The sequence below is a fragment of the Polynucleobacter necessarius genome (genome assembly GCF_900095175.1).
Taxonomy (GTDB): domain Bacteria; phylum Pseudomonadota; class Gammaproteobacteria; order Burkholderiales; family Burkholderiaceae; genus Polynucleobacter; species Polynucleobacter necessarius_I.
The window spans coordinates 800,021-1,030,706 of record NZ_LT606946.1; the positions used below are offsets into that span (position 1 = coordinate 800,021).

The following is a 230,686-nucleotide window of genomic DNA, read 5'->3' on the forward strand; positions in this document are numbered from 1 at the left end:
TGATGAGGCAAATCGGTTCTTTACTCTAGCGGCAGAAAAAAACAACCCCGGAGCTCAATTTAACTTAGCAATGTCTTTGCAAGCTAGTGGGCAGCCATCTGCAGGGGATTTGGAAAAATCTGCTAGATGGATGCTCAAATCCGCAGAGCAAAAAAATATAAATGCCCAAGTCAATATGGGAACGATGTATTCACAGGGCAGGGGTGTAGAGGCCAATCCATCAAAAGCGGTTTATTGGTAGAAAAAGGCTGCGGATCAAGGCAATGCAATGGCTCAGAATAACTTGGGATGGGCTTACCTCAATGACAGGGGCGTATCACCGGATCAAACTCTAGCAAAAGATTGGCTGGAAAAGGCCAGTCGTCAGCTTGGTGATGATGATGCACGAAGTTTGGCTCTGAATAACTTAAGGGTGCTGAAGTCAGGCAAGGAGTTTGGCGCTTCAAAAGAGCTGGCCATGGAAGTTTATCCAGGCAAATCGGACACCAGCGGAAAAGTAATTTTGACAATCACTACCGAGAATAAGATACCTGTCAAATTGCTGAGAGTTGGCGGAAAAGATATTGGGCCAAGCTCAACTGGTAGCTATAGCGTTACACGATATGTACCTGTAGGCGAGACTCAAATTGATGTCTATACAGAAGGGCAAAACGGCGCCATTTATAACCGGCAGATTTTAGTGCGACGTGATGTGGTAGGTAGTTCCGCCTCATTACCTGAGCTAGACCCTACGAAAATACCCAACTCTGTAAGGCGTGATGCGGTAGCAATAGTAATAGGCGCTGAGGGCTATGAAATGCTACCTAGAGCCGATTTTTCTGATCATGATGCTAGAAGTTTTTATGACTATGCGAATAAATCTTTGGGTGTTGATCCTCAGAAGATTAAGTTATTAAGCGGCTCCTCTGCAAAGCGTAAAGATATTCTGTTGGCCTTGAGAAATTGGCTTCCTGCTGAAATTAATCAAGGTCGCACAGAAGTGATTATTTTTTACTCGGGTCATGGGCTTGCCTCAGCGGACGGTAAGAAAAGATGCTTATTACCGCTTGATGCCAATGTTGACTTATTGGATGACACTGCAATTTCACACGACAACCTAATTAAGATCATCAATGGCTATCAACCAAAATCAATTACCCTGGTGATGGATAGCTGCTATTCAGGCGTTACCAAAACAGGCAAGCCACTTATGACAGCGGCACGTCCCATCGCCATTCATTCTGAGAATGAGAATCTTCCCCAGAACACGACCATCCTCAGTGCAGCATCAGGATCTCAAATTTCTATTTCTTCCGCCGAAATTGGACATGGACTCTTTTTAAAGATCAAAAGATTGCTGCCCAAGAATTGCATGCTTATGCATCAGAGAGAGTATCTAAAGAGGCTCAGAGAAAAGGGGTTCAGCAAAATCCTGCGATCTCTGGGGTTTATCAAAAAGTAATTTCGGCGCAAAAATAAATGAAGATGATCTACCTTCTGGCTGCATCACTCATGCTTTCAACCCAGGTTGCTGCTCAGCAATTGGTGAATCAGGAAGAGTATGTCAAATATCAGCAGCTATCAGCCACAAGCGCAATTGATCCAGTCACCGAGGATCCAAAGGCGCCCAAAATTATTATTTTTCAACCTGAGGTGACTAAGACGGTTAAGGCCCCATTTTCAATTGAGGTCTTCTTTAGGCCCTATGAAAATCAAAGGATTTCCTGGAGGTCATTTAAGGCTCTCTACGGAAGTATGCAATTTGATATCACCGATAGATTGCTGAAGATGGCAACCATATCAGATAACAGCCTATTTATTTCTAACGCAGATATTCCGGTTGGGACTCATAAGATCACCCTCCTAATAGCAGATGAGATGCAAAGAAAAGCTCAGAAAGAATTTATTGTGGCGGTAGAAAAATGAAAAGATATATCTGCGCATTTGCCTTGGCTCTAGGCATTACTGTAAGTATTGCAAATGCTGCACCTAAGGGGCCAATTACTTTGCCGAGTCAATTAAGTGCTGGATATGCCTATATTGATGCCGGTATGTATAAAGAGGCAGTTGGAGCTTTAAAGAAATTTGACTCAAAAACCGATGGGCAGATCGCTGATCTCAATATCGCATTTGGGAAAATTTATTTAGGAATTGATCAACCGCAAAAGGCTTTAAAGTATTTTGACTTTGCCCTTGAGCACAATCCTGCTAGCTATCAAGCGCTAGTCTTAAGCGCCGATGCGCATATCAAGTTGGGCGATATTAAAGAAGCCAAAAAGCTCTTGCAAAAGGCTCAACCTAAGGATCGCGGTCAGTATGAGGTTGCTTACTGCGAGGCCTTATGTGATGAGGTTACTGGAAATTCAACTGGTGCAACGAAGCGACTACAGGATTTACTAGATAAAAATCCAAAATCCGATAAGTTAATTGTCTTTATGGCTAAGCTGAAAATGCAAAGAGGCCAGCCACAGGAGGCTATGAATTTCCTGTCCCAAAAACAATTACTAGCTCCAAACTCAGGCGCTATTCAGGACGCAATTGGGGATACTTTGTTGGCGTTAGGTCAAAAGGACTTGGCAATTCAAGAAAAGCAACAGGCCTCCAGGCTCTACGCCGCTGCTGGTGATTATGAAAAGGCGCAGTCATCCTTATTGGTGGCTAACAAGCTGAGTGGAAAAAAGTCGCCGCTGCACCGCAAATTGCGCCGCCACAAGAGGCGTCAGCAATCATCGAACTTGTTCCGGAGCAGAAGATTTCAAAGAAGGAAATCAAACCGGAATCTGCTCCGAAAATAAGCGTTAGACCCCCAGTAGAGGAGGGTCGTCAGCCACGATACGCAGACACCATTATTGATAAAAAACAGCAAAATGCAGTGCCTGAGTACGAGACTCCCCCTGTTCCCTCTAATTTCAATCGCTTCCCATTCCCATCGGGCACTCCAATTAGCGGTGGTAGCGGCATTGTGATTGATGGTGGCAAAAAAGTGATTACTAATAGGCACGTGATTGAGGGTGGTAAGGACTTTGCAGTCCGTAACGGCCTTGGCGAAATGTCTAGGGCAAGAGTGATTTACAAATCCCAAGCTGAGGACATAGCGATACTCGAATTAGATGATCCACTTCCAAAAGAAAATTCAATTTCTAGTAATCAGTTTCGAGTTGCTAAAGCTGGTGGTGATGGGATACCCCCTTTGGCACGTACTAGGAAGTTCAACCCCATCCATTACCAATGGCGTGGTTGCAAAAGCCACCGGCATTAGTGAGGATCCTGGCAGCTTTCAGTTGACCGCAAAGATTAATAAGGGCAATTCTGGTGGCCCAGTATTTGATCACTACGGAAATTTATTGGGCATTACCGTTGGCAAGTTAAATAGTGATGAAATCAAGCGTGGTAATGGTGTTGCACCAGAGGATGTGAATTTTGCAATTCATATTTCGAGAATTAACAGTGCATTAAAGATTCCTGATTCCAGGCCGGTTACAAACTCAGAACCTAAAAAGTTCATGAACTCCGAAGACATTTACCAAATGATGATTGGTAAGGTCGTGATGGTTGCGGTTGCGCTGGAATAGCATGAAAAGTACATTCTTGCGACCTCTATTGCTTGTCAGTATTGCCGCTTTCTCGGTGAGTGTTCATGCTGCCTGGATTTCTGGTGTTGGTGAGTATCACTTCGGCCCTGATACCGCTGAGCTAGCGGCCTGCTCAACGGCAGAGGAGAGAGCTAAATTAGACGCGCTGCGAAAGTTCTATGGCGAGTCAATTGCAATGGATCAAACGTTGTCATGTCGTGAATCCCGCGTGGCAGATGTTGCTAATGACCAGTGCTCAATGAATCAGATTTTATGGTCGCAAATTGGCGGTGAAATTAAATCAAGTCGAATTACCAAGCAAGATGTCTTGGAGATTCCGGGTAGTAAAGTGTGCCGTGTAGAGGTTGTGGGTGACATCTCTGCAAACAGGGGCAGGCCTGACCCGGGCTTTGATGTTGGACTGCGCATTAACCAGAGCGTTTATCGACCCGGTGAGAAGCTAATACTTGAGCTTAATCCAAACGGACCAATGTATGTAGCAGTTTTCAATTGGGTCCCTTATTACGATAAGAGCAAGCAAATTATTCGCTTATTTCCAAACTCACATGATGTTGGTTCTTATATCGATCAGAAGAAGGCTATTCCCGCCTCTGGATATAGCTTTGAGCTCACTCTGCCTGACAAGATCCCTAAGAATAGATCTTTTGTAGATGAATATTTGTTGGTGGTGATTACCAAAGACCCAGTCAAGTGGCGTGAGAGCTATTCATTTGATGAATTTAAAAGTCGCCTTGCTAAATTTCCATTAGATCGGATTCGATACATAAAGTGTGGCTATCAATTACTAATACCGAAGTACTAATTACCAAAGGAGTTGCAATGATGAACTATAAATATTTTCTAACGGTAGGGCTTATATCTGCTTGCATAGCTTGCGGGGGAACTCCTAAGTTTGGCACCCAGGAGTATGCTGACTATCAGGAGCAGCAACGCCAAAAAAACATGGCAAAAGAAGTCGAAAAGACAATTGATAAAACGCCATCTTGGTTTATTCAGTCGCCAGTTGAAAATAATGCGATTTATGCGGTTGCTACCGATTACTCAAGTGATCTTCAGTTTGCGGTCGACAAGGCAATGCTCAATGCCAAAGTAGGACTTGCAAGTCAGATTAGCAATAAGGTCTCATCAAAGATGAAGGAGTTTGCACAAGAAACAGGCACTAGTCGTGACCCGCAACTGATTCGCGAAATTGAGAAGGTATCGACCGAATTGGTTACTGAGGTGAATATTCCGGGGTACAGCATCTCAAAGCGTGAAATCATGCAGCAAGGCACTGGTTTTAGGGCTTATGTATTACTACGCTACCCATTGGGCGATGCTAACAAGATCGTAGTTGAGCAAACTAAAAAGAGCGCTATTCTGGATTCAAAACTACGCTCGTCAAAAGCATTTCAAGAGTTGGAAAAAGATATTGCTGATAGCAAGAAAGAGTAATTTCGGTTCCTTAATATCCTGGGGCAAAGAGCCTCAGGATCAGGATCCAATCCGGATTTTCTTAATTATTCCTTAATCTTTCCTCGATACAGTAAGGTGAAGGCAAACACGCCTCTACTAATAAAGCGATCGCACCCTTAGCACCTAGCTTTAATCCTGAACGGTTTACTGATGCGGCAAAAGTCGATAAGTGGTTTAAGCGTAATTGCAATGATGTGCTTGGTAGGGTATGCACACCATCTGAAAAGGCGGACGTACTAGCCTATCTAATAAGTATTAAGAAATAAGGTGAGCATAATGACCAAATTTTTTTCTGTAGCAGTTATGTCTCTTGTGGCAAACATCTGTTTTGCTGATGGTAATCGCCTACCAAACTTGGTTCCACCGATCGTTAAACAAGAATGCGCAAGCTGCCATACGCTTTATCCACCAGCTTTTTTACCGGTAGATTCTTGGAAGCGCATCATGGCAGGTCTGGAGAAGCATTACGGAACAGATGCATCAGTTGATGCAAAAACCAACCTTGCAATCACTCAATGGCTCACGCAATATGGCGGCACCTACAAAGGTGTTGCAGGAGCTCCTCCCAATGACAGAATTACAGAGTCACCATGGTTTATTAAGAAGCACAATGGCGTGTCTGCTAGCGTATGGAAAAATCCCAAGATAAAAAGTGCCTCAAATTGCACTGCATGCCATACCGCTGCCAATGACGGTATTCATGAGGACGACTCTATCAAGATTCCGAAATGAAAGACAACAAATCTCAAAAAATACTTATTTGGGACTTGCCAACTAGAGTATTTCATTGGTCGCTTGCGATCTGCTTTATTGGTGCAGTTTTGACGCAAGAAAGTGAAAAGTACCGACTTCTTCACGTTTCCTTTGGTTACACCATGCTAGGTCTGATTGTTTTTAGGCTACTGTGGGGCATCGTTGGAACCAGGCACTCTCGATTTTCATCCTTTCTATTCGGATTTAAGGAAATAAAGGAATACATTCTGGGCTTAGTTCGCAATAAACCTGTTCATTATTTAGGGCATAACCCGCTTGGTTCGATTGCTATCTACTTGATTCTTGTAATCGTTCTGGGTATCTCTATTACTGGGTATTGCATTTTTAATGATATCGGTGCCAATTGGTATTCTGAAGCACATGAGTTGATGGCCAATTTTTTAATTGGAATTGTTGTAATCCATATATTAGGGGTAATCGCTAGCAGCCTTCTCCACAAAGAAAATTTGGTACGCTCAATGCTTACTGGCCTGAAGCAAGGCGCTGTTCAAGATGGTATTCAGGGGAGATCTGTCTATTTAGTGATTGCCTTGGCTATGATTGCTGGTATCGTTTATTTTTGGTTTTGGCAATTTGGAGTGGTTTAGTGCGGATACTTCTTGCGGAAGATGATCAACAGTTGGGATATGCTCTTAAGGCAGGATTAGAGCATGAAGGCTTTATTGTTGACTGGGTTCGCGATGGCAGTGCAGCTCGCTATGAAGCTGGAAACTCAAGTTACTCAGCGATTGTGCTCGACATTAATATGCCATTAATGAATGGCATTGATGTTCTTAAAAATATTCGTAAATCTGGCAATACGACCCCTGTTCTCATGTTGACTGCGCAAGATGAAGTGAGTGCTATTGCCGAGACTTTAGATTTGGGTGGCGATGATTATGTCGTTAAGCCTGTAGAGATTGTTGTTCTAGCTGCACGGCTGCGAGCTATTGTTAGGCGTTCAGAAGGTTCTAGTAGCAATGATTTAACCTTGGGAAATTTGCGATTAAGCCCTAAAAAGCATCTCGTTACTTTAGGGGGTGAAGATATTAGCCTCTCTAAAAGAGAGTTTGCTTTATTGCACAGCCTCATGATCTCATCTGGCAGAGCGCTCACTAAGGAGCAAATTGAGTCTCAACTCTATAGTTGGGGGCATGAGGTGGAAAGCAATGCTATTGAAGTGCATATTCACAATCTACGCAAGAAAATTGGAGCCAATTACATTCGTACCATTCGCGGAATTGGCTATCAAATCAAGGATGTATCGTGAGTCCTAAAAATTTTTCTCTCCGCAACCGATTGCTGATTTGGGTGCTTGGTAGTATCACTGTGATTTGGGGTATCGCTTCTGTATTGGTTTGGTATGACGCCAAAATGGAACTAGAGGAAATGATCGAGAAAATCATTTCAAACCAGATGGGTATTCCTAAGCTCATCCATGAAAAAGAAGAGTTGTTGGAGGCATTACTCTGGGGGTTAATTTGGCCCTTGGTGGTTGGCTTGCCTGTGTTGGCTATAGTGGCATCTGCTGTGATCTTCTGGTCTAACAAGTCATTCACTGCATTAAGTGAAGCACTTTCTAAAAAATCTTTAAATTCTATTGAGCCAATTGTTCTAGATTCTTTGCCAAATGAATTAAAGCCAGTACTTGAAGAGCTAAACATTTTGTTAACCCGGCTGGCTAAAGCAGCTGATAAAGAAAAACGTTTTATTGCCGATGCTGCACATGAGCTTCGAACTCCAATCGCGGCTATTAGGGCTCAAGCGGAAGTTTTAGGCTTTAGTCCTGAATTGGATCCAATTGGTATCGAGAATTTAATTCATGGATGCGATAGAGCTAGTAGGCTAATCAATCAACTGCTTGCGCTATCAAGAATCGATTCTGAAAAGACTGCTTTTGTCAAAACTGAGATTAATCTTCATGATCTCGTTAGCCTTGTTGTCGCAAACTTATTCGACCGAATTGAGGAAAAGAGGCAAGAAATTGAATTGACGGGTGCGAGTAACGTGAAGGTTCTGGCGAATAAAGATTTGCTAGCAATCTTACTAAGAAATCTCATTGATAACGCCTCTAGATATACGCCAGGTGGCGGTAGAATCGCGATCGATATAGCAAAAACTTCTGACACACCCGTCCTTGTAATTGAGGACAGCGGCCCCGGAATTGCTGCTGATGTTAAGTCTAGGTTGGGAGAGAGATTTTTTAGGGGGCCTTCGAGTGAACTTTCAACGGGCTCTGGCCTTGGGATGGTCAATCATTCAGCAAATAGCGAGCGTAGAAAAGATTTCAGTTTCAGTAGAAGCATCATTAAATCTAGGTGGGCTCAAAGTTGAGCTCAAATATTCATAAATTACTTTGGAGTATCAAATGTCATTAAAACCTACCTTTTTAGCCTTTACTCTTTTTGCTGTATCTCAATTATGTTTTGCAGATGGTGAAAAGACTTATAAGGAGGTGTGCTCTGTTTGCCACAATTCAGGAGTTGCAAATGCGCCTAAGCTGGGTGATCAGAATGCCTGGAAAAAATTAATTGGCGAGGGGCAGGTCATCATTACTGCTCATGGCTACGTTGGAGTCAGGGCAATGCCGCCAAAAGGGGGTAAGGCGAATCTTTCCGTAGAGCAATTTTCTGAAGCCTTAAATTACATGGTAAATAAATCTGGCGGCAATTGGTCTACGCCAGACAAGTCCATGCTTGACAAAATAAACAGCGAAATTGCAAACCGTAAAAAGACTCAGTAAATCAACCGCCTCTAAGGGGCCCATCTTGACGGAGCGTTGGCCGTCACTTGTAGTTCGTCGGATCACCCATCCGTCGATCAGATTGAGCCTACTGCTTGCAGGGCGGTACCAATAAAAAAGCCCCTAGATTGCTCTAGGGGCTTACTTATTTGGCTCCTCGACCTGGGCTCGAACCAGGGACCTACGGATTAACAGTCCGGCGCTCTACCAACTGAGCTATCGAGGAATAAGCCGATATTATAGCAAGATGAAATCACTCACCCCAACTTCTATACAGATCCCTAAAGTACTGACCATTGCCGGGTCCGATAGTGGCGGTGGCGCGGGCATCCAGGCGGACCTCAAAGTCATTACAGCCCTTGGTGGATACGGGATGTCGGTCATCACTGCCATCACGGCCCAGAATACTTTGGGGGTGATCCGCACTCAGGACATAGACCTCGATGTAGTGGAGGCTCAGATCGATGCAGTATTTATGGATATTGGCGTAGACATTGTCAAAATCGGCATGTTGGCCAGCCCAGAAATCGTCCACACTGTGGCATCAGCCCTCAAGCGCCATGGAGCCAAAAGAATCATCTTGGATCCCGTATTAAGAGCCACGTCCGGCGCTAGTCTTGGGAGGTGACGATACTGCCCAGACCATGATTGCAGATTTATTCCCAATGGCAACATTAATTACGCCAAATCTTGAGGAGGCTGGCCTGCTTTTAGGGCGAGAGCTTATCGGGGCGGCTGATTTTCAATTGGCGGCAAAAGAGTTGCTCGAGATGGGCCCCCAAGCAGTCTTGATTAAGGGTGGGCACCTTGATAAAACCCATACTCAATTGACCGATTTCCTAATGTGGCGAACTATTGAAGATGGCCTTGAAGTAGTTCAGTCAAAAGAATTCAAACACTATCGCGTTAATACCGCAAATACCCACGGTACTGGTTGCTCTTTGGCTTCAGCTATTGCAACCTATTTAGCAGATGGTCATGATTTGCCACACTCTGTGGCGAAGGCAATTTCTTATGTGGAGGCAGGCCTAGAGGCAGGGCGTTTCTTAAGCATTGGAGAGGGGCCTGGTCCCTTGTGGCACATGCATGATTTTTATAAAACTGCATTGCCAGATGAAGAAGGTAAGTATTAATTATGTCTAGGTTAATACTTTAGGTTTTCATTAACTCTTGTAAGTGTTTCACTGCAGCCTTAGGGTCACTTGCGCCATTAATTGCTCTGACAACAGCAACTGATCCCACGCCACTTTGTGCCACCGCATGAATACTTCCCTCATCAATGCCGCCAATAGCAACTAAGGGATAGTGATTCATTAATTGAGCGTATTTATATAAACGTCCTAAACCTTGTGGTGCAGTAGCCATCTTTTTAAGACTGATTGGGAAGACTGCACCCATTGCGATATAGCTAGGGCAAAAACGATCGGCATGCACCATCTCGGCATAGCCGTGAGTGCTTAAACCTAGTCTCAGACCTTCAGCTCGAATGGTATCCAAATCGGCTGTTTCTAAATCCTCTTGCCCCAGATGAATGCCATAGGCACCAGCCTCAATCGCCTCTTGCCAGTAGTCGTTTATAAACAGTAAAGTCCTGCTGCCTTCAACTGCTTTAACGGATTCGTTAATTTGTTTTTTAATGAGTTTTTTGTCTTCGGATTTAAGGCGCAGTTGTACTGTTGGCACCTCAGCTTCCACCATCCGCTTCACCCAGTCGGCATCAGGCATGACAGCATATAAACCTAAACGCTTTGGACACTCTGCAAAAGCTTTGGGGTTCATATTCCGGGTCCAGGGCAAGAGATCAAAATGCTCTGGTCTTGACGGCCACTTAAATGGATTAAAGCCGCCATCTTGATGAACCATGCGCGACCAGGCTTTACCTAAAACCTTGGCATCACATTCAATAAAACCCATTGCAATCGCAGCAACCGTGCCAGCCAATTCATAATGGTCAGTCGCATGCTCATTATCAATTTGGGGTGGTGGCGCGTTTAGGTTGAAGCTCGGAATAGGCAGACATAAATCCTCTTTGCTATGGGCAGCAACAATTTGATCTGCAAGGTCGCGAACTAAGCTCATGAATATTGGTCTTTAACTTTGATGCCAGAAGGGTGTGCCAACCAATGGCGTACTGGCCTGGGCTGACTGCTGGGCTTTCATGGCACCGGAGAGGTAGGCGGTACGACCAGCATCGACTGACATTGCAAATGCTTTAGCCATTGCAACTGGATCATCAGCTAGCGCAACAGCGGTATTGAGCAAAACCCCATCAAAACCCCATTCCATCACAGTGCAGGCATGAGAGGGTAGACCTAAGCCCGCATCCACTAGAAGGGGCACTTTCAAACGGTCTCGTAAGAGTTTTAATGCGTAAGGATTTAATGGGCCTTGACCTGTCCCGATGGGTGCAGCCCAAGGCATCACCGCCTGGCATCCGACATCGACTAAACGCTGGCACAGAATGAGATCTTCAGTGCAGTAAGGTAAGACCTTAAAGCCATCCTTAATTAAGGATTCTGCAGTAGAGACTAGACGCAAGGTATCTGGCTGCAGTGTGTAGTCATCACCGATGAGTTCCAACTTAATCCAGTTCGTTTCAAATACTTCGCGCGCCATTTGAGCGGTAGCGATGACTTCTTTGGGGCTATGACAACCTGCAGTATTGGGTAAAACTGGTACAGCCATTTTCTTTAAGAGATCCCAAAATCCAGAATGTGCTTCAGTTGTCGAGGTGCCTTGTCTGCGTAGACTTACCGTAATCATTCCAGGATTAGATTGCTTTACCGCATTCTCTAAAACTTGTGGAGAAGGATAGCGTGATGTCCCCATTAATAAGCGACTAGCAAAGGTCTCCCCATACAGCACCAATGGGTCTGCAGTATTTAAAGGATTCGGTAAAGGAGCTGCCATCTTAATCAAGTACTTTTATCTGTTTTTCTATATTCGTCGCTGGATTAGCCACCAGTCACGGGGGAAATCACTTCCATTTCATCGCCTTCACGCAATACTTCTTCGGCATGCCTAGTCTTGGGAACAAATTCATAATTGATCGCAACAGCAAATGGGGGTTGCGCATCAATCATGACTAGTACATCATCAATTGCGCTGTTATCCGGAACCTCTTTGGCAACTTGATTCACCATTATGCGCATGTGCTGAGCTCCTGAGGAATCGAACCGGTTAGCCCTAAGCCGAGCTTCATGGCAGTAGGACTTGATCCTGAACTCAACACTTCTAATGCGCAATCTAAAATAGCTGGTGAGATCATGAAGCCATGACGATAGAGTCCATTGATCATCATGAGATTGGATTGATCTAGTTTGTGATGAAGGGATATCTCCGGCAAATTATCCTTGAGTGTAGGGCGACACTGCGTTGCCATCTCCAAAATACGTGCTTCGGCAAATCCACTGTGAACGGTGTAGACCGCACTGAGTAATTCCATGGCTGAGCGGACACTCATGGGAGATAAATCCTCGGATTCGATTTCTGTTGCACCAACGACATAGACATCATCTTCTTTGGGTGCAATGTAAATTGGGTAACGTGGATGGATTAGACGAGTAGGGCGACGCAGTTTGACCTCAGGTGCATGTAGGCGAATGACTTCACCACGTACGCCGCGCAAATTCTTGGCAGCATCTTTGGCACCAGGACCACGACAATCAATTATCCAATCAAAACCATTCTCTAGTTTACGAAGTTGCTCTGGGTCGGTAGATTGATTCCAGTGACAAGGCACCTTCATGAGAGTGAGTTCAACCAATAAAGCTTCTAGAAGCTGACGGTTATCTAGCCGTCCTTCATTAGGAAGATAGAGGCCTTGAGTAAAGCGCTCAGCAACACCAGGCTCAATTTCTGCAAGAGGTTAGCTATCCAGTTGAATTGGCTTAGCAAGCGCCTCGTTGTGAGCGGAATTGCGCTCCAAATGGGAGGCAAAGCGTTCTGCATCACTGGCATCTTGGCGGTGCCACAGGATGAGGGTGCCATCTTGTTGAAAAAAAACAGGTTTAGCAAGCTCATCAATAATGTGCTTCCACCGCGGCAGACTATGAATGCCCATACGCACGACGTTATCTTCGGTGATAGCAGATTCTGCGAGTGGGGCCAACATAGCAGCAGCAATACGTGCCGCTGAATTCGCAGCATCTGAAGTGCCTTTCTCAAACAGCTCTACACGAGCACCACGCTTAGCAAGTGCGACCGCTAGCAACCGACCCATAAGGCCGGCGCCAACGATGGCGTATTTGCCGTTTGAGAATGCCATAGTCACTTACTGATAAATCTCGCTACCGCGCTTACGAAACTCTGCTGACATCTCTTCCATACCTTTTTGTGGATCGGCTGAGGCTTCTGCAGTAATCGGAATCACTTTTACTTTCGGATTGCCATCAGCATCCAATGTAGCTGCGTAATCACGCACTTCTTGAGTGACCTTCATCGAACAGAACTTCGGTCCGCACATGGAGCAGAAGTGGGCAATCTTGGCACCTTCAGCAGGCAAGGTAGCGTCGTGGTATTCACGGGCACGCTCTGGATCTAGGCCGAGATTAAATTGATCTTCCCAACGGGACTCAAAGCGCGCTTTAGATAAAGCGTTATCGCGTACTTGAGCACCTGGCAAGCCTTTAGCTAAGTCTGCACCATGAGCGGCAATCTTATAGGTGATGATGCCGGTACGGACATCTTCCTTATCTGGCAAACCTAAATGCTCTTTTGGTGTGACATAGCACAGCATCGCTGTACCGTACCAACCAATTTGCGCAGCACCAATACCGCTGGTGATGTGATCATAGCCAGGAGCGATATCAGTAATCAATGGTCCCAGGGTATAGAAGGGTGCTTCTAAGCAGTGCTTTAATTCCTCGGTCATGTTTTCTTCAATGCGCTGCATTGGAACATGACCAGGGCCTTCAATCATGATTTGAACATCATGCTTCCAAGTTTTGGCAGTCAATTCACCAAGGGTATGGAGTTCACCAAACTGCGCAGCATCATTGGAATCCGCAATACAGCCAGGACGCAAACCATCGCCCAAGCTAAATGAGACGTCATAGGCTTTCATGATTTCGCAAATCTCATCAAACTTCGTATAGAGGAAATTTTCTTTATGGTGAGCTAAGCACCACTTCGCCATGATGGAGCCACCACGAGATACGATGCCAGTAATACGGTCAGCGGTTAATGGAACATAACGCAGCAATACGCCAGCATGAATGGTGAAATAGTCCACACCTTGCTCAGCTTGCTCAACTAAAGTATCGCGGAACATTTCCCAGGTGAGATCTTCTGCAATGCCGCCAGTTTTATCAAGCGCTTGATAAATAGGAACAGTGCCAATCGGAACGGGTGAGTTACGAATAATCCACTCACGGGTTTCATGAATATGTTTACCAGTAGACAGATCCATGATGGTGTCTGCGCCCCAACGGATTGACCACACCATTTTTTCTACTTCCTCATTAATTGAGGAGGTCACAGCAGAGTTACCGAGGTTGCCGTTAATCTTCACGCGGAAGTTTCGACCAATAATCATAGGCTCTAGTTCTGGATGATTGATATTGGCTGGGATGATTGCGCGACCAGCAGCGATCTCGGAGCGCACAAACTCACCAGTAACAATGTCAGGCAAATTGGCGCCATAGCTCTTGCCAGGATGTTGCTTGAGCAGTTGTTTGTACTCAGGATTCTTGCGTAATTGCTCTAGACCCATAGACTCGCGTAAAGCAACGTATTCCATTTCAGGGGTCACGATGCCTTTGCGAGCGTAATGCATTTGACTGACGTTTTGGCCAGCACGTGCAACTCGCGGAGGATTGATATGAGCAAAACGTAAATTTTGAGTTGCTGCATCTTGAGCGCGGGCAACGCCGTACTCAGAACTTGGTCCAGCCAATTGCACTGTGTCACCACGTTCTTCAATCCAGTTCTTACGCAATAAAGGCAAATCCTTCTCAAGATTAATCACAATCTCGGGGTCGCTGTAAGGGCCTGATGTGTCGTAAACAGGAACAGGTGGATTGGGAACCATCTCTTCACCTACGCGTGTTGATAACCGCTCAATCATGCGAATCGGTGCTTTGATATCTGGACGTGAGCCCTCTAAATAGGTTTTAGTGGAAGCGGGATAGGCAAACTTTTGGCCGAAGTCACGCTCTAAGCTTTTTAAGCTTGGAATTTCTTGTTTAGATTTATTTTTGGTATCACTCATGTCCATCTCCTGACTGTAATTAGATGGACGAAACCGGGTGACGGTCTGATGGAAAACTCCCCACGCCAGCATTACCTGGATCGGGTTATAGGGTCTTTCTCAGCGCCTCGTAGTAAAAATCTCTCAGAGGGCACCCCTGTTTCATCCTTAGGGCTAATTTAACCACGAAATCACACCAAGCTGGGTGACCAAAATCAAGTGGCGAACAGAAGACCAGTCCAGGGTTGGGAATCTAAGCTGGTTTGGTGTTGCGCAAAATGAAATCTGCCGTCACAAAGGCGGCATCGCTAGTGAATTCATCAGCCAAAATGCGTGCAGCAGCCTCTGAAAGCGAGATTTCAATAAAACCACTGACTTCGCCGTCATGATTGATGGGTGCAAAGTTATCCGCAAGCTCCAAGTCATAGACATAGAGCTGCTCATCATGAAAACCACACCCTGGAATGGGGCGACGCATATGAATCCTGCCAACTGGCTCTATCTGATCAGAAATCTGGGGTGGCACACCCGCTTCTTCCCATAGCTCCCTGCGCGCATTAACCCAAGGGGTTTCATCAGCACCAATGCCGCCTGCGGCAAGATTGTCGAGGCGACCCGGGTCAGTAGGCTTCGTTTCGCTACGGCGGCCAAGCCAAAGATTGCCCGCCTTGGTGAAGCCATTAATGTGCGTTGCCATGCTCCGAAAGCCAAAAGTACGGAAAGCAGAGCGCTCTAAACGGAAGTAGTCATGCCCATTCTGGTCAATCCAGGCGAAATCCTCATGTCGCCAACCAGGAATAAACCCACCTTGGTGCATCCGATCGGCCAATTTCGCTAGGCTCTGGGACAGTACCAAGGGTCTTTCATGGCGAATCGTGAGGCGATCATGGCCCATTTCAATGTGAGGGATGGGGTTTTTAGCCAAAGATTCTTGTAAATAGGGTATGAATTCAGGGTTAAGGTGCCCAATTAGCTGTCCTGCCGAGCTGCCCCCTAAAAAATGGATAGGTAAGAAATCCGGTGGAGCAGATCTTACTGCATTTTGGAGCATCTCCTCCAAGGCGGCGATAGTGCTGGTGGCGAGCATATGGGTGGGCTTGTGCATAGCCCTCAGTGTAAGAGAAATTAAAAATACTGAAAAAAGTAGTCTAAAAATCCATAAATGAATTTGAATTGTCAACAGATCTTTATTTATTCTTTTGTCAGAAATGAATGCTCATAATTTAGGCAAGCTAGGTCACTCTATACAAATCTATGGCTTACGAAAACTTTTGGGTATTTATCCACAAAGCCTGTGGATAAGTTTTTTATTTTGCAGTGGTCCCGCCGACAGGAATCGAACCTGTATCCCACGCTTAGGAGGCATGTGCACTATCCATTGTGCTACGGCGAGAATAAAAATAAAAAACTATTTTTTGAAAAAGATGTTATGCGCAAAACATTATCCACTGATTACCAGCCACACATTGCCTATACTGAATTCGTGATTGCTACCATCATGTCGGGGGCAAAGTAGGCGACAAAAATCATGCCCAAAGTAATGACTGCAAAAAAATATAAGAGCCATTGCGGGAGGTGAAATTTTTTCTGCATGAACTCTTACGCGAGTGATGTGCGTTCCAGCGCACGTTCTTTTACCGGAAGGTTGACCAAGAACGCAAAGACACCTAATGCGATAGCAATGTTCCAAACAATCAGGTATGAGCCGGTGCGATCAAATAAGTACCCACCGAGAAATGCCCCACAAAAACTGTCTAATTGATGGGAGAAGAACACGAGACCTGAGAGCATCGAAAGGTATTTGACGCCAAAGATCTGCGCCACGATGGCATTGGTTAAGGGGATGGTGGAGAGCCACAGAAAGCCCATGATTGCTGCAAAGATGTAGGTGGAGGTGGGGCTAAAAGGTAACCAAATAAAGGCCATAATCGCAAGGGATCGGCTGATGTAGATGCCTGGCCTGATAGGAGGTAGCGCTTCGGAAAGCGTTGTCCCAGTATTCCGGCGCTATACGTGCCAAAGATATTAAATAGCCCAATTAAAGCTAGCGCAGTCGTTGCAACTGCAGGTGCACCAACATCGGGATAAATCTTGGATAAATCTTTGAGGTAGGGCGCTAAATGAACGGCGATAAATACCACCTGAAATCCGCACACAAAATATCCTAAAGTCAGCAACTTGAAACTCGGATTGCGAATTACTTCCTTTAAGGCTTGCTTGATAGTTTGATCATTGCCTTGATGCTGATTAATCACTTTGGGTTCACGCAACATAAATGCAATTGGAATCATGAGGCTGGCCATCAGCGCCAACATGAGTAGTGCATCATTAGCGCCAAAGCTGCTGAGTAATCCTTGCTCCACCGGAATCATGAGGAACTGTCCAAATGATCCTGCTGCTGCAATGCCCACTGCCCACACTCTTTTTTCTGCAGCAACGTTGCGACCTAAGATTTCATAAACCACGCTATAGGTCGTTGCAGTTTGCGCAAGACCAATGAGTAATCCACCGGCTAGTGAAAAATTCAACGCATCTGTGGAGATGGCCATGCCAGCCAAACCGAGTGCATACAGCCCGCCACCAGCCACCATGATTTTGAGAGCGCCATAACGATCAGCTAATGCGCCAGTAATCGGTTGAAATGCACCCCAAATCAAATTCTGCAACGCAATAGTTAGGGCGAAGGTCTCACGGCCCCAGCCATTTTCCATTGTGATGGGTAGATTGAAGAGGCCAAATCCATGGCGGATTCCCATGGAGAAAGTCGCCATGAGACCGCCAAAAATCAGCACTTGTTTAAGTGATAGTTTTTGGCTAGCAGTGCTCTGGGACATTGGTTTTAAGTAATACCCTGTTCTTTCAAGGCGGCAATAGCCTGAGTATCAAGGCCAAGACGCTCCCGAAGGATTTCATCGGTATGTTGACCCAGTGTGGGTGGAGCCATGCGGACTTCTACTGGGGTCTCTGATAGACGCATTGGGCTGCCAACCAGCTTCATATTGCCTGCTGTAGGGTGTGGAATATCAATTTGGACGCCACGGGCCTTCACTTGCTCGTTATCAAACACTTCTTCAAAGTTATTGATCGGTCCACAGGGCACGTTTGCCGCTTCTAACAGGCCAATCCACTCAGCCTTTGTTTTGCGGCTGGTCATCACCTCTAGTAATGGAATCAATGACTTACGATTTTCAACTCGCAAGGGGTTGTTGCAGTAGAGTGAATTTTCAGCCAAGTGAGCCTCGCCACCCGCTGTCACAAAGTGCATGAACTGCCCATCGTTACCAACTGCCACAATCATCCAGCCATCAGAGGTTGGGAAGGTTTGGTAGGGAACGATGATGGCTGAGGCATTGCCCCAACGGCGAGGTACTTTCTCTGAGCATAAATAGGCGCTAGAGACATTGGCCATTACTGCAATCTGGGTATCCAGCAAAGCCATATCAATATATTGACCCTGTCCCGTTTGATCTCGATGGACAACTGCAGCCAAGATGGCGGTGCTGGCATACATTCCGGTAAAGATATCGGCAATAGCGACCCCAGCTTTTTGTGGGCTAGCGCCCGGAAAGTCATCTGCTTCACCGGTAACACTCATAAAACCACCCATTCCTTGGATGATGAAGTCGTAACCAGGGCGATGCGCATACGGGCCATCTTGACCAAAACCAGTGATTGAGCAGTAAATCAGGTCAGATTTGACCTTTTTGAGGCTTTCATAGTCCAGACCGTATTTGGCTAGATCGCCAACTTTGTAGTTTTCAATGACGACATCTGACTCTTTGGCCAGTTGGCGAATGATCTCTTGACCTTCAGGCTTGCTGATATCCACCGTAATGGAGCGTTTATTGCGGTTAATACAGATGAAATAGGCTGTTTCTAGGGTGTCATTGCTCTGGGCATCCTTCACAAATGGAGGGCCCCAGTGCCGGGTGTCATCTCCAACGCCTGGGCGTTCCACTTTAATGACATCTGCGCCAAGATCGGCGAGGTTTTGTGCGCACCACGGGCCGGCAAGCACACGGCTGAGGTCTAAAACGCGAATATGACTTAAGGCTCCCATTCGCCAATTTTGGCATGAATATAGGGGTAATTGATGAAAATTCAGGTTTTGTTTCAGACATGATTACAATTTCCGCGCATGGCTACACGTAAAACTTCCGAATACAGCGAATCATCCATTCAGGTTCTAAAAGGACTTGAGCCCGTCCGTCAGCGGCCGGGAATGTACACCCGCACCGATAATCCTTTGCACATCATCCAAGAGGTGCTCGATAACGCTTCTGATGAGGCTTTAGGTGGATTTGGTAAACAAATCATCGTGACATTGCATACCGACAACAGTGTGAGCGTGGAAGATGATGGACGTGGTATCCCCGTTGGTATGCATCCAACTGAGAAGTTGCCGGTCGTAGAAATCGTTTTTACTCAACTTCATGCTGGCGGTAAGTTTGAAAAAGGTACTGGTGGTGCCTATGCTTTCTCGGGCGGTTTGCATGGTGTTGGTGTATCCGTTACCAATGCCTTATCTAAGTGTCTAGAGGTCACTGTATGGCGTGAAGGCCAAGTCTCTACATTGACTTTTGCTGATGGCAAGATCATCGAAAAGCTTAAAACTAGTGCTGCTGGTAAAGAAGATAAATCTCACGGTACTCGCGTACGTGCATGGCCTGATGGCAAGTACTTTGATAGCGCTGCCATCCCAATGCCAGAACTCATTCGGCTCTTGCGCTCTAAAGCAGTATTGCTGCCAGGCGTTAAAGTTACCCTGATTCAAGAAAAGTCTGGCGAGAGTCAAGCTTGGCAATATGCCCAAGGATTACGCGGATATTTAAATGAAGCGATGACTCAAGCAGGCCATGGCGCCGAAGTGATCCCTCCATTTGAAGGTGAGCAATATGCTACTGGTAATGGTGATGATGATTCCTTTGCTGAAGGCGAGGGCGCTGCCTGGGTTGTGACCTGGACAGAAGATGGCCCACCGGTGCGTGAGAGTTATGTGAACTTAATTCCGACTCCAGCAGGCGGTACCCATGAGAGCGGATTGCGTGAAGGTCTCTTTAATGCCGTTAAAGGCTTTATTGAGATGCATGCATTGCAACCAAAGGGCGTGAAGCTCATGCCTGAGGATGTATTTGCACGTGCCTCATTTATTTTGTCCGCCAAGGTATTAGATCCTCAGTTTCAAGGACAAATTAAAGAGCGCTTGAACTCCAGAGATGCAGTACGTTTAGTTTCTGGTTACGCCAAATCCGCACTCGAGCTGTGGCTGAATGAGCACGTAGATTACGGTCGTAAATTAGCGGACTTAGTAATTAAGCAGGCACAGGCACGAACCCGTGCCGGGCAAAAAGTTGAGAAGAAAAAATCTTCTGGCGTTGCAGTGCTACCTGGAAAACTCACCGACTGTGAGAGTCAAGACATTGGCCTCAATGAAATTTTCCTCGTTGAGGGTGATTCAGCTGGCGGCTCCGCCAAGATGGGCCGTAATAAAGAGTATCAAGCGATTCTGCCATTGCGCGGTAAGGTTCTCAATACTTGGGAAGCAGAGCGTGATCGCTTATTTGCAAACAACGAAGTGCATGACATTGCCGTTGCGATTGGCGTAGATCCTCATGGCGCTAATGACAGCCCTGATTTATCGAATTTGCGTTATGGCAAAGTTTGCATCCTATCCGATGCAGACGTCGATGGTGCCCACATTCAGGTATTGCTGCTGACTTTGTTCTATAAACACTTCCCAAAACTAATCGAATTGGGTCATGTACATATTTCAAGACCACCTTTGTTTAGAGTGGATGCACCAGCACGTGGCAAAAAGCCAGCTCAAAAGATTTATGCGCTTGATGCAAATGAACTTCAAGCTATTGAAGATAAATTGCGCAAGGATGGCGTTAAAGAATCTGCTTGGCAAATCTCTCGCTTCAAAGGTTTGGGCGAGATGAGTGCTGAGCAATTATGGGACACCACTTTGAATCCAGATACCCGTCGCCTCTTACCGGTGACATTGGGTACCTGGACAGAAGATGAAACGATTAAAACAATGGATATGTTGATGGGTAAATCCGAGTCCGGGGCGCGTCGTGATTGGTTAGAAGAGCGCGGTAACGAAGTAGAGGCGGATATCTAATGGCAATTAAAAAAACTCCAGGCGGCACTGGTTCAGACGATCAAGCAGACTTGTTCGCAGGTGAACCGATTGAAATGAACATCGTTGAAGTGGATGAGCCTATCACTCCTCAAGCAGGTGGGCCAGCAGATCCTCATGATCCAAAAAAGATTGAGCTCAATGAAGACGACAAAGATAGCCTAACGCTGGCGCTATATGCAGAACGCGCCTATCTTGACTACGCCATTAGCGTGGTTAAAGGCCGCGCCTTGCCAGATGTGTCGGATGGTCAAAAGCCAGTACAGCGCCGTATTCTGTTTTCGATGAGTGAGATGGGTTTGCGAGCTGATGCTAAGCCAGTGAAGAGTGCCCGTGTAGTTGGTGATGTGTTGGGTAAATTCCATCCCCACGGCGACCAATCTGCTTATGACGCATTGGTGCGTCTTGCACAGAGCTTCTCACTACGCTACCCATTGATTGATGGTCAAGGTAACTTTGGCTCACGTGATGGCGATGGTGCAGCGGCCATGCGTTACACCGAAGCACGTTTAATCAAAATTGCCGGTCTCTTGCTCAGTGAGATTGACGAAGGTACGGTAGACTTTGCCCCGAACTACGATGGATCTTTCCAAGAGCCTAAGTTATTACCGGCGCGCTTACCCTTTGTTCTCTTGAATGGTGCATCCGGCATTGCTGTCGGCATGGCAACAGAGATTCCTTCACATAATTTACGTGAAGTTGCTAGTGCTGCCATTGCGTTGATGAAGTCTCCGAAGATGAGTACTTCAGAGCTATTAGAGATCATGCCTGGTCCAGACTATCCAGGCGGCGGTCAAATCATTTCTTCTCCAGCAGAGATTGCGCAGATTTATGAAGCAGGGCGAGGCAGTCTCAAAGTACGCGCTCGCTGGTCTATTGAAGAGTTGGCTCGTGGTCAGTGGCAAATTGTGGTCAATGAATTGCCACCATCCACATCATCTCAACGCGTACTTCAAGAGATTGAAGAGATTACCAATCCGAAGGTCAGGGTTGGTAAAAAGACATTGACTCCTGAGCAAAATAATCTCAAGTCCACCATCTTGAATGTGCTTGATGGTGTGCGTGATGAGTCCAGTAAAGATGCGGCTGTGCGCTTGGTATTTGAGCCTAAGAGTAAAAATATTGACGTCAATGAGTTCGTCAACTTATTGCTGGCGCATACATCCTTGGAATCCAATGCGCCAATGAACTTGGTGATGATTGGTGCTGATGGTCGCCCACGTCAAAAAGGTCTCAAAGAGATTATTGCTGAGTGGATTTCTTTCAGAGTCGGCACTGTTACAAGGCGTACTCAGCATCGCTTGGGTAAAGTCAATGATCGGATGCATATTTTGGAAGGACGCCTCATTGTTCTTCTCAATATTGATAAGGTCATCAAGATCATTCGCAATAGCGATGAGCCTAAGACTGACCTCATTAAAGAATTTAAGCTGAGTGATCGTCAAGCGGAAGATATTTTGGATATCCGTTTGCGCCAGTTGGCTAGACTGGAAGGCATCAAGATTGAGCAAGAGTTAAAAGAGCTCAAGTCTGAGCGTGATGATCTTGAAGGTTTATTACAGAGCGATACCGTTCTCCGCAAACGCATCATCAAAGAAATCGAATCAGATATGAAGGATTTTGGTGATGATCGTCGTACCTTGATTCAGGAAGATAAGCGTGCTGTTGCAGAAACTAAAGTATTGGATGAGCCAGTAACCGTGATCGTGTCTCAAAAAGGTTGGGTACGTGTGCGCCAAGGCCATGAGCATGATGCAACTCAGTTTGGCTTTAAGGCGGGTGATGCCCTCTATGGAACATTTGAGTGCCGCACAGTCGATGTGATGCAAGGCTTTGGTAGTGATGGCCGCGTCTACACGGTTCCCGTCAGTGAATTACCGGGTGCTCGAGGCGATGGTTCACCATTAACAAGCTTTGTGAACTTGGCAGCTGGATCGCAGATGATGGCCTACTATGCCGGTCAATCTGATGATCTTGTGCTGATCTCAACTCGATCTGGCAATGGATTCCTGGCAAACGTAGCAGACATGACTACCCGCAACAAGGCTGGTAAGTCATTCGTTGGCATCGATAGCAAGCTCCCAGGCGGTGATGCACCGCTCGGAGCCGCTAAGGTGTCTGCTGGCATGAAGCAAGTTGCCTGCTTATCCGAGAGTTCTAAGTTGCTAGTTTTCCCACTCGATGAGCTCAAGCGTTTACCAACTGGTGGTAAAGGCGTGATTTTGATGGGCTTAGACGACAAGGAGAAGCTTGCTTCTGCAATTGCCGTTGGTCCAGATGGTGCTACGTATTCTGGCGCTGGTCGTGCAGGTAAGCCAACAGAATTAAGTCTGGATGCGAAAACTCTGAAGTCTTTTGCAGGTAATCGCGCTCGTAAGGGTCATTTCGTAGAGCCAAGACTGAAAGATGGAAAGCTCAAGGCAAACTAGTTAATTTGCCTCAATGGGCTGTCTGATAATTGAAAAAATCCCGACACATGATGTGATCGGGATTTTTTTGATCTTAGATTTCTGCGATTAACTCGATTTCAACGCAAGCGCCCAAAGGAATTTGCGCCACACCAAATGCGCTGCGGGCATGCTTACCGGCCTCCCCAAAGACCTCAAAGAGTAATTCCGAGCAGCCATTAATAACTAAGTGCTGCTCAGTAAATTCAGAGGTAGAGTTCACAAGACCCATGACTTTCACAATTCGCTTTACTTTGTCGAGTGAGCCCAGATGATTTTGTAGAGTGGAAATTAAATCAATTGCAATTGATCTTGCTGCAGCTTTACCGGTCTCCGTATCCATGTCTAAACCTAGCTTACCAACCCAGGGCTTGCCATCTTTTTTTGCAATGTGGCCAGATAGAAAAACAGTATTACCGGTGGTGGCTGCCATGACATAAGCGGCAGCAGGGGGTCCAGGTGGTGGTAAATCGATACCCAGGGTTTTGAGGCGATCGCTAATGTGATTTGTCATAAGGTTTCAGGAAAAAATAAAAAATGAAAAAGAAATTGATAAACAGTGATGTTTGAGTAAATCTTACTAGATTACTTGGACAGTTGACGCATGGCATTTTCAAGGCCATTTAATGTAACGGGGTACATGCGGTCTTTCATCAAGTTCTTCATGATGTCGATTGATTGACGATATTGCCAAACTGATTCAGGTTCCGGATTAAGCCATGCAAAGTGAGGGAAGTGATCAATGAGACGATTAATCCACGTTGCACCAGTTTCTCGGTTGTTGTATTCCACCGATCCGTTAGGGCTCAGAATTTCATAAGGAGACATAGTGGCGTCCCCAATGAAAATCAGTTTGTAGTCGGGCCCATACTTATTAATAACGTCTTGAGTAGCTGTCACTTGGTCTCTTCTGCGACGATTGCTTTGCCAAAGGTGTTCATACACGCAGTTATGAAAGTAGTAATACTCCAAGTGTTTGAATTCAGTTTTGACGGCGGTGAATAATTCAGAGATGCGTTGAATATGATCATCCATAGATCCGCAACATCCATTAACAACAATACTTTGACTTGGTTATGGCGCTCAGGTCGCATTTGAATGTCGAGCATCCCCGCATTTGCCGCCGTCGAGTGGATAGTCTTATCCAGATCTAATTCAAGGTTAGAGCCTTCTCGGGCAAAACGGCGCAAGCAGCGTAATGCCATTTTGATATTGCGCGTACCTAAACTGAGGTCGCTATCGTAATCCTTAAATTCGCGCGCTTCCCAAACTTTAATAGCCGTCCGATTACCAGCACTTTCGCCCCCAATTCGAATACCTTCAGGGTGATAGCCGCTATGGCCAAAAGGCGATGAACCTCCAGCACCAATCCATTTATTGCCGCCGCCATGCCATTCCTTCTGCTCTTTCAGGAGTTCTTGAAGGCGCTTTTGTAAGGCCTCAGGACCACCTAATTTCTTGAGTGCCGCTTTTTCTTCTTCGCTCAATACGCGTTGTAATTTTTTCTCAAGCCAGTCCAGCGGAATATCTGGTGCCAATGCAATGATTTACTCTATACCATTAAAGTAAGAGCCAAAAACTTGATCAAAGCGATCAAAGTGCTGTTCATCCTTTACTAGGGTCATGCGCGCTAGTTGATAAAACTCATCAATTGAAGAGTTGACGACGCCTTTTTTTAAAGCCTCAAGAAGTGTTAAAAATTCTCGAACTGAAACAGGCACCTTAGCCTCTTTTAGATTGAGAAAAAATTGAATCAACATGATTCAGCTATCGCGATATGAAAGCAGGTGAGATTAGCGGTGATTTCGGTTCATCATCACGAGGCGCTCGAAGAGATGAATATCTTGCTCATTCTTGAGAAGCGCACCATGCAGCGGTGGAATCGTAATTTTCTCTTCACTGCTATAGAGCGCATCTGCTGGAATATCTTCTGCCAGCAAAAGTTTTAACCAATCGATTGGTTCAGAGGTTGAAGGTTTCTTCTTCAAACCTGGCAATGAGCGGATCTGGTAAAAAGATTTCAGGGCTGCTTCAAGCAATTCTTGTTTGATATTAGGGTGATGCACATCAACGATGCTTTGCATGGCTCCAGCATCCGGAAATGAGATGTAGTGAAAGAAGCAGCGACGCAAAAATGCATCCGGCAATTCTTTTTCATTATTTGAGGTGATGATGACAAGAGGGCGGTGCTTTACTTTTATGAGTTCTCGGGTTTCGTATACATAGAACTCCATGCGATCAATTTCTCTCAAGAGATCATTGGGAAACTCAATATCTGCTTTATCAATCTCATCAATTAAGAGTACAACGGGTTCGTCGGCCTCAAATGCTTGCCACAGAACGCCTTTCACAATGTAGTTACGAATGTCGTTTACTTTTTCATCACCAAGCTGAGAGTCTCTTAGCCTGCTAACCGCATCGTATTCATACAGACCTTGTTGAGCTTTTGTGGTGGATTTAATATGCCATTGCATGAGCGGCATATTCAGGGCTGCAGCGACTTCCTCGGCCAACATGGTTTTTCCCGTTCCCGGTTCGCCTTTAATCAAGAGGGGCCGCTGAAGCTGAAAAGCGGCATTTACCGCCAATTTCAAGTCATCAGTAGCAACATAGCTTTTGGAGCCATCAAAACGGGATTTGGTCTTTGTCATGGTTGGGGCAATCCATTTGTCTGAAACAGCATTCAAGTATAGGTAAAAGGGTGCTTATTTTCAGTGTTTTTACTGATTTCAGGACCTGAATCACGGCAATGCGCTCTGTCTCCGCTATACTCTTCCCAAATTGATTTAAATCAAACTTGTTAATGATGATTTCTATGAAAAAACACCTCATTCTTTCCCAATTGACTCTGTGTGCTGCTTTGGCTTTTGCTGGATTTGCTGCACAATCTCAAGACGTAAAAGGTTCCGCCCAGTCTGGACAAGGCAAGGTTTGGCTTTGCATTGGTTGCCGCTCCGTCCCAGACTACCGTGCTGACTATCCTTTGGTCTACAGAGTTCCAATGTTGGGGGCCAAAATGCCGCTTACATTGCTAGCTCCTTAGCTGCCTACAAAAAAGGCGAAAGAAAGCATCCAACGATGCGTTCTATTGCTGCCAGCTTGTCTGATCAAGACATGGCCGACCTTGACGAATACTATGCTGCGCAGACTGCCAGCTCACCAAATAACCCATTGAAGTGATATTTAGAGGCACGTTTATGAAATTCGCACTAATTACCGCCATTCTGTTATCCAGTATTGGTGTTGCTCAAGCAGCTAGCGCCGATAAAGGCAAAGCCCTAGTAGAGAAGGCTAACTGCGCCTCTTGCCATGGTGCCGGCCTGAACGCACCAATCTTGCCTGCTTACCCAAAGTTGGCCGGTCAGTACCCTGATTACCTTTACTATGCTTTGCGTGCTTATCAAGTTGGTGGTTCTAATGCCTAATTTGGTCGCAATAACGCTGTAATGTCTTCACAAGTACAGTCATTTTCAGATGCAGACCTTCGCGATATGGCTGCGTACATCTCTAAATTACCTGGAAATTTCGTAATTAAGAAGTAATCCAAGATTTAGGCTGCGCAAACTAAAAGGCTTAGGTTAATCACCTAAGCCTTTGTTTTATAGCGCTATTTAGTTGCCTCAAGACCTCTAGCCAGGTGCTTGCGCATCGCTTGCTCTGCAGCCAGAGGATCTCTTTTGAGGATCGCCTGCAGAATTTCACGATGTTCAATTAATGAGCTGAGTAAACGACCGCTTCTGCTTAAAGAATCACGCCTTTGTAGCTTAAGAACCTTACGTAGGTCGTCAATGACCCCATTCATCCATTTATTACCAGCAATTTCTTGGATTAACTCATGAAATTTGACGTTAATTTCAAAGAACTGCTCTAAATCTCGGTCTGCAGCAGCCTTTTCTAGGCGGTGATGGACGTTATCCAATTGGGTAAGTTGGGCCTCTGAGGCTTTAATAGCAGTCTTTTTGGCTGCTTGACCCTCTAAGAGGGATAGGACTGTGAAGATTTGCTCGAGATCGCGCCTATCTACCTCGGTGACATAGGCACCTTTATTCATTTTGGTCGTTACTAGGCCTTCAGAAGCAAGGACTTTGATTGCTTCGCGCATTGGAGTTCTGCTGATTCCAAAGGCTATTGCAAGACTTTGCTCATCCAACCAACTGCCTGGAGCTAGTTCATGGGAAAAGATTTGCTCGCGCAGTCGCTCAGCAACGTCTTCATATAAGGGCCTATTAATTAGTTTTGTATTCATAATTATGTATACAGTATCTAGACAAATTGAAAAATGTCAAGCAAAATAACCCCACAAATTTAGTAACAATGTAATAAAGCCAACCAGGAGTGCTTTATGAGTGCGAGTGAAAAAAAGTCAGCAACGAATGCGTCAAATACTTGGCCAAATGTGCCAGATAGCAATTTAGATGCTTGGAAAAAATCAGCCCAAAAGTCAGCGCCGAATGGTGATGTCGATAAATTAGGTTGGCAAACTCCAGATGGGATACATCTCAAGGCCTTGTATACCGCTGAAGATACTGAAGGCCTGCAGTACACACATTCATTACCAGGTTTCGAGCCATTTGTTCGTGGACCTCAAGCAACAATGTACTCAGTGCGTCCTTGGACAATTCGTCAATACGCTGGCTTTTCAACTGCAGAAGAATCCAATGCGTTTTATCGCAAAGCGTTGGATGCAGGTGGTCAAGGTGTTTCCGTTGCTTTCGATTTGGCAACCCATCGCGGCTACGACTCAGATCATCCACGTGTGACTGGCGACGTTGGTAAGGCTGGTGTTGCGATTGACTCTGTAGAAGATATGAAAATATTGTTTGATGGCATTCCATTGGACAAGGTATCAGTGTCGATGACGATGAATGGCGCTGTGTTGCCAGTGTTGGCTGGTTACATTGTTGCTGGTGAAGAGCAAGGCGTTAAGCAAGAATTGTTATCAGGCACGATTCAGAATGACATTCTGAAAGAGTTCATGGTACGTAACACATATATCTACCCACCAGAGCCTTCGATGCGCATCATCGGCGACATCATTGAATACACCGCTAAGCACATGCCGAAATTTAACTCGATCTCCATCTCGGGTTATCACATGCAAGAGGCCGGTGCTAACCAAGTTCTTGAACTTGCTTTCACATTGGCCGATGGTAAAGAGTATGTAAAAACTGCCTTGGCTAAAGGCTTAGATGTCGATGGCTTTGCGGGTCGTCTTTCATTCTTCTTTGCTATTGGCATGAACTTTTATTTGGAAGTGGCAAAGTTACGTGCTGCACGCCTATTGTGGTGGCGCATTATGAAGTCCTTCGAGCCAAAGAATCCAAAGTCTTTGATGTTGCGTACACATTGCCAAACATCAGGATGGTCTTTAACCGAACAGGACCCATATAACAACGTAGTTCGCACAACGGTTGAAGCTATGGCTGCAGTCTTTGGTGGCACCCAATCTTTACATACGAATTCATTCGATGAGGCGATTGCTTTGCCATCTGAATTCTCAAGCCGTATCGCTCGTAATACCCAGTTAATTCTTCAAGAGGAAACCCATATCACTAGCGTGATTGATCCCTGGGCTGGTTCTTACATGATGGAGAACCTCACCCAAGAGATGGCCGATAAAGCCTGGGAAATTATTCAAGAAGTTGATGCCATGGGTGGCATGACCAAGGCCGTGGAAAGCGGCTGGGCTAAACTCAAGATTGAAGCTGCTGCTGCCGAGAAACAAGCCAAGATCGATTCCGGTTCCGATGTCATTGTTGGCGTGAATAAATACAAGCTTGGCAAAGAAGACTTGGTTGACGTCTTAATGATTGACAACGACAAAGTTCGCGAAAGCCAGGTTGCACGATTAAAAGATATCAGGGCGAAGCGTGACTCCAAAAAAGTTGAAGCCGAATTAGAGGCATTAACCAAAGCTGCAGAAGAAAATACCGGTAACTTATTAGAGTTGGCGGTACAGGCAATTCGTTTGCGGGCAACGGTTGGTGAGGTTTCTGATGCATTAGAAAAAGTTTATAGGCGCCATCGCGCTGATACTCAAAAGGTGACCGGTGTGTATGCAGCTACTTACGACTCAGCAGAAGGCTGGGAAAAATTGAAGGTTGAGATCGCTGATTTTGCAAAAGATTTTGGTCGTCGCCCACGAGTGATGATTGCAAAACTTGGCCAAGATGGTCATGATCGCGGTGCCAAAGTTGTTGCAACTGCGTTTGCTGACTTAGGTTTTGACGTTGATATTGGCCCCTTGTTCCAAACGCCAGAAGAGTGCGCTCGTCAGGCAATTGAGAATGACGTTCATGCTTTAGGTATCTCTACTCTTGCAGCAGGACATAAGACTTTGGTGCCAGCAATTATTGCTGAGCTCAAGAAGCAGGGCGCTGAGGACATTATTGTCTTCGTTGGTGGCGTTATTCCAAGACAGGATTACGACTTCTTGTATGAGGCTGGCGTGAAAGGTATTTATGGCCCAGGTACTCCAATTCCGGCTTCGGCAAAGGATGTGCTTGAGCAGATTCGTAAATCTGTAAAGCCTGATTAACTTACAGATCCTAGATATCAGCATGCTCAATGCAGTTGACCAAGCCTTGGTGAATGATCTCACCGGTGCGCCTTCATCGGCGCAGCGTCGAGCCTTGGCGAAGATCATCACTTTGCTTGAGTCCACTCGCATGGATCATCGCAAACGCGCTGATGAGGTACTTAATACCTTATTGCCCAAGACCGGAAAATCATTTCGTTTGGGCATCTCAGGAGTGCCGGGTGTTGGTAAGTCCACATTAATTGAAACTTTGGGCTTATATCTGATTGAAAAAGGACATCGCGTTGCCGTTCTGGCCATTGATCCTTCTTCAAGCTTATCTGGAGGCTCCATTTTGGGCGATAAGACCCGTATGGAGAGGTTGTCAGTTTTAGACAATGCATTCATTCGGCCGAGCCCGTCATCCTGCACATTGGGTGGCGTAGCTGAAAAAACACGAGAGGCCATGTTGGTCGCTGAGGCAGCAGGATTTGACATTGTGATTGTTGAGACTGTGGGTGTGGGCCAAAGTGAAATTGCAGTTGCCGGGATGGCTGACATGTTCTTGCTCCTACAGCTGCCTAATGCAGGAGATGATCTTCAGGCGATTAAAAAAGGTGTCATGGAAATTGCCGATTTGATTGTGATCAATAAGGTAGATATCGATCCTGATGCAGCAATGCGCGCGCAATTATTTATTACAAGCTCGTTACGTCTTTTAGGCTTCCAGGGCAACCCTGATCACGCTTCGCATAATCAGGAGTACTGGCATCCACAGGTAATGACCTTAAGCGCCTTAGAAGGCAATGGCGTGCCTGAGTTATGGGAAAAAATTCTACATTTTCAGAAACTGCAAAATGCAAACGGCCAGTTACAGTCACGCCGTAAGCAACAGGCACCTGCCTGGATGTGGGATCGAATTGATTCAGGCCTCAAGAATGCTTTTCAGAATCACCCAGCAGTACAAACACTTTTACCTGGCCTGAGTGCCGAGGTAAATCAAGGAACCATGGCCGCTTCTGTTGCTGCGAGACGTTTACTCGAAGCAATGGGACACGAATTTTTCTAAGGGAGTAGTTATGAAGGAAATCATTCAACAGCTTGAAGCAAAGCGCGAACTTGCCAGATTAGGTGGCGGGCAAAAGCGTATTGCTGTTCAACATTCCAAGGGTAAGTTAACTGCACGCGAGCGTATTGAACTCTTGCTAGATGCTGGCACCTTTGAAGAGTGGGATATGTTTGTTGAGCATCGTTGCCATGACTATGGTATGGCCGATCAAACTGTTCCAGGTGATGGTGTTGTTACTGGTTACGGCATGATCAATGGCCGTTTGGTATTTGTTTTCTCACAAGACTTTACCGTCCTGGGTGGCTCTCTCTCAGAGGCGCATGCAGAGAAGATTTGCAAAGTAATGGGCCAGGCAATCAAAGTTGGTGCGCCCGTAATTGGCTTAAATGACTCCGGTGGTGCGCGTATTCAGGAGGGTGTTGCCTCTTTGGGTGGCTATGCTGAGATTTTCCAGTGTAATGTGACTGCTTCAGGTGTTATTCCGCAGATCTCTTTAATTATGGGGCCATCCGCTGGTGGCGCCGTGTATTCACCGGCTCTCACTGACTTCATCTTTATGGTGAAAGACAGTTCTTACATGTTTGTGACTGGTCCAGAAGTCGTTAAGACAGTGACACACGAGGATGTCACTGCTGAAGAATTGGGTGGTGCAGTCACGCACTCGACTATTTCAGGTGTTTGCGACTTGGCTTTTGATAATGATGTGGATGCCATCATGATGCTGCGTCGCTTCTTTAATTACCTCCCCTTATCGAATCGCGAAAAGCCACCCATGATCAATGGGGCAATGCGTACTGAAGAGCCTGATTTCTCTCTCGATACATTGGTGCCAAGTAATCCGAATCAACCCTACGATATGAAAGAGTTGATCGAGAAGATTGTGGATGATGGTGAGTTTTTTGAACTTCAGCCTGATTATGCAAAGAATATCTTGATCGGTTTTGCCCGTATGGAAGGTCGCTCTATCGGTATAGTGGCTAACCAGCCATTAGTACTGGCAGGCTGCTTAGATACCAAAGCATCCATTAAAGCGGCTCGTTTTGTCCGATTCTGCGATGCCTTTAATATTCCGGTTGTGACCTTGGTGGACGTACCTGGATTTATGCCTGGTACATCACAAGAATACGGCGGCATCATTAAGCATGGCGCGAAGTTGCTTTACGCCTATGCTGACTGCACGGTACCGAAGGTCACTCTGATCACCCGTAAAGCTTATGGTGGCGCTTATGACGTGATGGCCTCAAAACACTTGCGTGGTGACGTGAACTTCGCTTGGCCTTCTGCTGAAATTGCAGTAATGGGTCCAAAGGGTGCCGTGGAAATTATCTTCCGCGAAGAAAAATCGGATCCAGTAAAAATTGCAGCTCGTGAAGCTGAATACAAAGCTAAGTTTGCAAATCCTTTTGTAGCAGGGCGACGCGGCTACATTGATGACGTGATCTTGCCGCATGAGACACGTAAGCGTATCTCACGTTCTTTGGCCATGCTCAAAGACAAAGGGCTGACAAACCCACCGCGTAAACACGGCAATATTCCCCTCTAAGGCGCCGACAAATCATGACTACGAAAATGTTTAAGAAAATTTTGATTGCTAACCGCGACGAGATTGCTTGCCGTGTAATGAAAACTGCCAAGAAGATGGGCATCAAGACGGTCGCCGTTTATTCTGAGGCCGACAAAGAGGCGCGTCATGTGCAGATGGCCGATGAAGCGGTTTGCATTGGGCCAGCACCTTCACGTGAATCTTATTTAGTAATGGATCGCATTATTCAGGCCTGTAAAGATACCGGTGCAGAAGCGGTTCACCCAGGCTACGGCTTTCTTTCTGAGAATGAGCAATTTGCAAAGCGCTGCGAAGAAGAGGGCATTGTATTTATTGGGCCTAAACATCAATCCATCGCTGCTATGGGCGATAAGATTGCATCCAAGAAGCTTGCTTTAGAAGCCAAGGTTAATACTATTCCTGGCTACAACGAAGCGATTGATACCAATGAAGAGGCGGTCAAGATTGCTCAAGGCATTGGTTACCCAGTCATGATCAAGGCATCTGCAGGTGGCGGCGGTAAAGGCTTGCGTGTTGCATTTAATGACAAAGAGGCAGCCGAAGGTTTTGTTGCTTGTAAAACAGAGGCAATGAATAGCTTCGGCGATGACCGTATCTTCATTGAAAAGTTTGTCGAGGGCCCGCGTCATATTGAGATTCAGGTGCTGGGTGATTCACATGGCAACGTAGTGTATTTGGGTGAGCGTGATTGTTCTATTCAACGACGCCATCAAAAGGTCATTGAGGAAGCGCCATCTCCATTTATCGACCCTGCAACCCGTAAAGCCATGGGTGAGCAAGCTGTTGCATTAGCAAAGGCTGTGAACTATCAATCCGCTGGTACAGTCGAGTTCGTAGTTGGTAAAGATAAGTCTTTCTACTTCCTGGAGATGAATACCCGCTTGCAAGTGGAGCATCCGGTGACTGAAGGTATTACTGGCCTCGATTTGGTTGAACAGATGATTCGTGTTGCTGCTGGCGAGAAGTTGGCATTTAAGCAAGAGGATATTAAGTTGGACGGTTGGTCCATGGAGTGCCGGATTAATGCAGATGACCCATTCCGCAACTTCTTGCCATCGACTGGTCGCCTAGTCAAATACCGCCCACCAGAAGAGTTGGATGGTGTGCGTGTTGATACTGGTGTCTTTGAGGGCGGCGAGATCCCGATGTATTACGACTCCATGATTGCCAAGTTGATTGTGCATGGCAAAGATCGTACTGAGGCGATCGAAAAGATGCGTGCAGCATTAAATGACTTTGTCATTCGCGGCATTCATTCAAATATCCCTTTCCAGGCAGCACTTTTGCAGCATCCACGCTTTGTCTCTGGTGACTTCACTACTGGTTTTATTGCCGAAGAGTATCCCGATGGATTCAAAAAGGATTCCGTACAGCCAGCAGATCCAAAGCGTTTAGCCGCTCTATCAGCATTTATGCGCTACCGCTATCTCGAGCACATCCAAATGATTGACGGCCAGTTGGCCGGCCATGAGATGACTATTGCCAAGAAGTTTGTAGTGGTCACTGGTTCACGGGTTGGGTCGAATGAAGACATCAAAGAGATCCCTGTTCGCGTGGATCTGAAAGATGGCGTTTACTCTGTTTATATTGAAGAAGAGGATGATGTCAGTCGTTACAACATTGTCAGCAACTGGCGTCCAGGTGAGTTGTGCTTACGTGCAACCATCAATGGCACGCACAAGATTACTGCTCAAATAGAACGCAAGGGTGTTAAATACGCTCTTGTCTTGGATGGCGCTCATTATGAGTGTATGGTCCTAAGCCCACTAGGTGCTGAGCTTCAGCGTCGTATGTTGGTCAAGGTTCCGCCAGATACTTCTAAGCTCGTGATGTCTCCAATGCCTGGCTTATTAACCAATATTTCTGTAAAAGTTGGCGAGGCAGTTACTGCAGGTCAAAAATTAGCCGCTATTGAAGCAATGAAAATGGAAAATACATTGGTTGCTGCGCAAGATGGTGTGGTTGCGGAAATCTGTGCCAATGTTGGCGAAAGCTTAGCGGTTGATCAATTGATCATTCGCTTCGAGTAAGGCAGCCATGACTAAACCATTCAAGATATTGGGTATTCAGCAAGTTGCAACTGGTGGCGAAAATAAAGATCGTCTCCGCAAGCTTTGGGTTGACTTATTGGGCTTTGAATACAAAAGTACATTTGTCTCTGAGCGTGAGAACGTGGATGAAGATATTTGCGCTATTGGCAAAGGAGTTCATGAGGTTGAAGTGGATCTCATGCAGCCATTTGATATCGAAAAGAAGCCGGCCGTTCATCAGACACCTTTAAATCACATTGGCCTATGGGTAGACGATCTACCAAAGGCGGTGGAGTGGTTATCAGCACAAGGCTTACGCTTTGCTCCAGGAGGCATCCGGAAGGGTGCGGCTGGGTATGACATTACCTTTGTTCATCCCAAAGGCAATGAAGAGTTTCCGTTCTGTGGCGAGGGTGTATTGATTGAGCTTGTCCAGGCCCCACCAGATATCATTACAGGCTTGAGTTCTTAAGTATTAGAAAGTCCATATTTTGACCCGTATATTGGCCATCGACACCTCATCTGCTTGGTGTTCGGTGGTTTTATCTTTAAGTGATGCTGCACCTTTAGTTCGCCACCAAAAGGTGTCGGCCGGCGCTAGCCAGCTCTTATTGCCCTGGGTTGATGAGTTGCTATCTGAAGCTTCAATCGAACTGACTTCTTTAGATGCTATTGCAATTGGCGTTGGCCCGGGTGCCTTCACGGGGATTCGCCTTGGTGTTGCCGCCGTCCAGGGTCTGGCGATTGCAGCAAGACTGCCAGTTCTGCCTGTAGCAAGTCTGGACGCAATTGCAAGTCAACTGGTTCTCACCCCAGCGTTTATTTCTTCGGGAGCCCAGTCATTTGTGATTGCTGTGGATGCCCGTATGGAAGAGATCTACTGGGCTCGCTATCAAATGACATCAAATGATCTACCTCAACGCCAGAGTGATATTCATCTGAGTGCCCCGGAGGGTGTTGATTTGACAAATATCGACTTTATTGCGGGAAGTGCGATTGCAGAGTTTGGTGACCGCATATTTGCTAGCATTTCTAAGCCCCTTTCTAATAGTCGGCTTGATTCAAGCATTGGGGTTGATGCATTGGGTGTTTTAGCTTGTGCTCAGGATATGTGGAGCAAAGGCCTTCAACAAGATATCCATTTGCTTGAACCGCTTTATATTCGTAATAAAGTTGCTTTGACTTCTACTGAGCGGAGTCAACTTCATGGTTGATGGTATCAACTCCTTGCAGTCAAGCGCGGAGGGTGTAACAGAGCTTTCTTTTCTTCCAATGACTGTCGCAGACTTAGATTCAGTCCTTGCTATTGAATCTGTTTCACACATTCATCCTTGGACAAAAGGTAATTTCTCAGATTCTCTTGCTGCAGGGCATTGGGCCTACTGTGTCAGGCCGCAATTGTCAGATGCCATTGAAGGCAGTTATTTAGATCCAGAGATTCTGTGGGCTTACTGCATCCTTTTTCCTGCGGTTGATGAGTTGCATCTGCTCAACATTACGGTTTCACCAAAATTGCGTCGCTTGGGCATTGGTGTAAAAATGATGAATGTAATCGAGGGTGTAGCAGCCCAACAAAATATACCTCGAATTATTTTAGAAGTCCGACCAAGTAACGAATCAGCTCTAAAGCTCTATCAAAGACTGGGGTACGAGCAAATTGGTGTGCGCAAAAATTATTATCTGGTGGATGCCGCCAGTGGATTACGTGAGGATGCTCTGGTTTTGGCTAAATCGATTAAGCTTGAGGTATGAACTCAAGCACTAATTCCGCCTTCCTTAAAGAGATGGGCATCACCGAATGGACATCACGTGATGCTGTTCCTGACCAAACCCAGACTGAACCTGTTACATCGTTTGTTGTTGAGGAAACTCAGAAGCGTAGATCATCAGGAATTTGGTGGTTTTTTGGCAGCAAACCTCAAGGGAATGCTGAAGTGCTTTTTCAAAATATCATTCGTGTACTCGGTTTAAACACACAAGAGTGGTCCTGGAAAAATCCTGCAGAAATGTTCAATCCCGAGCTATTGCCATCAGACGGAATCCCGATTGTCGCAATCGCATTTGGTGGGTCTGCCGCTCAAAAATTATCTGGGGAGCGCGATGGATTACCAGAGCTGCGTGAAACTGTCTTAGCAATCAATGCAGATGGTGCAGAGGATTTACCGCTCATTGCTACTTTTAAATTAAATCAGTTGATTGCTAGTCCCAAGGACAAGGCTCTACTTTGGCAGGACCTATTACTTGCTAAATCCGTCCTGCAAAATATCTAATCATTTTGCTTAGTGCTTATGCTCGCCAATTAAATGCATTGAGTCGTATTCAGCCTGATTGACTTTATGACGTTTAATAATTAGCCACATAATCGCACTGACTGCGACACCAAAGCCAATAATTACACCTTGAATCGGTGCATCTAACCAAATTAATCCTGAATAGATTAAGAGCATCATCAGAACAGAAATGTTCTCGTTAAAGTTTTGAACGGCAATGGAATGACCTGCAGACATCAGGACATGCCCGCGATGCTGAAGTAGTGCACTCATCGGCACAACAAAGTAGCCAGCTAACCAGCCCACCAATATTAATAAGAAGTACGCCGGCAGTAAATTGAGAGAGATCTCAAATTTGCCAATGGTCCAAATAGTTGTATTTGGCAGCATGTCTGAGTTATAGATTGCCATGATGCAAACCACTAGACCCATAGCAATGCCGTATGGAAGCACTTTCAGGGAACTACGCAGTGGTATGCGCCAAGCAGCCCATACTGCACCTCCAGCAACACCTACAGCGGAGATAGCCTGCAGGATGGCTCCTTGAGATAAGGTCATATGTAGGGCAACTTGCGCCCACTTAATCACAATGAATTGCAGTGTGGCACCAGCACCCCAAAAGAGTGTGGTGACCGCCAGAGAGATCTGTCCTAAGCGATCAGCCCACAGAGTTTTAAAGCAGACAGAAAAGTTCTTTACCAGCTCAATTGGATTAGTTTTTTGAGATTCATAACGTGCCCCAGTATCTGGAATGCGTAAATTAATCAGAGCAGCCAGCATGTAAATCATCATGATGATGAGAATGGCGGACTCCGCAGCGGTATCAATGCTGGTGTCCAGTAACGGCATATCAAGCCCTAAGAGGCTTTGTGAAACCGATTTGCTGATCAGAACACCACCGAGCACCGTCCCCAAAATGATTGAACCAACGGTAAGCCCCTCAATCCAGCCATTGGCTGCAACAAGCTTTTCGGGCGGTAGTAGCTCGGTCAGAATGCCGTATTTTGCTGGGGAGTAGGCTGCAGCACCCAAGCCAACAATCGCATAAGCCAATAAAGGGTGGCTGCCAAATAGCATCACAATGCAACCGATAAATTTAATCGTATTGGTAATAAACATGACATTGCCCTTGGGGCGGGAGTCGGCAAAGGCTCCCACAAAGGCTGCCAGCAATACATAGGACAAAACGAAGAATAATTTGAGCAAAGGGGTCATCAAGGCCGGAGCGCTAAGCTGGACTAAGAGGGCGATTGCTGCAATCAGCAATGCGTTATCAGCAAGCGACGAAAAAAATTGCGCCGCCATAATGATGTAAAAACTACGGTTCATTCGTACAATCTAGCCATTAATGTAATTAAAACATGAAAGGAGGGGTGAATATGCGCTCATCAGCTAGTCGGTTGATAAATAGACCAATTTTGGCAACTATACACACTGAGGCCTTTCATCATAATTTAAGTCGTATTCGTGAGCTTGCCCCTGAGTCTAAGATCTGGTCAGTTGTAAAGGCCAAAGCCTATGGCCACAGCTTAGAGGCCGCATTTAAAGGTCTTGAATCTACCGATGGTTTTGCCCTGCTCGATATTGAAGATGCGCAATGGTTGAGAGATCATGGTTGGGAAGGGCGCATCCTATTATTAGAGGGTATTTTTAGTCAGCAGGAACTGGATTTAGTAGTCCAGCTTCAATGTGACTTAGTGGTCCATAGTGAGAAGCAGATCAACTGGCTTGAGGCTTTTAAGAATCATTCGAGTCATCCAATCCGCGTATTTTTAAAGCTCAATTCAGGGATGAACCGCCTTGGTTTTAAGCCGGAACAATATCGCACTGCTTTTCACCGTCTTCATTCGGCCAGATATCACCTGCATCACATGACCCATTTTGCCAGTGCCGACCAGGTAGATCATGCGCCATCGGTTGGTGCGCAAATGGAGTGTTTCGAACAAGCCATTGAGGGTCTGGAAGCGTCCACCTCTTTGGCTAATTCGGCAGCAATTTTATGGCACCGCAATGCGCTGGGCGATTGGGTTCGCCCTGGAATCATGCTGTACGGTGTTTCACCAACCGGGGTTCATGCAGATATTGTCCGAACTGAACTCCAGGCGGTCATGCAGCTGCGCAGTGAAATCATCGACATTCAGAAATTAAAGAAAGGTGATCACGTTGGCTATGGTGGCCGCTATCAAGCTCCAGAAGATATGCGCATTGGTGTGATTGCTTGTGGATATGCCGATGGTTATCCGCGTCACGCAGAGGATGGTACGCCAGTTTGGGTTGATGGTGTTGATGCCCAGGGTTATGGCGTGATTTGTCCTATCGTTGGTCGAGTTTCTATGGATATGTTGACCATTGATTTGCGTGAAGCGCCCAATGCCAAGATTGGTAGCATGGTAGAGCTATGGGGTAATGAAGTTCCGGTAGATGATGTAGCTCAGATGAGCGGAACCATTGGCTATGAACTTATTTGCGCATTGGCGCAGAGAGTGCCGGTAGTCATCAAGTAATACGGCGCTACTTGATGAACCCCATTTTTATTTTTTACTTATTCCAGATCTGCCACCAGCGACGTTCTTTTTGAACGCGTTGGCCGGTAATCATCATCTGGCTATCTGGAAAATTGAGCTTAAAGACGCGCGCCGCATCATTACTTAAATCTGTCATACCCAATTTTTCGTAAGACTTGTTCAGTAGGTAGAGCGCCTCTTCAACGGCCGGCGCACGATCGTAATCGCGAATCACAAGCTGCGCTCTATTGGCTGATGCGAGATACGCGCCGCGCTGATAGTAGAAGCGAGCGACGATCACGTCTGCTTCAGCTAATGAGTTTACGATGTAGCGCATACGATCTAAAGAGTCAGGCGCATATTTGCTATCAGGGAAACGCTCAACAACCACTTTGAAGGATTCAAAAGCTTCTTTAGCTGCTTTGGGATCGCGCTCACTCAAGTCTTGCCCGGTAAATTTACCCAGCCAACCTAAATCGTCATTAAAACTAATCAAGCCCTTAAGGTAGTAGCCGTAATCTAAATTAGGGCTACCTTGATGCAGTTTGATAAAACGATCGATAGCAACTTGAGCTTGCGCTTGTTCTTGGGCTTTCCAGTAGCAATAGGCTGCATTGATTTGCGCTTGCTGAGAATAAGGTCCAAAAGGAAATCTAGCTTCAAGCTTATCAAAGTACTTGCCGCATTTTGCATAGTCAGCATCCTTGAGCTTGTCGGTTGCTTCGGAATAGAGCTTTGTCTCTGACCAAATATCAGTGTCATCCTTTTGACCATCGCTACCAGCGCATCCACCAAGAACCAGGCAGACTGCACTTGCCCCAACAAATACAGAAATGAGGGATTTTCTGGAAGATGCCCTAATAGTGGCAGCAAGCCTTAAACTGGCGTCTGTAATAACGTCCGACATAACTAAAAGGCTCTTTAAGCGTGGCATTGCCGCATACTCCCGATTCGAATCCCATTGATTATATCGATGATGAGGATTTCATAGCCCTAGAAGTTCCCGCTGAGGTCAGTGGGGAGCGTTTGGATAAGTTTCTTGGAGGGGCTTTACCTGATTATTCCCGCAATCGCCTCAAAGCGTGGGTTGGGGCTGGGGCGGTTACGGTGGATGGAAAAGTCACCAAAGTGCGCCATTTACTGCGGGGAAGTGAGAGTATTAAGGTGTTTCCACAGGAAATGCCTGAGCAATTTGCCTTTGCCCCAGAAGATATTCCCCTAGATGTTGTCTATGAAGATGACTCCGTCATCGTCCTGAATAAACCTGCCGGACTAGTCGTCCATCCTGCCGCTGGAAACTGGACGGGAACCCTATTAAATGGCCTCTTGCATTGTTTCCCTGGGCTAAAAAACCTTCCAAGGGCAGGAATTGTCCATCGCCTAGATAAAGATACGTCTGGATTGATGGTCGTAGCTCGCACGGATATCGCGCAAACCTCATTAGTAAGACAGCTTCAGGAGCGAACTGTTGGGCGGCGCTACCTTTCTTTAGTTTGGGGTGATGCGCCTTCCCAGGGCAAGGTACTGGCAACCGTAGGTCGTGATCAGCGTGACCGTCTCAAAATGGCTGCTGGCTCCGCCCAAGGTAAGCCGGCTGCAACCTTGTTCCGACGATTGGCTAAAGGGGCATTTATAGAAAGCCCTGTGGCTTTATTGGAGTGTCGTCTTGAAACTGGCCGCACCCATCAAATACGGGTTCACCTTGAATCCTTGGGTTTTCCACTCCTGGGTGATCCGGTTTATCGCAAAAGAACGCCTGGCTCAGCCAAAACCCTTCCTTTCAGTCGTCAGGCTCTACATGCTTATGCTCTTAGTTTGCAGCATCCATCGACCCAGGATATGATGACTTGGTTTAGATTGCCTCCACAAGATTTCATGGGTTTGCTACCTTTGGTTAGAATGAGTGGGGCGGACCTACCTAAAGAAGATGCCTTAATGGCATCCATTAAAAATGATCAGCGCAATTCGGCAGATTGAGCCAACTTGGCTTGCGCCAAAACAAGTTCACGCTTTTTGCACAACACGGGAGGGTGGGGTTAGTAAAGCCCCATTTAATAGTCTCAATCTCGGACTGAATGCGGGCGACGATTTAGAGGATGTACTGCAAAACCGCAGAGCCTTAAGATCTCGCCTTCCTGCCGAGCCAGCTTGGCTTAAGCAGATTCATGGTGCCACGGTCAGTACTCCAGCTTCAAGAAATGCTTTGGTTAATGGACCATTTGAGGCGGATGCCTCTGTTAGCAATATTCCAAACGAGGTTCTAGCTATTCTGACGGCTGATTGCATGCCGGTATTGTTTGCGAGCAAGGGTGCTGATGTCATCGGGGCAGCACATGCTGGTTGGCGCGGTCTCAGTAGTGGGATCCTAGAAAATACCATTCAAGAGATGTGTCATTTATCCCCGAACCTCCAGCCAAAAGATATTGCAGTGTGGATGGGCCCTGCAATTGGGCCTACTGTATTTGAAGTTGGAGAAGATGTATTAGAGGCATTTTCCAGTCATAGCCAAGATGTCTTGTCAGAGGCATTTAAGCCTATTGCCGGAAGCCCTGGAAAGTATTTAGCCAATTTGTACCTCCTTGCTCAGGATCGCTTGCGTTCAATTGGTATTGAACAGATTGATGGCGGTGACTTTTGTACCTTCAAGGATTCCGCAAACTTCTTTTCCTATCGTCGGGATAGGCAGACGGGACGATTCGCCTCCCTGATTTGGATATCTGACAATGCATAACTTGGGGTTATCACTAGATTAGCTCTAGAGCTAGGGTTAGTGCGTATAACCCTTCCAGCCTGATAGATGGAGAATGGTCTCAATAACTTTACGAGATCAATATGTTTGCAGGTATGAATACAGGTATTGCGCCTTCATTGGCTCCTCACCATATGGCCTTAATTCCCCCGGAACGCTTGGCGGAAATTCAAAAGGAATACTTTACTGAGTTTGCCCATCTAGCAACCAATCCCGAAGCAATTGAAGTAAAAGATCGTCGCTTCTCTGGTAAGGCTTGGCATTCATCATGGAGCAAGATGATTGCTGCAACTTACTTATTAAATTCAAAACATTTGCTTGCGCTCGCAAAAGCTGTTGATGCAGATGAAAAGACGAAGACTAAAATTTTGTTCACTACAGAGCAAATGATTGACGCTTTATCACCATCAAACTTTATCGCAACCAATCCCGAAGTTCTTGAAAATATTATTAGCTCTCAGGGCCAGTCTATTCAAAATGGAATAGTGAACTTGTTGGGCGATTTAAAAAAAGGTAAGGTTTCACTGACTGATGAAAGTGCCTTTGAGGTTGGTAAAAATATTGCAACCAGCGAAGGTCAGGTGGTCTTTCGAAATGATCTCTTTGAGTTAATTCAGTACACACCATTGACCGAAACAGTGTATGAGCGCCCATACTTAATGGTGCTACCTTGCATTAACAAGTACTATATTTTGGATTTGCAACCAGATAACTCCGTGGTTCGTTACATGGTGGAGCAGGGTCACACCGTTTTCTTGGTCTCCTGGAAAAACCCCGATGCATCCATGTCGAAAGTGACTTGGGATGACTATGTTGGTGATGGCGTCATCAAGGCGATTGAGGTGGTTAAGGACATCGGTACTACGGATCAGATTAATGTTCTCGGCTTTTGTGTCGGTGGAACTTTAACCTCAACAGCTTTGGCTGTCTTAGCTGCACGCAAAAAAGATTATGTTGCTAGCTTAACTTTGCTCACGACCCTATTAGATTTCACGGACACCGGAATTCTGGATGTGTTCATCGACGAGGGCATGGTCAAGTTGCGCGAGACCACCATTGGTGGAGAGGGCGGTCACTTTGGAATGATGTCTGGTTTGGATCTAGGGAATACATTCTCCTTCTTGCGTCCAAATGATTTGGTGTGGAGCTATGTTGTTGAGAACTACCTTAAAGGCAACTCACCGCCACCATTTGATTTGCTCTATTGGAATGGCGATTCAACCAATTTACCTGGCCCAATGTATTGCTGGTACCTGCGCCACACCTACCTACAAAATGAATTAATTAAACCAGGCAAGCTCACCGTTTGCGGTGAAAAGGTTGATCTAGGTAAGATTACTGTCCCAGCTTATATCTACGCTTCGCATGATGACCATATTGTTCCATGGAAATCTGCTTATGAATCTACCCATATTTTGAAGGGTAAGAATCGATTTGTGCTGGGGGCATCTGGTCACATTGCTGGCGTAATTAATCCACCAGCAAAAAATAAGCGTCATTATTTTGAAAACAATAAGTTGGCTAAGACAGCAGATGGGTGGTTGGCTGCAGCAAAAGATATCAAGGGTAGTTGGTGGCCTAACTACGCTAAATGGTTAGAACAGTTTGGTGGCAAGAAAATTAAAGCCAGCAAAACGTTTGGTAATGTACAGTACAAAAAACTAGAAGCGGCGCCTGGTAAGTACGTGAAAGAAAAAGTATCCGCTGCTAATTAATATTTTCATAAGGGGTAATCATGTCTCAAAAAATTGCATACGTCACTGGTGGTATGGGTGGCATTGGAACAGCTATTTGTCAGCGACTCGCTAAGGATGGCTTTAAGGTCATCGCTGGTTGCGGACCTAATTCCCCACGTAAGGATCGCTGGCTTGGTGAACAGAAGGCTTTGGGTTACGACTTCATCGCCTCCGAAGGTAACGTTTCCGACTGGGATAGCACTGTTGCTGCCTTTGATAAAGTTAAAGCTGAAGTAGGTCGTGTTGACGTTCTAGTGAATAACGCTGGTGTTACTAAGGACAGCGTATTCCGCAAAATGACTCCTGAGCAGTGGAAAGCGGTGATTGATACCAACCTCAATTCTTTGTTCAATGTAACCAAGCAAGTGGTTGATGGTATGGCTGATAACGGCTGGGGTCGGATTATCAATATTTCTTCTGTTAATGGTCAAAAGGGTCAGTTTGGTCAATCCAACTACTCCACTGCAAAAGCGGGCTTGCATGGATTTACGATGGCCTTATCACAAGAGCTAGGCTCTAAAGGGGTGACTGTAAATACAGTTTCTCCTGGTTATATCGGCACGGACATGGTGAAGGCTATTCGCGAGGATGTCCTGGAGAAGATTGTTGCTGGCGTTCCAGTGAAGCGCTTGGGTACCCCAGAAGAGATTGCTTCAATTTGCTGCTGGATTGCCTCTGATGATGGTGGCTACGCAACTGGCGCTGACTTCTCCTTAAATGGTGGCCTGCATACAGGTTAAACCTATCAAAAATGCAGTTTTAGTGGTCTGCTCATCGGCATATTTACCTTTAGGTCAAACTAGGGATAAACTATGCCGATGTTGCATTGCAGTAATGGGAGTTAGGAAAAATACATGGCCACACGTTCCAAAAAAGCCGGCGATAGCCGCTTGATCAAGAAATACCCCAATCGTCGTTTATATGACACCCAAACCAGCACTTATGTCACGCTGGCAGATATCAAAAATTTAGTCATGGCGGGCGATGCATTTAGCGTTGTTGATGCAAAAACTGAAGATGATTTAACGCGCAATATCTTGTTGCAAATTATTTTGGAAGAAGAGGCTGGCGGCGCGCCGGTATTTTCTACTCAAATGCTTTCTCAAATCATTCGCTTCTATGGAAATTCCATGCAAGGTTTGATGGGTAGCTATCTTGAAAAGACCATGCAGTCTTTTGTTGATATTCATAATAAGCTTGGCGATCAAACTCAGGGCTTAGGTGTAGGCAGCACGCCCGAAGCTTGGGCCAAGATGATGAATTTGCAAAACCCAATGATGCAAGGCTTAATGGGCAACTATATGGAGCAGAGCAAAGATCTATTTGTGGAGATGCAAGAGCAAATGCAAAACTCCCCAACGATATTTAGTGGCTTCCCATTTCCAGGTCAGCCTAATAAGGCAGAAAAAGAATAGTTGTGGCGGGTAAAGTTGGTTTTGTTTCCTTGGGATGCCCCAAGGCATTGGTTGATTCTGAACTCATCCTCACTCAATTAAGCGCTGAGGGTTACGAGACTGCTAAGGATTATTCGGGCGCCGATCTCGTTGTCGTTAATACCTGTGGCTTTATTGATTCTGCTGTTGAGGAGAGCCTTGCTGCGATTGGCGAAGCTTTATCAGAAAATGGCAAGGTCATTGTTACTGGTTGCTTGGGTGCTCGTAAAAATGCAGATGGTAGCGACCTCATTCAGAGCATCCACCCTAAAGTCCTTGCAGTAACTGGACCGCACGCCACCCAAGAGGTGATGCAGGCTATTCATTTGCATCTGCCAAAACCCCATGATCCCTTTACTGATTTACTGCCACCGATTGGTGTGAAACTCACGCCAAAGCATTATGCGTACCTGAAGATTTCTGAGGGCTGCAATCATCGTTGCATCTTCTGCATCATTCCTAGTTTGCGCGGCGATCTGGTTTCACGTCCGATTGGTGAGGTATTGCTAGAGGCCAAAAAATTATTTGAGTCTGGCGTAAAAGAACTTCTGGTCGTTTCACAAGACACAAGCGCCTACGGTGTTGATATTCAATATCGCACTGGTTTTTGGGATGGCAAACCTGTGAAGACTCAGATGTTTGATTTAGTAAATGCTTTAAATCAAATTGCCAGAGAGCATCAAGCTTGGGTTCGCCTACATTACGTCTATCCCTATCCGCATGTTGATGATGTTTTGCCATTAATGGCTGAGTTCTCTGATCATGGCTTTGGTGTACTACCGTACCTAGATATTCCTTTGCAACACGCTCACCCAGATGTGCTCAAACGCATGAAGCGTCCTGCAAGTGGAGAAAAGAATCTAGAGCGCATACAAGCATGGCGAGCTGCATGCCCAGATTTAGTCATTCGCAGTACCTTTATCGCAGGCTTTCCCGGTGAAACGGAAGAAGAGTTTGAATATCTCCTGAATTTCTTGGATGAGGCTCAAATTGATCGTGCCGGCTGCTTTGCCTATTCACCAGTGGATGGTGCAACAGCCAACGCTTTGGATAACCCAATTCCAGATGCTATGCGCGAAGATCGCCGCGCTCGTTTTATGGCAAAAGCCGAAGAAATCTCCACTAAACGACTTGCTAAAAAAGTAGGCAAGCGTATTCAAGTCATTATTGACCGCGTGGATGAATCCGGTGGAATTGGCCGAACTATCGGTGATGCCCCTGAAATTGATGGTTTGGTGAGGGTTTTGCCTCCTAATAAGCCCTCTAAGCGCTATCGTGCCGGTGAAATCATCAAAGTCACGGTTATTAGCTCCCAAGGGCATGACCTAATAGCAGAAACTTGACTATTAGAATAAAAATAGTGTTTTGGCCTATTGTTAGGATCAATATTTTGCCTAATTTGGCACCGTAAAGGGGATTGATATGAGTCGTGATGTCGTCGTTTTGAGTGCTGTACGTTCAGCAATTGGTACTTTTAATGGAGCACTGAGTAGCCTTGAGCCATCAGAGCTCGGCGGTATGGTGATGAAAGAAGCGGTAGCCCGATCTGGAGTGGATCCATCCCTAATTAATTACGTTACTGCAGGCAATACCATCCCTACGGACAACCGGTATGCCTATGTTGCACGCGTTGCTTCCATTCAGGCTGGCTTGCCAATGGAATCTGTTGCGATGGCCTTGAATCGTTTATGCAGCTCTGGCCTACAGGCGATTGTGACGACTGCTCAACAAATTATGTTGGGTGACTGCGATTACGGTATCGGCGGTGGCGTTGAAGTGATGTCACGCGGCATGTACGGTTCACCTGCAATGCGCAGCGGTGCTCGCATGGGCGATACCAAAATGATTGACTTGATGGTTTCTGTTTTGACGGATCCATTTGGCGTTGGACATATGGGTGTCACTGCAGAGAACCTGGTTGAAAAGTGGAAGTTCACACGTGAAGAGCAAGATGCTCTTGCTGTCGAGTCACATCGTCGCGCAGCTAATGCAATTAAAGAAGGTCGCTTTAAATCTCAAATCGTCCCTATCACCATCAAGACCCGTAAGGGTGATGTGGTGTTTGATACCGATGAGCATGTCAAGCCAGATACCACTATGGAAACTTTGGCGAAGATGAAAGCGGTCTTCAAAAAAGAGGGCGGTAGCGTTACTGCAGGTAATGCATCAGGCATTAATGATGGTGCAGCATTCTTTGTATTGGCTGACGCTGAAACGGCTAAGAAGGCTGGTCATAAGCCAATCGCTCGTTTAGTTTCTTATGCTGTTGCCGGCGTGCCAAACCACATCATGGGTGAAGGTCCTATTCCAGCAACCAAGATTGCTCTTGAGCGCGCTGGCTTGAAATTGGATCAAATCGATGTGATCGAATCTAATGAAGCTTTTGCTGCACAAGCCCTGGCTGTTGCTAAAGGTTTGGGCTTAGACCCAGCTAAGACCAACGTGAACGGTGGGGCGATTGCATTGGGCCACCCAATCGGTTGTTCTGGTGCCGCAATTGCTACAAAAGCTATCCATGAATTACATCGTGTTCAAGGCAAATATGCTTTGGTCACAATGTGTATTGGTGGTGGTCAAGGTATCGCAACTATTTTTGAGCGCCTCTAATCAGCGCTCATTTATTGCTCTAGCCTAAAGCAAGTGCTTTAGTTAATTAGCAGTAAAGCAGCATCCAAGCCGACTCGGTCAAAAGCCGCGTCGGCTTTTTCTTTGACAATGGGTTTTGCTCGATAGGCAATACTAATACCTGAGCCATGCATCATCGGCAGATCGTTTGATCCATCACCCATGGTGATGGAGTTACCTTTTTTGCAATTCATGAGAGCGCAGGCTTGCTCTAGGTAGGCATTTTTTGCTGCACCATCAACAATATCGCCAATCACTTTACCGGTAAGCTTGCCGTCAACAATTTCTAGGGTGTTGGCTTGGGTTTGTTTGAAGCCCAATTCTTTTTGGAGTTTTTGGGTAAAGAAAGTGAAGCCTCCAGAAACTAGTAGTGTATACAAACCTCTAGCGTTAGCTCCGGCCAGTAATTCAGAGGCGCCAAGGTTAGGACGCAAACGCTCCCGATAGACCGACTCCAATACCTCAGTAGATACACCCTCTAGAAGGGCTACGCGTCTGCGCAAGCTTTCTTGAAAGTCTTTAATTTCTCCGCGCATAGTGGCTTCAGTAATTTCTGAGACCGCAGCCTTTTTACCAGTGAAATCAGCAATCTCGTCAATGCACTCAATATTAATCAGTGTGGAGTCCATATCCATGGCCAGCACTTTTACTGCATCAGCTTTAAATCCCGGGGAAAGAAAAGCTAAATCCGTGTCGTACTTAGCAGCGATATCACGCATTGCTACTCTTGCCTCAGGCAATAAGTTTTGAGAGCAAGTCCAGCGGGCAGTGAAATATTTCGATGGTGATGACTCTAATGTGAGTTGAGCAATCTCTAGCCCCAAAACTTTTGCATGTGCACTTAATGCAGCATTCAAGTCTGTTGGGATTGGAGTATTTGCAAGTGCTACAAGAGTGAGGTGGCTAGACATGGGAGGTAAGCAATCAGCAATTAGTTAACTTGAGCAGTATTGAGCACAGCGGATTCATTGAGACTTCTGAGAATTTTTCGGATTTGGTCTAGACGTTGCTCTAGTTTCTCAAAATCCTTCTCTTTTTGGGGGAGAATTTTTAACTTATCTTGCCCGTTGAGTTGTATGTACTTGGATGACTGAATCAGTTGAATGATCTTCATCGAATCAATTGGGGGATTAGGAATAAATTGAATCTGAATTGAGCTTGGGCTGGCATCAATCTTTTTAATGCCAAATCCTGCCATCTCTAAACGCAAGCGATGGGTTTCATAAAGAGATTTAGCTTGGTCAGGCAAATCGCCATAGCGATCTACCAGCTCTTCACGTAATCCCATTAGCTCTGAGAAATCATTGGTGCCGGCAAAGCGCTTGTACATTGAGAGGCGCTCATGGACATCAGGGCAGTAGTCATTTGGGAATAGGGCAGGCACGCCAAGATTGACATCAGTAGTAGCCTGTAAGGGTGAAAGTAGGTCGGGCTCTTTACCGCTACGCAGAGACTTGACGGCGCGATTGAGCATCTCGGTGTACAGCTGAAAGCCAATTTCATGAATCTCGCCAGATTGTTTGTCGCCCAACACCTCGCCAGCTCCCCGAATCTCTAAATCATGCATTGCTAAATAGAAGCCTGAGCCCAATTCTTCCATTGCCTGAATTGCATTTAAACGCAATTGGGCTTGCTTGCTGAGTGCTTCAGGATCTGGGACGAGAAGATAAGCATATGCTTGGTGATGAGAGCGTCCAACGCGACCACGTAATTGGTGTAATTGCGCCAAACCAAACTTATCTGCGCGATGCATGATGATGGTATTGGCAGTAGGAACGTCAATACCTGTCTCAATAATGGTGGTGCATAACAGGATATTGGTTCGTTGGGTCACAAACTCACGCATGACGGATTCCAATTCACGTTCATGCATTTGACCGTGAGCAACACTAATGCGTGCTTCTGGAATCAGCTCTTGTAAAGCATGCTTACGGTTCTGAATCGTTTCAACTTCGTTATGCAAGAAATAGACCTGTCCACCACGCTTAATCTCACGAAGAACTGCCTCACGAATAACGCCATCACCCTCACGATGCACAAATGTTTTGATAGCTAGGCGCTTCTGAGGTGCGATAGCGATAATAAAAAACTCTCGCAAGCCTTCCATCGCCATGCCAAGAGTTCTTGGAATAGGCGTTGCTGTCAGGGTCAGGATATCCACTTCAGCGCGCAATGCTTTGAGTGCATCCTTTTGGCGCACACCAAAACGATGCTCTTCGTCCACGATTACTAAACCTAAATTGGCAAACTGAGTTTCTTTTGATAGCAGTTTGTGTGTGCCAATGATGATGTCGGCTTCACCTTTAGCAATTGCATCTAATGCAGCATTAATTTCTTTGGTGGTTTTAAAGCGCGAGAGCTCAACAATGCGCACCGGCCAATCTGCAAAGCGATCCTTCCAGGTGGCGACGTGCTGTTCGGCAAGAAGAGTGGTTGGAGCCAAGATGGCTACTTGCTTGCCGCCCATCACTGCAACAAAGCTGGCGCGTAGAGCTACCTCGGTCTTGCCAAAGCCCACATCACCACATACCAGCCGATCCATCGGAGTGCCGCTAGTCATATCGCCAATGACTGCAGCAATGGCATTTGCTTGATCTGGCGTTTCTTCAAAACCAAAGCTTTCCGCAAAAGCGGCGTAATCATGGGCCGAGAATTCAAAGGCATGACCTTTGCGAATCGCTCTTGCTGCATAGAGGCTTAATAGTTCTGCAGCGGTATCTCGAATTTGTTGCGCAGCTTTACGTCTTGCTTTGTCCCACTGACCAGAACCCAGTTGATGCAATGGTGCCGAGTCAGGATCGGAGCCTGCATAACGGGTGACCATTTGTAGCTGTTGCACTGGCACATACAGAGTCGCATCTTTGGCGTAAACCAAATGTAAGAACTCTTCAAAAATAGGCTCTTCTTTTGGTGGCGCTAAATTGAGGAGAACTAAACCTTGGTAGCGGCCAATACCATGATCAGAATGCACCACAGGATCACCAATCTTGAGCTCGGATAAATCCTTAAAGAGCATGTCCGGATCGGCGCTCTCACTTTCCTTACCTTTGCGTCGTTGACGGGCTGTGGTGGTAAAGAGCTCTGCTTCTGTTACAACAATGAGGTTTTCAGCTGACCATGTAAATCCATTAAAGAGTTGGGCTGTGACCAATCCAAAAAGTGAATCGCTCTTAATGAAATCAGCAATACCTTCAAAGCCTTCTGGCTTTAATGGGTAGAGTGGTTTGCCATTCTGCCCAGCAACTGAATTACTTTCTTCAAAGAGTTGGCGAATCGATTCTTTGCGGCCATTGCTATCGCTACAAATAAGTACGCGCACCTTCTCTTGGGAGACTAAAGCGCGTAGTCGATTAATTGGGTCAGCATCACGGCGGTGCACCGATAAATCCGGTACGGCTAAAAATTGTGGTGATTCTTTTGCTTCTTTATCTGCCTCTTTCTCTAATGCCAAACGCGCATTAGGTTTGAGCGCCGTAAAGAATTGATCGACATCTAGGAATAAGTCTGCCGGCGGAAGAATGGGGCGATCAAGATCATGCTTTAAGAACTCATATCTAGAAAGTGTGTCTTTCCAAAATCCCTTAATGGATTCTTCAACGTCGCCAATACTGACTAGCCAGACTGGATCGCCAGAGCGAGGGAAGTAATCAAAGACTGTAGAAGACTGTTCGAAGAAGAGGGGTAAATATGATTCGATACCAGCACTAGGGATTCCGAGGTTGGCATCTTTATAAATTGAGCAACGTGTTGGGTCGCCCTCAAACACTTCGCGCCATCTACCACGGAAGGCGGTACGTGAAGCATCATCAAATGGAAATTCATGCCCTGGTAAGAGGCGAACCTCTTTGACGGGATAGAGACTGCGTTGGGTGTCGGGATCAAAAGCTCTAATTTGCTCGATCTCATCACCAAATAGATCTAGGCGATAAGGCAGGCTTGAGCCCATCGGAAATAAATCAATCAAGCCGCCGCGAATACTGCATTCACCGGGACGCATGACTGAACTAACAGGGTCATAACCAGCTTGCTGTAACTGAAGTTTCAGGGCTGCCTCATTGAGCTTGTCACCTTGCCTAAAAAAGAAGGTGTGACCAGATAAAAAGTTTGGCGGACCTAGCCTTTGCAGCGCGGTAGTGATGGGTACTAAGACAATGTCGTAACTGCCGTTGAGCAATTCATAAAGCGTAGCTAAACGTTCCGAGACCAAATCCTGGTGGGGTGAGAAATGGTCATAAGGCAGGATTTCCCAATCGGGGAGGAGGCGCGTCTTCAGTTGCGGCGCAAAAGCGGGGATTTCCTCCAAGAGACGCTGCGCTTCCTGTGCCTGTGTACAGAAGATCACCATGACTGAGAATTCAGATCGATAACGTAGGGCTGATTGGGCAATTAAGGCCGCATCTGAAGAGCCTACTAGGCCTGAAAAGGTAAAGCGCTGCCCAGCCCGCGGTGCAGGTATGGGGGGTGCTAATTTTAATGCGTCAGACATCGAAGCTCATTATAGAATCAGGTATGCACGCTGGAAACCCATCCTCTCAATCTTTACCGCAATGCCACGCTTTATTACCAACGGCTGGCACTGGATCAAGACTTGGCGGAGCACTACCAAAACAGTTTCAGGAGTTGGCAGGCCAACCCATGCTGACTTATGCCTTAAATGCCTTTGCTGCTACCCCAGAGATTGCCTCTATTTGGGTAGGGGTCAGCCCGGGTTTTATCGATAACCCCATCCTGAGTTCACTTTCCAGCAAATCTGCATCTATTCAATTTCTTCCAAGCGGTGGTCCAACTCGCCAAGAAACTGTCAGAAATACTCTGGCAGCTATGCTCAAGGCAGGCGTTCCAGAAAATGACTGGGTCTTAGTCCATGATGCTGCAAGACCTGGAATTTCTCCTGAACTCATCCAGAAGTTGATTTACGCTGTGACTCAAGCTGGTGAGGGCGGCCTTTTGGCGATGTCTCTAGCCGATACTTTAAAGATGGCCGATGCCAATTCAGCAATTGCTGGCAATCCCAATAGGGCGATGAAGACGATTTCTCGAGATCATCTTTGGCAGGCTCAAACCCCTCAGATGTTTGGTTTAAAGCACCTGCATGATGCAATTGAGGAGGGCATACGACTAGAAGCCGATATTACCGATGAGGCAAGTGCAATTGAGCTCTCTGGCTCCAGCCCCTTATTAATAGAGGGTGCCACTTCCAACTTCAAAGTAACTCACCCAGCAGATTGGGATTTAATGCAAACTATTTTGCAGGCAAGCAGCAAATAAGCCCTCAGAACCTATAACGACAACTAATGACTTCAAGCGCTCCCCAAATCCCTCAATTCCGTATTGGCCAAGGTTACGACGTTCATGCTTTAGTTGAGGGTCGAAAACTTATCTTGGGAGGTGTGCACGTCCCTAGCGACAAAGGCTTACTAGGCCATTCTGATGCAGATGCTCTGTTACATGCCTTAACTGATGCGCTTCTAGGGGCTGCAGGCCTTAACGATATTGGCCAGCTATTTCCAGATACCGATCCTCAATTTAAGGATATGGATAGTCGCATTTTGCTCAGAGCGGCTCTTCAGAAAATTCAGGCTGCTGGGTTTCAGGTAGGCAATGTCGATGCGACAATTATTTGCCAAAAGCCCAAATTAGCTACCTTTTTGCCCGAGATGGTCCGCAATATTGCGGCGGATTTGGCTGTTACACCAAGCCATGTCAATCTCAAGGCCAAAACGAATGAATCCCTTGGGCACTTAGGCGGAGGTGAGGGCATTGCAGTCCATGCGGTAGCTTTGCTCTCTATAAGGCCTAAATATCCTCGAAAACCGCTAAGCATTGTAGAATTACGGTCTTTAGAGTGAAGCTTCAGCTCGGTAGTGTTTGCGGAATTCGCGCGAGGATGGCGAAATTGGTAGACGCACCAGGTTTAGGTCCTGACGCCAGAAATGGTGTGGGGGTTCGAGTCCCCCTCCTCGCACCACAAGTTTGCTACTTGGCTTGGGCTTCACATATCCGATTTTCAATTAAGAGACGAGAATGGCTGTGCAGATAGAAAATTTAGGTCAGTTAGACCGCAAAGTGACCTTAGAGTTCGCTCGTGCCGATTTGGCTAAGGCAAGAGAAACCCAATTGGCTAAATTGGGTAAGACCATGAAGGCCCCAGGCTTCCGTCCAGGCAAAGCGCCTAAGAACATGGTCGAAAAACAATACGGCATGCAAGTGGATTTCGAGCTTCAGTTTGATAAAGCTACAGAGCTCTTCTTCGAGTTGGCTAAAAAGGAAAACATCCTTCTGGCCGGCCAACCACGTCTCGATCCTAAATCAGAATTAGATGTAGACAAAATTGTGTTTGATGCTTACTTTGAAGTACTGCCAGAAGTAAAGATTGGCGATTTCAGCAAAGCTGAAGTAACTAAGTACACAACAGATATTTCTGATGCAGAGATTGATCGTGCACTAGATGTATTGCGTAAGCAGCAAGTTCATTACCATCCACGCGGCGTAGCTGGTGCTCATGGTGATGGCGGTGCAAACACAGCCGCTCAAGCTGGCGACCAGGTTGTAATCGACTTCGTTGGCAAGATCGACGGCGTTGAATTTGCTGGCGGTAAAGCTGAAAACTTTGAATACGTTCTTGGTGAAGGTCGCATGCTCCCAGAATTTGAAGCTGCTACATTGGGCCTCAAAGCAGGTGAGAGCAAGACTTTCCCATTAAGCTTCCCAGCGGATTACCACGGTAAAGATGTAGCCGGCAAGACTGCTGATTTCACTATCACTGTTAAGTCAGTCAACTGGGCGCACCTCCCAGCTATTGATGATGCATTCGCATTATCTTTAGGCGTTACTGAAGGTGGCGTTGCTAAGATGCGTGAAGAAGTAAAAGAAAATTTAGAGCGCGAAACAAAACGTCGCACCACCTCCTTGTTAAAGGGTGAGGTAATGGAAAAGCTCAATAGCCTTTGCGAGCTCGACGCACCAAAATCTTTGGTTGCTCAAGAACAAGAGCGTTTAGTTGAGTCTGCACGTCAAGACTTGATGCAACGTGGTATTCCAAATGCCAAAGATGCACCGATTCCTGCTGAAATGTTCGCTGAGCAAGCACTCAAGCGTGTTCGCCTCGGTTTGATTTTGAGTGACTTGGTTAAGCAGCAGAACTTGGCTGCTACTGCAGATCAAATCAAAGCTGAAATTGACGAGCAAGCTGCTACATACGAAGATCCTAAAGAAGTAGTCCGCTGGTTCTACAGCAAGCCAAGCCGTCTCAAAGATATCGAGAACTTGGTGCTAGAAGACAATGTGATTAAGTATTTCACTTCGCAAGCTAAAGTGATCGATAAAGCAGTTACTTTCGAAGAACTCAGCAAGCTCAATTAAGTATTTAACAAATAAAGGCCTGATCACATGAACCAGAATCATTTCCAGTCTGAGAATTTAGAGCCCAAAGGTTTGGGTTTAGTTCCAATGGTGATTGAAACCTCTGGTCGAGGTGAAAGGGCCTATGACATTTACTCTCGCTTACTAAGAGAACGTGTTGTGTTCTTGGTTGGCGAAGTAAATGATCAAACAGCAAATTTAGTGATTGCCCAGTTGCTATTTCTTGAGAGCGAGAACCCAGATAAAGAAATTTCTCTATACATCAACTCTCCTGGGGGTTCTGTATCTGCTGGATTAGCAATCTATGACACCATGCAATTCATTAAGCCACACGTGAGCACCTTGTGTATGGGTATGGCTGCGAGCATGGGCGCATTCTTATTATGTGCTGGCGAGAAAGGTAAGCGTTATGCATTACCAAATTCACGCGTCATGATTCATCAGCCATTAGGCGGTGCACGTGGTCAAGCTTCTGATATTGAAATTCAAGCCCGTGAAATTCTGTACTTGCGTGAGCGCTTGAATAAAATTTTGGCAGATCGCACTGGCCAATCGATTGAAACGATTGCTAAAGATACTGATCGCGATAACTTCATGTCTGCAGACCAAGCTCAAGAGTATGGCTTGATCGATAAAGTCATTGATAAGCGTCCTTAATCTACACCCACACTTAGATTGCTATTTTGAGCGAAACAAACAACACCAAAAGCGCAGATAAAATTCTGTATTGCTCCTTCTGCGGCAAGAGCCAGCATGAAGTGAAGAGGTTGATTGCTGGACCATCTGTTTTCATTTGTGATGAGTGCATCGACTTATGTACCGACGTCATTCAAGAAGAGCTGGCTAAGCTTCCTAAGGCAGAGGGTGATGACTCTTTGCCTACACCTCATCAGATTCGTGAGAATTTAGACCAGTATGTGATTGGTCAAGATCATGCGAAAAAGGCTTTAGCAGTAGCGGTTTATAACCATTACAAGCGCTTGCAGTATTTACCAAAGCCTAAAAAAGAGAAGCTTGATAAAGACGGCAAACCTGTAGAAGCTGCTGATAAGAAAGAATCTAAAGTTCCTGCCAAAGCGATGGTTGATGGCGTTGAGTTAGCAAAGAGCAATATTTTGCTGATCGGCCCAACCGGCTCCGGTAAAACATTGTTAGCGCAAACATTAGCACGCATGTTGGACGTACCTTTCGTTATGGCAGATGCTACGACACTGACTGAAGCAGGTTATGTTGGTGAAGACGTTGAAAATATTATTCAGAAGTTGTTACAAGCTTGCGACTACAACGTAGAAAAAGCGCAACGTGGAATTGTTTATATCGACGAGATTGATAAGATCTCGCGTAAGTCCGATAATCCATCCATTACTCGTGACGTATCGGGCGAGGGTGTTCAGCAAGCTTTGTTAAAGCTGGTTGAAGGGACGATGGCTTCAGTGCCACCTCAAGGTGGCCGCAAGCATCCCAATCAAGATTTCTTACAAGTCGATACAACCAACATTTTGTTTATTTGTGGCGGTGCTTTTGACGGTCTTGAAAAGGTCATCCAGCAGCGCACTGCCAAGACTGGCATCGGATTTAATGCTACGGTCCCAGGTAAGGATGATCGCGGCGTTAGTGACCTCTTAATTGAAGTTGAGCCAGAAGATTTAATTAAGTTTGGCCTTATTCCTGAGTTGATTGGTCGTTTGCCAGTTGTAGCGACTTTGGCGCAATTGGATGAGACAGCCTTAATTCAGATCCTGACTGAGCCTAAGAATGCCTTGGTTAAGCAATATCAGGCCTTATTAACGATGGAAGGCTCTGAGCTTGAAGTTCGTCCAGCGGCATTGTCAGCGATTGCCAAGAAAGCTATTGCGCGCAAAACTGGTGCACGCGGCCTGCGTTCTATTCTTGAGGGATCCCTCATGGATGTGATGTATGACCTGCCATCCTTGAAAAATGTTCAAAAGGTGGTCATTGAAAATACCATCGCTGAGGGCGGAAAGCCCATTCTGGTCTATAAGCAGGGTGAGGAATCTACAGAAATGAGCAAAAAAGCTTAATTTTTAGTCTTTTTTGCTGTTTTCACAGGGTTTTTGCTCACTTTTTGCATATTTTCCCCTTGTTTTTCACTAGGTGGCATCCATATAGGTAGTATCCTATTCCTAAATTATGTCCGTATGTAGTGGTGCGGCATTTTTAGAGATTTTTACGGAATGACTATTTTGGAGGAATTGCCCCATGCCTGGCCACTTATTACTACCCTCTGAACCTATTCAACTACCGCTTCTCCCATTAAGGGATGTCGTAGTGTTTCCACACATGGTCATCCCATTATTTGTAGGGCGACCAAAATCCATTAAAGCCCTAGAAGCCGCCATGGAAACTGGCAAAAATGTGCTTTTAGTTGCTCAAAAAACTGCCGCCAAGGATGAGCCTGGCGTAGAGGACCTCTATGAAGTTGGCTGCATTGCTAACATTCTGCAAATGCTTAAGCTGCCAGATGGCACTGTCAAGGTATTAGTTGAAGGCGTGCAGCGTGCTGAAGTAAGTCAAGTTAAGGATAGTCAGAGCTACTTCGCTTGTGAAGCGACTCCAACTCCCATGTCAGCATTAGATGCGCATGAAACTGAAGCATTGCGTCGCGCCATCATGGCGCAGTTTGATCAGTATGTAAAACTAAACAAAAATGTTCCTCAAGAAATTCCGTCTTCATTGGGTGGCATTGATGACCCAAGTCGTTTGGCGGATACGATCTGTGCTCATCTCCCAGTCAAGCTTGAGCAGAAGCAGCGCTTGCTAGAGATGACAGATGTCGTCCAGCGTTTAGAAAGTCTCTTAACTGATCTTGAAAGCGAAATTGACATCCTGCAAGTGGAGAAGCGTATTCGTGGACGCGTAAAGCGCCAGATGGAAAAGAGTCAGCGTGAGTACTACCTGAATGAACAAGTTAAAGCCATTCAAAAAGAATTAGGCGAGGGAGAAGAGGGTGCAGATCTCGAGGAACTCGAGAAGCGCATTAAAGCAGCTCGCATGCCTAAGGAAGCATTGAAGAAGGCCGAGTCTGAGTTGAAAAAACTCAAACTGATGTCGCCAATGTCTGCTGAAGCGACGGTCATCCGCAATTTCATTGATACCTTGGTAACCCTTCCCTGGAAGAAGAAGACCAAGATCAATAATGATTTAGCTAATGCGGAAAAAGTATTGGATGAGGACCATTATGGCCTCGATAAAGTCAAAGAGCGCATCTTGGAATACCTTGCAGTTCAACAACGAGTTGAACGTGTCAAGGCTCCAATCCTGTGTTTAGTTGGCTCTCCTGGGGTTGGTAAAACTTCTCTTGGCCAATCTATCGCACGCGCAACTAACCGCAAGTTTGTGCGCATGGCCTTGGGTGGCGTGCGTGACGAGTCTGAGATTCGTGGCCATCGTCGTACCTATATTGGTTCTATGCCTGGCAAAATTCTTTCAAGCTTAACTAAGGTGGGCGTGCGCAATCCTTTATTCCTCTTGGATGAAGTAGACAAGATGGGCATGGACTTCCGTGGCGATCCTGCGAGCGCATTACTGGAAGTTTTGGATCCAGAGCAAAACCACACATTCCAGGATCACTATGTCGAGATTGACTTTGATCTATCCGATGTGATGTTTGTTGCAACATCTAACTCTTTGAATATTCCCGGACCACTTCTTGATCGCTTAGAGATTATTCGTCTTGCTGGCTATACCGAAGATGAAAAAACTAGTATTGCGATTAATTATTTAATCCCTAAGCAGATTAAAAATAATGGTCTCAAGAAGGATGAATTGAAGATTGAAGAATCTGCGGTTCGCAGCATGATTCGTTACTACACACGCGAGGCTGGCGTGCGCTCCTTAGAGCGAGAAATCAGCAAGATCTGCCGTAAGGTAGTGAAGTTGCTTCTCCTGAAGAAAGAGGCAGCACCAGTCACTGTGAATGCTGACAATTTAGAGAAGTTCCTCTCAGTCAAGATGTACGACTTTGGCCTTGCTGCAAAAGAGAACCAAGTTGGTCAGGTAACTGGTTTGGCTTGGACCGAAGTTGGCGGCGATCTATTGACCATCGAAGCAGCGGTAATGCCTGGTAAAGGTGTTATTACTCGTACTGGTTCTATCGGCGATGTAATGAAGGAGTCTGTGGAAGCGGCAAAAACCGTGGTTCGCTCTAGAGCGAGAGCCTTGGGGATTGCGGATGAAGCCTTTGAGAAGAAGGATATTCATATTCATTTCCCAGATGGTGCAACACCAAAAGACGGCCCATCTGCCGGTATTGCGATTACAACAGCCCTGGTATCCGTATTTACTGGCATTCCAATTCGTTCCGATGTGGCGATGACTGGGGAAATTACTTTACGCGGCGAAGTTCTTCCGATTGGCGGCTTAAAAGAGAAGCTATTAGCAGCGCATCGTGGTGGCATTAAGCTTGCCCTCATTCCTGAGGAAAATGTCAAAGATTTGATCGACATACCGGATAACGTCAAGAATGCGATTGAAATTGTGCCCGTGCAGTGGATTGATAGGGTCCTTGAATTAGCATTAGAGAGAAAACCCGTTGCTTTGCCTGATCCAACGCCAGAAGAGCTCGCTAAAAAGGCTGCTGAAGCTAGCAAGGCCAATGAAAAGATTTCTTCTGGAGAGGCCTTAAAGCATTGATGTGTAGGGGATATTTGAGGGATTTTGAGTCAATTTGAGCGGCATATTGAAGTTCATTTTGATGAAGAATCTCTCTTTTGTTCGCGCACTAGGTTACAATCTCGTCTGTATTAATTTGGGGCGCTTAGCTCAGATGGTAGAGCGTCTGCCTTACACGCAGAATGTCGGCGGTTCGATCCCGTCAGCGCCCACCAGTTTCCCAAATCGCATTTGTTTTTCCTTCCTTGGGCTTTCTAGTTCCTCTAGACCTCTAGCCTAGTACACTCGCGTTATTGACTTTATTTTCGAGCGATTAATCCATGTTTGATTCAGTACGTAAGCACCGTAAGATTTTGCAGTTTGCACTCATGCTGTTCATTGTTCCCTCGTTCGCTTTATTCGGGATCTCCAGTTACTCCGAATTCATGGACAAGGAAACAGATTTAGTTAAAGTGAATGGCAGGCCGATTACGCTGCAAGAGGTCGATATGGCTGCAAAGCGTCAAGCAGAGCGTGTTGGTGGAAATCCTCAGATTGCTCAAAGCTTACCGTTTCGTCAGGCAATCTTGAACGAATTACTGCAACAACGCATCTTGGGATTTGCTGTCAACGATCTGCGCTTGCAAGTTGGAAAACAAGAGCTGGTTAATAGTCTTCAAATGATTCCGCAGATTCGTGCTTTATATCGTGAAGATGGTAAATTTGATGACGCCCGTTTTAAGCAGTTACTGGCAAGCAATGGCATGAACGAAGAGCAGTTTTATGCCAGTCAAAGTTTTGACTTAAAGATTCAACAGTTAGTGAACTCGGTTGCACGTACGGAGTTGACCAACCCAAAATTGTCTCAAAATATTTTGTCTTTATATGAGACCGAAAGACAAGTTCAGACTTTGCAGTTCAATGCAAAAGATTACCTATCCAAAAAAGTAAATCCTAGCCCTGAAGAGTTGCAAGCCTTCTATGAGGCTAATGCCAAACTATTCGAGCGCCCTGAATATATCGATGTGGAATACATCGTACTTAGGGCGGATCCCAAAGAAGATTCCAAAGTGTTTAGCGAAAAAGCAGATCAGTTCGCAAACATCACTTATGACCAAGCTGATAGCTTGAAGCCTGCTGCTGATAAATTGAAGCTCAGCATTCAAACTCAGAAAGATGTGACACGCAGTGGTGCACCGGGTGTATCTAGAGATCATCCTTTGGCTAATCCTAAAGTGGTTCAGTCTCTCTATGGCGATAAGGCTCTTAAGAATAGGCGTAATACTGAGACCGTACAAACAGCGCCAGGCGTATTTGTATCTGCTCGTGTTGTGACATTGCACCCAGCACAAACTTTGCCTTTTAAAGATGTTGCTGCCGAAGTGAGGCGCCAAGTTACTCAACGCGCTGCAGAGAAGTTGGCGATTGCTGCAGCCAGCAAGAAATTAGCCGCTCTTGAAAAAGATCCAAAGAATAGTGCTGGCTTTGGTGGTCCTAACTGGATATCGCGCAATAAGCCTGGCAGCTTAGTGGGCCTATCAATGGATCAGGTCATGTCTGTCAGTGCAAGCAAATTACCGGCCGTGGTTTCAGTAGCAAATCCTGGTGTAGGTACTACTATTTATCGTATTGATCAGGTTCGCCAACCACCGGTCGTTGATGCCAAGGTACGCAACGCTCAGGCGCAACAGATTCAAGCATTGGCTGCGCAATCTGAATTTGCAGGTTTTATGGCTTACTGGCGTAATAGCGCTGGCGTTAAAGTCATCAACCCGCTCAAGCAAGCCAGCGCGGGTAGTGCAGGCAGTTAAATTTAAGGCAGCTTTTTTAGCAAACTACTGTATGGGGCCATTGAGCCCCATACGTTTTTAAAGATCACGCTTTGTGCTTCAACATTTGGGTGCAAGCGATCTGCTTGAAATAACTCTGGTTTCGTAGCAACACCTTCAAGAAAGAAGGGCAGTAATTCAATCTGTTCTTGTTTGGCCAGCTGAGGATAGAGCTCTTTGAATTGCTTGGTGTAAGTTTGGCCATAGTTTGAGGGGATCTGTATTCCACAAAGCAAAACCCTGGCACCTGACTTCTTGCTAATCTGAATCATCTTACGCAGATTCGCTTCAGTTTGACTTACTGGCAAACCACGCAAGGCATCATTTGCTCCAAGCTCTATTAGAACTATTCCTGGTTTCTTTTGGCTCAATATATTGGGGAGGCGATTTACTCCTCCTGCGCTTGTCTCACCGCTAATGCTGGCATTGAATACGCTCCATGGGCTCTTATCTTTGCTTAATTGCCCTTCAAGTAGGTTGACCCATCCCGTTCCACGAGGTAAGCCATATTCAGCCGAGAGGCTATCTCCCAAAATGAGGATCACTGGCTTGACCTGAGCCCATGATGAAAAGCTCATTAAGAGGCAAAATAGACCCGTAATGAATTTATTGCTACTTAATAGTTGAATCCGCATTTTTCTATTCTAAGAAATTTCTACATGAACAAACAGTCTAATTCTATAGTTGCTAAGAGGGTGGGTAAGCTTGTAAGCACTGCTGATGGCGACTTAGTTATTCTGCATGAACTCAGCTTTCAGATTGAGCAAGGCGAAAGTGTGGCTATTGTGGGTGCCTCAGGCTCTGGAAAAAGCACCTTATTAAGTCTTTTGGCCGGCTTAGATCTGCCAAGTACAGGCCAGATTTACCTAATGGGCCAAAACTTAAATCTCTTGGATGAAGATGGTAGAGCCCGTTTACGCGGCCAATCCGTTGGCTTTGTCTTTCAATCATTTCAGCTGCTGCCACATTTAACCGCCCTAGAGAATGTGATGCTACCGCTGGAGATGGCTGGTGTTGTTGAGCATGCTGAGTCTAAGCAGGCTGCCGCTGAATGGCTAGATAAGGTTGGTTTGAGTCTAAGAGCAAGCCACTTCCCTAAGACCCTCTCTGGAGGTGAGCAGCAACGCGTGGCTTTAGCTCAGGCATTTATCAATAAACCCGCCATTCTGTTTGCTGATGAGCCTACTGGAAGCCTAGATGAGGCAAGCGGAAATAGGGTGATTGAGCTACTTTTTGAGCTAAATCGGGAGAATTCCTCAACCCTGGTTCTGGTGGCCCATGATCCTGCCTTGGCTGCACGGTCGGGACGCCAATTGAGCCTTCAGGGTGGTCGGCTGGCTTAATCAAAACCTTATAATCTTGGCATGTCATCATTCTGTTGCTTGCCCGGGGCAAATGCCCTTTCAGCCTTCCGCCAACAGCGACTTTTAGCTTCGCTCGCAGCCCAGGGAATTCAACTTGAGTCCATAGAGGCTCAATACCTTCATTTCATTTGGTCTGAGTCTGAGCTCAATACCAAAGACAAAGAGGTGCTCGAGAGTCTTCTGACTTATGGCCAACCTTTTATATCTCAACTGAAAGGTGGCTCCTTATTTAGTAAAGCCGCCGATAAGCATTCTGCGATTGCCATTCCCCGATTTGGCACAGTTTCTCCATGGGCTAGTAAAGCAACGGATATTGCACGTCAATGTGGATTAGATGTTTTGCGCATCGAGCGCGGTGTTCAATATGCGTGGCAAAGTAAAAAATCCCTCAGCGCACAAGAGGAGCAATTGGTATTGGTAGCGCTTCATGATCGGATGACTGAGGCTGTGATTTCTAATGTGAATGAAGCCAGTGCTTTATATCAATCTCTACCTGATCAACCATTTGTGCGCATCCCAGTTCTCACTGAAGGGAGATCTGCCTTAGATAGAGCGAACCAAGAGTTAGGGTTGGCGCTATCTGAAGATGAAGTGCTTTATCTCGTTGAGAATTTCATTCGTCTTGAGCGAAATCCAAGTGATGTTGAATTGATCATGTTTGCCCAAGCAAATAGCGAACATTGCCGCCATAAGATTTTCAATTCAAGCTGGACGATTGATGGCGATGATCAAGAGAAATCCTTATTTGCGATGATTCGCAATTCGCATCAGCTTCAACCCGAGGGCACTATCGTTGCTTACTCCGATAACTCAGCAGTAATGGTCGGAGCTGAGTCAGAAACTTGGTCGCCAAAAGGTCAAGAACATCGATATGAAAAAGACATGCGTCTAGTTCATACCTTAATGAAGGTTGAGACACACAATCACCCAACAGCAATCGCACCATTCCCTGGCGCCTCTACGGGCGCTGGTGGCGAGATTCGCGATGAAGGTGCGACTGGTATTGGTGGACGACCTAAAGCAGGTCTCACTGGCTTCTCCGTATCTAACCTCAATATTCCTGGGACTGATTTGCCGTGGGAGTCGGAAAAGTACGGAAAACCTGAGCGTATTGCTACACCTCTCCAAATCATGATTGATGGGCCATTGGGTGGTGCTGCATTTAATAACGAATTTGGTCGACCAATATTGGGTGGCTACTTCCGCGTATTTGAGCAAACCTTAGAGGGTGTTCGTCGCGGATATCACAAGCCAATCATGATTGCAGCTGGTATCGGCAACATTGATTCGATTTATACAGCAAAGAAGCAAATTAAAGCGGGTCACTTGTTTATTCAATTGGGTGGTCCTGGTATGCGTATTGGTATGGGCGGGGCAACCGGCAGTTCAGTTGCAACTGGTACTAACACTGCAGATTTAGATTTCGACTCCGTTCAGCGTGGCAATCCTGAGATGGAGCGCCGTGCACAAGAGGTGATTAACTCTTGTATTGCTATGGGCCAGAATAATCCGATTGTTTCTATTCATGACGTGGGTGCTGGCGGTATTTCTAATGCATTTCCAGAGCTAGCAGATAGTGCTGGCTTAGGTGCACAATTTCAATTACGCAAAGTTCCACTTGAAGAGAGTGGCATGAGTCCTGCCGAGATTTGGTGCAATGAATCTCAAGAGCGCTATGTTCTGGCAATTGAAGCTAAAGACCTTGAGCTCTTTAAGTCACTTTGTGAGCGCGAGCGCTGTCCTTTTGCTGTGGTTGGAGAGGCAACTACCGAGCGTCAACTTCAGTTAAGCGATAGCAAAGAAGTTGCCGGTACTGATGCTGCAATGCCGATTGATATGCCAATGGAAGTCTTACTTGGCAAGCCACCGCGTATGCATCGCGATGTCACGCGTGTTCCTCAAGAGTTTGATGAGTTAAATGTCACTGATGCCGATCTTGCCCAATGTATTGCATGGGTTCTTCAGCAGCCAACTGTGGCCAGTAAATCTTTCTTGATCACTATTGGTGATCGTACTGTTGGCGGTCTGAATGCCCGTGACCCATTTGTAGGTCCATGGCAAGTTCCTGTTGCAGACTGCGCAGTTACTTTGATGGATTACAAAGGCTATCGTGGTGAAGCGATGACGATGGGCGAGCGCACTCCATTGGCTGTAATTGATGCACCCGCCGCTGCCAAGATGGCGGTAGGCGAGGCTATTACTAACTTATTGGCTGCAGATATTCGTCGCCTAGAAGATGTCAAGCTGTCCGCTAATTGGATGGCTGCTTGTGGTGCACCCGGAGAAGATGCGAAGCTGTATGACTCAGTTCAAGCGATTGGCATGGATTTATGCCCAGCACTGGGTATTTCTATCCCGGTAGGTAAAGATTCTCTATCGATGGCTACTGCATGGCAAGAGGGTAATCAGGCCAAGAAAGTAGTTTCTCCAGTCTCACTCATTATTTCAGCTTTTGCTGCAGTTCAGGACGTTCGTAAAACTACAACACCTTTGCTAAAACTCAAAGATGAGTCTGGCGCAGCCCTAGAAACTGAATTGATTTTGATTGATTTGGGTCGCGACAAGAACCGCATGGCTGGCAGTATTCTGGCTCAAGTTCTCAATCAATCCGGTAAATCAGCTCCCAATGTAGATCATCCCGAAGATCTAAAGGCACTTGCAAATGCAATCATTGAGTTGCGCAAGGCAGATCAATTGTTGGCATATCACGATCGTTCTGATGGTGGCCTATTTGTTTGTATTGCAGAGATGGCTTTTGCATCTCATACCGGCATATCTATCAACGTCGATATGATTGCAGTAGATGTTGGTCAAGAAGCTGATTGGGGTGATGCCAAGAACTGGGCACAACAAGTGTCCGGCCGACGCCATGAGCAAACGATGCGTGCTTTATTTAATGAAGAGCTCGGCGCTGTAATTCAGATTCGTAAATCTGATCGTGATGCGGTGTTTACAGTGTTGCGTAAACTAGCTCTTAGTGCCTATAGCCATGTGATTGCCAAACCTAATACCAATGGCCGTATTGAAATCTGGCGTGACGCTAAGAGCATCTTTGCAGAGCCACGTGAAGTGCTCCAAAAGATGTGGACAAATACTAGTTATCAGATTACTCGCTTACGTGATAACCCAGATTGTGCTGATAGTGAGTTTGCTCTCCTCGATAACATTGCCGATACTGGAATGTCACCAAAGCTGACATTTGATATTGCGGACGATATTGCAGCGCCATTCATAAACAAGAATGCTAGACCTAGAGTTGCTATATTGCGTGAGCAGGGCGTTAACTCCCACGTTGAAATGGCTTACGCCATGAACTGGGCTGGTTTTGATTCTTATGACGTGCACATGTCAGATTTACTCTCCGGTAAATCCAAGTTAGATGATTTCCGTGGCTTGGTTGCCTGCGGTGGATTTAGCTACGGAGATGTATTGGGAGCTGGCGAGGGTTGGGCGAAAACCATTCTCTTTAATGCTCAATTACGCGATCAGTTCTCCTCATTCTTCAATCGCCAAGATAGCTTCGCCTTAGGCGTCTGCAACGGTTGCCAAATGATGAGCAATCTTGCAGGAATCATTCCGGGTGCAGAGGCATGGCCTAAATTTACCCGTAATCAGTCTGAACAATACGAAGCTCGCCTTGTGATGGCTGAGGTAATGGCTTCGCCTTCGATCTTCACCCAGGGGATGGCAGGCAGTCAATTGCCAATTGCGATTGCACATGGCGAGGGCTTTGCCAACTTTAGTCAACAGGGCAATCTAGAAACTCTTCAGAAGCAGGGCTTGGCCACCCTGCGGTTTGTGGATCACCAAGGCAACCCGACTGAAACTTATCCAATGAACCCGAATGGCTCGCCTGGCGGCTTAACGGGTGTAGCCACACCAGATGGTCGCTTCACAGTCATGATGCCGCATCCTGAGCGTGTATTTAGAGCTGTACAGATGAGCTGGGCGCCAAAGGAATGGTTGGATACGCCGGATGGTGCTAGCCCTTGGATGCGCTTATTCCGCAACGCTAGAGTCTGGGCAAAGTAATTTAATGTCAGATTCATCTATGGCAATGGAGCCGGTGACATTTTCTGAGAGTGGTGGAGTACGTTATCTGCATTTTGGTAGCGAATTAATTCAGGGTGCGATGCGTATACGTGATCCAGATGAAATCTATCTGGAATACAACCAGCAAATGATGGCCTGGCTACTGTTTTTAGAAACTAAGCCTGGAATGCGTATTGCTCAACTTGGCCTAGGAACGGGTGCGCTCACGAAGTTTACGCATCGCTATTGCCCGGCTGTAAAAACAACCGTTGTTGAGCTAAATCCTTCTGTAATTGTTTCAGCTAGAAGTATGTTTTTCACGCCAGATGATGACCGTCGCCTAGAAACTTTGCAAACTGATGCAAAGGCTTTTGTACAAAGCGCCAAGTATCAGAGTCACTTTGATGCAGTACAGGTTGATCTCTATGATGCTATTTGTGATGGCCCAGCTGCTAGCTCTCTCGACTTTTATAAGGGCTGTTACGACATCCTAAAATCGCCTGGCGTCTTAACAGTGAACTTGTTTTCTCGTCATAAGAGCTTCGATATCAATCTCAATAACATCTGTGAAGCCTTTGATAATCGCGTTTTGTTATTTCCGGAATCTCATGATTGCAATGTAGTGGCGATTGCTTTCAAAGGCCCACAATTAGATGTTGAGTGGAAGGAAGTCTCAAAGCGCGCTAAATTGATTATGGAAAAAACTGGGTTACCTACCAACTCATGGGCATCTGGCCTGAATAGAGAAAATGCCCATCAGGAAAATAAACTCTGCATCTAGCTAAATTTAGATAAGAAAAAAGGCGATCAACGGATCGCCTTTTTTATTGCCCCAACTTCAGGGCTCATTAATGCTTAGACTGTCACTGTGTCAGCAACATCACTGAATGACTTAATCTTGTCAAAGTTCATGTACTTATAAACTTCACCAGCTTTAGCATTCAAAGACTCAATTTGCTCGAAGTATTCCTGTGGCGTTGGTAGGCGACCCAAGAGTGCGGCAACGGCAGAAAGTTCAGCAGAAGCGAGGTACACACGTGTATCGATACCTAAACGGTTCGGGAAGTTGCGAGTTGAAGTGGAGACCGCTGTGGAACCTTTGCGGATCTGCGCCTGGTTACCCATGCAGAGTGAGCAGCCCGGAGTTTCCATACGTGCACCAGTAGCGCCCAGGATGCCGTAATAGCCTTCTTCGGTCAGAATCATCTGGTCCATCTTAGTTGGAGGTGCTACCCACAGGCGGGTAGGCATATCCTTTTTGCCCTGAAGAACTTGGCCAGCTGCACGGAAGTGACCAATGTTGGTCATGCAAGAGCCGATAAACACTTCATCGATTTTCTCGCCAGATACTTCAGACAGGAACTTCACGTCATCTGGATCGTTAGGGCAGGCCAAGATTGGCTCCTTAATTTCGCTCATATCGATTTCGATTACTTCGGCATAGCCTGCATTGGCATCAGCCTTAAGCAAGTCAGGCTTAGCGATCCAAGCTTCCATCGCTTTGATGCGACGACCTAGAGTACGCTTATCTTCGTAGCCATTAGCGATCATCCACTTCATCAAAGTGATGTTGGAGCGCATGTATTCAATGATCGGCTCTTTGCTTAATTGAATCGCGCAACCAGCGGCAGAGCGTTCTGCTGAAGCATCAGACAACTCAAACGCTTGCTCAACTTTGAGGTCAGGCAAACCTTCGATTTCTAAGATGCGGCCAGAGAAAACGTTTTTCTTGTTTTGTTTTTCAACAGTCAACAAGCCTTTCTTGATAGCGTACAAAGGAATCGCATTTACCAAGTCACGCAAAGTGATGCCAGGCTGCATTTTTCCTTTGAAGCGAACCAAGACTGACTCAGGCATATCCAATGGCATTACGCCAGTAGCAGCAGCAAAGGCAACTAAGCCAGAGCCAGCAGGGAAGGAGATGCCGATTGGGAAGCGGGTATGACTATCACCACCAGTACCGCAGGTATCTGGCAAGAGCAAACGATTTAACCAGCTATGGATCACGCCATCGCCTGGACGTAATGCAACACCACCGCGGTTAGTCATAAACGTTGGTAACTCATGGTGAGTGCGAATATCAACTGGTTTTGGATAAGCAGATGTATGGCAGAAAGACTGCATGACTAAGTCAGCAGAGAATCCTAAACAGGCCAAATCTTTCAATTCATCACGGGTCATTGGACCAGTGGTGTCTTGTGAGCCAACTGTTGTCATGTGTGGCTCGCAATATGTATCTGAGCGTACGCCTTGACCTTCTGGCAATCCACAAGCACGGCCAACCATCTTCTGTGCCAAGCTGAAACCTTTTTTGTTATCAGGCGGGCTAACCGGGATGCGGAATTCTGTAGAGGCTGGCAAGCCAAGTGCTGCGCGCGCTTTGGCTGTGAGGTCACGACTGACGATCAAAGGAATTCGACCACCGGCACGAACTTCATCCAAAATTACGGGTGACTTGAGTGAGAAAGAAGCAATTTCTTTGCCATTCTTAAATGCCTTACCTTCGTATGGACGCAATTCAATTTCATCGCCCATATTCATATCGGAAACATCGAGCTCGATTGGTAATGCGCCAGCATCTTCCATCGTATTGAAGAAGATTGGAGCAATCTTGGTGCCCAAGCAAACACCACCAAAGCGCTTGTTCGGAACAAATGGAATGTCTTGACCAGTCCACCACAACACAGAGTTGGTTGCAGATTTACGTGAAGATCCTGTACCAACAACGTCACCAACGTAAGCAATTTGATTGCCTTTTTTCTGGAGGGCTTCAATTTGCTTCATTGGGCCGCGAACACCTGCCTCGTCTGGCTCAATGCCTGGACGTGGGTTCTTCAACATAATGGTTGCATGTAGTGGGATGTCTGGGCGACTCCATGCATCAGGAGCTGGGGACAGGTCGTCGGTATTAGTTTCACCAGTGACTTTGAATACGGTAAGTTTCATGCTTTCAGGCACAGCAGGGCGGCTTGTAAACCACTCGGCATCAGCCCAGCTTTGCAATACTTCCTTAGCCTGTGCATTGCCTTTTTCTGCTAATTCCTGAACATCATGGAAATAGTCAAACATTAATAATGTCTTTTTCAATGCTGCTGCTGCAGTAGCTGCGCACTCAGAGTCGGAGAGCAACTCTACTAGTGGCTTAATGTTGTAGCCACCGAGCATAGTACCCAAGAGTTCTGTTGCTTTGATACGTGAAATCAAAGGTGTTTTCTCGGTACCCTTAGCAACAGCATCCAAAAACTCTGCTTTTACTTTAGCTGCTTCATCAACACCTGCAGGCACGCGATTAGTAATGAGTTCAACCAACTCCGCCTCTTTTCCCTTTGGAGGATTTTTGAGCAAGCCAACCAGTTCGGCTGTTTGATCTTTAGTCAGGGGGAGGGCTGGAATTCCAAGGGCTGCGCGTTCGGCAACTTGGGCGTTGTAGGCTTCTAGCATCGTGTTTCCTATTGGGTAAGAGTTATCAACAGTAAGGCTAAGCAGGGCGTGTTTCCCTATCCAGTCTATTGTAATTCCTAATTCATGTCTTATATAAGACTTAATTGTCAAAATTCATCAAAATGCTTAAAAAATAGGCAAATTCTGCTGAGTTTGAGTGGTTGATCAACGATTTGGCAATTTCCATCATAGGGGGAGGGCTAGGGGCGCTCCAATACCTCAAAAATCGACATGCAATTAGAAAAAATTAGCTCAGAAAATAGGTCAATATTTATGAGTCAGCCCCAGAGGCCCATATGTAATTGGAAGGGGAAAGAATTTATGCCCAAAGAGTGGCTATCGTTATAATTACTTTTTCCAACAGAGCTTAAGCGATGACCAAATACGTTTTTGTCACTGGTGGTGTGGTTTCTTCTTTAGGGAAAGGAATCGCAGCTGCCTCGCTTGCCGCGATTCTTGAATCCCGCGGCCTGAAAGTCACCCTCCTAAAATTAGACCCTTATATCAACGTTGACCCTGGGACCATGAGCCCGCTTCAACACGGCGAAGTCTTTGTAACCGAAGATGGCGCAGAAACGGACCTCGATCTGGGTCACTATGAACGCTTTGTCTCGGCAAAGATGCGTAAGAGTAATAATTTCACTACTGGCCAGATTTATGAGTCCGTGATCAGCAAAGAGCGTCGCGGTGAGTATCTCGGTAAAACTGTTCAGGTGATTCCCCATATTACGAATGAGATTCAAGCATTTGTAGAGCGTGGCGTAAAAGCAAGTCATGATGGCAATGCTGATATTGCAATCTGTGAAATCGGTGGAACAGTAGGGGACATCGAGTCTTTGCCGTTTCTTGAGGCAGCACGCCAGATGAGTATCCGTCTGCCAAGACATAGTTGCGCCTTTGTGCACCTGACTTTGGTTCCTTACATTGCTAGTGCCGGGGAGTTAAAAACAAAACCAACCCAGCATTCAGTACAAAAGTTGCGCGAAATCGGCATCATGCCAACCGTACTATTATGTCGCGCAGATCGCCCCATCCCAGAAGATGAGCGCTCTAAGATTTCACTGTTCTCTAACGTACGCGGAGAGGCTGTGATTTCAGTATGGGACGTTGCTACTATCTATAAGATTCCTGAAATGCTTCAAGCGCAGGGAATGGATGATTTGATTTGTCGTGAATTGGATATCGAAGCTAAGCCTGCGGACTTATCGGTTTGGGCGAATTTAGTTTATGAATTAGCAAACCCACAGCATGAAGTAACGATTGGTATGGTGGGCAAGTATGTTGAGCTAACCGAATCTTATAAGTCACTGATTGAAGCCTTGCGTCATGCAGGTATTCACAATCACACACGCGTCAATATCAACTACATTGACTCCGAAGTGATTGAAAAAGATGGCGTAGATTGTCTTCAAAATTTAGATGCTATCTTGGTCCCAGGCGGATTTGGTAAACGCGGCACCGAAGGTAAAATTGCCGCCATTCGTTATGCCCGAGAGAATAATGTTCCGTACCTTGGAATTTGTTTAGGTATGCAGTTGGCCGTGATTGAATTTGCGCGCCATGTTGCCAATATTGCTCAGGCAAACAGTACTGAGTTTGATCCAGATACCGAGAGTCCAGTGGTTGCTTTAATTACCGAGTGGGTTGATCGTGAAGGTCGCGTTGAGAAACGTACTAACGATTCTGACCTAGGTGGCACTATGCGTTTAGGTTCACAGCGTTGCCCAGTAAAGGCGGGCACCTTAGCTCATGAAATCTATGGCCCTGAAGTCAACGAGCGTCATCGTCATCGTTATGAAGTCAATAATCTTTATGTACCGCGTCTTGAAAAGTCTGGTCTGATTATTTCTGCTAGAACACCAAATGAGTCTCTACCTGAAATGATGGAGTTACCCAACTCTATTCACCCTTGGTTCTTCGGCGTGCAATTCCATCCAGAATTCACATCGACTCCACGTGATGGTCATCCATTGTTTTCTGCCTTCATTAAAGCGTCATTAATTCATCAAGCTGCTACTCAAAAGCAAGCAGCCTAGGAGAAATAGATGAGTGCATTTAAGTTATGCGGTTTTGATATCGGTTTAGATCATCGCTTCTTTTTGATAGCGGGTCCTTGCGTCATTGAATCAGAGCAATCTGCTTTAGATATTGCTGGCGAGCTTAAAGAAATAACTACTTCACTAGGCATTCCATTTATCTACAAATCTTCTTTTGATAAAGCCAATCGTTCATCTGGAACCTTTTTTAGAGGTTTAGGCATGAAGAAGGGGCTTGAGATTCTTGCCCGCGTTAAGCGTGAAATTGGTGTGCCAGTGTTGACCGATATTCATGACATTAGTGAAATTGCACCGGTTTCAAAAGTGGTTGATGTTCTGCAGACGCCAGCTTTTTTATGTCGTCAAACTGATTTCATTCGAGTTTGCGCTCAAAGTGGTAAGCCAGTGAATTTCAAGAAGGGTCAATTTTTATCCCCTCATGAAATGCTGAACGTAATTGATAAAGCTCGTGCGGCGGCGGCTGAGGCTAATCTTGCAGATCAATTTATGGTGTGTGAGCGCGGCGCTTCATTTGGTTACAACAACTTGGTTTCAGATATGCGTAGCTTGGCCATTTTGCGCGAAGCTAAGGCTCCAGTTGTATTTGACGCCACTCATTCAGTTCAATTACCTGGTGGTCAAGGCAATGCAAGTGGTGGGCAGCGTGAGTTTGTGCCAGTACTTGCCCGTGCTGCTGTTGCTGTTGGTATCAGTGGCTTATTCATGGAAACGCATCCAGACCCAGCTAAAGCACTTTCAGACGGCCCGAACGCTGTTCCGCTTAATCGCATGAAAGAGTTGCTTGAGTCTTTAGTGGCGATTGATTCCGTTGTTAAAAAGCCGGGTTCATTTTTAGAAGATAGTTTCAAGTAACACCCCAAATTCATTTTTACTTAGGAGAAGGTGCGTGAGCGCCATTGTTGACATCATCGGTAGAGAAGTTTTAGATTCACGCGGCAATCCCACGGTTGAGTGCGATGTTTTGCTTGAGTCAGGCGTTATGGGGCGTGCGGCTGTACCATCAGGCGCATCAACCGGTTCACGTGAGGCCATTGAGCTTCGCGATGGAGATAAAGAACGTTACTTGGGTAAAGGCGTTCTGAAGGCTGTTCAAAATATTAATATCGAGATCGCTGAATCGATCTTAGGTCTGGATGCAAGCGAACAGGCATTCCTTGATCACACCTTGATTGAATTGGATGGCACACACAATAAAGCCCGCTTAGGTGCTAACGCAACTCTAGCCGTCTCTATGGCTGTAGCACGCGCTGCTGTAGAAGAAGCTGGCTTGCCTTTGTATCGTTATTTTGGCGGATCAGGCAGTATGCAGTTGCCAGTCCCAATGATGAATATCGTCAATGGTGGTGCTCATGCAAATAACAGCTTGGATATCCAAGAGTTTATGGTGATGCCTGTCGGCGCTCAAAGTTTCCGTGAAGCTTTACGTTGTGGCGCTGAAATCTTCCATGAGCTGAAGAAAATCATCGGCGCACAAGGCATGCCAACTACAGTTGGAGATGAGGGCGGCTTTGCCCCGAACTTTGAGAGCAATCAAGAGTGCCTACAGACGATCATGAAGGCTATTGAGGGTGCTGGATATCAAGCCGGTGAAGATGTCCTATTAGCCTTGGATTGTGCCGCTAGTGAGTTCTATAAAGATGGTAAGTACCATTTATCGGGCGAAGGCTTGCAGTTAAGCTCAAGTGAATTCTCAGACTACCTTGGCAATTTAGCGGATCAATTTCCAATCGTATCGATTGAGGATGGTATGCATGAGAGCGACTGGGATGGATGGGCTGACATTACTCAAAAATTGGGCAAGAAAATCCAATTAGTTGGAGATGATCTCTTTGTTACCAATACGCGCATTCTCAAAGAAGGTATTGAGAAAGGGATTGCTAACTCTATCCTCATTAAGATTAATCAAATTGGTACATTGACTGAGACCTTTGCTGCAATTGAAATGGCTAAGCGTGCTAATTACACTGCAGTGATTTCTCATCGCTCCGGTGAAACAGAAGACAGCACTATTGCTGATATTGCTGTTGGCACGAATGCTGGCCAGATCAAGACTGGTTCTCTGTCTCGCTCTGATCGTATTGCTAAATACAACCAGTTATTGCGTATTGAAGAAGATTTGGGCGATGTTGCTACCTACCCAGGAAAATCTGTTTTTTACAACCTCAAGCGCTAATCACTCGCTGGTTTTTAGTCTATGCGTATCGCCATCTACTCTATGCTGTTATTGCTGATTGCAATACAGTATCCACTTTGGTTGGGTAGGGGTGGGTGGCTCAAGGTTTATGAAATGGAGAGGCAGCTCGATTTGCAGCGGGCTAAAAATAGCCTGCTCAGCTTGCGCAATGCCAAACTCACTGGTGATGTGAAAGATTTAAAAGAGGGTACCCGCGCAATTGAAGAACGTGCTCGTGTTGAGCATGGCATGATTAAGGATGGTGAATTTTTCGTTCAAATTTTGCCAACTGAAAAACCCACTGCAAATGATGCAGATGGCGTGAAGCCAACAAGCACTAAACGCTGGTACTGTTTCCTAGTGACCGCTTGATGGCGGCCTCGTTGCATCTGTTAACAAATCTGTTTTAAAAACTTGCCCACAATCAACGGCGTCAAAGCGATAGGCCTTGGCACAAAAATCACACTCAGTCTCTACCGCACCTTGCTCTGCAAGAATGCTTTCAACCTCCTCTTCGCCCAGCATTCTGAGGACATCGGCCACCTTGGCGCGCGAACAACGACAACTAAAACGAACAGGGCGAGCTGGGAAACTGCGGACACCACTTTCTACTGACTCTTCCAAGAAAAGTCGACGCAGTATGGTTTCGGGCGAAAGGGTTAGCAATTCTTCATTTGTAATCGTCTCACCAAGAGTCTGAATTCTGGTCCAGCCTTCAGCTACAAGTTGCGGATCTAGGTGGGTATGATCCCCAGAGTCAGGTAAGCGCTGCAAAAGCAACCCACCTACATGGGTGTCGTTTGATGCCAGCCAAATCCGGGTATCTAGCTGCTCTGAATTTTGCATGTACAAAGCAATGGCTTCAGCAGCACTAGTAACGGGCTTAATAACCGTGCCACGATGCTCTTGGAGGGCCACAATGCCTTGATAGGGCGGTTGACTGGGCTGACGGTCCGAAGGGTCTAGGGTAATGACGAGGCGACCAGTATTGTCTGCGTCTAGTAATTCACCTAGCGTGGCGTTGGGATCAATACTATCTGCCTCTACGGAGAGTTTGACTGTGGCGCGCATAGTTAGATCAGATTTGCATTCAACCACGAGAAGCTGAATAGGACCTTTACTCTGGGCTTGAATAATCAAGGTCCCATCAAATTTAAGGCTGGCGCTCAAGAGGGTCGCTGCGCCCACAAAGTCACCCAGCATTCGGCGCACTACAGGAGGATCATTACGACGCTCCAAAACGGCCTGCCAGGCACTACTAATGGAAACAATTTCCCCACGGACCGGGGCGCCATCACACATAAATACAAGTAATTCGTTCATAGGTGAAAGTATCCACTTTTTTCAGAATTGAGTCCTAAATGGCCAATTTCTAAGCTGACCTGAGATAATGTCATTTATGCAAATACGTACACGATTCGCCCCCAGTCCAACGGGCTTTATTCATTTGGGCAACCTGCGCAGCGCTTTATACCCATGGGCTTTTGCTCGCCACAATAAGGGTGACTTTATTCTGCGCATCGAGGATACCGATATTGAGCGTTCTACCCAAGAAGCGGTAGACGTCATCATTGAGGGTATGGCCTGGCTTGGCCTTGATTTGGATGAGGGCCCGATTTACCAGATGCAACGCATTGATCGTTACCGTGAAGTTGTGAAGCAGATGTTGGATGCTGGTCTTGCATACCCTTGTTATATGAGCGAAGAAGAGCTTAATAAGCTCCGCGACCATCAGATGGCCAATAAAGAAAAGCCTCGCTATAACGGTCAATGGCGCCCAGAGCCAGGAAAAACACTGCCAGCAATACCTGAAGGTTTTCTGCCGATAATTCGCTTTAAGAACCCTATAGGTGGATCCGTTATCTGGGAAGACGCAGTTAAAGGCAAAATCGAAATTAGCAATGATGAGTTGGATGATTTAGTGATTGCTCGACCCGACGGCACTCCGACCTATAACTTCTGCGTTGTGGTGGATGATCTCGATATGAACATCACCCACGTCATTCGCGGTGATGATCATGTGAATAACACGCCTCGCCAAATCAATATCATGAAGGCGCTTGGCGGAACACCACCGGTATATGCCCATTTACCAACAGTCCTCAATGACTCTGGCGAAAAAATGAGCAAGCGTAATGGCGCTATGAGCGTGCGTGATTACCAAAAAGCAGGTTATTTGCCAGAAGCCATTCTGAATTACCTGGCAAGGTTAGGGTGGTCCCATGGTGATGCGGAGATTTTTACTAAAGAGCAGTTTATTAATTGGTTTGATCTAGACAGTCTCGGCCGCTCACCCGCACAACATAACCCTGAAAAATTACTTTGGCTTAATCATCAATATATTCAGAATGCCGATCCCGCTATCTTGGCAGAGGCCACTAAGCCATTCGCTCACGAGTTAGGCATCGATACAGAAAATGGTCCAGACTTTGTTCAAGTCGTGGGATTATTGAAAGATCGTGCTAACACACTGATAGAAATTGCAGAAGGCGCAAAGCTTTTTTATCTACCTGCACCCGCACATAGTGCAGAGCAAATCACTGCAAACATTCCCGCTGAAATCATCCCGGCATTAAAAGATTTGATCGAGGCGGTTAAATTAGCAGAGCATACAAAAGCAGCTTATGGGCTTGCTTTTAAAGAAGTTTTAGCCAAGCACCAGATCAAAATGCCAGCCTTAGCTATGCCTGTTCGCTACGCCTTATTTGCGACAACACAGACCCCGGCGATTGATTCTGTCATGGTTGTTTTGGGTAAGGATGAGGTCGTACAAAGGCTTTCCAAGGTCGTCTAGAGCATAATTTGCGTCCTCCTACAAAAATAGGATAAAATCTTAGATTGATTTGAGTGTCTTGTAGATTTTTAACGAGATTACGGGGGTATAGCTCAGCTGGGAGAGCGCTTGCATGGCATGCAAGAGGTCAGCGGTTCGATCCCGCTTATCTCCACCAAGCATTTAAAATAGCGGTATTAGTTTTAGCAGTAGTCCAGGTCCCCATCGTCTAGAGGCCCAGGACATCACCCTTTCACGGTGAGTACGGGGGTTCGAATCCCCCTGGGGACGCCAAAATTTTTGGCTAGTTGTGAGCAGTAAGTAGTGACACAAGTAGCACTCGCTGTATTGGAGCGGTAGTTCAGTTGGTTAGAATATCGGCCTGTCACGCCGAGGGTCGCGGGTTCGAGTCCCGTCCGCTCCGCCAATAACAATAAAAAAGGGCCTTTTGGCCCTTTTTTATTTCCCCATCCCTATCAGTAAGAAAGTCTTGCATAGGGTGTTTTCTTGGAAGCTTCAATCGCTTGCCCAAGCGTAATAATCCCACGCTCTTCCAATAGAGGAACTAGCTTTAAAAATACTTGCGCTGTAGCGACTGCATCAGAGCAGGCATTGTGACGATGCTCAATTTGCACCCCTAAGAGCGCCATACTGGATTCCAGGCTATGAAGTGGCTGATTTGGGTAGGTTACTGCTGAAAGCAACAAGGTATCAATAACAGGTTGCTTAAAGGCGATATGGATTGACTGCTCTTTTAACTGCAAAAACCGCATATCAAATGCAACGTTATGGCCAAGTAGTACGCTGCCATCGCAAAACTCATAAAAAATTGGTAACACCTGATCAATGGTGGGCTTTCCATCTACTTCTGTTTGGGTTATTCCATGAATTTTGATACTCTCTGCAGAAATTGAGCGCCTTGGGTCAATGAGGGCTTCAAAGGTCTCATCGGTATGGATCTTTTCACTGGAGACTTTTAGTGCACCAATCTGAATAATTTCATCGCCATGACTCGGTTGCAAGCCCGTTGTTTCAGTATCAAACGCTGTGTAAATAAGACTCGCCAATGGCCTATCCAATAGTGAGGCATCTGCCGATCTATCACATAGTGATTGATAGATGGAAATCTGCTCTTTAATTTTTTCTTCAATCTCATCAATCTTGTGATCCCGTTGATCAGCCAAGCGATTCATGGCATGAATGACTTCACGCAATTCTGGTGGACCCTGAAGTTCAAGGCGCAATTCTCGATTGCTATTGAGCATAACTTTAAGGCGCTCTGAGGTAGCGGCAATACCAGTGACATATGTATTAAACAGTCGATTGAGCACCACAAAGCCCAATATCAAAGCACCTAAGGTGAGCGCAACTCCAAGAGGAAAAAGCTGCTATAAATACTGAAGAAAAATAGCGCGGTGCTCCTCGACCCCTTCGAACCAAGCATATGAGCCAAGTGCCAAAAAGGGGCCTGACATTAGCACTGCCATGACAATAACGGCAATTAAATAACGCTGCCGAGCTGTTAGCTTTTCCATGAATTCCCCCTTGATAGATTATGCTTATTCCGGTGACAGAATCGATCTATCACACTTAAATGTACTCTATTGAAGAGTTATATCTTTTTTTGATTACTTGAAGGCGGTTTAGGTGCCGCTTTGTAGATGGGCTCAACCGCTGGCATTAGAGCAGTTAATTGTTCAATACGAGTTTCGCCAGAAGGGTGTGTTGATAGGAACTCAGGAGAGCTTTTATCTTTGGTGGCTCTTAGCATCTTTTGCCATACGCTAATTGCACCCCTGGGGTTATAGCCTGCTCTTGCTGCCAACTCCAACCCAATTGCATCTGCTTCAGACTCATTCTCTCGTGAGTTAGGTAAAACGATTGCGTAGTGGGCCACCTGATTGGCAGCGCTTACTGCAGAACCATAGGGGCCAGCTAGAACTGAAGCAATATTTACTAATACATTTTGCGCTACCGCTTGAGATACGCGCTCCCTACCATGCTCTCTTAATGCATGGGCAATCTCATGACCCATGATGGCAGCTATTTCATCATCATTAAGATTGAGTTGTTCAATTATTCCGGTGTAGAAAGTAATCTTTCCACCAGGTGCGCAGGTAGCATTCAGTATTGGCGCATCAATGAGGGTTAGTTGCCAATCCCATTGCCTGGTGTCATCTCTAAATGCCTCAGTCTGGGGAATTAACCTATTGGCAATCAACTTTAAGCGATTGTAAGTAGGCCCAGAGCTAACCAGTATATTTTTCTCTTTTGCTTTTTGATTCTGTTCGCTGTAACTTACAGCAGAAAGGCGATTCACCTCTTCGGATAAAGCCATCATGAACTGTGATCGGTTTACGCCAACTGCTCCCGGGCGAGTGGTGTTAGCACAAGCTGAGAGTAGGGCGACAAGTGCAAGGACCCAATAGATGCGAATGCTCAAATGAGATCCCTGCGTTTACTCAATACTTTTTACTTCTTTTTCGGGGTGGTGATAGATGCAGCCATTGCATCAAAATAAATCACCTTAACTTGTTCGCCAACATTTACATCGGCTAACAGCTGCGGGTTCTTTACTGTTACGACGGTAACTTTCCCACTAGGTCCCTTAACGGAAACAAGCTTCTTAGGGCGGTCTACAGCAATGATGTCAGCAATGATGGTAGTGGTGTTGGTAATCGTGCGCGTTGGCTTTTCACCGGGCTTAGAGGCAACCTCAGAGGAAGTTTCCACTTTGCTACGAATTCCATCACTCTTAGTCTTGATCAGTTCAATTGCAACAGCGAGTTGATAGGTTACGCTCAGCTGGTCACCTTTTTTGATTTGATCAAAGTTTTTGATCTCAGGGCCTGCAACGAATTTGGATTCACCTTCATTGTTTTTAAAGAAAATTGTGCGTGTTTTCTTATCAATCTTAGTAACGGTACCCTCATACAGCTGAAAAATATTGTCAGTAACAGCAGCATCAACCACAACCGCATTTGGTGCGCTAGAGGTTTGAGCCATTGTGAGTGCAGGGCCTGCTAAAAGGGCGGCGGCTACAAGGGTAACTGGGGTGAATTTGATTTTCATAACTTTCCTTAATAATGTGTATTTCTAACATGATATTAGCGTATTTTTACCCCCAAATTCACTTAAAGTGCCATCCCATGGTGCTCAAGGAAATTTATAAGCATCTTTGACAACATCAGTCCTTTCAGAGTGATTCAAGCTAAAGGAATTCCATGCCCCGTTTTGCTGCTAACCTCACCATGCTATTTAATGAAGTCCCATTCTTGGAGCGTTTTGCGCTAGCCAAGACCGGCGGGTTTAAGGCTGTTGAATTTCTCTTTCCCTATGCATTTGATGTTCAGGCGATTAAATCAGCTCTAGACCACAATGCCCTAAAGCTGGCACTGCATAACCTACCTGCTGGTGATTGGGAAGCGGGAGAACGCGGTATTGCGTGTTTGCCTGATCGGGTTGCAGAATTTCGCCCTGGGGTTACTAAAGCAATTGAATACGCCACCATTTTGGGTGTGCCCCAGCTCAATTGTCTTGCTGGAAAGGTTCCTGCAGGATCAGCCCCAAAGGCGTTGCACGATACCCTGGTTGCTAATTTGCAATACGCTGCTGGCGAACTTAAAAAAGCGGGCTTGAAGCTCTTGATTGAGCCCATCAATACCTTTGATATCCCAGGCTTTTACTTATCTAAGACAGAGCAGGATATTGCTATTTTGGATGCTGTTGGTGCAGATAACGCCTTTTTGCAATACGATCCAAAAGTACTTTAGCCGTATCGCCCACATTCAGATAGCCGACAATCCAGGTCGCAATGAGCCCGGCACCGGTGAAATTAACTACGACTATCTCTTTGGTTTATTAGATCGACTAGGATACAGCGGCTACATCGGTTGCGAATACAAACCTCTCAAATCAACTGAAGCAGGTCTTGGGTGGATGGGTCCGTATGAGCAAGAATAAGCTAGCAGTAGATAAAAAATTGGTGAATCAATATTGAAATAAAGCGGCAAATTAGTAAGTCAAATAATTAATAACTAAGGATGACATGATGAGCAAGTTAAAACTAGGTTTTGTTGGATTAGGAATTATGGGTGCCCCGATGGCAGGCCATTTAGTGGCCGCTGGTCATGAAGTATTTATTACCACCCGTAGCAAAATTCCAGAAGAGCTAGCCAATAGCGCTGCAATTGCTTGCTCTAGCCCAGCAGAGGTCGCCAATAAAGCAGACATCATTATCACCATGGTGCCAGATACCCCTGATGTGGAAAAAGTTCTCTTTGGGGATCATGGCATTGCCCAAGGTTCAACGGCTGGCAAGATTGTTGTCGATATGAGTTCAATCTCTCCGATTGCAACTCAAGAGTTTGCCAAGCGTATTAATGCCCTAGGCTGTGAGTACGTGGATGCTCCCGTCTCTGGCGGCCAAGTGGGGGCAAAGGCAGCGAGCTTGACCATCATGGTAGGCGCTAGTGAAGCAACTTTCGCAAAGGTCAAACCCGTCTTTGAATTGATGGGCAAAAATATCACCTTAGTTGGTGGCAATGGCGCTGGTCAAATTACTAAAGTAGCCAATCAAATTATTGTTGCTTTAAACATCGAAGCGGTTGCTGAAGCCTTGGTATTTGCTGCTAAAACGGGTGCCGATCCTGCTAAGGTGCGCGAAGCACTAATGGGAGGCTTTGCCAGTTCCAAGATATTAGAAGTTCATGGTGAGCGTATGATCAAGCGCACTTTCGATCCTGGCTTCAGAATTGAATTCCATCAAAAAGATCTAAACCTCGCACTCAGTAGTGCTAAAGCATTAGGCGTATCGCTACCCAATACTGCTACAGCGCAAGAATTGCTCAACTCTTGTACTGCACATGGTGGTAAAGCTTGGGATCATTCAGCCATGGTCAAGGCGCTAGAGAAAATGGCGAACTTTGAAATTGGGCAGAAAGCTTAAGGCGCACTGATGAGAAGAACTCTGTTGGTTTACCTTCATGGCTTTCGTTCCTCACCAAACTCCACCAAGGCGATCATGACTGGTGAGGCGGTGAGGGCGCTTTCAAATAATGAAAATAGCTATGAATGGTATTGCCCACAATTACTGGCATCACCAAAAGAAAGTATGGATATGGTGATTAAGCACATTGATCAATCTCAGGCTGATCGCATAGTGATTATTGGATCATCTTTAGGTGGATTTTATACAAACTACCTTGCTGAAAAATATCAATGCAAAGTTATTGCACTCAATCCTGCTGTGTATGCAGCCAGGGAATTGGAACCGCATGTGGGCATGATGACAGCATATGACAGCGAAGAACCTTTCGACTTTAAAGCTGAATATATTGATCAATTGCGTAATCTACAAGTCGAGTCCATTTCCAATCCAGAGCGATATTTTTTAATTGCCGCAAAAGGTGATGAGCTCCTCGATTGGAAGGAGATGTCTGCTTTTTACCCGGGTGCAAAACAGCTTATCCTTGAAGGAAGTGATCATGGAATTGCTGACTATGCCAACCATCTTCCGGCGGTGATCGACTTTATCGAGCATTAATGTCTTGATTGATTTTTTTGGCGATCTGCTTGCATCTATTCGCAGAAAATCTCTGTGGATTCTGATTGCCACAATTTTTCTATCTATTGCTGGTCACCTCATTTTATTTTTCGGGATACCTTTTCTTTCGTTTAGTAGCGCACCGGCAATATCAGAAGATCTCATCATCAAAACAGATCTACGAGTTGAGCCACCGAAGAAGATTCAACTCTCAATTCAACTCTCGCGCGCCAAAAAAAAGAGCGCAGCCCAAGAGCGCCAACGCAGTTTCAGCGGACCCATTACCCGATGCCGACGGTGATGGCAAAGGAAAGCAGGGTGGTCCGGGGGATCAATCAGGCCAAGCATTTCAATTGCCCGAATCTGGTACTTATTATTTTGATGCTTATGTAGATGGACAGCTTTACCAAACGGCGCAACTTGATTGGATTGCAGAAGGTAATCAATACCGTCTTTACATCAATATCCCTTATGCAGTGGTTGGGCCATTTGTATTTGAATCCCGTGGCTCAGTCGATGCATACGGAATTGCTCCGGCAATTTACTGGACTAAGCGCGGTGACAAGCCGCCTAGGCACTCTCGATTCGATCGCGATGGTCAGGGCAGTGGAAATATGTTCTTCTCAGAAAAGCCTAATCACACTCCAGAAATTGTTCCCGGTACACAAGATCGATTTAGCCTGATGTTTCAATTGGCATCATTGCTAAATGGAAGCGACAAAATTGATGAGGCAGGGTCGATTCGCGGTATTCCAGTAGTCGATTACGACACCTTAGAGATGTGGCAATTTAAAAGCTATGGCGAAAACGCGTCAGAGGACATACCCAGCCTTGGTAAGTCAATCAATCGCCACTATGCATTGATGCAACGTGAAAGCAGCCCCTACAAACGCCAAGTCGATATTTGGTTAGCAAAAGATTTGGATTCGCTGCCCGGCAGAATGCGCTCACTAGAATCAAATGGTCGGGTGCTTGAGTTAGTCTTTAAGCAAAGAGCGCCTATTGACAGCTCTAAGCTCATTAACTAATCGGTCGGCCTAAAACCCTGAGCCTGATTTAGGGTTTTGAGGCTTTCCCAGTAAGGCGCCCATCATGGTGTAAAGTGCGGCACCAGAGAGGGATACCGCAAATATTCCACTAAATGAAGTGATGATGGGAATGATTTTCCAGCGCTCGATCAATGTGTAATCACCGAAACCAACGGTTGTATACATCTCCCCAGCGAAATACAGCGTTTGGAGGTTGGTAGGAAAAACTTGTAAGCCAATACAGATGTAGGTCCAGGCAATGATTTCTAGAAGATGTATGCCAACAATCAATAAGATGACTATGAAGTAGGACAAAAAGTTAGCACCATAAACCCGCTTATTTTCTAACTCGCTATTGCCTACGTCGGTATTAACCTCAGAAAACAGATTGCTAATACTGGGTAGGGAGTTTAGGCCTGGAAGCCTTTCTAATAAATTACTAAATGCCATAGTTGATACCAAGACTTTCTAGATTCATTTCTTATTTGACATAATAATGATTATACGCAATTAACAAGAATATCAATTATGTAGGTGACTTCTTTGGACCGCCTGGATAAGGCTCTTTATAAAGCTTTTGCCATCTTGATGTCAGGCCATCACGAATATCGTCTTTACCAAATAACTGCGCTATATCAATCGCTGTGTAGCCTTCATGATTTCTTAAACTCAAGTCGGCGCCGTTATCTAGCAAATACTTAATAAGCCCTTCATTCCCAGACCCTATAGCCATCATGAGAGGCGTCGTTTCGCTAGGACTAAAGGCATTGACCTTAGCTCCATGGGCCATTAAAAATTGAACAATTTGTAGATGCCCGTTAGTAGCCGCATAGTGAATTGGTGCCCAGCCGCGCTTATTCACAGAAGCCTTCTTTTCCAGAACCAACATCTTGACTGTTGGCAGATCACCATCAAACGCGGCCATCATTAGGGCGTTTTCACCGCTCTTATTAGCCAAATTGACGTTAGTTGCTGGGTTGGCAAGGAGTAAATCAGTTACTTTCTTGGATTTATCGCGAATAGCAACGATCAACATGGGATTGCCCTTGGGATCCAAGGTATTTGGACTAAGGCCAGCTTTGAGCAAGGACTGAACCTCAGAAACATCATCAAACTTAGCGGCCTTTGTAAAGTCATCGATTTGATCAGCCGTCTGGGCAAACAAGCCACTAGAAAGGCACAGTGTGACTGCATTTACAGCAAAAATTAATTTAAATGAATTTCTCATGAAATTGCTCTATTTATATGAAAACACTGGAAAAAATTACTAGAAGTACTCTCTGCAATCCCTTCAACAGAAACGCCCTTAAGGTTGGCTACAAATTCACCCACCTTGGAGACCCAGGCTGGCTCATTGGTCTTGCCGCGATAAGGAATTGGGGCTAAATAAGGTGAATCGGTTTCAATCAACATGCGATCCAGCGGGACTTGTTTGCAGGTTTCCTGAAGATCTTTGACGCTTTTAAAGGTCACAATACCTGAAAACGAGATGTAAAAGCCCATCTCGATGGCTGCCTTAGCTACCTCAGCAGTTTCTGTAAAGCAGTGCATGACCCCGCCAACTCGATCAGCACCCTCCTCTTTTAGGATCTTGAGGGTATCCACTGAAGATGAGCGCGTGTGGATGATGAGGGGCTTTTGGGATGCTACGGCGGCTCTGATATGGGTCCTAAATCGCTCTCTTTGCCATTCCATGGATTCGTAGCTGCGATCACCCATGCGGTAGTAGTCCAAACCAGTCTCACCTATAGCAACGATTTTGGGATGTTTGGCCTCTTCAACCAAAAATTCAAAGCTAGGCTCTGGCGTGTCTTCGTAATCCGGATGAACTCCAACCGAGGCAAATAAATGAGCATGATCCTCAGCAAGTTTTCGTACTTTGGGGAAATCAGGAATATCAACCGAAACGCAAAGCGCGTGACTAACCTTGCAGGCAGCCATATTGGCTAAAACCTCAGGAAGTCTGGCTTGAAATTCTGGGAAATCGAGATGGCAGTGTGAGTCTATGAACATGACTCGCCATTTTAATCTTCAAATACCTGCTGGAACTGAGAAAGTAAGGCTTCTAATTGAATGCGAGTTGCCAAAGGGTGATTTTCATGACGCCGCGCCTGTGTTAAAGACTTCCAGAAGCGAAGCAACTTTGGTAGGCAGACCTGTTTAGCTAGGGCCTTAATTGAGTCCTCATGCTTTGGGTAATAACGGGGTGAGCCTAATTGAGCGCAACTCTGCAGGTCTGAGACCCAGCGCTGCATAGTTGTCAGCAGAACTGAATAGCGTGCCTTTTGCGTCTTATCTGCAGCATCCAACCAATTGATGCGAGCGCCCTGCGACATTGCCTGCAATAAATATCGCGAGGCTTGGATAGCTATAGTGAGCTCATCCTTTTCATCTTTGTGACGCGCCTTCAAGAAATCAAACACTGCGTAAGGCGCCCCACCCTGTTCATCATAGATGGACTCAATATCGGCATCACTTATTTTTAGGTCAGGTACTTTATTAAGTTGAGCGTGCAACCAAATTAAGCCACTTAATCGATCTGGTCGTGGCGCAGACAATAAGCGACAACGAGAGCGAATCGTTGGCAAAACACGATCAAGGCGATCAGCAAGCAAAATAAAGATCGTATTCTTGGGTGGTTCCTCGAGAGACTTCAATAAAGTATTCGCAGAATCTGGCCTCAGCATTTCTAGTGGATAAACCAAAATTACTCGATTCCCACCCCGGTGAGATCCAATCGATAGCCCTTCAATTGCACTTCTAGCGTCCTCAATGGAAATACTTTTCTTCTCTTTCTTCTCGGGCCCATCACTATCACTGTCAGCTTGTGCGGCCTTAGTTTTTTTAGGGGTGTCAACCTCAGAATCAAAGTCACCATGAGGCAAAAGTTTGCGATGTGTCTCAGGCACGAGGGCAATAAAGTCAGGGTGATTTCCCGAATCAAACCACCGACAAGCTTCGCATTGATTGCAGGGTTTCGCGTTTGATGAGGACTCACATAAAAGCGCTTTAGCTAATTCAATAGAAAACTCAAACTTTCCAATACCTGATTGACCATGAATCAATACTGCATTTGGAAATGCAGTTAAATCAAGCCCAGCCCAGATGGGTTCAAGCCAAGGCGCTATTTTCTTAGCCGACTCAGTTGGAAATATCAGATCACTCATTTAGAGTTTGATCTCCAGTGCTTCAAGCTCGCTCCAAATTGCATCTGGCGTTTTGGTGGCATCAACAAGATAAAAGTGTTTTGGATCAGCCTTTGCTCTACGAAGATACTCTTGACGTACCTTCTCAAAAAAATCCAAATCCATCTTCTCAAATTTATCAGGTGCCCTCACCTTGGATCTTCTAGCTTCGGCAATTGAGCCGGGTAAATCAAAAAGAAAAGTTAGATTCGGTTGAAGTAATGTGCCGTCTGGACGCCCCTGCACCCACTGTTCCAAATCATTTAACTTGGTCAAGCTTAAGCCCCGTCCTCCGCCTTGATAAGCAAAGCTAGCATCGGTAAAGCGATCAGAAATAACAATCTTTCCGGCCTTCAATGCGGGCTCTATTACTTGAGCAATATGTTCACGACGAGCTGCAAACATAAGTAAAGCTTCAGTTTCTAAATTCATGGGGGCATCAAGCAATAAGGCTCGTAGCTGTTCACCTAATTGAGTGCCGCCCGGCTCCCGAGTCATAACAACTTCACGGTCAGCATAGCGCTGTTTTAAGAGCTGACTAAATGATTCAATGTGCGTGCTCTTGCCGGCACCATCAATACCCTCAAAACTAATGAAATAACCTGGAAATGGAGTCGTCATAAAGATTGTTGTGAATTCGGTTTAGTTGGGCCACTACGTTTACGTTGAAATTGGTCAACGGCGCTTTCATGCTCTTTTAATGTTTTTGAAAAATGGCTGCTGCCATCACCTCGTGCCACAAAATAAATTGCATCACTCTTTGCTGGATTAATTACGGCTTGGAGAGACTCTTTGCTTGGCATGGCTATTGGAGTGGGTGACAAACCTTTACGCATATAAGTATTGTAGGGACTGTCTTTACGTAAATCTGCTTTTCGAAGATTACCGTCAAATCGAGGCCCAATACCGTAAATCACCGTTGGATCAGTCTGCAATGGCATATTCAAATCCAGTCGATTGATAAATACTGCGGCAACTAGGGATCGGTCGCTAGACCGTCCAGTTTCCTTTTCCACTATTGAGCCCAGGATGAGAAGCTCATAGGGGGATTTAAGTGGTAAGGCGGCATTTTTTTGCTCCCAAACGGCATTAAGCTGCTTTTGCATTGCCTGTGAAGCCCTTCTGTAAATGGAAATATCGGGGTCATCTGGGTCAAAAATATAGGTATCTGGATAAAAAAGTCCCTCATCACCTGGATAGAAGAGGCCAAGAGCTTGCAATAACTCCTTTGAGCTCATGCCTTTGGTTTGATGTATCAATGCTGGGTGATTGTCAATGAGAGCTCTCAGCTGCCATATAGTCATGCCGGGAATAATTGCTATGCTCTCTCGCACTCGATCACCTCGTGCAATCTGCAACAGGATATTCCCAAGACTAGCGCGGGGAGGTAGTAGATAGGTTCCCGGTTTCAGCTTTGAGCCAACTAATAACGCTCTTGCGGCTATCTGAAAGGTCAACACATTGGACGATATGCCCTGTGCCGCTAACTGCTTGGAAATAGAGGGTAGGCCGAATTGAGGGGCAATCTTAATTTTGTAAGCAGAACCCCCTGAAACATTTGATGCAGATGGGACGACAGGCCACAAAAAGATGGTCCCGTACACCAAAATCAGAATAGCAAGCAGGTAAAGTCCGTAGGTTTTCCATCCCCCACCGTTGGAATGCTTTATGAAAAGAGTTCTTCGCTGAAATTTTCTGCTCATCAAGCTATGATAAAAGCTCATGACCTTAAGCCCTAAAACCCCCCAATGCCAACAACCTTTTTGAACCATGGATTCTCTGTTTTGCCCAATTGGGGCTTGATTCTGGTCGAAGGGCCTGATGCGGCCACCCTTCTCCAAAGTCAGCTCAGTAATTCTGTTTTGGGTCTGAAGCGCACTTTTTCAGGAGAAATAGCGCAAGGGCTAGGCTCGGTTCGTCTAGCGGGTTATTGCAGTCCTAAAGGACGTCTCTTAGCTAGTGCTTGGCTTGGCTTGTTTCCTGAATCCACTGACTCAGATGATCGCTTTGCACTCTTTGTTTCTAAAGATATTGCCGCTAGTATTGCCAAGCGATTGGCGATGTATGTTTTGCGGTCAAAAGTCAAAGTTTCGGATGCCTCAAATGATTGGGAAATTTTTGGCGCATATCGAGATGATCAAAATCTCGAACCAGCTTATGAAGTTGATCACTCTCTTTCGTTGCGGATGCCAGATGTTTCAATCGCCAATCACACATTTGAGCGCTTACTCATTGCTAAAAGAAAATCTGAATCCAGCGAATCGTTGATTCAGGTTGATGCATTAGAGCAATGGAACTCCCTAGAGGTGTTGAGTGGAATTCCTCGAATTGTCTTAGCCACTCAAGAGCAATTTGTCCCACAAATGGTCAATTTTGAATCCGTAGCAGGCGTTGATTTCAAGAAGGGTTGTTACCCTGGACAAGAGATTGTTGCCAGAAGCCAATACCGGGGTGCGGTTAAACGTAGACTGCAACTCGCCCATAGCAATTTAAGTTCCTCTGCTCTAGATTTTGCCAAACCAGGGGTAGAGTTATTCCACGAAAGTGACGCTACTCAGCCATGCGGCATGGTGGTACTTGCAGCCACTAACCCAGAAAATGCAGATCGTATTGATTTTCAGATCGAATGTAAGTTGGATGCTCTTGAGACTGGGGAAATCCATCTAGGCATGCCTACCGGCCCTGTGTTAAAAATGGACATATTGCCCTACCCCTTATTAGAAATTTAATTTCATCATTAGCTCAACTATTACCTTATGCGCCTAATTCTCTTTGCTTGGAAGTCACATCCAGACTACCCTTTGGTAGTAGCAGCAAATAGAGATGAGTTTTATGAGCGTGACACTGACCCCCTGGGTTGGTGGGAAGAGCACCCTCATGTTTTGGCTGGAAAAGATCGAGCTGATGTTCTAGGTAGCCCAGGAACTTGGCTAGGTTTTACTAAAACAGGTCGCTTTGCTGCGCTAACTAATGTCAGAGCGCCTAGTGAAAAAAATCCAGACGCCAGAACACGCGAGGAGCTTAGCCTTCGATACCTGACTGGTCAGCATAAGCCACATGCTTATGTTCAAGAAAACGCAAAGCGATTTGATCAATACAATGACTTCAATCTACTCATGGCAGATCTCAGTGATCCTGAGAACGCTGAAATGCATTGGGTAAGTAATCGCCTAATGATGGGTCAACATATTCGCCCAAGAAAAGTTTTTCCAGAGCAAGCTCTTAGCCCTGGCGTCTATGGTCTATCGAATGCTATGCTCGACACACCATGGCCTAAAGTTAATCACCGAGTGGCAGCATTTGCTCAAACATTAGCAATGGATAGTGGGCAACTTAGAAACGCAGATCACTACTTACGTGTATTGGCCGATACCCACGAAGCCAGCCCACAGGAGCTGCCCAGTACTGGCGTGAACCCAGATTGGGAAAGAGCCCTATCAGCAGCATTTATCAAGACGCCTTCTTACGGAACACGTTCGAGCACCATTTTGCGTGTTCGCAAAGATGGTCAGTTTGAAATGGTGGAAAGACGGTTTGATGCCAATGGTACTGTGGGGCACGATGTTGTGACTGGAGAGCTCAGCTCTGTCCCAGGATCAAACCTCTCGGTATAGACATTTGATCAACACTGCATCATTTCTGCTGACGCGAATCTTCATTGATGACTCGTTCGCCATTCGCATCTTTAGTGGCGAGTCGTTTTAGAAACTGAAACGTTCCTGTTGCCATACAACAGATCTCACCCTGATCGTTGTAAAGTTTAGCCTCGCAAAAAGCCATTGTGGCAGTACGTCGAACAGTATCAGCCTTTACGCGCAAGATGCCATTGGCAGCCTGCATAAAGTTATTTTTCATCTCCACCGTCACGACACTGCGATCCCCCGGATCGCTAGACCGAGCGGCAACCGCCATAGCCACATCCATCAGCGTAAGTAATACGCCGCCATGCGCTACATCCCAGGTATTAGTATGCTCAGGCTTGAGGGCGAGCAGTATTTCACCTTTACCCATTTCGGCACTGATAAGGCGCACACCAAGCAGTTTCAAAAAAGGGACGTTGGGCTCTTCACCCAGATTGGCAAGCTGAGTTGCCGCATTCAGTTGTACTTTATTTGTCATAGGGACATTTTAGAGGCTTCTGCGGTACTTGTGAATTACCCATAGAATACAAATATGCCTTTTACCCTCCGTGGCGATGATGTTTGCCAAGCAACCCCACCTACCCCACTGCCCAATCCCTACTGGGTTGCATTCTCACCAGCTGTCGCAGAGCTAATCCATATGGAGCTTGGAAATAATGACTTGCCTAAAGATCCGGAATGGTTGGAGGTATTAGGGGGAAATCAACTGAATGTGGGCGAACACATATTTTCTAATCCGATTTCAACGGCTTATAGCGGACATCAATTTGGATCATGGGCGGGACAATTAGGTGATGGTCGCGCAATCCTACTGGGTGATATCAATCATCTAGAGCTACAGTTAAAAGGTGCCGGTAGAACGCACTACTCCAGAATGGGTGACGGAAGAGCAGTCTTAAGATCCTCCATTCGAGAATTTCTGTGTAGCGAAGCAATGCATGCGCTTGGTATACCTACTAGCCGCGCTCTTTCCGTAGTTGGATCAAAACAGGCGGTTAGACGTGAAATCATGGAAACAGCTGCGGTATGTTCTCGCATAGCCCCAAGCTTTATTCGCATCGGCCACTTTGAGCACTTTGCTTCACTTCAGAATATTGTTCGCCTGAAGGAATTAGCAGATCTACTGATTGCAGAATTTTATCCAGAGTGTGCATCCAAAGAGGATCTCTACTTAAGCCTTTTTAAAGAGATTAGTGCTCGCAATGCAAAGTTAGTGGCGCAGTGGCAATCGGTAGGATTTTGTCATGGTGTTTTAAATAGCGATAACATTAGTGCTCTAGGCCTGACTATTGACTATGGCCCTTTTGGGTTTTTAGATCATTTTGAAATCGACCACATCTGCAATCATAGTGATCATGGCGGCAGATATGCATACCATCGTCAGCCCCAAATCATGCATTGGAATATGGCCTGTCTTGCCAGTGCAATGCTTCCTCTATTGGAGCTAGAGCATTCCGCAGAAGAGTCTCAAAACCTGTTGCGCTCTGCCCTTGAAGATTTTCCATTGATTTACGCCAATGAATGGCAACAAGCATTTCGACAAAAACTAGGATTGCAATTAGAGCAGGATGGTGACATAGAGCTCATTGAACGCCTCCTCCAAGCTATGCATGATTCAAAGGTAGATTTCACCAGCTTCTTCCGAAATCTGGGTAATCTCAAAAACGAATCTAGTCCAACAGAGATCTTGCAAAGAAATGAATTTGTCGATCGTGAACATATTGATCAATGGTTTGCCGACTACACCAGTAGACTTCAATCTGAGAATTTACCTGATGATGAAAGAAAAAGGCTGATGGATGGAGTCAACCCCAAATACATTCTAAGAAATCACTTAGCTCAAGCCGTAATTGAAAAGGCGCAGCAGGATGATTTTTCTGAAGTAGCTACCATATTAACAATATTGAGCAAGCCATTTGATGAGCAGTTGTTATTTAATGATTACTCAAAACCACCGCCACTGGATATGCAACGAGTTGCAGTCAGTTGCTCTTCTTAATGAAAGAAATTCATTGTCATGACAAAGAAAACAGATCGGGAATACAGAGATGCATTGTGATACTCAATACCGGGTAACGCGTGAGGCCGCAACAGAGAGGCCTTTTACTGGCAAGTACTGGGATCACTGGGAAAATGGTCAATATCGCTGCATTTGCTGTGATACCCCCCTATTTCAATCATCGACCAAGTTCGATGCAGGTTGCGGGTGGCCTAGCTATAACGCACCTGAGAATGCTGCAGCGATTACCGAAGTTCGGGATATGTCCCATGGCATGATTCGCACCGAAGTCCGCTGTACCCATTGTGATGCGCATTTGGGGCACGTATTTGAAGATGGTCCTCAACCTACGGGGCTTCGCTACTGCATTAATTCAGCATCCTTAAGATTTGAACCTTCCGGGAATGCCGCTCCCACTAAAACTGAATAATTCTGAAATAGCTGGATAATCACCGCATGAAATTTCTATTTGACCTCTTCCCGATCATCCTCTTTTTTATTGCATTTAAATTTGCAGACATTTACACGGCAACTATCGTAGCTATGGTTGCCACCATTGGGCAAATTCTCTGGGTTTACTATCGACATCATAAGATCGATGCGATGCAATGGGTTAGCTTGGTCATGATTCTGGTTTTTGGTAGTCTGACTATATTCCTGCACGACAAGACTTTTATTCAACTCAAACCAACGGCCCTATATTGGCCTTTTGCAGGCGCTCTATTTATTAGCGCTCAGTTTTTTCAAAAGAACTGGATACAGGTTTTGATGGGAAAACAAATTACCTTAAAAGAGCACAGTTCTAAATCAGTTTGGCATCAAGTGAATATGGCCTGGGCAATCTTTTTCTTCTTGATGGGTGCACTCAATCTCTATATTGCTTTTGAGCTCTCTGAGGAGACGTGGGTTAACTTCAAGTTATTTGGTAGCACAGCTCTGCTGGTAGTCTTTGTGATTGTCCAAGGCATTTGGCTCAGTCGCCACATGGAGCATCCTGCAGAATGAGTATTAATCAAGAGAGAATTGCCGTGTTTGAGTCAGACTTAAGATCTGCATTTAAGGCAGAGCATTTAACTATTGAAGATGAAAGCCACCTCCACGCAGGTCATGCTGGAGCAGCTTCTGGCGGCGGGCACTTCAAGTTGACGATCGTAGCCCCAGAATTTGAGGGTATGAACAAGGTAGCTCGGCATAGAGCTATTTATGCTGCCCTCAACAAGCACTTCCCTGATGCGATCCATGCCCTGACCATCTCGGCATTCACCCCTAGTGAAAGCACTAATTAACCTCAGATTGCTTTAAGATTCCCTTTTATTCCTATTTATATTTTCTAGCCCATGTTGAACCTACGCCCAATTTTGACCATTAGCGCTTTTAGTCTTGCACTTCTTGCCTCAGCAGTTCATGCACAAAGTGCTGCCATCGTGAATGGCAAGCCCATCCCCAAAGCGCAATTAGATAAATTAATTCAAAAATCAAATCAACCGGATAGCCCTCAAGCCCGCGATCAGGGTAGAGAAATGCTGGTGACACGTGAACTGATCTTGCAAGAGGCAAATAACCGGGGAATCACACAAAAAGAGTCTGTTCGCGAGCAACTAGAGCAGTCCAAGATGGGGGTGCTCATTGCTACCGTATTTGAGGACTTCGTTGAAAGAGAAGGCGTAACCGAAGCTGAGCTAAAAACGGCTTATGAGCAAGTTAAGGGACAGTACACCGGCAAGGAATATCACGTCGAACATATCCTTGTTGAAAAAGAAGCTGATGCAAAAACGATTACTGCACAGATTAAGGCTGGCGGCAACTTTGAGCAAATTGTCAAAGAAAAGTCTAAAGATCCTGGCTCCGCCCCAAATAGCGGAGACCTGGGCTGGGTAAATGATAAATCGCTGGTACCAGAGTTCTCTAAGGCAATGGTCCAACTCAAAAAGGGTCAGGTTACCGATAAGCCGGTAAAAACTCAGTATGGCTGGCATATCATCAAATTGGATGATGTACGTGATGTCCAAGCACCTAGCATGGATGAACTCAAAGGTCAGTTAAAGCAGATGATCGCAGCAGATCAGAATTGGCAAAAAGCAAAATTCTCTGAATTAATGCAAAAGCTCCGCGCTAAGGCAAAGATTCAATAAGATCCGGCTGCTCCAACCCACAAACTCAGACTAATCCCCTGGGTTTTTTCTTGCTCAACAAAAATCGACGTTTAGCTTTATATTTAAACAATGATGATCCTACATACCATGCTGAGAGTCGGCAATATGGCTCGCTCAATTGATTTCTATACCAAAGTTTTAGGTATGAACTTGCTTCGGACCACTGAACGCCCTGAACAAAAATATTCACTGGCATTTGTAGGCTTCGGAAAGGGTAATGCAGACGGACAATCCGAGATTGAGCTTACCTACAACCATGGTGTTGATAAATACAATCTTGGCGATGCCTATGGACATATAGCCATCAGCGTTCCTAACGCCTATGCAGCCTGTGAAAAAATCAAAGCCGCTGGCGGCAATGTCACTCGTGAAGCTGGCCCCGTAATGGGTGGGGACACCATCATTGCATTTGTTACGGATCCTGATGGCTACAAGATTGAGTTAATTCAACGCTGAATCCCTACGCCTTAGTTGAAACAGGAAGCTATCCAACTTCGAATCATCGACGCCCTTTCAGATCTTGCTGAGAGCGATTGGGATGCCCTCCTGGCATCTGATTCCGGCCCATTCTTAAAGTATGCTTTTCTTAATGCGCTAGAAAAAACTGGCTGTGTAGGCGGCAATACTGGATGGCAAGCTGCCCACCTCATTATTGAGGATTCAAAATCTCGCTTGCTTGGTGCAATGCCGCTTTACCTTAAGCAACATTCCTATGGTGAGTTTGTCTTTGATTGGGCCTGGGCGCAGGCATACGAGCAGAACGGAATGGCTTACTATCCAAAGGCGTTATCTGTTATTCCGTTTACTCCAGTTCGCGGCCCCAGACTACTTGTATCTCCTAAAGTGGATAAAGGGGCTATACAAGCAGCCTTGGTCTCTGGCTTAAAAACACTAGTAAGTCAAAATGGGCTTTCATCTGCTCACGTGCTCTTCCCAGAAAATGAGGAATTAGAAGCGCTTAAACAACAAGGTTTTATGTTGCGCGACTCAGTGCAGTTTCATTGGCATAACCAGAGCTATCCAGATTTTGAAAATTACCTTGCCGACTTAACGATGAAGCGTCGTAAGAATATTCGTCGAGAACGTGCTGCTGTAGACAGTCACCAAATCAGCTACAGACATATTCCGGGTGAGATTGCTACGCCGAGCGATTGGAGCTTCTTTTATCGTTGCTATGAAAACACCTATATAGAGCACCGCTCTTCACCCTACTTAACTGAAGAATGCATTCAATTACTTGGCAGCAGCATGCCTGAGAATTTTCATCTCATTATTGCGACTCAGAATGAGATACCGATAGCCTCATCTTTGCTCGTAGTCGATAAGCCAAATAAACAGGCATATGGACGCTACTGGGGTGCGATTGAACATATCCCTTGTTTACATTTTGAATTGGCTTACTACCAAGCAATTGAGTATTGCATCAAGGAGGGTATTCAAGTGTTTGAGAGTGGCGCTCAAGGCGAGCACAAAATGACTAGAGGATTCTTACCCACCACCCTGCAGTCTGCGCATTGGATTGCAGATGCCAACTTCTCCAGTGCAGTTAAGCACTTTTTGGAGCGAGAGCATGAAGGAATGGCTGCATATGTCGATGAGCTTGAGCAACACATTCCCCTGAAATCGTCTAAAGTACTGCCATGACTTCGTCCAATAACTCACCAGAACAAGCTGGAGCCAATTCTTTAGGGGTTGGTGATGACGCTTCTGATTCGCCCTGTATTGGCGTTTGTACGACTCTCTATGATGAAATTTGCCAGGGTTGCGGCCGTACTCTAGGCGAAGTCAGTAATTGAAGTCTTCTTTAGTCAAGAAGAAAAAGATTCAGTATGGAAACGCATTCGTGCCGATGGCACTGCAATGCGATTCCAACGTCAATCCAAAGAAAATACTTAACCAGTTAAAGCCTGGCTGCGTAAATATTCTTCGTAGGTTCCAGAGTAATCCACTACGGTGCCGTCCATCTTGACTTCTAAGATACGGTTGGCCAAAGCAGAAACAAACTCACGGTCATGAGAAACAAATATCAAAGTGCCATCGAATTTCTCAAGCGCAATCTGCAAGCTCTCAATGGACTCCATGTCCATATGGTTGGTTGGCTCATCCATTGCAAGGACGTTATATTTTTGAAGCATTAATTTGCCCCAAATCATTCTGCCCTTCTCGCCACCAGACAATACTTTGACAGACTTACCAATATCATCGCCTGAGAAAAGTAAGCGGCCCAATGTGCCACGAATCACTTGATCGTCATCGCCAGTATTGCGCCAGTTATTCATCCAATCCATGAGCAATTCGTCTTTTGCGAACATCTCAGTATTGTCTTGAGGCATAACTCCCACATTGGCGTTTTCTGCCCACTTCACATCACCGCTATCAGCAGGAATTCCTTCAAAGCGTTTGCTTAAGATTGTTTTTAATAATGTAGTTTTACCTGCACCGTTTTGACCAATGATCGCGATCTTTTCGCCAGCACGAATACCAATCTTGAAGTTCTTAAAAATCGGGCGGTCGTAAGCCTTGGTCAGTGCATTGCATTCAACGGCCATGTTATGAAGTTTTTTCTCAGCGTCAAAACGAATAAATGGGTTTTGACGTGAAGAAGGCCTCACTTCAACAATCTCAATTTTCTCTAACTGTCTTTGACGTGAAGTCGCTTGACGTGCCTTCGATGCGTTAGCAGAGAATCGTGCAACGAATGCCGCTAATTCAGCAATTTTTTCTTTGGCTTTAACGTTATTGCTGAGTTGTTGCGATCTTGCTTGTACAGATGCCAGCATGTACGAGTCGTAATTGCCTGGATACACCTTGAGTGTTCCATAGTCCATGTCTGCCATGTGCGTACACACCTCGTTAAGGAAGTGGCGATCATGGGAAATAATGACAATCGTGCTCTTAATTTGATTGAGCATATCTTCAAGCCAATGAATAGAGTGAATATCTAAGTTATTGGTTGGCTCATCAAGCAAGAGTACATCTGGATCTGAGAATAAGGCTTGTGCCAGCAATACACGCAACTTCCAGCCTGGAGCAACATTGCTCATTGGGCCATTGTGCTGCTCAATAGGAATACCAATACCTAATAACAGCTCCCCTGCTTTTGCTTCTGCGGTATAGCCGCCGTACTCAGCATACTTGCCCTCGAGCTCAGCAGCCTTCATGTAATCTTCATCAGTGGCATCTGGGTTGGCGTAGATGGCATCACGCTCAGCTGCAGCCTTCCACATCTCCTCGTGACCCATCATGACTACGTCTAATGCGCGCACATCTTCATACGCAAACTGGTCTTGGCGTAACTTACCAAGGCGAATGCCAGGATCCAAGCTCACATTTCCACTGGTTGGCTCTAGCTCGCCACCCAAAATCTTCATAAAGGTAGACTTACCGCAACCGTTGGCACCAATCAGGCCATAGCGATTACCGCCGCCAAACTTAACGGAGATATTTTCAAACAGGGGTTTCGCCCCAAACTGCATAGTGATATTAGATACGGACAGCACGGATGTGTTCTTACTTTCTGATAGGTCAATACTAGGGTGCGGATGCAGGTTTTGCATCAAAGACCGTTATTTTAACGGCTAGCGCTCAAAAAAGCCGTAAATTAGACTTTCAGCTTAAACGGCGTGAAATTGGTATGAATGTCATAGTGATCTTGGTTTTCCTTACGTTTCAGAAAACCGACTACCCAGTAGGTCAAAGGGGTTGCTAGAGCCTCCCAGGCGGTCTTTAAGACGCATTGGGAAGCTGCCCCACAGCCAAAACCTCATCTATGGGCCACAGGCCGTAAAAAGCCAGCAAATAGAACAGCGATGAATCCACCAGCTCGCCGCTAGCTGTGGAGCCTATCGTGCGCATCCAGAGGTGGAGAGACCCTTGGTCAAAATCTTCATTTTGGCCAAGGTATAGCTATTAACAAAGCTGCCACACCAAAAAGCAATTATGGAGGCAAGAGCCACTCTCCAAGAATTGCCAAATACGGTCTCCATGCCCTGCTGGTAATTGGCCATATAAGACCCTGGGGCAACCGGTAAAGCAATTACTGCTTGAGCCATAATGGCGGCAAAAGCCAGTGCTGTAAATCCTGCCCATACTGCCCGGCGGTCATAAGCATAGCCATAGACCTCAGTGAGTATGTCGCCAAAAAAATAAGCAATCGGAAAAAACAGGATCCCAGCCCCAAATGTGACATTGCCAAAATAAGGTAGATCCAAAGTCGCAGCCTTACCGGCGCCAATAAAGTTGGAGCACAGTAGGACTACTACAAACGCTGTCAGTATCAGGTCGTAGTAGCGGTGGTGGCGTCTAGGAGAGTCCATCAAACAAGAAAAAAATGGATAATGGAAAGAGCATATCTGCATTCATAGAATTTCACAGTGTGCAGATTAAAAACTACGAGAGGACAACAAAGAACCATGAGCAAAGCTAGTTTTAATTGGGCAGACCCCCTACTCCTTGATACGCAATTAACCGAAGAGGAGCGCATGGTGCGCGACGCTGCCGCTGAATATGCCCAGGGTCGTTTAATGCCGCGTATTCATGATGCTTATCGCAATGAAACTACTGATCCAGCCATCTTCCGTGAAATGGGTGAACTCGGTCTTTTAGGTATCACCATCCCTGAAGAATATGGTGGCGCAAATCTCAATTACGTTTCTTATGGGTTGATTGCTCGTGAAATTGAGCGCATGGACTCTGGATATCGCTCCATGATGAGCGTGCAATCATCCTTAGCCATGGTTCCTATTAATGAGTTTGGTAGCGAGGCTCAAAAACAAAAGTACCTACCCAAGCTCGCTACTGGTGAATGGATTGGTTGCTTTGGATTAACTGAGCCGAATTTTGGCTCTGATGCTGGCGGCATGATCACTAGAGCCAAGAAGGTTCCAGGTGGCTTCTCGCTCGCTGGCTCCAAGATGTGGATCTCCAATTCCCCAATTGCAGATGTATTTGTTGTCTGGGCTAAAAATGATGAAGGCTTGATTAGAGGCTTTATTTTAGAAAAAGGCATGAAGGGACTATCTGCACCCAAGATCAGCGGGAAGATGGGTTTACGCGCTTCCATTACCGGCGAAATCGTAATGGATGAAGTCTTTGTCCCAGCTGAAAATGAATTCCCAGAAATTACTGGCCTCAAGGGTCCATTTACCTGCTTGAATTCAGCGCGTTACGGCATTGCTTGGGGCACGCTTGGTGCTGCTGAGTGGTGCTGGTATGCTGCACGCCAATACACCATGAATCGCAAGCAATTTGATCGCCCTCTTGCGGCCAATCAGCTCATTCAAAAGAAATTGGCTGATATGCAGACTGAGATCACGCTGGCCCTTCAAGGCTGCTTGCGCTTAGGTCGCATGAAGGATGAAGGTATCGCCGCCCCCGAAATCACTTCCATGATGAAGCGAAACTCCTGCGGTAAATCCTTAGATGTAGCTCGACTAGCTAGAGACATGCATGGCGGAAACGGCATCTCAGATGAGTATGGCGTAGTACGTCATATGCTCAATCTGGAAGTCGTCAATACCTATGAGGGTACGCATGATATTCATGCCCTCATTTTGGGCCGTGCACAAACTGGGATACAGGCATTTAGTTAAAGCTGAATTTTCGTGATGAGGTCTTTTGCAGCTTTTGCGAAGGCTTCATCACTGTCATTCTCAAGTTCTACGAAATGATCTTCGCGATAGCCTGGAAAATTGCGAACGATAGAAGATTGGTAGGATGGGTCGTAATGCATCACCAATAATTCTTCCACTAGACTCTCAAAATCTCCCGCATCAATTGCTTCATGCCATTTGGCAATTTGAATCTTGCCATAGCGCGATGTTAACAAGCCAAACTTTTGCTTAAAGCTTTCAGGGTTAGATAAAAAATGTCGGTACTCACGCAGAAGCCAAGAAACACGTGTAGCAGTAGTTGAACGAAGTTCAATGCACTGACCTTCACGAATCCGCTCCATTAATGGATCCGGAATATGTAAGCCGCCTACCTTTTTGCTTTCAGACTCAACAAATATAATCTTGCTGGAGTCCAATTGATTCAACGCATTCCACAAATTCGTCTCAAAGCTCTTTTGTGAAGGTTGCTCAATATTCGGCTCATTGCCAAGGACTGAGCCACGGTGAATAGCTAAGCCCTCAAGATCGAGTATTTGCTGCCCAAGTAAGCCAATCTCCTGGAGGATGCGAGTCTTGCCGCTTCCAGTCATACCGGCAATCACCTGGAAAGAAAAATCTTTTGCGGCCTGATCCAGGCCATCAATCACAACACGACGAAAGCCTTGGTAGCCACTTTGTAGTTGCATGGCCTTCCAGCCAATGCGATTGAGAATGTGGGTAAATGCACCGCTGCGCTCGCCACCACGCCAGCAGTAAATCAAAGGACGCCATTCTCTTGAAAAATCGATGAGAGAGTTTTCTAGATGGTTGGCAATATTGCGTGAGACATAGGCGGCGCCTAATTTCTTTGCTGCAAATGGTGATACCTGCTTATACAAGGTGCCGATCTCTATACACTCATCATTGCTTAAGACCGGAAGATTAATGGCACCAGGGATATGATCTAAAGCAAATTCTGCTGGTGACCTGACATCAATGATGGCGTCGAACTGATCCAAAGATGATGCCAGTTTTTCAATACTCAAAATGTGCGGGTTACTGGATTGCAAACAATATCCTATCGTAGCTTGCTGGTCACATGATCAGGCCAGGGCGTAGATTTTCCAGTCTTTAGATCAACCCACACCATGGTGGCACCCCCTACTGCTGCCATCGTGTCAGGCTCAGTAGTTAATGCCATCGTGGTGTAAACATCCAAACTTGAACGACCAATATTTCCAATATAGGTTTTTAAAATGAGATCGCCTGGATAAGAAAGCTGTTGATAGAAATTACAAAAACCATTCATCATCAGCATAGACTCGTCACCAGGTGCGACATTGTAACCAAGTGAAGTAATCCACTCCACCCTAGCCTGCTCCATGTAACGAAAGTACACCGTGTTGTTGACATGGCCATATGCATCCATATCACCCCAACGAATCGGCATATTCATCCCATGAACAAACTTTTTCTCCTCTGGGATTTCTATGCGCATGATTTCTCAGTGGCAATCAAAGATGAATCAGCGAACTTGCAGTGCCATTTGATACAAATTGGTGGAGCGAGCCCCAGAACGGCAAAATGCCAATATCGGACCCGGCATTGTTTTGAGTAAACGGGCCATTTCAATAACCTGATCCTGAGTAAACGCACCTGGGATTACAGGCAAAAAGGCGTAGTTCAAACCCAATGCTTCTGCTTGAGCCTGAATTTGGGCATTCGTGGGTTGATCAGGCCCACCCTCAAAATCTGGACGATTGTTGATTACGCTTTTGTAACCCTGCTTAACAATTTCAGCTAAGTGGCTGGGATCAATCTGACCGAGTGTGCCGAACTGATCGGTATGACAGGAAATAGGAAGGCTCATCTAAACCTCAAAAAAATAGACAAAAAAAGAGTGTAAAAACTAATTATCCAGATTTTAAATCAGACTTACTTCTTGTGACCCGTAAAGAAGCGATTGCACAGCTCCATGCCCACCAGCATTGCCAATACAAAGACTAAAGCCTTGAGATGCCCGGCGCCAAGAGCAACAAGCGCAGGGCCAGGGCAAAATCCAGCAATACCCCAACCTGCCCCAAAAATAAGACCTCCAATGACGAGAGGTTTAGTGATATCTCTTCTAGTTGGGATGTGGAGCGCACCACCAAAAAATGCCTCAGTACGTTTAGAGACCAAATAAAAGCCACCTAGACCCACAAGAATTGCTCCTCCCATGACAAACATTAAAGAGGGATCCCAGTTACCAGCAAGATCTAGGAAGCTAAGAATCTTTTGTGGGTTACTCATGCCAGAAATAATGAGGCCGAATCCAAACAAAACACCTATCAAATACTGGCTATAGAAATTAAAGTGTCTTCTCGTCATTTAAAGACCCAATATATGGCGAATGACAAAAACCGTCAAAAACCCAGCACCCATAAAAGATAGAGTGGCAACCAAAGACTTTGGGGACAAACGAGATAGGCCGCAAACACCATGACCGCTAGTGCAACCTGAGCCGTAATTAGAGCCAAAACCCACCAACAAGCCAGCAATAATGATTGCGACCCAATCAGCATCTATTACTGAGCTTGTATGAAGATCAAAAAATAAGCCCCCCAAAAAATGGTGCGCTTAATAAGCCAACTAACATCGCCCTCTTTGGGCGAAAGCAATCCCGAAACAATGCCGCTGATACCTAGAATACGCCCATGAAGAATGACGTATAAAGCCGCTGCAATACCTAATAAGATCTCGCCAAAAAAAGCGGGGCCCGGGGAGAAAGCCAACCAATCTATTTGCATACTATTTATCTGGCCTATGAATTAACTGCAGGGATTGGGTGCATTACGTGTTTCTAAATAACGCAGAGCTAAGTAAGCACCAAAGATAAAGCCTGGCAAAGCTAGCAGCGAGCCAATTGCTAAGGTAGAAATACCACTCAAACCTTGGCCAACAGTGCAACCAAGTGCTGTAACACCGCCAAAGCCCATCAAGCTAGCTCCAACCAAGTGATTAGCGGTATCTTCAGGATTGCGAAAGCTCTCCCAGCGAAATGACTTAGTAATCAGCGATACGCAAGCAGACCCAGTAATCATTCCAGCGACGGCAGCAATACCAAGAGTAATAATTTTTGAGGTGTCGCTGTAGAGCATTAACCAATCTAATGAGAAAGCATAAGGCGCAACAAAGGAGAGACTCTCCATCCGCCCAGAATTGGTGACCAAGAAAACCTCTTCCAAGGTATTAGGGTCTTCGGTAACAAAACCTAAGTTTCCAGATACAAACCATACTGCGCAGATAACCAGACCAACAAAAATTCCGGCAAATAAGTTTTCTGCTGTCCAGAATGCTTTGCTAGCAAGAGTGTAGACAATAAAAGCAAAGCCGATAATCAAACCAAGAGCAAGATGTAAATTATTTCTGGCAATGCCGGTAACAGGACTCAAAATGCTTGGTAAATCCTGAGGAGTATTCAGTGCAATAAATACAGAATCCAAAGTGTTAATGCGAATAACCCCGAGAAAGCCTTTCATAGTCATATAGGCAGTTAGCCCAAGAACAATAAACACAATAATTGACTTGAGATTACCACCACCAATACGAACCAGCGTTTTGCTTCCACAACCCGATGCGAGCACCATACCAAAGCCAAATAAGGTGCTACCTACAATAGTTGATAACCATAAAAACTTACTACCGGTATACATGCTCTTCAGTGGATCGATCAAACCAAGGTAAGACATCAGTGCAAAGCCAACGACGGCAACACCAATAGCAAGAAACCACTGCTTTAGACGACCCCAGCTGGACATAATATAAATATCTGAAACTGCACCCATGCTGCAAAAACCCGTTTTTTGCATCACGGCGCCAAGCAAAAAAGTAATTGCGAAGGTCGCCCATAGAACGGACTTACTCAAACTATTGATATCAACTGCTTCCATATTAAAAATTCTTTAATTATTTTTTAAATTTATAAAGCTGCTGATTGAGAAAGGCCGTGACATCTGCCTCATCTTCAGGAAAGAGATCTAGCCGCAGTTCTGTATTACACATTGCAACCATCGACTTTAAATTCTGCAGGCTTTTAACCTTGCTGTCGCTGCGGGTGTAGATCATATCGCCATTACCAAAGCCCGACTTTTTAGAGTGACAGGTGTAGCACTTCTGCTCATCAATCTTCTTGCCGTTAGCAACATCCGGACTTGCAGAGGCGTATAAATTAAGGCCAAAGATAGCGGCCAGTGCAAAGCACAGCTTTAGTCGTAGTAATTTCATTTGAAATCAGCCATTTAGCGATGTAAACGACTATTTTAAAGCCCGGATGATAAATTTGCTTTATTCCGCCTGAATCGACAGGTAAACGTTATAGGCATTCATGCGGTTTGCAGCTCTAAATAAGGGCATTCCTTCGTATTCCGACCAATCAGTCTGCCGATAAGCCTCCTTAAAAGGATCCATATTTACAGCGGACTTCGTCATCGATTCACGCAAATATCTCAAATAATCCCTCGTAAAGCGGATATCTTCGATGGGATTGATGGATTGAGGCCCATGCCCCGGTATAACTACCTTGGGTTTAAATTTCTCAAACTCATCTAAGGCTTTTAGCCACCCCTTGCTATCCGCATTGCCCACAAAAGGAATGCGGCCACGGAAAACCAAATCTCCAGCAAAAAGGACTTCCTCTGACGGAATGTAAACCAATAGATCTTCTGGAGCATGGGCTGGGCCTACTCGGCTAATTAAAAACTCAACTCCGCCGATATTTAACTTTAATTGTTTATCAATCCAAATATCTGCTGGTAATAATTTTGTTTGATCATTGACCCGCGGGGCAAAATCAACCCGCGAAGCAATTAAACGTTGTTTTGCCGTTTCGGAGGAAAGATAGTTTCTACCCTCCCCTTGCGCATAAATCTTTGCGCCAATCTTTTTAAATTCCTGCAATCCATACACATGGTCGGCATGGTAATGAGTCACCACAACAGCAATAATTTTTTGCTTAGTAACTTTTGAAATCTCTTGAATCAACTTTTTCGCAAGGACTGGAGAGCCCAAGGCATCTATGACAACCACTCCCTTAGGGGTTACAACGAAACCTGCATTAGAGATAAAGTTTTGATTTTCGCTGCTACCTAATTCTGCCCTACCTTGAACGAAGTAAGTATGTGGCGCTACTTTAATGGGATTTAGCAATACACCTGCTGGATCATTTTTAGCTGGGCTGCTTTGAGCAAAGCAGAGGCTAAAAAAATAGCATTAATCAATAATGCTATTTTTAGATGGCGAATACTGCGCAGGAGCATATTCACAGAATGAGATTACGGCTTAATGTAAGCAAAATGATCTTTAAATTGAAGATCACCAATTCTTGCTACACCCGATGGAGTGAAGTCGGCATCTAGAATGAATTGATCCTTTTTAAGATTTCTATTTTTTAAAGTAATCTCACAAACTTCAAAGCGAACACCGCGAGACTTCAATGCACCAACCAGAGGGGCGTATTCAATATTGTTCTTCTTATCCTTGGCGCCCTCCATTAAGATATCAACCCCGTTTGCATGGGTAACAACAATAATTGTGGTGTCTGGCGCCACATCCAGATGGTTGCGTACATTCCTTAAACCTTTAATGCCTTGGGTCTGAGCATCATCAATGTGATAGACAACGCTTGAACCAGCAGCAAATGCATGCTGAGAAACCAACGTAGAACAAGCAATAAGAATTGATGCAGCTAAAGATAGATATTTTTTCATGACGGTTCTTTCTGTTTATTTAAGCGCAACCATACCGGGATTATTTTTAACGCCCTTGATGATTGGCTCATTTAGCTGAACTGCTTTGACCACTTTGACATCTCGAAGATGACGCTCAATGACGTCCCAAATCGCCTCGCCACCAGCATTCTTCGCCTCTTCGCTTACAGGAGCCCAGCCGGCAACTTTATAAGTCTTGCTTGGATCGATGTCCTTGCCATTGAGACGCATATCGCTAATACGCTTGCCGGCAGATGCAGCCGGATCAATGGTGTATTGCATGCCACCGACACGAACCATATCACCACCCTGCTGATAATACGGATCAGGATTAAATAGGTTATCCGCCACATCCTCAAGAATCGTCTTAATCATTTCACCGGTCATGTTCGTAACCGTGGTGTATGGATAAGTAATAGCCGTTTGATCCAATAAGTTTTCACGGGTAATTGGTTGACCTGGCAGCAAGCTAGTTCCCCAACGGAAACCTGGTGAGAATGCAATTTCCGCATTCTTCTGAGCCATGAGGCCATCCAAGATCAATTGGTCAAAGCTACCATTGAAATTACCACGACGGTACAAGAGACCTTCTGTTGTCGCCAATTTTTCATTGAGCTTAGCTTCATATGGTGCCCTGATTTTTTGAATCAGCTTATTCATTGCAGGATCAGCAGGGATCATATTGGAGAAGATTGGGAAGAGCTTATAACGGAAATCTACCGGTTTTCCACCCTTTACATCAAAGTCCAACACACCTAAGAACTTGGTATTCGAGCCAGCATTGGTCACCAAAGTTACGCCACCAGCATTCTTTACCTTGACAGGAATTGGAACTCCATCATGGGTATGACCTCCCATAATGGCATCTAAACCGGTAACACGGGATGCCATTTTTAAGTCAACATCCATACCGTTATGTGAGAGCAAGACAACCACTTTTGCACCCTTAGCCTTAACCTCATTAATGGTCTTTTGAAGATTCTCTTCCTGGATACCAAAAGTCCAATCAGGAGTGAAATAACGTGGGTTAGCAATTGGTGTGTATGGGAATGCTTGGCCAATTACGGCAACTTGAACGCCGTTTTGCACTTTCATGACATAAGGATTAAATACTGAGTCACCAAAGTCTGCAGTTTTAATATTTTGAGCAACGAAAGACACTTTGCCTTTGAAGTCGCCATTCACAATCTCCATGACGCGCTTCTCACCGAGAGTCATTTCCCAGTGTGGAGTCATAACATCAACGCCTAAGAGGAGTGCTGCATCAACCATATCCTGGCCATTAGTCCAAAGCGCCGTACCTGAACCCTGCCAAGTATCACCACCGTCTAATAGCAATGCGCCAGGACGGCTAGATTTGATTTGTTTAATCAAAGTTGCCATGTGGGCAAAGCCACCAACTTTTCCGTAGTTCTGCGCTGCCGCTACGTAATCAAGGTAAGTGAAGGCATGTGCATCACGTGTACCAGGTTTAATTCCATTTGCCTTTAAAAAATGTTCGCCGACCAAGTGTGGGGTTTTGCCTTCTTGAGCACCAATACCAAGATTGACATTAGGCTCACGGAAATAAATTGGTAGAAGTTGCGCATGGCAATCAGTGAAATGCAGGAAGTGCACATTACCGAATTTCGGCAAATCATAGAATTTTTGCGCACTGGTTAGGGCGCTTGCAAAATTGGATTGCAAACTCATGCCGCCTGCTGAGACAATAGCCAATGCTTGCAAAAACTCGCGACGATTTAAAGACATAGTATTTTCCTAAAGAAAACAGACCTTTCGGCCTGTTTATTTTTATTACTTGTTAACAGGCGACTCTGGATCTAAGAGCAATGCCATGACATCCTGCATTTGTTTTTCATTTAAGAGTTTGAAGTGCCCGAAACGAGGCATATTGCTACATACGTTATATGCCTTGGAATTGTTAATACGATTCCAAGTGTAGGCAACAACCTCTTTAGAGTAACCACGCAATTTGCCATAACCAGTGAGTGACGGGCCAATATTTCCATAAGAAATTTCTTTTGGAGAAATTTGATGACAGTTATAGCAACCACCACCATTCACAGACCCCGGTTTATCACGCCAGGTTGCGCCTCGGCCGCTTTGGGCAATCTTTTCACCACTCTTCCAGTCACCGATATATTTACCATCGGATGGCTGCTTGATCATAGCCAGGTTTTCTTTTTGAATCTTTTCACGAACCTTGGGATCTCCACCACCATCGAGATTTACAGGGTTTGAGCAAAACTTTTGAGCCGCATCTTGATCTAAGCGGTCTAATCCCGCCTGCCCTTTAGCCTCAAAACTGTTAGACATCATCTTTTCAAAAGGGGTAGCAGCACTAACAGTACCTGCTACAGCTAGGAGCGTAAACGCCAAAATTGATAATTTGTTTTTCATATTATTTATCTCCAGCGATTAACGCTTCAGTCCTGGTGCATTCATGGTTCCGCCCTTAGCATTTACAGCCATATACATGGAGACTGCAATGGTATCTTCGGAAATGTAGATTGGCTCTGGGAAGCGTTGTTGACGGTAACAGTCGTTTAAGCGACGTTGCATGGTCCAGAAAGTGCCGCTGGATACACGGTAGGCGGGCCAGTAACCCCAGCCTAATGCAGCACCCTTCTCAACAGTTAAATTAGGCAGGTCCTGTAAGCGAATGCGTTTGCCATTAGACGCGTGGCATGATGCACAGGAGAAATCCATTGGACCACCCTGATAGAAGAATGATTGCTTACCCATTTGGTAGGCCTGTTTTTCTTTCGGGTGCTTAGCAACGACATTAATCGGCATACCCTTAGACTCTGCGACGACATATGCCACAACAGCCTCTAGATTCTTTCTTTTGCCCTTGCTAAATCCTGCCTTGATGATCTCGTTTGCATCATATCCTTGCAATTTGGTCATGCAGGTAACAAGGCGAGACTCCAAATCCTGTACTTGATTAGTGTCTTTAAAGTATTTCGGCAACTGTGTATAGGCGCCTTTAACTACACCAGGACCCATACCTAAGTCACATTTTTGCAAAGATACATTCTTAGGCCCCATGGGCTTTTTCCAAATATCCTCACCAGCTGCCTCATACAAATCAGCAGGGTTACCATCGGCAATCATTGCGCGATATTTTTCGATTTCGTCAGTTGGAGCCCCTCCAGTTGGAGTAGCGGCTGTAGAAGCCTCATTTTTTGCAGGACTAGAACAGCCCTGCAATACTGCAAATAGGCCAATAATGACGCCATATAAAATGCGTGTTTTCATGGTAACCCTTTTATAGTTTTAATATGCGTACTGATATTAAGAAGCCGTAGCTTCATCAGTACGTTTGTCGCCTTTGCTATCGTTCCAAGTCACAACAATCTTGTCGCCCTTAGCACCCTTGTACTTAAAGTTCAAGAAAGGGTCTTTAGATACTGCTGGGCCAAATTGACCATTGAATACATCTTTGCCATTGGCTTTGACATTGATTGTGCTGATAAACCAAGCTGGGATAACCTTACCTGATGGGTCTTTCCGCTGACCGGACTCCATATCATGCTTCATCAAAATTTTTACATCTACAGTACCGCCGTTTTCAGCAGCTCTTACGCGCATTGGATCAGCCATTTTGGTTCCTCTCTATGTATGAATTGTGTTTATTAATGTGCTTCGGGATTAACCGCCGCAACCACCAAGCGTTACCTTGACTTCTTTAACGGCCATTAACCACTTACCATCAGCTTTTACCAAGCCGTATACATTGGATGTTTGACCCATTTTGATACGCGTTGTCACAAATGAATCTGTGCCGGCAGGAATAAAGAATTGAGCTGCAAGTGAGCTTGGGTTCTTTTCAACCAAGATAGCCATTTGCTCAGCCTTAAGGGTAGAAGTGATTCCAACAGGAACAACTGCACCATTTTCAGCGATATCCGGAGCATTCAAAGTCACTGCAGATGATTTATCTGGACTATCAGCGCCCAAGATCTTGAATACATCATCGATACCTTTGCCTTCAAAAGTGGCTTTGTTCCACTCTTGAGCTTGAGCAGTGCTAATAAGACCTGCAGAAGTCATTAGGCCAAATACTGCTGAATACTTCATCAAACTGCGTCGCTGCTGATTCATAAAAACTCCTTTATTAATCTTAACTTCTGTCAATTTATTGCTTATTTTGCATTAAAACATTGTGGTTACTACCTAATTGGCTATTTTATTTGCCGCCAGAGAGTATCCACGTCACTAAAGTCTTACGATCTTCATCAGAAAGCTGGGCTTGTGGCGGCATTGGAAGGGAGCCTCATACACCCGACCCGCCGGCCTTAACCTTTGCCATGAGCTTATCCACCGCGCCACTCTGCCCATCATATTTCTTGGCAATATCGGCTATTGATGGGCCAACCAACTTCGCATTAGGCGCATGACAGGCTGAGCAGTTCTCATTTTTAAAGAGCGCTGCCGGTCCTTTTGATGCAGAAGAATGGGTATCTGCTGCATGAGCTAAGCCCTCACCAGAAGCCCCAGGCAATTGCTTAATTGGAGGCTTGGTTGTATCTGCGCCTCTATAAGGGCCATACATGCGGTTTTGCTCTGCAATATTGTTATGGGCATTACGAGCAAAATCAGGCAATGTTGAGCCAATTTGAACAAATGGAACGCAATTGTGCATACAAGAACTTCCATTGACATCTGGTTTGTCTTTAACATTCCAGAAACCATGTTTGGTCGTCATGCCATTTCGGTTTGGCATTTTGACCTCAGCAATATTTTTATCGCTCAACACAAAATCATCAGGAACAATTTCGCCAAGACTGAGAATGAAAGCAACAACTGCATAGGTATCATCAGGCGTTAAAGATCTTGGGGCATTCCATGGCATCGCACGGTAAATGTAATCCCACAATGTAGATACCGTTGGCACCTTCATTAAGGTTGTTCTTTGGGGCTGCTTCATATCTTTTAATGAGGCAACCTTACCTGTCTTGACATCATCCTTAGTGGTACCACCAGCGATGGGCGTAAAGATTTCATTTGATTCACCAAAGGTGCCGTGACAACTTGCACACTTAGCCTCCCAAATAACTTGACCTTTTTCTACAGAGCCAGAGCCCTTGGGTAGACCCTTAAAGTCAGGGCGAACATCGATATCCCAAGCGGCAACTTCCGCAGGAGTAGCAGTTCTACCAATGCCAGGGAACTTGGCTGAACCCGATTGCGCTAAGGCTTGATGCGCAGTCATTGCGATGAGAGCCGCAAATCCTAAGCGGACGCTAAATTTATCCAACTTGAACATTGCTCACCTCGCCGTTTGAATCCAATTTCCATGACTGAATTGCATTGTTGTGATAGATGGAACGAGTTCCACGGACATCACGCAACTTTTTAATGGCAGGTTGAATGTATCCCGTATCGTCCATAGCCCTCGATTGCAGGATAGCTGGAGAGCCATCCCATACCCAATCGATATTGAATCGAGTAATTGACTTCGTCAGAATCGGCATCTCCAAACGAGCCTTACGCCAGTTATTGCCACCATCAAACGAAACGTCTACACGGGTGATTTTTCCACGGCCAGACCATGCCATGCCACTCACGTTGTAGAAGCCTTTATCCAGCAACTGCTGACCACCAGACGGTGTTGTGATAACTGATTTACATTCTTGAATCGATGCATATTGACGGTGCGATCCATCCGGCATCAGTTCAATATAGTGAACTGCCTCATCCTTCGCATTCCATGGCATATCACCTACTTCAAGGCGACGCAACCATTTCACCCAACTAACACCTTGAACACCAGGAACCACTAAACGTAACGGAAAACCATTTTCAGGGCGTAACATCTCACCGTTCATCGCCCAAGCCACGATAGTGTCGTTTAAACAGCTTTCCAAGTTAATGGTGCGAGTCATGCCAGAACCATCACCACCTTCAGCAAGCATGAACTTGCCTTTTTTGAGGTTAGCGCCACATTCTTCAAGCAACACTTTTAAAGGAACGCCAGTGAACTCACAGCAAGAAAGCATGCCGTGCGTGTACTGAACAGTAGGTACGGCAACATTACCCCATTCAAGACCAGTATTAGCACCGCACTCAATAAAGTGAGTACGAGAAACTGATGGCAATCTCATCAAATCGTTCATGGTGAAAACGCGTGGGTTTTTCACCAAACCATTCACCATCAGGCGATGAGTTTCGGGATTGAGGTTATACCAACCTTGATGGTGACGCTCAAAGTGCAGGCCATTCGGAGTAATGGTTCCAAATAATCCCTGTAGCGGCGTAAAAGCCACCGAGGCAGCGGATACACGAGTCAAACCAGGAGACTCACGTCGAATGAGATTTGATTCATAAATGGATGGCACACCATAAGGCATCGTTGCCACATTCTTACCAAGAGTGGTTTGCCACTCCTGCTTTTCAAGAATTGCAGGATCACCTTCACCTGCAGCCATAGCCAACGGAGTAGTTAGGCCCGCGGCCGCGCCGCCAAGGGCAGACATGAAGCCCTTGCGTAAAAAGCCGCGACGATTTTCATCTAAGCCATTAGCGTTAACGTCAGCTATCAGCTCCTGAGAAATAAAATGCTCGGGGGCCTTCACGAGACGAGCCTGATTTGCAGGCTTTTCGATAGCGCCAATGTCTTGCGCACTAATCTCTATTTGTTTGTTGGTCATATGATCTCTACTTAAATGAATAGACGCTTCAAAATTAATGCAGACTCTCAGCAATCTTCGCGCACACCGTCTGACACATCTCTACGGTTGCGTTATCTGCGATAGAGTAAAAAACGGTTGTTCCCTCTTTACGTCTGAGCAAAATTCCCGCTTTATGAAGTGCGGAAAGGTGCCGCGATACATTAGCTTGACTAGAGCCGCATAACTCAACAACCTCAGAAACAGACTTTTCGCCACTGCACACCGCATACATGATGCGTAGGCGTGATGGCTCTGAAAGAACGCTGAAATATTCAGCAACGTGTGCAAATACTTTTTCCATCGCTTGTGGAGAAAGATCTTTGGTGGCTTTTTTAACTTTTGATTTGATATTCACTGGTTATAACAATATATACGTATACGTGCATATGTTGGACACCCAAGACTAAAACACTTATATAGTGGGATACTCTAGGCTGCAATGGCAATACAATCAAAAAATGGATATTGATGCAATTCTGCTGTCCCTAAAGCTCGCTTTTTGGACCATGGCGCTGATACTGCCATTTGGGATCTGGGTAGCTCATAAGCTGATTAAGCTAAATAAGAGTCGCCCTTGGCTTGAGGCTGCCCTCGCGCTTCCCTTAGTCCTACCGCCGACCGTCTTAGGGGCTATTACTTTCTAGTTTCATTTGGTAATACCAGTATTTTTGGCGCCCCAATTGTGTTTTCATTCACGGGCATCCTCATAGCCTCACTCATTGTGAATATCCCCTTTGCTATTCAACCCATTCAAAGGGCGTTTGAGGCAATTAACCCTGAAATCAGAGAAGCTGCTCAGGTGAGCGGTCTGAGTGATTGGCAGATCTTTCGTCTAATAGAGCTGCCACTATCTTGGCGGGGAATAACGGGTGCAGCCGCCCTCACCTTTGCCCATACCTTGGGAGAATTTGGCGTTGTCCTCATGGTTGGCGGCACCATTCCAAGGGAGACCAAAACAGCCTCAATTGCAATTTATGACAAGGTTCAGAGCTTTGATACTGCTGGTGCTGGCTCTATAGCGCTTGTTCTCCTGGGTACCTCACTGGTATGCATAGCGCTTTCCTATGGAATATTTGGTGGCAACCCAAATCGGCGCAGAGGGCTTAATTGATGTTGAAGGTAAAGATTACCCAGATCAACCCAAGCCCACTACAAATAAGCCTGGAGTGTGCTCCAGGTGAATTGCATGCTTTAGTAGGCCCCTCCGGAAGTGGCAAAACTACAGTCCTCAGATCTATTGCCGGCCTAAACAAAACAGTCAGCGGAAAAATTGAGTGCAATGGTGAGGTGTGGCTTGAAAGTGATCATCTGGGAACAATAATTAAACAACTATCTCCAGCAGAACGTTCATGCGGCTTCTTATTTCAGCAGTACGCTCTTTTCCCACATCTCAGCGCAATCGATAATGTAGCAATCCCTTTGCAAAATTCCGGCCTCAGCAAATCAGAACGCAAAGGTATTGGAATGAATTTATTAGATCGTATGGGTATCGCCAGTCTTTCTGGGCGTATGCCTCATCAGCTATCCGGCGGACAACAACAACGTGTTGCCCTGGCCCGAGCATTAGCCCGAAAACCTAAAGCCTTACTGCTCGATGAGCCATTTTCAGCCATTGATGCACCAACACGCCAGGGTCTTTATAAAACATTAGCAGAGCTAAGAACAGACTTAAATATCCCCATGATCTTGGTGACACATGACTTGCGTGAGGCTGATTTATTAGCCGACAGAATTACCGTCATAGATCAAGGCATTAGTTTGCAAACTGCCGCCCCACAAACTCTTTTCCAAAAGCCCAGAAATTCTCGGGTTGCTGAATTGGTTGGTATCAGCAATATGTTTCATGGCGTATTCGACTCGGGTAACTTGAGTTGGGACGGCTGCAATAAGAACTTTATGGTTGCCGATAAAGGCAAGATTCCACCTAAAGTGCGTGTAGCTTGGGTTATTCCTCAAAGTGGATTGAGCGTACATAACAACGCAAGCATTGGCAGTGTGTCAGTGATAGCTGAAAAGATGAGCAGCCTTGGTCAAATTGCAGTTATTCAATTGAGAATTCAAGATAGTGAAAACATGATTGAATGGGAAGCTTCTTCTGCAGAGGTAAGAGGGCTAGGAATGGTTGTTGGCAGTCAAATGCATCTTGAGCTTGATGGCAATCAAATTCACATTATGCCTTTGCGTCCGATTAATGATCCACGACGATTTATTGAGCATCAGTGATCTGGATATGCTCATACCTAGATTTTAGATGGGCTTCTTGGCAACCATACCGAGTAAGGCTGACATGCCAGTATGTCTAGCACCTTCAGACAATTCCTTTTCGTAACGCTGAAGATCTAGGATTTCAAATTCGTGACTAAGCTCACGAATCATCTCTTCTGTATAAAGATGCTCGATTAAGGATGGGCCACCTGTTTTATATTCCAATTGCTTTGGTGTGTAACCCTGGAGTATAAAAATACCACCCGGTTTCAAAGCCTGATGAACTTGCTTAAAGATTCTAGCTCGCATCTCTGGATCTGCAAACTGAATAAAGATAGCAATGATTGCATCATACGAATTAGTCTGCCAATTAAATCCATCCGTATCGCAGAGGCTATATTGAATATTAACTTGGTTGTCTTTTGCAAACTGATTGGCCTTGGCAAGTGCAATATCAGAAACATCAAAACCGGTGACATGCATTCCCTGCTTAGCAAGCCAAATGCCATTACGCCCTTCCCCATCAGCAATGCAGAGAACGGAAGAATCTGGTTTTAGATATTGAGATACTTGCTCAACAAGATACTCATTTGGCTCTTTACCAAAGATAAACTCTTCTTTATCAAAGCGCTCATTCCAGAGCTGGGTAGCATCGGTAAAGGACATGTAAATTGTGGTCCTCAATTAGTGTTGATGAAATTACTTCTTCAGACCGCCAACGAGGTCATTCTTTAAATCAACCACATTCTCAAGACCAACTGCAATTCGAACAAGGCCATCAGTGATGCCGGCCGCCTTACGGGCTTCTGGACTAACGCGGCAATGTGTTGTTGTTGCAGGGTGAGTAATTGTTGTACGAGTATCACCAAGGTTTGCAGTAATGGAGCAAAGCTTGGTTTGATTAATCAATTTAAATGCAGCCCTCTTTCCACCTTTAAGCGTGAAAGATAGAATGGCGCCACCCGCCTTTTGCTGGCGCTTAGCCAAAGCGTGCTGAGGGTGCGACTTCAGGCCTGGATGGTAAACGCGCTCTACTCCAGGCTGCTTTTCTAGCCACTGCGCAATCTCTAAAGCATTTTGACTCTGCTGCTTCATGCGCAATTTGAGGGTTTCCAAACCCTTCAAGAACACCCAAGCATTGAATGCTGAGAGTGTTGGTCCAGCAGTTCTTACATACGGAAATACTTTACCCATAATGAAATCATTGCTGCCCACAATCGCGCCACCAACCACCCTACCTTGGCCGTCCAAGTATTTCGTGGCTGAATGAATGACTACATCAGCGCCTAATGAGAGCGGTTTTTGCAATGCAGGCGTGCAGAAGCAGTTATCTACAGCAAAAAGTGCGTTCGCCTTCTTCGCTATCTTAGAAATTGCTTTAATGTCTGCAATCTCAGTCAAGGGATTAGAAGGGGTTTCTAAATAAAACAGCTTAGTATTTTCTTGGACGGCATTCTGCCAAGCCTTAGTATCAGACAAATCCACATAAGTGGTTGTGATGTCAAAGCGTCCCAAAATATTGCTAAACAATTGGATGGTTGCACCAAATACGGAGCGCGAACAGACTACATGGTCACCCGCTTGCAGATGGGACATAGCCATTGTCAAAATAGCAGCCATTCCAGAAGATGTCGCAATACAGGCCTCGCCACCCTCCAAGGCAGCAAGACGATCCTGAAACATACTCACTGTCGGATTAGTGAATCGAGAATAAATAAATCCCTGGTCGGCATGGGCAAAACCATCAGCAGCCAACTCGGCGCTATCAAAACAAAAGCTAGAAGTGAGGAACATCGCCTCTGAATGCTCTTGGTATTCAGCGGTACGTCGAGTTCCAGCGCGAGCCGCCAGGGTTTCAAGCGCAAGCTTTGAGAAGTCAGGTTTTTTGCGGGTAGTTTTACTCTTCATACCGCTATTTTGACACTGAATTGCAGAATTGCCTCAGACACGCATGCCTGAGGAACTCGATCGTTGTTTTTAGTCTTCGGTAGCCAAATGCAGATGAAGCTGTGAGCGGGCAAAGTCACTAGAGTCACGTTGACGATCAGCCTTAGCCTCGGAAGTATTACGAGCTGCCTCTAGTGCATCTAGGTAGGACTCATTGATGTCACCAGTAATATAGTTGCCATCAAAACAAGAGGCTTCAAAGTGCTGAATATTGGGATTGATATCCTTTACAGCCTGCTTCATATCTTCAACACTTTGGTAAATCAGTTGATCCGCGCCAATCATCTTGTTGATCTCTTCGTCGGTACGACCATAAGCCACAAGTTCACTACGGGTTGGCATATCAATACCATAGACATTGGGGAATCGTACAGGAGGTGCAGCAGAAGCAAAAATGACTTTCTTTGCACCAGACTCACGCGCCATCTGCACAATCTCAAACGAAGTCGTGCCGCGAACAATGGAATCATCCACGATCAATACCGTCTTATCTTTGAATTCAATGCGCATTGCATTGAGCTTTTGACGTACAGACTTCTTTCGAACTGCCTGGCCAGGCATGATGAAGGTGCGGCCGATATAACGATTCTTAAAGAATCCTTCGCGGTAATCAACGCCTAGACGTTTGGCAACCTGCATTGCCGCTGGACGACTAGAGTCTGGAATTGGCATTACAACATCGATCTCACCAGGGATAGTTTCTTTACGAATCTTCTCAGCAAGGTAGTCACCCATACGCATACGAACGTTGTAAACAGTAACACCATCAATCGTCGAGTCTGGACGAGCCATATAAACGTATTCAAAAATACAAGGCGTTAGAACAGCATCAGGAACACATTGACGTGAATAGAAATTACCATCTAAATCGATATAGATTGCTTCACCTGGATTAACGTCACGCACAAAAGTAAAGCCAAGACCATCAAGCGCAACAGACTCAGAGGCAATCATCCACTCTGGCCCCTTGGGCGTATCAATGCGACCGATACATAATGGGCGAATACCATATGGGTCGCGAAACGCTAATAAACCATAATCAGCAATCAAAGAAACAACCGCATAAGAACCCTTAACGCGCTTAGTTACCTCAGTAATCGCATTAAACATCGCACCCTCATCCAGTGCCGCGCTATTGGTTTCTTTTTGAAGCTCGTCAGCCAAAACATTTAGCAGTACTTCTGCATCAGAGCTAGTGTTGATATGGCGACGATCATGGTAAGCCATCTCTACACGTAGGCTAGCAGCATTAGTGAGATTACCGTTGTGCGCCAAGATAATTCCATATGGAGCGCTCACGTAAAAAGGTTGAGCCTCTTCTTCGCTACTAGCTGAGCCTGCAGTTGGATAACGTACCTGGCCAATGCCAGCGTTACCGATCAAGCTACGCATATTGCGAGTTCTAAATACATCTCGAACTAGACCGTTCGCTTTATGCATCGTGAATGAGTTGCCATTCATCGTTGCCATACCGGCAGCATCTTGACCGCGATGTTGCAAGAGCAACAAAGCGTCATATATCAGCTGATTAACTGGGGAGTGGGAAACTGTTCCAACAACGCCGCACATAAGCCTAGATCCCTATGGTTAATGAAGGTGTTACGGTAGGAGTAATTTTAGGTATTGAATCGCCTAATTGCTTTGCCCAATCCGCAGGCAACCAAGACTTAATTAAGCCAGTTGCCATATCGATTGCTGGGCGTGTAATAGCCTTTTGCCAAGCTGCGCTTTGCGGTATTGGTGTAAGTGCTGCCAATGTAGCCATCACAACGACGACCAAGCCACCACGGGCTAGACCAAAAACCAAACCCAAAAAGCGATCAGCCATACTCAAGCCAGCAGACAAGATAATTTTTTGAATGACGTTGCCGATCAATCCACAAACAATCAAAGTAAAGATAAATAAAATCAGAAAGCTGACACCCAAACTCAACAACTCATCCATATGAAAGGTAGATAACCATTCAACAGAAAGATAATTGGTGTAGTGATAAGCAACCCAAGCTGCAACAAACCAGGATGCAAGCGCTAAGACTTCCTTAAATAAGCCCCGAGAAATTCCTACCAAAGCAGAAACCAACAGCACTACCAGGGTGAAGTAATCCACCATAGTTAATTTTAGAGTGGATAAAAATTCCATTAAGGGTTCCCAACCTCAACCAGCCTTGGAGATAAACCCATGGCTTTTACTTTTTTCTCTGCAGCTTCAGCCGCATCCTTGTCGGTAAATGGTCCCGCCCTCAAAACGTACAGCTTGACACCATCAGCACCGTTTTTATTGCTTACATAATTCGGAATCTTTTGATCCTTCATCTTGTTGATCCAGCCTTTTGCACGCTCTTCGGAAGCAAAGGCACCAATCTGAATAATGTACTTGACGGAGCCCACCTTTTTAGGGGGCTCTTCAGCTTTAGATTTAGGAGTCGCATTTGGGATAGCAACCACCTCTTCACCAGCAGCTAGACCTATCGTTGAAGCAACTTTAGGTGTTGCAATATTGGGCTTGGTTTCGGGTTTGACATCCGGTGTTGGCGCTACAACAAGCTCTTTGGGCTGAGAAACTTCTTTTCCTACAATTGGAGCCGGAATGGAAGCAACTGGCTTAGTCTTTTCTTCATTTGTAGGCATAGCAGCATTGGGAGCAGGAAGACTAGTCACAATATTTACAGCAATATCGTTGTTCACAGACTTAGGCTTGTTATCCAAGATGTGGGGTAGGCTAACAACTGCAATTAATACCAAAACTGCGGCACCAATTAAGCGATGGCGGGCACGCTGTTGCTCTGGGTCTTCGGTAAGCGCAAGCTCTTCACTCTCTTGAGCACGCTGAAAACTACGAGGGGCTAACTTATTGACGGTGCGACGACCCCTTACCGAACCTTGATTAAGGTCTTCAGTCTCAGGGTTTCGCTTAAAAAGCTTCGGTAAACGAATCATGGATCAATGCGCCTGGTTATTTCGATATGCCAATACGCCGGCAACGGTATAGAAGGATCCGAAGATGACAATTCTATCACCCTCACCTGCCTTAGAAAGCGCTTTTTGATACGCTGCAGCAGGATCTGGAAAGCACTCAATATCGCCATCCTCCCCATTTTTAACTGCTACACCCAGCTCCACTAGCTTGTCAGATAAGGCAGAAGCTTTAGCGGCACGAGGAGTTGGCAAATCAGTGCAGAACCAGAAGTCAACACTGTTCAATAAAGGCTTAATAACGCCTGCTAAATCTTTATCGGCCATTGCGCCAAAAATAGCGTAGGTATAGGGATGATAACCCATTTTATCTAGGCCCTGCCCTAAGGTTGCAGCCGCATGGGGATTATGGGCGACATCTAAAACGATAGTTGGCTGACCTGGAAGAACTTGAAAGCGGCCAGGCAACTCCACCAATGCAAACCCATTACGAATATCTTGTGCGCTGACTGGGAGACGTTGATGAAGGGCCATCAAGGCGGCGATCACAGCAGAGGCATTAAGAATTTGATTAGCACCTCGCAAAGCAGGATAGCCGAGACCGCTAAAGCGTTTTTGACGCCCTGCCCAACCCCACTGCTGCTTATCACCCTGAAAGTTGTAATCACGGCCATGAAGCCATAAGTCACAACTCAGTACTTCAGCGTAGTCAATCAGAGACTGTGGTGGCACCGGGTCACCACAAACTGCAATAGCGCCAGCTCGGAAGATACCCGCTTTTTCACGGCCAATCGCTTCACGTGTACCACCTAAAAAATCAGCGTGATCAATATCAATGCTCGTGACGATCGCGCAATCTGCATCCACGATATTCACGGCATCTAAACGACCGCCCATGCCAACCTCTAGAACCACAGCATCTAGATTCGACTTGGAAAATAAATGCATGATTGCCAAAGTGGTGAATTCAAAATACGTTAGCGTTGGCGCATCCACCAAGCTAACTCGTGCATGCTCTACGGCAGCAAAATGCTCGAGCAAGAGATCGTCTTTAACTTCCTCACCGTTGACCCGAGCACGCTCATTAAAAACCAGTAAATGAGGAGACATGTGGCAACCCACTCTATAACCAGAGGCCAGCAAAATGCTTTCAAGGTAGGCGCAGGTTGAACCCTTGCCATTAGTCCCGGCAACAGTGATAACGGGGCAATCAAAATGAAGGCCTAGAGCTTCTTTAACTCGATTGATGCGATCAAGACCCATGTCGATACCGACCGGGTGGGCTGTTTCAAGATGGCTCAACCAAGCCGTAAGGCTAGAAAACAGAATGGGGGGGTTGGTGTGCGGAACTCAAGCGCTTTATACAGCTGCGCTACCCGCAATCGCAGGCTCAGGAAGCTGCTGGAGCAACGCCAAGAGACGAGCGATTTCACCGCGCATTTGGCGACGATCCACAATCATGTCAATACCGCCCTTTTGCATTAAGAACTCAGAACGCTGAAAGCCTTCTGGTAATTTTTCACGTACAGTTTGCTCAATAACACGCGGACCAGCAAAGCCAATCAATGCTTTCGGTTCAGCCATCACTACATCACCCATAAAAGCAAAGCTGGCAGAAATTCCACCCATAGTCGGATCGGTTAAGACGCTGATATACGGCAAACTTTTTTTGGACAACAAAGTCAGCATGGAGTTTGTTTTAGCCATCTGGAAAAGAGACAGCAAGCTTTCTTGCATACGCGCGCCACCTGTTGCCGTAATACAGATAAATGCACACTTCTTAGCAATAGCCTCTTGAACGCCTCGAGCAAAACGCTCACCAACAACCGAACCCATAGAGCCGCCCATGTATTGGAACTCAAAGCAAGCAGCCACTACAGGGATACTTTCAATCTTGCCACCAAGCACGATTAAGGCTTCAGACTCACCAGAGGCATCATTGGCCTCCTTAATACGGTCTGGGTATTTCTTGGAATCTTTAAATTTCAGCGGGTCAGTTGGATAGATGTCGGCACCAATCTCGTAGCGACCCTTTTCATCCAACAGGCTATCCAAACGCAAACGTGCACCGATACGCATATGGTGACTGCATTTGGGACAAACCGATAAATTAGCTTCAATATCAGTGCTGTAAAGGACGGTTTCACAACTGGGGCACTTAACCCATAGACCCTCTGGTACGGATTTGCGATTCGCAGGATCCGTATGTTGGATTTGTGGAGGTAGTAATTTATCGATCCAGCTCATCAGTTTTTAACTATCCAGTGCATTAACTATCTAAAGCGACGCGAATTTCACGTATGAAGTTTTCAAGTGATTGTACCGCCTGGCCAGGGGCAGAATCCTCCAAAAGACGAATGATTCGACTGCCAATTACCACCGCATCCGCTGTTTTTGATACGGTACGGGCACTTTCAGCATCATTAATGCCAAAACCAACTACAATCGGGATAGGGGTGGCTTCACGGATTTTAGGGATGATGCTGGCCACATCCTGGGTATTTAAGTGAGAAGCACCAGTTACACCCCGCATAGAGACGTAATAGGTATAACCAGAAGCTATTTTGGCTGCGTCTTTTATGCGTTCTGGTGATGAAGTGGGCGCTAATAGGAAAATTGGGTCAACACCGGCAATTTTCATCCGAGCAGCAAAGTCCTCACACTCTTCCGGCGGGTAATCCACGACAAGAACACCATCAACACCAGCAGCTTTGGCCTCTGTTGCAAAGCGTTCTGCGCCCATCTGCTCGACAGGGTTGGCATATCCCATCAAGACTACGGGGGTATTGGTATCAAGCTTGCGAAACTCCTTAACCATCTCCAAGCAGCCATGCAAAGTCACACCCTGAGTGAGCGCTCTTTCAGACGAACGTTGAATCACCGGACCATCTGCCATTGGATCAGAAAAAGGCACGCCGAGCTCAATGACATTGGCGCCACCACGAACTAATGCGTGCATTAACTCAACAGTGATTTTTGGATCAGGGTCACCAGCAGTAATAAAAGGAATTAACCCTTTTTTTCCAGTAGCCTTTAGTTCATTAAACAGTGCAGTAATTTTTGACATGGCAATTCGTAATTATTATTTTTATGTAAGTTCGTGAGTGACTTCGAATTAACCTTCGGAGCCAGTAGCTTGAGCAACGGTATGCATATCCTTATCGCCGCGACCAGAAAGATTTACCAAGATTGTTTTATCTTTAGAAAGTGTTGGCGCCAATTTGCAAGCATAGGCAATTGCGTGCGAAGACTCTAAAGCCGGAATGATGCCCTCGATACGACAGCAATCATGAAATGCTTTCAAGGCTTCTTCATCCGTGACTGCAACATAGTCAGCACGGCCCGAATCTTTTAACCAGGCATGCTCAGGCCCAACACCGGGATAATCCATACCCGCTGAAACGGAATGTGTTTCAGAAATCTGACCATTCTCATCTTGCAATAGATAGGTACGGTTACCGTGCAATACGCCCGGCTTACCAACACAAAGTGCCGCGGAGTGAAGGCCGCTATTTAAACCGTGGCCTGCAGCTTCAACACCAACCAATTTCACCTCTGGGTAGTCGATATAGGGATAGAAAATACCCATTGCATTAGAACCACCACCAACGCATGCCATGACATAGTCAGGCTGACGGCCAGTCATCTCTGGCATTTGTACTTTGCACTCTTCCCCAATGACACTCTGAAAATCTCGGACCATCATTGGATATGGATGGGGGCCTGCAACAGTACCGATGATGTAGAAAGTATCTTCTACGTTGGTAACCCAATCACGCATTGCCTCATTCAGCGCATCTTTGAGAGTCTTCGTTCCCGATTCAACAGGAACTACTTTTGCACCAAGTAATTTCATACGAAATACGTTTTGTGCTTGACGTGCAACGTCAACAGAACCTTGATAGACAGTGCAATCCAACCCAAAGCGAGCGCAGATTGTTGCTGTAGCAACACCATGCTGCCCTGCTCCTGTCTCAGCAATGATGCGTGGCTTACCCATGCGCTTTGCTAGCATAGCTTGGCCAATCACATTATTAATTTTGTGAGCGCCAGTGTGATTTAAATCTTCGCGCTTCAGATAGATCTGCGCACCACCCAACATTTCACTCCAACGCTTGGCGTGATACACAGGTGACGGGCGACCTACAAAATGTTTGAGTTCGTAATGGAACCCCTCTAAAAATTCAGGATCGTGTTGGTATTTTGCGTAAGCCGCTTTAAGCTCATCTAAAGCGAACATGAGTGTTTCAGAAACAAATACGCCACCGTAAGGACCGAAATGTCCTCGTGCATCTGGCTTATCGTACATAAATACCTCTTTTGATTAGTTACAGCAAATAATTAAGGTGATGTGCTTGCGTCTGCCGCTCGCACTGCCTCGATAAACTGCCTCATCAAGGCGTGATCTTTTACACCCTTGCTGATTTCTACGCCACTAGAGACGTCAACCGCGCAAGGATGAAGACGAGCAATAGCTTCGCCCACGTTGTGAACGTTCAACCCACCACTCAAAACGACCTGAGGCGCGTTTGCGCTTATCCATGCTTGTGGAATTCCTGACCAATCAAAAGGAACGCCCCCTCCTCCATAACCCTCAACGAGAGCATCGAGCAAAAAGGCATTTGCTTGCCTATATTGTAGGGAAAAATCATCAAAGGCGAAGCCTGCTCCAACGCGAGCCGCCTTCATCCAGGGTTGACCTGCCGCAAGGCGCTGGCATTGGGCCGGAGACTCATCCCCATGAAACTGCCATAAAGTGATCGAAGCGGCTGCCCGGATAGCCTCAAATTCAGCATCTGAGGCGTTAACGACCAAGCCCACGGCATCAACCCCAGCCGGAAGCCTGGAAATCAATGCAGCAGCAATATTAGGAGTAACCGCCCTGGGACTTGGCGGATAGAAAACAAAGCCAACCGCATCTACGCCAGCAGCTACCGCAGCATCCACATCTGAAGGTGTCATAAGACCGCAGATTTTGACCCTAGTACGCCCGTGAGAGTTAGTAAGTAAGCCCATAGAATTGATGATACGGGGTTATGGGTTACTTGCAAGGCTTTGACCTGATGGGCATATGCTATTCAAAGATAGCCCCCTCGTTACCCAATACAATTAATTACCTTTAGGTTTAGCCGTAACTGACGATTTGTCCATATCACCCAAAACTAGCGGCAATCCGGTTGGACCCGATCCAAAAATAATAATTTTTGAGTTATTGGAAGTTGCAAGACTCTGAGTAGCCTCAACACCGCGCCAACGCAAATAGTTATCTGATAAGCCCGGGCGGACAATATCTTGGAATTTTCGTATACCCTCAGCCTCGATCTCTTTACGAAGAGCCTCTTGTTTGGCAGCCTGCAGGATGTGCTTATCGCCATCAGCCTTAGCGAGCTCTACCATCTTCCGCTCGATAGCCTCCTCAACCTCCCTAGGGAAGCTAATGCTGACTATCTCAACATCACTCACGCGGATTAATTTGACGCTTTCCAAGCCCGGCGGGCTAATATTGTCAACCAAGATTCTGTCTGAGGTGATAGCAATTTCTCGGACAACTTTTTGAATCTCGGATGTAAATGCCTTATCAGATGCAAAGCTACCAATTCTTCCGCGGATAATTGAAATCACCTGAGGTTCAACGACCTTATTAAGATAATCAGGTCCGATATATTTGTGCAGCATTGGCAAGGTACGCACATCAATCTCATACTGGTAAACAACCCTTACCTTTGACTTGAGCAAGTCAGAAGTCAAAACATCAAGCTCAAGAACCTGATTTTACAACCGAGCATCATACTGAGTGAAGGTATTCCAAGGGAAGACGAAATGTACACCTTCTTTGCAAACCTCTGACATATCAACCCCGCCCCATAGAGGCCTATAAATTACAGCCACCTTACCAGCGGGGACGGCGTTGACGATTTTTGGCCATAAAAGCAAAAGACTGTCGATGCCAATAAATACTGCCAGGGAAATTTGAATCAAATACTGATCAATCAGACGATCAATGGCACGATAAATTAATTTAATCAATTTCATTACTCACCTGCATCCTCGAACAATTTGCCATCTCTAAAAGATAATACGTAATCAGCAGTATTAAAATAATAATCATCATGTGTGATTGCTATCACAGTCTTGCCCATCTGCTTTAACCTAGGCAGCAACTGTTTATAAAAATGTTTTCTGAACTGAGGATCTTGATCTGCAGCCCACTCATCTAGGATGATGATATCCCTGTTCTCAAGCATGGCCACAAGAAGGGCAATACGCTTCCTTTGACCCGTAGAGAGCTGGATATGAGAAAAAACCCCTCATTAATTGAAAACTTTTTCTCAATCTCAAGTAACTTTTGCCAAGGCAACATATTATCTTCATCCAAATCAAATAAGCCGTACAGCTTTTGGAATAAATAGAAATCACTGAATACAACAGAAAAAGGTCTCGATATGAGCTTGATGCAGGCTGCTCCACCTCGACTCCGTTAACACAAATACTTCCTTGGCTGGGCTTATAGAGGCCCGTCAAGATACGCGTGAAGGTAGTTTTTCCAGAACCATTACTTCCTTTAATGAAGTATAAATTTCCCGCTTTTAATTCATAGCTGACGGGGCCCTAGAGCAAAACCAGAAGAATCCCTGCCCTTTGGGTGTTCATAAGTGACATCATGTACAGATAAGGTTTCAAATTTATCAATTTGGATCACTTGGGTATTTTCCATGGATTGCTTAGCCGTTTTTGACAACTCATCCTGTAGCAATAACAGGGAATTTGCTGAAGCATTTGCCTCTGACAGGGCGGGAATGGTCTGGATAAGGCCTGACAACTGCCCGACTAGGAAGATACCGGCGGTTGATGCGGCTAAAACTGAGTCCGCGAAACCGTCAACAAGTGCGGGGACAATGAATATTAAAATCCCAACAACCACAAACATCAGGGTTTGCAAATAATTAAAGAAATTTGTGATTCCAACGAGGGAGTAGGCTTTTAAATTACTTGAGAGTAGTGATTGCTCAACCATATCCGCTGTTATATCTCTGGCGCGCTTTGAGTGCATCTTGATTTCTTTGAAGCCATTTAAAAAATCGCCAAATAGATCAAAAACTTCACCGTCTTTTGCAAACGCATCACTTACGCAATCCTTGACTCCCAAGATAAATTTTGTAGAAACAAAAAATATAATTACAGCAGCCACAAAGGTAATGAAAAACGCAATCCATGAAATGGTGGCCATATAAATGGTCAGACAGGTTAATGTCGCAGCGGATTGACACATCATCACCAAAATGGGGATAGCACCAGATACAACCTGAGTGTCCCTCCCGAGGGATTGCAAAATTTTAGCCTTACCTACCTGGTCAACAGTATGTAAATCGGAGCGAAAATACTCACCCAATATACGTATTTTAAATTTATGTATTAAAAATTGGGCGCTTCTAATATTGTCTCGGTTAGCCTTACGCGTGACGATTAAAAAAAATGCCAGGACAATTGAATATAAAAAGAATTGAAGAAAAACAGATTCGCCTTCTGCAGCTCTAGCCACAGACATATTAACTAAGGCAATCAAAGCTGTATTTGCAACCCCAACAAAGCAGGCAAGCCAAATTAGGCGCCTCAGATCACCCGAACCTTCAATCCTCAAAAACTGGACCACCTCAGATCTTGAGAACATAGAGCTAATGTTATTGTCAGTATTCACTTGTAAGCACAATCTTTAATCAATAAAACGACGGATGAAATTCTGCTCTTTGAACATTTTCCTGGCTTTTTCATAGGAGTCAGAAAAATTCATCCGCATGGTGGCAATCTCAAAATCGATGAGAGACCCTTTTTTCTCAAAGTGAGCAATAAAAACTGAACCAAGCGCATGGGTGCTGGCGTATGACAAAGCTGGCTGAACGGCTATATTTATCACTCTACCAACAACCGGTATCTTTTTAACCACATGTAAGCCGATGTAATGAGATATTCCAGTGGTGACATTACCCGATATCAAACTTGAAATGATCGCACTGGCACTCTCTTTTCGGAATGGAACCTCATAAAGTTTGCATAATTCAAGAATCATTTTTAGTTGAACTCCAGTAACTGCAGCTGCATCCAAGAAATGTACCGGCACAAGTCCAGCCAACATTGACCATTCAGCATGCTTTCGAACAATATCATTTGCAGGAGCGTCTGGCATTTGCTCTGTAACGGCTATTGGTTTACCTGCACTAGATTTCTTTTTGGATTTTGAATTAAAGAAGAAATTTTTGTCATCGTGTTTTAGGTTGGCGGAATTAGACTGATTAAATATTTCTTCAGCACCATCACCTCCAACTTCTACATCTATTAACGTAGGGTAGCCCATAATGAAGTGAGCGGTAGTATCGTCATCTGAGACATGGGAGGAAAATATTGCTTCGGAGCTATCAGACACATCGAGTATGTTTGGTATTTTTTTCCTTGATCCGCACTTTTCGCAGCATTATTAACATGCGAATCCTTGGCAAATCTAGACTCGGGGATGGAATGAGCCGACCCATCTTCGGACCTAATCTCTTCGAGAGGATTTAGCTTAATAGTAGAACGCCTTCGTCCATTCATTTTGAATCCAACTTTAATTTTTTGAGAAGTTCAATTGTTAGCGCACGATAATCTTCTGCGGCACTTGAGGATGGCTTATAAGTCATAATGCCCTGATTAAATGAAGGCGCCTCTGCCAGCGATACATTCTCGCGAACAATAGAAGAAAGCACCTTATCCCCAAAGCTTTGTTTTAGTAATTCGATAACATCTTTTGCATGCCTAGTTCTAAGATCAACACGTGAAGGCAAATAGCCCAAAATATCAATAGAGGTATTGAGCACTTCCCTGACTTCGTTAAGAGTGTTCACCAACTGACTAACGCCAATCAAACTCATTACATGTGTTGTGACAGGAACCAACAATTCATCTGCAGCGGCCAATGCATTCAAGGTCAACAAGCCAAGAGTAGGCGGCGTATCAATGAGAATGATGTCCCATCCGCCTAAATCAACCTTAGATAGGCGTCTTTTTAGCAGGGACTCTACCGCTATTTGACCAGATAAAGACTTTTCAATCTGGGACAACCTTTTGGAACCTGCCATTACATCTACTCCCGGCATGCGAGTGGTGCAAATTAAGCTCTCAAAGGGTTCATCATCCACCAAAAACTCAAAGGTGCCTTTTGCGTCAGCCTTAATACCAACCCACTGAGTAGCATTAGCCTGGGGGTCCAAGTCCAGAACCAGTGTTCTTAAACCATGCTCAGCAAGAGCACAGGCCAAATTAACTACCGTTGTAGTTTTGGCGCAGCCCCCTTTTTGATTGGCCACCGCAATTACCGTCATATTAGAGATTTCGCCCAGTTTATGTAAACGCAAAAATAAATAAGCCCACTAATAATAAGTGGGCTTATTGCAATGCTTATGTTTAGCTTACTTTTTCACAGCCTTTTTGAATTCTTCTTTTAAGTCAGCCTTAACAGCTTCAGCATCAAAGCTGTCCGCAGTACCGCCGCCTTCGAAATGCTTAACCATCACTTTTCCAATTGCGTAAGTTGCCGCAACTGAGAATGCAGACATGGAAACAAAACCAAATAGCGGGCCATAGCCTGGGAAAAGTTTTGCTGTCGATCCAACAACAACACCGGCGCCGATAGCTGGAGCGAGCGTACCAGTCAATACCGTAATCAATGAGCGGAGCTTCTCCTTGCTAAAAGTAGAGTCATAAACCTTTGCAATATCATTTACCAGCTTAGCCTGAATACCACCAATAACCAAAACATCAATATTGGAGACCGGGATCAACGCAGCGCCTACACTCCATTTGGCAGCATTGGCGATTAACTTGCTAACCTGATCTAATTTATCGGATGCCTCGGGGCTTAATTCCTTCACTTCAGCTTCAGAAACATCTGAAACACTGGCTGTGTTACTTGTCATAATTTTTCCTAGAAAAAGGCATCAGTTAATAACTCGATAATATTAGCCCAAAGGTTAACATATAGGAGTGAATTTCCCGCTTAGACTTTCTACACACATTGGCCACCCCCCTTAATTTGTCACTAATCTGCCTATTCTAGTCAGCACTAAATCGGTGCATAAGGCCATGATTGGGGGCATTTCAAGGCACATCATATTAGCCATAGAGCGAGCAGAATCCTCTGTTCGAATAGTAAAAAAGTTACAAAAATGGATGCAATAGAAAAAAGCTTTTTAATAATTCCGGTAACGGTCTCACTATAGACGGAGATCATTTCAAGATCTTGATCAATGAGGAAAACCAGCATTCGCTGTGGCCTGCTCAAAAGATCGCTCCATTAGGGTGGACAGAGACCGGTTTTACTGGATCAAAAGCAGAATGCGTGGAATTTGTAGATGAAAGCTGGCAGGATATGCGGCCTAAAACACTCGCGATGTCCTCGAAATAGTCAGCGATAGCCCTATCGCAACTATTTTAAGAAGATTGGTTTATTTCTTTAATTTAATCAATCTTATATTCAAATGAGTATGGAATCATCCCGCTTGAGCTATTTGGTAGGGGCATCATCTTTGGATGTCTACCCGCTTACGGGTGCTCAAAATAATGTCTGGTATCACCAGCAACTTGACCTCGAATCATCCGTCTACCATATTGGGTCAGCCATTACGTTTTCTGGCCACCTTGAAATTCAGCACCTTGAAGCGGCGTGGAAAAAAGTTATCGCGCATGTCGACACACTAAGATCTAGCATCATCCTGCAGGATGGCACCCCTTTTCAAAAAATCCATGCAGAAGAGCTTCAATAGAAATACTATTTAGCGACATTCGGTCTGATGCCGACCCCGCCTTAAAGGCAAAAGAACTTATAAGGAATGCTTTAACTAAACCAATCAACTATTTTGAATCGCCTTGTTTTAGGCTGGGGGTTATTCAGACTTCAGATTCGAAATGGATTCATTACTTTATCCCTCATCATCTTTTTATTGATGGGTCGGCACGAGCGAACATTCTGCGCCTTGTTGCAAAAGCCTATAGCAATATTCATGAAGTTCTCGAGCAATCCGTATCACTTCCCGAGATAGTCAAGCTTGATCTAGATTACTTGTGTGGCGAGCAATATCAGATAAATGCTCAATATTGGTCCAGCAATTTAGCCTCAATAGAGACTGCAACTAGCATTTCAACGGTTGAACTAGGCTCCGCCTCCCTGACCCTTTATTCATCTATACGTACTACCATTTCCCGTCAAAAGTTTGAGCAACTTACCAAGCTAAGCAAAGAAATTTCTGGGAGTCGAGCATCGATATTTGCCACCGCCCTATTTATTTACTTAGTACGTCTATATAACCAGCGGGATCTTTGCATTGGCTTGCCAACAGCCGGAAGAGCTAAAGGTCAGGAGGCTTTCTCTGGAATGACGACAAATATTTTGCCTCTCCATATCAATCTTAATTTTGGATTAACTGTTCGCGATTGCATTAAATTAGTTTCCGAGCAAATCCGTGAAGCAATCAAGCACGGGCACTACCCCTTAAGTCAGATATCAAAAAATCGCCGCAAACATGGACTGGGAGATCCCTTTGCTGCCGTTCTCAATTTTCAAAGCTTTAATTTTGATCTTCAATTTACAGGCCTAGAGGTTGATTTAAATCTCCTTAATTCAGGTCCTATTTCTGATGTGGCGCTACAAGTTCTTGATCGCCAAGATGGTTGTGAGGTAGAGCTCATCTTAGATTACAACCCCTCACGCTATAGCGGCAGCCAAATTCAGTCTTACCTGAATAATTTGCATTACGTAATTACTGAGCTACCAAATTATCTAGATCTCCCTATCGCTCTCACTCCATTGCTTGAACCAAGAGAGTTGCAATCGGTTTTAGAGATTAGTGGTCACTCAATAGTTAATACTCAAAATCTCAACCTCACCCTACCCGAACTCTTTGCTGCTCAAGTAGCGAGAACACCAGATGCTACAGCCTTGGTCTATGAAGACCAGAGCCTGACCTATGCCCAATTAGATGCCAAGGCCAATCAATTAACCCGTTATCTGATTGCACAAGGCATTGGGCCAGAGCAAATCGTTGCCTTGCTGTTAGATCGCTCACCACAGATGATCATTGCCTTATTGGCAATCTTAAAAGCTGGTGCTGCATCTACCACTTGATCCTGACTATCCTGCCCAACGTCTCTCGTTCATGCTGGGTGATAGTGGTGCACAACAAGTTATCACCAATAGCTCTACCTTAGGGCATTGTGAGTTAGCAGATTTTGCTCAGCTGCAGATCATTGATTTAGAGAACCTAGCGCAGCAGACCCAGATTGAGGGCTATAGTCCTCAAGCAATTACTGATAGTGAACGTGTCAGACCGCTACTGCCTGAGCACTTAGCCTATGTGATCTATACCTTGGGTAGTACGGGGACACCGAAGGGGGTGGGTATTGCGCATGCGGGCACTATTAATCTTGCAAGCGCTCAAGTCTCCACTTTTGCAATTGACTCAGTCAGTAAAGTGCTTCAATTTGCTTCACAAGCATTTGATGCCAGCATATCCGAGATTATTACCACCTTTAGCGTAGGGGCTACGCTAGTATTACCGCCAAGTAGCGCTGGTCTATCAAAAGCAATAGAGCTTGCCAACACTATTGCAAGGCATGAGATTACTCATGCAACCATTCCACCTGCGTTACTTGCAGCTCTTGAAGCCAAAGAAGTGGTGGCGCTTGAAACCCTCATCGTCGCCGGCGAAGCCTGCCCCCCCCTTCCTTGGTGGAGTGCTTTGGTGATGGTCGCCGCATGATCAATGCATACGGCCCTACTGAAACGACAGTATGCGCAATGATGAGTGAGCCTTTAAATCCACAGTTAGATGGACTCACCTCACAATTAGTCCCCATTGGTACGCCAATTTCCAATACCCAAATCTACCTCCTAGACTCCACCCTAGAGCCCGTTCCCCCTGGCGTAGTGGGCGAACTCTATATTGCAGGAGCAGGTTTAGCTAGAGGCTACTTAGGTCGTCCTGGCTTAACTGCAGAACGCTTTATTGCTTGCCCTTTTGGACAGCCTGGTAGCCGGATGTATCGCAGTGGTGACTTAGCTAGAAGACGCTCTGACGGTGCCTTAGAGTTCTTAGGTCGTGCTGACCAACAGGTCAAGATCCGTGGCTTTAGGATTGAGTTAGGCGAAATCGAAGCAGCACTCTTACAAGCCTGCCCAGAATTAGCGCAAGCAAGTGTGCTTGCTCAGATGGTGGCTGGTGAACAAAAGCTCGTGGCTTATTTAGTAACCCAAGCCAATACGCCAGCACCTAGTGCTAACCAGCTGCGTGCTGCCTTAGGTGACTCACTACCAGAGTACATGGTGCCGAGTGCCTTTGTATATCTAGCTACCCTACCACTGACCCCCAATGGCAAACTCGATCGTCGCGCTCTGCCTGAGCCAGAGTTTGTTACCGACACTGCTTACCGTGCACCAAGTAGTGCTAATGAACAACTGTTATGTGCACTCTTTAGCGAACTACTCGGTGTGGCTACTGTCGGTGTAGACGATAGCTTCTTTGCACTGGGGGGACACTCCTTATTGGCCATGCGCTTAATTGCACGAGTGCGGCAACAGATTGGTATTACGCTACCACTACGAACTCTATTTGAATTTGCTACACCAGCAGGCTTAGCGTTGCAGTTGGCTGATAAGTCTATAAAGACATACAACCCTCTAGTTGCCCTCAGAAAAACCGGGAAATATCCACCTATTTTCTGCCTGCACGGAGGTGGTGGAATCGGTACCGTTTACTCTAACCTCAGCAACGCTCTTGGGGAAGACTACCCTGTCTATGGAATTCAGGCGAAAGGCCTAGAAGATGGAGATGAATTACACACCTCCATTAACGAAATGGCCGATGAATACATCAAGGCAATTCGCACTGTTCAAGCTAGCGGCCCATATCATTTGCTGGGATGGTCGCTTGGAGGGACATTGGCTCATGAAATGACCTGCAAACTTGAAGCAATGGGAGAAGAAGTTTCACTGCTGGCACTTTTAGATACCAAGGCCGTATATGTAAATCACGACCAACTAGAGGGGCTAACCATGAAACAGTCCATTATTAAGCCAGCAAAGGATTATGGCGTTGAACTAGATGGGTCGGAGAATCTGCACCTAGAATTTATTCGAGAATTGTTGGTTGGGCAGGACTTAATCCCCCGAGGGCACACCCTTAGATTGGGTCGAAAGAGCATTTAAACAACTGGCCGCAACTCCAGACCTCACCAGAAATCATCAAACTAGGGTGTGTAACGCCCCAATCATCTTCTTCAATGCAGAACAAGAGGATAGAACAGATAATCTGGAAAGCTATTTATGGAGTAAGCATACTAATTCACCTGTTTATACTTATCCAATCGATTCCCTGCATAACACAATGATGAAGCAATCAGCTGTAACCAATATTGCGCGTCACATTAAACAATACCTAAGTCAACGCTAGTATCTAAATTTATATATATGAATATTATTAATAAAACGCAGGTAGATGAATTTTATGAGGTTAGATTTTTGCAATTGCCAAACTATCTCTCTGAAGATGAAGTTGACTTGCTATCAAAACAAGTTGAGGCCTTAGAGCAAAGTGAATTTCCAGGGCATGTTCTGGAGGAGCACGGGAAAGGATACAGAGCTTTGCACGGCTGCCATCTATACAATAAGTTTTTTAATAAACTCATCAAATCCCCAATGCTTCTTCGGCCAGCCAAAGCATTATTAAACGATGATGTTTATGTTCATCAACTTAAGATCAATTTAAAGAAACCATTTAATGGGGAGTTATGGCCATGGCACCAGGACTATATTTACTGGCGTGAAAAGATGGTGTTCCGAACGACTCAATTTTAAGCGTCATGGTATTTTTAGATGACGTTACTGAATTTAATGGGCCTCTTTTCCTAGTACCTAAGTCACATAAGCTGGGATGTATTAACCAAGAGACTGAATCACCAACCGGAGGTTGGAATCAGGACGTAAGCGCTGAACTTACTTATCAGGTTGAAACGGACTTAGTTGAAAAGTTGATTCGGGAGCATGGGGTGGTATCTACTAAGGGCCCCAAAGGGACAGCCCCTTGGTTTCACGGGAACATCATTCACGCCTCACCTTCAAATATCTCCCCATTTGCAAGACGCGTGGCGATTATCACCTACAACGGCATCTCCAATAAGCCCCTGGTGGGCTAAAGGGAGCTTAGGCCGGCTTTTTTGTATGCCAGAGATACGTCGCCGCTTCGAAAAGAAACCGTAGAAATTACATAAACTAATTTCACAAATAAAAGCGAAGGATATGAAATGAATTTTATTGGACTGTTGCTGCTAGTTGGGGCAATCTACCTAGGCTACTCTTTATTAAAGAAAAAGGGTGTAGCGAAAGAAGGTCCCGTCAACCTAGATAAGAATCCTAAAAAGCTATACCGGGTTGTTATTGAAATAATATTATTATTTACTATGGCCTGGCTGTTTATAAGATTTATATATTAATCAATTTTTAATAAAAGATTATCCTCAAATCGTTTTTATTGGAACGAAAAATGAACGCTCGATTTATTAAGTTAATTTCTATCAACTGTTTTTTTGATGCTTACCGGTTGCAGCACTGTTGCTCCGGACTTTAGCGACATGTCGCAATCCTATCAAACGGTCTTAGAGAAATACCAAAATAATAATTTGCTGCTAAATGTCATTCGCTCATCCAAGAATATGCCACTGAGCTTTCTTGAGATTCCATCGGTTGTGGGCACAGGGAATATCAGCGAAACGGCTGGACTTGGGGTATTTCTTTATGGGGCTGGCGGCCTAATGACGGGAATGGCAACGGCTTCAAATTATTACAACCCCTACGCATCTATGAGTCTTGGCAGATCATTCAATTTCACACAGTCGTCGCTTGAAAACGCTCAGTTTCAAAAAGGCTTTATTAGCAATATCTCCATAGAGACTATGACCGCCTTCACAAAGGATCACATCTCAAAAGAGCTTTTGTACACAATGGTAATAGATCGTTTTGAGGTTACGAGCCCCAAGGGCGAGAAAATCATCGCCTACAACAATCCCTCATCGGCTACATATAAGGAATTTCAAGAGCAACTTCGCGGCCTGATTGGTGGTGGCTTAACCACTGAGATGATTTTAATGAATATGCCAATAGGCCCCATGCTGACCAACAAGGAACTCGCAAATACCATGTTAGTTAACTATGTAGCAAATAAAGATAAGTCGAGGATTGTATTGGCCGAATTAAAAACGAATGGTGTTAAGGCATATCAATTTCAGGAGCCGGTCAATGTAGCTCGATTTTGTTTTGATACTACCCAGTATAAAAATAGTAATAGAAAAATTCGGAGAAACAATGCTTTGCGGTGCCGCAACCACCCCGGCGGCATTAAGTGCAAATTTTCAATCCAACATAAGCAAACCTACCGTCAAAATTCAATTACGTTCAACCAGGGATATATTTGATTTTTTCGGACAAATAGCCGCCAAACAATTGCAAGAAAATCCTGAATACATCTATGTTCGCGGAAGAAAGCAAAAATTGAATGGTGATTTTGAAAGCTATGGAGAATACCCAATTTTACTTATAGATAAGAACAACAAAGAAAAGGCCATTGCAACCATTGCCTATGACGGCAATCTTTACTCCATTCCCGATAAACCAGATACCTATAGCGCCTATTCATTCAATCTTTTATCTCAATTCTTTAATTTGACGAAGGTGCCAGGCTTCGTCCCGCCCTCTCCCTTCGTTCTAATTAAATAGAGGTTGGTTTATTGAAATAATGGATCAGAATTGGAGCGAGCTGACTGGTTATGACTTAGAGCTTAGTAAGGATGACTGCCTTTGCCTGATGATGAACATCAGGCAAATTACCTTGACTGATCTAGATTTGATGCAATCCCAATTAGACGAGATGGACGAATTGAAGGCGAACAAGATTGCTAACGAACAAAATCGTAGACAGTTTATTGCCTCAAGACTGCTTCAAAAGGTCTACTTAAAAAGTATTTTTTCTAGTAAGCCAGATATTGGATTGGGGGTCAATGGTAAGCCATTTTTAAAAAATGGTTCAGGGGAATTTAACATCACACACTCAGGTGATTATCTGGTAATCGCATTCGCGTATCATCCGATTGGGGTGGATCTTGAGAAGATTGGGGACTTTCCAGAAAGGAATTTTATTAAAGATAATTTCTTCCACCCTGGCGAAACTACTGAGCTGAATCAATTGCAAGATGAAGATTTTAATACGGCTTTTTTACTTGCTGGACAAGAAAAGAAGCCTTGCTGAAGGCAATTGGTCGTGGATTAGAGATGGAAACTAAAAGCTTTCGAGTTAGCTCCGCGCCAAATCTTCCCCACCTAATTGAAGGTCCAGATGCCAAAAATTGCGACTGGAAATTCATTAACCTACCGGAAATTGATCCAGAATATATTGGCAGTATTTGTCACAATAGACCCAGAATTGAAGTGAGATTTAGGTATATTCGACCAAACATCAAATGGATAGATGCTTTAGCAAAAAAATATTAATTTGGGTAACGAAGATAGATGTTGTTATAGCTATCAGCAAGCCGTATGGTTGAGTTGCCCAATTTAGCCACAGACTCTATTGCCAATAACTTCTCCAAGCGGCGTGCTCTATAAGACCAACCCTTAGGCAATTCCATGACAGAGCCAAGGTCAGCCAAAGATTTCAGCTTTAATGAATGAAGAAACATGTCAGTGTATGCGGTCATCACATAGATATTTCCATCCGGATCAATCAGCTCGTAAATTTGAGAGCCTGCATTCCAAATAAAATGCGAATCTTCGGCGGTGTTATAGGGTAAATAATTGCCACCCGTTAAATATTGTCTGATTATTTTCGGGTTTTTGAAGATATCTAACAGAGTAAACTTACTGATACCTGATTGATAAAATTTCAAGAGCCCAAAATTCTCGTACTTTTTATTAATATTTACACAGGATAAGTCCATAGTAGGATGGTATACACCAGATAAAACAGCCCTACTTAACTTTAAACCTGTAGTTTCCAATTGCGCCTCAACTGATACAGGCGTCAATTTGAAATAATCGCTTGGCGAGCAATCACCAAAACCCTGAGTCGAGAAAGTATTGACCTAGACGTAGTAGAGATGAATACTAAAAACATTAATCATGCAGAATGTATTTTCATCATGCAATATAGAAAGGTTTTGAGATGATGTCTTCTGATATGATGGAGCGTTTACGATGCTGACGTCCTGAATTGCAGCGGCATCCTTAGCTTGAGAACCAAACTCAATTTCTAATGAAGTTGCAAAAGCATTAATGCCAAATATTAAAAATAAAATAGCAGTAAATCTTAGGGCAGTTTTCATATTTAAGTCACCAGCATTAAATTAATTAAAGGGATGCTACCACCACAAAATTGAGATGCAATAAAGGATAAGGTCAATAGCATGATACATTACAAAAATATAAAATATTTCCAAATCATCAGGCTGAATTCCTACTTTGCTGGGGCATTAATCAACTGAACAAATAAGAAAATAATTTTTAATGGCGATACAGAATTATCTATAGCATCAAAATCGGACTAAATTTATTTTCGAATCAAATAATTAGGTAACCAAGAATTAGCTAACCATGGCTTAGGGATCTGAAACTCATCTGGATAGGCAATTTGAGCCAAATAGAGCCCAGCCGGTGAAAAGGTTGGTGCCGCAATGCTACGGTCTTTTGCAGCAAGGACCTCAGCCATCCATCCCGCTTTTTGCTTGCCAACACCGATCTGGATAAAGCTTCCCACCAAATTACGCACCATGTGATGCAAGAAAGCATTCCCTTTGATCTTGAAATAGAGCCAAGGCTCATCAGAGAAAATATCAATGGAATACATTGTCTTTACTGGCGTCTTACTTTGACACTTCGAGGATCGAAATGAGGTGAGATCATGTTCACCAATTAAACATTGGGCAGCATCTTTCATGGCCTCCACATCAAACCAGCGATCCGCCGGCAACATGACGTAACCCGCGCGATCTGCTGCCATAGGAGAACGGCATGGGCCAGCATGTAAAGCGTAAATATAGGTGCGCTCATGGGCAGAATGTCGGGCGCTAAACTCTTCAGGCACCACTTGAGCCCAATTAACCACAATCGACTCTGGCAAGAAAGTATTGACCCCTCTAACCCAAGACCAGTTCTCTCGCTCAACCTCAACATCAAAGTGCACTACCTGGCCTAAAGCATGGACACCCGTATCTGTTCTGCCCGCTGTAATGACACGTATAGGGGTGGATTTCAATCCATCCGTCCCAACAAAGGAAGAAATAGCCTTTTCTAACTCATCTTGAATCGTATTCTGATTTACTTGGGACTGCCATCCTGAATAAGGGCTGCCGTCATATTGAAGGCCTAAGGCGATGCGCATAGTGACGTTTAAGAATCTCTGTGCGATAACTCGGTCAGCAGACCTTGGGCCTCAACCGTAATTGCAGGATCAATTGAACTGCCAATGTGGACAATTTCTTGAAGAGATTTTTTGGCTGCGGCGAAATCTTCAATCGTGATGTAGGCCCGAGCCAAATTTAACTTCACACGAAGAGCATCAGCCAGCGGATTAATCTCAGCAACTGGAGGCTGAGTCGGTTTTTTAACAGGCGTCAAGTCGAGATCAATTCCAGCGAATAATGCCTTAGCACGATCCGGCATTGCAGTATTCGAAGAATGATGCTGTTGAGGAGTAGCATTTTCTTTGGGAATGCTCTCTGAAAAATTTCGGGCTTCAGAGCGACGAGCATTTTTTGCTAGCAACCAGAGCAATAAACCAGTAAGCCCCATCAATGCTAATGCGAAGATTGCTGGTGCAAAACCACCCATGCCAAAAGAATCATCATTTTTTGCAGGCTCTGATGTCTTGCCTTTAGCTTGATCAAGAAGGCATTGCAAATCAGCAATATTCTTTTCAAGTTCAGCAACGCGAATTCGTGTTTGTTCAAGCGCTTTTTCTTGAGCTACAAGTCTTCCGTATAGCGGCGCTCTTCAGAGCTGCCTTCAGCACTCGATCCAATTTTAAGTCTATCTTTAGCTGGTGCATCGGGACCGTTCTTTGGAGTGCTTGAGCCTTGCGCCCCACCTCTTGCTTCTCGTTCAGCTAACCACTGAGCATTCGACTCAGCCACAAACTGCTGAGCCTCTGCCGGACTAATTGAACGTAACAAGGCCTGATTCGGCTGATTAAGCTCAGCACCAGCCTCAAGACGGTTAATGCTGCCACTAGCAAATGCATCAGAATTGGCTTTAAATAAAGCCATCATGGTTTGATCAAGATTTGCGCCCTGCATTTGGGGCGCTAATTGCGCAGCAATTTCAGAAAGGGTTTGGCCTTGTCTCACTAGAATTTTTTGAGCGTCGCCAAGGAGCAATGTGTAGGCTTTGGTGATGCTTCCCGCAGACCAATTTAAGGTGACCATAACATCTAAGAATGGATCCTCTGTCATTGGCACAGATTCAACTGTCTCAAGCAGAATCATCAACTGCTCTTGTTGGTTGCGATAAATCATCACCTGAGGATTGAGATCAAGGACCTTTTGAGATATCCCCAATCGGTCGTACGCAGTCTCACTAGCAATACTGACATTTAAGCTGGAAAGTGCGGATTGCTCATCTGCACCAACTCGAATCGGAAACTCTACCTTGAGTGGTTCTCCGGGCCTAGAAAGGAGCTTTGGAGAACCAAGGGAAATGGCTGCTGCTGCACAGGACCAACTTAGCCAAACTAAGCAAAGCGCTCTTGCAAACTGAATCTGGCTAAATCTGAACATTAGCGCTCTAACAAGATGCGGAGCATACGACGCAATGGCTCTGCAGCGCCCCATAAGAGTTGATCGCCGACGGTAAATGCACCTAGGTATTCAGGGCCCATAGCCATCTTATGGAGACGGCCGATTGGCACCGTTAGAGTTCCGCTAATCGCGGCTGGAGACAATTCACGCTCAGTAGTCTCGCGATCATTTGGAATGGCCTTAACCCACTGGTTATCGTTAGCCAAAATGGTTTCGATCTCTTTTAGCGGAATGTCTTTTTTGAGCTTGACTGTTAAACCTTGTGAATGGCAGCGCATCGCGCCAACACGAACACACAAGCCATCAATTGGAATACTTCCAGGGGTTCTAAATGGAGGGCGACCTAATATCTTGTTAAACTCAGCACCGCCCTTCCACTCTTCCTTAGTCTGACCATTCTCAACAGGAACATCAATCCAAGGAATCAAGCTACCTGCTAGAGGTGTATTGCGGAAGTTTTTCTTTGGAAAATCAGGTGAGCGCAAAGTCTCAGTAATCTTACGATCAATATCCAAGATCCAAGAGGATGGATCTGCCAATTCTATTGCTACGCTATCACGTAAAGCACCCATCTGCAGAAGCAACTCGCGCATATTTTGTGCGCCAGCACCAGAAGCCGCTTGATAAGTCATGGCACTGATCCACTCAACCATGTCGGCCTTAACTAAGCCACCCATCGCCATCATCATTAAGCTAACTGTACAGTTACTGCCAATCCAGCTCTTTCCACCTGCCGCTAATGCTTTATCAATCACAGGTCGATTTACTGGATCCAAAATTAATACAGCATCATCTTTCATGCGCAATGCACTTGCAGCATCAATCCAATGACCTTGCCAACCAGCAGCACGTAGCTGAGGGAAAATCTCATTGGTGTAGTCGCCACCCTGACAAGTCAAAATAATGTCGCAACGCGAGAGCGCCTTGATGTCATTCGCGTCCAGCAGAGTATTTTCACTCTTGGTGACCTTTTGGCCATTTAAGAGCGGCACTTCACCACCAGTTTGACTGGTACTAAAAAATACGGGCTCAATAAGATCAAAATCCTTCTCAGCGAGCATTCTCTCCATAAGAACGCTACCAACCATACCGCGCCAGCCGACTAAGCCTACTAATGGTGTTTTTGTATTTGCCATGATGATCAACTATCTATTGAGTGTGATGAATGATTTAAATATATGAAACTCTTATTTTGAGAGAGCTGCTACTACAGCATCGCCCATTTCAACGGTAGAAACTTTTTTCGTGCCATCGGTATAGATGTCAGCCGTGCACAGACCTTGAGACAAGACTTTTTGCACCGCCGCTTCAATTCGATCGGCTTCTGCAGGCATGCCTAAGGAATAACGCAACATCATTGCGGCAGACAAGATGGTTGCTAAAGGATTAGCAATACCTTTGCCAGCAATATCCGGAGCAGAACCATGACTTGGCTCATACAGCCCTTTATTGTTTTTATCCAATGAGGCAGATGGCAACATACCGATGGAGCCAGTCAACATTGAGGCCTCATCAGAGAGGATGTCGCCAAATAAGTTCCCAGTTACCACAACATCAAATGCTTTTGGCGCTTTGACTAACTGCATTGCGGCGTTATCAACATACATATGTGATAACTCGACATCTGGGTAATCTTTACCAACGCGAATCATGACATCACGCCACAACTGTGAAGTCTCCAGCACATTTGCTTTATCAACGCTACATACTTTCTTGCCACGCTTGCGTGCTGCCTCAAAAGCAACGCGACCAATGCGCTCTACTTCGGGCTCGCTGTAATGCATCATGTCGTAACCTTCACGCGCACCCTTAAACAAAGGAAGTTCAGAAGTACGAATACCACGCGGCTGACCAAAGTAGATATCGCCATTTAGCTCACGAATAATCAATATATCTAGACCGCTCACAATTTCTGGCTTCAAACTAGAAGCAGCTGTCAGTTCGTCATAGCAAATAGCAGGCCTAAAATTGGCAAACAACTCTAAATGTTTACGCAAACCTAAAATAGCCTGCTCAGGTCGGAGTTCACGAGCCAAGGCATCATATTTCCAGTCGCCTACAGCACCAAACAAAATAGCATCTGCTTTCTTAGTCAACTCTAAAGTTGCTGGCGGCAATGGATTACCAGAAATATCGTAAGCAGCCCCACCTACGGGAGCAGTCTCAAGATCAAATTTTGGGCCGAGTGCGTTTAATACCTTAACGGCTTCAGCAACGATTTCCGGGCCGATACCATCGCCCGGTAGGACTGCAATTTTCATGAAAGGCCTCTAACTCTATAAAACTACGGCAGTTGTGTCGCAAGCCAAGGCATCTTGAGGATGCGCTCAGCTTCATAAGCCTTGATTTTATCTGCATGTTGCAGGGTTAAGCCAATATCGTCCAAGCCGTTGAGCAGACAATGCTTTCTGAATGGCGCTACATCAAAGCTATAGGCGGTGCCATCAGGGGTAATTACTTGCTGTGCTTGCAGGTCCACCGTGAGCTGATAACCACTAAAAGCCAAGGTTTCATTAAATAAATGGTCTACCTGCAGTTCAGTGAGAACAATCGGTAAAAGACCATTTTTAAAGCAATTATTGTAAAAAATATCGGCAAAACTGGGTGCAATAACAGCTCTAAAGCCGTATTGATCCAAAGCCCATGGAGCATGTTCGCGAGAGCTGCCGCAACCAAAGTTCTTGCGGGCCAGCAAAATACCGGCATCTTTATAGCGTGGCTGATTTGGAACAAAATCTGGGTTAATCGGGCGCGTACTGCAGTCCTGACCAGGTTCACCATGGTCCAAATAGCGCCATTCATCGAATAAATTCTGACCAAAACCCGTTTTCTTAATCAATTTTAAGAATTGCTTTGGAATGATGGCATCGGTATCCACGTTCTCGCGATTAAGCGGAGCAACCAATCCTTTGTATACCGTAAATTTTTCCATAATGATTTCTTGCTAGTTCGTCTCTACCGGGTTACTTAACGGGAGTTACAACCACATCTTTCCCTTTAGTTTGGGACTGGTTGTTATTGCTGTTGCCGCTACCACCCATTGAATTTCCCATCGTTTGCAAATCCTTACCAACACCTTCCATGGTGTTGGCACACGCAGAGAGAAGTGCTCCAATAACAGCAACTGCAGCCAAACGCTGAATCATGGTGAGTGAAGATAATTTAGGCACTGTGCTTTTCCTTAAGAGATCTTACGAACATCAACAAAGTGACCCTCAATAGCCGCAGCAGCAGCCATTGCAGGACTAACCAAATGCGTTCTTCCGCCATTGCCCTGGCGACCTTCAAAATTGCGATTGGAGGTAGATGCGCAACGCTCACCCGGCTCGAGTCGATCGGCGTTCATTGCCAAGCACATAGAGCAACCTGGCTCGCGCCACTCAAAGCCTGCAGCCTTAAATACGCGGTCTAAACCTTCACGTTCAGCCTGTGCTTTAACTAATCCAGAGCCAGGAACGACCATGGCCAACTTCACATTAGCGGCTACTTTTTTACCTAGACGATCAACCACTTTTGCCGCAGCGCGAATATCTTCAATGCGGCTATTAGTGCAAGATCCGATAAATACTTTATCAATCGAAATATTACTTAATGGAGTATTGGGAACAAGATCCATATACTCAAGCGCACGCTCCATCGCAGAACGTTTATTAGGATCACGCTCTTTTTCTGGATCTGGAACGCGATCACTAATTGCGAGAACCATTTCTGGTGAAGTACCCCAAGTGACTTGAGGTGCGATCTCTTCAGCTCGCAACTCAACCACAGCATCAAAATGTGCATCGGCATCAGAATGCAAAGTACGCCAGTACTGTAAGGCATGACGCAAAGCCTCGCCTTTAGGGGCGTAAGGTCTACCTTGAATATATTCGATCGTAGTTTCGTCTACGGCCACAAGTCCAGCACGAGCACCTGCCTCAATTGCCATATTGCAGAGGGTCATGCGACCTTCCATAGACAAGTTGCGGATAGCTTCGCCCGCAAACTCAATGGTGTAACCAGTTCCACCAGCAGTGCCAATCTTGCCTATCACAGCAAGCACAATGTCTTTAGCAGTAGATCCTGGTTGCAGGCGTCCATCTACCTTGACCAGCATGTTCTTGCTCTTTTTCATGAGCAAGGTTTGGGTGGCTAATACATGCTCAACTTCGGATGTACCAATACCAAAGGCAAGCGCACCAAAGGCACCATGTGTACTTGTATGCGAATCGCCACAAACCACTGTCATGCCTGGCAATGTTGCGCCCTGCTCCGGTCCAATAACGTGAACAATTCCTTGGCGGAAATCATTCATCTTGTATTGAGTAATACCAAAGGCATCACAGTTTTGATCCAGCGTATCTACTTGTAACTTAGAAATCGGATCCGTGATTCCCTCAGAGCGATCAGTGGTGGGAACATTGTGATCAGAAACCGCCAGATTGGCAGAGATTCGCCAAACTGGTCGGCCAGCTAGATTTAATCCTTCAAAAGCTTGAGGGCTCGTCACCTCATGCAATAACTGACGATCTATATAAATTGTGGCCGTGCCATCCTCCTCAGAATAGACGACATGGTCATCCCACAATTTGTCGTAAAGCGTGCGTGACATGTAAGCCCTTTTATTTACGTACAGTAATGTTAGGAACTTTACGTGAAGTTTCTCCAACATATAGCTGACGTGGACGGCCAATCTTGTACTCAGGATCGGTAATCATTTCTTCCCACTGAGCAATCCAACCCACTGTTCTTGCCAAAGCAAAAATACAAGTGAACATTTCTGTAGAAACGCCCAAAGCGCGCTGAACAATTCCTGAGTAGAAGTCTACGTTTGGATAAAGCTTGCGGCTTACGAAGTATTCATCTTCCAAGGCAATCTTTTCAAGCGTCATAGCCAACTTGAATAATGGATCATTCTCAAGACCCATCTCTTTCAACACCTCATGGCATGTTTCACGCATCAATTTGGCGCGTGGATCAAAATTTTTATAAACGCGATGACCAAAGCCCATCAAGCGAACACTAGAGTTCTTATCCTTAACTTGAGCAATAAATTCACCAATCGTATCTACGCCACCATTGGATTGAATCTCATTGAGCATCTGCAAGCAGGCTTCATTAGCACCGCCGTGTGCTGGACCCCATAGACAGGCAATACCAGCAGAGATTGCAGCAAATGGATTGGTGCCAGAAGAGCCACACAAGCGAACTGTTGATGTGGAAGCGTTCTGCTCATGGTCGGCATGCAATGTGAAAATGCGATCCAAGGCGCGAACCAAAACTGGATTGACTTTGTATTCTTCACATGGTGTAGCAAACATCATACGCATGAAGTTCGCAGTGTATGACAATGAATTATCTGGATAGATGAATGGCTGACCTACGGAATACTTATAGGCCATCGCAACTAAAGTTGGCATTTTTGCAATCAAGCGAATTTGTGCAACTTCACGAGCATGCGGATCGCTGTAATCAATCTCATCATGATAGAAGGCAGCCATGGCGCCAACCAAGCCAGTCAATACGGACATTGGGTGCGCATCGCGACGGAAGCCACGCAAGAAAAATTGCATTTGCTCATGAACCATCGTGTGATGCATGACCATTGCTTCAAAATCTTTTTTCTGTTTGGCATTTGGTAACTCACCATTCAGAAGCAGGTAGCAAACTTCCAAGAAGTCGCAGTTATGTGCGAGGTCTTCAATTGGGTAGCCACGATAGAGCAACTCACCCTTATCGCCATCGATATAAGTGATCTTGCTATTACAAGAAGCTGTAGATAGAAAACCTGAATCGTAGGTGAACTTTCCGGTTTGACCGTAAAGCTTGCGAATGTCAATTACATCAGGACCAATCGTGCCTTTATAAATTGGCAAGTCGATATCTGGTGTGCCGTCCGAAAACGATAATTTTGCCTTGATGTCCGATTCAATCATTTCTAATCCTTAGTCATTCAAATTGATAATTAATACACTATTTGATCATGCGTCTGTACTGCTGTTGCATCCAAAGGCTGAATTACTTCTGTCTCAGCTTTTGTAAAACCGCCTTAAAGGCAGCTTCTTCTTGCAAATCTTTTTCCAGCGCTTCTACAGAATCCTTGCGACCAATTAACAAATCCATCAGGTCGTTATCTTCCAAAGAAAATAGCTGGGTTAATACTTTTCCATCTTCTGCGCTAAGTTGATCGCCATAGCGACCAAAGAAACGCTGCAGAATTAAATCGTTTTCAAGCAAACCCCTGCGGGCATCACTCTTTAGACGATATAACTCTGCATTACTCAGGGTCATACTGCCCTGCGTACCATCAATTCCTTGATCTTTCCAATTGCTTTGGTCGGATTCAAATGCTTAGGACAAACGTCCACGCAGTTCATGATAGTGTGGCAACGGAATAAACGATACGGATCTTCCAGGTTATCCAAGCGCGCTGCAGTATCCTCATCACGGCTATCGGCGATAAAGCGATAAGCCTGCAACAAGCCTGCTGGACCAACGAATTTATCTGGATTCCACCAGAAAGATGGGCATGAGGTTGAGCATGATGCACATAAGATGCACTCATACAAACCATTTAACTCTTCACGCTCCTCAGGACTCTGTAGGCGCTCTTTCTCTGGGAATGGATTGTCATTAACTAAGTAAGGCTTGATGGATAGATATTGCTTGAAGAACAAAGTCATATCCACAATCAAATCGCGTACAACTGGCAAGCCAGGTAATGGTCGCAATGTAATAACTTTAGGCAAGGTCAACATATTAGTTAAACAAGCCAAACCATTCTTACCGTTAATGTTCATGGCATCAGATCCACAAACACCTTCACGGCAAGAACGACGGTAGGAAATTGTCTCATCTTGCTTCTTAAGAGAAATCAAAGCGTCCAGCAACATACGCTCACCAGTCAATTCAAGCTCATAACGCTCCATGCGTGGGGTTGCATCGACATCTGGATCGTAGCGGTAAATTTCAAATATACGAATATCACTCATTTTTAATTTCTCTTCGCTTAGAAAGTACGTTCTTTGGGAGGGAAAGACTCAACAGTCAATGGCTTGAGAACAACTGGCTTGTAATCCAAGCGATTGCCTTCGCTATACCAAAGCGTGTGCTTCATCCAGTTAGCATCATCGCGCTCTTGATAATCATCATGTGAGTGTGCACCGCGACTTTCAGTGCGAGCTGCCGCAGAGATCATGGTTGCGTTAGCAGCTTCGATCAAGTTAGCAACTTCCAAAGCCTCGATACGAGCAGTGTTGAAAATTTCAGACTTGTCTTTGAGCCATAAATGCTTTGCGCGCTCTGTGAGTTTAGCTATCTGGCGAACACCCTCATCCATCAACTCTTGGTTGCGGAATACGCCAGCATATTTCTGCATAGTTTTACGAATATCATTTGCAACGTCTTGTGCATACTCACCAGAAGTCGAGTTATCAAGAGCCGCAATACGAGCCATGGTTTGCTCACCAGCATTTGCAGGCAATGGTTTGAACTCGCGATTCTTGAGGTCCATTGCAACAATATGGTTACCGGCAGCACGACCAAATACAAGTAAGTCGAGCAATGAGTTTGTGCCCAAGCGGTTTGCACCGTGAACGGATACACAAGAGCACTCACCGATGGCATAGAGACCATTAACGATCTCGTTATGCTTGCCGTTTGCAGGCACAACAACTTGACCATTGATGTTGGTAGGAATACCACCCATCTGATAGTGAATTGTCGGCACAACTGGGATTGGCTCTTTAGTAACGTCAACGTTAGCAAAGTTAATACCAATCTCATATACAGAAGGTAAACGCTTCATGATGGTCTCAGCACCGATGTGCGTTAAGTCGAGAACCACATAATCACCGTTAGGACCACAACCGCGCCCTTCTTTAATCTCCTGGTCCATGCAGCGAGAAACGAAATCGCGTGGGGCCAAATCTTTGTAAGTTGGAGCGTAACGCTCCATAAAGCGCTCGCCATCTTTATTGCGCAAGATACCGCCTTCACCACGGCAACCCTCTGTCAACAACACGCCTGCACCAGCTACGCCAGTCGGATGGAATTGCCAGAACTCCATGTCTTCCAATGGAATGCCTGCACGTGCTGCCAGACCCATACCGTCGCCAGTATTAATAAATGCGTTTGTCGATGCGTCCCAAATACGGCCTGCACCACCAGTAGCCATCATGACTACTTTAGTTTCGAGGATGTAAACCTGGCCGGTTTCCATTTCAAGCGCTGTAACACCAACAACATCACCTGCGTCGTCACGGATCAGATCCAAGGCTAACCACTCAACGAAGAAATTAGTCTTTGCGCGGACATTGCGCTGATATAAAGTGTGCAACATAGCGTGACCAGTGCGGTCAGCTGCTGCGCAAGCACGTTGAACGGCTTTCTCACCATAGTTGGCTGTGTGACCACCGAAAGGACGCTGATAAATCGTGCCGTCTGGATTACGGTCGAAAGGCATACCAAAATGCTCTAACTCGTAAACCACTTTAGGGGCTTCGCGACACATAAACTCGATAACGTCTTGGTCACCCAACCAGTCAGAACCTTTGATGGTGTCATAAAAGTGATAGTGCCAATTATCTTCACTCATATTGCCAAGTGAGGCGCCGATACCACCTTGTGCGGCAACAGTATGCGAGCGAGTTGGGAATACTTTAGTTAATACCGCAACGTTCAGGCCAGCTTCTGCCAATTGCAAAGAAGCGCGCATACCTGAACCACCTGCACCAATAATTACCGCATCGAAACGGCGGCGTGGCAATGCTTTTTTAATCGCGGTCATTGAATTACACTTTCCACAAAATTTGTACGGCATAAGCCGCACAGGCTACGAGATACAAAACAGTTAACACCTGAAGTGTTAAACGAATGCTGACAGGCTTGATGTAATCCATCCAGATATCACGAATACCAATCCAAGCGTGATAGAACAAACTGATGAAGAATAAGAGCGTCAATAGCTTCATGAACTGATTGCTAAACAATCCAGCCCAGCCCTCATAAGTTGCGCTACCGGTAATGCAATAGTCAACCAACAAAACGATTGTGAAGACCACCATAACAATGGCAGTCACACGTTGAATAATCCACTCTTTAAGGCCGTAATGAGCGCCAACTACTAAGCACTTAGATCCAATTTGATAAATAGGCATTAGATTTCCTTAATAAAGAAGTGCTTAGTACAAGCCGAATAATTTGAGACCAACAATCGCAGTCAAAGCGAGGCCCAAGAAAAATACAAAGATCGCTGAGCGATTAGCGTCTGCCTTTTCAACCCCAATCTCTAAATCGAGCAAGAGGTAGCGGATACCAGCGCAGAAATGGTGCAAGAAAGACCAAATCAGGCCCAAGAGAATCAGTTTTACGAGTACGTGACCAGTGATTGACTGGAATTTTTGATAGCTCATTTCTGAAGCCAAACTCTGATCAAAAAGATAGAGCAAGAAAGGCAACATCAAAAACAGGGCCGCCCCACTAATCCGATGAAGAATGGAAACTTTTCCAGCCCAAGGAAGGCGATATTTAATTAACTGTGCGAGACCAATATTTCGGTAAACCGGTCTATCTTTTTTTACGTTTTGCTGTGCATCAACCATGGGCAATCTCAATCATTCGGTGGAGGTTCAGTGTGGTTTTGTTGTGTTGCAACATATTCTATTGGAAACCTTGGGGATGGTGGGGACTTTTTAGCGTTTAAAGGGGTTAAATAGTGGTTTTTACTGATTTTTGAGTGTACTACCTAGTTCAATTTATTGTCGTAGTGCTGATCAGAAGTGTCATACCTTGCGCGCCGAATTTCTACTGGTTTATTCCCGTAGGTAAAAGCTGCACGTTCAACCGACAGTAAGGCAGAGCCCTCTGGAACTTCCAAGTGTTTGGCCAGCTCTGAATTTGCCAGAACAGCCTTAATCTTTTCTTCTGCCCTGACCATGTGGGTGGCATATTCACTCTCATAAAAGGCATACATCGGCCCAGGCCAAGAATTAAGAGCTTCAAGAGTGAGCCCCTTAAAGCGCCCCTCAGGCAACCAAATCTCCTCAAAAACAATCGGACGACCTGCTGAGCTTTGCACCCGATCTATTCGAATAACAGGATCACTTGCCTTTAATTTAAGCAACTTAGCAATATAAGCATCAGATTGACTGATTTCACAGGCTAAAAACTGGTTTTTGAGGTGCAACTTCTCACCAGAGTCAGGCTCTAAACGTAAAAAACGGTACTGAAAGTCCTCCTCTTGGTGGGTGGCAACAAAAGTTCCTTTGCCCTGACGTCTGACAAGTAAATTTTGGGCTGCCAACTCATCAATGGCCTTACGAACAGTTCCCTGGCTCACTGCATAGCGTGCTGCAAGCTCCATTTCACTAGGGATGACATCCCCAGGCATCCATTCTGAGGCCTGCAAGCTAGCCAAAATCATGGCTTTAATTTGCTCATAAAGCGGGCTAAATGAGGCAATTGGTTCGGATATCAGTGACAAATTAACTCCACAGAGTCTTCTATTGGATAAAATTCAAGCTTATCTCATATCTCATATCTCATATCTCATATCTCATATCTCATATCTTATATAAGACATGATTGACAGTGTAAATGGAAAGTCCATACACTTGAATGGATAATAGAAAAGATTTCATTAATTAACCTCAACTGGAGTTATTAGTAATGGCAAAAGCCCCAATGCGTGTTGCAGTCACCGGTGCAGCCGGTCAAATCGGATATTCCCTCCTCTTTCGCATCGCCAATGGCGGTTTGTTAGGCAAAGATCAACCAGTAATCCTCCAGTTACTAGAAATTCCAGATGAAAAGGCTCAAAAAGCGTTAGCTGGCGTCATGATGGAGTTAGAAGACTGCGCATTCCCATTGTTAGCTGGAATGACAGCACACTCTGATCCAATGACTGCATTTAGGGATATTGATGTTGCCTTGTTGGTTGGTGCACGTCCACGTGGCCCCGGTATGGAGCGCAAAGATTTGCTCTCAGCCAACGCTCAGATTTTCACAGCTCAAGGTAAAGCTTTGAATGCTGTAGCTAAGAAGACTGTCAAGGTATTGGTTGTTGGTAACCCAGCAAATACCAATGCTTACATCGCCATGAAATCTGCTCCAGATATTCCTGCGAAGAACTTCACTGCAATGTTGCGCTTGGATCACAACCGCGCGCTCTCTCAATTAGCTAACAAATTGAACAAGCCAGTTGCTGATATCGAGAAATTAGTTGTTTGGGGTAACCATAGCCCAACAATGTATCCTGACTATCGCTTCGCAACAGTTGACGGTAAGTCTGTCAAAGACAGTATTAATGATCCAGCATGGAACAAAGATACATTTATCCCTACAGTTGGTAAACGTGGTGCCGCCATCATTGAGGCACGCGGACTATCTTCTGCAGCCTCTGCTGCTAACGCAGCCATTGATCATATTCGTGACTGGGTTCTCGGCACGAATGGCAAATGGGTCACCATGGGTATTCCATCTAAAGGTGAATATGGCATTCCAGCTGAAGTGATTTACGGCTACCCAGTGGTTTGCGAAAACGGTGAATACAAAATGGTTGAAGGTTTAGAAATCGATGAGTTTTCACGTGAGCGCATGAACCACACTCTTAACGAATTGCTTGAAGAACAAGCAGGCGTTAAACACCTTCTTTCATAAGGACTTGCATATATGAAGCGTACCCTTCTCCTCGTAAGTATGATGGCTGCTGGCTTTGTTGGCACAGCCAGTGCAAGCGAGGCAGTATCGACTTGGACTTGTAGCGAAAGCAAGCAATTTAATACGACCGGAACAATGGAAAAGATTCGCCTAACATGGCAATCCAAAACTTTTGAACTGGTTCGTGAAAATTCTTTGCCTGGTAGTTTGCGTTACAAAAATACTACCAGTGGGCATGATCTAGTGGTGCTCGGTAACAAGGCTATGCTTTTTAATATTAAGCCTGGAACTCGTCTTGCAGATTTCTGTCAAACCGCAGAAATGAAAAGGGGTGACCTTCCTCATTTATTTGCTGATGCGGAGCCGTTTACACAGAACTAAATCTTAGCTCTGACTCCACAATGAAAAAGCTGAGAATTTCTCGGCTTTTTTACTTATTAACATCTCTAGGGTTACTCAAATACTAGTGAAATAAAGGTTGCTGTGTAGGTGCATCATCAGGCAACTCCGCATACACGGCATCACCCGATCGATCTGGAAACAGTGGTGCTCCGCAATCATCGCAAAGCTCTGGGTCAAATAGCATTGCATGGCGGAAGACATCACCAACCCCAGCATCCCTAAGTGCATCTGCAATTCGCTTCATCGGACTCTCATCATCTGATAAATCATTGAGGGCATCATTAGCAACACTCTCTCGGTCGTATAGAGGCCAAATCACACCATATACCACCTCAGAAGAGCCTTTTAAGCTAAATGAGATTCGATACTCGTCGGCTTGATCTTCACCAAACGCCCCTACTACGCAAGACAATCCTGCCGGCAGAACTCCAAGCGTGCTCTCAAGAAAATTGACAGCAGCCCGGATACTTAATGGACGGATCTGTTTATCAGCCAGTCGGCAATTCGTAAAATATGCCTCTGGCAATAAGAGCTCAAACTCACAACCCGGTAAAAGTGCGGCAATAGGTTCTTGCATCATGTTTTGCCAACCTATCAAGCTGACGCCACGCTCTTGACGTGTTGGTGCATCAGCTTGCCATCTGAAAAGTGGCGAACCAGAAGGTGCAGTAACAGCAGCAATAATGAAGCGTGGATCGGCCAAAACTGCAATGATCTCCGACATCTCGCGCAACTCCAACTTCACCTCACTAGCGCTAATAGCAGCGCTTGCTAAGGCCTCCGTAAGTAGGCGCGTTTGACAATGCGAGTGCGGCATCTGATCAATGCTGTAAAGCCAGGGAACAATGGCTAGGCGCGCATCAGTGGAGGCAATTGAGCTATGCAGTGCAGCAGCCGTAGATTCAATGACGCTCACTGGAAGCGCACCAGAAGGAATCTGATAGCGGGTATGTGCAACGATCGGTAAAGCCAATAAAAGCACATCCCAATTCTGATCCTCATGCTCCATGAGCAAAGACTCAGCCAAGGTCTCAGCGCAATCTGCAAGTACCTCGAAGGCTACAGTATTAATTCGAAATGTTTGATCAAGAGCGGCATCAATTACATTTTGATTTTGGCTTTTGAGAAGACGCATTAAGCGAATATTTAAGCGCTCTTCCCAAAATTGGTCTTCAATATGACTCCCGGAGGCCGCCAAAGAAATAGCATCCGCTACTAGACGTTCGACATCCGGTGAGGTGCGCTGCGAGGATTTAGTGCGATGAACCGCCATGATGCACTCTCCTACTTTCTTTCAGGACGTCTAAACAAGGGCTTCTCTGGCTTAGACTCAGAGGCAGCATATTTGTAACCATCCAAATTGAAGCCTTTCAAATCGGCTGGATCAGTAATGCGATTTTCAACGACATAACGTGCCATTAAACCTCTGGCTCGCTTGGCATAGAAGGAAATAATTTTGAATTTACCGTCTTTACCATCTTGAAATACAGGGGAGATTACCGGGCAATCCAAGTTCTTCGCCTGCAATACCTTGAAATACTCTTCAGACGCCAAATTAAGGAGAAAGGGGTTCTTTTGCTTTTCCAGAACTGCCTTCAAGGAATTGGTCACGCGCTCACCCCAAAACGCGTACAGGTCTTTACCTCGAGCATTTTTGAAAGAAGTACCCATTTCTAGGCGGTAAGGCTGCATTAAATCTAAGGGGCGCAAAACGCCATACAAGCCTGACAGGATACGAACATGATCTTGGGCAAAGGAAATCGCCTTGGCATCAAGCGTCTTCACGTCAAATCCATCATAGGCATCGCCATCAAAGGCATAAATCGCTGGCTTGCTATTCTCATCAGTAAATTTCTTGGACCAGTCACGATAGCGCCCTACATTCAGCGCAGCTAGCTGATCCGATAAACCCATCAGATTGGCAACCTCCTGAGGGGGGAGTTTCTTTAAGTCAGCTATCAACTTAGCTGATTCCGAGACAAACTCAGGCAAGGTCGGAGCCTTAACCTTGGCAGGGGTTTTGTAATCTAAGGATTTAGCAGGTGAAAGGACGATCAACATGGCACAATTTGAGAATGAATTACTCCCATTCTAGCGACTACCTACCTTATTTGCCCTAAACCATCCGCATGAACCAAAACCCCCTTCTGACGCCAGTATTTCCCAGTCGCCTACCTGAGGTAGGAACCACGGTATTTACAGTCATGTCGGCCCTCGCTACAGAGCACAAAGCTATCAATCTAGGGCAAGGCTTTCCAGACTTTCCTTGTGATCGGGAACTCATATCTCAGGTCAATACAGCAATGCTGTCTGATCACAATCAATATCCACCAATGATCGGGATTGCGGAGTTACGTCAAGGCGTGTCAAAAAAATATCCGCTTTGTATAGTCATGACTACAACCCCGATACAGAAATTACTATCACCGCTGGGGGCACCCAAGGAATCCTCACGGCTATCTTGTCATGTGTCAGCACAGGGGATGAAGTTGTCATCATTGGGCCAGCTTACGATAGCTATCGACCTTCAATTGAATTGGCTGGCGGAAAAGTAATTGCCGTATCTTTAATTGCTAATCGTGATGATCAAGGCAGCGTGAATTCTTACTCAATACCTTGGGATGATTTAGCTAAAGCTATTAATCCAAAAACACGACTCATCATCAACACTCCCCATAATCCAACCGGGATGATTTGGCAAAAGACGGATCTAGATCGCCTGGCAGATTTAGTCAGAAACACCAATGCATTGCTCTTAAGTGATGAGGTCTACGAGCATATGGTGTACGACGGGCATCAACACGCCAGCATAGCCAGCCATCCTGAATTAGCAGCACGAAGTTTTCTGATGTCGAGCTTTGGAAAAACCTACCATGTCACCGGCTGGAAAGTGGGTTATGTTGCTTCCCCCGCATCGATGATGGCGGAGTTTCGCAAGGTACATCAATTCAATGTGTTCACAGTAAACACGCCAATGCAATATGGTTTGGCGAAGTACCTTGAGAATGCGGATCACTATTTAGGGCTGTCCTCTTTTTATCAAGCTAAGCGTGATTTTTTTAGCAAGGGCTTGGCTCAAACAGGCTTTGAATTATTACCAGCTCCAGCAACGTATTTTCAGTGTGTCAATTACACCAATTTACAGATCCCTCAAGCCAAGATGGGCGAAGCTGATTTCTGCTTGTGGCTTACCACCAAAATTGGTGTTGCTGCTATCCCAGTTTCTGCTTTTTACGCCCATCCAGTTGAGTCTGGCGTAATCCGTTTTTGTTTTGCTAAAAAAGAAGAAACGCTTTCAAAAGCATTAGAGCGTTTACAAACCCTGTAGAAGAGGAATTCATCGTGGAAATAAGCAAACCCAAGAAAGACATGATTGATGTTTATAGCTGGCCAACGCCAAATGGTCATAAGGTGCACATCATGCTCGAGGAATGTGGATATAAGCCTGGCAAAGACTGGATTGCTCATCTTATTGATATTGGGGCTGGCGATCAGTTCAAACCAGAGTTCTTGGCAATTAGTCCAAACAATAAAATTCCCGCCATCGTGGATCCACAAGGACCTGATGGCAAACCAATCCACCTTTTTGAGTCTGGGGCAATCCTGCTCTACCTAGCCTCCAAAACGGGGAAATTTTTACCCAAAACGACTCGAGGTAAATACGAAGTCCTGCAATGGCTCATGTTCCAAATGGGTGGCTTGGGGCCTCTATTGGGACAAAACCACCATTTCCGACTCTATGCTCCAGAGAAAATAGACTATGCAATCACTCGATACACTAATGAAGCTAAGCGCTTATACGGGGTGTTAGATCATCAACTGCAAGATAATCCCTATATTGCTGGTAAAAATTATTCCATTGCGGATATTGCTATTTTTCCATGGTCAAGAAACTGGAAAAACCAAGGGATTGAGATTGATGAGTACCCGCATTTCAAGCGGTGGTTTGAAATGGTTGGTGAGCGCCCTGCTGTCAAGCGTGGTGTTGAAGTATTAACTGCATTACGTAAGCCCTTGCATGACGATAAAGCAAGAGAACAATTATTTGGTTCATCACAGTATCAAAAAAGGAAATAGCATGAAGATTCAATCGGTCGGAGTTATTGGCGCGGGCACAATGGGCAATGGCATTGCGCAGGTTTGCGCCGTTGCAGGGCTTGATGTTGTGATGGTGGATATCAATGATGCTGCTGTTGAACGTGGTTTGAGTCAAATCAGCAAGAGTTTAGATCGCCTCGTCAAAAAGGAAACCCTCACAGCAAAAGACAAAGATGCTGCATTAGGCCGGATCAAGGGAAGCACATCTTATTCTGACTTTAAGGGTCTGCAATTGGTGATTGAAGCTGCCACTGAGAATCAAGCCATTAAAGAGAAGATCTTGAAACAAGTTGATGAGATCGTTGACAAAGAAACCATTATTGCTACGAATACTTCCTCACTATCCATTACCAAGCTTGCTGCCTTAGATTCCTACCCAAGCCGCTTTATCGGTATGCACTTTTTTAATCCCCCGCCGATGATGGCCTTGGTAGAAGTGATTCGAGGTTTGCAAACCTCTGATGCAACACACGTAGCCATTATTGAAATGGCTAAGCGTATTGGTAAAGAGCCCATCACAGTCAAGAACTCACCCGGCTTTGTTGTCAATCGCATTTTGTTGCCGATGATCAATGAAGCCTTCTTTGTGCTCTACGAAGGGCTCGCTAGCCCAGAGGACATTGATGCTGGTATGAAATTGGGCTGCAATCAACCCATTGGCCCGCTCGCTTTAGCTGACCTGATTGGTCTTGATACCTGCTTAGCGGTAATGGAAGTCTACTTTGAGAACTTCAGTGATTCCAAGTACCGCCCTTGCCCATTGCTTCGTGAGATGGTTGCAGCAGGATATCTCGGCCGTAAGACGGGACGTGGTGTCTATACCTACGATCAATAATTTTTCAACCCATCATCCATTAATCCGAGTAAAGAAGTTTTTGTGAACCCATTACCCCCTCTTGTTCGTAAATTAGCCTACGCTGGTCTCATCCCATTTGTGAGTCTCGCTTTAATGGTGCAGCTTGCACCAACTCCGCTCAACTACTTAAGCGCTGAATCACTAGCCGGTTATGGGGCTGTGATTACTGCTTTTATGGGCGCATTACATTGGGGTGCTAATTTGCATACCTTAGGCAAGGCACCTCCGGGCGACCGCTGGGAAGATCGCAACGCCTGGATTTGGGGCGTGATACCAGCGATAGTAGCCTGGGTTGCGTTACATATTTACATTCCAGTTGGCTTGGTAATCTTGGCATCAGCGTTGGTGATACAGCGCAATATTGATAAAGAAACTTATCAGTGCTATTTTTCTAGTGAAGAGGCTTGCGCAGCTTTTATCACCTTGCGCAATCGACTGACATTCGTTTCTGTCAGCTGCTTAATTTGGGCCGCGCTAGTTATTTTGTTTGTACAAAACTAAATCCTGAAAGAAATGGGCAATCTATTTGATCAAGCGCCCCCGCCTCCATTGGCGGAAGCCTTGCGCCCATCAAGTATTGAAGAGGTTATTGGACAAACACATCTATTAGCCTCAGGTAAGCCACTCAATCTCGCTTTTGCTTCTGGCAAACCGCATTCAATGATTCTTTGGGGGCCGCCAGGTGTTGGTAAGACTACCTTAGCAAGACTGTCAGCAAAAGCCTTTGACCGAGAATTTATAGCGATATCGGCCGTTCTTGCTGGTGTAAAAGAAATTCGTGAAGCTATTGAACAGGCCCAACAGTGCATGTCTCAATACGGCAGACAAACTATTTTGTTTGTGGATGAGATCCATCGCTTTAATAAAAGCCAACAAGATGCCCTATTGCCCCATGTTGAATCAGGGTTGTTTACCTTCATTGGCGCCACCACCGAAAATCCCTCATTTGAAGTCAACTCAGCCCTCCTCTCGCGCGCACAAGTCTATGTACTCAAATCATTAAGTACTGTAGAGCTTAAGCAATTATTTGATCGGGCACGTGAATATGCCATGCCTGGTATTCAGTTTGAATCAGCAGCAATAGATAGTCTCACAGAGCATGCAGATGGTGATGCTAGGAGATTACTCAATTTATTAGAGCAAGTACGTAATGCAGTCTCCACACCAAATACAAATATTGAGAAGGTAGATCAGCAATTTATTGAAAATGCTTTGACTGTTCAAGCGCGTCGCTTTGATAAAGGGGGCGACCACTTTTACGATCAGATTTCTGCGCTACATAAATCAGTACGGGGCTCCAATCCAGATGCTGCGCTGTATTGGTTTTGCCGAATGCTCGACGGTGGGGCTGATCCCCGCTATCTTGCAAGAAGAATTATTCGTATGGCATGGGAGGATATTGGTCTCGCCGATCCCAGAGCAATGCAGCTAGCAAACGATGCAGCCCAAACCTTTGAAAGACTCGGTTCTCCCGAAGGAGAGCTAGCACTTGGGCAAACAGTCGTCTATTTAGCGATTGCTGCCAAGAGCAACGCAAGCTACAAGGCCTTTAATGCAGCCAGAGCCTATGTTGCCAACGATCAAAGCAAACCTGTGCCCAACCATTTACGCAACGCTCCAACCAAGCTCATGAAAGAGTTGGGGCATGGAAAAGAATATCGCTATGCGCATGATGAGCCTCATGCCTACGCAGCCGGCGAGTCCTACCTTCCAGAAGGAATGGCAGAGCCCCATTGGTATGAGCCAGTTGATCGCGGACTAGAGAGTCAAATTGCCGAGAAGATGGCTTTCTTACGTAATTTAGACAGGGAATCTAAAAAGAAATGATTCAAAATCAGACTGGCGCTACAGTGCTTAAGGGGACTTTTTATTACGGCATCATTTCTCCTTTTTCATACTTCTATGTCAAGCAGCGCCATCGACTTGATCAGCGCGTAGATATTGAACCAGTCCCAATCTTGCTCGGCGGGCTCTTTCGAGCGACAGACAATCGCGGCCCAGGTGAAATAGAAGCAAAGCGCCCTCACACCTACCAATACTGTGTATGGCTTGCTGAAAAGTTAGGTTTACCTTTTCGTTTTCCTGAGCATCACCCTTTTCTTACAGTGGCAGCACAGCGTTTGCTAGTTCAGGAAATTGCGAATTGGGAAATGGTTGAGCGTGCATTTGAGTATGTTTGGGTTGAGGGCAAGGATCCCAATTTATCGTGGCCGGAATTTTGTCTACACCTTAGCCTATCAGCCGACACACCTAAGCCAGATGCACCGGAAATTAAGGCAAAGCTGATTAGCAATACCGAGCGTGCAAAAACAGATGGTGCATTTGGGGTGCCTACCCTCATCATTGATGGCCATGCTTTTTGGGTGTAGACACCATTGCTTGGGTGCTAGATTATCTTGATAGGCCAAACATGTTTGAAGAAGCGACTTATCGCTATGCAGCCCAAGTCCCATCTGGACTTTGAGCAATACAATCAGTCATTAGCTATTTTTATTTGATTTTTAAGGGCCTACTACTATGCGCAAGATCATTGCTTCTCTATTCATTATCACCAGCCTGATTGCTAGTGCCGCAAGCTTTGCGGGTCCTAAGGTGGAATTTAAAACCACCATGGGTAATTTTGTTGTTGAGTTGGATTCTGTCAAGACACCAAAGACCACAGCCAATTTTTTAAACTATGTGAATAGCGGTTTTTATAACGGCACCATTTTTCACCGCGTGATTGATGGCTTCATGATTCAAGGTGGAGGCTTTACTCCAGACCTAGTTCAAAAACCTACTAATGCGCCGGTAGCTTCAGAGGCTCAAAATGGCCTCAAGAACCAAACTTACACCATTGCTATGGCGCGTACTTCAGATCCTGATTCAGCTACAGCTCAGTTCTTTATTAATGTTAAAGATAATGAAGGCTTAAATTATCCCAATGCGATGGGCAATGGCTACACCGTATTCGGGAAGGTGATTTCTGGTACTCAAACCATTGATGCCATTCGCAAGATTCCAACCATGCTTGCAACAGCTCCGAAAATGGGGCGTATGTCGGATGTGCCCAGCAAGACTGTCACGATTGAATCCACAATTGTTTTGAAGTAGTTTTCATCCTTACTTGAACCCTGATAGTCAATAGCATGATATTGCTAGATGACGCACAAAGCACTCAGGCTGAGCCGAGCAGTCGCCTCTATCAACAGGCACTGCAGTGCTGGACTGTGTATGCTCAGTCCAGCTCCTCACAAACAATCACTGCGGTAGATGAGTGTCTGCGGAGCATTAATGAAGCATTGACTCGCGGTGAATATGTTGTCGCTGCATTTGCCTATGAATTAGGTCTATACATTCATAACATTGATCGGCGCCTTGATGGCGTTAAGCATCAGCATCCACTCGTTCAGGCATGGTCGTTTAAATCCTATGAGAGCTTAAGTAAGCGAGATGTTGATGCATTCATTAGAGGTAGAGTTGAGGCACTTGATTCCGACTCTCAAGTTGCAGGCGTTAGCAATCTTCATTTTTCTATTAATGAAGAGAAATTTAAGTCCGATATTGAGACTATTCAAGAGTACATTCGTAATGGTGATGCGTATCAAATTAATCACACCTTTCGAATTACGGGAGAGACCTATGGTGACCCGCTGGCACTGTATGCACGATTAAGAAATCGACAGCCAGGAAGATTTGGCGCATTTATTGAGAGTGACTCGAGCTATATTCTTTCCCAGTCCCCTGAATTATTTATTCAGAAGCAAGGCGGCACTCTAAAGGCTATGCCGATGAAAGGCACTGCGAGTGCGCTGAATGATTCAGCAGAGCACTTATCGGCAGATGCCAAAAATCAAGCTGAGAATGTCATGATCGTCGACTTACTCCGCAACAATCTGAGAGTCGCCTAGCCTTACCCGGAACGGTAAGCGTTCCTCAACTTTTTGAGGTTGCTAGATACGGTGACGTACTACAAATGACCTCAACAGTTAAGGCAGAGGTGAAACCTGGGATTGCATTACGGGATGTCATTCATGCAGTCTTCCCTTGTGGCTCCGTTACTGGCGCACCCAAGAAGCGCAGCCTAGAGATTATCCAAGAATTAGAAGGACAAGATCGCGGCTACTATTGTGGGGCACTTGGTTGGATTGACCCCAGCGGTGACTTTGCATTTAGCGTGCCGATTCGCACCCTTGAAATTGATCGGGACCCAAAGACCCTAGCCTCACCTTTTACCTTGGGCATTGGCGCCGGTATCACGATTGATTCTGAGGCAAATCAAGAATGGGAGGAGTGCCAAATTAAAGCAGCCTTCTTGAGCGAGATGCCAAGCGAAATAGGATTATTTGAAACTATCTTAGTTCATCAAGGCAAGGCTCAATATTTGCAGCTCCACTTGGAACGCTTGACTGACTCTGCACTGGCACTAGGTATACCCTGCGACCTAAACAAGATCGTTATATCTATTGAAGATGCATGCGCAAACTGTACTAATGCAACTCACTATCGATTGCGATTGGATTTGAACTTCGCCGGCAAACCAAGCTGTCAAACATATCCAATTGAACCACTGTAAGGTCCAGTAAAGATCTTTTGGGCGAGCGATATTCTTCCCGATCCAAGAAAAGCTACCCTTCACTCGGGCAATATCTTATTGAAGCATAAGGTGAATAGTCGAGATGTCTATGACCAAGCTTGGAAATTAGCAGAGGAACGCGGTGGCTTTGATGCACTATTTATTAATGAAAATGGCTTCGTGACAGAAGGCGGGAGAAGTAGTGTTTTTATTAAGTCCGAAAATCGCCGGCTCACACCACCAGTCTCCGCTGGTCTTCTTCCAGGAGTAATGAGGTCAATCATCTTGAATAATCCAGAGTGGAATGCCCATGAGGCTAACCTGACTATTGAGGATGTTCTAAATGCAAAAGAGATTATGCTTAGTAACGCCTTACGCGGCCACATCTCTGCCCATTTTTAGAAAGCCTGCATGAGGTTTTGCTCTCACTGTGCATCACCTATTAGTATCAAGATTCCTGCAGATGATTCGCAGGAGCATCATGTTTGCGACTCTTGCGGTGTCATTCATTATTTCAACCCCCGCAATGTAGTTGGTTCCATTCCAGTCTATCGTGATCAAGTTCTATTGTGCCGTCGCGCAATAGAACCTAGACATGGCTTTTGGACTCTGCCAGCTGGCTTTATGGAGTTAGGTGAAAGCACCACGACCGGAGCGGCTAGAGAAACACAAGAAGAAGCTGGTGCCATTGTTCAAATTGGCCCACTCTACTCGCTGCTCAATGTGCCACATGCGGAACAAGTGCATCTTTTTTACCTCGCCACAATGAGCTCACCAGATTTTCAAGCTGGAGAAGAAAGTTTGGAGGTTGCGCTATTTGATGAAAAGGATATCCCCTGGAGTGAGATCGCATTTCCGACAGTCAAGCAAACCTTAGAATGGTTCTTTGCTGATCGTGCTGCAGGGCTATTTGATTCAAGTAATGAGTTTAGTGTGCGCAGCAGGGATATTCTGCCAACAGAAAAAATTTAGACGCCACAAGTTTATGAGCAACATCAATTGGCTAGGATCTCAGGATGAATTTCCAAATCCGCTAAATTGCCCAGACCCAGATCCAACAGTACCAGGCTTAATTGCAGTGAGTGAACGTATTTATCCAGGGCAACTGGAACGCGCATATCAGATGGGAATCTTTCCGTGGTACTCGGACAACTAACCAGTGCTCTGGTGGTCTCCTAATCCCCGAATGGTACTAAAGCCTGCCCAATTTAAATGCCATGACTCATTAAAAAAACCTTACGTCATTTTTTAGCGGATTCTAGAAAAGATATTTGGGTTGATCATGATTTTGGAGTAGTCGTTCGCTCCTGTGCAACTGCCAGCAGAAAAGATCAGGATGGAACCTGGATTACCTATGAAATCATGGATGCCTACACTGACCTTCATGAACAAGGCCATGCCCACAGTATTGCTGTAATGGAGAATGGTCACCTGATAGGAGGACTCTATTGCGTCGCTTTTGGTGGAATGGTATTTGAGGAATCTATGTTTAGCTACCAAGCCGATGCTTCAAAAATTGCCTTAGCAGCTCTGGCAGCTTGGTGCGTACAACATCAGGTGGAAATGATTGACTGTCAACAGGAGACCGCCCATCTTGACTCGCTAGGCGCGGCACCAATTTCACGTGATCATTTTTTAGCCCATCTGCAAGTTACCTTAAAGCAAACTAATATAGAGGTTCCCTGGAAATTTAATAAAGAAATTCTGCGTCACTGGCTATGACACAACTAAAAGAGCTGCCTTTAACTGAGCTACAGTTTTATGCAACAGCACCCTACCCTTGCAGCTACCTGCCGGGCAAAACTGCGCGCTCACAGGTAGCAACCCCCTCGCACTTAATACATGCTGATTTATATAGCGAGCTAGTCAATGCGGGATTTCGTCGAAGTGGTTTATATACCTATCGCCCCTATTGTGATAAATGCAACGCCTGCACTGCAACCCGTATTCCAGTTAAAGACTTCAAGCCTAATCGCAGTCAGAAGCGCGCATTAAAAAAGCATTCTGGACTAGAGATTCGCATTCTCAATTTGGGCTACCAAGAAGAGCATCTCCAGCTGTATCAAAACTACCAAAATGATCGTCATGCTGGCAGCGATATGGATCAAAGTAAGGACGAGAGCCAAGACCAGTACATGCAATTTCTACTGCAAAGTCGAGTGAATTCCAGAATCGTTGAATTTCGGGATGGTCCAGGTGATAGCGAACCAGGCCGCCTGCGCATGGTCAGCATGATCGATATCTTGGATCAAGGCATCTCTTCTGTTTACACCTTCTATGACACCAGCAATGTCTCAGCAAGCTATGGAAGTTACAGCATCCTATGGCAAGTTCAACAGGCTTTAGAGCTGAATCTTCCCTACCTTTATCTGGGCTACTACATTCAGAATAGCGAAAAAATGTCCTATAAGGCTAAATTTCAACCTATTGAGGGTCTAATCAATGATCACTGGCAGCCAATCATTGGGCCATAATATCTACCCATGATTGATAGCTACCCCCTTTTGCGCCCCTGGCTTTTTTCTTTAGATCCAGAGCAAGTGCACAACCTCACCCTGAGCAATCTGGATCGCGCTCAGCGCTGGGGGCTGTTACGCTGCTTAGTGAATCAACCCGATTCAGATCCACGCGAATTTTGCGGCATCACTTTTCCTAATCCCGTGGGGCTTGCTGCCGGCCTTGATAAAGATGGCAAGTATATTGATGCGCTAGCTGCCTTAGGCTTTGGATTTTTAGAAATTGGAACTGTCACACCCAAACCACAGCCCGGCAATCCAAAACCCCGCATGTTTCGACTGCCTGAAGCGCAAGCCATCATTAATCGCATGGGCTTTAATAATGATAGTGTCGATGCCTGCGTCAAGCGCGTACGGAATTCTAGCTATTGGCAGAATGGTGGCATTGTTGGATTAAATATTGGCAAGAATGCAAGCACCCCAATTGAAAATGCTGCGAGTGACTACATCACTGCTATGCAAGCAGTTTATGAAGTTGCTTCATACATTACCGTCAATATCTCTTCTCCCAACACCCAGAACTTACGCGCACTTCAGGGTGAAGATATGCTGCGTGCCCTCCTGAGCTCGCTGCATTTAGCACGCGAAGCCCTATGTGATCAGTATGGCGTACGCAAGCCTCTCTTTTTGAAGATTGCACCAGACTTAGATCAAAGTGATATCAAACTCATTGCCGATCTCCTATTGGAATTTAAGATTGATGCTGTCATCGCAACTAATACAACGATTGCCCGCGATGCAGTGAAAGGACTCGAGTTTGGAGAAGAGCTTGGTGGCCTCTCAGGTGCACCAGTTCGAATTGCCTCCACTGAAATAGTTCAAAATCTCAAACAATATCTGGGCGATGCTATTCCAATTATTGGTGTTGGTGGCATTCTTTCAGGCAAGGATGCTTTAGAAAAAATTGAGGCAGGCGCAAGCCTAGTACAAATCTATAGCGGGCTAATCTACCGAGGCCCTCAACTGATTACCGAGTGTGCTGCTGCTCTAAAAAGGTAATTAGACAGGCCTTCATGGGTCTACACAGATAATCTGCATTTCATATTGTGCAATTTCACTAAAAATCGCTACAATTGACAATATGAGCACGAGCAAACCCGAAAAAGTGTCAAAAGCACCTGGTGAGGCTGGTAAAACAGCGATTCAGGTGGTTGAGCGCATGATGAACCTACTGGATGCCCTGGCTAATCATGAAGAATCGACTAGCCTCAAAAGTCTTGCTGAAGAAACCGATCTACACCCCTCCACAGCGCACCGCATCCTCAACGACCTTGTAGCCTGCCGTTTGGTTGAGCGAGGTGATGGCGGAACCTATAGACTGGGTCTCAAGTTGCTGGAGCTTGGCAACCTTGTTAAGGCGCGCTTATCTGTGCGTGAAGCTGCACAAGCGCCAATGCGTGCTCTGCATAAACTCACCGGTGAAACCATCAATCTTTCCGTTAGACAAGGTGATGAGATTGTCTATATTGACCGAGCCTATAGCGAACGTTCTGGCATGCAAGTAGTCCGAGCGATTGGTGGACGCGCACCACTCCACCTCACCTCGGTAGGTAAATTATTCTTGGCGAGTGATGATCCCAGTCAAGTACGTGCTTATGTCACGCGCACTGGTTTAGCAGGACATACTAGAAATAGCATTACGGAGTTAAGCAAACTCGATGTAGAGCTAAATCAAGTGCGCAAATTGGGCCATGCAAGCGACAATGAAGAATTAGAATTAGGCGTAAGTTGCGTTGCAGCTGAGATTTATGATGACAGCGGTAAATTGGTCGCAGGGCTCTCGTTAAGCTCCCCTACTGATCGCATTCAGTCTGACTGGTTAAAACTCCTGCAGGACACAGCCTTGCAGATTTCCAAAGGAATGGGCTACAAACCCAAAGTTAACGAAAATAATTATTAAAAATCAATAGCGCTTGTAACTTCAACTACATTAAGCGACGAATAGCTTGAGGCTCTCCTGAGGGCATGTGCTCATACCAATCCCGAACCCTTACCGCATCAGCAAAACGCGATTGCGTACTAACCGAGTCCAAGAAAACCAGTAGCAAGGGTGTGTTATTCACCCTGACCTGCATCACTAAACACCTGCCTGCCGCATTAATAAAGCCCGTTTTTTGCAGACCAATATTCATATCGCCAGCGCGCACCAAACGATTAGTGTTTACGAATTTCTGGGGTCGCTTTCCAATCACCATAGTTAAATCCGGCCAGGTGGAAAACTCGCGAATCTCTTTATATTGGTAAGCAGCGCTCAGCATACGGGCGAGGTCTTCGGCTGAAGCTACATTTTCACTCTTGAGACCGGTAGGATCGACAAAATGGGAATGCGTCATACCAATCTCTTTAGCCTTACTATTCATGGCATCGATAAAGGCTGAAATCCCACCCGGATAATTTCGACCAAGGGTATATGCTGCTCGATTTTCAGACGACATCAAAGCCAGCAATAAAGCCTCTTCTCTCGTTAAAACCGTACCGCCAGAAAGACGGGGGCTTCTATAAATGTTCACGTCATCTGAGTTAATGACCAGCGTTTCATCCATTGGTAATTTCGAGTCGAGTACTACCATTGCTGTCATCAGTTTAGTAATGGATGCAATCGGCAAACTCACTGAGGAGTTCTTTTCAAAATAGACCTCTTTGGTATCTTGATTAACGACCATGGCAACGCTGGATTTGAGATTAAGATCATCATGTTGACCGCGCAGCCCTAGGGCGGTTGCAAATGATGGTCTTGCTGTTACCACGGACTGACTTGAACGCGTTACTGTGGTTCGAACTGATTTAGGCTTTTTAGTGGATTTTGCAGACTTCTTTACAACTACTTTGGCAGTTGATTTAGTGCTTGGCTTAGACGATGCTTTGGATGTTTTAGCGGACTTGGAGTCATTATTAGCCGCATTAACCTGAAAAGAAGTCGCTAGGCCCAATGACATTAGTCCAACTAAAGCGATGCGCCAAAATCGATTCAAATGCATCCCAAATAACCTTCCAAAACTTTTAACATACCGAATGATAAATAACTTTTAGTTCTCTGCAGTAATTATTATCTGTATCGAATAGAAAATACTCTTCTGGAGCACCTTTATTCCGCAATTGTGGCAACAGCCTTTGCTTGTCCTCGATTCACCAATATGACACCAGTCATAGTCAATATAAGACCCCCCGCCATCATTAGCGTGAAAGGCTCGTCAAATAAAAACCAGGCCATCACTGCAGTAGTTGGTGGCGTTAAGTACAGCAAGCTCGTTACCTTGGTTGCCGCCCCTTTACGAATCATCATGAATAGAAGGCTGATTGATCCGATTGATAAAGGAAAGATTGCCCATAGCAAAGCACCGATAACCGAAGCATTCCACACCATGACTCCAGACTCAAAGTAATACATGCAGATAAGGCAAAGAACTGCGGATACACCAAATTGAATGAATGACCCAGCGCGTAGATCAAAAACTGGGCAGAACTTCTTCTGATAGAGGGTGCCGAATGTTATGGAAAGTAATGCAGCAAAGGCAAGAACGTAGCTCAATAACGGGATTTGAGTAAAGCCAATTTTTTCAAGCACTACGAGAGCCACCCCAGCAAAACCAAAACACAATCCAACCCACTGACGTCCAGTGACCTTTTCAGAAATCCAAGCTGCAAACCATGCAGTGATGATCGGCTGGAGGCCAACAATAATCGCAACCAAACCTGCAGCCATTCCCAAGCGTACTGCAAACCAAACACCCAAGAGGTAGCCAAACTGTAGTAATACCCCGGCTACGGCAATGTGCTTTATTTGAGGCCAGCTTGGCCAACTAATTCTCCAGACCAAACTAAGGCATGCCATAGCCATTAAGACGCCTATGAAACGCCAAAACAGGAATGTGGCAGGCTCTACATAAGGCATCGCTAGACGTGCAATCACAAACCCCGTACTCCAGATCACTACAAATAGCGGTGCTATTAGGCCATCTAACTTCAAACTCATGTTTAACTTATTGAAAATATAGGAATTTTTATTCGATTAATGATTTTAGGCTTATTTAGAAATCATTACGTTTATAAGGCGGCCAGCCCCCTTTTGAATATTGCACCGCATCATTATTACTATAAAATAAGAACTAAATGAATTGACAATACCGAGATAAAGCTCATAGTGAACAGATGGATCAAGCCCACAGGAAAGGGATCGAAATGAACTTAACGCCAGAACAAATTGCAGCAGCACAAAAAGCCAATTTAGAGACTTTGAGTGGACTGACTAGTCAAACACTTCAAAGCATCGAAAAATTAGTTGAGCTCAATATGCATATTGCCAGACAAAGCCTAGGCGACAGCATGAGTAGCGCGAAAAGAGCATTAGAAGTGAAAGACATTCAACAACTCCTTGCTCATCAAGCTGAGGCAGTCCAACCAATGGCTGAAAAGATCATGGCCTATAGCCGCCATTTATATGAATTAGCACATGAAACTCAAGCAAACTTTACGAAGTCTGCCGAGAAAGAGTTTCAGGCAGGGCAAATAAAAATTAACGCATTGGTTGAAGACTGGACTAAGAATTCACCAGCGGGATCCGAAGCTGCTGTTGTCGCTATGAAACAAGCTATTGCTTCAGCTACTAATGTGTTTGAAACCAGTCAAAAAGCAGTCAAACATGCAGTTGAAATTGCGCAAACCAATCTGAACAACGCTAACAGCTCTGTTGAGAAGACAATCAAAAGGGCTAGCAAGAAAAAGTGATTCTGCCCTGTCTTTGTATTTCCCTCTTGCCAAAGCATGAAAAAAAGCCTCAATCACGGGGCTTTTTTCTTAACCAGCAATAAATCAAAGAAAGCGTTTTAGTGCACCTTCTTTTTCACTGGCGGCAAATCAGTACAGTGACCATGAGCAGCCTCTGCAGCTAGGCCAACCGACTCACCTAAGGTTGGGTGAGGATGAATGGTTTTGCCAATATCAACAGCATCAGCGCCCATCTCAATCGCAAGGCACACTTCACCAATTAAATCTCCAGCATGAGTGCCAACAATTCCTCCGCCAATGATGCGTTTGCTCGTAGCATCAAAGATTAGCTTTGTAAAACCTTCATCACATCCATTCGCAATCGCCCTGCCACTGGCAGCCCATGGGAATAAGCCCTTCTCATAAGCGATTCCTTGAGCTTTACATTGCTCTTCAGTCAAGCCGGCCCAAGCCACTTCTGGATCGGTATAGGCAACCGATGGAATTTGCTTAGCATCGAAATAAGACTTTTCACCAGCCGCTACTTCGGCAGCAACATGACCTTCATGCACAGCTTTATGCGCAAGCATGGGTTGGCCAACAATGTCACCAATAGCAAAAATATTATTCACATTCGTGCGCATTTGATTGTCGACCAGAATAAAGCCACGCTCATCAACGATGACGCCTGCAGCCGATGCATCAATCTTTTTACCGTTAGGTGTGCGGCCCACTGCAACCAGCACTAAGTCGTAGGTCTGGGGCTCAGCGGGAGCACTCTCACCTTCAAAGCTTACCTGAATACCATCGGCCTTAACTTCAGCTTTAGATGCACGAGTCTTGAGCATGATCTTTTCAAAACGGCCGGCGTTAAATTTCTCCCAAACCTTTTCTAAATCACGATCAGCTCCGGCCATCAGACCATCCATCATTTCAGCAATATCAATACGGGAGCCTAGGGTACTGTAGACCGTAGCCATTTCTAAACCAATAATGCCGCCGCCGATGACTAGCATGCGCTTTGGAATGCTCTTGAGTAATAAGGCCCCAGTACTATCGACAATGCGCGGATCGTCTGGCAAAAACGGGAGTTTTACCGGCTGACTTCCGGCTGCAATGATTGCCTTCTGAAAGCGCACTACTTCTTTTTGGCCGGCCAGATCCTGGCCACCACCTTTCGTTAACTCTACTTCAACGTGATTCGCATCTAAGAAGCGTCCTAATCCGCGCACCACAGTCACTTTGCGCGCTTTAGCCATGCCAGCCAATCCGCCAGTTAACTTGGCAATCACAGAATCTTTGTAGCCACGGAGTTGATCTACTTCGATTTTTGGGGCGCCATAGCTAATACCATGCTTAGACATCGTCTTGACTTCATCCATCACTGCAGTCGTATGGAGCAAGGCTTTTGATGGAATACAGCCTACGTTCAAGCAAACGCCGCCTAAAGTCGCATAGCGCTCCACCAAAATAGTACTCATATCCAAATCAGCGCTTCGGAATGCAGCGCTATAGCCGCCAGGGCCCGCACCTAATACGAGCACTTCACACTCGTGGTCGACCTTGCCGCTATATTGGCCGGCGATAGGAGCAGCAGTCACTGGCGCTGCTACTGGGGCTGGTGCCGGAGTTGGACTAGCTGAGGGTGAAGAAGCCTGAGGCGCAGATGCTGCCCCCACTTCAATCTCAGCAATCGCACTACCCTTGCTAACCTTATCGCCAGCCTTGACAGCAATACTCAGAATGGTGCCAGCAGCATCAGCCGGGACTTCCATAGTAGCCTTGTCAGACTCCAGCACAAGTAATGGCTGTTCTTTTTCAATGACATCGCCCACTTTGATGAGCACTTCAATTACTGGTACGTCTGAGTAATCGCCAATATCTGGCACGAGAATAATTTGCTTAGCCATATCTTCTCCTTATAGCGCTGCACGACGGAAGTCGGACATTAACTGAGCGATATAGACATTGAAACGAGTTGCCAAAGCGCCATCAATCACGCGATGATCTGCGCTTAAGGACAATGGGCAAATTAAGCGCGATACAAATTGCTTACCATCCCACACTGGTTTCATAGCAGCTTTACTTACCCCCAAAATTGCCACCTCAGGTGCGTTCACGATCGGTGAGAAATACGTACCACCAATTCCACCTAAAGAAGAGATCGTAAAACTAGCGCCCTGCATTTGCTCTGGCTTGAGTTTTCCGTCTCGGGCTAGAGCAGCTAACTCTGAAGTTTCGCGAGTGAGCTCAAAGATACCTTTTTTATCTGCATCACGAATCACTGGGACTACCAAGCCATTTGGAGTATCTGCAGCAAAGGCAATGTTGAAGTATTTCTTCAACACCAAGTCATCGCCATCAATAGAGCTATTGAATTCAGGGAACTTCTTGAGTGCAGCAACAGCAGCCTTCATTAAGAAAGCCAACATCGTGATTTTGAGACCTTGCTTTTCATTCTCTTTATTTGTGAGAACTCTGAATGCCTCTAAATCAGTGATATCCGCATCCTCGTGATAAGTCACAGCAGGAATCATGACCCAATTACGACCCAAGTTCGCAGCAGTCAATCTCTTAATACGATTTAATGGCTGACGCTCTGTCTCACCAAACTTAGAAAAATCAACTTTAGGCCAAGGAATTAAATTCAGGCCACCTAAGCTGCCACCAGATGCATTTGATGAACTTGTAGCTCTGCCACTCATGGCGGCCTTAACAAATGCCTGGACATCTTCCTGAGTAATCCTGCCTTTTGGACCAGATCCTTTTACTTGATGAACAGTGACACCAAGTTCACGAGCAAACTTACGCACGGAAGGGCTAGCGTGACTTGCAGTGGGATCAACTTCAACTGGGGTATTGATAACAGGTGGTGGTGCAGGTGCACGCACAATCGGTGGCTCTACTTTTGGAGTCGAGGCAGCAATAGGTTCAAGTTTTGCTGCCACTGGGGCTGCAGTAGCTTGAGTCGGTGCAGGAGCTGTGGCACCACTTTCTTCAAGCACCAGAACAATGGCACCTTCTGAAATAGAGTCACCCACTTTAACCTTGACCTCTTTCACCACACCAGAATGTGATGATGGAACATCCATGGTTGCCTTATCGGATTCTAAGACAACAATAGACTGCTCTTTCTCAACACGATCACCGGCTTTCACCAATACCTCGATGACAGGCACATCTTTGTAATCCCCAATATCCGGGACTTTAATATCAATTAGTTGGCTCATAGTATCTGTCTCTAATCAAACCATCATTGGGTTTGGTTTGGTGGTATCGATTTCATACTTCTTAATTGCTTCTGCTAGCTTTTGACGATCAAGCTGACCAGCATCCACTAAAGAACGTAACGCGGTTAATACAACCCAGCGACGATCTACTTCAAAGAAGTCGCGCAACTTTTCTCGTGTGTCTGAACGACCAAAGCCATCAGTACCCAAAACTTCGAAGCGACGACCCATATGCTGAATTGCTGGGCGAATTTGTTCCGCAAATAAACGCACATAGTCAGTAGCTGCAATAATTGGGCCAACCGTATCCTTTAGGTATTTCTCTACGTGAGACAAAGAAGGTGCCACAGTTGGGTTTAATAGATTGTTGCGATGTACTGCATTCCAATCACGACCTAACTCGGTAAAGCTTGGGCAACCCCACAGATCAGATGCGACACCCCAATCTTTGTGCAAGATCTCAGCGGCTTCAATCACTTCACGGAAAATCGTGCCTGAACCCAAAAGCTGAACGCGCAATTTAGCATTGGCATCACCAACGGAATTGAGCTTGTACATGCCTTTAATGATGTCTTGCTCCGCACCCTTTGGCATAGATGGATGAGCGTAGTTCTCATTCATCAAAGTGATGTAGTAGTAAACATCTTCTTGTTCAGCTAACATGCGACGCATGCCGTCTTGAATCACCACGGCAACTTCAAATGCAAATGAAGGGTCATAGCTAATGCAGTTTGGAATAGCCGCACTCCATACTTGGCTGTGGCCATCCTCATGCTGAAGGCCTTCACCGTTCAGAGTGGTTCTACCGGCAGTACCGCCCAATAAGAAACCGCGGCTACGCATATCACCTGCAGCCCAGCAAAGATCACCAATACGTTGGAATCCAAACATGGAATAGAAGATGTAGAAAGGCAACATCGGGACGCTATGGGTTGAGTATGAAGTTGCAGCGGCGATCCAGTCGCACATACCGCCCGCTTCATTAATACCCTCTTGCAAAATCTGACCAGTCTTGTCTTCTTTATAGAACATCAGTTGATCATGATCTTCTGGAGTGTAGAGCTGGCCTAACTGATTCCAAATACCGAGCTGGCGGAACATGCCTTCCATACCAAAGGTACGTGACTCGTCAGGAACAATCGGAACCACCCTCTTACCTATAACCTTGTCACGCACAATCGTATTGAGAATACGCACAAAAGTCATAGTGGTAGATATCTCACGGCCTTCAGTGGTAGCTTCAAGCAAGGGTGCAAATACCTCAAGCGCAGGGACTGCCAAACTCTCAGCCTTCATGCGACGCTGCGGCAAGTAACCGCCCAACTCTTTTCGGCGTGCCTTCATATATTCAAGCTCAGGGCTGCCATCAGCGAACTTCACCAAAGGCATTTCATCCAATTGCTCATCTTTTATAGGAATCTCAAAACGATCACGGAAGCGACGTACATCATCCGCATTCATCTTCTTGGCTTGGTGAGCAATATTCATCGCTTCACCTGATCCACCCATACCGTAACCTTTAATGGTGTGGGCCAAGATAACTGTTGGTTGATCTTTATGATTTACAGCTGAATGAAACGCTGCAAATACTTTATGGGGATCATGACCGCCACGATTGAGTTGCCAAATTTCGTCATCACTCCAATCACTAACCAGAGACTTTAATTCAGGAGTATTGAATACGATCTCACGAACATAGGCACCATTCTTGGCCTTCATGGTTTGGTACTCACCATCCACGATTTCACCAAGACGTTGCATCAAGATGCCTTTTTTATCGCGCGCGAATAAAGCATCCCAATGGCCACCCCAAACAACTTTAATCACATTCCAACCAGCGCCACGGAATTCGCCTTCAAGCTCTTGAATAATCTTGCCGTTACCACGCACAGGACCATCAAGACGTTGCAAGTTGCAATTCACAACAAAAATCAGGTTATCTAATTTTTCCCGGCCGGCCATGCCGATTGCACCGAGTGATTCTGGCTCATCAGTTTCACCGTCACCGAGGAAGGCCCAAACTTTGCGCCCTTCTGCTTTAATAAATCCACGATCCTGCATGTAGCGCATAAATCGCGCCTGATAAATAGCCATGATGGGACCAAGACCCATGGATACAGTTGGGAACTGCCAGAAATTAGGCATCAACCAAGGATGCGGATAACTAGAGATACCCTTACCGCCCACTTCTTGACGGAAGTTATTTAATTGCTCATCAGATAATCGGCCCAGCATATAAGCGCGCGCATAAACACCTGGAGCTGAATGGCCTTGAACAAAAATCAGATCGCCACCATGCTCTGGAGATGGCGCATGCCAAAAATGATTAAAGCCAACGTCATATAAAGTAGCGGCCGACTGGAAGGATGAAATATGGCCGCCAACGTTGGTGTCTTTGTTTGCACGAAGAACCATGGCCATCGCATTCCAGCGAGTGTATGAACGAATCCGATGCTCCACATTTTGATCGCCAGGTAAGCGCGCTTGCTGCTCTACTGGAATCGTATTGATGTAGGGAGTTTCAGTATGGAATGCTTGATTCACTCCATTGACTCGAGCATGAGAAATTTGCTGATCAATGAGATAGGCCGCACGTTCTGGGCCTTCATTACGAATGACGCCATCTAAGGCCTGCAACCACTCTTGAGTTTCACCTGGATCCGCATCTTGCTTTCCTGCGCTACCCAAAATTTGATCTGGAACTGCTGCCATAAACTGCCTCCATTAGTCACATCGGTCTGATTTATTCACTCTATAGGCAATATTCTAGGAAGGTCTATGGGTGTAAACAAGCAATTTTCCACATAATGATAATATTTTTCACTATGTGGTATTTTGTTGCAACGCAATCCAAAAAAGCAGAACCGCCCTAATGCATTAGAAAGGGGTGCTAGTAAGGCAAAATAGCCTCATTACATGAAAAAATCGCATTTTCAATATGGCAACTCAAGCCTGTGAGATGGATCCGTCGAATACGGGGATTTAAGCTTGTCTACACGCCTTTAATTGCGATTGTGCTGTTTACCGTGGTGATGGGCGTCATCATGGGCACACTTCAGCTCCAGGAAAAAAGTCAACAAGAAGCGGCGCTATTTAGTGAGCTCTCTTTTGCAAAGCAACGAATTCAATTGCGTTTTGCAAACAATACCGATGTATTGCAATCCATTGGGCGGGATTATGTCAGCGCTGGAGATTCCATAAAGTTAAAAGATAACGTACTTCTTCAGGCAGAAAATCTTCTGCAAAACAATCATGAGATTACGAAAATTGTCTGGATTAATGAAACATACCATAGTGAGTGGAAGGTGCCACCACACAATTTAAAAACCGATTGGTTTAATAAAGTAAACAATGCGAACGTCATAAATAAGATGCTACAGAGAACGCTTGAGCTTAGCGCCGCCACTAATAGGCCGGCGTTTAGCAACTTCATCTCACTTGAAGTTCCAAGCAACGAAGTCATCTCCAAAGAAATTCGCAATGTGTTTTGGCAAACAGTGCCTCTACTTTCTGGTAACGAAATTAAAGACATGGTTGCCACCCTGTATACAACCCAGGGGATACTAGAAATGATCCCCGGGGAACTCAAAGCTCAATATCGATTCACCCTCATTACAGATGATGACCAGGTCTTAGCAATCTCATCTGATAAAAATACGCCGAAACGAGCGTTTAGCAATCAAACCAGCTTAGATATTGGCGTCCTAAGCCCAAATCTCAGCCTCAGAATCGATACCTACCCTCCAGAAACCAATTTAACGTTCAGGATGTTGATTGGCGTTGTTCTGGGTTTAAGTGCATTCGTGATCTGGAGTTTATGGTCTGTTTTAAGGCAGATGCAAGTTCGGCAAGAAGTAGAAGCAAATCTTCGGGCTGAGACTAATTTTCTTAGGGCGATGGAAAACTCCACGCCAGTTGGAATTCGCGCACATGATATGAATCGGGCGATCACCTATGTCAACCCTGCTTTTTGCGAGATGACTGGCTGGTCCGCGGAAGAGCTGATAGGACTTAGCCCCCCTTTTTTTTGCGTTTTGGCCCGAGGATCAAAAGGAGGAGCTCACCAAAAAAATGAATCAGACTCTCAAGATGACCCTCAATCAAGATAAGAAGATTGGGATTGAGGGCTCAATCTTCCATCGTAATGGCTCAGTGATCCAGACCCGAACATTCATTGCTCCACTGATTGATGAAAAGGGCAAACAAACTGGTTGGATCACTTCATTAATTGATATTTCTGAGCCAAAGAAAATTCGTGAGGAATTAGCTGCTTCACAGGAGCGATTCATTACTGTTTTAGAAGGTTTAGATGCATCTGTTTCAGTGGTCTCCAATGAAACAGGTGAATTATTATTTGCAAATCGCTTCTATCGCGAACGTTTTGGTAGCTCTGCTAAAGGTCATTGTGATTTAGCCGGTGGCGATATTAAGCAAAACGTATCCCATGCCCCTATTGAAGCCAGTGCGGCCACTTCCTTGCATCAAGAAACAGAGTCAGAAGAAATTCAATTGCTCGATGCAACAACAGGAACCTCAAAATGGTATGAAGTCCGCAGACGTTTTGTGCCCTGGGTTGATGGGCAGTTAGCACAACTATTGATTGCTACAGATATCACGATTCGTATTGAAGCAGAGGATTTAGCGCGCCAACAAGAAGAGCGTATGCAATTTTCTAGCCGCTTAACTACTATGGGTGAAATGGCATCTTCACTAGCACATGAGTTAAATCAACCGCTTGCTGCAATCCCTAACTACTGTATGGGTGTAGCCAAACGCTTGCAAGGACAACTCGAGCCCGCTCTGCAAAAAGATATTCTTCCCGCACTAGAAAAAGCTTCGAATCAAGCGCATAGAGCCGGAACTATCATTCAGCGGATTAAAGGCTTTGTGAAGCGTAGCGAACCGCAACGAAAATCTTGCGACATCAGTGAAATTATTAATGATGCGGTTGGCTTAGTTGAGATCGAAGCACATCGACACCGCATGAACATTACCACTCAAATTGCTGAAAATCTCCCACCCGTGGATGTAGATCCGGTTTTAATTTTGCAGGTCCTAGTGAACCTTCTTAAGAATTCCCTGGATAGTATGAGAGAGGTCTACCCCCTCACATCACGCTGGTCTGCCCCTCCAGTCAATATTTCGGCCGACCTAGATACCAGTACTTTTCCCGCAATGCTACGCATCCAAGTGACCGATACAGGCGCCGGAATCGCTGAATCCGTTATTGAACGGATGTTTGAGCCCTTTTTTAGCACTAAAAACGATGGAATGGGCATGGGTCTGAATATTTGCCGATCTGTGATCGAGTCCCATCAGGGTCGACTTTGGGCAAAAAATCAGATGGATACAGAACATACAAAGCTGTCGGGCTGCACCTTTACAATACTATTACCCCTAGAGTCTACGGACTCAATGGCAAATAGTTAATTTATGTATTTTGAGATTTATCTGTGAGAACTAATATGAATATCAGTGCTACTACCAAACCCAATCAAGCTGAAGTGGTTTATGTTGTAGATGACGACGAGGCGGTTCGCGACTCCCTCACCTGGTTACTAGAAAGTAATGGGTATGTTGTTCGCTGCCATGCAAGCGCTGAACGATTCTTACAATCTCTTCAAAGCACTGATAAGTCTACGATCTCTTGCGCAATCTTAGATGTTCGAATGTCAGGCATGTCAGGCCTTGAATTACAAGAGCGTTTAATTAGCGAAAATCTACCAATGCCCGTTGCATTTATCACTGGTCATGGTGATGTCTCGATGGCAGTTTCAACAATGAAACGTGGCGCAGTTGATTTTATTGAAAAACCTTTCAAAGAAAATGATCTCTGCAGCTTGGTCGATCGCATGCTTGCAAAGGAGCGTATTGATTATTCTCAAGCAAGTCAACGGAAAATTACTCAGAGTCTCTTAAGCAAGCTGACTGGTCGTGAGCGCCAAGTGCTCGAACGTATTGTGGCCGGCCGCTTGAATAAACAGATTGCAGATGATCTGAGTATTTCCATCAAAACCGTTGAGGCACACCGCGCTAACATTATGGAAAAGCTCAATGTGAATACCGTTGCAGATTTACTCCGCTTAGCACTCTCAGATTCACAACCTAATTAATTTCCTATGCCTGCACAGCTTCTCGACGGCGTTGCCTTATCTAAAAAACTACGTACTGAAATTGCTGTCCGTGGCGCAATCGTCACTGCCAAAGGCGTTAGACCAGGCCTAGCAGTAATTGTTGTTGGAGAAAATCCAGCGAGCCAGGTTTATGTCCGCAATAAAGTAAAGGCTTGCGAAGATGTTGGATTCCATTCGGTGCTCGAGCGATATTCAGCTGAGTTAGGTGAAGAGGAATTGCTGGCTCGAATTGCCACCCTGAATGCTGACCCATCTATTCACGGTATCTTGGTTCAACTTCCCCTTCCAGAACACATTGCAGCAGAACGCGTTCTAGAAGCAATTGCCCCAGAAAAAGATGTGGATGGCTTTCATGTAGCGAATGCTGGCGCCTTAATGGTGGGCCAGCCCGAATTTAAGCCCTGTACGCCCTATGGCTGCATGAAGATCCTCGAGAGTATTGAATACCCTATCCGTGGTGCACGCGCAGTGATTGTGGGCGCCTCAAATATCGTTGGGAAACCAATGGCGATGCTCTTGCTACAAGCCGGTGCAACTGTCACCATTTGCAATAGCAAGACTCGTGACTTGGCGCACCACACTAAGGATGCCGACATCTTGGTAGTTGCCACCGGAAAACCCAAAATGATTACCGGCGATATAGTCAAAAATGGTGCCGTTGTGATTGATGTTGGCATCAATCGCATGCCTGATGGCAAGCTTTGTGGTGACGTTGATTTTGATGCCGCCCAGTATGTTGCCGGCTGGATCACACCTGTGCCTGGTGGCGTAGGCCCCATGACGATCACCATGCTCCTCATGAATACCTTAGAGGCGGCAGAAAAGGCAGCAAAACGCTAGGGAATTGACTGGGACTTTTAGCAAAATTGCCCGCAGTCCATTAAGCTAGAGGGATGACTGCATCTACCCCTCTACATTCTGCTGACCTACAACAGAATCCACTCATTTCATTCGGCCGAGGTATTTGCGACTACTCTCAGGTCAAGTCTTCTGACATTAAACCCGCGATAGATTTTCTACTGGCACAGGCGGAAAAAGCAGTGGCTCAAGCAGTCGACCCAAAGACACCAGCAAGCTGGAATGACTTAGTTGAGCCTCTCGAAGATGCCACCGAATCTCTCAGCAGATCTTGGAGGGTGATTTCACACCTCAATAGCGTTGTAGATACGCCAGAACTGAGAGCAGCTTATGGTGAAATGATCCCCAAGGTTACTGCGTTCTTCTCAAGCCTAGGTCAAAACTTAGCGCTTTACCAAAGATTCAAAGAGCTTAGTCAAAGTACTAGCTATGCCAATCTGAGTGCTTCACAGAAAAAAGTGATTGAAAATTCTTTAAGGGATTTTCGTCTTGGCGGAGCAGAACTCAGTGATGGTGATAAGCCACGTTTTTCCCAAATTCAGGATGAGCAAGTTTTGCTAGGAAAAGCATTTTCAGACCACGTATTAGATGCGACTGATAGCTTTGTCCATCTCGTTACAGACAAGTCTGAGTTGGCAGGATTGCCTGAAGACGCCATTGCCGCAGCTGCAGATACAGCACAGCAAAAAGGTTTGCAAGGTTGGGCTTTTACCCTCCACTTCCCCTCTTACTACCCAGTCATGCAGTATTCTGAGAATCGCCCACTACGTCGCTTAATGTATGAAGCTTACGTCACGCAAGCCTCGGAATTGGCTCCCCAGTACTCACAAGGAAAGCTGGATTGGGATAACACTACAAATATGCTGAAGCAACTCAAGTTACGTGATGAAGAGGCGCGCATGCTAGGGTTTGAGAACTATGCCGCTCTAAGCTTAGCTCCCAAAATGGCTAGCAGTGTCAGCGAGGTAGATGCCTTCCTCACTACCTTTGCACAAAAAGCGAAACCATTTGCACTGAAAGATTGGAAAGAGCTTTCTGACTTCGCCAAAACTGAATTGAATATTAGCAATGGATTAGAGCCATGGGATATTGCCTTTGCCTCTGAAAGACTAAAACAAGAGCGCTACTCTTTCTCCGAGAATGAACTCAAGCAATATTTCCCGCTACCCAAAGTGCTAGATGGACTCTTCCAAGTCATCCAGACTTTGTTTGGCGTGAAAATTGAGAGTGCCAATCTGCCAGCATGGCATGCGGATGTCCAATCCTTCTCAGTTAAGAATGCTGAAGACAGGGTTGTAGCCTACTTCTATTTAGACCCATATGCTCGCCCTGGTAAGCGCGGTGGGGCCTGGATGGATGATGCGCGTGGTCGCAGAGAATTGCCTAATGGTGAGATTCAAGTACCGGTAGCGTATTTGGTTTGTAATTTTGCACCGCCAGTAAAAGTAGATGGCGTACTGCGTCAACCCACCATTACTCATGATGATGCCATCACCCTATTCCATGAGAGTGGTCATGGCCTGCATCACCTCTTAACCCAGGTAAGCGCTTTAGGTGTATCAGGCATCAATGGCGTGGAATGGGACGCGGTCGAATTACCTAGCCAGTTCATGGAAAACTTCTGCTGGGAGTGGGAAGTCTTAGAAAAAATGACTGCACATGCAGAGACTGGAAAACCTCTCCCCCGAGAGCTTTATGAAAAAATTCTAGCGGCCAAGAATTTCCAAAATGGCTATATGACATTGCGTCAAGTGGTGATGTCTCTGACTGACTGGCGTCTGCATGCTAATTTTGATGTTGAAAATGCAAAAGGACAGGCGGTGCTGGAGCTATCTAAAAGCATTGCAGATGAATTCAATGTTATTCCACAACCAGCCATCTCCCGATGGATCAATACTTTTAGCCATATCTTTGCAGGAGGTTACGCAGCAGGCTATTACAGCTATAAATGGGCTGAAGTACTTTCTGCGGATGTGTACTCTGCCTTTGAAGAAGCAGCAAAACTCACTGGCAGTGTTCTGGATGAAAAAACGGGGGCTCGTTATCGCCAAGAGATCTTAGAGGTAGGCGGCAGTCGTCCGGCAGCTGAGTCATTCAAGGCATTTAGAGGCAGAGAACCAAGTATTGATGCCTTACTTCGTCACGGCGGCCTAGTAACTCAATAAAGTCAAATCTCTAGACTGAAATCTTTGCAATGACGGGGGCGTGATCCGAAGGCTGCTCCCAAGTACGGGGCTCTTTATCGATAATGCTTTCTGTGCATTTATCTTTAAGGGCCTCGCTTAATAGAATGTGATCAATCCGCATTCCAGCATTTCTTCTGAAGCCCATCATACGGTAATCCCACCAGCTAAAGGATTTAGGCGCCTGTTCAAACATCCGATAAGAATCGGTAAGCCCTAGATTTAAAAGCTGTTGAAACGCCTCTCTCTCAGGTGGAGAGACGAGGTTTTGACCAATCCACTTAGCGGGATCATGCACATCATCATCCGTAGGTGCGATATTGAAATCGCCCAAAAGTGCTAAGCGACTATTCTGACCCAACTCATCGCTTAACCAATTTTCTAAAGCTTTAAGCCAAGCTAATTTGTAGACAAACTTATCACTATCGGGCGATTGTCCATTAGGGAAATAAGCTGACACCAGGCGAATGGGTTGCATCCCTTTAAAACAAACTGTAGCAGCCAAAATACGTTGCTGTTCATCCGTGCTGCCAGGGATATTTCTAATTGGCTTTAAAAAAGTTGTTTCATGATTGCTGGCAATCGGGGCCAATGCAGCTTTGCGAACAATAATAGCCACACCGTTATAGGTCTTCTGACCAGCAGCAATGCTGAGGTAGCCCGCATCTTCGAATTCCTTGTGCGGATACTTATCATCAGTGAGCTTGAGTTCTTGAAGACAAAGAGCATCAATCGGCTTCTTAGCCTTCTCTTGGTCCTGCAGCCACTTGAGTACATGAGGTAAACGTACCTTCAGTGAATTAACATTCCACGCAGCTATTCTTACTGACTCAGCCATCAATACCAAGCTCCTGCAATTTACGAGTAATCGTATTGCGACCAATTCCAAGACGCTGCGCAGCCTCAACCCGTCTTCCGCGGGTTACTTCAAGAGTTGCCTGCAACACTGCCTTTTCAAATTTTGAGCATAGTACGTCATACACTTCCGCATCGCCATCCTGAAGCATTTTGGCAGCCAGGCGACCCAAACCACTCTCCCAATCTATGGCAGCACCCCGCAGCACTACTTGGGCCGAAGGATTAGATTCACCCTGCAATAAGATGGGCTGCTCACCCGCTTCAGCCAAAATATCAGCAGGCAAATCACTGACACCAATGACATTGGACGGCGTCATTACTGTTAGCCAATGGCAAAGATTTTCTAGTTGGCGGACATTGCCAGGAAATGGCATAACGCTAATATCCTTTAATACTTCATCAGAGAGCTTTTTAGCTTCGACACCCAGAGATTTAGCGCATGACAACATAAAATGTCGCGCCAGCACTGGAATATCTTCGGCGCGCTCACGTAAGGCTGGCATCCGCAAGCGAATCACATTCAAGCGATGCAATAAATCTTCGCGGAAAGCACCAGCAGCAACTCGGGCTTCTAGCTTTTGGTGGGTTGAAGCAATGATTCGAACATTGGCCTTAATGGGGTCTTGCCCACCAACTCGATAGAAATGACCATCGGTTAAAGCGCGCAATAGGCGAGTTTGAAGATCAAACGGAATGTCGCCAATCTCATCTAAAAATAAAGTGCCACCATCAGCCTGTTCAAAGCGGCCACGGCGCAAAGTCAAAGCACCGGGGAAGGCGCCACGCTCATGACCAAACAGTTCGGACTCTAATAAATCCTTAGGTACTTCAGCCGTGCTAAAGGCAATAAATGGACCCTTAGCACGAGGACTATGCTTGTGCAACGCTTGCGCGACCAACTCTTTGCCAGTACCAGATTCACCAGTAATTAAGACTGTGGAATGGGACTGAGCAAGACGGCCTATCGCTCTAAAAACTTCTTGCATGGCTGGCGCTTGACCAATAATCTCAGTGGAATCCTGTCTCCAACCATTCATCTCTTTATTGCCTGAAAGATTGCGCTCGCTTTGCTCCATTGCACGACGAATCAACTCTACAGCCTTATCGATATCAAATGGCTTAGTAAAGTATTCAAATGCGCCACCCTGAAATGATGAGACTGCTGAATCCAAATCTGAGTATGCAGTCATGATGATGACTGGGAGCATTGGATGACTTTCTTTTACATTTTGTAAAAGATCTAAACCATTGCCACGCGGCATCCGAATATCAGAAATTAATACTTGAGGAACTTCTTTCTCCAAGGCATCGAGCACATCATTCGGATTAGAAAAGCTCTTGTGAGGAATGTTCTCGCGAGTCAATGCCTTTTCTAGCACCCAACGAATAGATTGGTCATCATCTACGATCCAAACGGGTTTCATAATGCTTTCTCCTGCCTACGATAAGGAATTTGAATATGGAAGTCAGTCCGTCCAGGACGACTGTCACAGGCAATAAAGCCTTGGTGTTGCTGTACAAAAGTTTGTGCGAGAGTGAGGCCAAGACCGCTGCCACCATCCCTGCCAGAAACTAATGGAAAGAAAATGCGCTCACAGATATCCTCTGGAATACCTGGGCCGTTATCAATCACATGCAAGTCCATGGCCATTTTGTAGCGTTGCTTGGAGATGGTGACCGAACGAGCTACCCTTGTCTTCAATTCAATTTGGGCAATGCCTTGCTGTATTTCTTCTGAAAGTGCTTGAGCAGCGTTATGAGCAATATTGAGTACGGCCTGAATGAGTTGCTCGCGATCACCCAGAACTTCCGGAAGGCTGGTGTCGTAGTTACGAATAATCCGCAATCCTTTCGGAAACTCAGCTAAAACTAGGCTACGAACTCTTTCCAATGCCTCATGGACATTAAATGATTCCATAGCGTGCGCCTTACGATGTGGCGCGAGCAATCTATCAACTAAGTTTTGAAGTCGATCCGACTCTTTAATAATGACCTGAGTATATTCACGCAAGCCCTTCTCTGGAAGCTCAAACTCTAGTAATTGCGCGGCACCTCTAATGCCGCCCAAAGGATTTTTAATCTCATGCGCTAAGTTACGCATTAACTGTTTATTTGCCTCTACCTGCTGCGTGACACGCTCATCACGCTCACTGCGTAGCTGCTGATCAATTAGAAACCATTCCATCATGATCAGAGTCGGATCTTCAAGACTCGCTACGACTACGTGTGCAGGAATTGACTCCTGATGAATGCTACCTGGCAAAGAATGCAATACCATTTCTTGGCGTTGAGCAGATACATGCCCCGCTTTGACCTCTTCGATCATGCGCTTAATGGAAGCATTATCCCCAAAGAGGTTGTGCACAGACCGGCCCTCAAGCGATTTTCGTGACAGATCCAGCGCAGACTCTGCGGCAGGATTCACATAAACCAATTGTTGGTTCTCAGCCTCAAATACCACGATGGCATTGGGCATCTGATCAAGCAATGTCGGAAAAAAAGGAGCAGCCGAAGCTGCCCCTTTGAACGAATTGCGCAACAGACCTGCGCTCAACATTTCTCCCTCGCTTACAGGGAGTAGTACATATCGAATTCGATTGGATGAGTAGTCATACGGAAACGTGTGACATCTTCCATCTTCAAAGCGATATATGCGTCGATCATAGAGTCTGTAAAGACACCGCCACGAGTCAAGAACTCACGGTCTTTGTTCAAGGCTTCCAATGCTTCTTCCAAGCTTGCACAAACGGTTGGGATCTTTGCATCTTCTTCTGGTGGCAAGTCATACAAGTTCTTGTCAGCAGCTTCACCTGGATGAATCTTGTTCTGAATACCATCTAAACCTGCCATCATCAATGCTGAGAAGCAGAGGTATGGGTTAGCCAATGGATCAGGGAAGCGAGTCTCAATACGACGACCTTTAGGGCTTGAAACGTGCGGAATACGAATCGAAGCAGAACGGTTACGTGCGGAGTAAGCCAACTTCACTGGGGCCTCAAAACCTGGAACCAAACGCTTGTATGAGTTTGTACCTGGGTTGGTAATCGCATTCAATGCTTTAGCGTGCTTAATGATACCGCCGATGTAGAACAATGCGAACTCTGACAAACCTGCATAGCCGTTACCAGCAAACAAGTTCTCGCCGTTCTTCCAAATAGATTGGTGAACGTGCATGCCAGAACCGTTGTCGCCAACGATAGGCTTAGGCATAAATGTGGCTGTCTTGCCATAAGCATGGGCTACGTTTTGAACGACATACTTCTGCCAGATAGTCCAGTCAGCACGCTCAACCAATGTGCTGAACTTGGCACCCAATTCGTTTTGGCCTTGACCAGCAACTTCATGGTGATGAACTTCGACAGGAATGCCTAAAGATTCGAGGATCAAACACATTTCAGAACGCATGTCCTGGAATGTATCTACTGGAGCAACTGGAAAGTAGCCGCCTTTTTTACCTGGACGGTGACCAGTGTTGCCACCTTCGATTTCAGCAGCCGAAGACCATGGAGCCTCTTCAGAATCTATCTTAACGAAACAACCCTGCATGTCAGCACCCCAACGGACGCCATCAAAAATAAAGAATTCTGGCTCTGGACCAAAGTAAGCTGTGTCGCCTAGGCCAGTGCTTTTCAAATAAGACTCAGCACGCTTTGCAATCGAACGTGGGTCACGATCGTAACCTTTGCCATCTGAAGGCTCGATCACATCACATGTGATCACCAATGTTGGCTCTTCATAAAATGGGTCGATATAGCAAGCTGTTGGATCTGGCATTAACAACATGTCAGAAGCTTCAATACCTTTCCAACCAGCAATAGATGAACCGTCAAATGCATGACCGCTCTCAAATTTGTCTTCGTCAAATGCAGAAATAGGTACTGTAGTGTGTTGCTCTTTGCCCTTTGTATCTACAAAGCGGAAATCAACAAAAGTACACTCTTTCTCTTTAACTAACTTCATCACATCAGCGACGGTCTTCGTCATGCAAATCTCCTCTATTAACTAAATTCGGAATACAAACTTAAGGTATAAATCCTTGTTCATTCCAGGCATCAAACATGCCCTTGGGATGTATCTAATTTACTGAAGCAAACAAATGGGAATGATCATTATTGCACTAATTAAGTGCTCAAATACGTCTTAAAACCTGAAAAAATAGTGTATTTGCACTAAATTAGTGCTTACTCAGGTATTGCAATATCGTGAATCGCATAACCCAAGGCCTGAGTGCCAGCTCGCAAAGCAATCCAAGCACTTTCCAGCAGGCTTGCATTGCCTTTGATACCTAATTCGATATGGCGCTCAGCGTAAACGCCACCCCTGGAGGGATCGCCAACAGATGGAAGGCTAAAGAACCTTTACCCCAGGAAATGAAGCCTCAATACGCTCCATTAAAGGGGTGAGGGTCGACTCGATGCCCTTGGGAACGATAAAGCTTTGCTCAGCCCAGTTCTCACGATGAAAGAGGTTTTGATAATAAGTGTCGAGACACCAGGCCATCATTGGGGCTGCCATCACCGGAAAGCCAGGAACGAAGTAGTGCTCTCGAATAGAAAAGCCTGGAATCTGGTTATAGGGATTCGGAATAATGTCACTGCCCAGGGGAAACTCCCCCATCTTGAATCGATGTTGATTCTCAGGCGTATTGAGATCCGCCTTAATAGGATCACCCTCTGCCATTGACTGAATGCGACCCGCAATTAATTCCTGCGCCGTTGGATGCAACTCGGTTTTAGTTCCGAGGGCCAAAGCAGCACACTGCCTAGTATGGTCGTCAGGAGTGGCACCAATACCACCGGTACTAAAAACGACATCGCCACGGCAAAGCTATCTTTTAAGGTGGCTGTGATCTGCTCGGGATCATCCGCGACATATTTGGCCCAAGACAGACTCAAGCCACGCTCATTCAGCAACTCAATGAGTTTGCTGAGGTGCTTAGCTTGACGACGACCTGACAAAATTTCATCGCCGATCACAATCAAACCAAAGCGGCGTGACTTAGTCTCAGGCAAATCAATGCCGACCTGTTTTGATGCTTCAACCATGGTATGGGAGTTCCATATCAATTACACGCGTCTCAATATTTAAAGTCTTCTCCACCTCAGACCTACGCAGCTCTTTTAATGCATCGAGCAAATAATGGGTAAACCACAGCGCAGCAAATACAAAAATTAAAGAGTAAATCCAAAGAGCAACAAAACTCACAATTGGAAATAAGACTAGAGCTAATGCCGAGGTTGCCCAAAAGAAAGTGGGCACAGCACCGAGCATGCCTGAAACAATACCCATAGCTAAAAGTGACCAGCGATGCTGATGCAAGAGCATGTCACGCTCCTCTGCTGTGACATGTTGCGCCAACACATCGTAAGACATCAGGCGCATCGTCAGCCAGCCCCATATCAAAGGTGGCAAGACTGCAACTAGGGGTGGAATCCACCACACCGGTAAAGTCAACATCACCAATGCAAGGCAGATTAAAGCAGACCAAATCGTGTAAACAAGGCTTCCAAAATAAACCCCCGCCGCGCTTTCTCTCGATGTCTTTATAGGCATGCTGACGAGTCACTACCTTGACTATGGTGGGGACGGTTGTAAAGGCGATGAATACCAATAGACTGATTGCAATCAAAGGAATCAACAGCATCACGAAAAATAATGGCGCAATCCAAGCGCGCGCATTTTCAAAGCCAGCCCAAATCAAGCTGTCCTGAATCCAACTCGTAAAGATAGAGGTTGTCAAAAAGATGTTGAGCATCTCGAGGGCCGAAGTCCAAGTCAGCCAAATTAAGCTACCCCATAAAATCGAAACGATCAAAAATGGGCGCAGACTTAACCACAGCATTCTGGGATGCATTGTTCCTACCAAAGCCAAGCCAAAAGACTTGAATACTTGCTGCATGCTATCCATAGATTTCCATTATTAAAAAATGAACCGCTGGTTTTACTTTATCTTCGGGAAAATTTCTCGAACTGAGTGGACAAGACCCTGCCACTGCTGCTGAAATACATTGGGAGAAATAGCTAAACCCCTAACGCCAGTGGGATGAACTTCCTTCGGAAAAATAGCAGTGTTGAACATCATGTCCCACCACGGGAACAAAACACCAAAATTGCAGCCACCTAAAACACCGGGCATACCTTTAGCTTCGTGACCATAGCCTACGGCGTGATGCATGCGGTGATACATCGGAGAAACCAAAAGATACTTAAAAGCGCCAAGATGAATCTTCAGATTAGCATGCTGCCAGCTCTGAATAAATTGACTCAAGACCACTAGCAAAATAAATTGGCTTGGGGATACACCAAACAGCAAAGCAAAGAAGGAAAACACCACTGCATGCAAGATGCTATCGAGTATGTGATTGCGATCATCAGACCAAGCAGTCATGACGGTTTGGCTATGGTGCAAAGCGTGCAATTGCCACCACCAGTTAAATGTATGTGAAGCGCGGTGATACAAGTACTCAACAAAATCTAATAAGACGAAGTAGATGAAAAAACTTACTAGTGGGATGGATGTTACTGGCGGCCACCATGATTCAACATTCAATCTACTAAAACGGAAATCATGGAGCACTGAATCGATTTGAAAGAAAAATCCCGATAAAGCGAGAAAAATCAATCCGTGAAAAATACCGAGCCGATAAAACAGGGTGTAAAAAATATCTGCTTTGGAGTTCTTGGCGAAACGCTCCTGAACCTCCGCCGGCGCAAATCTTTCCCAGGTACGCAAAATGATGGCAATTAGCAAGATCTGAATACAACCGAACAAGAACCAATCGATTCCATCAAATACATTCTCTGCCATCGACATGAGATCGAATTGATACAGAATGGGTCCAGCTACATTAGCAAACAAGAATTCTTGAGTGCTAGCATAGGCGGAAGAAATGGCGGCTATTAAAGGATTGGAATCCATATAGTCAATTGTGACTTATTTATCTTGTTTTGGCAGAGTTGCAAAACAAAATCCTCGGCCCTTTAAATTGATAATCAACTGCTCTAAAACTGCTGGAGCCCAAGGGTCCTTGCGCGACCAAATCCCTAAATGGGCCATGGTGATATCGCCGTCTTGGAGTTGACTGCTCGCTTTATCTAGGAGCATCTTATTGGTGTGAGTCTGCGAACTGAGCTCATCCCCCAGAAATCCCGCAGGATCCCAGCCAATGTGTTGGAAACCGCACTGTGATCCCATCCGAATTGATCGAGGCGAAGTTTTTCCTCCGGGGGCACGCCAGATTTTTTGAATATGGCTACCAGTAAGCTCTTTAAAGCGATCATCGACCCTTCTAATTTCTCGGCAATAGCTCGCTTCGTTATACAAACTCATCACGCCCGCCTTTGGGCCAAACTGTGGCTTTGCAAAGATCTCCCCACTGGGCCCATCTTTGACAAAGTACAAATGGTCATAGGTATGGCTGCCAAAGTGATGGCCTTCTCGTAAGCGGTCCTGCCAAAAGGACTTCCATGAATCATCGAGGGAAAAATCGCCGCGGTTAGTTTTTTCGTTTGCCAGAAAAAAAGTCGCTTTGATTTTTTGACGATTCAATACATCTGCAACAGTCTGAGCAACAGACATGTTGCCAGTATCAAATGTTAGATAAATCGTTTTCTTACATTGCGTCTCTTGAGAAAATCCAAACGAAGAGAATGTCGCTAAAAAAAATAGCGCCATTAGCCGAACCAGAGTGCTATGCAAATACATCTAAGCTAGTTACTCCCAGCCAGCACGTGGTGCAAAGAAAACACCATGCGGAGATTTTCCAACTGGGATTACGGTCATGAGCTTCATGGATGGGATATCAATCACCCCAACCTTTTTAGAGAAACGGAGAGTAACCCACATAGTTTTTCCGTCGGGCGTGATTTCCATATCATCAGGGCCCGCAGGTAAGCCAGTGATATCTCCAGTCTTTTCCAAGGTCTGCATATTAATCATGCTGATAGTGGAGGCAATACGATTACTCACAAAAACATGTTTTTTATCACCTAATGGACGGAAATTATGAGCGCCCTTGCCAGTAAAGATGCGCTTCACTTCTTTGCGATTCTTCCAATCAATGACTTGGACGTTATCTTCACCCGTAACACCCACTAGAAGATATTGGTCACCAGGCGTCATCCAAACACCAGCAGGCACTTTACCCGTAGTCATTTTCCAAATGACAGTCTGCGTATCTAAATCGATTGCGGCCAATTCATCGGAATCTTGCAGGGTGATAAAGGCGATCTTGCTATCAGCCGTAAATGCCACGTGACTTGGTGTCTTGCCTAGCTTAATTGACTTAGCCAACTTTAAATCTGCGCCCTGAGCGTGATAGACATCCACCCTATCGAGACGGTTGCCGTTCGCAACAAACCACTTATGGTTTGGTGAATAGCCAATTTGGTATGGATCAATGATTTCGGGGATTCTGCCAGTCAACTCACCAGTGGTGGGATTCATCAGCACCACATCATTACCTGCAGCATTGGCAATCAGCAAGATCTTTTGATCAGGGGTCATCATCAGGTGATGAGGCTCCTTACCAACAGGAACCGTCTTAATCACTTTGCGACTTGGCATATCAATCAAACTCACTGTTGCCTCGCCTGAGTTCAAAATAACCGCCAACTTGGGCTCTACCTTGGGATCCATAGGAACCGAAGTTTGGGCGCAAGTGGAAGCAACAAACCCAAAAAGGGCTAGTACCGTGACGGCTGAAATAGTGCCAACTTTGGCTTTACTAATATAAGTATGCATAGCTGACATTGTAAGCAATTGACACACCAATGCAGCACGCCTAATTCGGTCAATTTGACCTAACGCAAGCTAGCCAAGACCTTTTCTAGCCGTTTTAAAGACATTGGGGTTGGGGTCTTTAGTTCCTGGGCGTATAAGGCCACCCTCAACTCCTCAAGTTGCCAACGAAAATCCGTCAATGCTTGGTCTTCGACCATGGCGTAGGTCGCAGACCCGCGACTACCTTGAACCAACTTTTGCCATGGCCTAGCAACCGACTCCCAATCCTTTTGACATTGGGCATCTCTAGCAGGATTGGCGCGTAATTTATCAATTCGCATCGCAATCGCCTTGAGATATCGAGGGAAATGTACTAACTGGCCATATGGTGTGTCTGATACAAATTTCGGGAAAATCAAACCCTGAACTTGCGCTTGAATATCTGTATATGCGCTAGCAGAAGCAACCTTAGCTTGAGCTAACTTCTTCTGGAGGTCTGCGTGAGCCTGCAAGGCCGCTAGGGCATGCTTTGAAATCTCTTGAGCAATTAAAGCTAATCGAGGCTTGCCTGCTTGCAGACGCTCAGCAAATTGCTCTGAATTTACTGGTAACGGATCATTCATAAATGCCCGCTCAAGAGCAAGATTCAGAATTTGCTCAATCAAACTCTCTACTGAGCCTACATTGATAAATAGTAAGCCGAGCTCCCGAATTCCGGGAAGCTGCTTCTGAAGCGCCTTAAGCGTATCTTTATTTGATAAAGCGAAAAGTCTTCGCAATCCTTGCCAGTGATATTTCCTAGCCTCGAGTAAATCATCAAAAACCTCAAGATCACATGACTCAGTTCGATCCACTAAAGCTGGATAACCGAATAAAGTGCGATTACCTTTCTGAATCTCTAGAGTTTCAGGTAACTCCCCAAAATCCCAGCTTCGATAACCACCCTGTTCTACATTTTTTACTGACGAGTTATTAATACTCTGATTGACATTGCTGGCAGTATTTGACGTGCTTGCAGGAGCTTCGGCGCCTAGCTCTTCTTGAACCGCCTGCTGGGCAATCGCCTGGAATGCAGTTCGAGCAGTTTCTCCGTGCTCGGCACGCAATTGAGATAAATTGCGCTCCAACTCAAGCTGGCGACCATGCTCATCCACCAGGCGAAAATTCATAGATGAATGAAGCGGCAGAGATTCTGGCCTGAAATCCGTACGCTTAATTTCCAAACCACGCTCTTTACGAATATCCGTAATTAAGCTATCTAAAAAGTCACCTACTCCAAACTGTTTTTCTGCCAGCATGCGCTCTAAGAAGGATTTTGCATACTCAGGCAAAGGCACACAGTGACGCCGTAATTTCTGGGGAAGTGATTTCAGTAGCAGATGGATTTTTTCCTCACACATACCTGGCACCAGCCATTCACAACGACGCCCATCGACCTGGTTCAATAGCGTCAAGGGAACAACGAGAGTGACTCCATCTTTGGGGCTACCGGGCTCAAAGTGATACGTCAGACTTAGATCAGTTCCACCAACAATCATCTTTTTGGGATAGCGATCGACGGTAATGCCTGCAGCTTCATGGCGCATTAAATCTGCTTTAGCTAGACGCAAAAGAGAGTCTGCACTCTGATCCTCAGAATCCTTGCTCTTTGCTGCATTCTTGAGCCAGGCTTTCATGCTCTCTCTACTGAGAACATCTTTTGGAATACGTGAATCATAAAAAGCAAACAGGAGGTCATCATCCACCAAAACATCCGAGCGACGTGAACGATGCTCTAGAGCCTCGATCTCTTTAATCAGTCTGCGGTTATGCCAGAAGAATTCAAAACTACCTGGGTATTTTTTTCTTGCATCAGCCTCAGCCTCCCGTATCAATGCTGGGGTATCCATACGCCCGAACATTTCTTCCTGAACCAAGGCTTGCTTAATAAATAACTCACGAGCTTCTTCTGGATTATGAGACTCGTAACGCACTCGGCGACCGTGATATATCGGCAAGCCATACAAAGTGCCGCGCTCAAATGCCATGACTTCACCTTGACGACTATCCCAAAAGGGATCACTCAAGGATTTAATCAGGCGCTGAGCTGCAACCTTTTCAACCCACTGAGGCTCTATCTTGGCAATCGTGCGGGCATACATGCGATTGGTTTCTAGAAGCTCGCCCGCCAAAATCCAAGCGCCGGCTTTCTTGCCAATAGTTAAACCTGGCCAAATAAAGGGACGAATCCCCCGAGCACCAATGTAACCACCCGTCTTGCTACCGCGCTCTTGAGATTTCTCATCCTCTTCTTTTTTAGCAACATAACCTAATAGGCCGGTTAATAAAGATAGGTGAATTTGTTCATAGGTAGCTGCGGAGGGGTTTTCTTTCCAACCCTTTTCACCAAGCATCGTATGTAGCTGTCCATGAACATCACGCCATTCACACAAGCGTCTTGGTGATAAAAACTTACTGCGGCACAGATTTTCTAATTGGCGATTGCTATGCTTATGCTGCAGGGCATCTTGATACCAATCCCAAAGCTTCACAAAACTTAGAAACTCGGAACGCTCGTCCGCAAACTGCAGGTGAGCTTGATCGGCAGCAGCAGCCTGATCCATCGGTCGATCGCGCGGGTCTTGCGTGGCTAAAGCGGAAGCAATGATGGTGACTTCACGTAGTGCGTTTTGTTCTTTAGCAGCCAAGAGCATGCGTCCGATACGGGGATCCAGTGGAAGATCCGCCAATTGCTTGCCCGTGGGCGTCAACTTAAAGCTATTGTTAATGTCTTTGTTGTCACCTACAGCGCTCTCGTCATAGACGATGGCACCTAACTCATCTAGAAGCTGCACGCCATCGGCAATTGCTCGACCCAAAGGCTTATCAATGAATGGGAATTCTTGAACGCGAGGTAAGCGTAGAGAACTCATGCGAAGCAATACTGCCGCTAGTGAACTGCGCAGGATTTCAGGATCGGTAAATTTGGGTCGATTTGAATAGTCTTGCTCGCTATATAGACGAATACAAATACCATCCGATACACGACCACAACGACCCGCCCTTTGATTGGCTGCAGCCTGAGATATTGGCTCAATTTGTAGCTGCTCTACTTTGTTGCGATAGGAATAGCGCTTCACTCGCGCTAAGCCACTATCGACAACATACCGAATATTGGGAACGGTTAATGAGGTCTCGGCAACGTTAGTTGTCAGGATGATGCGTCGACCATTACCCGGATTGAACACACGCTCTTGCTCTGCAACGGATTGGCGAGCAAAGAGACTTAATATCTCCGGATGAAACCGTTGCTGCAGAACATGATCTTTGCGAAGCGCTTCAGCACAATCCCGAATCTCTCGCTCCCCTGGCAAGAACACCAAGACATCGCCCGCACCTGCAGCACCCTCTCGCCATACATTGGCGATTGCTTCAGCTACTGCATCAGGAATTTCCTTGGCCTCTTTAGACTCTTTTTTGCCGTCTGGTTTTGCATCAGGTTCCAGAGGTTCATAGCGCCGCTCTACCGGAAAGAGACGCCCACTGACCTCAATTACTGGGGTAGACTTCCCATTTAAGGCGAAATGATCTGAGAAACGCTTAGCGTCGATAGTCGCTGAGGTGATGATTAGCTTGAGATCTGGACGTTTGGGCAATAACTGGCGGAGATAGCCCAATAGAAAATCAATATTGAGGCTGCGCTCGTGGGCCTCATCGATGATGAGTGTGTCATAGGCGCGGAGCTGAGGGTCTCGCTGGGTTTCTGCGAGCAAGATGCCATCAGTCATTAGTTTGATGGAGGCGCCCTGACTAGTCTTATCAGCAAAACGGACTTGATACCCGACGTCTTGACCGATTGGCGTGCCCAGCTCCTGGGCTATACGCTTCGCTGTGGCTGTCGCAGCGATACGGCGAGGCTGTGTATGTCCAATCAGCCGGCCGCCATTGATGGTGCCCTTACCCAAGTCTAGACAGATCTTGGGTAATTGGGTTGTTTTACCTGAACCGGTCTCACCACAGACAATCACCACTTGGTGAGAGCTCAAGGCATCCTTAATGATTTGACGCTGGCCTGATACTGGCAACTCCTCCGGAAAGCGAATTTCTAGCCGTCGCGAGGTGTTGGAAGCAGGCACAGTCATAGGGCTTGCTTTGGGTTTTTGTTGGTTTATAGGCTCTTGCACCCTATAATTTTCTCACTATGCCAACAAATGCACCAAACCCCGGCTCAAACGCCGAAGAATCAAGCTCCAACTTTCCTTTTGTAGGATGGCTGCGTGATGTTGCGCCCTATATCCATAGCTTCCGCGAGAAGACTTTTGTTATTGCCTTTGCTGGTGAACTTGTCCAAGAAATCGGCCTTGAGAATCTTATCGAAGATATCGCCATGTTGCATGCCATGGGGATGCGCATTGTTTTAGTTCACGGCATCCGCCCTCAAATTGAAGAGCAACTCATGCTCCGCAATATCAAGAGTCAATTTGGTGCTAGTGCCATGCACAGTTATCGCATCACAGATGCCGCAGCCTTGGAATGCGTCAAGGAAGCTGCTGGTGAATTACGCCTCGACATCGAAGCGGCATTTAGTCGCGGCTTACCGAATACCCCGATGGCAGGCTCACGTATTTCAGTGATCTCGGGTAACTTTATTACAGCAATGCCTGTAGGCGTGGTTGAAGGTATTGATTACATTCATACTGGCTTGGTACGTAAGGTGGACTCCACCTCCATCAAACTCTCGCTCGACAGCAACAAAATCGTCTTGCTCTCACCACTGGGCTTCTCGCCGACAGGGCAAGCATTTAATCTTGCCTTTGAAGATGTTGCCGCATCGACTGCTGCCGCACTCAAAGCAGATAAATTAATCTTCCTCAGTCCCTACGCTGGCCTTAAAGATGAACAAGGTGATTACATTACCGAACTCTCGATGCCCCAGCTACATGAATATATAACCCAGCATCCTGAGCTTGATCTAGGCATGAAGAGCTTACTCAACATCTCTGGTAGGGCGATCCGTGCTGGCGTGAGCCGCGTGCACTTCTTACCATGCAATCAAGATGGAGCACTCTTGGAAGAGCTCTTTACCCATGATGGTATCGGCATGATGTTGGCCTCATCGGATATTGAGAATTTACGCGAAGCGAATCAAGATGACGTTGGTGGTATCTTGCAACTCACTAGCCCACTCGAAGAGGAAGGGATTTTGGCTGCCCGCGGACAAGATGTAATTGAGCGTGATATTCAGCGTTTCTCTGTTATTGAGCATGATCGCGTTCTCTTTGGTTGTGCAGCGCTCTTCCCCTTCCCTAATGGCGTTGGTGAACTTGCTTGCCTCGCAGTAGATCCTGGTGTTCAGGGCTCCGGCGACGGAGAGCGTTTACTGAAGCGCGTTGAGATGCGGGCAAAGCGGGAAGGCATTAAAAAACTGTTTGTTTTAACCACCAGAACCGAGCACTGGTTTTTAAAGCGCGGCTTTAAGCGCGCCTCTGTTGACGATCTTCCTGAAGAAAGAAAGCAGATCTATAACTGGGATCGCAAATCCATGGTTCTCACCAAAGATCTTTAAGCTTTCATAGTTATTTTTTTATTATTTGTATTTAGTACACCGTATTTGAAAGGCATTACAAATGGCACGCATGGTTCAATGCATCAAACTCAATAAAGAAGCCGAAGGTATGGACTTTGCTCCACTACCCGGCGAGCTAGGTAAGAAGATTTGGAATCAAGTCTCTAAAGAAGCTTGGGCTGCCTGGTTAAAGCAACAAACCATGTTGATTAATGAGAATCGCCTGAATATGGCTGATCCTCGTGCTCGCCAATACCTACTCAAGCAAGTTGAAAAGTACTTCTTTGAAGGTGACGCAGACACAGCTCAAGGCTATGTACCGCCTACTGAGTAATTTTTTTAAGTATCTCTTGACGAGTCAAATCCAGAGGCATAGGATTGAAGCGTAGTCGGTCAGATCTTGTGATTGGCTACATTGGCGAAAGCCACTACTTGTAAGCATATCTATGTGCTTATGGGCACTGGGAACTAAATCTCTTCCATTTGCCTGCGCCATGAAGAGTCATGGCAAACAAACCCGATGGATCAGCTTGCTGCCCCGTCGGGTTTTTTAATTTAGAAAGTAATTCTGCTCACGCCAGACGCATTGCTAACTAACAGGGTATTAGCTTTCTCTTTTGCAAATAATCCAACCGTAATCACGCCGGCGATTTGATTGATTTGCGTCTCAAGCGCAATTGGATCTGCAATCTTCAGGCCTGCTACATCCAGAATCCACCCGCCGTTATCTGTGACAAAAGGCTGACTTGGCGTCTGCCCTAAATCTGAACGAGTCTCTTTGGTCATTCTCAGAGTGACTGTACCGCCCAGCTTAGCCAGCCCTTGAGTCACAACCCCTTTAGATAAAGGAATAATCTCCACCGGCAAAGCAAAGTTACCCAAGACCGGCACCTGCTTAGAAGAGTCACAAATGCAGATAAATTGCTTTGCCATCGAGGCAATAATCTTTTCACGAGTGAGCGCGCCGCCTCCACCCTTAATCATGTGACCAGCAGGATCAATTTCATCGGCACCATCGACATAAGCAGGAAGTTGATCCACATCACTGGGATCCAGGACCTTAAAGCCGTGTTTCAACAAGCGCTCAGTTGTAGCATTAGAGCTTGATACCGTTCCGGCAAAATGATCCTTATGGGGTGCCAAAGCGTCAATAAAGCAGTTAGCGGTTGATCCAGTTCCAATACCCAGAATCTGACCAGTAGGCAGCTTTAACACCTCATCCCGCGCTGCTTCACCCACTAATTGCTTTAGTTGATCTTGATTCATGATCTTGCCCGATATCCTTATCTAAACTGGAACAGCCTTATTTATGCATCTATCATATGATATTCAATCTGCTTTACTGATTAATTAAATAAGAGCATTCAAGATCCTCATGACTTCATCCCCTACCGCGCTGAGCCAACTCAAGCAACTGACTACCGTCGTAGCCGATACCAGCGACTTTGAGCGCATGCAGGAATACCAGCCCCAGGATGCGACTACTAATCCATCTCTGATACTGAAGGCTGCACAGCAAGCTAACTATCAGGCCTTGGTAAACCGGGTCAAATCAGCCCATCCTGGTATGAAGCCAGTCGATTTGGTTGACCATATCCTAGTGGCTTTCGGCCTTGAGATTTTGAAAATCGTCCCAGGTCGAGTTTCGACCAAGGTCGATGCCCGCCTATCTTTTGATACTCAGGCAACCATTCACAAAGCAAAGCACCTCATTGCCCTATATGAGTCTCATGGGATTGATCGCAAACGCGTCTTGATTAAATTAGCCGGCACTTGGGAAGGCATTCAGGCAGCCAAAGCTTTAGAGGCAGAAGGCATTCATTGCAATATGACATTGCTTTTCTCTTTGGTGCAAGCTGCAGCCTGCGGCGCAGTCAATGCGAAATTAATTTCACCCTTTGTGGGACGCATTACCGATTGGTACAAAGCCAAACTTGGCAGTAAATGGAACGATGTCAATAATGGTGGTGCAAATGATCCTGGCGTTACCTCCGTCAAGCGCATATTCCACTATTACAAGCACTTTGGCGTTGCCACTGAAATTATGGGTGCCAGCTTTCGCAACACCAGCCAAATATTAGAACTGGCTGGATGCGACTTACTCACTATTAGTCCAGAGCTTTTGGGTGATCTTCAGAACAGCGCGACTGTAGTTGAGAAGAAGCTCAATTCCAGCAATGCAGCAAGTGCTCTTGCTAGCGAAAATATCTCAGCTCTCAAGTTAGATGAATCTCACTTTAGATTACAGTTAAATAATGATGCTATGGCCACAGAAAAGCTCGCAGAAGGCATACGCAATTTCTGTATCGATACCGAGAAACTAGAGACCTTATTAAGCAGCTAAGTCCTAAGCTAAGTCACTAAGGAGTCAAAATGATCATTCATTGTCCACATTGCAATAAAGGCAATCGTGTTCCCGCTGAAAAACTCAATCAGACACCAGTTTGTGGCGCCTGCAAACAGGAGCTTCTTTCACTCCCGATCAATGCCTCTGCGGCAAACTTTAGCGAACTAGTGACTCAATCAGCAATGCCTGTAGTAGTGGATTTCTGGGCACCCTGGTGCGGGCCATGCAAGATGTTTGGGCCAACTTTTCAGGCAAGTGCTATCAGCCACGCAAATCAAGTGCTGTTTGTGAAAGTGAATACCGAAGCAGAACAATTGCTCGGATCCCAGCGGAATATCCGCTCAATACCAACACTAGCGGGATTCAAAAATGGCAAAGAAGTTCACCGTATTAGCGGCGCACTACCGCCAGCTCAGTTAGAGCAATTCATTAAGCAACTCATCGCTTAATGTTTTGTTAACCCATTACCAAATTACTTCTTAGCAGTACTAATACCCAAAATACTGTAGGCGGGACAATTGCCCATCATCCCAGTCAGCAAGGGGATGATGCCAATCCAAGCCCAAGGTCCGGTAATTCCAAAACCTGCAAGACCCATCAAGGTGACGCCAACAGTCATTCGTAGAACGCGGTCAGTATGTCCGATATTGCATTTCATAGAAGCACCTTAAATAGATAGACGGAATTGCAACTTATTGAGACTCTTTAGCCAAACGCTGCCTTAGTGCCTCGTATAAGCATACGCCACTAGCTACGGAAACATTCAAACTCTCAACAACACCCTTCATCGGAATACGCACCAACTCATCACAAGTCTCACGAGTTAAGCGGCGCATGCCCTCACCCTCCGCACCCATGACTATGCCAATAGGGCCAGTGAGATCGAGGTCATAAATTGATTTTTCAGCTTCGTCGTCAGTACCAATTAGCCAAACACCGGCCTCTTGCATCTCTTTCATGCTACGAACCAAGTTAGTAACGGTAATTACCGGCATTACTTCGGAGGCACCACTGGATACCTTGCTAACCGTCGCATTGATAGAAGCTGAACGATCCTTAGGAATGACTACCGCATCAACACCGGCACCATCAGCCACACGCAAGCATGCGCCGAAGTTATGGGGATCGGTTACACCATCCAATACCAAAAACATCACCTTGCTTTGATTACCTTCCGCATCCTCTACCACTTCGGTAATGGTGCGGGCAATCGTCATCTTTTCCGCCAAAGCTACTACGCCTTGATGGCGATCATGGCCAGCGAGTTTATGAAGGCGCTCAGCATCAGCTGCGTGTAATCGTTCACCTAAAATCTCTTCGGCCTGCTTGAGAAAATCACCCATACGACGATCACGTTGACTAGGATCAAAATAGACCGACTTCAAACTTGCCGCATCTACCCGTAAGCGCGCTTGCACTGCATGAAAACCTACCAATATTTGCTTCATCTTTACTTATCTCGATTCTGTGTTGCTCATTATTTACGACGTGCTTTAGTGCTACGAACGGGTGGCTTTGTGCCAGCAGGTTTGCCAGTAGGCCTAGAGGGCTTACCGGGCTTACCAGACTTGGCGACTTTACTTGCTGTTCGTCCAGCTTGATTCTTCGACTGATTGGCACCAAGATTACCAGCAGACTTAGCGGCATTGACGTTGATGCCAGAGTGCTTCTGCGGCTCTTTGCTGCCAGGGCGACCTTTTTTTGGGGCAGCCTTTTTATTAGGTCTACCAGTGTCGCTAGCCAAAATAATTTGACGACGATTCGTAGTTCCACCTGGCCCCAAGCCAACAGACTTGACGAGACTAAATTCAATCTTACGAGCATCCAGATCAACGCGGTTGACTAAAACATGCACGCGATCACCTAAGCGATAACGAATACCGGTTCTTTCACCACGCAGCTCTTGTCGGGCTTCGTCATACTGGAAATAATCGCCACCCAATTCCGTAACATGAATCATGCCCTCAACAAAAAGATTTTCTAACTGTACGAATAAGCCAAATGAAGCTACACCAGCAACCGTGCCCGCATACTCCTGACCCAAATGATCCCGCATGTAGTAGCACTTAAGCCATGCCTCTACATCACGAGATGCTTCATCTGCACGACGTTCATTAGAGGAGCAATGCACACCCAATTGACCCCAAATAGGCAAAGCAGCATTGGCACCCTTTGGTGATTTGGGTAAGCGTGTACCTTTAGCGGCAGCTTCTTTAGCATCGCTATGAGACTTCTTGGTATTTACCGCATTCTCACGACCCTTACCTTTGCGTGGCAAAGTTAAGTTGAGTGGAACAGTAGGTGGTAATACAGGCGTATAAGGTTTCTTGGCCAGAATCGCTTTAATAACTCGATGGGTCAATAGATCGGGATAGCGTCGAATCGGGCTAGTGAAATGCGAATACGCAGGATAGGCAAGTCCAAAGTGGCCCTCGTTATCAGGCTGATACATTGCCTGTTGCATCGACCGCAAAACAACCGACTGAAGCATATTGGCATCAGGACGCTCTTTGATTTCACGCATGAGCTTGGCATAGTCTTTTGGCTTTGGCTTTTCACCACCACCCAATGACAAACCAGAGGTGCGCAATACTTGGCGCAAGGTGACTAACTTTTCTTCAGAGGGTTCGCCGTGAACGCGATACAAGCTGAGATGCTTGTTCTGATCAATAAAGTCAGCAGCACACACGTTAGCCGTCAACATGCACTCTTCAATTAAGCGATGCGCATCATTACGCAAACGCGGCTCAATACGCAGAATCTTACCCAGCTCATTACTGATGATTTGGGTTTCAGTGGTTTCAAATTCGATAGCGCCCCGTTTTTGGCGTGCGTCTAATAGAATTTTGTATAAGGAATAGAGATTAGTCAGTAAAGGCCTGAAGTCAGCAAAACACGTTGCTTCAGGACCCTTGCTATTGGACAGAATCTCCCACACCGTATCGTATGTAAAACGTTGAGCAGAATGCATCACTGCTGGATAGAACTGATAAGCCAGCACCACTCCGTTGTTATCCACAACGGAGTCACACACCATACATAGTCGATCAACACCAGGATTCAAAGAGCAAAGGCCATTAGAGATCTTCTCTGGCAACATGGGTATTACCCGTCTCGGGAAATACACTGAGGTTGCGCGCAGAAGACCTTCATCGTCCAAGGGCTGGCCCGGCTTGACGTAATGGGATACGTCAGCAATGGCAACAATCAGGCGCCAAGCCTTACTCTTGCCATACATGACTGGCTCGCAATACACCGCATCATCAAAGTCACGAGCATCAGCACCATCGATGGTAACTAAAGGGACGTCACGCAGATCAACACGGCCTTCAAGATCAGATTGCTGAACTGTATCGGGCAAGGCGGCCGCTTCTTTTTTAACAGCCGCTGAAAATTCATGAGGAACGCCATACTTGCGAGCAGCGATTTCAATTTCCATGCCAGGATCATCAATCTCGCCCAGCACCTCAACAACACGACCAACGGCTTGACGATAGCTATCTGGATAGTCGATGATCTCAACGCTGACCACCTGACCTAATTTAGCGTTACCCTGACCTTTTGGCGGAATCAGAATATCGTGACCGATACGCTTACCTTCTGGCGCAACAATCAACACACCATTCTCATTTAAGAGACGACCAATAACGACTTTATTGGCGTGCAAAATCACATCGACGATCTGTTCCTAATACTCTGACATTCACTCTATCGCCGTGCATGACGCGGGACATTTCTCTTTCAGAAAGAAAAATGTCTTCACCACCGTCATCCGGGATCACAAATCCAAATCCATCTCGGTGACCTTGGACTGTACCTAAGCGGTCAGCCTCTCGTGGCACCAAGTTTTTTGCTTTACGCATTTAATTCCTTCGGCAATCCATGCCTTATATATCAATGATTATTCTTGCTTAGGCTACTGTATCAAACCACTAAGTCTGAAGGGAAAAAGCCAAAAGGGGTTAGAAAGTGGGCCAAAAGGCGCATACCTTTATAATAACGGCATGCCCAGGTGGCGAAATTGGTAGACGCACCAGCTTCAGGTGCTGGCGATCGTAAGGTTGTGGGGGTTCGAGTCCCTTCCTGGGCACCAAATACACCTACAAAGACCTATATGGGGACTAAACAGCCTCTTTTCAATAGGCGATTAAATTCCCATGGTTCGATGCAAGATCTTGGGTTTCATTTCCTCCCAAAGACTTTCAAACTCCTCTGCCCTATCCTCTGATAACTTGATTGGATTAAAGAGGCCGCCAAAAAAGATCGTCTTTTTGGGTGCCAGGGTCTTTTCAAACTCGGTAAGTCCAACCGGCTTATCGTCAATGTCGCGCGTTAACTGAGCGGAGCAGACTATAGCCTCGTCGTCATCTTGGTCGATTACCGCAAATTCGATCAATTGCTGAGACTTTTCCAGGATAACTAGAGTTCCTCGCGCGTAACAAACTGCCTCATGCTCTTGCACGATATAAGCCAAGAACTGATCTTCCTTGGCCTTCTCCATGCGTAGATCATCAATAAAAAAGAGATATTGATCACCCGAACCATTCACTAAAGTAAAAATCTTAGGAATGACACCATGAGCTAGAGCGAGATTTCGGTAATAGGAAGAAATTTCAACAGCGAGGTTTTCGGCAAAAAGATGCATGGGCAATAAAAAATTGAGATGGGTTATTCAGTAAAGATGATGAGCGGCTAATTAATTACCAAGCGCACTTCCTAAGAAGGTCATAGTCCGCCCCCATGCTAAATCAGCTGCAGCAGAGTTGTATTGCAAAGGTGGAAGATGCCTGGATGGAGTCTGCCTTAGGGTTAGCAAAGGCATGCTTAGCGTCATAACGCTGGAAATCATAGCTAGCTCCAGCAGCTTTGAGCTTTTCTTCAAGTTGATCAACACCAGCAATCGAGAAAAATTCATCGTGAAGCGCCCAATGCCCTAGCATGGGTTTTTTAATGGCAGATGCGTCAACATACTCGAGTGGCGGATAGCCATACCAAACTACGGTGCCATCACATTCTGGAACGAGCCCGGCAGACAATACTGTGAGAGCTCCACCCATACAAAAACCTGTAACAGCTACTTTGGCACTACCAGTTGCTTTGAGATATTGAACGGCACCGCGGATATCTTGACTAGCAGCATCACCAAAATTCAAATCATTCATAAGGTGCTCCGCCTCATTTGCCTCTAGAGCCAACTTGCCTCGATAAAGATCTGGTACCAAGGCGCGGTAACCTGCTTTCGCCAAACGATTAGCGACATTTTTAATTTCATCATCTAAACCCCACCACTCCTGAATCACCACTATGCCAGGAGCATTTTTTGGATTGGCGGGCTCAACTAAATAGCCTCCCACTGAAGCGCCGTCAGGTCTTTGAAATGTAATCATGACTATCTCCAATCTCTCTTTTAAAAATGAATGAGGCTTATTTCGCCTGTTTATCGGTATGAATATATCCCACTAAGCAAAAGGTAAGCAAGCCGCACAGAGCTGCTCCATAGCCAACGAGGTTGTAATGCTCCATCCTCCCATCAACCCCAATAGTTACGACCATACCCGCAATAACTGAGGCCAACCCAGATGCCAGCATCTGTACTGAACCCACTAGACTCATGAAGGTACCGCGGACTTTGGCTTCGACCACTTGACTCACAATGGCCATCGCCGGAATCATTCGTCCAGAAACCAGAACAAAAAAGGCGGTGGAGTTAATTAACACCACCCAAAGTGGTACCGGTATGAGGTTGGTTGTTACCACCAAAGGAATTAAGCTAATCACCGCAAGTACTCTGAATACCTTGACCTTACCGTAACGGTCGGCCATATGACCAATCACCCGAGAACTCATGAGCGTCGCAATACCGCCGCAAAGGTATATCAATGAAATGTAGGAGTTATCAATGCCAACGTTGGAAGTTAAATAGAGTGCGATATAGGGAATGACAGAAAATCCAGTCAACATAATCAACGCCATAAAAACAAATGCACGCAAGTGTTGATGAGCAAAGAATATGCTCCAGATTTGACTCAGGCGGCTTCCCTCATGGGTCTGACCAAGATGTCCGGTGATCTTAGGAATATTGCGGTAGCCCACATACAAAATCAGGCTCGATATCAAAGCAATAAAGATAAATGGCGCGCGCCAACCTAAGTATGGGATGTTGTTGGCCAGGAATAGACTTAGGGGAACTCCAGCCACTGTTGATATGGAGAATGCTGACATCACAGTACCCAATGCCCTCCCTCTACGCTCAAATGGAATGGAATCGGCGACGATCGTTTGAACCAATGAGCCCAGGATGCCACCAAAAGCTCCTGCAAATGCTCGTGCAATAAAGAGTGAATGGTAATCAGGAGCTAAGCCACAAAACAAGGTGGCAATAATGAAGCAGGCATACAAGCTCAGAAGTAGAACTCGTCTTTCAAAGCGATCTACAAAGTAGGTAGCAAAAATGCCGGCAATTGCTGCTGCAAAAGTATATGAAGAGAGCAGTAGGCCGAACTCATGTGTATTGATATTGAGTTCTCGAATAAATTCAGGACCCAAAGGCATCATGACCATGAAGTCCAGGATATGTGTGAACTGAATTCCGGCCAGGGAGAATAAGAAAAATTGCTCTTTCTTCTTTCCGCCTGGCATACGATGCTCGACCAAAGGGGTTTCTTTACATGAAATTAGAGATGTGCCATTATCAACCCACCAAGAAATCAATGCCTGAGCCCACTTAATATCAGCCCCATGAACAACACCATCACCGCCCTAATAGATTTTCCTTTTGCACTGCTAGCTCGGGATACCGTCTGGGGAATCACTTGTCTGGTTGTCATTCTGATATTCCATGGCAGCGCCATTAACCATGTCTATATGCGCTTTGAGCGGCTCACTCGCCAAAATCTAGCTGCACATCAATACAACCGAGTTTTCTTTCATTTCTATGCAACCTTTGTATTTCTTGCCTTAATTCACTTGTTAGAAATTCTCTTTTGGGCGGTCTTCATTCTTTTCCTTGGAATCATGGCAACCCCCCTTGCCGCAATTCTCCTGGCGGGCAGCTGCTATACAACCGTAGGTTTTGAGTCTGACACCTTGATTAATGGCTGGAAAACCTTTGCCTTCTTCATTTCGCTCAGCGGCCTCTTTTCATTGGCGTGGACTACTTCAATCATGATTGGCATGACTACCGCCTATAAAAATGCTTGGGACCAAAAGTACCGTCATACCAGCTCGTACTAAACAATTTGAATTAATTGCTGCAATGCAGGAAGATTGGGTGTATCATTAGGGTTAACCCTTAAGGAGCTCACCATGGCACATGCAAAATCAGTACAGTTTCACCAAGCACCAACCTTTAGCTTGAAGCCTTTATTGACAGTTAAGAACTTCTTTGCCATACTGGCATCTGCCTTTGTAGAAGCTAAAGCAATGGAATACAAATCACGTAAAACTAGTGGAAATTGGTAGTTTATTGCTGAATTAGCCTGTTTTTTGACTATTTTTGGTCATTTTTGAGAAAAAGCCCCTGAATTTTCAGGGGCTTTTTCTTTTCCAACCCAAGTGATTAGCGTTTAATGTAATAACCATAAACACAGCGCGAACCACCTCGCGAGGGGTTGTGCGTATCTTGAATTATTCCATCAACTACAGCGCTTAAGTGCTTGAAAACCTTCACAATTAATCTACCTTCAGGCAGCTCACTAGCCAATAGATGAACCTGGCAGCCAGCCCCAATCTTCATCGTCGGAACCCAATCAAAGCCATGACCCAGAATATAGTCATGAAAGACATTGCGATGATTGCCATTGCGGGGCGAAGATCTTCATAGACCTCCATATATGGCAATTCTGCTGCAATCGCGATGGCGCGCACAACACAGTCTCCAGCTCCACCCTTAAAGCCTGCCGCTTCCCTGCCCCCATCATTAAATTCAAAGCCCAGCGCTTGCCTACGAGCAGTAGCCAGTTTGGCAAAGGGATTTAAAAAGCTAAACATGGGATGGGCGAGGACTTAAGTAAGTTTTGAGCAAAAGAAAAATGGACTTGCCTTGCGACAAATCCATTTCTATTTGAGGCAAAAAATGAAGATTTAAGCGTGAGCCTTCTTCACTTCTAAGCGCCATGCATGAAGCAAAGGCTCTGTATAACCATTGGGCTGCTCTAGACCTTTGAAAATGAGATCGCTTGCAGCTTTATAGGCATAAGAGTCTTTGTAATTTGGCATCATAGGCTGATACAAAGGATCACCAGCATTTTGGCCGTCAACTACTTTAGCCATACGCTGCAAAGTCTCATTCACCTGAGCTTCAGTCACAATGCCATGCAATAACCAATTGGCAATATGCTGACTAGAAATACGCAATGTTGCGCGATCTTCCATCAAGCCAACGTTATGAATATCCGGCACTTTAGAACAACCAACACCTTGGTCAATCCAACGCACAACATAACCTAATATGCCTTGGCAGTTGTTATCCAATTCTTGCTGAATCTCTTCTTTAGACCAGTTGGCTTTTTCTACTACCGGAATCGTCAACAAATCATTGATCAATGCTTCAGCTTCGGCAGCTGTATCTAACTGCTCCATCTCTTTTTGCAATTGCGCTACGTTAACCTGATGGTAGTGCAAAGCATGCAATGTTGCTGCTGTAGGTGAAGGCACCCAAGCAGTGTTTGCACCTGCCTTTGGATGAACAATCTTTTGCTCGACCATCGCCTTCATGAGGTCTGGCATTGCCCACATACCCTTACCAATTTGGGCGCGACCACGCAAGCCGCAATCTAAACCAGCCAGAACGTTACGACGCTCATAAGCAGACAACCACTTACTGGTCTTCATATCACCCTTACGCATCATTGGGCCTGCATGCATTGCTGTATGCATTTCGTCACCAGTACGGTCGAGGAAGCCAGTATTAATAAAGGCTACACGAGCACCCGCAGCCGCAATTGCCGCCTTGATATTGGCGCTCATACGACGCTCTTCATCCATGATGCCAAGCTTCACAGTGTCTGCAGGCAAGCCAAGCAACTTCTCAACACGGCCAAAGAGTTCGCCAGCAAAAGCAACTTCTTCCGGGCTGTGCATTTTTGGCTTAACAATATATACGGAACCTTTACGGGTATTGCCGATTGCTTGAGTTGCTGGGCGATTGATGTCGTACAAGGCGATTAGTACAGTAACCACTGCATCCAAGATACCCTCGTAAATCTCTTTACCATCGCCAGTAATGATCGCTGGATTAGTCATCAAGTGGCCAACGTTACGAAGGAATAATAAAGAACGGCCGTGCAAGGTGACTACGCCATCTTTTGCATCAAGTGCACCAATGCCAGCCTTGTATTTACGATCTGGATTGAGGGTGCGAGTAAAAGTTTTTCCACCTTTGCTCACTTCTTCAACCAAGGTACCCTTGAGAATACCTAACCAGTTTTCATAGGCAACAACTTTGTCGTCACCATCAACGGCTGCAATCGAATCTTCCAAATCCAAAATAGTAGAAAGAGCGGCTTAGAGCACAACATCGTTAACGCCAGCAGCATCGCTTGCACCAATCGTTTTAGTCTTATCGATTTCGATATCAATGTGCACGCCGTTATTACGCAGAAGCACTGAAGAAGGTGCAGCGGCATCACCCTTGATAGCCAACAAATTGCTTTTCATCAGCAAGACCTGTTTTGCTACCATCTTTAAGACTGACAACTAACTTATTGCCATCCACTGCATAAGCGGTAGCATCTGCATGCGAACCTTTAGCTAGCGGTGCAGCTTGATCTAAGAATTGACGAGCAAAAGCAACGACCTTAGCCCCACGAATTGGGTTATAGCCACCTGCTTTAGTTGCGCCATCTTCTTCAGAGATAACGTCAGTGCCGTAGAGCGCATCATACAAAGAGCCCCAGCGAGCATTTGCAGCATTCAGTGCGTGCGTGCATTAAGCACTGGAACGACCAATTGTGGGCCAGCTTGGAGAGCTAGCTCATCATCGACATTCTTGGTAGTGCCTAAAACTTTTCCCGGCACTTCATCTAGATAACCAATTTCCTTAAGATGCTTGCGATAAGCAGGCATATCCTTAATTGGGCCGGGATTAGCCTGATGCCATTTATCTAAATCCGCCTGCAAACGATCACGCTTTGCCAGTAATGCTTCATTTTTTGGAGTGAGGTCTTTAACGATCTCGTCAAAACCCTTCCAAAAATCGGCACTTTTAATACCAGTACCAGGCAAAACTTTATCTTCAATAAAGCGATATAAGGGTGTAGCCACTTGTAGGCTATTGCATTGTGTACGTGCAGTCATCTATAAACTCCGGAGCAAATAGGTAAGTTAAATAAATAAAAGTTAATTGCTAATAGCTTATTAACCTTTGAATGGATGTTGCAGAAGAATCGTTTCATCACGTTCTGGTCCTGTTGAGACCATAGCAATCGGCTTTCCTGCAACTTCCTCGATACGACGCAGGAACTTCTGTGCCTCTACTGGGAGTTTGTCCCATTCACGAATACCAAAAGTAGTTCCCTTCCAACCTGAGAAATCCTCATAAATCGGTTCACAGCGCGCAACGGCTTCAGCGCCGCGTGGCAATACATCTAATTTTTGACCATCAAGCACGTAGCCAACACAAAGACGAATAGTCTCAAAGCCGTCCAATACATCTAACTTGGTGATACACAAGCCCGACAGGCCATTGATTTGAATTGAGCGCTTGAGCGCGGCAGCATCTAGCCAACCGGTGCGGCGCGGGCGACCAGTAACAGAGCCAAACTCTTTACCAACTTCAGCCAAACGAATACCAACAGGATCTTGCTTAGCTGGATTATCAAAATCATACAGCTCGCTTGGGAATGGGCCAGCACCAACACGTGTGCAATAGGCTTTAGTAATGCCTAAAATGTATTGCAATGAATCTGGACCAACGCCAGATCCAGCAGCCGCATTACCTGCTACGCAGTTGCTTGAAGTCACATACGGATAAGTGCCATGATCAATATCAAGCAAAGTACCTTGTGCACCTTCGAACAATAAATTTTGACCCGCCTGCTCTGCTGCATATAAAGCGCTAGAGACATCAACTACCATGGGCTTAATGCGCTCGGCATAGGACATGGCTTCTTCTAAAGTCTTTTGGAAGTCGACTGGTTCAGCGCCGTAGTAGTTGATGAGCATGAAGTTGTGATATTCCAGGTTCTCACGCAATTGCGCTGCAAACTTTTCCGGATAAAACAAATCTTGAACTCGTAAAGCGCGACGAGCTACTTTGTCTTCGTAAGCTGGTCCGATTCCACGACCGGTCGTACCAATCTTAGCGTTACCACGCTTTTTCTCACGAGCATGATCAATCGCTACGTGATACGGAAGGATCAATGTCGTTGCTTCAGAAATCTTTAAACGAGACTGAACATCTAATCCCGCAGCCTCCAACTCACCAATCTCTTTAAAGAGCGCCTCTGGAGAGAGCACTACACCATTACCAATGTAGCAAATAACATTTTTGTGCATGATTCCAGATGGAATCAAACGTAGAATAGTTTTCTTGTCGCCAATGATCAAGGTATGACCAGCATTATGTCCACCCTGAAAACGTACAACTGCTTGAGCATGGTCCGTTAACCAATCTACTACTTTGCCTTTGCCCTCATCACCCCATTGGGTGCCGATGACAACGGCGTTACGACCATGAGCTTGTTGCTTTGAAGAGATAATAAAATCCAAAAGGTAATTACAGAATTAGTACGTTATTAATGAAGCTTTACTTCTTTTTTACTTCCCATGAGCTGCCCTGCTTTACTAGCTCTCGATCACAAAGATATTCAGCGATTTCTACGGCATCACCATTCATTGCCTGAATAACCACTTCACCAGCCTGACGCAGCTCAGCAATCTTGCTAGCTAAGCTTGCATCGATAATCCAGGGCGCTACGATGGCAGACTTTCTTTGCGCAGCAGGCGCTAGATTAGCCAAGGTCAATAGATCCATTGAAAAACCAGTCGCAGGACGAGGACGTCCAAATGCTTGACCAACATGATCGTATCTACCACCACGAGCTATGGGCTGAGGCAACTTATCGACATAAGCCGCAAACATCACGCCGTTGTGATATTGATAACCGCGTAAGTCTGCTAGATCAATACTAAGCTCAACATCATTGGGTAGTGCGGCAGTTGCAGCAACTAGCTTTTCTAATTGAGTTAGGGCATCGTCAATAAGGGGGTGTTTCGACAGTGCATTTTTAGCGCTCGCCAATACTTGCGCACAAGCGCCATTCAACTCAGAAAGCGCCATCAAGGCTTCGGCTGATTTAGCAGGTAAAGATTTAGCCCAAATCGCTAAACGTGGACGATCTTTACTTTGCAATAAGCCATAAAGAGTTTCGATATCACCCCTATCCAAGTTTTGCCCATCAAGGATGCCCTCGAGCACACCTGCATGAGAAAGATCTAGATACACCTTATTTAGACCGGCAACAGCCAAAGTCTGCAAGAGCAAGGTGACCGCCTCAAAATCAGCCTCCCATCCTGCGCAGCCATAAATTTCAGCGCCAATTTGTAACTCTTCACGAGCTGAGCTGCCAACAGGTGTACGAGCATGTGCAACTGAGCCTGCATAGCAAAGACGGGTTACACCTTGGCGATTCAGTAAATGCGCATCAATTCGAGCAACTTGTGGAGTCATATCAGCGCGTAGACCCAATGTACGACCAGACAGCTGATCGACCAACTTAAAGGTTTGTAAGTTGAGATCTGAACCAGTGCCAGTGAGCAGCGAATCTAAAAACTCCAGAATCGGAGGGGCAACAAGCTCATAGCCATAGGACTGATACAAATCCAGAATGGCACGACGCAGAGACTCTACTTTTCGAGCCTCAGCCGGTAAAACATCGGCAATATCTTCAGGAAGCAACCAACGATTCATGATCTGAAATATTCACTCTCAATTTTTCTTGTGTAAGAACTTAAAGAACTCACCATTTGGTTCGACCACCATGACATCCCTCTTATCCTTGAATGAGCTACGGTAAGCCTGAAGACTTTGGTAGAACTGTGCGAACTGTGGATCACGCCCAAATGCCTCTGCATATAGCGCAGTAGCTCTTGCATCACCAGAACCCTTAATCTTCTGGGCTTCACGATAAGCTTCAGCCAAAATGGTGTCGCGTTGACGCTCGGCGTTTGCTCGAATCTTGTCAGATTCCGCAGCACCAGTTGAACGTAGCTCGTTGGCGACGCGTTTACGTTCAGCTTCCATACGTCTATATACGGAGTCACTAATTTCAGCCAAGAGGTCAACACGCTTGAGGCGCACATCGACGATTTCAACACCAATGTCAGAAGCATCATCAGCTACTTTTTTACGAATACCCTGCATTACCTGCTCGCGTTGATCCGAAATAATCTCTCTGACAGTTCGCTTAGTGAACTCTTCGTTTAGCGCTGAACGCACCAATTGTGTAATGCGATCTTGCGCTAAACGTTCGTCACCTTTGAAGCTGACGAAGAATTTACGAGGATCAACAATTCGCCATTTAACGTAAGAGTCAACTAGGAGATTTTTCTTTTCAGCTGTAATAAAGCGCTCAGCTTCGGGGGTATCAATCGTCAAAATACGACGATCAAAGAAGCGTACATTTTCAAATGGTGCTGGGTATTTCAATTGCAGACCAGGCTGCTCAATCACCCTAACAATTTGCCCGAAAGCAAACACCACAGCAAAGTTGCGCTGATCTACAACAAAAATACTGGAAGCCAGCACATACCCGAGAGCAATCAGACCAGCGATAGCAGCTAAGAGACGATTTGCGTTCATTATCTTGCATCCCCTCTATCACGGCTTCTTAAGCCGTCGCGTTTTTCGGCAGCACCAATGCTCGGCGCATTACTTGAGCTTGGGCTAGTTGCGTTGTTACTAAATGGGGCGGCTGGGTTACCTGTCGCGCCACCCACTGTTACTGATCCGGTAGGTGTAGAAGCCGAGGTCTGACCAGCAGCAACCTGCGCGCTTTCAGCACTCACTTGCGCAATGATCTTATCTAAGGGTAGATAGAGCATGCTGTTGCTCTTAGTGGTATCGACCAACACTTTGGAAACATTGTTGTACATCTCGCGCATGCTATCAATGTACATACGGTCACGAGTTACACCAGGCGCCTTTGCATACTCAGTCAAAACTTGCTTAAAGCGATTCGCATCACCCTCTGCAGTTGCAACCACCCTAGCCTTGTAACCTTCAGCCTCTTGAATGAGTCGATCAGCAGTACCTTTTGCGCGAGGAATGATGTCGTTAGCGTATGCCTGACCTTCACTCTTAAGACGTTCTTGGTCTTGCCCTGCTTTTACAGCATCATCAAATGCTGCTTGCACTTGCTCTGGAGGTTGAACGTTTTGTACGGTCACGCTTGTAACGTAGATACCAGTTTTATAGCTATCTAGAATTTTTTGTATCGAGGCAGCCAAATCAATCGCAATCTTTTCACGGCCTTCGTACAAAACAGTATCCATCTTGCTACGCGCAACAATTTCACGGACTGCAGTTTCTGCGGCCTGGACTACAGTCATATCAGGGTCACGATTATTAAATAAATAATCTGTTGGATCTTTTAAGCGGTACTGAACCGCAAAACGCACATCAATGATGTTTTCGTCTTCAGTCAGCATTGAGGTGTCTTTTTGATTAGTCGCCTTAATCAAAAGTGAGCGCCCCACTTCTACAGAACGCACTCCTGAGACATTCACGGTTTGCTCAGCCTGCACAGGCCAAGGCATGCGCCAGTTAATACCGGGACCAGCCGTGTAAGAGTACTTCCCGAAGGTAGTCACCACCCCAGACTGACCCTCTTGGATCATGTAAAAGCCACTCAAAAGCCATACCAATCCCACGCCACCAGCAATCAGAATCACACTAGGTCTGGAGCCAAAGGGGTTACTGAAATTGAAATTAGGTGCACTCATGCCACCACCGCCATTATTGCCACCACCATTGCCACGCTGGGATGGAGGGGGAATGTCGCTGCTGTTTGGTTTATTTGCGGGTCTGCTAGATGCGCCTGGTTTTTTCTTACCACCAAATAATCCACCCAGGCGATCATTAAAGTCACGCCATAGTTCATCTAAGTCTGGAGGACCATCTGGTCGTGCAGGCCGATTCTGCGGTTGAGTTTCAACGGGCTTATCAGCCTCCGGATTAGCCGGATCGACTTTAGGATTTTGGTCAGAACTTGGACCCTCTTTCGCATCTTTAGATCCGCTGCCTGGGTGACTATTGCCCCAGCCTGGATCATTGACCGAGAACAGCTCAAGAAATTTACGCATCGTTTGGTGAACATTTTCGGTTAGGAAGTGGGTTAAATTCGGAAGTCTCTGGTCGTTCGGGTAAAGGAGCTAAAAACTCGTCTGGATCCATTTGGACCTTAGCGCGATTCTGCTCGACCCTCATTCTATCAGTCATTTGGGAGCATTCAGCCAGCGCTGAACGCAATAAATCAAGGCCAAGGCCAGTCTTAGCGGAAAGGAAAACCTGGCTCGGGATTCCCTCGGAATCTCGGACCAAGACAGCCCCTTCCGTAAAGGTCTGGGGCATCTGGTCAATCTTGTTCATTACCTCAATTCGAGGGATGTCATCCGCCCCAATTTCCCTCAAAACCGCCTCTACTTCAGCCTTTTGCTCCCTGGCTACAGGGCTACAGGCGTCTATGACATGCAAAATCAAGTCCGCATGGATGGTTTCATCCAAAGTCGCCCTAAATGCCTCCACCAATTGATGGGGTAATTCACGTATAAAGCCGACCGTATCAGAGACCACAATAGACCCTACGCCATCCAAATGGACTTTCCGGGAGGTCGTATCTAACGTCGCAAACAGCTGGTCGGCGGCATAAGTCCCTGCTTTTGTAAGGGTATTAAATAAGGTGGATTTACCCGCATTGGTATATCCAACCAAAGATACAGAAAAGACATCTTTGCGATTACGGGCTCTTCTTTGGGTTCTTTGCTGGCGCTGGAGCTTCTCCAACTCCGTTTCCAAGCGCTTAGCTTTGGTTGCTAACATACGTCTATCGAGCTCCATCTGGGTTTCGCCAGGACCGCCACGAACACCAATACCGCCTCGTTGACGCTCCAAGTGGCTCCAAGCTCGCACCAATCTAGACATGCGATAACGTACTTGGGCTAGCTCAACCTGAGTTTTACCAATATGACTTTGTGCTCTCTGGCTAAAGATATCCAAGATCAGGCCTGTGCGGTCCATCACATGAAAACCAATATGACGCTCAAGGTTGCGTTGCTGAGTTGGGGATAAGGGATGATTAAAGATGACTAATTCAGCACCTTGCTCTTCCATCACTTTTTTGACTTCATTTGCTTTGCCAGAGCCAATAAATAAAGCAGGATCGGTTTTGCCCTTCCGAGCAATCACACTAGCAGTGGGTATAGAGCCGGCACTGTCGGCAAGTAGGCTGAGTTCAGCCATGCTGTCCGCAAAATCCTCGCGGCCCGTATCAACCCCAACCAGAACGGCACGCGCCGCATCTACACCTGTTTTATACAGAGCTAACTTCTTCCGTACGGAACTCCACTGCACGTGCAGGGACGATTGTAGAAATAGCGTGCTTGTAGACCATCTGCGTTACGGTATTGCGCAACAGGACTACATACTGATCAAATGATTCAATATTGCCTTGCAGCTTAATGCCATTAACAAGATAGATGGACACAGGGACATGCTCTTTGCGCAAGGCATTCAGGAATGGATCCTGTAGTAATTGGATTTTGCTGTTATTCATACTGCTCCTTATTGATTTTTATTCGCTGCTTCTTTTTTGGGAGTCTTGCTTTTTTATTAAATGCTCTACTGCACGCTACTACTGTCTACCTCCTACATAAGGGGTCTGATACTCAAAAATCAAGCCCCCTAGCTAAAACTTAGCTAAAACATACTTAAACCATATCAAAACTGTACCGCTATTTTTAACTTTTTACTTCTTTTTGCCTTTTTTACCCTTGTCCGCATCAACATAGGGGTTTTTGGCAGTATTCATCTGAATACGCAATGGCGTGCCGCGTAACTTGAACACATCTCTAAAGCGGCCTTCTAAGTAACGTTTATAGCTATCGGTCACACCACTCAAGGATGTTCCATGAATCACCACAATAGGTGGGTTCATGCCACCCTGGTGTGCATAACGTAATTTTGGACGACCCATACCTACTCGCTTAGGCTGTTGATGCTCAATTGCCTCTTGCAAAATACGAGTGAGTTTTGGTGTTGGTAATTTCGCCATGGCTGCAGCATAGGCAAGATCAACATCTTTAAACAACTCTTTCAGGCCAGTGCCCTTTTTTGCAGAGATGGGGTGTACGTTTGCAAAATCGAGGAAGCGCAGTTTTTGAGCAATCTCTAAACGTGCACGCTTTTTAACGTAAGCATCCAAACCATCCCACTTATTCACGGCGACAACCAATGCACGCCCTGCTTCCACAATAAATCCAGCGATATGCGCATCTTGCTCTGAAATATCTTGCTGAGCATCCAGCATCAAGATCACGACATTGCAATCAGCAATCGCTTGCAATGTTTTGACAACCGAGAACTTCTCGATCGCTTCAAATACTTTGCCACGACGGCGCAGACCAGCGGTATCAACCAAAATGTATGGCTTGCCGTTACGCTCAAAAGGAACTTCAATCGCATCACGTGTAGTGCCTGGCATATCGAATGCAATTACGCGCTCTTCACCAATCAATTTATTAATCAGGGTAGATTTACCAACGTTAGGACGACCCACTACCGCAATTTTCATTGGACGATTAGGATCGTTTTCTTGCTCTTCTGGCTTAGGCTCTGGAACACCTAAAGAATCCAAGGCGTCATCAATCAAACCACGAACACCATCACCATGAGCAGATGAAATCGGGAATGGCTCACCTAAACCTAATTCATAGAAGTCTGCCGTAACAACGCCAGCTTGCATCCCTTCTGTTTTATTGACTGCCAGGATGACAGGTCGACCAGTCTTGCTTAAGAAATCAGCAATCACGCGGTCTTGTGGCGCCATACCCAAACGACCATCAACTAAGAAAATCACGATGTCAGATTCAGCAACCGCTTGTTTAGTTTGCTTGGCCATCTCGGCAACAATGCCGGTCTTTGCTACTGGCTCAAAACCTCCAGTGTCCACACAAATAAATGCGCGCTCACCGATGCGACCTTTGCCGTAGTGACGATCGCGAGTTAAACCCGAGAAGTCCGCAACCAAGGCATCGCGTGAACGCGTTAAGCGATTAAAGAGCGTCGATTTACCAACGTTAGGACGACCGACAATGGTAATTACTGGATTCATTTTGGACTGTACGCCGCTAGTTTTCCACCTTGAGACTGAACCAAGATGAGGCCGTTCACCGCAATCGGTGCGGCTGTGATTGGACTGCTGTCATGACGAATGCGGGCCAGCATTTCACCACTCGCTTGTGATAGTGCATGCACATAGCCTTGTGCATCACCTAAGAGGAGAACCTTGCCAACGGCCAAAGGTTCGCCAACATCTCTAAAAGTTAGTTGTGTATTTTCCCAAAGCTGAGAGCCATCCTTTACGGCAAATGCAGTGACATAGGATTTTTCATTTGAAGAAAAAACAAGGTCGGGGCTTTGTGCTGTCCCGGTAAAGCTTGAGTAATCTTTAAACCATAATAAGTTACCCGTACGCGCCTGAGCACACCCAATGCGGCCCTGATAAGAAACAGCGCAAATAGTCTCGCCTACCATACTCGGCTTGGAAGTCACGTCATTCAGACGTTCAATTTCAGAAAACCCTTTTGGAAATGAAACTGGAGTCTCCCAAACTAAACCGCCATTGGCAATCGCAATCATGCCGAAACGACCGCCAGCAAATCCAGTCACGATCACCTCATTGCCAATTGCGAGCATGCCATAACCAACACGCAAAGATAAGGCTGATTGTTGACGTTGATAAGTCCACTTCCGTGTTCCAGTCTGGGCATCTAGACCAATAAAACGGTTATCCAGCGTACGAATGATGACAACTCCACCGGCAACAACAGGCTCAGAGAGTACTTCACTGGCAACATTGACATTCCAGCTTGGCTTGCCAGTATCGTCGTAGGCGTAGACAACACCTTTAGTGGTAACAACTACAGTAGTGCGTCCATCAGACCCAGGCCCGATAGAAAGTCGATCTGGTACAGAGACTTCCCAGAGCTTGTTGCCAGTCATTAAATCAATTTTGACAAGATTGCCGCGATGAGATGCTGCATAGACTGCATCACCCACCACTGCAGGGTCAAAGTTAAAGGGTTCAGATGAGCCAATACTGGTTGACCATACTGGCGCCAATTCAAACTGGTTGCTAACTGTTACAAGCTCAGCGGGTTTGCGTACACGCGAGCCACCAGAGCAGGCTACCAAAGCAACTACTACAGAGCCCAATACAAGAGCTGTGCTTATTAGTTTTGCGACGCGTTTGCAATCCATCATCACTGAGCAACTCCTCCGACGGCGTCTAATTTAACCTTCAAAAGGCGGCGAGCCTCTTCAGGGAATTCTTTTGCATCATTCAACTGCTTCCATGCTGCTTCATAACTCTTACGCGCATCAGCAGTATTTTTTTGTGCCAAATACCAGTCGCCACGTCGCTCTAGCCACAATGCCTCAAAGCCTGCGACAGGCTTATCTTTTAAAATCGCATCAGCTTCGGCTAAATCTTTTTCTGTACCAAGCTCAATTAATTGAGCACTCAAGCGTAACTTAGCTAGAGCTAAGTAGCCCTGGTCAGATGAGTTCTTGGCAGCCCAGCGCAAATATTCCGTCGCTTTGGCAGAATCGCCTGCATCAGAAGCAATCTTTGCAGCCACTAGACTCGACATTGCAGCATAAGGCGTACCTGAATACTGTTTTTGCAAATCATCAGCGGCACGTAAGGTTTGATCTTTATCAGCCTTACCAATTGCTGTCACCATTGTTTCGTAAAGTTGAGATGCAGAAGCGGCCTGACTTGTGCGCCACCATTGATATCCACTATAGGCTGCATAGGCAAATAAGGCGGCGGTGATGACAGCAGTAATCAGGTTGCGATACTTTTGCCAAAATGCTTTAAGTTGATCTAATTGTTCTTGTTCTTCTAGGTCTAAAGGCATGTCAATCCAGGCTAATAAATACAGTATTAATCATTAATGTCTTAATTCTATTCGGTGGCGCCAACTATGGCATCAATTACCGCCTCCACCACACTATCTAGGGCTACCGCCTTCTGGTCGCCAGTACCCCGTAAATCCTTAAGCTGAGCCTCATTCTTAGCCAGCTCATCTGGCCCAATAATGACAGCATAGGCCGCCCCGCTGGCATCCGCTTTCTTCATTTGGGACTTAAAGCTGGCGGTTTGACCATCTGGAGAAAAGAGGATGACGTCGATACCGGCATTGCGCAGGCGTTCAGCAATAATCATGGCCGATGTGAGGGTCTCACCTCCTTGGTGAATCACAAAGACATCGCATTGAGCCTGAGGCTCTGGCAAGGAATCAGACACCTTCATGAGCTCTAGGACGCGCTCCATCCCCATTGCCCAACCACAGGCCGGGGTAGCTTTACCACCCATGCGCTCAATTAAAGGATCATAACGACCACCGCCAGCAATCGTGCCCTGCGCACCCAACTCTTCGGTGATCCACTCAAAAACAGTCAGGTTGTAGTAATCCAATCCACGAACTAGGCGCGGATTGATCTTGCAAGGAATGTTATTTGCCTTGAGTAAAGCCTGAACCGCCTCGAAATGCTTCAGCGACTCTTCACCCAAGAAATCCAATAATTTCGGAGCACCCTCAATCAAATCTTGCATTGCTGGATTCTTGGAATCCAAGATGCGTAAGGGATTAGTCAATAAGCGACGCTGCGAATCTTCATCAAGCTGTTCTTTGTTTTTTTCAAAGTGCCTTACCAAAGCAGCACGATGCTCAGCACGCTCAGGGGCTTGCCCTAAAGAATTGATTTCTAGACGAACGCCCTTCAATCCAAGCTCGTCCCACAGACGTTGACCCATCAAAATAATTTCTGCATCAATATCCGGTCCGGCAAAACCCATCGCCTCAATACCAAATTGATGAAACTGGCGATAGCGACCACGTTGTGGACGCTCATGACGGAACATCGGTCCTGTATACCAAAGACGCTTTGGTCCTTCGTACAGCAAATTGTTTTCAACTACAGAACGAACTACAGCGGCAGTGCCTTCAGGTCGTAATGTGAGCTGCTCACCATTGAGGCGATCCTCAAAGGAATACATTTCTTTTTCAACAATATCGGTTACCTCACCAATGCCACGCTGAAACACTGCAGTTGCCTCCACAATCGGAGTGCGCAAGAACTCATAGCCATAGGCGCGAGTGAGATCACGCAAAACATGCTCAAGATGCGTCCACTGCGCAGCATCGGCTGGCAAGAGATCATTCATACCGCGAACGCCATTAATTTTTTGGATCTTTTGAGCTTTAGAGGAGTTGATCTGGTCTGTCATGTTGTACGTTTGCTTTGTAGTTCTTTTATTGTTCTTGTTTTTTATTCTTACTAGGTTTTGCTCTTACTTAGGGGCGTAATGTTGATTGACGTATTCATCCACAATCACCTGAAATTCTTGGGCAATGTTATCGCCACGTAGAGTCTTTACTTTGACGCCATCAACAAAGACGGGCGCAGCAGGCGTCTCTCCAGTTCCAGGTAATGAAATGCCGATATTAGCGTGCTTACTTTCGCCTGGGCCATTCACGATACAACCCATAACCGCAACGTTCATTGCCTCAACACCAGGATGGGTTTTTTTCCAGACTGGCATTTGCTGGCGCAGATAGGATTGAATGTTGGCAGCTAACTCTTGGAAGGTGGTGCTAGTTGTTCTTCCGCAACCAGGACATGCAATCACCATCGGCGTGAAATTACGCAATCCCATGGTTTGCAATATTTCTTGCGCAACAATAATTTCATTCTCGCGTGGTGCTCCTGGATCAGGAGTGAGTGAGACTCGAATCGTGTCGCCAATACCCTCTTGCAACAAGATTCCCATAGCTGCTGTTGAAGACACAATACCTTTGCTTCCCATCCCTGCTTCGGTGAGACCTAAATGCAATGGGTAATCAGAACGACGAGAGAGATCGCGATACACGGCCACTAAATCTTGCACATTGCTGACCTTGCAAGACAACAAAATTTGATTGGGGTTCATGCCGAACTCTACAGCCTTTTCAGCTGACTGCAATGCCGACTGAATCAATGCCTCAATCATGACTTCTTGTGCAGTCTTAGGAACTGCCAGTGCAGCATTCGCATCCATGATGCTGGCCAGTAAGTCTTGATCTAAGCTGCCCCAGTTCACACCAATCCGAATTGGCTTGTCATATTTGCAGGCGGCTTCGATCATTTGCGCAAATTGAGGATCGCGCTTAGCACCCTTACCGACGTTGCCAGGATTAATGCGGTACTTGGATAAAGCCTTGGCACACTCCGGGTAATCATTCAGCAAGGTGTGGCCGTTGTAATGGAAGTCACCAATCAATGGCACCAAGACATCCATCTTATCCAACTGCTCACGAATATAGGGCGCTGCTTCTGCTGCGGCTGGTGTGTCTACCGTGATACGCACCATCTCTGAGCCGGCACGTGCCAACTCTTTCACCTGAATTGCAGTAGCGACTGCATCAGCAGTATCGGTATTGGTCATGGATTGGACGCGAACTGGCGCATCGCCACCAACAGTAATGATGTTCGTTTTCCAGGCAACGGTTGCCTGACGTGTAGCTCTCTTAGGCGATGGGCCTAAGGGTAGCTTTGGAAGATTATTAGATGAATTACTCATTGGACTTGTTTGATGTAATCAGTCGTCTAATCTTTTGAGCCACTGTACTGAGTGCTCAGGCTGATACTCTTGCTCATCTTCTTCATCATCAAGACTTTCAACACCATCTTGATCGAGATTAATCTGCTTGTCATGCACGGCGCGCTCGCGCACTCTAGTGCGATCAACCACATCACCAGCTAACTGGCCACAAGCTGCAGCAATATCATCTCCACGGGTTTTTCGAACTGTAGCTACCATGCCTGCATCCAACAAAATGCTGGCGAATGCATGAACACGTTGAGCAGTTGAACGCTTCAATCCAGATTCTGGGAATGGATTAAATGGAATGAGATTAATCTTGCATTTGATGTTTGCCAATAAGCGCACCAACTCTTTCGCCTGAATATCAGAGTCATTCACACCATCGAGCATGCAGTATTCAAAGGTTAAGAAATCCCTTGGGGCAAACGGCAAATACCGTTCACAGGCGGCAAGCAATTCTCTTAAAGGATATTTTTGCTTTAGCGGAACGAGTTGGTCATGCAGTTTGTCATTCGGTGCATGTAGCGACACTGCCAATGCAACTGGGCAATCTTGCGCTAAGCGATCAATCATCGGCACAACGCCAGAAGTGGATACGGTCACACGGCGACGCGATAAACCGTAGGCTCTGTCATCAAGCATTAAACGCAAAGCAGTGACAACGTTGTCGTAGTTGAGTAATGGCTCACCCATACCCATTAAGACCACATTGGAGATCACGCGACCGGTGTGCTCCCAGCCTGGCGTTGGATATTTCTCAATACGGCGAACGGCATTTGGATCCGTGCGCAGCAAATGCTCTGCAAACCAGAGTTGACCAATGATTTCACCGGCGGTGAGGTTGCGGGAGAAGCCTTGATGCCCTGTTGAGCAAAAACGGCAATTAACCGCACAACCAGCCTGAGATGAAATGCACAAGGTGCCACGATCATCCTCGGGAATAAATACGGACTCCACAGCATTACCAGCACCAACGTCCAGCAACCACTTACGGGTGCCATCTGCTGCATGCTCATCTTTAATCACTGGGAGAGAGAGGACTTCTGCTTTATCGAGCAGGGTTGCTCTGAAGCTTTTTGCTAAGTCACTCATGTCATTAATGTCAGAAACACCGCGCTGGTGTATCCACTGCATGAGCTGCTTGGCCCTAAAGGGCTTTTCATTCAACCCCGCGACATACGCTGCCATTTGGTCAGCGTCAAAATCTAAGAGATTTACGCGCGGGGAGGTCAATGCGCCTACTTATGTATTAAATAGGTTATTCGTTTGCAATCGTGAATTAACGATTGAAAACGTTCATGCCAGCGAAAAAGAATGCAACTTCGACAGCAGCAGTTTCAGGAGCATCAGAGCCATGAACAGCGTTTGCATCAATGCTGTCAGCAAAATCAGCACGGATAGTGCCTTTGTCGGCCTTCTTAGGATCAGTGGCGCCCATTAGGTCACGGTTCTTAGCAATCGCGCCTTCGCCTTCCAATACCTGAATCATGACAGGACCAGAAATCATGAAGCTCACCAAATCTTTAAAGAAAGGACGTGCAGCATGTACAGCATAGAATTGCTCAGCTTCAGCTTGTGACAAATGCGCCATTCTGGACGCAACAATCTTCAAACCAGCAGATTCGAAACGGTCGTAGATCTTACCGATCACGTTTTTTGCAACAGCATCAGGTTTGATAATAGAAAGGGTGCGTTCGATAGCCATGTAAAACTCCAATAGTGATTTCAAAGATTTTGCTAAATTACTGCCAATTTGGATCCAGGGAGAAGCCTCTCCCCAATTCCTACAAGGCGCCAGGAATTCAGCGACCCCCAAATTATACATCGGCCGACCGTATTTACCCTGATCCAAGCCTTGCTAAGCCCTTGAATTTACAGGGCATAACCCTTTGATTTGTAGTCTTTTTCATGGGGGGCTTGAAATTACCCCATTTTGTCTATACTTACTGTCAACAGCCCCATGTGGGCTCGTGTATTTACTATTAAAAAGGAGTTAATATGAGTGATCTCAACTCTTACGGCTTTGGGCAAACAAGCTCGATCAGCACACCACAGATACGCAACCGCGTTCTGCGCAACACCTACGCCCTTTTGGCGCTCTCAATGATCCCTACTGTCATTGGCGCATGGCTTGGCGTTGCTTTTGGACTCAACTTTATGGCGAGTAACCCTTTCATGGGTTTCATTGTCTTTATGGCAATCGCTTTTGGTTTTTTCTGGGCCATTCAAAAAAATAAGGACAGTGGCTTAGGCATTCTGCTGCTGCTAGGCTTCACCTTCTTTATGGGCATCATGATGTCCGGTCTAGTTGGCTACACACTCAATAGCTACAGCAATGGCGCTACCTTGATCATGCTGGCCTTTGGCGGCACTGCGGCAATTTTTGCCGTGATGGCCTCCATTGCTACTATGAGCAAGAGCGAGTTCTCGGGAATGGGTAAATGGTTGATGGTAGGCGTACTGCTCTTGATCGTAGCCTCATTAGCCAATATCTGGCTGCAGTTACCAGCCTTGATGTTGACTGTGATGGTCTTAGCCATCGGAATCTTCTCTGCCTTTATCTTGGTTGATGTTCAGCGCATTATCAACGGCGGTGAAACTAACTATGTAATGGCTACTTTAGCTATCTACCTTGACGTATATAACATCTTCACCAACTTGCTCGCACTATTGGGCATTATGGGTGGCGACAGAGACTAAGAAATTAGTTTTAAGCTTAATAAAAAGGCACCTGCGGGTGCCTTTTTCTTTGCTTCAATATCTTGATTTGCCGATCTTTTAAATCATTGAATTACTGGAGTCTTTCAAACACTGCTATTGACTCTACATGGGAGGTATGGGGGAACATATTAATGGTACCCGCACTCTTGAGAACATAGCCTGCCTGATGACAGAGAATATCCGTATCCCTAGCTAAGGTCTTGGGATTACAGGAGACATACACAATGCGTTGCGGCGGTAGATCACTGCCTTGCTCATGGAGTTGAGCTAAGGCCTGGCAAATCTCCATAGCGCCCTCACGCGGGGGATCCATTAGCCAGTGCTCAGCTTTGCCCCATGAAGCGATTGTTTCCGTGCTCACTCCGAATAAATTGCTTTGCATGAAGCTGACTTTATCTGCGAGCTGATTATGCTCAGCGTTAGCTTTAGCCCTAGTTGTGAGACTTTCTAAACCCTCAATACCTAGAACTTTGCTTGCCCTTCTTGCCAGTGGTAATGTGAAATTACCAATGCCACAGAATAAGTCGAGTACACGATCGCTTGACTTCACTTCCAGCAAGCGAATCGCCCTACTGACCAAAGCCCGGTTCATCATATGATTCACCTGCGTGAAATCCGCTGGCTTAAATGGCATCTCGATTTCAAACTCAGGCAGACGGTAGCAAAGCTTGCCTGCTAAAGGATAGAACGGCGCAACCGTTTCTATGTCCTTGGGTTGTAGCCATATCCAGACTTGATGCGCATCCGCAAAATCTCTGAGCAACTGTTCATCTGCAGGCGTTAGTGGCAGGAGATTCCTGAATACCAATGCCGTGACTGGCTTTAACTTTTTAGGGTCTTCTGAATTGGGATCCTCGGGCTCACCTACCGCGATTTCAATTTGTGGCATACGATCGACAATAGAAAGGGCCATTACCAATTTACGCATCTCGGGCAACAAGTCAGAAACATGCTTAGGCAAAATCTCACAAGCAGTCATGTCAGCAACATAGCCACTCTTACCTTCATGAAATCCAATCAGCACGGTGCCTTTTTTGATAGAGCGATTAACCGCACTTAAGCGCGCGCGATGACGGTATTCCCAAGCGGGGCCACCCATGGGGCGAAGAATTTCTTCAGGGGCTACTTTAGCTATGTACTTGAGATCATCCTCAAGCACGCGCTGCTTCATGGCAACCTGCGCCCTAATATCCAAGTGCTGCATCGTGCAACCACCACAAACACCAAAGACTTTGCATTTAGGTTCCGCTCTAAATACAGCTGGCTTGAGGACATCGAGTACTTTGGCTTTACTAAAGCGGGCTTTGTCACGCGTAATGACATAAGTGACAAGCTCGGTTGGCAATGCCCCCTGAATAAAAATGACCTTGCCGCTTTGACCAGAATCTAGCTCAAGCCCAGCCTCTTCTTCACTAGGCGCTAAGCGCGCAATGCCTTGTGCGTCCAGATCAAGGGAGTCAACTCGTACCGGCTCAGTCACAACGATGTGGACTGGCTTTTCTCCTCTACGCATCGGGGGCGAAATCCAAGAGATATTCTTGCCACTGCTCACCATGTGGCTCTTTTGACTCTTTCTCTAAATAGGCTTTAACGAAAGTGATTTCTTCTTTGTACTCTTCTAATGAGAAGCCGCCACGCATCAACTGAAAGCGGCAGTACATCAGATAGGTATTCACTACATCGGTTTCACAATAGCGACGAATCTCGTCAATCCTGCCTTCTTGATAGGCCGGCCATACTTGACTACCATCCACTCCCATCTTGCCTGGGAAACCACAGAGTTTTGCCAGGCCATCCAAAGGTGCATTAGCGCGACCATTAAATTTAGCCAGAAGATCCATCAAATCAAGATGACGCATGTGATAACGACTGATGTAGTTGTTCCACTTAAATTCACGACTATCGTTTTCTTGCCCCCCCATCTCCCAATAGCGAGGGGCTTGCACATGGTTTGCTAATGCACGGTAATGGAGCACTGGGAGGTCAAAACCACTGCCATTCCAAGACACTAGCTGAGGGGTGTATTTTTCCACCAACTCAAAGAAGGTTTGAATCAATACCTTTTCATCATCCTGCGCTGTGCCTAGTGCGCCGACCTTAATTTGGGGTGAGCCCTCCTTGGTGGTTCTACGGATGACGCAGGAGATCGCGCAGATGCGCTGCAGATAAAGGGGTAGAAAGTCACTACCGGTTTTCTCGGCCCGCTCTGCCATTGCTTTAGCTGCAACCTCACTGCCAGATAAGGTATCAGGATAGTCATTGAGGCGACGCAATCCTGCAACATCAGGAATGGTTTCAATATCGAAGACGAGAACCGTTGCCATACTTAAATCACTAGCAATTGATCGCGAGCAATTACTGCAAGTATGGCGTTGGATCTACTGGCTTGCCATTCATACGTAATTCAAAGTGGAGTTTTACTGAGTTCGTATCGGTATCACCCATCTCGGCAATCTTCTGACCCTTCTTCACCGTATCACCCTCTTTTACTGAGAGTATCCGGTTATGGGCATAGGCTGTGAGATAAGTATTGTCGTGTTTAATGATGACCAGGTTGCCGTAGCCACGCAAGCTATTACCAGCATAGACCACCTTGCCATCGGATGCTGCGGTAATCGGCTCACCTAACTTACCGGCAATATCAATCCCTTTGGTTTTTTCACTGAACTCTTCAGTGACTTTACCTTTAGCTGGCCATGACAAACGAATGCCTGGCTCTGCAATGACTTCTTTAGGAGCCCCTTTGGCAGCATCGATCTTTGGTGCATCCGCTTTTGGGGCATCACTAGCCGTTTTCGGAATTGGCTTAACAGTCATTCTGCTGTTAGCTGGAGGCTTTACCAAAATTAGGTCGTCCACTTCAATTAAGTTTGGGTTAGATAAATTATTCCACTGCGCTAAATCACGTGGGGACTGCCCATTATCTAAAGCAATGCGGGCTAAGGTGTCACCACGCTTAACGCGATAGTAACCAGGAGGTGCAGGCTCATTACCACCACCACTTCGATCAATGACATTTGCTGGCTTAGTCCTAGGAGTGGTTGAGCAACCGACATTAAATGCCAAAGAGGCGATTGCCAGAAGTAATAGAAGATATCTAGACATAGGGTTTATTGGGTTTTTCATACTACCCCTGATTGTAAGGGGACAAAAAAGACCTCGTCCAGAACCGTTCTTTGATAGCGCTGGGAGCTCATCCGCTCAACCATGATCAATTGCTGCTCTTTTTCATTTTTGGCAACTGGGGCCACAAGGCGACCACCAATAGCCAATTGGTCCAATAAGGCGTCCGGAATACCTAATCCAGCTGCAGCTAGAATAATTCCATCAAATGGGGCCGCTTGAGGCAAGCCTAGGATCCCGTCCCTATAAATGAGGCGCAGGTTTTTAATCCGAAATGGGCGCAGCTTCTCTCTGGCCATGTCGTGCAAAGGACGAATGCGCTCAATTGAATAGACTTCATCAGAAAGCAAACTCAAAACTGCTGCTTGGTATCCGCAACCAGTGCCGACTTCTAATACTTTGCCCAACTGTTGTTTGGGCTTATGTAAAAGCTCAATCATGCGAGCAACTACCGACGGCTTCGAAATCGTTTGTGAATGACCGATTGGCAAAGCAGTATCTTCATAGGCCTGGGGATGCATGCCTGCATCCATAAATGCATGACGAGGAACTGTAGCAATCGCTTCCAAGGTTTTGCCGTGTTTGACCCCAGCAGCGAGGACCTTCGCAGCTAGCGCTTGCCGATGACCAGCATTACGTTCTGCGGATGACCTCAACCGCGGGTCCAGCCGTTAGCTCGCATGGCAGCCAAACGGGCATGATGCGTTAAATCCAATTGCATTGGCGTGATCGAGATACAGCCCTCATCAATTGCATGAAAGTCAGTGCCTTCAGAGCTATCTTTTGCATGTCCAGCAGCACCAATCCAATAAATGTCATCACCACGTGGACTTTTTTGCATAACCACTGGTTGAGAATGATGACGATTGCCCAAGCGAGTAACACGCCAGCGATATAAATCAGCATAAGGACGATTTGGGATGTTCACGTTCAGCAAAGTTGCAGGGCCTTCGCTGTGCGCCATCTTCGACACCAGCATTTGCGCGACGATATCGTGCGCAGCTTTTGCAGCATCTTCAATGCGATTCCAGCCCTTATCGATTTGTGAAAAAGCAATGCCAGGAACACCAAACATGACGCCTTCAATTGCAGCAGCTACAGTGCCCGAGTACAGAGTATCTTCACCCATGTTCTCGCCTTGATTAATTCCAGAAACCACGAGATCTGGTTTTTCATCTAAGAATCCGGTCATCGCGATATGAACACAATCAGTTGGGGTGCCATTAATGAATAAAAAGCCGTCTCGCTCACCACCGGCTACGCGATGAATCGATAGTGGTCGTGAGAGTGTTAAAGAGTTTGATGCGCCACTATGATTTTGTTCGGGAGCAATCACAGTGACCCGCCCCAATGGACGAATGGCGTTGACTAGAGCCAAAAGACCAGGAGCAAGATAGCCATCATCATTAGAAATCAGAATGTGTGGCTGTTTTGTGTTTTCACTCATGAATTTCACTGCTTTTTATATAGCCTTAGGCCTTTGCCATCTGGGTCAACGCTCGACCTCTGAACCACCCATATATTACTGGTAATACCAAGAGGGTCAAAATAGTTGTCGTCACTATACCCCCCCACAATGACCAGGGCCAAGGGGCGTTGAGCCTCGGAGCCAATCGAATGGGATAAAGCGGCAGGCAATAGCCCTAGGCCAGAAAGTGCCGCAGTCATCAGCACTGGGCGAACGCGTAAGGAAGCACCCTCCACCATGGCATCCTTCATCGCACGATGCTCAGTCGCTGCCGTCTTGTTGATAAAGGAGATCAAAATCACCCCATCCTGAATCGCAATACCAAATAAAGACAAGAAGCCAAAGAAGGCAGAAATACTCAAGGTCTCACCCGCGAGATGCAAGGCGATTACACCACCGATAGCTGCAAACGGTACGTTAATCATCACAATGACTGCATCACGGAAATTACCAAAAGCACTAACGAGCAACAAGAAGATTCCCAGCAATGCCAATGGAACGATCAGCAAGAGTTTTTCTGTGCCTGTTTCATTTGATTGAATTGACCATCCCAGCTAATGGAGTAGTTTGGCGGCAAAGTAATATTTTTCTCAACCAAAAATTGCGCATCCTCTACGGCACTACCTAAATCGCGGTTACGTACGCTGAACTTAATTGCAATGTAACGCTTACCTGCTTCGCGATAAATAAAGAATGGTCCGTCAGACAATTGGACAGTAGCAACCATCGATAAGGGAATGGCGGCACCGCTAGGGGAGTCTACTAAGAGATGTCCAGTATCAGCGATGTCATTACGACTTCCTTCATTTAGGCGAATTGCTATACCAAAAGTCTTTTCATCCTCCAAGAGATTTGTCACCGCTGCACCACCAATGGCGTTAGCAACTACCGTCTGAATATCATTCACATTGATGCCGTAACGCG

General features: G+C 45.8%; 216 protein-coding genes, 8 tRNA genes, 21 pseudogenes and 1 riboswitch (2 of these 246 cut by a window edge). Of the genes and pseudogenes, 113 read left to right on the top strand and 132 right to left on the bottom strand.

The window, feature by feature from the left end:
• From DXE44_RS04145 to DXE44_RS04210, 14 genes and pseudogenes are all read left to right on the top strand, one after another.
• A protein-coding gene (locus DXE44_RS04145; RefSeq protein ID WP_162785875.1) for a tetratricopeptide repeat protein crosses the window boundary here: on the top strand, nt 1-241 show its 3' portion. It extends 122 nt beyond the left edge of the window; only the last 241 of its 363 coding nucleotides appear in the window; its start codon lies beyond the left edge, outside the window; its stop codon occupies nt 239-241.
• A gap of 27 nt (nt 242-268) precedes the next feature.
• On the top strand, nt 269-1,441 hold the full coding sequence (locus DXE44_RS04150) for a caspase family protein (protein ID WP_114652865.1): 1,173 nt from the start codon (nt 269-271) through the stop codon (nt 1,439-1,441).
• A gap of 17 nt (nt 1,442-1,458) precedes the next feature.
• A complete protein-coding gene (locus DXE44_RS04155; RefSeq protein ID WP_114652868.1) occupies nt 1,459-1,905 on the top strand; it encodes a hypothetical protein in 447 nt (148 codons plus the stop codon).
• A complete protein-coding gene (locus DXE44_RS04160; protein WP_114652870.1) occupies nt 1,902-2,774 on the top strand; it encodes a tetratricopeptide repeat protein in 873 nt (290 codons plus the stop codon). Before DXE44_RS04155 ends, DXE44_RS04160 begins: the two co-directional genes overlap by 4 nt.
• A 77-nt stretch (nt 2,775-2,851) precedes the next feature.
• Entirely contained in the window at nt 2,852-3,238 is a 387-nt protein-coding gene (locus DXE44_RS11175) for a S1 family peptidase (RefSeq protein WP_162785876.1), read from the top strand.
• A complete protein-coding gene (locus DXE44_RS04170; protein WP_114652874.1) occupies nt 3,156-3,551 on the top strand; it encodes a S1 family peptidase in 396 nt (131 codons plus the stop codon). Before DXE44_RS11175 ends, DXE44_RS04170 begins: the two co-directional genes overlap by 83 nt.
• Before the next feature lies 1 nt (nt 3,552).
• A complete protein-coding gene (locus DXE44_RS04175) occupies nt 3,553-4,374 on the top strand; it encodes a DUF4384 domain-containing protein (RefSeq protein WP_114652876.1) in 822 nt (273 codons plus the stop codon).
• 17 nt (nt 4,375-4,391) lie between these two features.
• Nucleotides 4,392-5,006 (top strand): LPP20 family lipoprotein, encoded by a 615-nt coding sequence (locus tag DXE44_RS04180; RefSeq protein ID WP_162785877.1) that lies wholly within the window; start codon nt 4,392-4,394, stop codon nt 5,004-5,006.
• A 98-nt stretch (nt 5,007-5,104) separates the two neighbouring features.
• A pseudogene (locus tag DXE44_RS04185) lies at nt 5,105-5,293 on the top strand (DUF1924 domain-containing protein); the annotation flags it as partial.
• A gap of 10 nt (nt 5,294-5,303) precedes the next feature.
• Complete coding sequence (locus DXE44_RS04190) at nt 5,304-5,759, top strand: diheme cytochrome c (protein WP_114652880.1); 456 nt, start codon at nt 5,304-5,306, stop codon at nt 5,757-5,759.
• Nucleotides 5,756-6,388: a cytochrome b/b6 domain-containing protein gene (locus DXE44_RS04195; protein ID WP_114652882.1), complete on the top strand. Its 633-nt coding sequence runs from the start codon at nt 5,756-5,758 to the stop codon at nt 6,386-6,388. The genes DXE44_RS04190 and DXE44_RS04195 overlap by 4 nt, the downstream gene beginning before the upstream one ends.
• Nucleotides 6,388-7,050 (top strand): response regulator transcription factor, encoded by a 663-nt coding sequence (locus tag DXE44_RS04200; protein ID WP_114652885.1) that lies wholly within the window; start codon nt 6,388-6,390, stop codon nt 7,048-7,050. Before DXE44_RS04195 ends, DXE44_RS04200 begins: the two co-directional genes overlap by 1 nt.
• The gene (locus DXE44_RS04205; RefSeq protein WP_114652887.1) at nt 7,047-8,114 is read left to right on the top strand and encodes a histidine kinase dimerization/phospho-acceptor domain-containing protein; all 1,068 of its coding nucleotides are present in this window, start codon (nt 7,047-7,049) and stop codon (nt 8,112-8,114) included. Before DXE44_RS04200 ends, DXE44_RS04205 begins: the two co-directional genes overlap by 4 nt.
• Nucleotides 8,115-8,148: 34 nt before the next feature.
• Nucleotides 8,149-8,523 (top strand): c-type cytochrome, encoded by a 375-nt coding sequence (locus tag DXE44_RS04210; RefSeq protein ID WP_114652889.1) that lies wholly within the window; start codon nt 8,149-8,151, stop codon nt 8,521-8,523.
• A 150-nt stretch (nt 8,524-8,673) separates the two neighbouring features.
• Here the strand turns inward: DXE44_RS04210 and DXE44_RS04215 are convergent.
• Nucleotides 8,674-8,749: transfer RNA gene (locus tag DXE44_RS04215), tRNA-Asn, on the bottom strand.
• Nucleotides 8,750-8,770: 21 nt separating this feature from the next.
• Here DXE44_RS04215 and thiD (DXE44_RS10945) point away from each other — a divergent pair.
• Both thiD (DXE44_RS10945) and thiD (DXE44_RS10950) read left to right on the top strand, forming a co-directional pair.
• Entirely contained in the window at nt 8,771-9,151 is a 381-nt protein-coding gene (gene thiD / locus DXE44_RS10945; RefSeq protein ID WP_269460668.1) for a bifunctional hydroxymethylpyrimidine kinase/phosphomethylpyrimidine kinase, read from the top strand.
• Between the two features lie 16 nt (nt 9,152-9,167).
• Nucleotides 9,168-9,656 carry a bifunctional hydroxymethylpyrimidine kinase/phosphomethylpyrimidine kinase gene (gene thiD / locus DXE44_RS10950; protein WP_269460669.1) on the top strand — a complete coding sequence of 163 codons (489 nt, stop codon included), beginning with the start codon at nt 9,168-9,170 and terminating at the stop codon, nt 9,654-9,656.
• 19 nt (nt 9,657-9,675) lie between these two features.
• Here the strand turns inward: thiD (DXE44_RS10950) and DXE44_RS04225 are convergent, their stop codons facing one another.
• The 9 genes and pseudogenes from DXE44_RS04225 to DXE44_RS04265 all read right to left on the bottom strand — a co-directional run bounded on the left by DXE44_RS04225 (nt 9,676) and on the right by DXE44_RS04265 (nt 18,773).
• Nucleotides 9,676-10,602, bottom strand: coding sequence for a thiamine phosphate synthase (locus tag DXE44_RS04225; protein ID WP_114652891.1), 927 nt, complete (start codon nt 10,600-10,602; stop codon nt 9,676-9,678).
• A gap of 12 nt (nt 10,603-10,614) precedes the next feature.
• Entirely contained in the window at nt 10,615-11,433 is an 819-nt protein-coding gene (locus DXE44_RS04230) for a thiazole synthase (RefSeq protein WP_114652893.1), read from the bottom strand.
• A gap of 44 nt (nt 11,434-11,477) precedes the next feature.
• On the bottom strand, nt 11,478-11,675 hold the full coding sequence (thiS, locus tag DXE44_RS04235) for a sulfur carrier protein ThiS (RefSeq protein ID WP_114652895.1): 198 nt from the start codon (nt 11,673-11,675) through the stop codon (nt 11,478-11,480).
• Nucleotides 11,666-12,790 (bottom strand): annotated as a pseudogene (locus DXE44_RS04240) (FAD-dependent oxidoreductase). Before DXE44_RS04240 ends, thiS begins: the two are co-directional and overlap by 10 nt.
• A 6-nt stretch (nt 12,791-12,796) precedes the next feature.
• Entirely contained in the window at nt 12,797-14,740 is a 1,944-nt protein-coding gene (thiC, locus tag DXE44_RS04245; RefSeq protein ID WP_415065157.1) for a phosphomethylpyrimidine synthase ThiC, read from the bottom strand.
• A gap of 34 nt (nt 14,741-14,774) precedes the next feature.
• Nucleotides 14,775-14,882, bottom strand: a riboswitch (TPP riboswitch).
• A gap of 84 nt (nt 14,883-14,966) precedes the next feature.
• Nucleotides 14,967-15,818, bottom strand: coding sequence for an NUDIX hydrolase (locus DXE44_RS04250; RefSeq protein ID WP_231970570.1), 852 nt, complete (start codon nt 15,816-15,818; stop codon nt 14,967-14,969).
• A gap of 213 nt (nt 15,819-16,031) precedes the next feature.
• Nucleotides 16,032-16,106 (bottom strand) — tRNA-Arg (locus tag DXE44_RS04255).
• Nucleotides 16,107-16,312: 206 nt separating this feature from the next.
• A pseudogene (locus tag DXE44_RS04260) lies at nt 16,313-17,547 on the bottom strand (MFS transporter).
• Nucleotides 17,548-17,552: 5 nt separating this feature from the next.
• Nucleotides 17,553-18,773 (bottom strand): CaiB/BaiF CoA transferase family protein, encoded by a 1,221-nt coding sequence (locus DXE44_RS04265; protein WP_114652897.1) that lies wholly within the window; start codon nt 18,771-18,773, stop codon nt 17,553-17,555.
• Between the two features lie 78 nt (nt 18,774-18,851).
• Here DXE44_RS04265 and DXE44_RS04270 point away from each other — a divergent pair, with 78 nt between their 5' ends.
• Entirely contained in the window at nt 18,852-20,840 is a 1,989-nt protein-coding gene (locus tag DXE44_RS04270) for a DNA topoisomerase IV subunit B (RefSeq protein ID WP_114652899.1), read from the top strand.
• 74 nt (nt 20,841-20,914) lie between these two features.
• A complete protein-coding gene (gene parC, locus DXE44_RS04275; protein WP_231970665.1) occupies nt 20,915-23,287 on the top strand; it encodes a DNA topoisomerase IV subunit A in 2,373 nt (790 codons plus the stop codon).
• 73 nt (nt 23,288-23,360) lie between these two features.
• Here parC and DXE44_RS04280 read toward each other — a convergent pair whose 3' ends face one another.
• The 3 genes and pseudogenes from DXE44_RS04280 to DXE44_RS04290 all read right to left on the bottom strand — a co-directional run bounded on the left by DXE44_RS04280 (nt 23,361) and on the right by DXE44_RS04290 (nt 25,956).
• Nucleotides 23,361-23,819 (bottom strand): RidA family protein, encoded by a 459-nt coding sequence (locus tag DXE44_RS04280; protein WP_114652901.1) that lies wholly within the window; start codon nt 23,817-23,819, stop codon nt 23,361-23,363.
• Between the two features lie 71 nt (nt 23,820-23,890).
• Nucleotides 23,891-25,065: pseudogene (locus DXE44_RS04285) on the bottom strand (vWA domain-containing protein).
• A gap of 33 nt (nt 25,066-25,098) precedes the next feature.
• Nucleotides 25,099-25,956 (bottom strand): AAA family ATPase, encoded by an 858-nt coding sequence (locus DXE44_RS04290; protein ID WP_114654344.1) that lies wholly within the window; start codon nt 25,954-25,956, stop codon nt 25,099-25,101.
• Nucleotides 25,957-26,111: 155 nt separating this feature from the next.
• On the opposite strand from DXE44_RS04290, the pseudogene DXE44_RS04295 reads away from it, so the two are divergent.
• Nucleotides 26,112-26,485, top strand: a pseudogene (locus DXE44_RS04295) (c-type cytochrome).
• A gap of 17 nt (nt 26,486-26,502) precedes the next feature.
• Nucleotides 26,503-26,847: pseudogene (locus tag DXE44_RS04300) on the top strand (c-type cytochrome).
• 65 nt (nt 26,848-26,912) lie between these two features.
• Here the strand turns inward: DXE44_RS04300 and DXE44_RS04305 are convergent.
• Nucleotides 26,913-27,551, bottom strand: a complete 639-nt coding sequence (locus DXE44_RS04305; protein WP_114652903.1) for a GntR family transcriptional regulator — start codon at nt 27,549-27,551, stop codon at nt 26,913-26,915.
• 96 nt (nt 27,552-27,647) lie between these two features.
• Between DXE44_RS04305 and scpA the strand changes: the two genes are divergently transcribed.
• The 8 genes from scpA to DXE44_RS04345 are packed head-to-tail and all read left to right on the top strand — an operon-like array spanning nt 27,648 to nt 36,755.
• Nucleotides 27,648-29,843, top strand: coding sequence for a methylmalonyl-CoA mutase (gene scpA, locus DXE44_RS04310; RefSeq protein WP_231970571.1), 2,196 nt, complete (start codon nt 27,648-27,650; stop codon nt 29,841-29,843).
• A gap of 22 nt (nt 29,844-29,865) precedes the next feature.
• Nucleotides 29,866-30,891: a methylmalonyl Co-A mutase-associated GTPase MeaB gene (gene meaB, locus DXE44_RS04315; RefSeq protein WP_114652905.1), complete on the top strand. Its 1,026-nt coding sequence runs from the start codon at nt 29,866-29,868 to the stop codon at nt 30,889-30,891.
• 10 nt (nt 30,892-30,901) lie between these two features.
• A complete protein-coding gene (locus DXE44_RS04320; protein ID WP_114652907.1) occupies nt 30,902-32,434 on the top strand; it encodes an acyl-CoA carboxylase subunit beta in 1,533 nt (510 codons plus the stop codon).
• Nucleotides 32,435-32,460: 26 nt separating this feature from the next.
• On the top strand, nt 32,461-34,485 hold the full coding sequence (accC, locus tag DXE44_RS04325) for an acetyl-CoA carboxylase biotin carboxylase subunit (protein ID WP_174221138.1): 2,025 nt from the start codon (nt 32,461-32,463) through the stop codon (nt 34,483-34,485).
• Nucleotides 34,486-34,492: 7 nt separating this feature from the next.
• Entirely contained in the window at nt 34,493-34,957 is a 465-nt protein-coding gene (locus DXE44_RS04330) for a VOC family protein (protein WP_114652912.1), read from the top strand.
• A 19-nt stretch (nt 34,958-34,976) separates the two neighbouring features.
• A complete protein-coding gene (gene tsaB, locus DXE44_RS04335; protein WP_114652914.1) occupies nt 34,977-35,699 on the top strand; it encodes a tRNA (adenosine(37)-N6)-threonylcarbamoyltransferase complex dimerization subunit type 1 TsaB in 723 nt (240 codons plus the stop codon).
• Nucleotides 35,692-36,237, top strand: coding sequence for a GNAT family N-acetyltransferase (locus DXE44_RS04340; RefSeq protein WP_114652916.1), 546 nt, complete (start codon nt 35,692-35,694; stop codon nt 36,235-36,237). The genes tsaB and DXE44_RS04340 overlap by 8 nt, the downstream gene beginning before the upstream one ends.
• Nucleotides 36,234-36,755 (top strand): uracil-DNA glycosylase family protein, encoded by a 522-nt coding sequence (locus tag DXE44_RS04345; RefSeq protein WP_114652918.1) that lies wholly within the window; start codon nt 36,234-36,236, stop codon nt 36,753-36,755. Before DXE44_RS04340 ends, DXE44_RS04345 begins: the two co-directional genes overlap by 4 nt.
• A gap of 9 nt (nt 36,756-36,764) precedes the next feature.
• Here DXE44_RS04345 and lplT read toward each other — a convergent pair whose 3' ends face one another.
• Entirely contained in the window at nt 36,765-38,084 is a 1,320-nt protein-coding gene (gene lplT / locus DXE44_RS04350) for a lysophospholipid transporter LplT (RefSeq protein ID WP_114652921.1), read from the bottom strand.
• Nucleotides 38,085-38,134: 50 nt separating this feature from the next.
• Between lplT and alr the strand changes: the two genes are divergently transcribed.
• On the top strand, nt 38,135-39,259 hold the full coding sequence (alr, locus tag DXE44_RS04355) for an alanine racemase (RefSeq protein WP_415065164.1): 1,125 nt from the start codon (nt 38,135-38,137) through the stop codon (nt 39,257-39,259).
• 34 nt (nt 39,260-39,293) lie between these two features.
• Here alr and DXE44_RS04360 read toward each other — a convergent pair whose 3' ends face one another.
• Complete coding sequence (locus tag DXE44_RS04360; protein WP_415065166.1) at nt 39,294-40,193, bottom strand: outer membrane protein assembly factor BamD; 900 nt, start codon at nt 40,191-40,193, stop codon at nt 39,294-39,296.
• On the opposite strand from DXE44_RS04360, the gene DXE44_RS04365 reads away from it, so the two are divergent.
• From DXE44_RS04365 to DXE44_RS04395, 7 genes are all read left to right on the top strand, one after another.
• A complete protein-coding gene (locus tag DXE44_RS04365; protein WP_197712836.1) occupies nt 40,187-41,236 on the top strand; it encodes an RluA family pseudouridine synthase in 1,050 nt (349 codons plus the stop codon). The genes DXE44_RS04360 and DXE44_RS04365 overlap by 7 nt on opposite strands.
• The gene (gene pgeF, locus DXE44_RS04370) at nt 41,211-41,990 is read left to right on the top strand and encodes a peptidoglycan editing factor PgeF (protein WP_114652923.1); all 780 of its coding nucleotides are present in this window, start codon (nt 41,211-41,213) and stop codon (nt 41,988-41,990) included. Before DXE44_RS04365 ends, pgeF begins: the two co-directional genes overlap by 26 nt.
• Before the next feature lie 101 nt (nt 41,991-42,091).
• On the top strand, nt 42,092-43,723 hold the full coding sequence (gene phaC / locus DXE44_RS04375) for a class I poly(R)-hydroxyalkanoic acid synthase (protein ID WP_114652925.1): 1,632 nt from the start codon (nt 42,092-42,094) through the stop codon (nt 43,721-43,723).
• A gap of 20 nt (nt 43,724-43,743) precedes the next feature.
• A complete protein-coding gene (locus DXE44_RS04380; protein ID WP_114652927.1) occupies nt 43,744-44,484 on the top strand; it encodes a 3-ketoacyl-ACP reductase in 741 nt (246 codons plus the stop codon).
• 114 nt (nt 44,485-44,598) lie between these two features.
• A complete protein-coding gene (gene phaR, locus DXE44_RS04385; protein ID WP_114652929.1) occupies nt 44,599-45,159 on the top strand; it encodes a polyhydroxyalkanoate synthesis repressor PhaR in 561 nt (186 codons plus the stop codon).
• Between the two features lie 2 nt (nt 45,160-45,161).
• A complete protein-coding gene (gene rimO / locus DXE44_RS04390; RefSeq protein WP_114652931.1) occupies nt 45,162-46,520 on the top strand; it encodes a 30S ribosomal protein S12 methylthiotransferase RimO in 1,359 nt (452 codons plus the stop codon).
• A gap of 79 nt (nt 46,521-46,599) precedes the next feature.
• Entirely contained in the window at nt 46,600-47,784 is a 1,185-nt protein-coding gene (locus DXE44_RS04395; RefSeq protein ID WP_114652933.1) for an acetyl-CoA C-acyltransferase family protein, read from the top strand.
• A gap of 38 nt (nt 47,785-47,822) precedes the next feature.
• On the opposite strand, the gene serB is transcribed toward DXE44_RS04395, so the two are convergent.
• Together serB and mfd are read right to left on the bottom strand one after the other, a co-directional pair.
• Nucleotides 47,823-48,713: a phosphoserine phosphatase SerB gene (gene serB / locus DXE44_RS04400; RefSeq protein ID WP_114652934.1), complete on the bottom strand. Its 891-nt coding sequence runs from the start codon at nt 48,711-48,713 to the stop codon at nt 47,823-47,825.
• A 20-nt stretch (nt 48,714-48,733) separates the two neighbouring features.
• The gene (gene mfd, locus DXE44_RS04405; RefSeq protein WP_114652935.1) at nt 48,734-52,288 is read right to left on the bottom strand and encodes a transcription-repair coupling factor; all 3,555 of its coding nucleotides are present in this window, start codon (nt 52,286-52,288) and stop codon (nt 48,734-48,736) included.
• 23 nt (nt 52,289-52,311) lie between these two features.
• Here mfd and ispD point away from each other — a divergent pair, with 23 nt between their 5' ends.
• The 9 genes from ispD to DXE44_RS04450 all read left to right on the top strand — a co-directional run bounded on the left by ispD (nt 52,312) and on the right by DXE44_RS04450 (nt 61,586).
• Nucleotides 52,312-53,070, top strand: coding sequence for a 2-C-methyl-D-erythritol 4-phosphate cytidylyltransferase (ispD, locus tag DXE44_RS04410; RefSeq protein WP_174221116.1), 759 nt, complete (start codon nt 52,312-52,314; stop codon nt 53,068-53,070).
• 26 nt (nt 53,071-53,096) lie between these two features.
• The gene (gene ispF, locus DXE44_RS04415; RefSeq protein WP_114652937.1) at nt 53,097-53,651 is read left to right on the top strand and encodes a 2-C-methyl-D-erythritol 2,4-cyclodiphosphate synthase; all 555 of its coding nucleotides are present in this window, start codon (nt 53,097-53,099) and stop codon (nt 53,649-53,651) included.
• A 32-nt stretch (nt 53,652-53,683) separates the two neighbouring features.
• A tRNA-Leu gene (locus DXE44_RS04420) sits at nt 53,684-53,770 on the top strand.
• 56 nt (nt 53,771-53,826) lie between these two features.
• Complete coding sequence (tig, locus tag DXE44_RS04425) at nt 53,827-55,164, top strand: trigger factor (protein ID WP_114652938.1); 1,338 nt, start codon at nt 53,827-53,829, stop codon at nt 55,162-55,164.
• Between the two features lie 27 nt (nt 55,165-55,191).
• Nucleotides 55,192-55,821, top strand: a complete 630-nt coding sequence (gene clpP / locus DXE44_RS04430; protein WP_015421102.1) for an ATP-dependent Clp endopeptidase proteolytic subunit ClpP — start codon at nt 55,192-55,194, stop codon at nt 55,819-55,821.
• 26 nt (nt 55,822-55,847) lie between these two features.
• On the top strand, nt 55,848-57,206 hold the full coding sequence (gene clpX / locus DXE44_RS04435) for an ATP-dependent Clp protease ATP-binding subunit ClpX (RefSeq protein ID WP_114652939.1): 1,359 nt from the start codon (nt 55,848-55,850) through the stop codon (nt 57,204-57,206).
• A gap of 178 nt (nt 57,207-57,384) precedes the next feature.
• On the top strand, nt 57,385-59,817 hold the full coding sequence (gene lon / locus DXE44_RS04440) for an endopeptidase La (protein WP_114652940.1): 2,433 nt from the start codon (nt 57,385-57,387) through the stop codon (nt 59,815-59,817).
• Nucleotides 59,818-59,935: 118 nt separating this feature from the next.
• Nucleotides 59,936-60,011: transfer RNA gene (locus DXE44_RS04445), tRNA-Val, on the top strand.
• A gap of 105 nt (nt 60,012-60,116) precedes the next feature.
• Nucleotides 60,117-61,586, top strand: a complete 1,470-nt coding sequence (locus tag DXE44_RS04450; protein WP_114652942.1) for a peptidylprolyl isomerase — start codon at nt 60,117-60,119, stop codon at nt 61,584-61,586.
• Nucleotides 61,587-61,588: 2 nt separating this feature from the next.
• Here DXE44_RS04450 and DXE44_RS04455 read toward each other — a convergent pair whose 3' ends face one another.
• Nucleotides 61,589-62,239, bottom strand: coding sequence for an arylesterase (locus DXE44_RS04455; protein ID WP_197712837.1), 651 nt, complete (start codon nt 62,237-62,239; stop codon nt 61,589-61,591).
• 24 nt (nt 62,240-62,263) lie between these two features.
• Between DXE44_RS04455 and DXE44_RS04460 the strand changes: the two genes are divergently transcribed.
• Genes DXE44_RS04460 through DXE44_RS04470 form a run of 3 tightly spaced genes read left to right on the top strand, consistent with a single transcriptional unit; the run spans nt 62,264 to nt 67,781 of the window.
• Nucleotides 62,264-62,947: an ABC transporter ATP-binding protein gene (locus DXE44_RS04460; protein ID WP_114652944.1), complete on the top strand. Its 684-nt coding sequence runs from the start codon at nt 62,264-62,266 to the stop codon at nt 62,945-62,947.
• A 21-nt stretch (nt 62,948-62,968) separates the two neighbouring features.
• On the top strand, nt 62,969-67,000 hold the full coding sequence (purL, locus tag DXE44_RS04465) for a phosphoribosylformylglycinamidine synthase (RefSeq protein WP_114652946.1): 4,032 nt from the start codon (nt 62,969-62,971) through the stop codon (nt 66,998-67,000).
• A gap of 4 nt (nt 67,001-67,004) precedes the next feature.
• Nucleotides 67,005-67,781: a spermine/spermidine synthase domain-containing protein gene (locus DXE44_RS04470; protein ID WP_231970572.1), complete on the top strand. Its 777-nt coding sequence runs from the start codon at nt 67,005-67,007 to the stop codon at nt 67,779-67,781.
• Nucleotides 67,782-67,855: 74 nt separating this feature from the next.
• Here DXE44_RS04470 and DXE44_RS04475 read toward each other — a convergent pair whose 3' ends face one another.
• Nucleotides 67,856-70,441: a bifunctional aconitate hydratase 2/2-methylisocitrate dehydratase gene (locus tag DXE44_RS04475; RefSeq protein WP_114652950.1), complete on the bottom strand. Its 2,586-nt coding sequence runs from the start codon at nt 70,439-70,441 to the stop codon at nt 67,856-67,858.
• 374 nt (nt 70,442-70,815) lie between these two features.
• On the opposite strand from DXE44_RS04475, the gene DXE44_RS04480 reads away from it, so the two are divergent.
• From DXE44_RS04480 to ftsB, 4 genes are read left to right on the top strand one after another with little or no spacing between them, the layout of a single operon-like run.
• Nucleotides 70,816-72,477, top strand: coding sequence for a CTP synthase (locus DXE44_RS04480; RefSeq protein ID WP_114652952.1), 1,662 nt, complete (start codon nt 70,816-70,818; stop codon nt 72,475-72,477).
• 9 nt (nt 72,478-72,486) lie between these two features.
• The gene (gene kdsA, locus DXE44_RS04485; RefSeq protein WP_114652954.1) at nt 72,487-73,350 is read left to right on the top strand and encodes a 3-deoxy-8-phosphooctulonate synthase; all 864 of its coding nucleotides are present in this window, start codon (nt 72,487-72,489) and stop codon (nt 73,348-73,350) included.
• A 34-nt stretch (nt 73,351-73,384) separates the two neighbouring features.
• Nucleotides 73,385-74,671, top strand: a complete 1,287-nt coding sequence (gene eno, locus DXE44_RS04490; protein ID WP_114652956.1) for a phosphopyruvate hydratase — start codon at nt 73,385-73,387, stop codon at nt 74,669-74,671.
• Nucleotides 74,672-74,692: 21 nt separating this feature from the next.
• Nucleotides 74,693-75,043, top strand: coding sequence for a cell division protein FtsB (ftsB, locus tag DXE44_RS04495; protein ID WP_114652958.1), 351 nt, complete (start codon nt 74,693-74,695; stop codon nt 75,041-75,043).
• On the opposite strand, the gene hslO is transcribed toward ftsB, so the two are convergent.
• Nucleotides 75,029-75,994 (bottom strand): Hsp33 family molecular chaperone HslO, encoded by a 966-nt coding sequence (gene hslO / locus DXE44_RS04500; RefSeq protein WP_114652960.1) that lies wholly within the window; start codon nt 75,992-75,994, stop codon nt 75,029-75,031. The genes ftsB and hslO overlap by 15 nt on opposite strands.
• A gap of 67 nt (nt 75,995-76,061) precedes the next feature.
• Between hslO and gltX the strand changes: the two genes are divergently transcribed.
• The 4 genes from gltX (at nt 76,062) to DXE44_RS04520 (ending at nt 77,871) form a co-directional block, all read left to right on the top strand.
• Complete coding sequence (gltX, locus tag DXE44_RS04505) at nt 76,062-77,465, top strand: glutamate--tRNA ligase (RefSeq protein WP_114652962.1); 1,404 nt, start codon at nt 76,062-76,064, stop codon at nt 77,463-77,465.
• Nucleotides 77,466-77,546: 81 nt separating this feature from the next.
• Nucleotides 77,547-77,622 (top strand) — tRNA-Ala (locus DXE44_RS04510).
• A gap of 40 nt (nt 77,623-77,662) precedes the next feature.
• Nucleotides 77,663-77,738: transfer RNA gene (locus DXE44_RS04515), tRNA-Glu, on the top strand.
• A 56-nt stretch (nt 77,739-77,794) separates the two neighbouring features.
• Nucleotides 77,795-77,871: transfer RNA gene (locus DXE44_RS04520), tRNA-Asp, on the top strand.
• A 49-nt stretch (nt 77,872-77,920) separates the two neighbouring features.
• Here the strand turns inward: DXE44_RS04520 and DXE44_RS04525 are convergent.
• The 4 genes from DXE44_RS04525 to DXE44_RS04535 all read right to left on the bottom strand — a co-directional run bounded on the left by DXE44_RS04525 (nt 77,921) and on the right by DXE44_RS04535 (nt 80,516).
• On the bottom strand, nt 77,921-78,793 hold the full coding sequence (locus tag DXE44_RS04525; protein ID WP_197712838.1) for a 3'-5' exonuclease: 873 nt from the start codon (nt 78,791-78,793) through the stop codon (nt 77,921-77,923).
• A gap of 39 nt (nt 78,794-78,832) precedes the next feature.
• Nucleotides 78,833-78,979, bottom strand: coding sequence for a hypothetical protein (locus DXE44_RS10085; protein ID WP_162785878.1), 147 nt, complete (start codon nt 78,977-78,979; stop codon nt 78,833-78,835).
• Between the two features lie 77 nt (nt 78,980-79,056).
• A complete protein-coding gene (locus tag DXE44_RS04530; RefSeq protein WP_174221117.1) occupies nt 79,057-79,887 on the bottom strand; it encodes a M48 family metallopeptidase in 831 nt (276 codons plus the stop codon).
• 29 nt (nt 79,888-79,916) lie between these two features.
• Nucleotides 79,917-80,516, bottom strand: a complete 600-nt coding sequence (locus DXE44_RS04535; RefSeq protein WP_114652964.1) for a hypothetical protein — start codon at nt 80,514-80,516, stop codon at nt 79,917-79,919.
• A gap of 152 nt (nt 80,517-80,668) precedes the next feature.
• On the opposite strand from DXE44_RS04535, the pseudogene DXE44_RS04540 reads away from it, so the two are divergent.
• The 4 genes and pseudogenes from DXE44_RS04540 (at nt 80,669) to DXE44_RS04555 (ending at nt 84,017) form a co-directional block, all read left to right on the top strand.
• Nucleotides 80,669-81,407, top strand: a pseudogene (locus tag DXE44_RS04540) (hydroxypyruvate isomerase family protein).
• 88 nt (nt 81,408-81,495) lie between these two features.
• The gene (locus DXE44_RS04545; RefSeq protein ID WP_415065178.1) at nt 81,496-82,392 is read left to right on the top strand and encodes a 2-hydroxy-3-oxopropionate reductase; all 897 of its coding nucleotides are present in this window, start codon (nt 81,496-81,498) and stop codon (nt 82,390-82,392) included.
• Nucleotides 82,393-82,401: 9 nt separating this feature from the next.
• On the top strand, nt 82,402-82,989 hold the full coding sequence (locus DXE44_RS04550) for a YqiA/YcfP family alpha/beta fold hydrolase (protein WP_114652968.1): 588 nt from the start codon (nt 82,402-82,404) through the stop codon (nt 82,987-82,989).
• Between the two features lie 185 nt (nt 82,990-83,174).
• The gene (locus tag DXE44_RS04555) at nt 83,175-84,017 is read left to right on the top strand and encodes a DUF3108 domain-containing protein (protein ID WP_197712839.1); all 843 of its coding nucleotides are present in this window, start codon (nt 83,175-83,177) and stop codon (nt 84,015-84,017) included.
• A 9-nt stretch (nt 84,018-84,026) separates the two neighbouring features.
• Here the strand turns inward: DXE44_RS04555 and DXE44_RS04560 are convergent, their stop codons facing one another.
• From DXE44_RS04560 to mltG, 6 genes are all read right to left on the bottom strand, one after another.
• Entirely contained in the window at nt 84,027-84,467 is a 441-nt protein-coding gene (locus DXE44_RS04560; RefSeq protein ID WP_114652971.1) for an ion channel, read from the bottom strand.
• Between the two features lie 76 nt (nt 84,468-84,543).
• Entirely contained in the window at nt 84,544-85,245 is a 702-nt protein-coding gene (locus tag DXE44_RS04565; protein ID WP_114652973.1) for an ankyrin repeat domain-containing protein, read from the bottom strand.
• Nucleotides 85,242-86,030 (bottom strand): TatD family hydrolase, encoded by a 789-nt coding sequence (locus DXE44_RS04570; RefSeq protein WP_114652975.1) that lies wholly within the window; start codon nt 86,028-86,030, stop codon nt 85,242-85,244. Before DXE44_RS04570 ends, DXE44_RS04565 begins: the two co-directional genes overlap by 4 nt.
• An 11-nt stretch (nt 86,031-86,041) precedes the next feature.
• Nucleotides 86,042-87,184, bottom strand: a complete 1,143-nt coding sequence (locus DXE44_RS04575; RefSeq protein WP_114652977.1) for a DNA polymerase III subunit delta' — start codon at nt 87,182-87,184, stop codon at nt 86,042-86,044.
• Entirely contained in the window at nt 87,185-87,823 is a 639-nt protein-coding gene (gene tmk, locus DXE44_RS04580) for a dTMP kinase (protein WP_114652979.1), read from the bottom strand.
• The gene (gene mltG / locus DXE44_RS04585; RefSeq protein WP_174221118.1) at nt 87,820-88,905 is read right to left on the bottom strand and encodes an endolytic transglycosylase MltG; all 1,086 of its coding nucleotides are present in this window, start codon (nt 88,903-88,905) and stop codon (nt 87,820-87,822) included. The genes tmk and mltG overlap by 4 nt, the downstream gene beginning before the upstream one ends.
• Before the next feature lie 45 nt (nt 88,906-88,950).
• Here mltG and ygfZ point away from each other — a divergent pair, with 45 nt between their 5' ends.
• Nucleotides 88,951-89,931 (top strand): CAF17-like 4Fe-4S cluster assembly/insertion protein YgfZ, encoded by a 981-nt coding sequence (gene ygfZ / locus DXE44_RS04590; RefSeq protein WP_114652981.1) that lies wholly within the window; start codon nt 88,951-88,953, stop codon nt 89,929-89,931.
• Between the two features lie 27 nt (nt 89,932-89,958).
• Entirely contained in the window at nt 89,959-90,816 is an 858-nt protein-coding gene (locus DXE44_RS04595; protein ID WP_114652983.1) for an NRDE family protein, read from the top strand.
• A 19-nt stretch (nt 90,817-90,835) separates the two neighbouring features.
• Here the strand turns inward: DXE44_RS04595 and DXE44_RS04600 are convergent, their stop codons facing one another.
• Nucleotides 90,836-91,321, bottom strand: a complete 486-nt coding sequence (locus DXE44_RS04600; RefSeq protein WP_114652985.1) for a PaaI family thioesterase — start codon at nt 91,319-91,321, stop codon at nt 90,836-90,838.
• Nucleotides 91,322-91,375: 54 nt separating this feature from the next.
• Here DXE44_RS04600 and DXE44_RS04605 point away from each other — a divergent pair, with 54 nt between their 5' ends.
• The 8 genes and pseudogenes from DXE44_RS04605 (at nt 91,376) to DXE44_RS04640 (ending at nt 96,891) form a co-directional block, all read left to right on the top strand.
• Complete coding sequence (locus DXE44_RS04605) at nt 91,376-92,842, top strand: protein adenylyltransferase SelO (RefSeq protein WP_114652987.1); 1,467 nt, start codon at nt 91,376-91,378, stop codon at nt 92,840-92,842.
• Between the two features lie 18 nt (nt 92,843-92,860).
• Nucleotides 92,861-93,272, top strand: a pseudogene (msrB, locus tag DXE44_RS04610) (peptide-methionine (R)-S-oxide reductase MsrB).
• Nucleotides 93,273-93,298: 26 nt separating this feature from the next.
• The gene (locus tag DXE44_RS04615; protein WP_114652989.1) at nt 93,299-93,847 is read left to right on the top strand and encodes a septation protein A; all 549 of its coding nucleotides are present in this window, start codon (nt 93,299-93,301) and stop codon (nt 93,845-93,847) included.
• A complete protein-coding gene (locus DXE44_RS04620) occupies nt 93,844-94,128 on the top strand; it encodes a BolA family protein (RefSeq protein ID WP_114652991.1) in 285 nt (94 codons plus the stop codon). Before DXE44_RS04615 ends, DXE44_RS04620 begins: the two co-directional genes overlap by 4 nt.
• 51 nt (nt 94,129-94,179) lie before the next feature.
• Nucleotides 94,180-94,974, top strand: a complete 795-nt coding sequence (locus DXE44_RS04625) for a peptidylprolyl isomerase (RefSeq protein WP_114652993.1) — start codon at nt 94,180-94,182, stop codon at nt 94,972-94,974.
• 90 nt (nt 94,975-95,064) lie between these two features.
• Nucleotides 95,065-95,451, top strand: coding sequence for a lactoylglutathione lyase (gene gloA, locus DXE44_RS04630; RefSeq protein WP_114652995.1), 387 nt, complete (start codon nt 95,065-95,067; stop codon nt 95,449-95,451).
• 15 nt (nt 95,452-95,466) lie between these two features.
• Complete coding sequence (locus tag DXE44_RS04635; protein WP_114652997.1) at nt 95,467-96,639, top strand: GNAT family N-acetyltransferase; 1,173 nt, start codon at nt 95,467-95,469, stop codon at nt 96,637-96,639.
• Nucleotides 96,636-96,891, top strand: a pseudogene (locus DXE44_RS04640) (DUF1289 domain-containing protein). Before DXE44_RS04635 ends, DXE44_RS04640 begins: the two are co-directional and overlap by 4 nt.
• Here DXE44_RS04640 and DXE44_RS04645 read toward each other — a convergent pair.
• Both DXE44_RS04645 and DXE44_RS04650 read right to left on the bottom strand, forming a co-directional pair.
• Nucleotides 96,888-98,495 (bottom strand): ABC-F family ATPase, encoded by a 1,608-nt coding sequence (locus DXE44_RS04645; RefSeq protein ID WP_114654353.1) that lies wholly within the window; start codon nt 98,493-98,495, stop codon nt 96,888-96,890. The pseudogene DXE44_RS04640 and the gene DXE44_RS04645 sit on opposite strands and share 4 nt — an antisense overlap.
• Before the next feature lie 101 nt (nt 98,496-98,596).
• Nucleotides 98,597-99,311: pseudogene (locus DXE44_RS04650) on the bottom strand (queuosine precursor transporter).
• 96 nt (nt 99,312-99,407) lie between these two features.
• Here DXE44_RS04650 and DXE44_RS04655 point away from each other — a divergent pair.
• Nucleotides 99,408-100,586, top strand: a complete 1,179-nt coding sequence (locus DXE44_RS04655) for an acyl-CoA dehydrogenase (protein WP_114652999.1) — start codon at nt 99,408-99,410, stop codon at nt 100,584-100,586.
• Here the strand turns inward: DXE44_RS04655 and mnmH are convergent.
• From mnmH to DXE44_RS04740, 17 genes and pseudogenes are all read right to left on the bottom strand, one after another.
• Entirely contained in the window at nt 100,583-101,656 is a 1,074-nt protein-coding gene (gene mnmH / locus DXE44_RS04660; RefSeq protein ID WP_114653001.1) for a tRNA 2-selenouridine(34) synthase MnmH, read from the bottom strand. The genes DXE44_RS04655 and mnmH overlap by 4 nt on opposite strands.
• Nucleotides 101,657-101,664: 8 nt before the next feature.
• Nucleotides 101,665-102,084, bottom strand: coding sequence for an acyl-CoA thioesterase (locus DXE44_RS04665; RefSeq protein ID WP_114653003.1), 420 nt, complete (start codon nt 102,082-102,084; stop codon nt 101,665-101,667).
• A gap of 27 nt (nt 102,085-102,111) precedes the next feature.
• Entirely contained in the window at nt 102,112-102,456 is a 345-nt protein-coding gene (locus DXE44_RS04670) for a protein tyrosine phosphatase family protein (protein ID WP_114653005.1), read from the bottom strand.
• A gap of 65 nt (nt 102,457-102,521) precedes the next feature.
• Nucleotides 102,522-102,956 (bottom strand): YeeE/YedE family protein, encoded by a 435-nt coding sequence (locus DXE44_RS04675; RefSeq protein WP_114653007.1) that lies wholly within the window; start codon nt 102,954-102,956, stop codon nt 102,522-102,524.
• Nucleotides 102,957-103,375 (bottom strand): annotated as a pseudogene (locus tag DXE44_RS11375) (YeeE/YedE family protein). It lies immediately after the preceding gene.
• Between the two features lie 21 nt (nt 103,376-103,396).
• Nucleotides 103,397-104,518: a YeeE/YedE family protein gene (locus DXE44_RS04685; RefSeq protein ID WP_114653009.1), complete on the bottom strand. Its 1,122-nt coding sequence runs from the start codon at nt 104,516-104,518 to the stop codon at nt 103,397-103,399.
• A gap of 16 nt (nt 104,519-104,534) precedes the next feature.
• Nucleotides 104,535-104,852: a hypothetical protein gene (locus tag DXE44_RS04690; protein ID WP_114653011.1), complete on the bottom strand. Its 318-nt coding sequence runs from the start codon at nt 104,850-104,852 to the stop codon at nt 104,535-104,537.
• A gap of 60 nt (nt 104,853-104,912) precedes the next feature.
• A complete protein-coding gene (locus DXE44_RS04695) occupies nt 104,913-105,773 on the bottom strand; it encodes an MBL fold metallo-hydrolase (RefSeq protein ID WP_114653013.1) in 861 nt (286 codons plus the stop codon).
• Between the two features lie 125 nt (nt 105,774-105,898).
• Complete coding sequence (locus DXE44_RS04700; RefSeq protein WP_114653015.1) at nt 105,899-106,333, bottom strand: DsrE family protein; 435 nt, start codon at nt 106,331-106,333, stop codon at nt 105,899-105,901.
• A gap of 15 nt (nt 106,334-106,348) precedes the next feature.
• Entirely contained in the window at nt 106,349-108,082 is a 1,734-nt protein-coding gene (soxB, locus tag DXE44_RS04705; RefSeq protein WP_114653017.1) for a thiosulfohydrolase SoxB, read from the bottom strand.
• A 45-nt stretch (nt 108,083-108,127) separates the two neighbouring features.
• On the bottom strand, nt 108,128-108,733 hold the full coding sequence (gene soxX / locus DXE44_RS04710) for a sulfur oxidation c-type cytochrome SoxX (RefSeq protein ID WP_114653020.1): 606 nt from the start codon (nt 108,731-108,733) through the stop codon (nt 108,128-108,130).
• Nucleotides 108,734-108,751: 18 nt separating this feature from the next.
• Complete coding sequence (gene soxA, locus DXE44_RS04715) at nt 108,752-109,594, bottom strand: sulfur oxidation c-type cytochrome SoxA (RefSeq protein ID WP_114653022.1); 843 nt, start codon at nt 109,592-109,594, stop codon at nt 108,752-108,754.
• A gap of 36 nt (nt 109,595-109,630) precedes the next feature.
• Nucleotides 109,631-109,939: a thiosulfate oxidation carrier complex protein SoxZ gene (soxZ, locus tag DXE44_RS04720; RefSeq protein ID WP_114653026.1), complete on the bottom strand. Its 309-nt coding sequence runs from the start codon at nt 109,937-109,939 to the stop codon at nt 109,631-109,633.
• Between the two features lie 48 nt (nt 109,940-109,987).
• Nucleotides 109,988-110,440, bottom strand: a complete 453-nt coding sequence (gene soxY, locus DXE44_RS04725; RefSeq protein ID WP_114653028.1) for a thiosulfate oxidation carrier protein SoxY — start codon at nt 110,438-110,440, stop codon at nt 109,988-109,990.
• 172 nt (nt 110,441-110,612) lie between these two features.
• Nucleotides 110,613-111,605 carry a c-type cytochrome gene (locus tag DXE44_RS04730; RefSeq protein ID WP_331851833.1) on the bottom strand — a complete coding sequence of 331 codons (993 nt, stop codon included), beginning with the start codon at nt 111,603-111,605 and terminating at the stop codon, nt 110,613-110,615.
• Nucleotides 111,589-112,944, bottom strand: coding sequence for a sulfite dehydrogenase (gene soxC / locus DXE44_RS04735; RefSeq protein WP_114654354.1), 1,356 nt, complete (start codon nt 112,942-112,944; stop codon nt 111,589-111,591). Before soxC ends, DXE44_RS04730 begins: the two co-directional genes overlap by 17 nt.
• A gap of 79 nt (nt 112,945-113,023) precedes the next feature.
• Entirely contained in the window at nt 113,024-113,365 is a 342-nt protein-coding gene (locus DXE44_RS04740; RefSeq protein WP_114653030.1) for an ArsR/SmtB family transcription factor, read from the bottom strand.
• Between the two features lie 327 nt (nt 113,366-113,692).
• On the opposite strand from DXE44_RS04740, the gene DXE44_RS04745 reads away from it, so the two are divergent.
• Together DXE44_RS04745 and DXE44_RS04750 are read left to right on the top strand one after the other, a co-directional pair.
• Nucleotides 113,693-114,121 (top strand): molybdate ABC transporter permease subunit, encoded by a 429-nt coding sequence (locus tag DXE44_RS04745; protein WP_231970573.1) that lies wholly within the window; start codon nt 113,693-113,695, stop codon nt 114,119-114,121.
• Entirely contained in the window at nt 114,121-115,233 is a 1,113-nt protein-coding gene (locus DXE44_RS04750) for an ABC transporter ATP-binding protein (RefSeq protein ID WP_114653032.1), read from the top strand. The genes DXE44_RS04745 and DXE44_RS04750 overlap by 1 nt, the downstream gene beginning before the upstream one ends.
• A gap of 24 nt (nt 115,234-115,257) precedes the next feature.
• Here DXE44_RS04750 and DXE44_RS04755 read toward each other — a convergent pair whose 3' ends face one another.
• From DXE44_RS04755 to DXE44_RS04845, 18 genes are all read right to left on the bottom strand, one after another.
• Nucleotides 115,258-115,881 carry a class I SAM-dependent methyltransferase gene (locus DXE44_RS04755; protein ID WP_114653034.1) on the bottom strand — a complete coding sequence of 208 codons (624 nt, stop codon included), beginning with the start codon at nt 115,879-115,881 and terminating at the stop codon, nt 115,258-115,260.
• A gap of 33 nt (nt 115,882-115,914) precedes the next feature.
• Nucleotides 115,915-117,123, bottom strand: a complete 1,209-nt coding sequence (locus DXE44_RS04760; RefSeq protein WP_114653036.1) for an O-succinylhomoserine sulfhydrylase — start codon at nt 117,121-117,123, stop codon at nt 115,915-115,917.
• 69 nt (nt 117,124-117,192) lie between these two features.
• Nucleotides 117,193-118,731, bottom strand: a complete 1,539-nt coding sequence (gene purF / locus DXE44_RS04765; protein WP_114653038.1) for an amidophosphoribosyltransferase — start codon at nt 118,729-118,731, stop codon at nt 117,193-117,195.
• A gap of 4 nt (nt 118,732-118,735) precedes the next feature.
• Nucleotides 118,736-119,302 carry a CvpA family protein gene (locus DXE44_RS04770; protein WP_114653039.1) on the bottom strand — a complete coding sequence of 189 codons (567 nt, stop codon included), beginning with the start codon at nt 119,300-119,302 and terminating at the stop codon, nt 118,736-118,738.
• Nucleotides 119,302-120,099: an SPOR domain-containing protein gene (locus DXE44_RS04775; RefSeq protein ID WP_114653040.1), complete on the bottom strand. Its 798-nt coding sequence runs from the start codon at nt 120,097-120,099 to the stop codon at nt 119,302-119,304. The genes DXE44_RS04770 and DXE44_RS04775 overlap by 1 nt, the downstream gene beginning before the upstream one ends.
• 3 nt (nt 120,100-120,102) lie before the next feature.
• A complete protein-coding gene (folC, locus tag DXE44_RS04780; protein WP_231970574.1) occupies nt 120,103-121,377 on the bottom strand; it encodes a bifunctional tetrahydrofolate synthase/dihydrofolate synthase in 1,275 nt (424 codons plus the stop codon).
• Nucleotides 121,378-121,434: 57 nt separating this feature from the next.
• Complete coding sequence (gene accD / locus DXE44_RS04785; protein ID WP_114653042.1) at nt 121,435-122,322, bottom strand: acetyl-CoA carboxylase, carboxyltransferase subunit beta; 888 nt, start codon at nt 122,320-122,322, stop codon at nt 121,435-121,437.
• A gap of 22 nt (nt 122,323-122,344) precedes the next feature.
• Nucleotides 122,345-123,142, bottom strand: a complete 798-nt coding sequence (gene trpA, locus DXE44_RS04790) for a tryptophan synthase subunit alpha (protein WP_114653043.1) — start codon at nt 123,140-123,142, stop codon at nt 122,345-122,347.
• Between the two features lie 48 nt (nt 123,143-123,190).
• The gene (gene trpB, locus DXE44_RS04795; RefSeq protein ID WP_114653044.1) at nt 123,191-124,384 is read right to left on the bottom strand and encodes a tryptophan synthase subunit beta; all 1,194 of its coding nucleotides are present in this window, start codon (nt 124,382-124,384) and stop codon (nt 123,191-123,193) included.
• Between the two features lie 32 nt (nt 124,385-124,416).
• Nucleotides 124,417-125,091, bottom strand: a complete 675-nt coding sequence (locus DXE44_RS04800) for a phosphoribosylanthranilate isomerase (RefSeq protein ID WP_114653045.1) — start codon at nt 125,089-125,091, stop codon at nt 124,417-124,419.
• Between the two features lie 93 nt (nt 125,092-125,184).
• Nucleotides 125,185-125,823, bottom strand: coding sequence for an SPFH domain-containing protein (locus DXE44_RS04805; RefSeq protein WP_114653047.1), 639 nt, complete (start codon nt 125,821-125,823; stop codon nt 125,185-125,187).
• 24 nt (nt 125,824-125,847) lie between these two features.
• The gene (locus DXE44_RS04810) at nt 125,848-126,108 is read right to left on the bottom strand and encodes an SPFH domain-containing protein (protein WP_114653049.1); all 261 of its coding nucleotides are present in this window, start codon (nt 126,106-126,108) and stop codon (nt 125,848-125,850) included.
• Nucleotides 126,108-126,368, bottom strand: a complete 261-nt coding sequence (locus DXE44_RS11380; protein ID WP_114653051.1) for an ATP-binding cassette domain-containing protein — start codon at nt 126,366-126,368, stop codon at nt 126,108-126,110. Before DXE44_RS11380 ends, DXE44_RS04810 begins: the two co-directional genes overlap by 1 nt.
• Nucleotides 126,313-126,642 (bottom strand): ATP-binding cassette domain-containing protein, encoded by a 330-nt coding sequence (locus DXE44_RS11385; protein ID WP_114653053.1) that lies wholly within the window; start codon nt 126,640-126,642, stop codon nt 126,313-126,315. The genes DXE44_RS11380 and DXE44_RS11385 overlap by 56 nt, the downstream gene beginning before the upstream one ends.
• A 25-nt stretch (nt 126,643-126,667) precedes the next feature.
• The gene (locus DXE44_RS04825) at nt 126,668-127,771 is read right to left on the bottom strand and encodes an ABC transporter ATP-binding protein (RefSeq protein ID WP_231970575.1); all 1,104 of its coding nucleotides are present in this window, start codon (nt 127,769-127,771) and stop codon (nt 126,668-126,670) included.
• Nucleotides 127,772-127,786: 15 nt separating this feature from the next.
• Nucleotides 127,787-128,494 carry a YcjF family protein gene (locus DXE44_RS04830; protein WP_162785881.1) on the bottom strand — a complete coding sequence of 236 codons (708 nt, stop codon included), beginning with the start codon at nt 128,492-128,494 and terminating at the stop codon, nt 127,787-127,789.
• 163 nt (nt 128,495-128,657) lie between these two features.
• Nucleotides 128,658-129,428 carry a ParA family protein gene (locus DXE44_RS04840; protein WP_162785882.1) on the bottom strand — a complete coding sequence of 257 codons (771 nt, stop codon included), beginning with the start codon at nt 129,426-129,428 and terminating at the stop codon, nt 128,658-128,660.
• A gap of 87 nt (nt 129,429-129,515) precedes the next feature.
• On the bottom strand, nt 129,516-130,022 hold the full coding sequence (locus DXE44_RS04845) for a YcjF family protein (RefSeq protein ID WP_114653063.1): 507 nt from the start codon (nt 130,020-130,022) through the stop codon (nt 129,516-129,518).
• A 299-nt stretch (nt 130,023-130,321) separates the two neighbouring features.
• Between DXE44_RS04845 and DXE44_RS04850 the strand changes: the two genes are divergently transcribed.
• The 10 genes and pseudogenes from DXE44_RS04850 (at nt 130,322) to DXE44_RS11390 (ending at nt 137,638) form a co-directional block, all read left to right on the top strand.
• Nucleotides 130,322-130,510, top strand: coding sequence for an MbtH family protein (locus DXE44_RS04850; RefSeq protein ID WP_114653065.1), 189 nt, complete (start codon nt 130,322-130,324; stop codon nt 130,508-130,510).
• Between the two features lie 73 nt (nt 130,511-130,583).
• Nucleotides 130,584-130,868, top strand: coding sequence for a condensation domain-containing protein (locus DXE44_RS10955; RefSeq protein ID WP_114653068.1), 285 nt, complete (start codon nt 130,584-130,586; stop codon nt 130,866-130,868).
• A gap of 17 nt (nt 130,869-130,885) precedes the next feature.
• A pseudogene (locus tag DXE44_RS10960) lies at nt 130,886-132,860 on the top strand (AMP-binding protein).
• Nucleotides 132,830-134,305 carry an alpha/beta fold hydrolase gene (locus DXE44_RS10970; RefSeq protein ID WP_269460693.1) on the top strand — a complete coding sequence of 492 codons (1,476 nt, stop codon included), beginning with the start codon at nt 132,830-132,832 and terminating at the stop codon, nt 134,303-134,305. The pseudogene DXE44_RS10960 and the gene DXE44_RS10970 overlap by 31 nt, the downstream one beginning before the upstream one ends.
• Nucleotides 134,306-134,566: 261 nt before the next feature.
• Entirely contained in the window at nt 134,567-134,953 is a 387-nt protein-coding gene (locus tag DXE44_RS10975) for a phytanoyl-CoA dioxygenase family protein (protein WP_114653074.1), read from the top strand.
• Between the two features lie 5 nt (nt 134,954-134,958).
• Nucleotides 134,959-135,291, top strand: a complete 333-nt coding sequence (locus tag DXE44_RS10980; RefSeq protein ID WP_114653076.1) for a phytanoyl-CoA dioxygenase family protein — start codon at nt 134,959-134,961, stop codon at nt 135,289-135,291.
• Nucleotides 135,292-135,726: 435 nt separating this feature from the next.
• Entirely contained in the window at nt 135,727-136,566 is an 840-nt protein-coding gene (locus DXE44_RS04890) for a hypothetical protein (RefSeq protein WP_162785884.1), read from the top strand.
• Between the two features lie 28 nt (nt 136,567-136,594).
• Nucleotides 136,595-136,867, top strand: a complete 273-nt coding sequence (locus DXE44_RS04895; RefSeq protein ID WP_114653082.1) for a hypothetical protein — start codon at nt 136,595-136,597, stop codon at nt 136,865-136,867.
• 19 nt (nt 136,868-136,886) lie between these two features.
• On the top strand, nt 136,887-137,396 hold the full coding sequence (locus DXE44_RS04900; RefSeq protein ID WP_114653085.1) for a 4'-phosphopantetheinyl transferase family protein: 510 nt from the start codon (nt 136,887-136,889) through the stop codon (nt 137,394-137,396).
• Nucleotides 137,397-137,419: 23 nt separating this feature from the next.
• A complete protein-coding gene (locus DXE44_RS11390) occupies nt 137,420-137,638 on the top strand; it encodes a hypothetical protein (RefSeq protein WP_415065530.1) in 219 nt (72 codons plus the stop codon).
• On the opposite strand, the gene DXE44_RS04910 is transcribed toward DXE44_RS11390, so the two are convergent.
• The 17 genes from DXE44_RS04910 to DXE44_RS04985 all read right to left on the bottom strand — a co-directional run bounded on the left by DXE44_RS04910 (nt 137,635) and on the right by DXE44_RS04985 (nt 151,399).
• Nucleotides 137,635-138,171, bottom strand: a complete 537-nt coding sequence (locus DXE44_RS04910) for a hypothetical protein (protein ID WP_114653089.1) — start codon at nt 138,169-138,171, stop codon at nt 137,635-137,637. The two genes, DXE44_RS11390 and DXE44_RS04910, sit on opposite strands and share 4 nt — an antisense overlap.
• Before the next feature lie 57 nt (nt 138,172-138,228).
• On the bottom strand, nt 138,229-138,468 hold the full coding sequence (locus DXE44_RS04915; RefSeq protein WP_114653091.1) for a hypothetical protein: 240 nt from the start codon (nt 138,466-138,468) through the stop codon (nt 138,229-138,231).
• 224 nt (nt 138,469-138,692) lie between these two features.
• Nucleotides 138,693-139,523, bottom strand: a complete 831-nt coding sequence (gene truA / locus DXE44_RS04920) for a tRNA pseudouridine(38-40) synthase TruA (RefSeq protein WP_114653094.1) — start codon at nt 139,521-139,523, stop codon at nt 138,693-138,695.
• A gap of 8 nt (nt 139,524-139,531) precedes the next feature.
• On the bottom strand, nt 139,532-140,041 hold the full coding sequence (locus DXE44_RS10605) for a hypothetical protein (RefSeq protein ID WP_231970577.1): 510 nt from the start codon (nt 140,039-140,041) through the stop codon (nt 139,532-139,534).
• A gap of 65 nt (nt 140,042-140,106) precedes the next feature.
• Complete coding sequence (locus DXE44_RS10610) at nt 140,107-140,916, bottom strand: type IV pilus assembly protein FimV (RefSeq protein ID WP_231970578.1); 810 nt, start codon at nt 140,914-140,916, stop codon at nt 140,107-140,109.
• Complete coding sequence (asd, locus tag DXE44_RS04930) at nt 140,916-142,073, bottom strand: aspartate-semialdehyde dehydrogenase (RefSeq protein ID WP_114654355.1); 1,158 nt, start codon at nt 142,071-142,073, stop codon at nt 140,916-140,918. The genes DXE44_RS10610 and asd overlap by 1 nt, the downstream gene beginning before the upstream one ends.
• 51 nt (nt 142,074-142,124) lie before the next feature.
• On the bottom strand, nt 142,125-143,198 hold the full coding sequence (leuB, locus tag DXE44_RS04935) for a 3-isopropylmalate dehydrogenase (protein ID WP_114653096.1): 1,074 nt from the start codon (nt 143,196-143,198) through the stop codon (nt 142,125-142,127).
• Between the two features lie 23 nt (nt 143,199-143,221).
• Complete coding sequence (gene leuD / locus DXE44_RS04940) at nt 143,222-143,869, bottom strand: 3-isopropylmalate dehydratase small subunit (protein ID WP_114653098.1); 648 nt, start codon at nt 143,867-143,869, stop codon at nt 143,222-143,224.
• Between the two features lie 31 nt (nt 143,870-143,900).
• Complete coding sequence (locus DXE44_RS04945; protein ID WP_114653100.1) at nt 143,901-144,107, bottom strand: hypothetical protein; 207 nt, start codon at nt 144,105-144,107, stop codon at nt 143,901-143,903.
• Between the two features lie 11 nt (nt 144,108-144,118).
• Nucleotides 144,119-145,528 (bottom strand): 3-isopropylmalate dehydratase large subunit, encoded by a 1,410-nt coding sequence (leuC, locus tag DXE44_RS04950; protein WP_114653103.1) that lies wholly within the window; start codon nt 145,526-145,528, stop codon nt 144,119-144,121.
• A 10-nt stretch (nt 145,529-145,538) separates the two neighbouring features.
• Nucleotides 145,539-146,852, bottom strand: a complete 1,314-nt coding sequence (gene gltA / locus DXE44_RS04955) for a citrate synthase (protein WP_114653106.1) — start codon at nt 146,850-146,852, stop codon at nt 145,539-145,541.
• 82 nt (nt 146,853-146,934) lie between these two features.
• The gene (locus tag DXE44_RS04960) at nt 146,935-147,207 is read right to left on the bottom strand and encodes an FAD assembly factor SdhE (protein WP_114653108.1); all 273 of its coding nucleotides are present in this window, start codon (nt 147,205-147,207) and stop codon (nt 146,935-146,937) included.
• Nucleotides 147,204-147,908 carry a succinate dehydrogenase iron-sulfur subunit gene (locus DXE44_RS04965; RefSeq protein ID WP_114653110.1) on the bottom strand — a complete coding sequence of 235 codons (705 nt, stop codon included), beginning with the start codon at nt 147,906-147,908 and terminating at the stop codon, nt 147,204-147,206. The genes DXE44_RS04960 and DXE44_RS04965 overlap by 4 nt, the downstream gene beginning before the upstream one ends.
• A gap of 17 nt (nt 147,909-147,925) precedes the next feature.
• The gene (gene sdhA / locus DXE44_RS04970) at nt 147,926-149,704 is read right to left on the bottom strand and encodes a succinate dehydrogenase flavoprotein subunit (protein ID WP_114653112.1); all 1,779 of its coding nucleotides are present in this window, start codon (nt 149,702-149,704) and stop codon (nt 147,926-147,928) included.
• Nucleotides 149,705-149,708: 4 nt separating this feature from the next.
• Nucleotides 149,709-150,074, bottom strand: a complete 366-nt coding sequence (gene sdhD / locus DXE44_RS04975) for a succinate dehydrogenase, hydrophobic membrane anchor protein (protein ID WP_114653114.1) — start codon at nt 150,072-150,074, stop codon at nt 149,709-149,711.
• Between the two features lie 24 nt (nt 150,075-150,098).
• On the bottom strand, nt 150,099-150,518 hold the full coding sequence (gene sdhC, locus DXE44_RS04980; RefSeq protein ID WP_114653116.1) for a succinate dehydrogenase, cytochrome b556 subunit: 420 nt from the start codon (nt 150,516-150,518) through the stop codon (nt 150,099-150,101).
• A 143-nt stretch (nt 150,519-150,661) separates the two neighbouring features.
• Nucleotides 150,662-151,399, bottom strand: coding sequence for a GntR family transcriptional regulator (locus DXE44_RS04985; RefSeq protein ID WP_114653118.1), 738 nt, complete (start codon nt 151,397-151,399; stop codon nt 150,662-150,664).
• A gap of 185 nt (nt 151,400-151,584) precedes the next feature.
• Between DXE44_RS04985 and DXE44_RS04990 the strand changes: the two genes are divergently transcribed.
• Complete coding sequence (locus tag DXE44_RS04990; protein WP_114653120.1) at nt 151,585-152,574, top strand: malate dehydrogenase; 990 nt, start codon at nt 151,585-151,587, stop codon at nt 152,572-152,574.
• Nucleotides 152,575-152,586: 12 nt separating this feature from the next.
• Entirely contained in the window at nt 152,587-152,955 is a 369-nt protein-coding gene (locus DXE44_RS04995) for a hypothetical protein (protein ID WP_114653122.1), read from the top strand.
• A gap of 82 nt (nt 152,956-153,037) precedes the next feature.
• On the opposite strand, the gene DXE44_RS05000 is transcribed toward DXE44_RS04995, so the two are convergent.
• Nucleotides 153,038-154,249 (bottom strand): DUF2863 family protein, encoded by a 1,212-nt coding sequence (locus DXE44_RS05000; RefSeq protein ID WP_114653124.1) that lies wholly within the window; start codon nt 154,247-154,249, stop codon nt 153,038-153,040.
• Between the two features lie 11 nt (nt 154,250-154,260).
• Entirely contained in the window at nt 154,261-155,037 is a 777-nt protein-coding gene (gene yaaA / locus DXE44_RS05005) for a peroxide stress protein YaaA (RefSeq protein WP_114653126.1), read from the bottom strand.
• Nucleotides 155,038-155,105: 68 nt separating this feature from the next.
• On the opposite strand from yaaA, the pseudogene DXE44_RS05010 reads away from it, so the two are divergent.
• From DXE44_RS05010 to DXE44_RS05070, 14 genes and pseudogenes are all read left to right on the top strand, one after another.
• Nucleotides 155,106-156,304, top strand: a pseudogene (locus DXE44_RS05010) (methionine aminotransferase).
• A gap of 41 nt (nt 156,305-156,345) precedes the next feature.
• Entirely contained in the window at nt 156,346-157,053 is a 708-nt protein-coding gene (locus DXE44_RS05015) for a glutathione binding-like protein (protein WP_114653128.1), read from the top strand.
• 1 nt (nt 157,054) lies between these two features.
• Nucleotides 157,055-157,909 (top strand): 3-hydroxybutyryl-CoA dehydrogenase, encoded by an 855-nt coding sequence (locus tag DXE44_RS05020; RefSeq protein ID WP_114653130.1) that lies wholly within the window; start codon nt 157,055-157,057, stop codon nt 157,907-157,909.
• A gap of 42 nt (nt 157,910-157,951) precedes the next feature.
• Nucleotides 157,952-158,431: a DUF3429 domain-containing protein gene (locus tag DXE44_RS05025; protein ID WP_114653132.1), complete on the top strand. Its 480-nt coding sequence runs from the start codon at nt 157,952-157,954 to the stop codon at nt 158,429-158,431.
• Between the two features lie 12 nt (nt 158,432-158,443).
• The gene (locus DXE44_RS05030) at nt 158,444-159,757 is read left to right on the top strand and encodes a replication-associated recombination protein A (RefSeq protein ID WP_114653134.1); all 1,314 of its coding nucleotides are present in this window, start codon (nt 158,444-158,446) and stop codon (nt 159,755-159,757) included.
• Nucleotides 159,754-160,299 (top strand): 2-hydroxychromene-2-carboxylate isomerase, encoded by a 546-nt coding sequence (locus DXE44_RS05035; RefSeq protein WP_197712841.1) that lies wholly within the window; start codon nt 159,754-159,756, stop codon nt 160,297-160,299. Before DXE44_RS05030 ends, DXE44_RS05035 begins: the two co-directional genes overlap by 4 nt.
• A 148-nt stretch (nt 160,300-160,447) precedes the next feature.
• On the top strand, nt 160,448-161,023 hold the full coding sequence (locus tag DXE44_RS05040) for a peptidylprolyl isomerase (protein WP_114653136.1): 576 nt from the start codon (nt 160,448-160,450) through the stop codon (nt 161,021-161,023).
• 35 nt (nt 161,024-161,058) lie between these two features.
• Nucleotides 161,059-161,820 carry a chorismate-binding protein gene (locus tag DXE44_RS10985; protein WP_197712842.1) on the top strand — a complete coding sequence of 254 codons (762 nt, stop codon included), beginning with the start codon at nt 161,059-161,061 and terminating at the stop codon, nt 161,818-161,820.
• A 53-nt stretch (nt 161,821-161,873) separates the two neighbouring features.
• Nucleotides 161,874-162,887 (top strand): annotated as a pseudogene (locus DXE44_RS10990) (bifunctional chorismate-binding protein/class IV aminotransferase); the annotation flags it as partial.
• 9 nt (nt 162,888-162,896) lie between these two features.
• Nucleotides 162,897-163,457, top strand: coding sequence for an NUDIX hydrolase (locus DXE44_RS05050; RefSeq protein ID WP_114653138.1), 561 nt, complete (start codon nt 162,897-162,899; stop codon nt 163,455-163,457).
• A gap of 13 nt (nt 163,458-163,470) precedes the next feature.
• Nucleotides 163,471-164,207: pseudogene (gene aat / locus DXE44_RS11395) on the top strand (leucyl/phenylalanyl-tRNA--protein transferase).
• Complete coding sequence (locus tag DXE44_RS05060) at nt 164,204-164,959, top strand: arginyltransferase (protein ID WP_114653140.1); 756 nt, start codon at nt 164,204-164,206, stop codon at nt 164,957-164,959. Before aat ends, DXE44_RS05060 begins: the two are co-directional and overlap by 4 nt.
• Nucleotides 164,960-164,968: 9 nt before the next feature.
• Nucleotides 164,969-166,000, top strand: coding sequence for a quinone-dependent dihydroorotate dehydrogenase (locus DXE44_RS05065; protein WP_114653142.1), 1,032 nt, complete (start codon nt 164,969-164,971; stop codon nt 165,998-166,000).
• An 82-nt stretch (nt 166,001-166,082) separates the two neighbouring features.
• Complete coding sequence (locus tag DXE44_RS05070) at nt 166,083-166,901, top strand: IclR family transcriptional regulator (RefSeq protein WP_415065207.1); 819 nt, start codon at nt 166,083-166,085, stop codon at nt 166,899-166,901.
• Nucleotides 166,902-166,926: 25 nt separating this feature from the next.
• On the opposite strand, the gene DXE44_RS05075 is transcribed toward DXE44_RS05070, so the two are convergent.
• Nucleotides 166,927-167,979 (bottom strand): serine hydrolase, encoded by a 1,053-nt coding sequence (locus DXE44_RS05075; RefSeq protein WP_114653144.1) that lies wholly within the window; start codon nt 167,977-167,979, stop codon nt 166,927-166,929.
• Between the two features lie 107 nt (nt 167,980-168,086).
• Nucleotides 168,087-168,974 carry a DMT family transporter gene (locus DXE44_RS05080; RefSeq protein ID WP_114653146.1) on the bottom strand — a complete coding sequence of 296 codons (888 nt, stop codon included), beginning with the start codon at nt 168,972-168,974 and terminating at the stop codon, nt 168,087-168,089.
• 206 nt (nt 168,975-169,180) lie between these two features.
• Between DXE44_RS05080 and DXE44_RS05085 the strand changes: the two genes are divergently transcribed.
• Nucleotides 169,181-169,726, top strand: a complete 546-nt coding sequence (locus DXE44_RS05085; RefSeq protein ID WP_114654357.1) for a phasin family protein — start codon at nt 169,181-169,183, stop codon at nt 169,724-169,726.
• Nucleotides 169,727-169,824: 98 nt separating this feature from the next.
• On the opposite strand, the gene lpdA is transcribed toward DXE44_RS05085, so the two are convergent.
• Genes lpdA through aceE form a run of 3 tightly spaced genes read right to left on the bottom strand, consistent with a single transcriptional unit; the run spans nt 169,825 to nt 175,647 of the window.
• Nucleotides 169,825-171,615, bottom strand: coding sequence for a dihydrolipoyl dehydrogenase (gene lpdA / locus DXE44_RS05090; protein WP_114653148.1), 1,791 nt, complete (start codon nt 171,613-171,615; stop codon nt 169,825-169,827).
• Nucleotides 171,616-171,624: 9 nt separating this feature from the next.
• Complete coding sequence (gene aceF, locus DXE44_RS05095) at nt 171,625-172,935, bottom strand: dihydrolipoyllysine-residue acetyltransferase (RefSeq protein ID WP_114653150.1); 1,311 nt, start codon at nt 172,933-172,935, stop codon at nt 171,625-171,627.
• Nucleotides 172,936-172,950: 15 nt separating this feature from the next.
• Entirely contained in the window at nt 172,951-175,647 is a 2,697-nt protein-coding gene (gene aceE, locus DXE44_RS05100; protein ID WP_114653152.1) for a pyruvate dehydrogenase (acetyl-transferring), homodimeric type, read from the bottom strand.
• A 320-nt stretch (nt 175,648-175,967) separates the two neighbouring features.
• Here aceE and DXE44_RS11000 point away from each other — a divergent pair, with 320 nt between their 5' ends.
• From DXE44_RS11000 to DXE44_RS05120, 5 genes are read left to right on the top strand one after another with little or no spacing between them, the layout of a single operon-like run.
• Nucleotides 175,968-177,044: a PAS domain S-box protein gene (locus DXE44_RS11000; protein WP_269460695.1), complete on the top strand. Its 1,077-nt coding sequence runs from the start codon at nt 175,968-175,970 to the stop codon at nt 177,042-177,044.
• A complete protein-coding gene (locus DXE44_RS11005) occupies nt 177,007-178,365 on the top strand; it encodes a PAS domain-containing sensor histidine kinase (RefSeq protein WP_197712845.1) in 1,359 nt (452 codons plus the stop codon). The genes DXE44_RS11000 and DXE44_RS11005 overlap by 38 nt, the downstream gene beginning before the upstream one ends.
• 35 nt (nt 178,366-178,400) lie before the next feature.
• Nucleotides 178,401-179,048 (top strand): response regulator transcription factor, encoded by a 648-nt coding sequence (locus DXE44_RS05110; protein ID WP_114653154.1) that lies wholly within the window; start codon nt 178,401-178,403, stop codon nt 179,046-179,048.
• A gap of 6 nt (nt 179,049-179,054) precedes the next feature.
• A complete protein-coding gene (gene folD, locus DXE44_RS05115) occupies nt 179,055-179,909 on the top strand; it encodes a bifunctional methylenetetrahydrofolate dehydrogenase/methenyltetrahydrofolate cyclohydrolase FolD (protein WP_114653156.1) in 855 nt (284 codons plus the stop codon).
• Nucleotides 179,910-179,962: 53 nt separating this feature from the next.
• Complete coding sequence (locus DXE44_RS05120; RefSeq protein WP_114653159.1) at nt 179,963-182,092, top strand: M3 family metallopeptidase; 2,130 nt, start codon at nt 179,963-179,965, stop codon at nt 182,090-182,092.
• A 10-nt stretch (nt 182,093-182,102) separates the two neighbouring features.
• Here the strand turns inward: DXE44_RS05120 and xth are convergent, their stop codons facing one another.
• The 11 genes and pseudogenes from xth to hrpA form a co-directional block, all read right to left on the bottom strand.
• The gene (xth, locus tag DXE44_RS05125; RefSeq protein ID WP_114653161.1) at nt 182,103-182,948 is read right to left on the bottom strand and encodes an exodeoxyribonuclease III; all 846 of its coding nucleotides are present in this window, start codon (nt 182,946-182,948) and stop codon (nt 182,103-182,105) included.
• Nucleotides 182,941-184,392, bottom strand: coding sequence for a nitrogen regulation protein NR(I) (gene ntrC, locus DXE44_RS05130; protein WP_114653163.1), 1,452 nt, complete (start codon nt 184,390-184,392; stop codon nt 182,941-182,943). Before ntrC ends, xth begins: the two co-directional genes overlap by 8 nt.
• On the bottom strand, nt 184,389-185,525 hold the full coding sequence (gene glnL / locus DXE44_RS05135) for a nitrogen regulation protein NR(II) (protein ID WP_114653165.1): 1,137 nt from the start codon (nt 185,523-185,525) through the stop codon (nt 184,389-184,391). Before glnL ends, ntrC begins: the two co-directional genes overlap by 4 nt.
• Nucleotides 185,526-185,536: 11 nt before the next feature.
• Nucleotides 185,537-186,952 (bottom strand): type I glutamate--ammonia ligase, encoded by a 1,416-nt coding sequence (glnA, locus tag DXE44_RS05140; protein WP_114653167.1) that lies wholly within the window; start codon nt 186,950-186,952, stop codon nt 185,537-185,539.
• Between the two features lie 197 nt (nt 186,953-187,149).
• Nucleotides 187,150-188,013 (bottom strand): annotated as a pseudogene (locus DXE44_RS05145) (competence/damage-inducible protein A).
• Nucleotides 188,006-188,410 carry an EI24 domain-containing protein gene (locus DXE44_RS10635; protein ID WP_331851834.1) on the bottom strand — a complete coding sequence of 135 codons (405 nt, stop codon included), beginning with the start codon at nt 188,408-188,410 and terminating at the stop codon, nt 188,006-188,008. The pseudogene DXE44_RS05145 and the gene DXE44_RS10635 overlap by 8 nt, the downstream one beginning before the upstream one ends.
• A complete protein-coding gene (locus DXE44_RS11185; RefSeq protein WP_331851835.1) occupies nt 188,295-188,867 on the bottom strand; it encodes an EI24 domain-containing protein in 573 nt (190 codons plus the stop codon). Before DXE44_RS11185 ends, DXE44_RS10635 begins: the two co-directional genes overlap by 116 nt.
• 42 nt (nt 188,868-188,909) lie before the next feature.
• Nucleotides 188,910-189,887 carry a sterol desaturase family protein gene (locus DXE44_RS05155; RefSeq protein ID WP_114653169.1) on the bottom strand — a complete coding sequence of 326 codons (978 nt, stop codon included), beginning with the start codon at nt 189,885-189,887 and terminating at the stop codon, nt 188,910-188,912.
• Between the two features lie 15 nt (nt 189,888-189,902).
• A complete protein-coding gene (locus tag DXE44_RS05160; RefSeq protein ID WP_231970581.1) occupies nt 189,903-190,643 on the bottom strand; it encodes a polysaccharide deacetylase family protein in 741 nt (246 codons plus the stop codon).
• 39 nt (nt 190,644-190,682) lie between these two features.
• On the bottom strand, nt 190,683-191,711 hold the full coding sequence (locus DXE44_RS05165; protein WP_114654358.1) for a YVTN family beta-propeller repeat protein: 1,029 nt from the start codon (nt 191,709-191,711) through the stop codon (nt 190,683-190,685).
• A gap of 59 nt (nt 191,712-191,770) precedes the next feature.
• Nucleotides 191,771-195,811: an ATP-dependent RNA helicase HrpA gene (gene hrpA, locus DXE44_RS05170; RefSeq protein WP_197712846.1), complete on the bottom strand. Its 4,041-nt coding sequence runs from the start codon at nt 195,809-195,811 to the stop codon at nt 191,771-191,773.
• A gap of 59 nt (nt 195,812-195,870) precedes the next feature.
• Between hrpA and argA the strand changes: the two genes are divergently transcribed.
• On the top strand, nt 195,871-197,235 hold the full coding sequence (gene argA, locus DXE44_RS05175; protein WP_114653174.1) for an amino-acid N-acetyltransferase: 1,365 nt from the start codon (nt 195,871-195,873) through the stop codon (nt 197,233-197,235).
• Between the two features lie 61 nt (nt 197,236-197,296).
• The gene (locus DXE44_RS05180; RefSeq protein WP_114653176.1) at nt 197,297-197,569 is read left to right on the top strand and encodes an oxidative damage protection protein; all 273 of its coding nucleotides are present in this window, start codon (nt 197,297-197,299) and stop codon (nt 197,567-197,569) included.
• Nucleotides 197,570-197,790: 221 nt separating this feature from the next.
• On the opposite strand, the gene rpiA is transcribed toward DXE44_RS05180, so the two are convergent.
• Nucleotides 197,791-198,501, bottom strand: a complete 711-nt coding sequence (gene rpiA / locus DXE44_RS05185) for a ribose-5-phosphate isomerase RpiA (protein ID WP_114653179.1) — start codon at nt 198,499-198,501, stop codon at nt 197,791-197,793.
• Nucleotides 198,502-198,610: 109 nt separating this feature from the next.
• On the opposite strand from rpiA, the gene tal reads away from it, so the two are divergent.
• Both tal and trxC read left to right on the top strand, forming a co-directional pair.
• Nucleotides 198,611-199,579, top strand: coding sequence for a transaldolase (gene tal, locus DXE44_RS05190; RefSeq protein ID WP_114653181.1), 969 nt, complete (start codon nt 198,611-198,613; stop codon nt 199,577-199,579).
• Nucleotides 199,580-199,608: 29 nt separating this feature from the next.
• Nucleotides 199,609-200,031 carry a thioredoxin TrxC gene (gene trxC, locus DXE44_RS05195; protein ID WP_114653183.1) on the top strand — a complete coding sequence of 141 codons (423 nt, stop codon included), beginning with the start codon at nt 199,609-199,611 and terminating at the stop codon, nt 200,029-200,031.
• A gap of 23 nt (nt 200,032-200,054) precedes the next feature.
• Here trxC and DXE44_RS05200 read toward each other — a convergent pair whose 3' ends face one another.
• The 3 genes and pseudogenes from DXE44_RS05200 to rnr form a co-directional block, all read right to left on the bottom strand.
• Nucleotides 200,055-200,240 (bottom strand): YgaP family membrane protein, encoded by a 186-nt coding sequence (locus tag DXE44_RS05200; protein ID WP_114653186.1) that lies wholly within the window; start codon nt 200,238-200,240, stop codon nt 200,055-200,057.
• Nucleotides 200,241-200,274: 34 nt separating this feature from the next.
• Nucleotides 200,275-201,030 carry a 23S rRNA (guanosine(2251)-2'-O)-methyltransferase RlmB gene (gene rlmB, locus DXE44_RS05205; protein ID WP_114653188.1) on the bottom strand — a complete coding sequence of 252 codons (756 nt, stop codon included), beginning with the start codon at nt 201,028-201,030 and terminating at the stop codon, nt 200,275-200,277.
• Between the two features lie 29 nt (nt 201,031-201,059).
• Nucleotides 201,060-203,445 (bottom strand): annotated as a pseudogene (gene rnr, locus DXE44_RS05210) (ribonuclease R).
• Between the two features lie 143 nt (nt 203,446-203,588).
• On the opposite strand from rnr, the gene DXE44_RS05215 reads away from it, so the two are divergent.
• Nucleotides 203,589-203,675 (top strand) — tRNA-Leu (locus DXE44_RS05215).
• A 54-nt stretch (nt 203,676-203,729) separates the two neighbouring features.
• Here DXE44_RS05215 and DXE44_RS05220 read toward each other — a convergent pair.
• From DXE44_RS05220 to DXE44_RS05230, 3 genes and pseudogenes are all read right to left on the bottom strand, one after another.
• Nucleotides 203,730-204,227 (bottom strand): hypothetical protein, encoded by a 498-nt coding sequence (locus tag DXE44_RS05220; RefSeq protein WP_114653189.1) that lies wholly within the window; start codon nt 204,225-204,227, stop codon nt 203,730-203,732.
• Between the two features lie 51 nt (nt 204,228-204,278).
• Nucleotides 204,279-204,969, bottom strand: a pseudogene (locus DXE44_RS05225) (dienelactone hydrolase family protein).
• Nucleotides 204,970-205,006: 37 nt separating this feature from the next.
• Nucleotides 205,007-206,236 (bottom strand): MFS transporter, encoded by a 1,230-nt coding sequence (locus tag DXE44_RS05230; RefSeq protein WP_114654359.1) that lies wholly within the window; start codon nt 206,234-206,236, stop codon nt 205,007-205,009.
• Between the two features lie 84 nt (nt 206,237-206,320).
• Between DXE44_RS05230 and DXE44_RS05235 the strand changes: the two genes are divergently transcribed.
• Together DXE44_RS05235 and DXE44_RS05240 are read left to right on the top strand one after the other, a co-directional pair.
• Nucleotides 206,321-206,815, top strand: coding sequence for a hypothetical protein (locus tag DXE44_RS05235; RefSeq protein ID WP_114653191.1), 495 nt, complete (start codon nt 206,321-206,323; stop codon nt 206,813-206,815).
• 72 nt (nt 206,816-206,887) lie between these two features.
• The gene (locus DXE44_RS05240; protein WP_162785885.1) at nt 206,888-207,043 is read left to right on the top strand and encodes a hypothetical protein; all 156 of its coding nucleotides are present in this window, start codon (nt 206,888-206,890) and stop codon (nt 207,041-207,043) included.
• A 270-nt stretch (nt 207,044-207,313) separates the two neighbouring features.
• On the opposite strand, the gene DXE44_RS10640 is transcribed toward DXE44_RS05240, so the two are convergent.
• From DXE44_RS10640 to ndk, 15 genes and pseudogenes are all read right to left on the bottom strand, one after another.
• A complete protein-coding gene (locus tag DXE44_RS10640) occupies nt 207,314-207,571 on the bottom strand; it encodes a hypothetical protein (RefSeq protein WP_231970582.1) in 258 nt (85 codons plus the stop codon).
• Nucleotides 207,572-207,664: 93 nt separating this feature from the next.
• Nucleotides 207,665-209,878 (bottom strand): annotated as a pseudogene (locus tag DXE44_RS05250) (malate synthase G).
• A 60-nt stretch (nt 209,879-209,938) separates the two neighbouring features.
• Complete coding sequence (locus tag DXE44_RS05255; RefSeq protein WP_114654360.1) at nt 209,939-211,279, bottom strand: adenylosuccinate synthase; 1,341 nt, start codon at nt 211,277-211,279, stop codon at nt 209,939-209,941.
• Between the two features lie 49 nt (nt 211,280-211,328).
• Entirely contained in the window at nt 211,329-212,492 is a 1,164-nt protein-coding gene (locus DXE44_RS05260; RefSeq protein ID WP_114653195.1) for an ATP phosphoribosyltransferase regulatory subunit, read from the bottom strand.
• Between the two features lie 18 nt (nt 212,493-212,510).
• The gene (gene hflC, locus DXE44_RS05265) at nt 212,511-213,383 is read right to left on the bottom strand and encodes a protease modulator HflC (RefSeq protein WP_114653196.1); all 873 of its coding nucleotides are present in this window, start codon (nt 213,381-213,383) and stop codon (nt 212,511-212,513) included.
• Entirely contained in the window at nt 213,383-214,885 is a 1,503-nt protein-coding gene (hflK, locus tag DXE44_RS05270; RefSeq protein ID WP_114653198.1) for an FtsH protease activity modulator HflK, read from the bottom strand. Before hflK ends, hflC begins: the two co-directional genes overlap by 1 nt.
• Nucleotides 214,878-216,152: a GTPase HflX gene (hflX, locus tag DXE44_RS05275; RefSeq protein WP_269460671.1), complete on the bottom strand. Its 1,275-nt coding sequence runs from the start codon at nt 216,150-216,152 to the stop codon at nt 214,878-214,880. Before hflX ends, hflK begins: the two co-directional genes overlap by 8 nt.
• Complete coding sequence (gene hfq / locus DXE44_RS05280) at nt 216,112-216,354, bottom strand: RNA chaperone Hfq (protein WP_114653200.1); 243 nt, start codon at nt 216,352-216,354, stop codon at nt 216,112-216,114. The genes hflX and hfq overlap by 41 nt, the downstream gene beginning before the upstream one ends.
• A 192-nt stretch (nt 216,355-216,546) precedes the next feature.
• Nucleotides 216,547-217,911 carry a ribosome biogenesis GTPase Der gene (gene der / locus DXE44_RS05285; RefSeq protein WP_114653202.1) on the bottom strand — a complete coding sequence of 455 codons (1,365 nt, stop codon included), beginning with the start codon at nt 217,909-217,911 and terminating at the stop codon, nt 216,547-216,549.
• Complete coding sequence (bamB, locus tag DXE44_RS05290) at nt 217,908-219,062, bottom strand: outer membrane protein assembly factor BamB (RefSeq protein ID WP_114653203.1); 1,155 nt, start codon at nt 219,060-219,062, stop codon at nt 217,908-217,910. Before bamB ends, der begins: the two co-directional genes overlap by 4 nt.
• Complete coding sequence (locus DXE44_RS05295; protein ID WP_114653205.1) at nt 219,062-219,721, bottom strand: YfgM family protein; 660 nt, start codon at nt 219,719-219,721, stop codon at nt 219,062-219,064. Before DXE44_RS05295 ends, bamB begins: the two co-directional genes overlap by 1 nt.
• Before the next feature lie 47 nt (nt 219,722-219,768).
• Nucleotides 219,769-221,094: a histidine--tRNA ligase gene (hisS, locus tag DXE44_RS05300; RefSeq protein ID WP_114653207.1), complete on the bottom strand. Its 1,326-nt coding sequence runs from the start codon at nt 221,092-221,094 to the stop codon at nt 219,769-219,771.
• A 63-nt stretch (nt 221,095-221,157) separates the two neighbouring features.
• Nucleotides 221,158-222,426: a flavodoxin-dependent (E)-4-hydroxy-3-methylbut-2-enyl-diphosphate synthase gene (ispG, locus tag DXE44_RS05305; protein ID WP_114653209.1), complete on the bottom strand. Its 1,269-nt coding sequence runs from the start codon at nt 222,424-222,426 to the stop codon at nt 221,158-221,160.
• 18 nt (nt 222,427-222,444) lie between these two features.
• Entirely contained in the window at nt 222,445-223,638 is a 1,194-nt protein-coding gene (gene rlmN, locus DXE44_RS05310) for a dual-specificity RNA methyltransferase RlmN (protein ID WP_231970670.1), read from the bottom strand.
• A 91-nt stretch (nt 223,639-223,729) separates the two neighbouring features.
• Complete coding sequence (gene ndk, locus DXE44_RS05315; protein WP_046330292.1) at nt 223,730-224,155, bottom strand: nucleoside-diphosphate kinase; 426 nt, start codon at nt 224,153-224,155, stop codon at nt 223,730-223,732.
• Nucleotides 224,156-224,448: 293 nt separating this feature from the next.
• On the opposite strand from ndk, the gene DXE44_RS05320 reads away from it, so the two are divergent.
• Nucleotides 224,449-225,150 (top strand): Bax inhibitor-1 family protein, encoded by a 702-nt coding sequence (locus DXE44_RS05320; protein WP_114653213.1) that lies wholly within the window; start codon nt 224,449-224,451, stop codon nt 225,148-225,150.
• A 91-nt stretch (nt 225,151-225,241) separates the two neighbouring features.
• Here the strand turns inward: DXE44_RS05320 and rlmD are convergent, their stop codons facing one another.
• The 6 genes and pseudogenes from rlmD to DXE44_RS11400 form a co-directional block, all read right to left on the bottom strand.
• Nucleotides 225,242-226,684, bottom strand: a complete 1,443-nt coding sequence (rlmD, locus tag DXE44_RS05325) for a 23S rRNA (uracil(1939)-C(5))-methyltransferase RlmD (protein WP_114653215.1) — start codon at nt 226,682-226,684, stop codon at nt 225,242-225,244.
• Nucleotides 226,677-227,495 (bottom strand): 3'-5' exonuclease, encoded by an 819-nt coding sequence (locus DXE44_RS05330; protein WP_114653217.1) that lies wholly within the window; start codon nt 227,493-227,495, stop codon nt 226,677-226,679. Before DXE44_RS05330 ends, rlmD begins: the two co-directional genes overlap by 8 nt.
• Before the next feature lie 31 nt (nt 227,496-227,526).
• Entirely contained in the window at nt 227,527-228,276 is a 750-nt protein-coding gene (locus DXE44_RS05335) for a peptidoglycan DD-metalloendopeptidase family protein (protein ID WP_231970583.1), read from the bottom strand.
• A gap of 17 nt (nt 228,277-228,293) precedes the next feature.
• Nucleotides 228,294-228,917, bottom strand: a pseudogene (locus DXE44_RS05340) (protein-L-isoaspartate(D-aspartate) O-methyltransferase); the annotation flags it as partial.
• 29 nt (nt 228,918-228,946) lie between these two features.
• On the bottom strand, nt 228,947-229,741 hold the full coding sequence (surE, locus tag DXE44_RS05345) for a 5'/3'-nucleotidase SurE (RefSeq protein WP_114653223.1): 795 nt from the start codon (nt 229,739-229,741) through the stop codon (nt 228,947-228,949).
• 5 nt (nt 229,742-229,746) lie between these two features.
• Nucleotides 229,747-230,686, bottom strand: a pseudogene (locus DXE44_RS11400) (efflux RND transporter permease subunit); it runs 466 nt beyond the window's last position.

Excerpts from the sequence above, each read along its gene's own strand:
- DXE44_RS04150 (WP_114652865.1), top strand. The coding sequence starts at position 269 with ATGGCTCAGAATAACTTGGGATGGGCTTACCTCAATGACAGGGGCGTA.
- DXE44_RS04155 (WP_114652868.1), top strand. The coding sequence starts at position 1,459 with ATGAAGATGATCTACCTTCTGGCTGCATCACTCATGCTTTCAACCCAG.
- DXE44_RS04160 (WP_114652870.1), top strand. The coding sequence starts at position 1,902 with ATGAAAAGATATATCTGCGCATTTGCCTTGGCTCTAGGCATTACTGTA.
- DXE44_RS04170 (WP_114652874.1), top strand. The coding sequence starts at position 3,156 with ATGGGATACCCCCTTTGGCACGTACTAGGAAGTTCAACCCCATCCATT.
- DXE44_RS04175 (WP_114652876.1), top strand. The coding sequence starts at position 3,553 with ATGAAAAGTACATTCTTGCGACCTCTATTGCTTGTCAGTATTGCCGCT.
- DXE44_RS04180 (WP_162785877.1), top strand. The coding sequence starts at position 4,392 with ATGATGAACTATAAATATTTTCTAACGGTAGGGCTTATATCTGCTTGC.
- DXE44_RS04190 (WP_114652880.1), top strand. The coding sequence starts at position 5,304 with ATGACCAAATTTTTTTCTGTAGCAGTTATGTCTCTTGTGGCAAACATC.
- DXE44_RS04195 (WP_114652882.1), top strand. The coding sequence starts at position 5,756 with ATGAAAGACAACAAATCTCAAAAAATACTTATTTGGGACTTGCCAACT.
- DXE44_RS04210 (WP_114652889.1), top strand. The coding sequence starts at position 8,149 with ATGTCATTAAAACCTACCTTTTTAGCCTTTACTCTTTTTGCTGTATCT.
- thiD (WP_269460668.1), top strand. The coding sequence starts at position 8,771 with ATGAAATCACTCACCCCAACTTCTATACAGATCCCTAAAGTACTGACC.
- thiD (WP_269460669.1), top strand. The coding sequence starts at position 9,168 with ATGATTGCAGATTTATTCCCAATGGCAACATTAATTACGCCAAATCTT.
- DXE44_RS04225 (WP_114652891.1), bottom strand. The coding sequence starts at position 10,602 with ATGAGCTTAGTTCGCGACCTTGCAGATCAAATTGTTGCTGCCCATAGC.
- DXE44_RS04230 (WP_114652893.1), bottom strand. The coding sequence starts at position 11,433 with ATGGCAGCTCCTTTACCGAATCCTTTAAATACTGCAGACCCATTGGTG.
- thiS (WP_114652895.1), bottom strand. The coding sequence starts at position 11,675 with ATGCGCATAATGGTGAATCAAGTTGCCAAAGAGGTTCCGGATAACAGC.
- thiC (WP_415065157.1), bottom strand. The coding sequence starts at position 14,740 with ATGGACATGAGTGATACCAAAAATAAATCTAAACAAGAAATTCCAAGC.
- DXE44_RS04250 (WP_231970570.1), bottom strand. The coding sequence starts at position 15,818 with ATGCACAAGCCCACCCATATGCTCGCCACCAGCACTATCGCCGCCTTG.
- DXE44_RS04265 (WP_114652897.1), bottom strand. The coding sequence starts at position 18,773 with ATGGGAGCCTTAAGTCATATTCGCGTTTTAGACCTCAGCCGTGTGCTT.
- DXE44_RS04270 (WP_114652899.1), top strand. The coding sequence starts at position 18,852 with ATGGCTACACGTAAAACTTCCGAATACAGCGAATCATCCATTCAGGTT.
- parC (WP_231970665.1), top strand. The coding sequence starts at position 20,915 with ATGAACATCGTTGAAGTGGATGAGCCTATCACTCCTCAAGCAGGTGGG.
- DXE44_RS04280 (WP_114652901.1), bottom strand. The coding sequence starts at position 23,819 with ATGACAAATCACATTAGCGATCGCCTCAAAACCCTGGGTATCGATTTA.
- DXE44_RS04290 (WP_114654344.1), bottom strand. The coding sequence starts at position 25,956 with ATGACAAAGACCAAATCCCGTTTTGATGGCTCCAAAAGCTATGTTGCT.
- DXE44_RS04305 (WP_114652903.1), bottom strand. The coding sequence starts at position 27,551 with ATGAATACAAAACTAATTAATAGGCCCTTATATGAAGACGTTGCTGAG.
- scpA (WP_231970571.1), top strand. The coding sequence starts at position 27,648 with ATGAGTGCGAGTGAAAAAAAGTCAGCAACGAATGCGTCAAATACTTGG.
- meaB (WP_114652905.1), top strand. The coding sequence starts at position 29,866 with ATGCTCAATGCAGTTGACCAAGCCTTGGTGAATGATCTCACCGGTGCG.
- DXE44_RS04320 (WP_114652907.1), top strand. The coding sequence starts at position 30,902 with ATGAAGGAAATCATTCAACAGCTTGAAGCAAAGCGCGAACTTGCCAGA.
- accC (WP_174221138.1), top strand. The coding sequence starts at position 32,461 with ATGTTTAAGAAAATTTTGATTGCTAACCGCGACGAGATTGCTTGCCGT.
- DXE44_RS04330 (WP_114652912.1), top strand. The coding sequence starts at position 34,493 with ATGACTAAACCATTCAAGATATTGGGTATTCAGCAAGTTGCAACTGGT.
- DXE44_RS04340 (WP_114652916.1), top strand. The coding sequence starts at position 35,692 with ATGGTTGATGGTATCAACTCCTTGCAGTCAAGCGCGGAGGGTGTAACA.
- DXE44_RS04345 (WP_114652918.1), top strand. The coding sequence starts at position 36,234 with ATGAACTCAAGCACTAATTCCGCCTTCCTTAAAGAGATGGGCATCACC.
- lplT (WP_114652921.1), bottom strand. The coding sequence starts at position 38,084 with ATGAACCGTAGTTTTTACATCATTATGGCGGCGCAATTTTTTTCGTCG.
- alr (WP_415065164.1), top strand. The coding sequence starts at position 38,135 with ATGCGCTCATCAGCTAGTCGGTTGATAAATAGACCAATTTTGGCAACT.
- DXE44_RS04360 (WP_415065166.1), bottom strand. The coding sequence starts at position 40,193 with ATGCCACGCTTAAAGAGCCTTTTAGTTATGTCGGACGTTATTACAGAC.
- pgeF (WP_114652923.1), top strand. The coding sequence starts at position 41,211 with ATGATCAGCGCAATTCGGCAGATTGAGCCAACTTGGCTTGCGCCAAAA.
- phaC (WP_114652925.1), top strand. The coding sequence starts at position 42,092 with ATGTTTGCAGGTATGAATACAGGTATTGCGCCTTCATTGGCTCCTCAC.
- DXE44_RS04380 (WP_114652927.1), top strand. The coding sequence starts at position 43,744 with ATGTCTCAAAAAATTGCATACGTCACTGGTGGTATGGGTGGCATTGGA.
- phaR (WP_114652929.1), top strand. The coding sequence starts at position 44,599 with ATGGCCACACGTTCCAAAAAAGCCGGCGATAGCCGCTTGATCAAGAAA.
- DXE44_RS04395 (WP_114652933.1), top strand. The coding sequence starts at position 46,600 with ATGAGTCGTGATGTCGTCGTTTTGAGTGCTGTACGTTCAGCAATTGGT.
- serB (WP_114652934.1), bottom strand. The coding sequence starts at position 48,713 with ATGTCTAGCCACCTCACTCTTGTAGCACTTGCAAATACTCCAATCCCA.
- mfd (WP_114652935.1), bottom strand. The coding sequence starts at position 52,288 with ATGTCTGACGCATTAAAATTAGCACCCCCCATACCTGCACCGCGGGCT.
- ispD (WP_174221116.1), top strand. The coding sequence starts at position 52,312 with ATGCACGCTGGAAACCCATCCTCTCAATCTTTACCGCAATGCCACGCT.
- ispF (WP_114652937.1), top strand. The coding sequence starts at position 53,097 with ATGACTTCAAGCGCTCCCCAAATCCCTCAATTCCGTATTGGCCAAGGT.
- tig (WP_114652938.1), top strand. The coding sequence starts at position 53,827 with ATGGCTGTGCAGATAGAAAATTTAGGTCAGTTAGACCGCAAAGTGACC.
- clpP (WP_015421102.1), top strand. The coding sequence starts at position 55,192 with ATGAACCAGAATCATTTCCAGTCTGAGAATTTAGAGCCCAAAGGTTTG.
- lon (WP_114652940.1), top strand. The coding sequence starts at position 57,385 with ATGCCTGGCCACTTATTACTACCCTCTGAACCTATTCAACTACCGCTT.
- DXE44_RS04450 (WP_114652942.1), top strand. The coding sequence starts at position 60,117 with ATGTTTGATTCAGTACGTAAGCACCGTAAGATTTTGCAGTTTGCACTC.
- DXE44_RS04455 (WP_197712837.1), bottom strand. The coding sequence starts at position 62,239 with ATGCGGATTCAACTATTAAGTAGCAATAAATTCATTACGGGTCTATTT.
- DXE44_RS04460 (WP_114652944.1), top strand. The coding sequence starts at position 62,264 with ATGAACAAACAGTCTAATTCTATAGTTGCTAAGAGGGTGGGTAAGCTT.
- purL (WP_114652946.1), top strand. The coding sequence starts at position 62,969 with ATGTCATCATTCTGTTGCTTGCCCGGGGCAAATGCCCTTTCAGCCTTC.
- DXE44_RS04470 (WP_231970572.1), top strand. The coding sequence starts at position 67,005 with ATGTCAGATTCATCTATGGCAATGGAGCCGGTGACATTTTCTGAGAGT.
- DXE44_RS04475 (WP_114652950.1), bottom strand. The coding sequence starts at position 70,441 with ATGCTAGAAGCCTACAACGCCCAAGTTGCCGAACGCGCAGCCCTTGGA.
- DXE44_RS04480 (WP_114652952.1), top strand. The coding sequence starts at position 70,816 with ATGACCAAATACGTTTTTGTCACTGGTGGTGTGGTTTCTTCTTTAGGG.
- kdsA (WP_114652954.1), top strand. The coding sequence starts at position 72,487 with ATGAGTGCATTTAAGTTATGCGGTTTTGATATCGGTTTAGATCATCGC.
- ftsB (WP_114652958.1), top strand. The coding sequence starts at position 74,693 with ATGCGTATCGCCATCTACTCTATGCTGTTATTGCTGATTGCAATACAG.
- hslO (WP_114652960.1), bottom strand. The coding sequence starts at position 75,994 with ATGAACGAATTACTTGTATTTATGTGTGATGGCGCCCCGGTCCGTGGG.
- gltX (WP_114652962.1), top strand. The coding sequence starts at position 76,062 with ATGTCATTTATGCAAATACGTACACGATTCGCCCCCAGTCCAACGGGC.
- DXE44_RS10085 (WP_162785878.1), bottom strand. The coding sequence starts at position 78,979 with ATGGAAAAGCTAACAGCTCGGCAGCGTTATTTAATTGCCGTTATTGTC.
- DXE44_RS04535 (WP_114652964.1), bottom strand. The coding sequence starts at position 80,516 with ATGAAAATCAAATTCACCCCAGTTACCCTTGTAGCCGCCGCCCTTTTA.
- DXE44_RS04545 (WP_415065178.1), top strand. The coding sequence starts at position 81,496 with ATGAGCAAGTTAAAACTAGGTTTTGTTGGATTAGGAATTATGGGTGCC.
- DXE44_RS04550 (WP_114652968.1), top strand. The coding sequence starts at position 82,402 with ATGAGAAGAACTCTGTTGGTTTACCTTCATGGCTTTCGTTCCTCACCA.
- DXE44_RS04560 (WP_114652971.1), bottom strand. The coding sequence starts at position 84,467 with ATGGCATTTAGTAATTTATTAGAAAGGCTTCCAGGCCTAAACTCCCTA.
- DXE44_RS04565 (WP_114652973.1), bottom strand. The coding sequence starts at position 85,245 with ATGAGAAATTCATTTAAATTAATTTTTGCTGTAAATGCAGTCACACTG.
- DXE44_RS04570 (WP_114652975.1), bottom strand. The coding sequence starts at position 86,030 with ATGTTCATAGACTCACACTGCCATCTCGATTTCCCAGAATTTCAAGCC.
- DXE44_RS04575 (WP_114652977.1), bottom strand. The coding sequence starts at position 87,184 with ATGAGTGATCTGATATTTCCAACTGAGTCGGCTAAGAAAATAGCGCCT.
- tmk (WP_114652979.1), bottom strand. The coding sequence starts at position 87,823 with ATGACGACTCCATTTCCAGGTTATTTCATTAGTTTTGAGGGTATTGAT.
- mltG (WP_174221118.1), bottom strand. The coding sequence starts at position 88,905 with ATGAGCAGAAAATTTCAGCGAAGAACTCTTTTCATAAAGCATTCCAAC.
- ygfZ (WP_114652981.1), top strand. The coding sequence starts at position 88,951 with ATGCCAACAACCTTTTTGAACCATGGATTCTCTGTTTTGCCCAATTGG.
- DXE44_RS04595 (WP_114652983.1), top strand. The coding sequence starts at position 89,959 with ATGCGCCTAATTCTCTTTGCTTGGAAGTCACATCCAGACTACCCTTTG.
- DXE44_RS04600 (WP_114652985.1), bottom strand. The coding sequence starts at position 91,321 with ATGACAAATAAAGTACAACTGAATGCGGCAACTCAGCTTGCCAATCTG.
- DXE44_RS04605 (WP_114652987.1), top strand. The coding sequence starts at position 91,376 with ATGCCTTTTACCCTCCGTGGCGATGATGTTTGCCAAGCAACCCCACCT.
- DXE44_RS04615 (WP_114652989.1), top strand. The coding sequence starts at position 93,299 with ATGAAATTTCTATTTGACCTCTTCCCGATCATCCTCTTTTTTATTGCA.
- DXE44_RS04620 (WP_114652991.1), top strand. The coding sequence starts at position 93,844 with ATGAGTATTAATCAAGAGAGAATTGCCGTGTTTGAGTCAGACTTAAGA.
- DXE44_RS04625 (WP_114652993.1), top strand. The coding sequence starts at position 94,180 with ATGTTGAACCTACGCCCAATTTTGACCATTAGCGCTTTTAGTCTTGCA.
- gloA (WP_114652995.1), top strand. The coding sequence starts at position 95,065 with ATGATGATCCTACATACCATGCTGAGAGTCGGCAATATGGCTCGCTCA.
- DXE44_RS04655 (WP_114652999.1), top strand. The coding sequence starts at position 99,408 with ATGAGCAAAGCTAGTTTTAATTGGGCAGACCCCCTACTCCTTGATACG.
- DXE44_RS04665 (WP_114653003.1), bottom strand. The coding sequence starts at position 102,084 with ATGCGCATAGAAATCCCAGAGGAGAAAAAGTTTGTTCATGGGATGAAT.
- DXE44_RS04670 (WP_114653005.1), bottom strand. The coding sequence starts at position 102,456 with ATGAGCCTTCCTATTTCCTGTCATACCGATCAGTTCGGCACACTCGGT.
- DXE44_RS04675 (WP_114653007.1), bottom strand. The coding sequence starts at position 102,956 with ATGACGAGAAGACACTTTAATTTCTATAGCCAGTATTTGATAGGTGTT.
- DXE44_RS04685 (WP_114653009.1), bottom strand. The coding sequence starts at position 104,518 with ATGGAAGCAGTTGATATCAATAGTTTGAGTAAGTCCGTTCTATGGGCG.
- DXE44_RS04690 (WP_114653011.1), bottom strand. The coding sequence starts at position 104,852 with ATGAAATTACTACGACTAAAGCTGTGCTTTGCACTGGCCGCTATCTTT.
- DXE44_RS04700 (WP_114653015.1), bottom strand. The coding sequence starts at position 106,333 with ATGAAAAAATATCTATCTTTAGCTGCATCAATTCTTATTGCTTGTTCT.
- soxB (WP_114653017.1), bottom strand. The coding sequence starts at position 108,082 with ATGTCTTTAAATCGTCGCGAGTTTTTGCAAGCATTGGCTATTGTCTCA.
- soxX (WP_114653020.1), bottom strand. The coding sequence starts at position 108,733 with ATGAAAAACAAATTATCAATTTTGGCGTTTACGCTCCTAGCTGTAGCA.
- soxA (WP_114653022.1), bottom strand. The coding sequence starts at position 109,594 with ATGAAAACACGCATTTTATATGGCGTCATTATTGGCCTATTTGCAGTA.
- soxZ (WP_114653026.1), bottom strand. The coding sequence starts at position 109,939 with ATGGCTGATCCAATGCGCGTAAGAGCTGCTGAAAACGGCGGTACTGTA.
- soxY (WP_114653028.1), bottom strand. The coding sequence starts at position 110,440 with ATGAATCAGCAGCGACGCAGTTTGATGAAGTATTCAGCAGTATTTGGC.
- DXE44_RS04730 (WP_331851833.1), bottom strand. The coding sequence starts at position 111,605 with ATGTTCAAGTTGGATAAATTTAGCGTCCGCTTAGGATTTGCGGCTCTC.
- DXE44_RS04750 (WP_114653032.1), top strand. The coding sequence starts at position 114,121 with ATGTTGAAGGTAAAGATTACCCAGATCAACCCAAGCCCACTACAAATA.
- DXE44_RS04755 (WP_114653034.1), bottom strand. The coding sequence starts at position 115,881 with ATGTCCTTTACCGATGCTACCCAGCTCTGGAATGAGCGCTTTGATAAA.
- DXE44_RS04760 (WP_114653036.1), bottom strand. The coding sequence starts at position 117,123 with ATGAAGAGTAAAACTACCCGCAAAAAACCTGACTTCTCAAAGCTTGCG.
- purF (WP_114653038.1), bottom strand. The coding sequence starts at position 118,731 with ATGTGCGGCGTTGTTGGAACAGTTTCCCACTCCCCAGTTAATCAGCTG.
- DXE44_RS04770 (WP_114653039.1), bottom strand. The coding sequence starts at position 119,302 with ATGGAATTTTTATCCACTCTAAAATTAACTATGGTGGATTACTTCACC.
- DXE44_RS04775 (WP_114653040.1), bottom strand. The coding sequence starts at position 120,099 with ATGATTCGTTTACCGAAGCTTTTTAAGCGAAACCCTGAGACTGAAGAC.
- accD (WP_114653042.1), bottom strand. The coding sequence starts at position 122,322 with ATGAGCTGGATCGATAAATTACTACCTCCACAAATCCAACATACGGAT.
- trpA (WP_114653043.1), bottom strand. The coding sequence starts at position 123,142 with ATGTCAAAAATTACTGCACTGTTTAATGAACTAAAGGCTACTGGAAAA.
- trpB (WP_114653044.1), bottom strand. The coding sequence starts at position 124,384 with ATGTACGATAAGCCAGATGCACGAGGACATTTCGGTCCTTACGGTGGC.
- DXE44_RS04800 (WP_114653045.1), bottom strand. The coding sequence starts at position 125,091 with ATGGGCTTACTTACTAACTCTCACGGGCGTACTAGGGTCAAAATCTGC.
- DXE44_RS04810 (WP_114653049.1), bottom strand. The coding sequence starts at position 126,108 with ATGAAATTGATTAAATTAATTTATCGTGCCATTGATCGTCTGATTGAT.
- DXE44_RS04840 (WP_162785882.1), bottom strand. The coding sequence starts at position 129,428 with ATGACGGTAATTGCGGTGGCCAATCAAAAAGGGGGCTGCGCCAAAACT.
- DXE44_RS04845 (WP_114653063.1), bottom strand. The coding sequence starts at position 130,022 with ATGACAAGTAACACAGCCAGTGTTTCAGATGTTTCTGAAGCTGAAGTG.
- DXE44_RS10955 (WP_114653068.1), top strand. The coding sequence starts at position 130,584 with ATGAGTATGGAATCATCCCGCTTGAGCTATTTGGTAGGGGCATCATCT.
- DXE44_RS10975 (WP_114653074.1), top strand. The coding sequence starts at position 134,567 with ATGAATATTATTAATAAAACGCAGGTAGATGAATTTTATGAGGTTAGA.
- DXE44_RS10980 (WP_114653076.1), top strand. The coding sequence starts at position 134,959 with ATGGTATTTTTAGATGACGTTACTGAATTTAATGGGCCTCTTTTCCTA.
- DXE44_RS04890 (WP_162785884.1), top strand. The coding sequence starts at position 135,727 with ATGTCGCAATCCTATCAAACGGTCTTAGAGAAATACCAAAATAATAAT.
- DXE44_RS04900 (WP_114653085.1), top strand. The coding sequence starts at position 136,887 with ATGGATCAGAATTGGAGCGAGCTGACTGGTTATGACTTAGAGCTTAGT.
- DXE44_RS11390 (WP_415065530.1), top strand. The coding sequence starts at position 137,420 with ATGGAAACTAAAAGCTTTCGAGTTAGCTCCGCGCCAAATCTTCCCCAC.
- DXE44_RS04915 (WP_114653091.1), bottom strand. The coding sequence starts at position 138,468 with ATGAAAACTGCCCTAAGATTTACTGCTATTTTATTTTTAATATTTGGC.
- truA (WP_114653094.1), bottom strand. The coding sequence starts at position 139,523 with ATGCGCATCGCCTTAGGCCTTCAATATGACGGCAGCCCTTATTCAGGA.
- DXE44_RS10610 (WP_231970578.1), bottom strand. The coding sequence starts at position 140,916 with ATGTTCAGATTTAGCCAGATTCAGTTTGCAAGAGCGCTTTGCTTAGTT.
- asd (WP_114654355.1), bottom strand. The coding sequence starts at position 142,073 with ATGGCAAATACAAAAACACCATTAGTAGGCTTAGTCGGCTGGCGCGGT.
- leuB (WP_114653096.1), bottom strand. The coding sequence starts at position 143,198 with ATGAAAATTGCAGTCCTACCGGGCGATGGTATCGGCCCGGAAATCGTT.
- leuD (WP_114653098.1), bottom strand. The coding sequence starts at position 143,869 with ATGGAAAAATTTACGGTATACAAAGGATTGGTTGCTCCGCTTAATCGC.
- leuC (WP_114653103.1), bottom strand. The coding sequence starts at position 145,528 with ATGTCACGCACGCTTTACGACAAATTGTGGGATGACCATGTCGTCTAT.
- gltA (WP_114653106.1), bottom strand. The coding sequence starts at position 146,852 with ATGATTGAATCGGACATCAAGGCAAAATTATCGTTTTCGGACGGCACA.
- DXE44_RS04960 (WP_114653108.1), bottom strand. The coding sequence starts at position 147,207 with ATGACCCTGAGTAATGCAGAGTTATATCGTCTAAAGAGTGATGCCCGC.
- DXE44_RS04965 (WP_114653110.1), bottom strand. The coding sequence starts at position 147,908 with ATGAGTGATATTCGTATATTTGAAATTTACCGCTACGATCCAGATGTC.
- sdhA (WP_114653112.1), bottom strand. The coding sequence starts at position 149,704 with ATGACCGCGATTAAAAAAGCATTGCCACGCCGCCGTTTCGATGCGGTA.
- sdhD (WP_114653114.1), bottom strand. The coding sequence starts at position 150,074 with ATGCCTATTTATCAAATTGGATCTAAGTGCTTAGTAGTTGGCGCTCAT.
- sdhC (WP_114653116.1), bottom strand. The coding sequence starts at position 150,518 with ATGGTTGATGCACAGCAAAACGTAAAAAAAGATAGACCGGTTTACCGA.
- DXE44_RS04990 (WP_114653120.1), top strand. The coding sequence starts at position 151,585 with ATGGCAAAAGCCCCAATGCGTGTTGCAGTCACCGGTGCAGCCGGTCAA.
- DXE44_RS04995 (WP_114653122.1), top strand. The coding sequence starts at position 152,587 with ATGAAGCGTACCCTTCTCCTCGTAAGTATGATGGCTGCTGGCTTTGTT.
- DXE44_RS05000 (WP_114653124.1), bottom strand. The coding sequence starts at position 154,249 with ATGGCGGTTCATCGCACTAAATCCTCGCAGCGCACCTCACCGGATGTC.
- yaaA (WP_114653126.1), bottom strand. The coding sequence starts at position 155,037 with ATGTTGATCGTCCTTTCACCTGCTAAATCCTTAGATTACAAAACCCCT.
- DXE44_RS05015 (WP_114653128.1), top strand. The coding sequence starts at position 156,346 with ATGATTGATGTTTATAGCTGGCCAACGCCAAATGGTCATAAGGTGCAC.
- DXE44_RS05020 (WP_114653130.1), top strand. The coding sequence starts at position 157,055 with ATGAAGATTCAATCGGTCGGAGTTATTGGCGCGGGCACAATGGGCAAT.
- DXE44_RS05030 (WP_114653134.1), top strand. The coding sequence starts at position 158,444 with ATGGGCAATCTATTTGATCAAGCGCCCCCGCCTCCATTGGCGGAAGCC.
- DXE44_RS05035 (WP_197712841.1), top strand. The coding sequence starts at position 159,754 with ATGATTCAAAATCAGACTGGCGCTACAGTGCTTAAGGGGACTTTTTAT.
- DXE44_RS05040 (WP_114653136.1), top strand. The coding sequence starts at position 160,448 with ATGCGCAAGATCATTGCTTCTCTATTCATTATCACCAGCCTGATTGCT.
- DXE44_RS10985 (WP_197712842.1), top strand. The coding sequence starts at position 161,059 with ATGATATTGCTAGATGACGCACAAAGCACTCAGGCTGAGCCGAGCAGT.
- DXE44_RS05050 (WP_114653138.1), top strand. The coding sequence starts at position 162,897 with ATGAGGTTTTGCTCTCACTGTGCATCACCTATTAGTATCAAGATTCCT.
- DXE44_RS05060 (WP_114653140.1), top strand. The coding sequence starts at position 164,204 with ATGACACAACTAAAAGAGCTGCCTTTAACTGAGCTACAGTTTTATGCA.
- DXE44_RS05065 (WP_114653142.1), top strand. The coding sequence starts at position 164,969 with ATGATTGATAGCTACCCCCTTTTGCGCCCCTGGCTTTTTTCTTTAGAT.
- DXE44_RS05070 (WP_415065207.1), top strand. The coding sequence starts at position 166,083 with ATGAGCACGAGCAAACCCGAAAAAGTGTCAAAAGCACCTGGTGAGGCT.
- DXE44_RS05075 (WP_114653144.1), bottom strand. The coding sequence starts at position 167,979 with ATGCATTTGAATCGATTTTGGCGCATCGCTTTAGTTGGACTAATGTCA.
- DXE44_RS05080 (WP_114653146.1), bottom strand. The coding sequence starts at position 168,974 with ATGAGTTTGAAGTTAGATGGCCTAATAGCACCGCTATTTGTAGTGATC.
- DXE44_RS05085 (WP_114654357.1), top strand. The coding sequence starts at position 169,181 with ATGAACTTAACGCCAGAACAAATTGCAGCAGCACAAAAAGCCAATTTA.
- lpdA (WP_114653148.1), bottom strand. The coding sequence starts at position 171,615 with ATGGCTAAGCAAATTATTCTCGTGCCAGATATTGGCGATTACTCAGAC.
- aceF (WP_114653150.1), bottom strand. The coding sequence starts at position 172,935 with ATGAGCCAACTAATTGATATTAAAGTCCCGGATATTGGGGATTACAAA.
- aceE (WP_114653152.1), bottom strand. The coding sequence starts at position 175,647 with ATGGCAGCAGTTCCAGATCAAATTTTGGGTAGCGCAGGAAAGCAAGAT.
- DXE44_RS11000 (WP_269460695.1), top strand. The coding sequence starts at position 175,968 with ATGGGCGTCATCATGGGCACACTTCAGCTCCAGGAAAAAAGTCAACAA.
- DXE44_RS11005 (WP_197712845.1), top strand. The coding sequence starts at position 177,007 with ATGAATCAGACTCTCAAGATGACCCTCAATCAAGATAAGAAGATTGGG.
- DXE44_RS05110 (WP_114653154.1), top strand. The coding sequence starts at position 178,401 with ATGAATATCAGTGCTACTACCAAACCCAATCAAGCTGAAGTGGTTTAT.
- folD (WP_114653156.1), top strand. The coding sequence starts at position 179,055 with ATGCCTGCACAGCTTCTCGACGGCGTTGCCTTATCTAAAAAACTACGT.
- DXE44_RS05120 (WP_114653159.1), top strand. The coding sequence starts at position 179,963 with ATGACTGCATCTACCCCTCTACATTCTGCTGACCTACAACAGAATCCA.
- xth (WP_114653161.1), bottom strand. The coding sequence starts at position 182,948 with ATGGCTGAGTCAGTAAGAATAGCTGCGTGGAATGTTAATTCACTGAAG.
- ntrC (WP_114653163.1), bottom strand. The coding sequence starts at position 184,392 with ATGAAACCCGTTTGGATCGTAGATGATGACCAATCTATTCGTTGGGTG.
- glnL (WP_114653165.1), bottom strand. The coding sequence starts at position 185,525 with ATGTTGAGCGCAGGTCTGTTGCGCAATTCGTTCAAAGGGGCAGCTTCG.
- glnA (WP_114653167.1), bottom strand. The coding sequence starts at position 186,952 with ATGACGAAGACCGTCGCTGATGTGATGAAGTTAGTTAAAGAGAAAGAG.
- DXE44_RS11185 (WP_331851835.1), bottom strand. The coding sequence starts at position 188,867 with ATGCAGCAAGTATTCAAGTCTTTTGGCTTGGCTTTGGTAGGAACAATG.
- DXE44_RS05155 (WP_114653169.1), bottom strand. The coding sequence starts at position 189,887 with ATGGATTCCAATCCTTTAATAGCCGCCATTTCTTCCGCCTATGCTAGC.
- DXE44_RS05160 (WP_231970581.1), bottom strand. The coding sequence starts at position 190,643 with ATGGCGCTATTTTTTTTAGCGACATTCTCTTCGTTTGGATTTTCTCAA.
- DXE44_RS05165 (WP_114654358.1), bottom strand. The coding sequence starts at position 191,711 with ATGCATACTTATATTAGTAAAGCCAAAGTTGGCACTATTTCAGCCGTC.
- hrpA (WP_197712846.1), bottom strand. The coding sequence starts at position 195,811 with ATGACTGTGCCTGCTTCCAACACCTCGCGACGGCTAGAAATTCGCTTT.
- argA (WP_114653174.1), top strand. The coding sequence starts at position 195,871 with ATGCCAACAAATGCACCAAACCCCGGCTCAAACGCCGAAGAATCAAGC.
- DXE44_RS05180 (WP_114653176.1), top strand. The coding sequence starts at position 197,297 with ATGGCACGCATGGTTCAATGCATCAAACTCAATAAAGAAGCCGAAGGT.
- rpiA (WP_114653179.1), bottom strand. The coding sequence starts at position 198,501 with ATGAATCAAGATCAACTAAAGCAATTAGTGGGTGAAGCAGCGCGGGAT.
- tal (WP_114653181.1), top strand. The coding sequence starts at position 198,611 with ATGACTTCATCCCCTACCGCGCTGAGCCAACTCAAGCAACTGACTACC.
- trxC (WP_114653183.1), top strand. The coding sequence starts at position 199,609 with ATGATCATTCATTGTCCACATTGCAATAAAGGCAATCGTGTTCCCGCT.
- DXE44_RS05200 (WP_114653186.1), bottom strand. The coding sequence starts at position 200,240 with ATGAAATGCAATATCGGACATACTGACCGCGTTCTACGAATGACTGTT.
- rlmB (WP_114653188.1), bottom strand. The coding sequence starts at position 201,030 with ATGAAGCAAATATTGGTAGGTTTTCATGCAGTGCAAGCGCGCTTACGG.
- DXE44_RS05220 (WP_114653189.1), bottom strand. The coding sequence starts at position 204,227 with ATGCATCTTTTTGCCGAAAACCTCGCTGTTGAAATTTCTTCCTATTAC.
- DXE44_RS05235 (WP_114653191.1), top strand. The coding sequence starts at position 206,321 with ATGAACAACACCATCACCGCCCTAATAGATTTTCCTTTTGCACTGCTA.
- DXE44_RS05240 (WP_162785885.1), top strand. The coding sequence starts at position 206,888 with ATGGCACATGCAAAATCAGTACAGTTTCACCAAGCACCAACCTTTAGC.
- DXE44_RS10640 (WP_231970582.1), bottom strand. The coding sequence starts at position 207,571 with ATGTTTAGCTTTTTAAATCCCTTTGCCAAACTGGCTACTGCTCGTAGG.
- DXE44_RS05260 (WP_114653195.1), bottom strand. The coding sequence starts at position 212,492 with ATGAATCGTTGGTTGCTTCCTGAAGATATTGCCGATGTTTTACCGGCT.
- hflC (WP_114653196.1), bottom strand. The coding sequence starts at position 213,383 with ATGAACGCAAATCGTCTCTTAGCTGCTATCGCTGGTCTGATTGCTCTC.
- hflK (WP_114653198.1), bottom strand. The coding sequence starts at position 214,885 with ATGCGTAAATTTCTTGAGCTGTTCTCGGTCAATGATCCAGGCTGGGGC.
- hfq (WP_114653200.1), bottom strand. The coding sequence starts at position 216,354 with ATGAATAACAGCAAAATCCAATTACTACAGGATCCATTCCTGAATGCC.
- der (WP_114653202.1), bottom strand. The coding sequence starts at position 217,911 with ATGAATCCAGTAATTACCATTGTCGGTCGTCCTAACGTTGGTAAATCG.
- bamB (WP_114653203.1), bottom strand. The coding sequence starts at position 219,062 with ATGATGGATTGCAAACGCGTCGCAAAACTAATAAGCACAGCTCTTGTA.
- DXE44_RS05295 (WP_114653205.1), bottom strand. The coding sequence starts at position 219,721 with ATGCCTTTAGACCTAGAAGAACAAGAACAATTAGATCAACTTAAAGCA.
- hisS (WP_114653207.1), bottom strand. The coding sequence starts at position 221,094 with ATGACAGACCAGATCAACTCCTCTAAAGCTCAAAAGATCCAAAAAATT.
- ispG (WP_114653209.1), bottom strand. The coding sequence starts at position 222,426 with ATGAGTAATTCATCTAATAATCTTCCAAAGCTACCCTTAGGCCCATCG.
- rlmN (WP_231970670.1), bottom strand. The coding sequence starts at position 223,638 with ATGGCAGCGTATGTCGCGGGGTTGAATGAAAAGCCCTTTAGGGCCAAG.
- ndk (WP_046330292.1), bottom strand. The coding sequence starts at position 224,155 with ATGGCTATCGAACGCACCCTTTCTATTATCAAACCTGATGCTGTTGCA.
- DXE44_RS05320 (WP_114653213.1), top strand. The coding sequence starts at position 224,449 with ATGAGTGATCTCAACTCTTACGGCTTTGGGCAAACAAGCTCGATCAGC.
- rlmD (WP_114653215.1), bottom strand. The coding sequence starts at position 226,684 with ATGCGTAGAGGAGAAAAGCCAGTCCACATCGTTGTGACTGAGCCGGTA.
- DXE44_RS05330 (WP_114653217.1), bottom strand. The coding sequence starts at position 227,495 with ATGGCAACGGTTCTCGTCTTCGATATTGAAACCATTCCTGATGTTGCA.
- DXE44_RS05335 (WP_231970583.1), bottom strand. The coding sequence starts at position 228,276 with ATGTCTAGATATCTTCTATTACTTCTGGCAATCGCCTCTTTGGCATTT.
- surE (WP_114653223.1), bottom strand. The coding sequence starts at position 229,741 with ATGAGTGAAAACACAAAACAGCCACACATTCTGATTTCTAATGATGAT.